Annotated in this window: 193 protein-coding genes, 1 other RNA gene and 1 other annotated feature (2 of these 195 running past the window's edge); of the genes, 169 read left to right on the top strand and 25 right to left on the bottom strand. The window is 45.6% G+C overall.

Going from position 1 to position 230,686, the window contains the following annotated elements; genetic code table 11:
- The 3 genes from MKX34_RS25270 to MKX34_RS25260 form a co-directional block, all read left to right on the top strand.
- Positions 1-566 carry the 3' portion of a cation diffusion facilitator family transporter gene (locus MKX34_RS25270; RefSeq protein WP_036677651.1) on the top strand. 385 nt of this gene lie to the left of the window's left edge, so only the last 566 of its 951 coding nucleotides appear in the window; its start codon lies off the left edge, out of view; its stop codon occupies positions 564-566.
- A 29-nt stretch (positions 567-595) separates the two neighbouring features.
- A complete protein-coding gene (gene recJ, locus MKX34_RS25265; protein WP_038572989.1) occupies positions 596-2,998 on the top strand; it encodes a single-stranded-DNA-specific exonuclease RecJ in 2,403 nt (800 codons plus the stop codon).
- Positions 2,999-3,142: 144 nt separating this feature from the next.
- Positions 3,143-3,661, top strand: coding sequence for an adenine phosphoribosyltransferase (locus tag MKX34_RS25260; protein WP_036677647.1), 519 nt, complete (start codon positions 3,143-3,145; stop codon positions 3,659-3,661).
- 252 nt (positions 3,662-3,913) lie between these two features.
- On the opposite strand, the gene uraA is transcribed toward MKX34_RS25260, so the two are convergent.
- Positions 3,914-5,227, bottom strand: a complete 1,314-nt coding sequence (gene uraA, locus MKX34_RS25255; RefSeq protein WP_038572987.1) for a uracil permease — start codon at positions 5,225-5,227, stop codon at positions 3,914-3,916.
- Between the two features lie 313 nt (positions 5,228-5,540).
- Between uraA and MKX34_RS25250 the strand changes: the two genes are divergently transcribed.
- From MKX34_RS25250 to MKX34_RS25205, 10 genes are all read left to right on the top strand, one after another.
- Entirely contained in the window at positions 5,541-7,721 is a 2,181-nt protein-coding gene (locus MKX34_RS25250) for a bifunctional (p)ppGpp synthetase/guanosine-3',5'-bis(diphosphate) 3'-pyrophosphohydrolase (RefSeq protein WP_036677643.1), read from the top strand.
- A gap of 21 nt (positions 7,722-7,742) precedes the next feature.
- Positions 7,743-8,186, top strand: a complete 444-nt coding sequence (gene dtd, locus MKX34_RS25245) for a D-aminoacyl-tRNA deacylase (protein WP_076272393.1) — start codon at positions 7,743-7,745, stop codon at positions 8,184-8,186.
- Positions 8,187-8,319: 133 nt separating this feature from the next.
- Positions 8,320-8,475 (top strand): hypothetical protein, encoded by a 156-nt coding sequence (locus MKX34_RS25240; RefSeq protein ID WP_170914232.1) that lies wholly within the window; start codon positions 8,320-8,322, stop codon positions 8,473-8,475.
- A gap of 150 nt (positions 8,476-8,625) precedes the next feature.
- A complete protein-coding gene (locus MKX34_RS25235) occupies positions 8,626-9,135 on the top strand; it encodes a type 1 glutamine amidotransferase domain-containing protein (RefSeq protein ID WP_076297543.1) in 510 nt (169 codons plus the stop codon).
- A gap of 48 nt (positions 9,136-9,183) precedes the next feature.
- Positions 9,184-9,633, top strand: coding sequence for a hypothetical protein (locus MKX34_RS25230; RefSeq protein WP_036677637.1), 450 nt, complete (start codon positions 9,184-9,186; stop codon positions 9,631-9,633).
- A 366-nt stretch (positions 9,634-9,999) separates the two neighbouring features.
- A complete protein-coding gene (locus MKX34_RS25225; protein ID WP_155288182.1) occupies positions 10,000-10,137 on the top strand; it encodes a hypothetical protein in 138 nt (45 codons plus the stop codon).
- A 192-nt stretch (positions 10,138-10,329) separates the two neighbouring features.
- Complete coding sequence (hisS, locus tag MKX34_RS25220; protein ID WP_036677635.1) at positions 10,330-11,583, top strand: histidine--tRNA ligase; 1,254 nt, start codon at positions 10,330-10,332, stop codon at positions 11,581-11,583.
- Positions 11,584-11,638: 55 nt separating this feature from the next.
- Positions 11,639-13,423 carry an aspartate--tRNA ligase gene (gene aspS / locus MKX34_RS25215; RefSeq protein WP_038572979.1) on the top strand — a complete coding sequence of 595 codons (1,785 nt, stop codon included), beginning with the start codon at positions 11,639-11,641 and terminating at the stop codon, positions 13,421-13,423.
- Positions 13,424-13,484: 61 nt separating this feature from the next.
- The gene (locus tag MKX34_RS25210; protein ID WP_036677632.1) at positions 13,485-14,240 is read left to right on the top strand and encodes a tRNA threonylcarbamoyladenosine dehydratase; all 756 of its coding nucleotides are present in this window, start codon (positions 13,485-13,487) and stop codon (positions 14,238-14,240) included.
- Between the two features lie 239 nt (positions 14,241-14,479).
- A complete protein-coding gene (locus MKX34_RS25205) occupies positions 14,480-15,778 on the top strand; it encodes an NCS2 family permease (protein WP_076297542.1) in 1,299 nt (432 codons plus the stop codon).
- Positions 15,779-15,833: 55 nt separating this feature from the next.
- On the opposite strand, the gene MKX34_RS25200 is transcribed toward MKX34_RS25205, so the two are convergent.
- The gene (locus tag MKX34_RS25200) at positions 15,834-16,391 is read right to left on the bottom strand and encodes a hypothetical protein (protein WP_076297541.1); all 558 of its coding nucleotides are present in this window, start codon (positions 16,389-16,391) and stop codon (positions 15,834-15,836) included.
- Positions 16,392-16,837: 446 nt separating this feature from the next.
- Between MKX34_RS25200 and MKX34_RS25195 the strand changes: the two genes are divergently transcribed.
- The 10 genes from MKX34_RS25195 to MKX34_RS25150 all read left to right on the top strand — a co-directional run bounded on the left by MKX34_RS25195 (position 16,838) and on the right by MKX34_RS25150 (position 33,425).
- Entirely contained in the window at positions 16,838-19,021 is a 2,184-nt protein-coding gene (locus MKX34_RS25195) for a UvrD-helicase domain-containing protein (protein WP_038572975.1), read from the top strand.
- 391 nt (positions 19,022-19,412) lie between these two features.
- Positions 19,413-19,694 (top strand): CD3324 family protein, encoded by a 282-nt coding sequence (locus MKX34_RS25190; RefSeq protein ID WP_036677625.1) that lies wholly within the window; start codon positions 19,413-19,415, stop codon positions 19,692-19,694.
- 295 nt (positions 19,695-19,989) lie between these two features.
- Positions 19,990-21,294, top strand: coding sequence for a replication-associated recombination protein A (locus MKX34_RS25185; protein ID WP_036677622.1), 1,305 nt, complete (start codon positions 19,990-19,992; stop codon positions 21,292-21,294).
- 380 nt (positions 21,295-21,674) lie between these two features.
- The gene (locus MKX34_RS25180) at positions 21,675-22,691 is read left to right on the top strand and encodes an ABC transporter ATP-binding protein (protein WP_036677618.1); all 1,017 of its coding nucleotides are present in this window, start codon (positions 21,675-21,677) and stop codon (positions 22,689-22,691) included.
- Positions 22,678-23,613: an ATP-binding cassette domain-containing protein gene (locus tag MKX34_RS25175; RefSeq protein WP_036677615.1), complete on the top strand. Its 936-nt coding sequence runs from the start codon at positions 22,678-22,680 to the stop codon at positions 23,611-23,613. Before MKX34_RS25180 ends, MKX34_RS25175 begins: the two co-directional genes overlap by 14 nt.
- Before the next feature lie 4 nt (positions 23,614-23,617).
- Positions 23,618-24,580 (top strand): oligopeptide ABC transporter permease, encoded by a 963-nt coding sequence (gene opp4B, locus MKX34_RS25170; protein ID WP_036677612.1) that lies wholly within the window; start codon positions 23,618-23,620, stop codon positions 24,578-24,580.
- A gap of 27 nt (positions 24,581-24,607) precedes the next feature.
- On the top strand, positions 24,608-25,513 hold the full coding sequence (locus MKX34_RS25165) for an ABC transporter permease (protein ID WP_051490985.1): 906 nt from the start codon (positions 24,608-24,610) through the stop codon (positions 25,511-25,513).
- A 19-nt stretch (positions 25,514-25,532) separates the two neighbouring features.
- Positions 25,533-27,383, top strand: coding sequence for an oligopeptide ABC transporter substrate-binding protein (locus MKX34_RS25160; RefSeq protein WP_036677608.1), 1,851 nt, complete (start codon positions 25,533-25,535; stop codon positions 27,381-27,383).
- A gap of 292 nt (positions 27,384-27,675) precedes the next feature.
- Entirely contained in the window at positions 27,676-30,408 is a 2,733-nt protein-coding gene (locus MKX34_RS25155; protein ID WP_076297540.1) for a glycoside hydrolase family 9 protein, read from the top strand.
- 32 nt (positions 30,409-30,440) lie between these two features.
- The gene (locus tag MKX34_RS25150; protein ID WP_081384056.1) at positions 30,441-33,425 is read left to right on the top strand and encodes a glycoside hydrolase family 48 protein; all 2,985 of its coding nucleotides are present in this window, start codon (positions 30,441-30,443) and stop codon (positions 33,423-33,425) included.
- A 363-nt stretch (positions 33,426-33,788) separates the two neighbouring features.
- Here the strand turns inward: MKX34_RS25150 and mnmA are convergent, their stop codons facing one another.
- The gene (gene mnmA, locus MKX34_RS25145; protein ID WP_036677701.1) at positions 33,789-34,910 is read right to left on the bottom strand and encodes a tRNA 2-thiouridine(34) synthase MnmA; all 1,122 of its coding nucleotides are present in this window, start codon (positions 34,908-34,910) and stop codon (positions 33,789-33,791) included.
- Between the two features lie 294 nt (positions 34,911-35,204).
- Here mnmA and MKX34_RS25140 point away from each other — a divergent pair, with 294 nt between their 5' ends.
- Positions 35,205-35,624, top strand: coding sequence for an Rrf2 family transcriptional regulator (locus MKX34_RS25140; protein ID WP_036677599.1), 420 nt, complete (start codon positions 35,205-35,207; stop codon positions 35,622-35,624).
- 192 nt (positions 35,625-35,816) lie between these two features.
- Here the strand turns inward: MKX34_RS25140 and MKX34_RS25135 are convergent, their stop codons facing one another.
- From MKX34_RS25135 to MKX34_RS25125, 3 genes are read right to left on the bottom strand one after another with little or no spacing between them, the layout of a single operon-like run.
- Positions 35,817-36,272 carry a GNAT family N-acetyltransferase gene (locus MKX34_RS25135; RefSeq protein ID WP_076274243.1) on the bottom strand — a complete coding sequence of 152 codons (456 nt, stop codon included), beginning with the start codon at positions 36,270-36,272 and terminating at the stop codon, positions 35,817-35,819.
- Between the two features lie 42 nt (positions 36,273-36,314).
- Positions 36,315-36,959, bottom strand: coding sequence for a YitT family protein (locus MKX34_RS25130; RefSeq protein WP_036677593.1), 645 nt, complete (start codon positions 36,957-36,959; stop codon positions 36,315-36,317).
- Entirely contained in the window at positions 36,956-37,402 is a 447-nt protein-coding gene (locus tag MKX34_RS25125; RefSeq protein ID WP_076297539.1) for a GNAT family N-acetyltransferase, read from the bottom strand. Before MKX34_RS25125 ends, MKX34_RS25130 begins: the two co-directional genes overlap by 4 nt.
- Before the next feature lie 128 nt (positions 37,403-37,530).
- Between MKX34_RS25125 and MKX34_RS25120 the strand changes: the two genes are divergently transcribed.
- Entirely contained in the window at positions 37,531-37,983 is a 453-nt protein-coding gene (locus tag MKX34_RS25120; RefSeq protein ID WP_076105880.1) for a MarR family transcriptional regulator, read from the top strand.
- Positions 37,984-38,150: 167 nt separating this feature from the next.
- Here the strand turns inward: MKX34_RS25120 and MKX34_RS25115 are convergent, their stop codons facing one another.
- On the bottom strand, positions 38,151-38,594 hold the full coding sequence (locus tag MKX34_RS25115; protein WP_036677583.1) for a carboxymuconolactone decarboxylase family protein: 444 nt from the start codon (positions 38,592-38,594) through the stop codon (positions 38,151-38,153).
- 289 nt (positions 38,595-38,883) lie between these two features.
- Between MKX34_RS25115 and MKX34_RS25110 the strand changes: the two genes are divergently transcribed.
- Positions 38,884-39,033, top strand: coding sequence for a hypothetical protein (locus tag MKX34_RS25110; protein WP_155288181.1), 150 nt, complete (start codon positions 38,884-38,886; stop codon positions 39,031-39,033).
- Between the two features lie 204 nt (positions 39,034-39,237).
- Here MKX34_RS25110 and MKX34_RS25105 read toward each other — a convergent pair whose 3' ends face one another.
- On the bottom strand, positions 39,238-40,482 hold the full coding sequence (locus tag MKX34_RS25105) for a sialidase family protein (protein WP_051490984.1): 1,245 nt from the start codon (positions 40,480-40,482) through the stop codon (positions 39,238-39,240).
- Positions 40,483-40,649: 167 nt separating this feature from the next.
- Here MKX34_RS25105 and MKX34_RS25100 point away from each other — a divergent pair, with 167 nt between their 5' ends.
- The 3 genes from MKX34_RS25100 to MKX34_RS25090 all read left to right on the top strand — a co-directional run bounded on the left by MKX34_RS25100 (position 40,650) and on the right by MKX34_RS25090 (position 43,516).
- Positions 40,650-41,024, top strand: coding sequence for a hypothetical protein (locus tag MKX34_RS25100; RefSeq protein ID WP_036677578.1), 375 nt, complete (start codon positions 40,650-40,652; stop codon positions 41,022-41,024).
- A gap of 159 nt (positions 41,025-41,183) precedes the next feature.
- Positions 41,184-42,392, top strand: a complete 1,209-nt coding sequence (locus MKX34_RS25095; RefSeq protein WP_076105882.1) for a glycosyltransferase — start codon at positions 41,184-41,186, stop codon at positions 42,390-42,392.
- A gap of 26 nt (positions 42,393-42,418) precedes the next feature.
- A complete protein-coding gene (locus MKX34_RS25090) occupies positions 42,419-43,516 on the top strand; it encodes a glycosyltransferase family 4 protein (RefSeq protein WP_036677572.1) in 1,098 nt (365 codons plus the stop codon).
- 113 nt (positions 43,517-43,629) lie between these two features.
- Here the strand turns inward: MKX34_RS25090 and MKX34_RS25085 are convergent, their stop codons facing one another.
- Entirely contained in the window at positions 43,630-44,298 is a 669-nt protein-coding gene (locus tag MKX34_RS25085) for an SOS response-associated peptidase (protein ID WP_036677569.1), read from the bottom strand.
- 156 nt (positions 44,299-44,454) lie between these two features.
- Here MKX34_RS25085 and MKX34_RS25080 point away from each other — a divergent pair, with 156 nt between their 5' ends.
- The 6 genes from MKX34_RS25080 to leuS all read left to right on the top strand — a co-directional run bounded on the left by MKX34_RS25080 (position 44,455) and on the right by leuS (position 51,242).
- Positions 44,455-44,910 carry a DUF523 domain-containing protein gene (locus MKX34_RS25080; RefSeq protein WP_076098996.1) on the top strand — a complete coding sequence of 152 codons (456 nt, stop codon included), beginning with the start codon at positions 44,455-44,457 and terminating at the stop codon, positions 44,908-44,910.
- A 128-nt stretch (positions 44,911-45,038) separates the two neighbouring features.
- Entirely contained in the window at positions 45,039-46,190 is a 1,152-nt protein-coding gene (locus tag MKX34_RS25075; protein ID WP_038572963.1) for a cysteine desulfurase family protein, read from the top strand.
- A gap of 92 nt (positions 46,191-46,282) precedes the next feature.
- Complete coding sequence (locus MKX34_RS25070) at positions 46,283-46,804, top strand: PRC-barrel domain-containing protein (protein WP_038572961.1); 522 nt, start codon at positions 46,283-46,285, stop codon at positions 46,802-46,804.
- Between the two features lie 14 nt (positions 46,805-46,818).
- Positions 46,819-47,028: a hypothetical protein gene (locus tag MKX34_RS25065; protein WP_036677557.1), complete on the top strand. Its 210-nt coding sequence runs from the start codon at positions 46,819-46,821 to the stop codon at positions 47,026-47,028.
- Between the two features lie 179 nt (positions 47,029-47,207).
- Complete coding sequence (locus MKX34_RS25060) at positions 47,208-48,275, top strand: AI-2E family transporter (RefSeq protein ID WP_036677553.1); 1,068 nt, start codon at positions 47,208-47,210, stop codon at positions 48,273-48,275.
- A gap of 516 nt (positions 48,276-48,791) precedes the next feature.
- Positions 48,792-51,242: a leucine--tRNA ligase gene (gene leuS, locus MKX34_RS25055; protein WP_036677550.1), complete on the top strand. Its 2,451-nt coding sequence runs from the start codon at positions 48,792-48,794 to the stop codon at positions 51,240-51,242.
- Positions 51,243-51,303: 61 nt separating this feature from the next.
- Here the strand turns inward: leuS and comER are convergent, their stop codons facing one another.
- Complete coding sequence (gene comER, locus MKX34_RS25050) at positions 51,304-52,155, bottom strand: late competence protein ComER (RefSeq protein WP_036677548.1); 852 nt, start codon at positions 52,153-52,155, stop codon at positions 51,304-51,306.
- A 187-nt stretch (positions 52,156-52,342) separates the two neighbouring features.
- Between comER and MKX34_RS25045 the strand changes: the two genes are divergently transcribed.
- From MKX34_RS25045 to MKX34_RS25015, 7 genes are all read left to right on the top strand, one after another.
- Positions 52,343-53,053: a ComEA family DNA-binding protein gene (locus MKX34_RS25045; protein ID WP_076272402.1), complete on the top strand. Its 711-nt coding sequence runs from the start codon at positions 52,343-52,345 to the stop codon at positions 53,051-53,053.
- A gap of 113 nt (positions 53,054-53,166) precedes the next feature.
- The gene (locus MKX34_RS25040) at positions 53,167-53,685 is read left to right on the top strand and encodes a dCMP deaminase family protein (RefSeq protein ID WP_036677545.1); all 519 of its coding nucleotides are present in this window, start codon (positions 53,167-53,169) and stop codon (positions 53,683-53,685) included.
- A gap of 113 nt (positions 53,686-53,798) precedes the next feature.
- Positions 53,799-56,474 carry a ComEC/Rec2 family competence protein gene (locus tag MKX34_RS25035; protein ID WP_076297538.1) on the top strand — a complete coding sequence of 892 codons (2,676 nt, stop codon included), beginning with the start codon at positions 53,799-53,801 and terminating at the stop codon, positions 56,472-56,474.
- Between the two features lie 846 nt (positions 56,475-57,320).
- Positions 57,321-59,384 (top strand): glycosyl hydrolase 115 family protein, encoded by a 2,064-nt coding sequence (locus tag MKX34_RS25030; protein WP_256717682.1) that lies wholly within the window; start codon positions 57,321-57,323, stop codon positions 59,382-59,384.
- Positions 59,385-59,562: 178 nt separating this feature from the next.
- Complete coding sequence (locus MKX34_RS25025) at positions 59,563-60,057, top strand: RNA polymerase sigma factor (RefSeq protein WP_232061440.1); 495 nt, start codon at positions 59,563-59,565, stop codon at positions 60,055-60,057.
- The gene (locus MKX34_RS25020) at positions 60,054-61,172 is read left to right on the top strand and encodes a hypothetical protein (protein WP_076297536.1); all 1,119 of its coding nucleotides are present in this window, start codon (positions 60,054-60,056) and stop codon (positions 61,170-61,172) included. The genes MKX34_RS25025 and MKX34_RS25020 overlap by 4 nt, the downstream gene beginning before the upstream one ends.
- Positions 61,173-61,244: 72 nt before the next feature.
- Positions 61,245-62,261: a LacI family DNA-binding transcriptional regulator gene (locus MKX34_RS25015; RefSeq protein WP_038572957.1), complete on the top strand. Its 1,017-nt coding sequence runs from the start codon at positions 61,245-61,247 to the stop codon at positions 62,259-62,261.
- Between the two features lie 473 nt (positions 62,262-62,734).
- Here MKX34_RS25015 and MKX34_RS25010 read toward each other — a convergent pair whose 3' ends face one another.
- Positions 62,735-63,685, bottom strand: coding sequence for a sugar kinase (locus tag MKX34_RS25010; RefSeq protein WP_076297535.1), 951 nt, complete (start codon positions 63,683-63,685; stop codon positions 62,735-62,737).
- A gap of 346 nt (positions 63,686-64,031) precedes the next feature.
- On the opposite strand from MKX34_RS25010, the gene MKX34_RS25005 reads away from it, so the two are divergent.
- The 6 genes from MKX34_RS25005 to MKX34_RS24980 all read left to right on the top strand — a co-directional run bounded on the left by MKX34_RS25005 (position 64,032) and on the right by MKX34_RS24980 (position 69,106).
- The gene (locus MKX34_RS25005; protein WP_038572952.1) at positions 64,032-64,673 is read left to right on the top strand and encodes a bifunctional 2-keto-4-hydroxyglutarate aldolase/2-keto-3-deoxy-6-phosphogluconate aldolase; all 642 of its coding nucleotides are present in this window, start codon (positions 64,032-64,034) and stop codon (positions 64,671-64,673) included.
- A 238-nt stretch (positions 64,674-64,911) separates the two neighbouring features.
- Positions 64,912-65,148 (top strand): hypothetical protein, encoded by a 237-nt coding sequence (locus MKX34_RS25000; protein ID WP_038572950.1) that lies wholly within the window; start codon positions 64,912-64,914, stop codon positions 65,146-65,148.
- Positions 65,149-65,456: 308 nt separating this feature from the next.
- A complete protein-coding gene (locus MKX34_RS24995; protein ID WP_036677530.1) occupies positions 65,457-66,005 on the top strand; it encodes a sigma-70 family RNA polymerase sigma factor in 549 nt (182 codons plus the stop codon).
- Positions 66,002-67,264: a zf-HC2 domain-containing protein gene (locus MKX34_RS24990; protein WP_076297534.1), complete on the top strand. Its 1,263-nt coding sequence runs from the start codon at positions 66,002-66,004 to the stop codon at positions 67,262-67,264. The genes MKX34_RS24995 and MKX34_RS24990 overlap by 4 nt, the downstream gene beginning before the upstream one ends.
- Before the next feature lie 276 nt (positions 67,265-67,540).
- Positions 67,541-68,560, top strand: a complete 1,020-nt coding sequence (gene holA / locus MKX34_RS24985) for a DNA polymerase III subunit delta (protein WP_036677525.1) — start codon at positions 67,541-67,543, stop codon at positions 68,558-68,560.
- 36 nt (positions 68,561-68,596) lie between these two features.
- The gene (locus MKX34_RS24980) at positions 68,597-69,106 is read left to right on the top strand and encodes a hypothetical protein (RefSeq protein WP_076297533.1); all 510 of its coding nucleotides are present in this window, start codon (positions 68,597-68,599) and stop codon (positions 69,104-69,106) included.
- A gap of 154 nt (positions 69,107-69,260) precedes the next feature.
- On the opposite strand, the gene rpsT is transcribed toward MKX34_RS24980, so the two are convergent.
- Entirely contained in the window at positions 69,261-69,533 is a 273-nt protein-coding gene (rpsT, locus tag MKX34_RS24975; protein ID WP_036677521.1) for a 30S ribosomal protein S20, read from the bottom strand.
- A 304-nt stretch (positions 69,534-69,837) separates the two neighbouring features.
- On the opposite strand from rpsT, the gene gpr reads away from it, so the two are divergent.
- The 16 genes from gpr (at position 69,838) to dnaJ (ending at position 90,154) form a co-directional block, all read left to right on the top strand.
- Complete coding sequence (gene gpr, locus MKX34_RS24970; protein WP_036677518.1) at positions 69,838-70,839, top strand: GPR endopeptidase; 1,002 nt, start codon at positions 69,838-69,840, stop codon at positions 70,837-70,839.
- 156 nt (positions 70,840-70,995) lie between these two features.
- On the top strand, positions 70,996-72,336 hold the full coding sequence (locus MKX34_RS24965; RefSeq protein ID WP_076297532.1) for a stage II sporulation protein P: 1,341 nt from the start codon (positions 70,996-70,998) through the stop codon (positions 72,334-72,336).
- Positions 72,337-72,371: 35 nt separating this feature from the next.
- Complete coding sequence (locus MKX34_RS24960) at positions 72,372-72,857, top strand: hypothetical protein (RefSeq protein WP_036677514.1); 486 nt, start codon at positions 72,372-72,374, stop codon at positions 72,855-72,857.
- A gap of 140 nt (positions 72,858-72,997) precedes the next feature.
- Positions 72,998-74,812 carry a translation elongation factor 4 gene (lepA, locus tag MKX34_RS24955; protein WP_036677511.1) on the top strand — a complete coding sequence of 605 codons (1,815 nt, stop codon included), beginning with the start codon at positions 72,998-73,000 and terminating at the stop codon, positions 74,810-74,812.
- A gap of 105 nt (positions 74,813-74,917) precedes the next feature.
- Positions 74,918-76,723, top strand: a complete 1,806-nt coding sequence (locus tag MKX34_RS24950) for a histidine kinase (protein WP_235219398.1) — start codon at positions 74,918-74,920, stop codon at positions 76,721-76,723.
- Positions 76,708-77,475: a response regulator gene (locus MKX34_RS24945; protein WP_036677509.1), complete on the top strand. Its 768-nt coding sequence runs from the start codon at positions 76,708-76,710 to the stop codon at positions 77,473-77,475. The genes MKX34_RS24950 and MKX34_RS24945 overlap by 16 nt, the downstream gene beginning before the upstream one ends.
- A gap of 95 nt (positions 77,476-77,570) precedes the next feature.
- The gene (locus tag MKX34_RS24940) at positions 77,571-78,875 is read left to right on the top strand and encodes an extracellular solute-binding protein (RefSeq protein ID WP_038572941.1); all 1,305 of its coding nucleotides are present in this window, start codon (positions 77,571-77,573) and stop codon (positions 78,873-78,875) included.
- Between the two features lie 91 nt (positions 78,876-78,966).
- Positions 78,967-79,851, top strand: a complete 885-nt coding sequence (locus tag MKX34_RS24935) for a sugar ABC transporter permease (protein ID WP_232061438.1) — start codon at positions 78,967-78,969, stop codon at positions 79,849-79,851.
- A 63-nt stretch (positions 79,852-79,914) separates the two neighbouring features.
- Positions 79,915-80,742, top strand: coding sequence for a carbohydrate ABC transporter permease (locus MKX34_RS24930; protein WP_076297531.1), 828 nt, complete (start codon positions 79,915-79,917; stop codon positions 80,740-80,742).
- 19 nt (positions 80,743-80,761) lie between these two features.
- Positions 80,762-83,038 carry an FAD-dependent oxidoreductase gene (locus MKX34_RS24925; RefSeq protein ID WP_076297530.1) on the top strand — a complete coding sequence of 759 codons (2,277 nt, stop codon included), beginning with the start codon at positions 80,762-80,764 and terminating at the stop codon, positions 83,036-83,038.
- A 190-nt stretch (positions 83,039-83,228) separates the two neighbouring features.
- On the top strand, positions 83,229-84,401 hold the full coding sequence (gene hemW, locus MKX34_RS24920) for a radical SAM family heme chaperone HemW (protein WP_076105910.1): 1,173 nt from the start codon (positions 83,229-83,231) through the stop codon (positions 84,399-84,401).
- A gap of 93 nt (positions 84,402-84,494) precedes the next feature.
- Positions 84,495-84,986: an N-acetyltransferase gene (locus tag MKX34_RS24915; protein ID WP_051490987.1), complete on the top strand. Its 492-nt coding sequence runs from the start codon at positions 84,495-84,497 to the stop codon at positions 84,984-84,986.
- A 103-nt stretch (positions 84,987-85,089) separates the two neighbouring features.
- Positions 85,090-86,121, top strand: coding sequence for a heat-inducible transcriptional repressor HrcA (hrcA, locus tag MKX34_RS24910; RefSeq protein ID WP_036677493.1), 1,032 nt, complete (start codon positions 85,090-85,092; stop codon positions 86,119-86,121).
- A 48-nt stretch (positions 86,122-86,169) separates the two neighbouring features.
- Positions 86,170-86,751: a nucleotide exchange factor GrpE gene (gene grpE, locus MKX34_RS24905; RefSeq protein WP_036677491.1), complete on the top strand. Its 582-nt coding sequence runs from the start codon at positions 86,170-86,172 to the stop codon at positions 86,749-86,751.
- A gap of 176 nt (positions 86,752-86,927) precedes the next feature.
- Positions 86,928-88,775: a molecular chaperone DnaK gene (dnaK, locus tag MKX34_RS24900; protein WP_036677488.1), complete on the top strand. Its 1,848-nt coding sequence runs from the start codon at positions 86,928-86,930 to the stop codon at positions 88,773-88,775.
- A gap of 254 nt (positions 88,776-89,029) precedes the next feature.
- A complete protein-coding gene (gene dnaJ, locus MKX34_RS24895) occupies positions 89,030-90,154 on the top strand; it encodes a molecular chaperone DnaJ (protein WP_038572930.1) in 1,125 nt (374 codons plus the stop codon).
- A gap of 1,439 nt (positions 90,155-91,593) precedes the next feature.
- On the opposite strand, the gene MKX34_RS24890 is transcribed toward dnaJ, so the two are convergent.
- Positions 91,594-96,156: a S8 family serine peptidase gene (locus MKX34_RS24890; protein ID WP_081384050.1), complete on the bottom strand. Its 4,563-nt coding sequence runs from the start codon at positions 96,154-96,156 to the stop codon at positions 91,594-91,596.
- A 285-nt stretch (positions 96,157-96,441) separates the two neighbouring features.
- Between MKX34_RS24890 and MKX34_RS24885 the strand changes: the two genes are divergently transcribed.
- The 4 genes from MKX34_RS24885 (at position 96,442) to MKX34_RS24870 (ending at position 99,155) form a co-directional block, all read left to right on the top strand.
- On the top strand, positions 96,442-96,801 hold the full coding sequence (locus tag MKX34_RS24885) for a hypothetical protein (protein ID WP_036683926.1): 360 nt from the start codon (positions 96,442-96,444) through the stop codon (positions 96,799-96,801).
- Positions 96,802-96,837: 36 nt separating this feature from the next.
- Entirely contained in the window at positions 96,838-97,017 is a 180-nt protein-coding gene (locus tag MKX34_RS24880) for a YfhD family protein (protein WP_036683923.1), read from the top strand.
- Between the two features lie 97 nt (positions 97,018-97,114).
- Complete coding sequence (locus tag MKX34_RS24875; RefSeq protein WP_076272672.1) at positions 97,115-97,486, top strand: hypothetical protein; 372 nt, start codon at positions 97,115-97,117, stop codon at positions 97,484-97,486.
- Between the two features lie 757 nt (positions 97,487-98,243).
- On the top strand, positions 98,244-99,155 hold the full coding sequence (locus MKX34_RS24870; protein WP_076297529.1) for a methyl-accepting chemotaxis protein: 912 nt from the start codon (positions 98,244-98,246) through the stop codon (positions 99,153-99,155).
- An 87-nt stretch (positions 99,156-99,242) separates the two neighbouring features.
- On the opposite strand, the gene MKX34_RS24865 is transcribed toward MKX34_RS24870, so the two are convergent.
- Together MKX34_RS24865 and MKX34_RS24860 are read right to left on the bottom strand one after the other, a co-directional pair.
- Positions 99,243-99,371 (bottom strand): hypothetical protein, encoded by a 129-nt coding sequence (locus MKX34_RS24865; protein ID WP_268748658.1) that lies wholly within the window; start codon positions 99,369-99,371, stop codon positions 99,243-99,245.
- Positions 99,372-99,507: 136 nt separating this feature from the next.
- Positions 99,508-99,822: a hypothetical protein gene (locus MKX34_RS24860; RefSeq protein WP_076297528.1), complete on the bottom strand. Its 315-nt coding sequence runs from the start codon at positions 99,820-99,822 to the stop codon at positions 99,508-99,510.
- Positions 99,823-99,976: 154 nt separating this feature from the next.
- Here MKX34_RS24860 and MKX34_RS24855 point away from each other — a divergent pair, with 154 nt between their 5' ends.
- From MKX34_RS24855 to mtaB, 7 genes are all read left to right on the top strand, one after another.
- Positions 99,977-100,537 (top strand): RNA polymerase sigma factor, encoded by a 561-nt coding sequence (locus tag MKX34_RS24855; RefSeq protein ID WP_036683913.1) that lies wholly within the window; start codon positions 99,977-99,979, stop codon positions 100,535-100,537.
- On the top strand, positions 100,497-102,173 hold the full coding sequence (locus MKX34_RS24850; RefSeq protein WP_143763790.1) for a DUF4179 domain-containing protein: 1,677 nt from the start codon (positions 100,497-100,499) through the stop codon (positions 102,171-102,173). The genes MKX34_RS24855 and MKX34_RS24850 overlap by 41 nt, the downstream gene beginning before the upstream one ends.
- Positions 102,174-102,277: 104 nt before the next feature.
- Positions 102,278-102,856 carry a DNA-3-methyladenine glycosylase I gene (locus tag MKX34_RS24845; protein WP_076297527.1) on the top strand — a complete coding sequence of 193 codons (579 nt, stop codon included), beginning with the start codon at positions 102,278-102,280 and terminating at the stop codon, positions 102,854-102,856.
- Between the two features lie 145 nt (positions 102,857-103,001).
- Positions 103,002-104,054: a 50S ribosomal protein L11 methyltransferase gene (prmA, locus tag MKX34_RS24840; RefSeq protein WP_076141823.1), complete on the top strand. Its 1,053-nt coding sequence runs from the start codon at positions 103,002-103,004 to the stop codon at positions 104,052-104,054.
- A 2-nt stretch (positions 104,055-104,056) separates the two neighbouring features.
- The gene (locus MKX34_RS24835; RefSeq protein WP_036683904.1) at positions 104,057-104,740 is read left to right on the top strand and encodes a site-2 protease family protein; all 684 of its coding nucleotides are present in this window, start codon (positions 104,057-104,059) and stop codon (positions 104,738-104,740) included.
- 179 nt (positions 104,741-104,919) lie between these two features.
- Entirely contained in the window at positions 104,920-105,684 is a 765-nt protein-coding gene (locus MKX34_RS24830; RefSeq protein ID WP_036683903.1) for an RsmE family RNA methyltransferase, read from the top strand.
- 3 nt (positions 105,685-105,687) lie between these two features.
- Entirely contained in the window at positions 105,688-107,031 is a 1,344-nt protein-coding gene (mtaB, locus tag MKX34_RS24825) for a tRNA (N(6)-L-threonylcarbamoyladenosine(37)-C(2))-methylthiotransferase MtaB (RefSeq protein WP_038572916.1), read from the top strand.
- A 340-nt stretch (positions 107,032-107,371) separates the two neighbouring features.
- On the opposite strand, the gene MKX34_RS24820 is transcribed toward mtaB, so the two are convergent.
- On the bottom strand, positions 107,372-107,698 hold the full coding sequence (locus tag MKX34_RS24820) for an AzlD domain-containing protein (protein ID WP_036683900.1): 327 nt from the start codon (positions 107,696-107,698) through the stop codon (positions 107,372-107,374).
- Entirely contained in the window at positions 107,689-108,423 is a 735-nt protein-coding gene (locus MKX34_RS24815; protein WP_036683898.1) for an AzlC family ABC transporter permease, read from the bottom strand. The genes MKX34_RS24820 and MKX34_RS24815 overlap by 10 nt, the downstream gene beginning before the upstream one ends.
- A gap of 227 nt (positions 108,424-108,650) precedes the next feature.
- Here MKX34_RS24815 and MKX34_RS24810 point away from each other — a divergent pair, with 227 nt between their 5' ends.
- The 4 genes from MKX34_RS24810 to MKX34_RS24795 all read left to right on the top strand — a co-directional run bounded on the left by MKX34_RS24810 (position 108,651) and on the right by MKX34_RS24795 (position 114,186).
- Complete coding sequence (locus MKX34_RS24810; RefSeq protein WP_249267745.1) at positions 108,651-110,858, top strand: hypothetical protein; 2,208 nt, start codon at positions 108,651-108,653, stop codon at positions 110,856-110,858.
- Between the two features lie 151 nt (positions 110,859-111,009).
- A complete protein-coding gene (locus MKX34_RS24805; RefSeq protein WP_036683889.1) occupies positions 111,010-111,570 on the top strand; it encodes an ECF-type riboflavin transporter substrate-binding protein in 561 nt (186 codons plus the stop codon).
- 82 nt (positions 111,571-111,652) lie between these two features.
- On the top strand, positions 111,653-113,359 hold the full coding sequence (locus MKX34_RS24800) for an ABC transporter ATP-binding protein (protein WP_076297526.1): 1,707 nt from the start codon (positions 111,653-111,655) through the stop codon (positions 113,357-113,359).
- On the top strand, positions 113,356-114,186 hold the full coding sequence (locus MKX34_RS24795) for an energy-coupling factor transporter transmembrane component T (RefSeq protein ID WP_038572909.1): 831 nt from the start codon (positions 113,356-113,358) through the stop codon (positions 114,184-114,186). Before MKX34_RS24800 ends, MKX34_RS24795 begins: the two co-directional genes overlap by 4 nt.
- 54 nt (positions 114,187-114,240) lie before the next feature.
- On the opposite strand, the gene MKX34_RS24790 is transcribed toward MKX34_RS24795, so the two are convergent.
- Positions 114,241-115,227: a Na/Pi symporter gene (locus MKX34_RS24790; protein WP_076297525.1), complete on the bottom strand. Its 987-nt coding sequence runs from the start codon at positions 115,225-115,227 to the stop codon at positions 114,241-114,243.
- Between the two features lie 99 nt (positions 115,228-115,326).
- On the opposite strand from MKX34_RS24790, the gene MKX34_RS24785 reads away from it, so the two are divergent.
- The 30 genes from MKX34_RS24785 (at position 115,327) to rnpB (ending at position 153,865) form a co-directional block, all read left to right on the top strand.
- On the top strand, positions 115,327-116,751 hold the full coding sequence (locus MKX34_RS24785; protein ID WP_076297524.1) for a class I SAM-dependent rRNA methyltransferase: 1,425 nt from the start codon (positions 115,327-115,329) through the stop codon (positions 116,749-116,751).
- An 815-nt stretch (positions 116,752-117,566) separates the two neighbouring features.
- Positions 117,567-121,079 carry a helicase-exonuclease AddAB subunit AddB gene (gene addB, locus MKX34_RS24780; RefSeq protein ID WP_076297523.1) on the top strand — a complete coding sequence of 1,171 codons (3,513 nt, stop codon included), beginning with the start codon at positions 117,567-117,569 and terminating at the stop codon, positions 121,077-121,079.
- A gap of 2 nt (positions 121,080-121,081) precedes the next feature.
- The gene (gene addA / locus MKX34_RS24775) at positions 121,082-125,125 is read left to right on the top strand and encodes a helicase-exonuclease AddAB subunit AddA (RefSeq protein WP_076297554.1); all 4,044 of its coding nucleotides are present in this window, start codon (positions 121,082-121,084) and stop codon (positions 125,123-125,125) included.
- 40 nt (positions 125,126-125,165) lie between these two features.
- Positions 125,166-126,347, top strand: coding sequence for an exonuclease SbcCD subunit D (locus tag MKX34_RS24770; protein WP_036683873.1), 1,182 nt, complete (start codon positions 125,166-125,168; stop codon positions 126,345-126,347).
- A gap of 1 nt (position 126,348) precedes the next feature.
- Complete coding sequence (locus tag MKX34_RS24765) at positions 126,349-129,765, top strand: AAA family ATPase (RefSeq protein WP_076297522.1); 3,417 nt, start codon at positions 126,349-126,351, stop codon at positions 129,763-129,765.
- A gap of 354 nt (positions 129,766-130,119) precedes the next feature.
- Positions 130,120-130,479: a histidine triad nucleotide-binding protein gene (locus tag MKX34_RS24760; protein ID WP_036683863.1), complete on the top strand. Its 360-nt coding sequence runs from the start codon at positions 130,120-130,122 to the stop codon at positions 130,477-130,479.
- Between the two features lie 139 nt (positions 130,480-130,618).
- Entirely contained in the window at positions 130,619-130,792 is a 174-nt protein-coding gene (rpsU, locus tag MKX34_RS24755; RefSeq protein ID WP_036657994.1) for a 30S ribosomal protein S21, read from the top strand.
- Positions 130,793-130,807: 15 nt separating this feature from the next.
- Complete coding sequence (locus tag MKX34_RS24750; protein ID WP_036683862.1) at positions 130,808-131,251, top strand: GatB/YqeY domain-containing protein; 444 nt, start codon at positions 130,808-130,810, stop codon at positions 131,249-131,251.
- Positions 131,252-131,369: 118 nt separating this feature from the next.
- Positions 131,370-132,755, top strand: coding sequence for an NfeD family protein (locus MKX34_RS24745; RefSeq protein WP_076297521.1), 1,386 nt, complete (start codon positions 131,370-131,372; stop codon positions 132,753-132,755).
- A gap of 55 nt (positions 132,756-132,810) precedes the next feature.
- Positions 132,811-133,815, top strand: coding sequence for a flotillin-like protein FloA (gene floA, locus MKX34_RS24740; protein ID WP_036683849.1), 1,005 nt, complete (start codon positions 132,811-132,813; stop codon positions 133,813-133,815).
- A gap of 18 nt (positions 133,816-133,833) precedes the next feature.
- Positions 133,834-134,412, top strand: coding sequence for a hypothetical protein (locus tag MKX34_RS24735; RefSeq protein ID WP_076098529.1), 579 nt, complete (start codon positions 133,834-133,836; stop codon positions 134,410-134,412).
- 172 nt (positions 134,413-134,584) lie between these two features.
- Positions 134,585-134,878 (top strand): sporulation protein YqfC, encoded by a 294-nt coding sequence (gene yqfC / locus MKX34_RS24730; protein WP_036683844.1) that lies wholly within the window; start codon positions 134,585-134,587, stop codon positions 134,876-134,878.
- Positions 134,875-136,056: a sporulation protein YqfD gene (gene yqfD, locus MKX34_RS24725; RefSeq protein WP_076297520.1), complete on the top strand. Its 1,182-nt coding sequence runs from the start codon at positions 134,875-134,877 to the stop codon at positions 136,054-136,056. The genes yqfC and yqfD overlap by 4 nt, the downstream gene beginning before the upstream one ends.
- Positions 136,057-136,071: 15 nt before the next feature.
- Positions 136,072-137,043, top strand: coding sequence for a PhoH family protein (locus MKX34_RS24720; RefSeq protein ID WP_036683834.1), 972 nt, complete (start codon positions 136,072-136,074; stop codon positions 137,041-137,043).
- Positions 137,044-137,057: 14 nt separating this feature from the next.
- Positions 137,058-139,313: an HDIG domain-containing metalloprotein gene (locus MKX34_RS24715; RefSeq protein ID WP_036683831.1), complete on the top strand. Its 2,256-nt coding sequence runs from the start codon at positions 137,058-137,060 to the stop codon at positions 139,311-139,313.
- Positions 139,310-139,807 carry an rRNA maturation RNase YbeY gene (gene ybeY, locus MKX34_RS24710; protein ID WP_036683829.1) on the top strand — a complete coding sequence of 166 codons (498 nt, stop codon included), beginning with the start codon at positions 139,310-139,312 and terminating at the stop codon, positions 139,805-139,807. The genes MKX34_RS24715 and ybeY overlap by 4 nt, the downstream gene beginning before the upstream one ends.
- Positions 139,807-140,202, top strand: coding sequence for a diacylglycerol kinase family protein (locus MKX34_RS24705; protein WP_036683827.1), 396 nt, complete (start codon positions 139,807-139,809; stop codon positions 140,200-140,202). The genes ybeY and MKX34_RS24705 overlap by 1 nt, the downstream gene beginning before the upstream one ends.
- A 305-nt stretch (positions 140,203-140,507) precedes the next feature.
- Positions 140,508-140,927 (top strand): cytidine deaminase, encoded by a 420-nt coding sequence (locus MKX34_RS24700; RefSeq protein WP_036683825.1) that lies wholly within the window; start codon positions 140,508-140,510, stop codon positions 140,925-140,927.
- 674 nt (positions 140,928-141,601) lie between these two features.
- A complete protein-coding gene (era, locus tag MKX34_RS24695) occupies positions 141,602-142,495 on the top strand; it encodes a GTPase Era (protein WP_036683823.1) in 894 nt (297 codons plus the stop codon).
- A gap of 113 nt (positions 142,496-142,608) precedes the next feature.
- Positions 142,609-142,752: a YqzL family protein gene (locus tag MKX34_RS24690; RefSeq protein WP_076098533.1), complete on the top strand. Its 144-nt coding sequence runs from the start codon at positions 142,609-142,611 to the stop codon at positions 142,750-142,752.
- A 36-nt stretch (positions 142,753-142,788) separates the two neighbouring features.
- Positions 142,789-143,544: a DNA repair protein RecO gene (gene recO / locus MKX34_RS24685; RefSeq protein WP_036683821.1), complete on the top strand. Its 756-nt coding sequence runs from the start codon at positions 142,789-142,791 to the stop codon at positions 143,542-143,544.
- A gap of 420 nt (positions 143,545-143,964) precedes the next feature.
- A complete protein-coding gene (gene glyQ / locus MKX34_RS24680) occupies positions 143,965-144,852 on the top strand; it encodes a glycine--tRNA ligase subunit alpha (protein ID WP_036683820.1) in 888 nt (295 codons plus the stop codon).
- Positions 144,845-146,920, top strand: a complete 2,076-nt coding sequence (gene glyS, locus MKX34_RS24675) for a glycine--tRNA ligase subunit beta (RefSeq protein WP_076103764.1) — start codon at positions 144,845-144,847, stop codon at positions 146,918-146,920. Before glyQ ends, glyS begins: the two co-directional genes overlap by 8 nt.
- A 162-nt stretch (positions 146,921-147,082) precedes the next feature.
- The gene (locus MKX34_RS24670) at positions 147,083-147,556 is read left to right on the top strand and encodes a DUF188 domain-containing protein (RefSeq protein ID WP_036683807.1); all 474 of its coding nucleotides are present in this window, start codon (positions 147,083-147,085) and stop codon (positions 147,554-147,556) included.
- A gap of 45 nt (positions 147,557-147,601) precedes the next feature.
- The gene (gene dnaG, locus MKX34_RS24665; protein ID WP_036683805.1) at positions 147,602-149,422 is read left to right on the top strand and encodes a DNA primase; all 1,821 of its coding nucleotides are present in this window, start codon (positions 147,602-147,604) and stop codon (positions 149,420-149,422) included.
- 40 nt (positions 149,423-149,462) lie between these two features.
- Complete coding sequence (rpoD, locus tag MKX34_RS24660; RefSeq protein WP_036683799.1) at positions 149,463-150,596, top strand: RNA polymerase sigma factor RpoD; 1,134 nt, start codon at positions 149,463-149,465, stop codon at positions 150,594-150,596.
- Between the two features lie 110 nt (positions 150,597-150,706).
- On the top strand, positions 150,707-151,531 hold the full coding sequence (locus MKX34_RS24655) for a hypothetical protein (RefSeq protein WP_036683797.1): 825 nt from the start codon (positions 150,707-150,709) through the stop codon (positions 151,529-151,531).
- A 5-nt stretch (positions 151,532-151,536) separates the two neighbouring features.
- The gene (locus tag MKX34_RS24650; RefSeq protein WP_036683946.1) at positions 151,537-152,307 is read left to right on the top strand and encodes a class I SAM-dependent methyltransferase; all 771 of its coding nucleotides are present in this window, start codon (positions 151,537-151,539) and stop codon (positions 152,305-152,307) included.
- Entirely contained in the window at positions 152,283-153,398 is a 1,116-nt protein-coding gene (locus MKX34_RS24645; protein ID WP_036683794.1) for a Nif3-like dinuclear metal center hexameric protein, read from the top strand. The genes MKX34_RS24650 and MKX34_RS24645 overlap by 25 nt, the downstream gene beginning before the upstream one ends.
- Positions 153,399-153,462: 64 nt before the next feature.
- An RNA gene (gene rnpB / locus MKX34_RS24640) (RNase P RNA component class A) lies at positions 153,463-153,865 on the top strand.
- A 1,300-nt stretch (positions 153,866-155,165) separates the two neighbouring features.
- On the opposite strand, the gene MKX34_RS24635 is transcribed toward rnpB, so the two are convergent.
- The gene (locus MKX34_RS24635; RefSeq protein WP_038572889.1) at positions 155,166-156,386 is read right to left on the bottom strand and encodes a PLP-dependent aminotransferase family protein; all 1,221 of its coding nucleotides are present in this window, start codon (positions 156,384-156,386) and stop codon (positions 155,166-155,168) included.
- A 93-nt stretch (positions 156,387-156,479) separates the two neighbouring features.
- Between MKX34_RS24635 and MKX34_RS24630 the strand changes: the two genes are divergently transcribed.
- Complete coding sequence (locus tag MKX34_RS24630) at positions 156,480-157,910, top strand: PLP-dependent aminotransferase family protein (RefSeq protein ID WP_076275674.1); 1,431 nt, start codon at positions 156,480-156,482, stop codon at positions 157,908-157,910.
- A gap of 5 nt (positions 157,911-157,915) precedes the next feature.
- Here the strand turns inward: MKX34_RS24630 and MKX34_RS24625 are convergent, their stop codons facing one another.
- A complete protein-coding gene (locus MKX34_RS24625; protein WP_076297519.1) occupies positions 157,916-159,850 on the bottom strand; it encodes a S8 family peptidase in 1,935 nt (644 codons plus the stop codon).
- A 316-nt stretch (positions 159,851-160,166) separates the two neighbouring features.
- On the opposite strand from MKX34_RS24625, the gene MKX34_RS24620 reads away from it, so the two are divergent.
- The 6 genes from MKX34_RS24620 to thiI all read left to right on the top strand — a co-directional run bounded on the left by MKX34_RS24620 (position 160,167) and on the right by thiI (position 164,890).
- Positions 160,167-160,664 (top strand): YpuI family protein, encoded by a 498-nt coding sequence (locus MKX34_RS24620; protein WP_036683764.1) that lies wholly within the window; start codon positions 160,167-160,169, stop codon positions 160,662-160,664.
- Positions 160,665-160,829: 165 nt separating this feature from the next.
- Complete coding sequence (locus tag MKX34_RS24615) at positions 160,830-161,051, top strand: DUF1540 domain-containing protein (protein WP_036683762.1); 222 nt, start codon at positions 160,830-160,832, stop codon at positions 161,049-161,051.
- A 12-nt stretch (positions 161,052-161,063) separates the two neighbouring features.
- Positions 161,064-161,474: a hypothetical protein gene (locus MKX34_RS24610; RefSeq protein ID WP_038572882.1), complete on the top strand. Its 411-nt coding sequence runs from the start codon at positions 161,064-161,066 to the stop codon at positions 161,472-161,474.
- Positions 161,475-161,661: 187 nt separating this feature from the next.
- Positions 161,662-162,366 carry a lytic transglycosylase domain-containing protein gene (locus MKX34_RS24605; RefSeq protein WP_038572880.1) on the top strand — a complete coding sequence of 235 codons (705 nt, stop codon included), beginning with the start codon at positions 161,662-161,664 and terminating at the stop codon, positions 162,364-162,366.
- Between the two features lie 82 nt (positions 162,367-162,448).
- The gene (locus MKX34_RS24600; protein ID WP_076103777.1) at positions 162,449-163,600 is read left to right on the top strand and encodes a cysteine desulfurase family protein; all 1,152 of its coding nucleotides are present in this window, start codon (positions 162,449-162,451) and stop codon (positions 163,598-163,600) included.
- 9 nt (positions 163,601-163,609) lie between these two features.
- Positions 163,610-164,890, top strand: coding sequence for a tRNA uracil 4-sulfurtransferase ThiI (gene thiI / locus MKX34_RS24595; protein WP_235219500.1), 1,281 nt, complete (start codon positions 163,610-163,612; stop codon positions 164,888-164,890).
- A gap of 67 nt (positions 164,891-164,957) precedes the next feature.
- Here thiI and MKX34_RS24590 read toward each other — a convergent pair whose 3' ends face one another.
- Entirely contained in the window at positions 164,958-165,650 is a 693-nt protein-coding gene (locus MKX34_RS24590) for a TerC family protein (RefSeq protein WP_076098540.1), read from the bottom strand.
- A gap of 172 nt (positions 165,651-165,822) precedes the next feature.
- On the opposite strand from MKX34_RS24590, the gene MKX34_RS24585 reads away from it, so the two are divergent.
- The 6 genes from MKX34_RS24585 to MKX34_RS24560 all read left to right on the top strand — a co-directional run bounded on the left by MKX34_RS24585 (position 165,823) and on the right by MKX34_RS24560 (position 171,422).
- Positions 165,823-166,482 (top strand): TerC family protein, encoded by a 660-nt coding sequence (locus MKX34_RS24585; protein ID WP_036683728.1) that lies wholly within the window; start codon positions 165,823-165,825, stop codon positions 166,480-166,482.
- Between the two features lie 220 nt (positions 166,483-166,702).
- Entirely contained in the window at positions 166,703-167,212 is a 510-nt protein-coding gene (locus MKX34_RS24580) for a hypothetical protein (RefSeq protein WP_076103779.1), read from the top strand.
- A gap of 205 nt (positions 167,213-167,417) precedes the next feature.
- A complete protein-coding gene (gene typA, locus MKX34_RS24575) occupies positions 167,418-169,259 on the top strand; it encodes a translational GTPase TypA (protein ID WP_036683723.1) in 1,842 nt (613 codons plus the stop codon).
- A gap of 129 nt (positions 169,260-169,388) precedes the next feature.
- Positions 169,389-169,685, top strand: coding sequence for a YlaH-like family protein (locus MKX34_RS24570; protein ID WP_036683721.1), 297 nt, complete (start codon positions 169,389-169,391; stop codon positions 169,683-169,685).
- Between the two features lie 82 nt (positions 169,686-169,767).
- The gene (locus tag MKX34_RS24565; protein WP_036683718.1) at positions 169,768-170,868 is read left to right on the top strand and encodes an LCP family protein; all 1,101 of its coding nucleotides are present in this window, start codon (positions 169,768-169,770) and stop codon (positions 170,866-170,868) included.
- A 101-nt stretch (positions 170,869-170,969) separates the two neighbouring features.
- Positions 170,970-171,422, top strand: coding sequence for a pyridoxamine 5'-phosphate oxidase family protein (locus tag MKX34_RS24560; protein WP_036683715.1), 453 nt, complete (start codon positions 170,970-170,972; stop codon positions 171,420-171,422).
- 56 nt (positions 171,423-171,478) lie between these two features.
- On the opposite strand, the gene MKX34_RS24555 is transcribed toward MKX34_RS24560, so the two are convergent.
- Positions 171,479-172,054: a YhcN/YlaJ family sporulation lipoprotein gene (locus MKX34_RS24555; protein ID WP_036683713.1), complete on the bottom strand. Its 576-nt coding sequence runs from the start codon at positions 172,052-172,054 to the stop codon at positions 171,479-171,481.
- A 107-nt stretch (positions 172,055-172,161) separates the two neighbouring features.
- Here MKX34_RS24555 and MKX34_RS24550 point away from each other — a divergent pair, with 107 nt between their 5' ends.
- The gene (locus MKX34_RS24550; RefSeq protein ID WP_076103780.1) at positions 172,162-173,493 is read left to right on the top strand and encodes a PhoH family protein; all 1,332 of its coding nucleotides are present in this window, start codon (positions 172,162-172,164) and stop codon (positions 173,491-173,493) included.
- Between the two features lie 201 nt (positions 173,494-173,694).
- The gene (locus MKX34_RS24545; RefSeq protein WP_036683707.1) at positions 173,695-174,921 is read left to right on the top strand and encodes an extracellular solute-binding protein; all 1,227 of its coding nucleotides are present in this window, start codon (positions 173,695-173,697) and stop codon (positions 174,919-174,921) included.
- Here the strand turns inward: MKX34_RS24545 and MKX34_RS24540 are convergent.
- Positions 174,913-176,013, bottom strand: coding sequence for a hypothetical protein (locus MKX34_RS24540; RefSeq protein WP_036683942.1), 1,101 nt, complete (start codon positions 176,011-176,013; stop codon positions 174,913-174,915). The genes MKX34_RS24545 and MKX34_RS24540 overlap by 9 nt on opposite strands.
- Positions 176,014-176,179: 166 nt before the next feature.
- On the bottom strand, positions 176,180-176,416 hold the full coding sequence (locus tag MKX34_RS24535; protein WP_036683705.1) for a DUF2626 family protein: 237 nt from the start codon (positions 176,414-176,416) through the stop codon (positions 176,180-176,182).
- Positions 176,417-176,761: 345 nt separating this feature from the next.
- On the opposite strand from MKX34_RS24535, the gene MKX34_RS24530 reads away from it, so the two are divergent.
- From MKX34_RS24530 to MKX34_RS24350, 37 genes are all read left to right on the top strand, one after another.
- Positions 176,762-177,412, top strand: coding sequence for an RsfA family transcriptional regulator (locus MKX34_RS24530; protein ID WP_036683702.1), 651 nt, complete (start codon positions 176,762-176,764; stop codon positions 177,410-177,412).
- A gap of 107 nt (positions 177,413-177,519) precedes the next feature.
- Positions 177,520-178,482 carry a 2-dehydropantoate 2-reductase gene (locus tag MKX34_RS24525; protein ID WP_036683699.1) on the top strand — a complete coding sequence of 321 codons (963 nt, stop codon included), beginning with the start codon at positions 177,520-177,522 and terminating at the stop codon, positions 178,480-178,482.
- Positions 178,483-178,503: 21 nt separating this feature from the next.
- Positions 178,504-178,890, top strand: a complete 387-nt coding sequence (locus MKX34_RS24520; protein ID WP_036683696.1) for a DUF3397 domain-containing protein — start codon at positions 178,504-178,506, stop codon at positions 178,888-178,890.
- 150 nt (positions 178,891-179,040) lie between these two features.
- Complete coding sequence (locus MKX34_RS24515) at positions 179,041-180,750, top strand: peptide ABC transporter substrate-binding protein (RefSeq protein WP_036683694.1); 1,710 nt, start codon at positions 179,041-179,043, stop codon at positions 180,748-180,750.
- Positions 180,751-180,971: 221 nt separating this feature from the next.
- Entirely contained in the window at positions 180,972-181,904 is a 933-nt protein-coding gene (locus tag MKX34_RS24510; RefSeq protein ID WP_036683691.1) for an ABC transporter permease, read from the top strand.
- Positions 181,905-181,907: 3 nt separating this feature from the next.
- A complete protein-coding gene (locus tag MKX34_RS24505; protein ID WP_036683689.1) occupies positions 181,908-182,843 on the top strand; it encodes an ABC transporter permease in 936 nt (311 codons plus the stop codon).
- 11 nt (positions 182,844-182,854) lie between these two features.
- On the top strand, positions 182,855-183,850 hold the full coding sequence (locus MKX34_RS24500; protein ID WP_036683686.1) for an ABC transporter ATP-binding protein: 996 nt from the start codon (positions 182,855-182,857) through the stop codon (positions 183,848-183,850).
- Entirely contained in the window at positions 183,847-184,767 is a 921-nt protein-coding gene (locus MKX34_RS24495; RefSeq protein WP_036683682.1) for an ATP-binding cassette domain-containing protein, read from the top strand. The genes MKX34_RS24500 and MKX34_RS24495 overlap by 4 nt, the downstream gene beginning before the upstream one ends.
- Positions 184,768-184,997: 230 nt before the next feature.
- Positions 184,998-186,629: a bacillithiol biosynthesis cysteine-adding enzyme BshC gene (bshC, locus tag MKX34_RS24490; RefSeq protein ID WP_038572869.1), complete on the top strand. Its 1,632-nt coding sequence runs from the start codon at positions 184,998-185,000 to the stop codon at positions 186,627-186,629.
- Between the two features lie 101 nt (positions 186,630-186,730).
- Complete coding sequence (locus MKX34_RS24485; RefSeq protein WP_170914265.1) at positions 186,731-188,002, top strand: adenosylhomocysteinase; 1,272 nt, start codon at positions 186,731-186,733, stop codon at positions 188,000-188,002.
- Between the two features lie 263 nt (positions 188,003-188,265).
- On the top strand, positions 188,266-188,703 hold the full coding sequence (gene mraZ, locus MKX34_RS24480) for a division/cell wall cluster transcriptional repressor MraZ (RefSeq protein ID WP_036683674.1): 438 nt from the start codon (positions 188,266-188,268) through the stop codon (positions 188,701-188,703).
- Positions 188,704-188,739: 36 nt separating this feature from the next.
- Positions 188,740-189,693, top strand: coding sequence for a 16S rRNA (cytosine(1402)-N(4))-methyltransferase RsmH (rsmH, locus tag MKX34_RS24475; RefSeq protein WP_036683671.1), 954 nt, complete (start codon positions 188,740-188,742; stop codon positions 189,691-189,693).
- Positions 189,694-189,716: 23 nt separating this feature from the next.
- Positions 189,717-190,109, top strand: a complete 393-nt coding sequence (locus MKX34_RS24470) for a septum formation initiator family protein (protein WP_036683668.1) — start codon at positions 189,717-189,719, stop codon at positions 190,107-190,109.
- A 46-nt stretch (positions 190,110-190,155) separates the two neighbouring features.
- Positions 190,156-192,390 carry a penicillin-binding transpeptidase domain-containing protein gene (locus MKX34_RS24465; protein WP_076103782.1) on the top strand — a complete coding sequence of 745 codons (2,235 nt, stop codon included), beginning with the start codon at positions 190,156-190,158 and terminating at the stop codon, positions 192,388-192,390.
- 79 nt (positions 192,391-192,469) lie between these two features.
- Positions 192,470-194,395: a stage V sporulation protein D gene (locus MKX34_RS24460; protein ID WP_036683661.1), complete on the top strand. Its 1,926-nt coding sequence runs from the start codon at positions 192,470-192,472 to the stop codon at positions 194,393-194,395.
- A gap of 55 nt (positions 194,396-194,450) precedes the next feature.
- Positions 194,451-195,938: a UDP-N-acetylmuramoyl-L-alanyl-D-glutamate--2,6-diaminopimelate ligase gene (locus MKX34_RS24455; protein ID WP_036683658.1), complete on the top strand. Its 1,488-nt coding sequence runs from the start codon at positions 194,451-194,453 to the stop codon at positions 195,936-195,938.
- Entirely contained in the window at positions 195,935-197,341 is a 1,407-nt protein-coding gene (gene murF / locus MKX34_RS24450) for a UDP-N-acetylmuramoyl-tripeptide--D-alanyl-D-alanine ligase (protein ID WP_038572862.1), read from the top strand. Before MKX34_RS24455 ends, murF begins: the two co-directional genes overlap by 4 nt.
- A gap of 21 nt (positions 197,342-197,362) precedes the next feature.
- On the top strand, positions 197,363-198,328 hold the full coding sequence (gene mraY / locus MKX34_RS24445) for a phospho-N-acetylmuramoyl-pentapeptide-transferase (protein ID WP_036683653.1): 966 nt from the start codon (positions 197,363-197,365) through the stop codon (positions 198,326-198,328).
- A 3-nt stretch (positions 198,329-198,331) separates the two neighbouring features.
- Complete coding sequence (gene murD, locus MKX34_RS24440) at positions 198,332-199,753, top strand: UDP-N-acetylmuramoyl-L-alanine--D-glutamate ligase (RefSeq protein WP_076297518.1); 1,422 nt, start codon at positions 198,332-198,334, stop codon at positions 199,751-199,753.
- A 49-nt stretch (positions 199,754-199,802) separates the two neighbouring features.
- On the top strand, positions 199,803-200,900 hold the full coding sequence (gene spoVE / locus MKX34_RS24435; RefSeq protein WP_036683647.1) for a stage V sporulation protein E: 1,098 nt from the start codon (positions 199,803-199,805) through the stop codon (positions 200,898-200,900).
- A gap of 5 nt (positions 200,901-200,905) precedes the next feature.
- Positions 200,906-202,018 (top strand): undecaprenyldiphospho-muramoylpentapeptide beta-N-acetylglucosaminyltransferase, encoded by a 1,113-nt coding sequence (gene murG / locus MKX34_RS24430; protein WP_076297517.1) that lies wholly within the window; start codon positions 200,906-200,908, stop codon positions 202,016-202,018.
- 206 nt (positions 202,019-202,224) lie between these two features.
- Positions 202,225-203,508, top strand: a complete 1,284-nt coding sequence (gene murA / locus MKX34_RS24425; protein ID WP_036683642.1) for a UDP-N-acetylglucosamine 1-carboxyvinyltransferase — start codon at positions 202,225-202,227, stop codon at positions 203,506-203,508.
- A 64-nt stretch (positions 203,509-203,572) separates the two neighbouring features.
- Positions 203,573-204,328: an FtsQ-type POTRA domain-containing protein gene (locus MKX34_RS24420; RefSeq protein ID WP_076098550.1), complete on the top strand. Its 756-nt coding sequence runs from the start codon at positions 203,573-203,575 to the stop codon at positions 204,326-204,328.
- Positions 204,329-204,671: 343 nt separating this feature from the next.
- The gene (gene ftsA, locus MKX34_RS24415; RefSeq protein ID WP_036683637.1) at positions 204,672-205,934 is read left to right on the top strand and encodes a cell division protein FtsA; all 1,263 of its coding nucleotides are present in this window, start codon (positions 204,672-204,674) and stop codon (positions 205,932-205,934) included.
- Between the two features lie 61 nt (positions 205,935-205,995).
- Entirely contained in the window at positions 205,996-207,117 is a 1,122-nt protein-coding gene (gene ftsZ / locus MKX34_RS24410) for a cell division protein FtsZ (protein WP_036683633.1), read from the top strand.
- A 269-nt stretch (positions 207,118-207,386) separates the two neighbouring features.
- Complete coding sequence (gene spoIIGA / locus MKX34_RS24405) at positions 207,387-208,334, top strand: sigma-E processing peptidase SpoIIGA (RefSeq protein WP_036683940.1); 948 nt, start codon at positions 207,387-207,389, stop codon at positions 208,332-208,334.
- Positions 208,335-208,426: 92 nt separating this feature from the next.
- Positions 208,427-209,149: an RNA polymerase sporulation sigma factor SigE gene (gene sigE, locus MKX34_RS24400; protein WP_036683937.1), complete on the top strand. Its 723-nt coding sequence runs from the start codon at positions 208,427-208,429 to the stop codon at positions 209,147-209,149.
- 78 nt (positions 209,150-209,227) lie between these two features.
- Positions 209,228-210,010: an RNA polymerase sporulation sigma factor SigG gene (gene sigG, locus MKX34_RS24395; protein WP_036683631.1), complete on the top strand. Its 783-nt coding sequence runs from the start codon at positions 209,228-209,230 to the stop codon at positions 210,008-210,010.
- Positions 210,011-210,140: 130 nt separating this feature from the next.
- Complete coding sequence (locus MKX34_RS24390; RefSeq protein WP_036683628.1) at positions 210,141-210,485, top strand: YlmC/YmxH family sporulation protein; 345 nt, start codon at positions 210,141-210,143, stop codon at positions 210,483-210,485.
- A gap of 104 nt (positions 210,486-210,589) precedes the next feature.
- Positions 210,590-211,447, top strand: coding sequence for a peptidoglycan editing factor PgeF (pgeF, locus tag MKX34_RS24385; protein WP_076297516.1), 858 nt, complete (start codon positions 210,590-210,592; stop codon positions 211,445-211,447).
- A gap of 3 nt (positions 211,448-211,450) precedes the next feature.
- Positions 211,451-212,137, top strand: a complete 687-nt coding sequence (locus MKX34_RS24380) for a YggS family pyridoxal phosphate-dependent enzyme (RefSeq protein WP_038572851.1) — start codon at positions 211,451-211,453, stop codon at positions 212,135-212,137.
- A gap of 11 nt (positions 212,138-212,148) precedes the next feature.
- Positions 212,149-212,589: a cell division protein SepF gene (sepF, locus tag MKX34_RS24375; protein ID WP_036683619.1), complete on the top strand. Its 441-nt coding sequence runs from the start codon at positions 212,149-212,151 to the stop codon at positions 212,587-212,589.
- A gap of 7 nt (positions 212,590-212,596) precedes the next feature.
- The gene (locus tag MKX34_RS24370) at positions 212,597-212,863 is read left to right on the top strand and encodes a YggT family protein (RefSeq protein ID WP_036683616.1); all 267 of its coding nucleotides are present in this window, start codon (positions 212,597-212,599) and stop codon (positions 212,861-212,863) included.
- 9 nt (positions 212,864-212,872) lie between these two features.
- Complete coding sequence (locus MKX34_RS24365) at positions 212,873-213,655, top strand: YlmH/Sll1252 family protein (protein ID WP_038572849.1); 783 nt, start codon at positions 212,873-212,875, stop codon at positions 213,653-213,655.
- A 227-nt stretch (positions 213,656-213,882) separates the two neighbouring features.
- Entirely contained in the window at positions 213,883-214,395 is a 513-nt protein-coding gene (locus MKX34_RS24360; protein WP_051491297.1) for a DivIVA domain-containing protein, read from the top strand.
- A 185-nt stretch (positions 214,396-214,580) separates the two neighbouring features.
- Positions 214,581-214,855: a binding site (T-box leader), on the top strand.
- 556 nt (positions 214,856-215,411) lie between these two features.
- Positions 215,412-218,504: an isoleucine--tRNA ligase gene (gene ileS, locus MKX34_RS24355; protein ID WP_076297515.1), complete on the top strand. Its 3,093-nt coding sequence runs from the start codon at positions 215,412-215,414 to the stop codon at positions 218,502-218,504.
- Positions 218,505-218,833: 329 nt separating this feature from the next.
- A complete protein-coding gene (locus MKX34_RS24350) occupies positions 218,834-219,130 on the top strand; it encodes a DUF5665 domain-containing protein (protein ID WP_051491300.1) in 297 nt (98 codons plus the stop codon).
- 92 nt (positions 219,131-219,222) lie between these two features.
- On the opposite strand, the gene MKX34_RS24345 is transcribed toward MKX34_RS24350, so the two are convergent.
- Positions 219,223-219,945 (bottom strand): TraR/DksA C4-type zinc finger protein, encoded by a 723-nt coding sequence (locus MKX34_RS24345; protein ID WP_076275669.1) that lies wholly within the window; start codon positions 219,943-219,945, stop codon positions 219,223-219,225.
- 246 nt (positions 219,946-220,191) lie between these two features.
- On the opposite strand from MKX34_RS24345, the gene lspA reads away from it, so the two are divergent.
- From lspA to carB, 8 genes are all read left to right on the top strand, one after another.
- Complete coding sequence (lspA, locus tag MKX34_RS24340; protein ID WP_036683603.1) at positions 220,192-220,704, top strand: signal peptidase II; 513 nt, start codon at positions 220,192-220,194, stop codon at positions 220,702-220,704.
- Positions 220,697-221,668: an RluA family pseudouridine synthase gene (locus tag MKX34_RS24335; RefSeq protein WP_076275668.1), complete on the top strand. Its 972-nt coding sequence runs from the start codon at positions 220,697-220,699 to the stop codon at positions 221,666-221,668. The genes lspA and MKX34_RS24335 overlap by 8 nt, the downstream gene beginning before the upstream one ends.
- A 205-nt stretch (positions 221,669-221,873) precedes the next feature.
- The gene (locus tag MKX34_RS24330) at positions 221,874-223,127 is read left to right on the top strand and encodes an LL-diaminopimelate aminotransferase (RefSeq protein ID WP_076297514.1); all 1,254 of its coding nucleotides are present in this window, start codon (positions 221,874-221,876) and stop codon (positions 223,125-223,127) included.
- Positions 223,128-224,108: 981 nt separating this feature from the next.
- Positions 224,109-224,672, top strand: coding sequence for a bifunctional pyr operon transcriptional regulator/uracil phosphoribosyltransferase PyrR (gene pyrR, locus MKX34_RS24325; RefSeq protein ID WP_036683379.1), 564 nt, complete (start codon positions 224,109-224,111; stop codon positions 224,670-224,672).
- Between the two features lie 4 nt (positions 224,673-224,676).
- The gene (locus MKX34_RS24320) at positions 224,677-225,582 is read left to right on the top strand and encodes an aspartate carbamoyltransferase catalytic subunit (RefSeq protein ID WP_036683376.1); all 906 of its coding nucleotides are present in this window, start codon (positions 224,677-224,679) and stop codon (positions 225,580-225,582) included.
- 109 nt (positions 225,583-225,691) lie between these two features.
- Positions 225,692-226,975, top strand: a complete 1,284-nt coding sequence (locus MKX34_RS24315; RefSeq protein WP_076297513.1) for a dihydroorotase — start codon at positions 225,692-225,694, stop codon at positions 226,973-226,975.
- Between the two features lie 115 nt (positions 226,976-227,090).
- A complete protein-coding gene (gene carA / locus MKX34_RS24310; protein WP_051491286.1) occupies positions 227,091-228,272 on the top strand; it encodes a glutamine-hydrolyzing carbamoyl-phosphate synthase small subunit in 1,182 nt (393 codons plus the stop codon).
- A 1-nt stretch (position 228,273) separates the two neighbouring features.
- Positions 228,274-230,686, top strand: partial view of a carbamoyl-phosphate synthase large subunit gene (gene carB / locus MKX34_RS24305; protein WP_036683372.1) — the 5' portion only. The gene runs 815 nt beyond the window's last position; the window shows 2,413 of its 3,228 coding nt (coding positions 1-2,413); the start codon lies at positions 228,274-228,276; the stop codon falls past the right edge of the window.

Raw genomic sequence — 230,686 nt, 5'->3', positions numbered from 1 at the left:
AAGAAGCTGTATTTCAATATCAATATCGCTACTTTAAAAAAATAGGTGATGGCAGTCACGCTGCATATGTTAATAGTCATCGTTTCAGCTTATATACATCTATCACAGTATTAGTCGGAATTTCGTTATCCATGGGTGGCACCTATTGGCATCCTCTATCTTATATGGATCCTATTGCCGCACTCTTAACCGGAGTTTTAATTCTTCGTAAAGGTTATTCACTCATTGCTAGCTCTATTAACACTAAAAATGCGCAGGAGCTTCCTTCGGAGGAAGCCGCTAATTTTATTGAAACGGTGCAACGTGTTCATGGCGTCATTCGCGTAGAACATCTGAAGGCACTTGAGCAAGGGAATTATGTGAATCTTCAAGTGAAGATCAGTGTGAATCCGCGGATTACGGTGATGGAAGCACAGGATATTTCGGAATGCGCTAGGAAGCTGCTGCAGCACCGGTTTGTTCATGTCGGTGAGGTGCATATGGACGTTGTTCCTTATGATCCCGGCTATCCGTACAAAAGCAATTATGAATTGCCGGATAATGATATTCCTACGTTGCTTCAGTAGTTTGCAAGGTGAGAGAAAGGTGAGTTCTATTGCTTTATTCAAAAACAAGATGGCAATCTCCGGCAGCCAATCCCGACACAGTTAGGGATATGGCCCGGAGCCTTTCTATTTCTCCACTCTTATCCTCACTATTAGTAAATAGAGGAATGAACACGCCTCATGAAGCTCTAAGCTTCATGGATGGCAGTGAGGAAGAACAGCATGATCCGTTCCTACTCAAAGGAATGGCTGAAGCGGTTCCTAGAATTAGAAAGGCTTTAAAAGATGAAGAACATATTCTTATTTATGGCGATTATGATGCCGACGGGGTGTCCAGCACAGCACTTATGATTCATCTGCTGCGCTATTTAGGCGCTTCCTTTGATATTTATATCCCACACCGCTCTAATGAGGGTTATGGGCTGCATAATCATGCCCTGGATTGGGCTTTACAGCAAGGTGTCTCCTTAATCATTACAGTAGATACTGGCATTAGCGCTTATCATCAGGTTGCTTACGCTAATGAACTGGGGATCGATGTGATCGTTACGGATCACCATGAACCCCCTGAGCTTTTGCCAGAGGCCTATACGCTTATTAATCCCAAGCTGCCAGACTGCCCTTATCCGTTCAAAGGATTAGCGGGTGTAGGTGTGGCTTATAAGCTTGCTCAGGCTATTCTAGGGGAAGAAACTCCCACAGAATGGGCAGAGATTGCAGCGATAGGAACGGTTGCGGATTTAATGCCGCTGCTTGGCGAAAACCGTGAGATTGTTAGAAATGGCTTGGAAAGTATGCGGCATTCAAGTTTCCCGGGGATTCGTGCCTTACTCGCTGTCAGCGGTGTGAACATGAGCACTGTGAGTGCGGTCAATATCGCTTTTGGCATGGCGCCGCGCATTAATGCCAGTGGTCGCCTGGACCATGCTGGACGGGCTGTGTCCCTCCTCACTACCGAGCATGCGGCTGAGGCAGAGCAGCTAGCTGGAGAGCTGGACCTGCTTAACAAAGAACGCCAATTGGTGGTAGAAAGAATTGTTGTTGAGGCTACTGCCAAGCTGGAGCAGATGACACAGGGTGGCGAAATCCCAGACATCATTGTTCTTGCTGATCATGGCTGGAATGTAGGTGTGGTAGGTATAGTGGCTTCCAAACTGCTGGAGCGTTATTATCGGCCTGTGATCATTCTGGATATACATCCAGAGACCGGAATGTGCAAAGGTTCTGCTCGCTCCATTCCTGGACTTGACATCTACGCTGCACTTTCTTCTTGTTCTGATTTAATGGATCATTTTGGAGGTCATCCAGCCGCTGCGGGAATGAGCCTGCATCGGGATGGATTAGAAGCCTTTGCTGCAGCATTAAACGAATATGCGTCCGGGGTGTTAACGCCAGAGCATTTCGTTCCTGTTGCTTCCGCTGATGCAGAGGTGTCAATCTCAGATTTATCACTGCAGACCGCGTTAGAATTGGAAAGGCTTGCACCATTCGGAATGTCTAATCCGTTGCCGAAGTTTATTATTCGTGGGGCTACCGTGAAAGAGACACGTACAATGGGCCAAGATGGAAAACACCTGAAGATTGTATTGCAGCAGGGGAAAAACAGCATTGAAGCCTTGGCGTTTGGTAAAGGCGCTTTATCCAGGCTGCTACCGGCGGGTACTACGATCAACGTGTTAGCTGAGCTGTCGATCAATGAATGGAATGGCTCACGCAAATCACAGCTGATGCTGCAGGATTTATCTGTGCAGGATGCTCAGTTATTCGATCTTCGTGGTGCTGCTGACGCCGTACGGCAAGCCGCACATATTAGAGAACTACTTCTTCCTTATAGTGGTGCGGGTCCGTATCGAGCTGCTGCAGTGTTTCAGAACGGACGTAGTACGCCTGCAAGTGAATTGATAGGAATGTCTTTATGGGTATATGATAAAGAAGCTGGCATTAGCGCTGCTGTTAAGGATGAGCCCCTTCAGGAATCAGGGCATGTCTCCCTGTTATGCTTACTGGATATGCCGGAGACTCCTGAACAACTGGATGCGCTGCTCGAAACCTTCCCTAATGCTGATAATATTGCGTTATTGCATTCTATCAAGGATGGCCGAGAACGACTTATTACTCCGACACGGGATCATTTCAAAATACTATATAAACTGTTGGCTTCGATCACCTCAGTTGCAACACCTGAGAACGAAGTTTTGCTGCGGTTAAGCCGCCAGTCCTCGTTAAGTATCCGCATGCTTAACAACATGCTTGATGTGTTTGAGGAGCTTGATTTTATTAAAAGAAGTCAGGGAAGTGTGGCGTTTATTACTCAGCCAGTAGCTAAAAGTCTGACAGCATCGAGTCATTTTGTCCGACTGGGACAGATGGCGGAAATGGAGCAATACTTCATGGAGGGCAGCCTGTCAGAGTTACAGGACTGGATGTTATCGCGTCGTTTAGGCGTATCATAATCCATGCAAATATGAGCTGCTGAGCGTACCCAACGGTGTATAAAAATGCAACGCTCAATATAACAAAACGTATGCTTACGAAGCAAGTTTTGTCGATCTGAATCAAAGCAGCTATGCTAACAAAACTTATAGGAGATGATAAATTTGGATTTTAAAGATAGTATTCGTGTGATTCCTGATTTCCCTAAAGAAGGTATTAGTTTTAAAGATATCACCACATTGCTTAAAGACGGGGAGGCTTACCGCCAAGCGATTGACGCGTTGAAAGCTCTCGTAGCGCACTTGGAAATCGACGTTATCGCTGGACCAGAAGCACGTGGCTTCGTAGTTGGAGCACCTCTTGCTTATGCGATGGGAGTAGGTTTTGTGCCGATTCGTAAAAGCGGCAAGCTTCCATATGAGACTATAGAGGTAGGTTATGATCTTGAGTATGGAAAGGACACACTTGCTGTTCACACGGATGCTATCAAGCCTGGTCAAAAAGTATTGATCGCTGATGATTTATTGGCAACTGGTGGAACCATTGCTACTTCGGTTAACCTTGTAGAACAGCTTGGCGGTAAAGTGGTAGGTGCTGCTTTTCTGATTGAACTGGTTGAGCTTGCTGGGCGTAATAAGCTTTCTGGAGTTGAAGTTCTTTCCTTGGTGAATTACGAGGATTAATCTTGTGAAGTTTGTCTTTTCCCGGGAAATAAACGGGGATTCGGCTCTCGAATTATGCTGAAAAGTGCAAAGATTAGCGCGTGACGAAAAGGGTGGAAGTTAAACAGTAATTGGAAAATGTAAGATAATAACAGCAGCTGTCTGCCTTTTGGCGGAGAGTTGCTGTTTTGTATCTGAGTCAATAAAAAAAGCTGCCCAAGTCCATAAATGGATGTTGGAGCAGCTTTTTTAAAATTCTATTTTTTCAACCGATTAATGGGCAGTTTTATCACTTTCTCCGCCATCATTAGACAGTCCAAGCACTTCAATGAGTTTGAAGAACAGTGCCAATACGATACCAACAATTGTAGCCAGCGCCATACCACTAAGTTTAACGTTGCCCATAGTAAGGGTTGTACCACTGATTCCGACAACGAGTACCAACGTAGCCATGATCATGTTCGTAGCTTTGGAAAAATCAACTTTTTGCTCAACGAAAATACGTAATCCGGAAGCCGCAATTACACCAAACAGCAACAAGGATACACCACCCATTACAGGGGTTGGAATATTAGCGATAACGGAGGAGAAAGTACCAGAGAATGAAAGCAGAATAGCAATCACCGCTGCGCCGCCGATTACATATACCGAATATACTTTAGTCAACGCCATAACCCCGATATTTTCACCGTAGGTTGTATTTGGAGTAGAACCGATAAAACCGGAGATAATTGTAGATATCCCGTTCCCCATCAGGGAGCGATCAAGTCCAGGATCTTTAGCCAAGTCTCTGCCAACAATATTGCTTGTTACAAGTAAATGTCCAATATGCTCAACGATAACAACTAATGATACCGGGATAATAGTGAATATTACATTCCAATCAAATGAAGGAGTAACAATGGAAGGATGCGCTAAAAATTTTGCATTAGAGATAGCAGCGGTATCCACCATTTTCAAAATATATGCTAAACCATAACCAGTGACGATACCAATAAGGATGTGAATGATTTTTGGAAAACCGCGGAAGAGTACAGCTCCAATTACAGTTACACCAAGCGTCACCATAGAAAGTGCGATTGTTTTGCCATCTGGCGTCCAGTCTGCAACTGCAACGCCTTCAGGAGCAATAAGTCCTGCCATTCGTGCGGCAACAGGTACAAGTTCAAGTCCGATCGTAGCTACGATAGCTCCCATTACTGCTGGAGGGAAAACAACATCAATCCATTTGGTTCCTGCATAACGAATGATCAATGCCACGAGCACGAATATAATACCAGTGACGATAAAAGCACCCAAAGCAAGCGAGTATCCTTTCATGTGATCATTTGGGTAACGACTGAGTACTGATAATACCGGTGCAATAAAGGCAAAGCTGGAACCAAGGTACGCAGGGATTTTACCGCGACAGATCCAAATGTACAGCAATGTACCGATACCATTCATAAGCAAAATCATTCCAGGGTCGACCCCGAACAAGTTAGGCACTAGCACTGTACTGCCAAACATGGCAAACAAATGCTGGAGACTTAATAGAAAGCCTGGGCCCCATGGAAGTTTTTCGTTAACTTGAATTTCGCGTTGCAATGGAGTTCACTCCTCTTTCTTATCTGATATTATGTTGTCCGGCGAAAATCCGCCTTTACTAGATTAAATAGAACTTGGCTTTTTTACAACAACATTTTCACAAGTGTTATTAATTTGTCCGAATTTAATTACTTTTACTTCTGGAATTCCATGAGATGGCAAGTGTTGACGTAATCCTCCTTAAGCCTCATAATTATAGACAACTTTGAATAAGGGCGTAAGTAAGCTTGGACAAATGAAATGATTGGAACCTGCAGATTTTTGAACAGTTGCGGGTTCATTTTATTATAGAAAGGAATCGGATACGACGAGAATGGGCATTGAGCGATTAATTGATAAGGCTGGCGCCTATATAAAAGATAAAGATCTTCTCCGCATCCGGGAAGCTTATGAATTTGCCGATCAGGCTCATCACGGGCAGATCCGCAAGTCGGGGGAGCCATACATTCTGCATCCGCTGGCGGTGGCAGATATTGTCGTCAATATGCAAATGGATGTTATATCTATTGTTGCAGCGCTTTTGCATGATGTGGTGGAAGATACGACGGTCTCACTGGAACAAATCCGCGCTAAATTTGGCGATACCTGCGCAATGCTTGTTGACGGCTTAACGAAGCTGGAACGCATTCGCTTTCGCTCAAAGGAAGAGCAGCAGAACGAGAATTACCGCAAAATGTTTATTGCTATGGCTCAGGATATCCGGGTCATTGTCATTAAACTGGCGGACCGTCTGCATAATATGCGAACGTTAAAATACCAATCTGAAGAGAGCCAGCGCCGTATTTCTTATGAGACGTTGGAGATTTTCTGTCCTGTAGCTGACCGGCTGGGGATTTCCGCGATTAAGTGGGAGATGGAGGATATTGCGCTTCGTTACTTGAACCCGCAGCAGTATTACCGGATTGCTAATCTGGTGCATAAGAAGCGGGCCGAGCGTGAGCAATTTATCGACAGCGTAATTGGCCGTATTCGTGCCAAGCTGGATGAAATGGGCATTGAAGGTGATCTTTCCGGCCGCCCGAAGCATATTTACAGTGTTTATAACAAAATGAGCACAAAAAACAAGCAGTTTAATGAAATTTATGACCTGCTGGCCATTCGTATCATTGTGGATAATATCAAGGACTGTTATGCAACCCTTGGAATTATTCACACCTTATGGAAGCCAATGCCGGGGCGTTTTAAAGATTATATAGCTATGCCAAAAGCCAATATGTATCAATCTCTGCATACTACTGTGGTAGGACCAGGCGGAGAGCCTACTGAGGTGCAAATTCGCACCTGGGAAATGCACCGCACGGCAGAATACGGGATAGCCGCACACTGGGCATACAAAGAAGGCAGCAGTAATAATGCTAATCCGGAGAATCGGATGCCTTTCTTTCGCGAAATATTGGAGCTGCAGCATGAAGCTAAGGATGCCGAAGAGTTCGTAAAATCACTGAAAATGGATTTTTTCTCAGACCTGGTGTTTGTATTTACTCCTAAAGGTGAGGTTATTGAGCTTCCTGCGGGTTCTGTGCCTCTTGACTTCGCGTTCCGCATTCATACAGAAGTGGGCAATCGTACAATTGGTTCCAAGGTGAACGGGCGGATCGTGCCGCTTGATCACAAGCTGAAGACGGGCGATATTGTTGAGATTTTGACGTCTAAGCATTCTTACGGACCTAGCCGTGACTGGCTCAAAATTGCACAATCCTCTCACGCAAGAAGCAAAATTAAGCAATGGTTCAAAAAAGAAAAACGTGAGGAAAATGTCGAAAAAGGTCGCGAAGCGATTGAACGTGAGCTGAAGCGCCTGAATGTCGAAGTTTCCGAGTGGATTTCTGATGAAAAACTATTGGAAGCTGCGAAAAAATTTGCCTTTAATGATGTAGAGGATATGTTGTCTGCCGTTGGTTTTGGTGGGATTACCGCTTCGCAAATTGCCTCCCGCTTGACGGAGAAGCTGCGCAAGGAGCAGGAAGAAGCTGCTAATCACTTGGAGCTTACTTCAGAGATGAAGGAGATCAAGTCTTCCGGCGAGAGACGTAATCAACCTACCAATGGTGTTAGTGTAAAAGGAATTGAAAACTTACTTGTTCGTTTTGCACGATGTTGCAACCCGGTTCCGGGTGACGACATTGTAGGTTATGTTACACGGGGCCGGGGCGTATCTGTACACCGCCAGGATTGTCCTAACATTCCGGGTGAAGGTGACGGAGAAGAAGCAGCTAGAGTGATTGAAGTGGAATGGGAAGGCACGATGGAAGCAAACTACAGTGTGGATATTGAGATTACAGGCCATGATCGCAATGGACTGCTCAATGAAGTACTGCAGGCAGTGTCCGAGAGCAAAACGAACATTTCAGCGGTCACTGGGCGCTCTGACAAGAATAAGATGGCAATGATTCATATGACCATCCTTATTCGTAATACGGAGCATCTGCAATCCGTTGTAGATAAAGTGAAACGAGTCAAAGATGTATATACAGTGAATCGGATCATGCAATAAGGCAAGGAGCGAAGTAGTGCGATGAGAGTTGTAGTACAGCGTTGCAAGGACGCCAAAGTAACCGTGGATGAGACAGTGACCGGAGCGATTGGCAATGGCCTGATGCTGCTTGTCGGCGTTACCCATGAAGATACAGAGAAGGATGCCAAATATTTAGCGGATAAAATAGCTGGACTGCGTATTTTTGAAGATGATGCTGGCAAAATGAACTATAGTGTCACGGATACTAACGGAGCTATTCTTTCAGTGTCCCAGTTTACTTTATACGGAGATTGCCGTAAGGGAAGACGGCCGAATTTCATGGGAGCTGCAGCTCCTGTGGAGGCCGAGCGTCTTTATGATTATTTTAATCAAGAGCTTAGAGCTGGAGGTCTTCAGGTGGAGACGGGCATATTTGGAGCGATGATGGATGTGTCGCTGACCAATTGGGGCCCAGTTACTCTCATTCTGGATAGCCGCAGCTAACGAAATAGAGGATGTCGAAGATTGCTTCTGGCCGGAGCTAACTTTCGACATCTTTTTTTTATGCGGATAGAGCTTCTTCGGGCTGGATAAACTAAATGCAGGCAGATATCACGCATAAGGCAGGAGTTTAAGAATGAGACAATCACAGAAGGCATGGGTATGGAGAAGTATCCCGGCACTACCGACTGGGAGTCCTATGGAAGCCTGTGCATTAGCCAAAAAGCTAGAAGGCGAGACCGAACCACTAGTGATCAAAGGAAGAAGCCGCAATCTCTTGCCGCGTACCTGAAGCGGGTGGAAAATGCGGCTTTTTCGGTGTTGTGAAGGAAGCCTTTTTTCCGATTAAAGGTTAGAAAGCATCCTCATAAGGGTAATAGACCACAAGAAAGAATAATTAGAACATCATTAATTGCTAAAGACAGAGAGGAGAAACTATTACATGAATAACGTTGCTTTCTTACTGGCTAATGATTTTGAAGATTCTGAAATGAAGGTTCCTTATGATGAAATTATAAAGGCAGGACATCAAGCTGACATTATTGGTTTGAAAAAAGGGGAGACCCTGCTGGGTAAAAAGAAAGAAGTCTCCTACGCAGCAGACAAGGCGATCGCCGAGGTTCAAGCAAGTGATTATGACGCGATTGTTATCCCGGGTGGTTCTTCCCCCGAGAATTTACGGCAAAATGCCGATATTTTGAAGTTTGTAAAAGAAGCAAATGAAGCAGGCAAACCTATCGCCTCTATTTGCCACGGACCGCAAATTCTGATCAGTGCAGACTTGCTTAAGGGACGCACCATTACCTCTTATCCTCCGCTGAAGGATGATGTTGTGAATGCCGGCGCGGAGTTTAAGGATGAGGAAGTAGTGGTTGATCGCAATTACATTACTTCGCGTACACCAAAAGATGAGCCTGCATTTGTTCGTGAAATATTGAAGGTCCTGAAATAAATAAGCAATATTTAAATAAGAGTCTTATAATCCAAGGAGGTAATGGCAATGAGCAGAAAAATCCAAGCGTATTTCAGAACTGAAAATGAAGCAGAAGGCGCAAAAACAGCATTGATTAGCTATAAGGTGGATGGCTTGGAGGTTTGGCCACTCACGGACCCTATCGGCAATGATCGTAATATTCTGTTTCCAATCATTCCACTGGATAGTGCATCTGTAGTCGCAGGCACAACTGGAACGCTTGGAACGGCTAGCACACCTGCAGCTGGAGCTATGCTGGTTCCTGGCATTGCCGCCTCCGACACTCGGGCTGACCCTGAAACGCATTATAGTGTGAATGAAGATCAGGTTAGTGCGAACGTGGCAGAAGGAGATCTCGAAGATGGGGATTTAAGTGAACTTCGTTATGTGATGGAGCTAAGTATAGCAGAAGAGAATTATAATGAAGTTGTGGAAATCCTCCGGGGCAAAGGAGCTTATGTTGAACAATTCGAATAGTATTCTATTAAAAATAAACCGCTTTCATGGAATGTAATATAATCGTAATATTACGTACATGATTCCTTAATATAGCGTGTTTATAATAAAGGCATGACCCCCTTTTTAATAATATATGATGATGGACCTGCAGCATTCGGCTGCAGGTCATTTTTTTGTTACAATATAATTGCTGAATAAAAAACTCGGAAGCTGTCAAAATTTATACTAGGCATCCTTTTTACTACCTTGACTTTAATGCAGTAGTTCAGTAGAATATTAACAATATACGATTTTATCATATGGTTTTGATGACGGGACCAAGTAATTCGAGAACCCACAACTCCAGAGAAGAATCCCTTGTCGATTCGGATGACATCTACTTAAGTGGATGATGAACCGGTATCGCTTGGCTGCAAGGATTCTGTTGATGAGCGAATGAATGACCTCCCCGAGAACGTACGGCGAAAGTGGGCAGTGTTGATTGCCGCGATCAGTAGCCGTTTACGCGTAGGCGGGCGTTAACCGCTTTGAGCGGCTTCAGTATATTTTTACTGATCCGGAATGTGGGTGGTACCACGTGGTGTATTATTGGTTATGATAATCCCTCGTCCCTGTTTTTTTATAAAACAGGGCGAGGGATTTTTTGCTTTTTCTGCAATAGAAACAGATGAAGAGAACAGCTTTAGAGGGGTTATTTTTTAGGAGGGATAGACTGTGGCTAAAGAAAGATTCGAGAAACCAACAGGAACGCAGGACGTGCTTCCGGGTGCTGTGGAGAAATGGCAGTATATTGAGGGGAAGGCCAGAGATTTATGCCGCCGTTTTAACTACCGGGAAATTCGCACACCTATGTTTGAGCACACAGGGTTATTCGAACGTGGAGTAGGCGAAACAACGGATATTGTGGAAGGCGAAATGTATACGTTCAAGGACAAAGGCGACCGTGATTTGGCTCTTCGTCCAGAAGGAACGGCTGGTGTCGTGCGAGCTTACGTTCAGAACAAGCTATACGGTGAACCTGATGTAAGCAAGCTGTATTATATCGGACCTATGTTCCGTTATGAGCGTCCGCAGGCCGGAAGATATCGCCAGTTCCATCAGTTTGGGATTGAGGCGTTTGGGGCCGTGGATCCGGCTATTGATGCAGAAGTAATCTCTATGGGCTATCAGTTCTATAAGGATCTAGGTCTTAAGGATGTAAGAGTGGAGCTTAATTCCGTGGGTAATGCACCAAGCCGTGCGGCTTACCGGGAGAAGCTGCTGGGATTCCTTAGACCGATGAAGGATAACCTCTGTAGTGACTGTCAGCGTCGAATCGAGCGTAATCCGCTTCGTGTGCTGGATTGCAAGGTGGATCAGGATAAATTTACAGATGCCCCTTCTATTTTGGACAGTTTGGATGATGAATGCATAACTCATTTTGAGAAGGTTAAGATGCATCTCGACATTATGGGTGTAGAGTTCACGATTAATCCTCGTCTTGTACGTGGTTTGGATTATTACACGCATACTGCGTTTGAATATAAAGCAGCTGGCATTGGCTCTATTGATACCGTAGGCGGCGGAGGCCGGTACAATGGTTTGGTTGAAGAAATCGGTGGACCGGATCAACCGGGTATTGGTTTTGGGATCGGACTGGAGCGTATTCTTCTTATTCTGGAAGATCAGAAGGTAGAACTGGAGACTGCGAAGCCACTGGATGTGTATTTTGTAGCTCTTGGCGAAGAGGCTGACATTGAAATCTCCAAGCAGCTATACTTTCTGCGTAGCCAAGGGTTCTCGGCAGAACGCGACTACCTCGGCCGGAAGATGAAGGCGCAGATGAAGTCAGCTGACCGTATGTCGGCACGTTATACTGCGATTCTTGGCGAAGACGAGCTGAAGAATGGTGTAATTGCGCTGAAGTCGATGAGCACAGGGGAACAGCAGACTGTGAAGCTCGAAGAGCTGGCTCAGGCGTTGGTATAGAAGAAGACTTTTTAAGTAGAAATGTATTTTTAAATAAAAAGGGGAATGGTGAATTATGCAAAGAAGTCATAACTGTGGGCAATTAACACCAGAACATATTGGACAAACGGTAACCTTAAACGGATGGGTCCAGACCCGCCGCGACCTTGGGGGCGTACTTTTTATTGACCTGCGTGACAGAAGCGGTATTGTGCAAGTTGTATTCAACCCGGACTACTCCGGCGAAGCACTTCAAATTGCGGATAAGGTTCGCAGTGAGTATGTTTTGGCTGTCAAAGGAAAAGTGGTTAAACGTGATGAAGAAACTATTAACCGCAATCTGCCAACAGGTGAGATTGAAGTTCAAATTACAGATATCGAAGTGCTGAACGCTGCTAAGACTCCTCCATTCTTCATCGAAGATGGAGTGGAAGTAGACGAATCTCTTCGTCTGAAATATCGTTACCTGGATCTGCGTCGTCCAGAAATGCAAAAAACATTGTTGCTACGCTCGAAAGCTTCTAAGATTTTTCGCGATTTCCTTGACAGTGAAGGATTTATTGACGTAGAGACACCAATCCTAACTAAGAGCTCACCGGAAGGTGCGCGTGATTATTTGGTGCCAAGCCGTGTGCATGAAGGCGAGTTTTTCGCATTGCCTCAATCTCCACAAATCTACAAGCAGCTTTTGATGGTGGGTGGCGTTGAACGCTATTATCAAATTGCTCGTTGTTTCCGTGATGAAGATTTGCGTGCTGACCGCCAGCCGGAATTTACACAAGTGGACATCGAGACTTCATTCCTGTCTCAAGATGAGTTGCTTGGCATGATGGAGAACCTAATGCAGCGTTTGTTCAAAGAAACTGTAGGAGCGGATATTCAGCTTCCATTCCAACGTTTGACTTATGCTGAGGCAATGGGCAAATACGGTTCAGACAAACCTGACCTGCGTTTTGGATTAGAGCTTGTAGAAATGAACGATATTGTTGCCACAAGTGGCGTAAAGGTATTTGCTTCTGTGATCGAAAAGGGCGGAGAAGTGAAATGTCTAAATGCTAAAGGCTGCGGGACTTGGACTCGTAAAGAAATCGATGATCTCGGACCTTATGCTGCGCGTTATGGTGCGAAAGGTTTGGCTTGGATTCAAGTGAAAGACGGCGAGTTCAAAGGACCGATTGTCAAATTCTTCACTGAAGAAGAAATTGCCGCTGTGAAGGAGCGTACAGGCGCTGAAGAAGGCGACCTACTGTTGTTCTCCGCTGATACCAAAAAGGTTGTAGCGGACGTTCTAGGCGCCCTTCGTGTCAAAATCGGACGTCAGCTGGGTCTGATCGACGATAACGTGTTCAAGTTCGCTTGGGTGACTGACTTCCCATTGCTTGGTTATGATGAAGATCAGAAACGTTATGTAGCAGAACACCATCCGTTCACTCGTCCGCGTGAAGAGGATCTGCATCTGTTTGACACAGATCCAGGTGCAATTCGTGCACAAGCCTACGATATCGTTCTGAACGGTTATGAAGTAGGCGGCGGCTCCATGCGGATTTACAAACGTGAAGTACAGGAAAAAATGTTCCAAGCTCTCGGCTTCACAGAAGAGGTTGCTTACGAGAAGTTCGGTTACCTGATGGATGCGTTCGAATATGGTACACCTCCACACGGTGGTATCGCCTTCGGTTTAGATCGTCTAATCATGCTGCTGGCGGGTCGTACAAATCTGCGCGAAACCATCGCATTCCCGAAAACGGCAAGTGCAACGGACCTGCTTATGGATGCACCTGCACCAGTAGACGGTTCACAATTGGAGCAACTGCACATTAAGCTGGCCCTTAAACCAAAGAAAGAAAAAGAAAAAGAATAATTAAATAAAGCGGGCGAGGCAGATTTCTGCTTCGCCATAGCTTTTGAAGGAGGCTGACCTCATGCTGCATCAGTTCTCACGTACGGAACTGGCGATCGGACCGGAAGGTCTGGAGATTATGAAGAACAGCACAGTAGCGGTACTTGGTATCGGCGGTGTTGGCGGTATGGCTGTTGAGGCATTGGCTCGTAGCGGGATCGGCAGACTGATTCTGATTGATAAGGATTCTGTCGACATTACCAATGTGAATCGGCAGATTCACGCACTTACTACTACGGTTGGGCAAAAGAAGGCCGAACTGATGGTGGATCGCGTGAAGCTGATTAATCCGGAATGTGAAGCGATTGCGCTGAACATGTTCTATACGGAAGAAACCTATGAGGAACTGTTCAAGCTGAAACCGGATTATGTGATTGATGCCTCGGATACGATTATCTACAAGGTCCATTTGATTAAAGAATGTCTGTCACGTGGAATTCCTATGATCTCAAGCATGGGCGCTGCCAACAAAATGGATCCTACAAGATTCCAGGTAGCGGACATTTCCAAGACAACGTATGATCCGATTGCCCGTGTCATTCGCCAGAAGCTGCGTAAGGATGGGATTAAGAAAGGCGTGAAGGTGGTCTTCTCTACGGAGCCGCCAATGAAGCCACGTCAGGATGTTACGGACAAGATTGTTCCGGAGAATGCGCCGGATCGACGTAAAGCGAAACAACCGCCAGCCAGCAATTCATTTGTTCCACCGGTAGCCGGCCTAATCATGGTCAGCGTTGCCGTGCGTGATTTGCTTGAGGCTGGAGGCGTCAGCTTGTAAGTGAATCGCTGAGCTGAGGCTGTTTCAATTATAGATATAGGATTAGAGTAATGGACAAAAGGGCGAGTAGCTGGAATCCGGCTGCGTACGCCCTTTTGTTGTCGTTAAACAGGCGGGTTCTGCAAGAAGCAGGCCACAAATAGGCATAATAGCTGAACCGGGATGAACGGCTGATTATTAGATTTATAATCCGGGTAATATCCGCCTGCGGAACTTAATATCAGTGGAGGTTTTTGTACATGAAATCGAATTTTTGGCGAAATAGTGTGGGGCTTGCGCCTGAGAATGACTGGAAACGGGAATGGGCTGCAGGGATTCTCTCCTATTTTGCTTCAGTTTATATTGTTATGGTGAATGCGACGATTCTCCATGACGCGGGGATGCCGCTTAGACCTGCAATGGTGGCTACACTGTTGACTGCTATTACCGGCTGTCTGCTGATGGCTTTTGGCGGGAAGACGCCTATCATCGTGGTTCCCGGGATGGGGATTAACGCATTTTTCACTTATACGCTTGTTCATTCCATGAAGCTGGACTGGAGAGAGGCGCTTACTGTAGTCGTTATAACAGGCGTGTTATTCGCTATCGTGGCCTTTACATCACTTTATCGTATTCTTAGTGAGGCAATTCCCCAAAACCTGCAGCATGCCATTACAGTCGGTATAGGGCTGTTTCTGACTTTTATAGGGCTGCAAAAGAGCGGGATAGTGATTGCCCATCAGACTACTTTTGTTGCCATAGGACATTTTAGTGATCCTGCAGTTATTACATCCTGTGTGACTTTATTGCTGGCTTTAGTGTTATTTATCCGGGGAACTAACGGCGGCCTGCTGATAAGTATGCTGGTTGGTACAGGACTAGCCTATCTTCTGGGAGCTGCACATGCACCGGAAAAACAAGCTTCAGGGCATGTATTCTCAGGTTATGGCGGCCTATTTTTCGGAATGGACTGGAGCGGTATTGTGAGCCTTGTGTTCTGGATTGCTGTATTCCTGTTATTGTTAATCGTTGTATTTGAAAATATCGGTCTTGTAGCCTCACAGACGATGATGGCAGGCCGTCCAGAACGCTTCAAAAGCAGCCTGCGTGCGCTCTCGCTTGCCAATATCGCCGCGGGTCTTTTCGGAAGCAGTCCAGTCGTGGCCGCTGCAGAATCCAATGCAGGAATAGCTGCGGGCGGGCGTTCGGGTCTCACCTCGCTGGTGGCAGGGCTTCTATTCGGGGCGACCTTCTTATTCCTTCCGTTGTTATCCTATATTCCCGATAGTGCGATCGCACCGATCCTGATTGTGATCGGCGGACTTATGGTACAGAATGTGCGTGAGATGGACTTGAGTGATTTGACTGAGCTGTTCCCGTCTTTTCTAATCATGGTTATGATTCCATTCACCTATAGCATTGTGGATGGTATGGCTTTTGGTTTTATTACCTACCCAATTGTGAAGCTGGCGCTGGGCAAAGGGAAGGAAGTGCCACCTGCGCTGTATGGGATTGCTGGTTTGTTTGTAGCTAACTTTATTTTGCAGGCTGTGCTATAGTGCGGCATTCAATTTCTTTAATTGCGAGGGAACTGTTGTTCACTAATCAGCTCTATTAGCCAGCGTTGAAATCAAAGGTATAAATACCGTTGATTGGAGCCAAATGCGTGCGAACGCCGAAATTAAAGGTATAAATACCGTAGATTGGAGCTAAATGCGCGTAGACGACGAAATCAAAGGTATAAATACCGTTGATTGGAGCTAAATGCGCGTAGACGTCGAAATCAAAGGTATAAATACCGTAGATTGGAGCTAAATACGCGAAGACGCCGAAATTAAAGGTATAAATACCGTTGATTCGAGCCGAATACGCGTAGATGTCGAAATCAAAGGTATAGATACCGTTGATTGGAGCTAAAAGCGCGTAGACGACGAAATCAAAGGTATAAATACCGTTGATTGGAGCTAAAAGCGCATAGACGACGAAATCAAAGGTATAAATACCGTTGATTCGAGCCGAATACGCGTAGATGTCAAAATCAAAGGTATAAATACCGTTGATTGGAGCTAAATGCGCGTAGACGACGAAATCAAAGGTATAAATACCGTAGATTCGAGCCGAATACGCGTAGACGTCGAGATCAAAGGTATAAATACCGTAGATTCGAGCCAAATGCGCGTAGAAGTCGAAATCAAAGGTATAAATACCGTAGATTCGAGCTCAATGCGCGTAGACGCCGAAATCAAAGGTATAAATACCGTAGATTCGAGCTAAAAGCGCATAGACGTCGAAATCAAAGGTATAAACACCGTTGATTGGAGCTAAATGTGCGTGTACGCCGAAACCAAAGGCAAAAATGCCTTTGATCCGTGCTAAATGTATGTAAGCGCCGAAATCAAAGGCAAAAACACCTTTGGTGTGTCCTAAATATTCGACGCTTGTGCGAGCTAAGGAGCACCAAAGGGTTTTAGGTTGGAGAACTTATAAGTTTAGTCAAATCATTTGAAAGATTTGGTATTTAAGTGCTGATTGTGCTACAATGGGTATCCTTTTGCGTGAGAAATGGACGTAGGAGCATGAAAATTTAAGCTCGATAAACTTTTAGGAGGTAACTGAAATTGGAAGACAACTTTCAAAGTGCCTATCAAGAGGAAGAAGACAGGCTGAATCAAGCGCTTACTGAAATTGACACTTTGCTGGAGAAGCTCCAGCAGACACCAGTGTACACGGGACATGACTATACGGAACAGGTGCTGGAAGCGAACCGTGATCAGAAGCGCAAAGATCTTGCCAAGCTTAGGCAGGAGCCTTATTTCGGACGGCTTGATTTTCAAGGCAATGATGAGAATGAACGGAAGGCACTCTATATAGGCAAAATCGGCGTAGACCGTGAGCAGGTAAGCGACCGTCCGCTAGTCATCGACTGGCGCGCACCGGTAGCAAGCCTGTTCTATTCGTTTACCGGCGGTACCGAGCCAGCCTCCTATGAAGCTCCTGAGGGATTGATAGAGGGGCTGGTATACCTCAAACGCAACGTCGTGATTCGGAAGCAAATTCTGGAGCGGGTCGCGGATACGTACAATCGGGAAAGCGATGCACCGATAGTATCAGATGAGTTTCTCGTCTATCGACTTGGGGAGAATAAGGATAATCGCCTACGGGATATCGTATCGACCATACAAGAGGAGCAGGACAAGATTATCCGTGCTGCCAAGAATACAGCGCTGATCATTCAGGGCGTGGCAGGAAGCGGTAAAACAACCGTTGCACTGCACAGGCTTGCTTTTCTGCTGTATCAATACAAGGATCAGGTTTCTGCGGAAAAAATGATCATTTTTGCACCAAACCGGATGTTTTTGGATTACATCTCGGATGTATTGCCTGAGCTCGGGGTAGGTAATATTGCTCAAAGTACATTTCCGGATTGGGCAGCTAATGTACTAGGACTGGAATTGCCGGAACAGGATGCGACGGAGACGATGAACCGCTGGTTCGAAACCCCTGGCGGCATGCCGGTAATTACAGAAGAGACACCAGGGCGCTTCAAGGGTTCCACGGTGCTGATGGGAATCATAGAGTCCAGCATCAAGCTATTGGAAAGCAGCTCCGTACCTGAGGGTGATTTTAGCCCGTGGGAGGGTGCGGTGCTACGCCGTTCTATGATTTTGCGCTGGCATAATGAGGAGTATGCTCCCTATCCTCCAGCTAAGCGCAAGGAACGGGTAATGGCGCGGATTCATCGCTGGATTGAGATGGAACTGAAGAAGAGCCCTTCAGCTGCTGCTATGAAGGATCGCAAGAAAAAAGGCGCGCAGAGAGAGAAGGCTTATAGTGCCAAATGGCCTAAATATGATCCATTAACGATCTATAAGCAAATTTTCCGAGCAGCTAAACTTCCTGAGGATTGGCCGATTGAACCGCCTGAGGAAATTCCGGCAGCTGTACTGAAGGAAACGGCAAAAGAGCTGAAAAAAGGCATCATACGTGAAGAGGATTTACCTCCGCTGCTGTATATCCATTATCTTTTGAACGGTGATGAGGGCGTTACTCGCTTTGACCATGTAGTAATCGATGAGGCTCAGGATTTTTCACCTTTCCAAATTGCCGTTCTGGATTTATATGTGCGAGGCCATTCCTTTACGATCCTGGGTGACCTCTCGCAGGGTATACATGCCTATAAAGGCGTACACGCGTGGGAAGAGATGCAGACGTTGTTTGCCCCTGAGAACACGGCTTATCACGCGCTGACACGCAGCTATCGTTCTACTATGGAAATTATAGACTTCGCTAATGGAATTCTATCTTCAGGTGTGGAGAGCTCATTGCTGGCTGTTCCTGTGTTTCGTAGTGGAGATCCCGTGCGTATGATCGCCTACGGTGAGGATAACGGGGAACTGGTGGCTGATGAGCAAGCTCGCTTGCGGACAATAACCTCTGCACTGAAGTCTCTGTCAGGAAGGGAATACCGTACGGTGGCTGTCCTAACAAGAAATCTTCATGAGGCTGCAGAACTATATGCGGAGCTGGCACAGCATTTTGAAGATATTCATCTGATTGATGGCAGTATGACCCAATATCAGGGTGGGCTATCGGTGCTGCCTGTCTATTTATCAAAAGGTTTGGAGTTCGATGCAGTGATCTTAGCAGATGCCGATCAAGACCATTACGGGGCGACGGCTTGGGACGCGAAGCTGATGTATGTCGGCTGTACACGTGCTCTCCATGAGCTGTGGCTGCTCCATAATGGGGAAGTTCCTTCCTATGTGCAAACGGCGGCTGGAAGCGATTCTGAGGGGGAGTAAGACTGGTGGAGAATGGTTATAACTGTTCTTGGTCTTGTAACTCCCCCATAGGTATGGCTTAATAATAAGTGTCCGGCCGGGCAAGAACACTTCTGGAAGGAGGCTGATTGAAATGATTTCAGTATACGAGGTGGTTTCCGTTTAAGACGGAAACCTGCTTAAAGCGAGGAGGCCTTATGGCCTCCTTATTACTAACATAAGAAGTACCACACTTATCCATAAGAACGAAATTTATGAAATCGAATGTAGACGCTACCAAAAGGTTTTTATATAATGAAATTACGGATTTTTCCAAATATGAGGAGAAGAAAGGAGGCAGGTGACGTGATTATAACTAAAAACTTAGTTGACCGACGCATAGGGACACACCTGTTGAAGGAGGAAATGCAAGTTGAGTTATGTAAATGGGAAGGATGTGCTCCCCCCTGGCTTGCTCGAAGAGCTTCAGGGATACATCCAAGGTGAACTGCTCTACATCCCAAAGAGGACGGAAGAGCGGGTTCGATGGGGCGAGAACAGCGGTTCGAGGAAAGAAATAGCGAACCGGAACAAGGAAATTTTCAGTTGTCATCGAAGCGGTGATTCCGTAGCGGAACTTCAGAAGAAGTACCATCTATCGGAAGAAAGCATTCGTAAAATCATATCAAAAATGCGGCTGGCAGTAAATTGCTAGCTTGCAATTCAAGCATAAACGCCTCTGGTGTCCTTATAAGGACGGTAAGCGTTATGCGAGAAATCATAAGGATAAAGTGTAGCGTGAAACCTATACTTTCTTATATTTTGAAAAAAGAGCATGGCTCCCGCCTTTCTAAGACGAGATCATGCTCTTTTTATTTTGGCGTAAAATAAGTCTATGCTGATACTGTTACCTTGAACCGGCAGGACATCCTAATCCTTCCCTGTGATATGGTATGATAGAGAGGGATTTATATTGAGCTTTTACAAGAATATAGCAAGGAAGTGGAGTTATGGATTTATTTTCTTTCGGAGAGGACACCGGGGGCGGACGGCTGCTTGCGGACCGGATGAGACCGGAGAATCTTGATGAATATATTGGTCAAGAGCATATCATAGGTCGGGGGAAGCTGCTGCGAAGAGCGATTGAGGCGGATCAAGTCTCTTCGATTTTGCTCTATGGTCCCCCGGGATGCGGCAAGACGACACTCGCGCATATTATTTCTCATCACACGCAAGGAGAGTTCGTACGTCTGAATGCGGTGGAAGCTACCGTGAAGGATGTACGGGAGGTTATTGAGCGAGCTCAGAACAATCAAACATTGTACGGCACTAAGACGATCCTGTTCCTGGACGAGGTGCATCGATTTAATAGCTCACGCCAGGATGCGCTTTTGCCAGCGGTAGAAAAAGGGACCATCACCTTCATTGGAGCGACTACAGAGAACCCGTTCCATTATGTTAATGGAGCGCTTATGAGCCGCTCCACCTTATTTCAGCTGGAGGCATTAACGAGTGAACACAGCTTGATCGCGATGCGCAGAGCCTTGGCGGACAAAGATAAAGGTCTTGGATTTATGGAGCTTCAGGTCGATGAGGAGGCATTGTTGCATATTGCAACAATGGCTAATGGAGACATCCGGCGAGCACTAAACGCGCTGGAGCTGGCAGCCCTGACTACCGCGCCGCAAGTTGATGGAAGTGTTCATATCACGCTGGAGGTGGCGGAAGAATCCATTCGGCGCCCCATTGTGAAGGCTGATGAATCGACGCAGTATGATGTGCTTTCTGCTTTTCATAAAAGTATTCGCGGTTCCAGCGACGCCGCGTTGTTCTGGTTTCTGTATGCGGTAGAAAAGCTTGGAATGGACCCTATGACTTTTATTCGGCGCCTGATTGCAGCCAGCAGTGAGGATATCGGCCTGGCTAATCCCCAAGCTATGGTTCAAGCGGTGAGTGCGCTGGATGCTTATCGAAATAATGGTTGGCCAGAGGCGAAGCTGAACATTGCCCAAGCTATTCTTTTTGCCGTGGAGAGTCCGAAGTCTAATGCTGTGGTTATGGCTATTTCCAATGCAATGGCAAGTATGGATGAGATCAAATCAGCGGAGGTACCGCTGCATCTGCGTGATACGCACTATAAAGGCGCAACTGCGTTAGGGCATGAAGGATATCAATATCCGCACAATTTTCCGGGGCATTATGTAAAGCAGGAGTATTTGCCTAAGGAGATTTCTCAGCGTGTTTTTTATCAAGCAACTGAGCAAGGCAACGAGATTAAGATTCGTCATAATCAAAAGCTTCGGCGGGAGCAGTAACCCAGCTAGCGACTGTAATACCTTCCAATTTCATGCTGGAAAGCAAAAGATTTTAACTTTCAGACGAACTAAATAATTCCCAAAAAAAGGCGGCCTAGAGCCGTTTTTTTGTTGCCTACGTTACTTTTAATCACATCGATTGAAAATTTTTTATAGGAAAAGATTGATAATTTACCATAAGTTAATTAAAATGAACTACAAAGTTACGAGATGTTCATTTTTATTTCCGATTGAACTACTGGTAGTATTCTTAATGGTGTTAATTATCATCACATTGGTTATTTCAAAATGTTTCATGAAAATCAACACTATTTATATCAAAATTTACATAATATTTTCATTGTGTTAATTTTGAAATCCTTGTCGTTAGGGTGATGAATATGGGCGAAGAACTACTAGAAATCAAAAATTTGTCGACATCGTTCAGAATTGCAGACGACTATTATGCTGCGGTTGATGATGTTACCCTGTCTGTTCGCAAAAATGAAATTCTGGCTATCGTTGGAGAGTCTGGTTCAGGAAAAAGTGCGCTCGCCTTTTCAATTATGGGGCTGCACACCAGAGCCAAAATTGACGGACAAATCAAATACAAGGGCCAGGACATCGTTACCATGTCTCCTGCTGCACTAAACAAGCTGCGCGGCCAAGAAATGTCTATGATTTTTCAAGATCCTTTATCCGCTTTAAACCCGCTAATGATCATCGGCTCACAGATTGAAGAAGTACTTATCCTACACGATTCCAAGCTTTCTAAGAAACAGAGAAAAGAGAAGGTCATTGATCTTTTGACCAAGGTTGGAATTTCCCGTCCCGAGCATACATATCAGCAGTACCCCCACGAATTATCCGGTGGCATGAGGCAGCGGGTGGTTATCGCCATTGCGATAGCCAATGGACCCAAGCTTTTGATCGCCGACGAACCTACTACAGCACTAGATGTGACTATCCAATTACAAATCCTTGAACTTATTAAAAAATTAAAAAACGATATGGAAGCAGGCATTATCTTAATCACTCATGACTTAGGGGTTGTAAGCGAAATGGCTGACCGTGTTGCGGTGATGTATGCCGGACAAATCGTCGAAATCGCAGATATTTTTACGTTGACGTCTAATCCGAAACATCCGTATACGAGATCCTTATTAAACTCCATTCCAACGGCAAAAGAAGAGAAATCCAGATTGCATGTGATTCAGGGGATTGTTCCACCACTGCAAAACCTTCCGCGTAAGGGCTGCCGTTTCTCGGCACGGACGCCTTGGATTCCTGAATCGGAGCATGAGGAGAACCCACAGCTGCATGAAGTCGCACCCGGACATTTCGTTCGCTGCACCTGTTATAACAATTTCCATTTCCCTGATACTAACGAGGAGGCAATCCACAATGGGACTTCTTGAGGTTAAAAATTTAGCAGTACATTTTCCGATCCACGGCGGTGTTTTTCGAAGGGAAGTTGGCGTAGTTAAGGCTGTCGATAATGTTAATTTTACCATTGAAGCTGGGCAAACCTATGGTCTGGTTGGTGAATCTGGTTCCGGAAAGACGACAACGGGTCGCGCGATTATAGGTCTTAATTCTATTACTAGCGGCAGCGTGATTTTTGAAGGGCAAGATTTGGCCTTGAGGGGTGTACGTAAGCAAAGAAATGTCCGCAAAGACATTCAGATGATCTTTCAGGATCCGTACTCTTCCTTAAATCCTAAGAAGCGTGTACTCGATATTATTGCAGAACCGTTGCGTAATTTCGAAAAAATGTCTCCAGGGGAAGAAAAACGCCGGGTGCAGGAATTGCTTTTACAGGTAGGCTTAAGTCCTGAGAACATCCTGAAATATCCGCATGAATTTTCTGGCGGCCAGCGGCAGCGGATCGGAATTGCCAGAGCAATTGCACTCAAGCCAAAGCTTATTATTGCTGACGAGCCGGTATCTGCGCTAGATGTCTCAGTACAGGCACAAGTGCTTAACTTCATGCAGGACATTCAAAAAGAGCTGAATCTTACTTTTCTATTTATCAGTCATGATCTCGGGATCATCAGGCATATGTGCGATCACATAGGGATTATGTATAAAGGACGACATGTGGAGCAAGGGACTGCTAAAGATATTTTTGACAATCCTCAGCATATTTATACCAAACGACTCATTGCCGCCATTCCTGATATTGATCCGAAACAGAGAGAAAAGCAGACGGAGTTTAGAAAATCAGTAAGCAAGGAATATGAACAAGCGCACCGGAATTATTTTGATGAAGAAGGCATGGCTTATCCTTTAAAATCAATTTCCGAGACTCATCTGGTAGCCTTGCCTGAGAAAGGTTGAGAATATGTGGAAGATTATCGTTCGTAGAATTCTTATAATGATCCCTCAAGTAGTTCTATTAAGTATTCTTGTTTTTCTTATGGCGAAGGCGATGCCTGGTGACGCACTTTCAGGAATGCTTGATCCGAATATTGACCCGGCGGCCATTGATGCGATGAGAGAAAAGCTCGGTTTAAATGATCCATGGTACATCCAGTACTGGGATTGGATCACTAAAGCGATACAAGGGGATTTCGGCCAGTCCTTCCGTTTCAAAATGCCGGTCTCAGAGCTAATCGGTCAACGCCTGATGAATACCCTTTGGCTGGCCATTGTTACGCTGATTCTTACATACCTTATTGCTATCCCGCTTGGTATTACCAGCGGACGTTATAACGATTCGTGGCTGGATCGCTTGATAACTGGCTATACCTATATTGGATTTGCTGCACCGTTGTTTATTTTTGCACTCTTAATGGTATGGGTTTTCGGATTTCATTTTCATTGGTTTCCTACCAGCGGCAGTGTCAGTCCCGGGGAAGTTCCAGGTACACTAAGTCACTTCTGGAGTAAATTCTACCATCTGCTTCTGCCTGCGCTATCTATGGCGCTAATTGCAACGGTTGGGACCGTACAATATCTGAGAAATGAGATCATTGATACGAAGCAAAAAGATTTCATTCTCACTGCTAGAGCTAAAGGGGCTTCGGAGTCACGCGTATACAATCGTCATATTTTGAGAAACTCCTTGCTGCCGATCGCTGCATTTTTTGGATATGAGATCACTGGGCTAATCGGTGGTACGGTGTTCGTTGAAACGATCTTCAGCTATCCAGGAATGGGTTTGCTGTTTCTAAGTTCGATAACGATTCGGGATTTCAGCGTGGTAACAGCTCTTGTTCTTCTGTATGGGGTTGCTTCCATCGTCGGTGCGTTGTTATCAGACATTATTTTAAGTATCGTAGATCCTCGTATCCGGATTAAATAAGAAGATGAACACTTTGGGGTGAATGAAATGGCAAAGACGAGCGCAGAGATAGCTCTGCTGCAGGAAACTGATAAAAGTCCATCGGGCTTCAAAATTGTTTGGCGGGAGATGGTGCGGGATAAGCTGGCACTGATCTCATTGATTTTCCTATTTACGATTATTGCTGCTGTATATGGGATCTCCTTATTTTTAGATCAGAAAGAAATTGTCACGGTTGACTTGTTCGCCCTATATGAGAAGCCTTCGGCTGTGCATTGGCTGGGGACTGATTATGGAGGACGGGATGTATTCGGTCAATTAATTATAGGAACACGAAATTCCATGTCTATTGCCTTTATGGTTACTTTTTTTACGGGAATTATCGGTATTCTGGTAGGTTTAGTCTCAGGTTACTTTGGGGGAACGGTAGATAATGTCGCGATGCGTATTGTGGATTTCTTCATGATTCTACCTTTTCTAATGATTGTTATAGCTTTTGTCAGCGCAGTGCCTAAGTACAATACATTGACCTTCTCCTTTATCATGACAGCATTTCTTTGGATGGGGATTGCCAGGCTAATTCGTTCCAAGACATTGCAAGAGAAGGAATTGGATTATGTTCAGGCATCTAAGACCCTAGGCTCCTCCAATCTAAAAATTATGTTCACGCAAGTTCTGCCGAACTTAAGCTCTATCATTATCGTAACGATGACCTTGAATCTGGCAGCTAATATTGGATTGGAATCAGGCCTATCCTTTCTAGGTTTTGGTTTTCCAGAAAGTACACCCAGTCTGGGTACTCTAGTAAGCTATGCGAGAAATCCGCAGACCCTTGAGTTCAGATGGTGGATCTGGTTACCCGCATCATTGCTGATCCTGGTATTGATGTTGAGTATAAATAATGTGGGTCAAGCGCTTAAACGTGCGACCGACGCAAGACAAAGAAAAGGATAATAAGGGAGGAAATGATTAAATGAGAAAAGCCATTCGTTCAAAAGCTTTACTAGTTTCATTAATGTTTGTAATGTTGTTCGCTCTTGCGGCTTGCGGCTCCAAGAACAACAACGAAGCGGCTGAATCAACAGCAGCTCCTAGCGCCAGCGCACCTGCGGCAACTGCAGAAGCAACGGCCGCGCCTGAGGCAGAAGACGGACTTTATAACATTAAAGATTTTAGTAACGTTAAGACTAACCAAGGTGAAGCTATTGACGGAGGGACAATTACATTTGGACTTGTTTCCGATAGTCCATTTGAAGGTACTTTGAACTGGAACTTCTATTCTGGAGATCCAGATGCTCAAGTTCTGAACTGGTTTGATGAAGGTTTGTTAACTTGGGATAAAGACTATGTATATACTAATGATGGTGCGGCTACTTATGAAGTTGCAGAAGATGGACGGACCTTTACCTTTACGATTCGCGACAATGTAAACTGGCAGGATGGTAAGCCAGTAACGGCTGAAGACTGGTTGTTCGCCCATGAAGTTATTGGTAATCCTGCTTATGATGGTCCTCGTTATGGTTCTGACTTCACTAATATTGAAGGCATGGATGAGTACCATTCCGGTAAAGCCAAGACCATATCCGGGATTAAAGTGCTGGGTGATAAGAAACTGCAGATTACTTATAAGCAATCTACACCTTCCTTGTTAACGGGTAGCGTATGGATTTATCCATTAGCCAAACATATCTTTGGCGGCATGGATGTTGCCAAAATCTCCTCTTCCCCTGAAGTCCGCCAAAAGCCAATTGGCTTCGGAGCTTTTAAAGTAGAGAGCATCGTTCCTGGTGAGTCTGTAGTATTTGTTAAGAATGAAGATTACTGGCGCGGAGCCCCAAAACTGGATAAAGTAATTTTGAAGGTTATCAACCCAACAACGATTGTACAAGAACTGAAATCTGGCGGAGTTGACTTGGTGGATTCCTTCCCTATTGATCAATTCCCGGATAATGCAAAGATGTCAAACGTTGAATTCCTGGGTGCGGTTGATCGTGCTTATACGTATATAGGCTTTAAGCTTGGTAAATGGGATGCAGAGAAAAAGGTTGTTGCAACAGATCCTAAAGCTAAAATGGCGGATGTAAATCTGCGTAAAGCCATGTGGGCTGCCGTAGATAATGATACTGTCGGTAAGAAGTTTTATAATGGACTTCGCTGGAATGCGACTACGTTGATCCCACCTTCCCATCCTGAATTCCATGATGCTTCCAATCCAGGTGTAGCTTATGATCCAGAAGCAGCTAAGAAGATCCTGGATGACGCTGGTTACAAACTAAACGGTGAATTTAGAACGAATCCAGATGGCAGCGAGCTGAAGATTAATTTCATTTCGATGACTGGTGGAGACATTGCTGAGCCGCTGGCTCAATATTATGTACAATCCTGGAAAGCGATTGGTCTGAATGTAACTTTGGAAATGGTAGAGTTTAATACCTTCTATGATCGCATAGGTCAAAATGGTGAGGATGATCCTACTGTTGATGTGTACCAAGGCGCTTGGGGTGTAGGGATTGACGTTGACCCATCAGGTCTGTATGGCAAAGATGCAATCTATAACTTCCCGCGTTACTCGAGTGCAGAGAACGATCGTTTGCTCGCCGAAGGGATCTCCGAGGCTGCATTTGATGTAGACAAACGTAAAGAAATCTATAAAGAGTGGCAACAATTTATGGTTGATGAGATTCCAGTATTCCCAACACTTTATCGTGCTGTAATAGTGCCAGTTAATAACCGCGTCCTGAATTATTGGGCTGTTGGTGATGGAGTTGAAATCTATTATAACGACATTGCGGTTTCTGCAGATAAAGCTGCGGTAGCTCAGTAAGAGGGTATTAATGAACAGCAGTTCAAGGAGAGATCCTGAGCTGCTGTTTTTTATTTTTCATTAAATTAACAATAATTCCTATATTTTGTGCATTATTTACTGTAAAAATATAGTGTTTTAATGAAAGATATGGTATATTTTGGGTGAGAGCGAAACTTTCGCTTAAATATAGCTCTTAGAGAGAGGTGAGTGGATGATCGCAATGACGGGTACCTGATTCAAGTGAGGGAGGTGTTACGGGACTGAGGTGTAATCTTTCTTGTGGCATTCACTGAAGAGAGGGGCAGTAGAAATGATCAAGAGGTATAGGAAACAAGGACTGGTGTTCAGTTTGTTGTTTACGCTTACATTTTGTTCAAATGCTGCATTTCAACCGGCGATAGCAGAGGCGGCGGCCGGAGACTACAACTATGCGGAGGTTCTTCAAAAATCTATTTATTTCTACGAAACCCAGCGGTCTGGTGAATTGCCAGATAACAATCGGGTGGAATGGCGGGGCGATTCCGGTCTTTTGGACGGGGCGGATGTGGGACATGATCTGACTGGTGGTTGGTATGATGCCGGTGATCACGTTAAATTCGGTCTGCCTATGGCTTATTCTACGACAATGCTGGCGTGGTCGGTTTATGAGTACAAGCAAGGATATGAGGGGTCTGGGCAGCTGGAGGAAATATTAGACAATATTCGCTGGGCAACCGATTATTTTGTAAAAGCTCATACTGCTCCTAACGAGCTGTGGGGACAAGTTGGTAACGGAACAACCGATCATAATTGGTGGGGACCCGCAGAAGTCATGCAGATGCAGAGACCTTCCTACAAAATTGATGCCACTCATCCCGGATCAGATCTTGCCGCAGAAACAGCTGCAGCGTTAGCTTCAGCATCCATTATTTTCAGGGATACGGATGCCGTATATGCGGACAAGCTGCTGCTGCATGCTAAACAGCTTTATAATTTTGCTGACACTTACCGCGGCTCCTATTCCGATAGCATTACCGATGCCAAACAATATTATAATTCTTGGAGCGGTTATGCGGATGAATTGAGCTGGGGGGCTGTCTGGTTGTATTTGGCGACTAACGATCAGCAGTATCTCAATAAGGCTATTGCAGCAAGTGATCAATGGGGAACGAATCAGGCTGGAAACTGGGGTTATCAGTGGACGCAGTCTTGGGACGACAAGCATTATGGCGCTCAATTACTGTTGGCACGAATCACCGGGCAGACCAAGTTCATTCAATCCACTGAACGGAATATGCAGTATTGGACGACTGGAGTGGGTGGAACAAGTGACCGTGTTGCCTATACACCTGGCGGACTAGCCCATCTGGATCAATGGGGCGCATTGCGTTATGCAGCCAATCAGGCTTTTATGGCCTTCGTTTACTCGGACTGGGTGAGCGATCCGGTGAAGAAAGATACGGCGCGTTCTTTCGCGGAGAGACAAATTACGTATATGCTTGGCGACAATCCACGAAACAGCAGTTATGTTATCGGTTATGGTAATAATTCTCCTCAGCATCCCCATCATCGAACCTCACATGGATCATGGAATGATAGTCAGACCGTTCCGGTAAATCATCGCCATGTCTTGTACGGAGCGCTAGTTGGAGGCCCGTCCAAAACAGACAGCTACACCGACTCCATTAACGATTATGTCTCGAATGAAGTTGCAACCGATTACAATGCAGCTTTTACAGGAGCTATTGCAAAAGTGGTGCTGCTGCATGGACAAGGGCAACAGCCGCTTGCACAATTTCCACCTGCAGAGACACGTGAAGATGAGATGTTTGTCGAAGCCTCTGTGAATGCTAGTGGCAGCAACTTCGTAGAGATTCGAGCATTGCTGAATAACCGTACGGGCTGGCCGGCACGGGCCAGTAAAGAGATGTCTTTTAACTACTATGTGGATCTTAGTGAAGCGATAGCGGCTGGTTATGCTCCTGAGGATATTACGGTTACGGCGGGAGGCTACAATCAGGGTGGAACGGTGTCTGCACTTCAGCCTTACGATGCAGCTAACCATATCTACTATACTAAGGTTGATTTTACAGGTACTTTAATTTATCCGGGTGGACAATCTGCTCATCGTAAGGAGATTCAATTCCGAATTGCAGCCCCGCTGAACACTAACTTCTGGAATAATGCTAATGATTTTTCATTCCAAGGTGTGGCAGCTCAAGGAGCAACTCCTGTTAAAACAGCGAACATTCCGGTGTTTGATGCAGGTGTGCACATGTATGGAGAACTTCCAGCGGGTGGTGGACAACCTGGAGAACCTCAAGTCCCTGCACGTCCGACTAATGTTCAGGCAGTAGCAGGTAATGGGACTGTCCATTTGACTTGGAATGCCATTAGCGGGGTTAGTGAATATACCGTTAAACGCAGTGAAGTGAGTGGAGGCCCGTATACGGTGCTTGAGAATGTCATGGGAACGGATTACATGGATAGTGGACGGGTGAACGGAACCAGTTATTATTATGTGATCACTGCCACGAATAGTGTAGGGGAGAGCTTGCCATCTATACAGGTTAGTGCCAAACCCCAAGAAACAACACAGCCCACAACGGGGAATTTGAAGGTGCAATATCGTACGAATGATACGAATGCCAGTGATGGACAGCTGCGCCCTCAGTTCCGAATTATGAATACAGGAACCGAGTCTGTGGCACTTAGCGGCTTGAAGCTGCGTTATTATTTCACTGTGGATGGGGATAAACCACAACAGTTTCATTGTGATTATGCTGTAGTGGGCAGTGGTAATTTAAGCGGCAGTTTTGTTAAGCTGAATCCCGCCAGTACGGGCGCGGATTATTATCTGGAGATTTCTTTTGGTGCAGAGGCTGGAAGCGTAGCGCCTGGTGGAGATAGCGGCGAGATTCAGGCTCGCACCAATAAGACGGACTGGACGGCTTACAATGAAACGGATGATTATTCCTACAGCGCGGTTCAGCAGACATTTGCCGATTGGAATAAAGTTACACTTTATCAAGGTGAAACACTTGTATGGGGCTTAGAACCATAAATATATCCAAGAGAGGGAGCTTGCCTAAGATGATGAAATTGAGCTTAATAAAGAAGCCTGTTTCTGTAATGATGGCCGCAGTCCTGTTTCTCTCACTCATGACCGGTCTATTTAATTTTAGACCTCAGACTGCTCACGCTTCTACTACGGAGCAGACGCGATTTCTGCAATTATATGCGCAGCTAAAAGACCCCGCAAATGGTTATTTCTCTGCTGAAGGAGTACCTTATCATGCGGTAGAGACCTTGATGAGTGAAGCCCCTGATTACGGACATATGACGACCTCAGAAGCTTACAGTTATTGGATGTGGCTTGAGGTACTCTATGGTTATCACACAGGGGACTGGACTAAGCTGGAATCAGCTTGGGACAACATGGAGAAGTATATCATCCCTATTAACGAAGGTGATGGCAAGGAAGAACAGCCAACCATGAGTTATTACAATCCGAACAGCCCGGCTACGTATGCAGCGGAGCATGCTCAGCCGGATCAGTATCCAAGTCAGCTAGGTGGCCAGTATACAGCAGGTAAAGATCCGCTAGATGCTGAATTGAAGGCGACGTATGGCAACAACCAGACCTACTTGATGCACTGGCTGGTAGACGTGGACAACTGGTACGGCTTCGGCAACTTGCTGAATCCTACGCATACAGCCGCTTATGTGAATACATTCCAACGGGGTGAACAAGAGTCCGTTTGGGAGGCGGTCCCTCACCCGTCTCAAGATGACAAAACGTTCGGAAAAGCAAACGAAGGCTTCATGAGCCTGTTCACAAAAGAAGCTAACGTGCCTTCCGCTCAATGGCGTTACACGAATGCTACAGATGCCGATGCACGGGCAGTACAAGCAATGTACTGGGCTAAAGAGCTCGGCTACAACAATACAGTGTATTTGAATAAAGCTAAGAAAATGGGCGATTTCCTGCGGTACGGTATGTATGATAAATACTTCCAAAAAGTAGGAAGTGCAGCTACTGACGGCACACCTGATGCCGGGACTGGCAAAGATTCCAATCAATATCTTCTGGCTTGGTATACCGCATGGGGCGGTGGACTTGGAGCTACAGGAAACTGGGCTTGGAGAATCGGGGCGAGCCATGCCCACCAAGGGTATCAGAATGTCGTGGCTGCCTATGCACTTTCTGATTCGGATGGTGGTCTGATCCCGTCATCAGCTACAGCTGGACAGGATTGGGAAAATTCTCTGAAACGTCAATTGGAATTCTATACTTGGCTGCAGTCCTCTGAAGGGGCAATTGCCGGAGGAGCGACCAATAGTTATCAAGGCGCCTACAAGGCTTATCCAGCCGGAACCAGTACTTTTTATGGCATGGCATATGACGAAGCTCCAGTCTACCACGATCCTCCATCCAATAACTGGTTCGGGATGCAGGCATGGAGTGTGGAGCGGGTAGCAGAGCTGTACTATATCCTTGCTTCTAACGGAGACACTACATCTGAAAACTTTCAAATGGCAAAACAAGTTATAGAAAATTGGGTAGATTGGTCTAAAGATTATGCCTTTGCCAACAAACGTCCAGTTACGGATGCTGAAGGTTACTACCTGAACAGTCAAGGTAATCGAATTCTTGGAGGAGACAACCCACAAGTGGCAACAGTCTCTGCACCAGGAGAGTTCTGGATTCCAGGTAATGTGGAATGGACAGGACAACCTAATACGTGGAATGGCTTCAGTGGTTCTGCAGCAAACAGTAACCTGAAAGCCGTAACTAAGAGTCCAAGCCAAGATACAGGTGTACTGGGCAGCTATATTAAGGCACTTACCTTCTATGCGGCTGGCACCAAAGCTGAACATGGCAGCTACAGTAGTCTGGGAGGAGAGGCTCAGGTACTGGCTAAATCTTTGTTAGACACGGCATGGGGTTATAACGATGGAATTGGTATTGCAACTACCGAAAGCCGTGGAGATTATTCTCGCTATTTCACTAAAGAAGTCTATTTTCCAAGCGGTTGGACAGGTACATTCGGCCAAGGAAATACGATCCCTGGTTCATCTACAGTGCCTTCCGATCCAGCTAAAGGCGGAAACGGGGTATACGCAAGCTATACCGATATCCGTCCAAATATCGTGAATGACTCCAAGTGGCAATATTTGCTGGACAAATACAATACTTCTTTTAATAAAGTGACTAAAACTTGGGACAATGGAGCCCCTGAATTTACCTACCATCGCTTCTGGTCGCAAGTAGATATGGCAACTGCTTATGCTGAATACGATCGACTGATCAACAGCAGTGTGCCTACTGAGCCAGTAGCTCCAAAAGCACCTTCCAAACCAAGTGTGGTCGCTGGTAACAAAGTTGTAGATCTTAGTTGGAACAACGTAACTGGAGCTACTAGCTACACTGTGAAAAGAGCTGCGACAACTGGTGGCCCTTACAGCGATGTGGCTGTTGTCACTCAGGCGACTTACAATGACGCTTCAGTGGTTAACGGTACGGATTACTACTACGTAGTTAGTGCTTCCAACGTGGTTGGAGAGAGCCCAAATTCGCTTGAGGTTCACGCCAAGCCTATTGATGTGCCGATTCCGGTACAAGGAGATTTGCTGGTGAAATACCGGACAAGTGATACCAATCCGGGAGATAATCAGTTCCGCCCGCAGCTGCAAATTGTTAACAATGGGGATACGGCTGTAGCGCTTAGCGATGTAAAGCTGCGGTATTATTACACGATTGATGGCGATAAACCTCAACAATTTAATGTTGACTATGCTAACATCGGTGGAAGTAATATACAGGGAACATTCGTGAAGGTGGACCCTGCCAAAACTGGAGCGGATTATTATTTAGAAATCTCCTTCGGCGCAGGTGCAGGCAGTCTTGCACCGGGAGCCAACACGGGTGATATCCAGATCCGGGTCAACAAAACGGATTGGAGCAATTACAACGAGGTTGGAGACTACTCTTATGATCCTGCCAAAACATCGTACACGGAATGGAATCATGTGCCATTGTATTTGAATGGTGATCTAGCATGGGGACTTGAGCCTTAAAGTCTAAATAAGGGAAGCCCTAGCCATTTGGCTGGGGCTTTTTTTAGTAATTGGCTAGTTAGCGACTGCGACTAAATGTGGCTTCATATCCATTTTAATTGTATTTTTTACAACTAAAATACACCCTAGCCGCGCCAACGTAATTTAGTTGCACTTCATACAACTATTTATCAGTATATGGGTATTTATTGAGGTATAAGCTCAGTTTAACTGTACAATATACAACTAAAACCCAAAAAGAAATAAAAAAGCACGAAATAGCTGTATTAAATACAACTATTTCGTGCTTTGGTACGTTTGTTAGATATTGTGAGTTACTACGATTACTTGTAGATCAAGCTTTTATAGAAGCTTGGTTTAAATTCACACTTGTGCTGAAGGAACAACCTTCTCCGCATATTCTATCGTTCCGCCGCCGAGACATTGTTCGCCGAGATAGAAGACAACGGCTTGACCAGGTGTGATAGCTTTTTGTGGAACATCAAAGGCTACAGTTATTGTTCCATCTTCACGCGCTGTAAGGGTCACGCCTTGATCTGGCTGGCGATACCGGAATTTGGCGGTGCATTTCAGCGGCTCTTGCCCAAGCTCTTGACCGTCAATCCAGTTAACACCGGAAGCAATCAGGCTAGTGGAGTACAGGCTATGGTGCTTGTCTCCTTGTACTACATAAAGAATGTTGCGGCTAAGGTCTTTCTCAGCTACAAACCACGGTTCGCCGTTGCCAGAGCCACCAATACCAAGGCCTTGGCGTTGGCCTAACGTGTAATACATAAGTCCGTCGTGGCGGCCTTTGATCTCTCCAGTTACTATGTCAACCATATCGCCAGCTTGTGCCGGGAGATATTGACTGAGGAATTCGCGGAAGTTGCGCTCGCCGATAAAGCAGACGCCTGTGCTATCTTTTTTCTTGGCAGTGTAAAGTCCTGCTTCTTCAGCAATTCTCCGCACTTCAGGTTTCGGCAGATGTCCAATAGGGAACATTGTTTTAGAGAGTTGATGTTGCCCCAGTGCATTCAGGAAATAGGTTTGATCCTTATTGTTGTCTACGCCGCGGAGCAGCTTGTACACACCATCTTCTTCTATAACACGTGCGTAATGTCCAGTTGCGACATAATCGGCACCAAGCTGAAGAGCTTTGTTCAAAAATTCTCCAAACTTAATCTCGCGGTTGCACATGACGTCAGGATTTGGCGTCCGGCCGGCCTTATATTCATCGAGAAAATAAGAAAATACCTTATCAAAGTATTCCTTCTCGAAATTAACGGTATAGTAAGGAATATCAATCTGCTCGCATACGCGGCGAACATCCTCTGCATCGCTTTCGGCCGTACATACTCCGAATTCGTCGGTATCGTCCCAGTTCTTCATGAAGATGCCGATGACGTCATAGCCCTGCTGCTTGAGCAGAAGCGCCGTGACGGAGGAATCGACCCCTCCGGACATGCCGACGACGACACGGGTGTCTTGTTTTGCTTTTGTCATCGTAATCACCATTTCTGTACCCAAAATACCGGTCATTCATGGAACACCCGGCTCAAAATGTATTATAACATACCTGTCTACTCTAAACCTCTGAAATAAGAGACTGGAAACAACAAAATGTCCACCTGGGGTGAACATTCTCGTAAAATGTTTCGTTTACCATTTCATTTGTGACTTCGGATATGATAACATAAACTGAGAGTAATTATCGGAATACCTTGATATGACAATCAAAATGACTTGCCGAATCAATAGTATACAATAATCAGACATTAAACTGAAAGAGGTGCCCCTTTGAAAATATCAACCAAAGGTCGTTACGGACTAACAATTATGATGGAGCTTGCACTGAAATTTGGTGAAGGACCAACTTCACTTAAGAGTATCGCTGAGAAAAATGGTCTTTCCGAGCATTATCTGGAGCAACTAATTGCTCCTCTGCGCAATGCAGGGCTTGTAAAAAGTATTCGTGGAGCATATGGCGGATACATTTTGTCGCGTGAGGCGAACGCTATCACTGCCGGTGATATCATCCGTGTGCTGGAGGGCCCTATCTCTCCTGTAGACTTCACGGAAGAGGACGATGCAGCGAAACGGGATTTATGGTTGCGTATTCGTGACAGCATTGCCGATGTGCTGGATTCCACAACACTTTATGATTTGATTAACTACAAAGAAGAGAGTTTGGCTGACAATTACATGTTTTATATTTAGTCCTCGAATGAAAGATATTCCAAAAAAATAATGTGTCAACGTTTAGGCTCCCATTTGGGAGTCTTTTTTTATCTGCGATTCTATTTGTTCTTACGCTTATTAAAGAGCGCGATCCAGCAGCAAGAGGCTCCGATGAACGCTGCGAGAATCGGTATCCATTGATTAGTAGTCAAGTTAGCACCTCCATAGTGCTTATAATTCTTTTGTCATAAAAACACTATAGGGGTCTTCAATGTAATCTGCAAACGGACTGCAGTATTCAAATCCATATTGTTCATATAATTTTCTAGCTGCTTCGAACCCTTCAGTGGATCCGGTTTCTAAGCTCAGCCGCCGATAGCCTTGTTGCTTAGCTTCCTTAATGATATGGGCAAGCATTTTAGATGCAATACCCTTCCTAAGATGCTTGGTAGAAGTACGCATAGATTTGATTTCACCATGATGGCTACCCAGGTCTTTAAGAGCACCGCAACCTAAGAGTTCGCCCTGCTCCCAGGCACTCCAGAAGGTGATTTCAGGTGTTTTTAATTTATCTAAATTCAACGCATGTACACTCTCTGGCGGGGATTGCTCAAACATGCTCTGCAGATGTTCACTGATCAGTGCTATGATTTCGGTTCCGGTTAAGTTATCGATTTTAATCTCCATATTATTCACTCCCAATGATAAGATTATGGTTTGCTCTATATATCATATTTCTTTAGCGGAGTCCGCTGTTGTATGTTGTAGCAATCGGTCCAAGGCTTTCTGTATAAGTGGCATAAAGTAATTAAGAATTAAGCCGCCTAAACAAATGGTAAGTAGAGTGCCAATCCCAATAGGCCCATTGAAAATAATGGCGGCAAATAAGAAAACCAGATAAATGATTGTTCTAGTAAATAGTATACTAAGCCTAGTTATCGTTTGCAGTACTAATGTTAGTCGGTCCACTGGAATCGGTGCGAAATTTGCGTACAAATAAATGGATGTACCTAATCCAATTGCGATTAAGCCTAAACCATAAAAGGCGATTTTACTGATCCACAGATTAGGCTCGATCAGATTGTTTAACAAAAAAAGCCACATATCGATACCAATGCCTGCTATAAATGCAGTTACCAACCCTAATAATTCTGGTCTTTGCTTGGATAAACATGAATTACATCCAATCAATAGGCATGCGATCAGCACTTCCCAACTGCCTACTGTAAGACCGACATTTTGGGATAGACCGACTAAAAGTGCATCAAAAGGTGACGCTCCAAGATCGGAGATTATTGTTAGTGAAACGCCTAGGGTTAAGATGAAAATTCCGCAAGTGAAAATGGAAAACGTAGTTACACTAAACTTCTTCATTCTATTGAAGCAGAAAGATCTTTAATCATTAAAAGATGAGGGATGCCATCCTCCATAAATTCAGTAGATGAAGCCCGATAACCAAGTTTCTTATAGAACCCCTCTGCCTGAGTTTGCCCGTGCAATTTAACCTTTTGATGCCCCTTTTCAACCACGATCTCTTCTAATGCAGAAATGATTTTTTTCCCAATTCCAAATTTACGATAAGGTTCTAGGATGCAAATACGCTCTAACTTACCTAATCCATCAAGAAAGCGGATCCTTCCTGTGGCAACTGGTTGCCCATCATAATAGGCGAGAACATGCTCACATTCTCCATTCAGCGTATCGAATTCATCAAATTCATCATTAAGGGGTATGCCTTGTTCCTCAACAAATACTTTTTTTCTTATTGAAAATGCAGCTTCAAGTTCCTCGATTAGTGTAATTCTTTTAAGATTCATTCTTGCTTACTCCATTCTGTATTTGTTTTTTTTAGGAAAAACGTCATAATGAATTAACGACAATTATAAGTATATATATAATCAATATTGTTGTAAATACAACATTATTGGAACTGGTAGGTGATTGAATGAAGGAGATACTTCGTGAAGTTGGAATGATAGCGAGGGCATTAGATTCCATAAGTAATATAGAGTTCAAGGAATTAGAGCTTACAAAGGGGCAGTATTTATATCTGGTCCGGATATATGAGAATCCAGGTATTATTCAAGAAAAGCTGTCGGAAATGATAAAGGTGGACCGAACAACAGCAGCGCGTGCGATTCAGAAACTTGAAATCCAAGGTTTTATTGAAAAGAAAGACGATGAAACCAACAAAAAAATAAAAAGGTTATTCACAACTGAAAAAGGTAAACAAGCCTATTCTTTTCTGAAGAGAGAAGGGGACCATACCGATTTGGTTGCGTTAGCAGGATTATCTGAAAAAGAAACGGAAGTATTGTTTCAACTCTTGCAAAGGGTTAGGAAAAATGTTGAGGTTGAGTGGGAATACGTAAAGAAGGGAAATAAAAGAGAGTACTAAAATCAGCAATTGTTATTGAACTAACCCAACGCGATCGCATGAAAAAATGCCTTGCTAGTGATAATACTGGCAGGGCATGTTAATGTGATGATCTATATATCAACGGAGCCGTGGAACGTGCGGAGCGGAGAATAAAAAAAACACCCTAAGGTGTTCTTTGAGGGTAATTATTGTTCTGCGGGTGTATTTCCCATTGCAATAGAAATTCTGTTCCAACTGTTGATTTGATTAATGACCAGTACAAGATCAATATATTGCTTCTCATCGTATTGTTCACGTACTCGTTTATATAGCTCATCAGGAACTCTTTTGGAAGGGATTAGCGTAATATGCTCAGATAGTTCGAGAGCAACCTTCTCTTCAGGTGTATAAAAAGTACATTCCTCCCAAACATTTAAACAATAAATTCGTTGTTCGGTTTCACCCATTTTACGAGCTTCGGATGTATGCATATCTATGCAGAAAGCACATCCGTTAATTTGAGAAACTCTGATTTTGATAAGTTCTCTTGTAGTCCGATTAATCGTAGATTTTTTGGTGTACATCTCCATATCCATCATGATTTTCATACCCTCAGGTGCAACTTCATTGTAGGCAACTCTTTGACTCATTTGGCAAGACTCCTTAGGCTTTAGTTTAGGAATAGTATAACTTTATTTTAACACTATTATTCTTTATATGCGAACATTTGTGCTTATTTACTTATGAGAAGGCAGAAATCACCCGATGACCTCTGCATTGGTATACATAATGTTCCAAATCTAGTATTCTAGTAAGAAGATTTTATACGGATGATGTAAAATACATAGGAGCTCGTTATGAGACGTAGTTAACATAATAATACTCAAAATGAGGTGTTTTAAAATGGGCAAGAATTATCGTTGGAGGCACGAGAAAGGAATGGGAGTATTTCGAATGTTTGGTGTGATATTTATTTTTACTCTAATGCTTAAGGGCGTCACGTTATTGGTTCAGGGAATGGAGAGTCTGGTAAGAAATACATATGAATTTGGTTATGCTTTTGGATCTTTATTAGAGAAGGTTTTTTAACTGAAAAATCGAACATATGTAATATCAAAGCCCAGTATGCTATGGATCTTGCCAGAGTGGGAATCGGCGATGATGCGGATGCGAAAGCTCAGCGTAACAGCGTTCAAGTTCATGAAAATATTTTCTTTTTCATTACCTGCACTAAAAAGCCTATCGCCTAATCCCCGGCAATAGACTTTTTATGATGTGGGCAGCCAGCCCCAATCAAGTAATAACTACATCGGAATATCCCGCAAAAATAGTCTGTGTTCCCGGACTAGTATCTGTCCATACGCCGATATATCCTCCAGGCGGAACGGAAGTGATATCAATATAATCCCCTATTAAGGTTACAGGTCCTGTACCTCCAGCATTCGGATCGAAGGAAACGTTAGTTATTCTAGTGTTGGTAAATGTCTGTCCACCGTTAATGGATCGCGCAACATATACATCTAGCAAAAATCCGTTAACCTGATTGCTGTAATAGATCACATTTACTACGCCCGTCAAAGGGTCGACATCGATCGCAGGAAAAAAGTTCTGAGATCCCGCGGGTGCACCGGTAATACTAACGGGAGTGCTCCAAGTCATGCCCCTGTCGTTTGAAATGGACATGAATACATCAGAGTACCCTTGGCGGAAATCCTGCCAGATGGTATACACACGGTTGGTAAAGGGTCCGACTGATCGATCGGTTGAAATATTCGCAAATGTTAAGACCCGAAAAGCATAGCCGGGAACGGGCAGGACTATGGGCACAGGTACGATCGTGGACACAAGAACAGGGGCGCCAAACGTTGTTCCACCATCCAAAGAAGTTCTGATCACAAATCGGAATTCCGGATTTGTCGTAATCCATGCTCCATACACGCTGCCTATCAAATCCACAGCCACATCGGGACGTTCTACCTGATTAGCTTCACTGGAAAGCAGGATGGGAGTGTCCCATGTGGCTCCATTATCACGAGATCGACTAAGAAAAGCTGTCGAGTTACCTCCGTTAGCTACATTGAACTGATGATTGTAAGAAACATAGATATTTCCTAAATATGGGCTAGATTGTCCTACATCGATTGTGATATTTGTTTCGTCATTATTAATGTAGGTTCCATACCCGCTACTTACAATTACAGGGCTGCTGAAATTAGTACCATTGTTGGTGGAAATATAGAATATAGTTGTTCCGTCTGAAGCGCCTGGAAAAGCATGTGCAGAAATGGCAAATGTATTCGGAAAGGAGTACGCAACAGCAGGTGCTTCGGCCCCTGTAAATCCTGGAGGCAGAGGCAGTAAAGCTTGTGACCAGTTGGCACCGCCATCTAACGAGCGATACATCCCTATTAATGGAACTCCGGTTGTAGTGTCTACAGCTACAGCAATCATGATCCCGGGAATAAGCAGATTCACAGCAACATAGGGTTCAAACTTTGGTGGCAAACCTGTAGTGACCTGAAAATTGAAATTGGTCATTGTCACCTCTCCTTTTTCATCTTTAATCTATGTTATGAAAAAAGCGGGAAAGGAACTGTATACCTGTCTATTTGGCTATTATTCCACGTGTTAACCCCTCCTCTTGCCTCACAACTATAAGCTAGCTGTTGAATAAGTTGATAGAAACCAAGAGGAGGAGTGAGAAAATGCCTTATACAACAGGTCTTATTACGAATACGAGAGCAACTGGTACTGCAGCGAGTAATGTAGTGGTCAGTGTTCGTAACACAAGTAATGCGAGTGCAATGATGATTGTCGAAGTCTTCGGTGTTCCATATTCCTTGCCAGCTCTTACCCCGCTTTATGTCACAGGTTATTTCGTTCCTGCAAAGAGTTCTGATATTAGAGAGTTTTTCATTGGGGGGAATCTGGCTTACGAGGTGCAAATTAGTAGTCCTTATCCTTTGGCAGAAGTAGTCACCTCTGTTTATGGGCTGGATGAGTTCGGAAATCTAGTTACCGATCAGCGGGTGCTTCAATCTGAAATGACGGAGATTACCGCCCTTTCTATACCTGTATAATAGTAATATTTAGACCATTAAGCAGCAGTCGCTGAAAGAAATAGGGCGATTGCTGCTTTTTTAGGCGTAATAAAGTATTTTAAGGGCATTCACACAGTCAGATGGGAGGAATCAAAATATACTGATTTTATACTCCAATGTAGAGAGAGGTAAAAAATCATGGCGGATGTAGGAGTAGTTATGCCTGTGTATACCCAAAAGCCGGAGTTCTTACGGCAAGCTCTGCAGTCTGTTCTACACCAATCTTTTACCAATTTTCGGCTGGTTGTTGTGATCGATGGTGCACCAGAAATGGAACCGCTCGTGAGATCCATTATTGTCGAAGATCCAAGGGTAACGGTTATCTCTTACGTACAGAACAGGGGTATAGCACATGCACTGAATACCGGCTTTGATCTTTTGTATAGTGAGCCTAGTATTCAATATCTAAGTTGGGTTTCCAGCGACAATGTTTATGAACCCCGTTTCCTCGAAATCCTTCGGGGGGCGCTAGTTAGAGGTCCACAGGAGTTAGGCATCGTGTACAGTTCTTTTCAAAGCATCGATAACGAGGGAAGGTTTCTTCATAACGAACATCAATTAGCTACTCAGCGTAATTATCAGTCACAGCCTAAAGAGAGATTGCTGGATTACTCGCTTATTGGCGTTTCTTTTATGTACAAAGCACAGATTGCGAAGCTTGTTGGAGCTTATGGAATGGAACCGGTGGAGGATTATGATTACTGGCTGAGACTGGCTGAACATTGTGAAATTCGCTTTATACCGGTGGAACTGGTGAATTATCGTGTGGATTCTACCTTTAGTGTATCTGCCCAATTACATTCGGTTGAAAATCATCGTAGATGGAGATATGCCTATCATTTGACCCGCCATCAGGCACGGTTTCGCAGAGGAATTCCGGCGATGATTACCGTTCTATATCCTGTAGTGAATGCTTGTGCGGATGAAATAACGCGGATAGAGAATCTGTACGAACAAACGTATAGCAATTATGAATGCCGGGTGTTGGATTTATCAACTACGCGTCAGCCATCGGCTCTATTGGAAACCATACCTCATCCTGCGACAGCGTTCGCCTGGCTGCCTGGAGCTGTGGAGTCACACGCGATTTGCAGTGCTATAGAACAACTATCCACTCCATTCACGATAGTTTTAGGTCCAAAAGTTTTTATAGGAGCGCTCGATATTGAGTACATGCTGGAAGCTTTGGTAACTACGGGCGGGGATACGATTTCCAATTACTATACGGATGATCATAGCCTGATTGGATTTCGACACAGACATGTCCCATCGACCAAAGGCCACTATTATAATGAGCTGTTTCGCAGCGCAGATCTGTATGATTTGTTGAAGACCTCTTTTACCTAAAAATAATTTGCGAATGAGTGATCATAATGAAGATTTTGTTCACTTTTTATAACCCGAGTGGAGGTATGCAAACCCTGAACCGAGTTCGCTGCCAAGCGTTACATGCTCGCGGTGTAGAGTGCCATTTACTGTATACACACCATGGAAAAGGACAGCAGAATATCCGTAACATTCAAACGCATATTACCAATAGCGATGACGAGATCAGGGCAATGCTTGCTCGTGAAGCTTTTGACTTAATTGTAGTGTGTACGGATATTAACTTAGCAGAGCGGATTCGAGGGTTCGGGTATAAAGGGCCGCTTGTTTTTGAAGTGCAGGGTTTAGGCACCTTAGATGAAGCTGAGCAGGTCGTTAATAATTTTACAGAGCGCATTTACAGGCTCACCGATGCACTGCTGTATCCAGAAACAACCCATTTGCAGGCGCTTTTCAAAGGCGGATTTCCAACCATTCCACAATATTGTTTTGATGATCCGATCGATTGCGATCAGTTTGGATATACCAATTATCCCGCGAAAAGTTTCCCTATCCTCGGCTGGGTAGGACGCATTCAAACGAATAAGAATTGGCGGGAATTTCTGCAAATCGGGCAAAGGCTGCTGGCGATCCATCCCGAACTTTATTTATGGATTTTTCAGGATGATACTTTGTTTGATCCAGAGCAAAAAGAAAGCTTTGATCAATTTGTAGCTGAGACGGGGATTTCTTCACGGTTGATTTCGTATTCCAATATTCCTCATGAGCAAATGGCAGATTATATGAGTATTATTGGTGATTCGGGAGGTTTGCTCCTTTCTACCTCTATTTTGGAAGGGTTTGGATACGCGGTTGCTGAGGCGATGTTGTGCCGTTGTCCTGTACTTACTACAGATTCAGACGGCGTTCGAAGACTCGTCATTAACAATCACACTGGAAAAATATACACTAGAGGGCAGCTGGATGAAGCTGTGGTTGCTGCTCTATCCTTAATGAATGATCCAGAACTACGGGCCAGAATCAGGATGAATGGAGAATGGCATATCCGGACTAACCTATCCTCTGAGCTGTATGCAGACAGATTTCTACAGATGTATCATCAATTGATGGGACGCAGAATTCATATTGAGCGGCGCTGGTCTTAACTCTGCGGTTAATCCGCAGGGTTAAGATGTTTTTTCATGGATAAACAACGAGGTCAGAATTAGTGTCAATAAAAGGGTGATAATCATTCCTACCATTTGAATAATATTGTTTTCTATATCTCATTGATTAATTCCTTCGTATTATTCCGAACATTTCCCACTGCAGTAGAAACCGGGTAGGCTCTCATTTGATGCTGATCATAGGGTTTAAGAAGCTTTATTAACGAAGTTGCGTCCTGATTGTCCCGGCTCAGCCATTCTGGCTCATCCTCAGGCTTCAAAATAACTGGCATACGGTTATGGATTTCAGCCATAAGTTCATTTGGGGTAGTCGTTATAATCGTGCAGGTACTTAATTTATTACCTTCAGGGTCCATCCAAATATCATACAATCCGGCCATTGAAAAAATACCCCCATCGCGCATCACGATTCGCATGGGTTGTTTGCTATTGCCCTGAACCTTCCATTCATAGAAGCCATCAGATGGAATGATGCAGCGGCGGGAGCTTACTAATCGCTTGAAAGAAGGCTTCTCAAGGAGTGACTCTGCCCGGGCATTGATCATTTTACTGCCGATTTTGTCATCTTTGGCCCATGAAGGAACCAGACCCCAGCGCAGTTCCCCAAGTTTATTGCTGGATCCTGTGTTAATGACTGCCGGAATTTGCTGCATGGGTGCTGCGTTATATGTTGGAGCATAGTGGATAATGGTTGAATCATTCGCAAAATATCTGACCATCAGCTCTTCCATGGTGACGGTTATCGTATATCGTCCGCACATTTTATACACTTCCCATTCGGTCGTTTTTGAGGCTGGATTTGTTTACAGCTTGTAAGCAGCATGTTATGCTCGAAATATTTCTTAGCTTGAACGGCTGTTGAGGGTTGTATCTTATTATAAACGAAGCACAATGAATGAAGAAAGCGGTGCATATAGGTGATTTTGGTAAGCTCTTGTTTAGCTGGTATGAAGGTAAGATATAATGGCACAGATTGTTTGGATGAGAAAATTCAGAAGCTTTTGAATGACAATCAAGCTATTGCTGTGTGTCCGGAATTATTAGGGGGATTCTCTACGCCTAGAGAGCCAGCTGAAATTGTCGGCGGGGATGGTGAGGCTGTGCTTGCAGGAACGGCTAAAGTAGTGGACCGATCGGGCATAGATGTAACAGAACTATATTTAAAAGGGGCTTATATTACGCTTGAGAAAGCTCAAGAAGTTTCAGCTACGATGGTAGTCCTCAAGGAAAACAGTCCTTCTTGCGGCAGCACCATGATTTATAACGGAGAGTTCAAAGGGAAGAAGATCGCTGGGAACGGCGTGACTGCAGCTTTACTTAGAAAAAACGGCATAGAAGTTACCTCTGAAGAGAATTGGCTGTCATTACCTTAGCCTGTGCAGGGAATTGATTACAATATTGTGTTCTTTAGTTTGTGGAAAACTAACTTCTCGCGCGGTATAATTTAATAGTTCTTAAAAACGAACTGTTTTCCTATACCCTAGAAGTGGAGAAATGAATGATGAAAACCATCTATTTGGACCACGCCGCATCAACCCCGGTTCATCCGGAGGTGGCCAAGGTCATGCTGAATATAATGACAGAACAATATGGAAATGCGTCCAGTGTACATCAGTTCGGACGTTCAGCCAAGAAAATATTAAATGGGGCGCGCGATACTATCGCCGCCTTTTTAGGCTGCTCGCCGGAAGAGTGGGTGTTCACTGGCGGCGGAACCGAAAGTGACAATCTAGCACTCTATGGAGCTGTCGCTGCTGTTGCCCAGAAAGGCAATCATATTATCACCTCTGCGATAGAGCATCATGCAGTGCTACATACCTGCGAAGAGCTGGAGAAGGAAGGCTTTAAGGTTACTTATCTTCCTGTGGATTCTACAGGCCGAGTATCCGTTGCAGATGTAGAAGCAGCGGTGCAGGAAGACACAGTGCTAATCAGTGTAATGTATGCCAACAATGAGGTAGGAACCGTTCAGCCGATTCAGGAAATTGGCCAGTTTGCCAGAGAGCGGGGTATTCTGTTCCATGTTGATGCTGTACAAGCTCTTGGAGCCTTACCGATCACACTGCGGGAGCTTCCGGTAGATTACATGAGCTTTACAGCTCACAAAATCAATGGACCTGGGGGGATCGGTGGCCTTTATGTGCGGAGTGGAGCACCGCTGCATCCAAGACTCCACGGTGGCCTTCAGGAGCGCGGCAGACGAGCCGGAACAGAAAATTTAGCAGGTACTGCTGGATTTGCCAAGGCTGTTGAAATAGCAGTTACAGGTCTATCAGAACGTCGACAAAAAGTGCAGCTCCTGCGCAATAGACTACTTGAAGAGCTGGATGCGCTGATTGGACGGGAAAGTTATTCAATTAACGGCAATACCGAGCATTTTTTGCCAAGTATACTGAATTTGAGCTTCCCGGGAGCTAGAACAGATGTTATGCTGATGAACCTGGATATGGACGGGATTGCGGCAGCAAGCGGTTCAGCCTGCACGTCAGGATCACTGGAAATATCCCATGTTCTGAGAGCAATGGAGCTTCCAGAAAATATTTTAGGGTCAGCGATTCGATTTAGCATGGGTTTGGGTAATACTACTGAAGAAATTGAGTACGTTGCTCGAAAAGTTGAAACCATTCTGAATCGGCTGCGTATCAGAGACTAGTTACTTCTAGGCTATGGTAGGTATCCTGATCATTCGGGCTTTCACTTTTTGAGAACTCGTAATTACACTCAAAGTGAGGAGACCGAGCAGCCATGAAACTTCAAGATCTGATCGGCTTGGCTGTATATGAAGTTGAAGAGGGTAACGCAATCGGCAAAATTGTCGATATTTTGCTCGATTCAAACTGGAATATTACGGGTATTGAACTGGAAAGCAAATCTTTTTTTGGTGGCCATGTGAAATTTGTGGCATGGGAAGATATTGTGGCCTACGGCGAGGATGCTGTCATGATTCGTAATAAAGAGTCGATTGATAAGATAGATGCCGATCATATACCTTGTACTTTTCTACTTGGAAAGAACAAACTTAAGGATTTGAAAGTGCTAACTACAACTGGAACTATACTCGGACGAATATCTGATGTTTATTTTGACCAAAAGTTGGGAAACACAATAGGAGCGCTGGAAATTAGTGACGGGCTTGTCACTGATTTGATCGAAGGCCGCAAATGGCTGCCTTGTTCTGACGAGATGTCCATTGGTGAGAATGCATTAATGGTTCCTGCGATGAGCGAAGAACGGCTACAAAAAGCCATTAATATTGTTAACGGATAGGTGGAATGTATTATATGAAGTGTCCAAACTGCAACTCCAAAGATATCGGAAAGATCGGTTCCCACCAGTTTTATTGCTGGGGCTGTTTCATCGAATTGACGGTAAATGGCGAAAAAATGTCGGTTTATCAAGTTGAAGAAGACGGCACACTAAGCTCGCTGGACGACCTGTTCTCCGGGGATGATATGACTCAGGATTTCCCGCAAATTCATGCGTCGTCTTAACTATGAATCTTGCTTTGTAAGCAAGACTGCTCTATGTACTTAAGCGTCAATTTCCTTTCAGCTGAAATCAGTTGTAAGGTTATTGACGCTTTTTTGTGTGTTTGATGGTTATTTTGCTGCGGCCATACATATACTTATTTACGAAGCTAGTCCAGGCTCTACCGCAGGAGGGTACTCTCATGGAACAATGGTCCCAAAGTAAATGGTTCCGCTGGATGATCGGAGTGCTGCTATCCCTGATCATTTTGTATTTTGTTTGGTTGCTTCGTCCGATGCTGCAGGGGATTTTTGTATTTTTAAAGGCAATCCTCGCTCCATTTCTGGCAGCTATGATTATTTCCTATGTGCTGAATCCCGTGGTTAGTATGCTGGCCGGACGGAAGATGCCGCGTAGCGTAGCTGTTCTACTTATATATGCAGTGTTTCTAACGGCGATTACCGTGATCGCCATCAACCTTATCCCGATGTTTATTGAGCAGCTTGAAGAATTAAATGAACATCTGCCTGAGATCACACTGCAAGCCCAGGGGCTGATGAGCCATATGAATACAAGGCTAATACCGCCTGGGGTTGAAATGGGGATGAACAACTGGTTTTTTCAACTGGAGAATCGTCTGGCCGAAGGGATTTCGCATTTTCTCGATAATATAGGGACAACGATTAACTTGCTGTTCAATGCTTTTATCGTGCCGTTTCTGGTGTTCTATATTTTGAAGGATTTTGACGTATTTGAACGGACGGTGGTCTCTTGTCTGCCCCGCGCACGCCGCAAGTCTATTGTTACTTTGTTAAAAGATATCGATGCTGCGCTCGGCAATTACATTCGCGGACAATTTCTGGTCTGCATCATTATAGGTGTGCTTGCCTATATCGGCTATGCCATCGTCGGAATGCCTTATGCCTTACTGTTCGCCAGTGTGGTGGCAGTATTTAATATTGTTCCGTATATGGGTCCTTTTCTAGGGGCTGCACCTGCCATTGTGATGGCTTCGACCGTCTCTTTTCGATTAGTTCTACTGGTTGCTGTGGTAAACACTTTATGCCAAATTGTGGAGAGCAATATTATTTCTCCACAGGTCGTAGGCAGGACGCTACATTTGCATCCGCTGCTTATTATCTTCGCATTGCTGGTAGGTGGTGAACTGGCAGGGATGATTGGACTTATCCTTGCTGTACCGTTCTTTGCAGCTGCAAAAGTCGTAATTCAACACTTTATGGCGTTTTTAATCAAACGAAAGCCCGTATAAAGGGATAATCATTGACTATTGATAACAGTTTTGTATATAATGTTGGGGAATATTACTGATGACTCAGTATATAGTTGTTCGATGATGAGGAGTATTAATTCTATACCGTTATTGCAGAGAGCCGACACTAAGGTGCGAGTCGGTTAACGGAACAGAGTGAACTCACCTCGGAGTAACGGTGCAAGTTTACAGGATATCCATAAGAGATAATGGATGTCATGAATGAACCGCCGTCGCCTCACCCCCGCTAAAGGGTGCAAAGTGAGTGGCAGAATAAAGTATATTCGCCGCTAACTAGGGTGGTACCACGGGAATTATAACCTCTCGTCCCTAGCGATAATACGCTAGGGATGGGAGGTTTTTTTGTAAATATAAGAGAGTATACGTTTTACGCAATACTTCATGTCTTATATTTCCCGCATAAACGCTTACCGTCCTTATAAGGACACCGAAGGTGTATATGCTTGGTTAAGAAATAAGAAATCTAAGAAGTAACACTCCAAGGAGGAGCAGACAATGAGCGACAATCAAACAAATAGCACACCCGCTGGTGGTTACCGGGCGCAGACTATTGAGCCGAAATGGCAAAAGTTCTGGGATGAGAACAAAAGCTTTAAGACAGGAGAAGATCCTGAAAAACCCAATTTTTATGCACTGGATATGTTTCCGTATCCTTCAGGTGCAGGACTGCACGTAGGTCATCCAGAGGGTTACACAGCAACGGATATCGTTTCTCGCTACAAGCGGATGCGCGGTTTCAATGTATTGCATCCGATGGGCTGGGATGCTTTTGGACTTCCGGCAGAGCAGTATGCGATGGATACCGGCCAGCATCCACGTGATTTTACCGATAAGAACATCGATAATTTCCGCCGTCAGATCAAATCGCTGGGTTTCTCCTACGATTGGGACCGCGAGATCAGCACGACAGATCCGGATTATTATAAATGGACACAATGGATTTTTATCCAGTTGTATAACAAAGGCCTGGCTTATGTAGCAGAAGTACCTGTTAACTGGTGTGAGGCATTGGGTACGGTACTTGCCAACGAAGAGGTTATCGATGGTAAAAGTGAGCGCGGCGGTCACCCGGTCGTGCGCAAACCGATGCGTCAATGGATTCTGAGAATTACAGAGTACGCTGAGCGTTTGCTGGAGGATCTGGAAGAGCTGGATTGGTCCGAAAGCATCAAGGATATGCAGCGCAACTGGATCGGGAAATCAACAGGTGCAGAAGTGAACTTTAACATTGAAGGTCACGAGGCTAACCTGACCGTGTTTACTACACGTCCAGATACACTGTTCGGAGCAAGTTACTGCGTACTGGCACCAGAGCATGAGCTTGTTGATGTGATTACAACTGAAGCACAGCGTGCTGCTGTGGCAGAATATCGTGAAAAAGCTTCTCGTAAGAGCGATCTGGAGCGTACGGATTTGGCAAAAGAGAAGAGTGGTGTCTTCACAGGCGCATATGCAATTAATCCTGTGAATGGTGCGAAGGCGCCAATCTGGATTGCAGATTATGTGCTTGCTGGTTACGGAACGGGAGCAATCATGGCAGTTCCGGGTCACGATACACGCGACTGGGAATTTGCTAAACAATTCGGCCTGAATATCGTGGAAGTCGTTCAAGGCGGCAACGTTGAAGAAGAGGCTTATTCCGGAGATGGTCCGCATGTCAATTCTGATTTCCTGAATGGACTCAAGAATGAAGAAGCGATTGCGAAGATGATTGCTTGGTTGGAAGAAAAGGGCGTAGGTAAAGGCAAAGTAACCTATCGTCTGCGTGACTGGCTGTTTAGCCGCCAACGCTACTGGGGAGAGCCCATTCCAATTCTGCATTTGGAAGACGGCACAATGAAGACTGTTCCGGTTGATCAGCTGCCGCTGGTACTGCCGGATGTAGATGCGATCAAACCTTCGGGTACAGGGGAATCTCCACTTGCGAATGTAACAGAGTGGGTGGAAACTATTGATCCTGAGACTGGCATGAAGGCTCGCCGCGAGACGAACACCATGCCGCAATGGGCGGGCAGCTGCTGGTATTACCTGCGTTATATTGATCCGAAAAACGATCAAGAGCTGTGCTCCCCTGAGAAGCAAAAAGCATGGCTTCCAGTAGATCTGTATATTGGTGGAGCGGAGCATGCCGTGCTTCACTTGCTCTATGCACGTTTTTGGCACAAGGTGCTTTATGATCTCGGCGTTGTTGAAACAAAAGAACCTTTCCATAAGCTGGTTAACCAAGGTATGATTCTTGGAAATAATAATGAAAAAATGAGTAAATCACGCGGAAATGTCATCAACCCGGATGAGATTGTGGAAGCTTTTGGTGCAGATACACTACGTGTGTATGAAATGTTTATGGGCCCTCTGGAAGCAACCAAACCTTGGAATGAAAAGGGTGTAGAAGGAGTTCACCGTTTCTTGTCCCGTGTATGGCGCCTGTTCGTGAGTGAAGATGGTAAGCTGAGCACCAAAATCACAGCAGACGGTGGCACTGACGAGTTCAAACGCACTTGGCACAAGACCATTAAGAAGGTCACTGATGATTTCGAGCATCTGCGTTTCAATACCTCAATTAGCCAGTTGATGATTTTTATTAACGATGCTTATAAGCAAGAAACTTTGTCCCAAGAAGCTGCTGAACACTTCGTACAAATGTTGTCACCACTGGCGCCTCACATCGCTGAAGAGCTGTGGCAGCTGCTCGGTCACGAAGGAAGTATCAGCTACGTGGCTTGGCCAACGTATGATGAAGCATGGACGGTGGATGCTGAGGTTGAAATCGTTATTCAGGTAAATGGTAAAATCGTACAACGCGCGTTGATCCCGCAGGATATGGGTCAAGAAGAGATGCAAGCTCATGCGTTGTCACTCCCGAATGTGAGTGCAGCAGTAGAAGGTAAAACCGTACGCAAGATCATTGCGGTTCCTGGCAAGCTTGTAAATATCGTAGTGGGTTAAGCGAAGAACGCAATAATGCCCGCAGCAACGGAGAATTCCGTGCTGCGGGTTTTATTGTTTTCTAACGGTCTACAGGACTTTGAATAATACCGTCATGCCCAAATAGCGCATCCAGCTTGGTGACATCCTCATCGTATTTATCATGCGTAGTCATGATGAGACGTTCGAATACGCCCTCAAGGCTAATGCGAAGATGGTTCAGTGCCTCTGCGGTAATCCCGCCACGGACAGCTACACGTTCTTGGAGCTCTTGCGGGGTGAATTCTCCTTCTGTTAGCAGCTTGCCTGTTCCAAGCAGCATTTCACCTGCAAGCCGGCTGATTAACGTCTCTTCAATCCCGGTAACTTCCACCGCAGCTTCAATCCAGCGTTCAATGAAATAGCTCAAGAACGCAGGTCCGCAGCTGGAGAAATCAGAAGCGATTCGGGTATGGGCCTCTTGAATTTCCAAAGGAACACCTATGAAAGACAACAGCTGCAGCAGCACAAGCCTGTCTTCTTTATTAAGCCTGCTGCCAAATATGCACAGTGATGTCCCACTTTTGACACAGTGTGTAATGCTGGGGATGATCTTGGCTATTTTGGACGGCAAAGCGGATTCCAGATGTTGCAATTGAACGGGACTTGTAATGGATACGACGATTTGATCGCTGCGGAGATAAGGGCCAATCTCATCTGTTAAGGTTTTGAATTCCAGCGGTTTTACACATAAAAAAACAATGTCACTTCCAGTCGCTGTTTCACTATTGCTTCCGCATAAGTTTATGCCGGGATGACGATCTTCTAGCTCCAGCAGTTTATTCAGACTGCGGTTGCTGGCGAGTACATCGCACGGATTCAGGGCTCCGGAAGAAAGAAAGGCGTCAATCAGCAGGCTGCCCATGCTGCCTGTTCCGATAAATCCTACTTTCACCTGTGGTTCCTCCTTTCTAGCGTTGCTTTTTTACTAACTGACATGAATGCTCTTCGTTATATGTATGCAGGATAGACTTGGACAGATGACAGGTTTTGTATGAATTATTAAAGGAGTTTCCAGCCGCAGGAATGTATGAAGATTCACAAAAAGGCATAAGAAGAATTTTTGTGAGGAGGAAAGTGATATGAATAAAGGGAGTATCGTGCTCGGAGTGGCTGCTGCTGTAATAGGAAGTGGGCTATTCTGGGCGGCGGGAAGCAAGGGCGATTCCGGGATTGCCGGGTGGGAGACTTTGAATGTTGGTATGGAGCAAGCTGTTGGAATCGCTGAGTCTGGTGACGCTCCAGCTGCTGGGGGCAGTGAGGGAGGTCATCAGACGAAAGGAAATAAGCAACATTTAGAGAAAGATGCAGGGCAGGCTGAAGCTGCTGGGAATGTTGAAGACGGTGAGAAGGTTAAGGAGGCTGCGCAAGCAGAACAAGCAGAACAAGCTGTCCAAACTTCGGCAGATGAAAAAGCTACGGCAGCCGCTGCGGGGGAGCGAGCAAAAGGAGCGGGCCAAACACCAACGGCAGAAGGTCAAACACCAACAGGGGCAGAAGTTCAAACGCCAAACATTGCAGGGAAGCAAACGTCGGCAGGGGATAAAGCTGTTGCGGCTAAGGAGGCGACTGAGCTTTCCGCATCAGCAGCTTCACAGGAAGGTAAAGTAAATGTGAATACTGCGGGTGTTAAGGAGCTGATGGATCTTCCGGGCATCGGAGAAAAGAAGGCTCAGGCAATTATGGATTACCGCAACCGTGTAGGGACCTTTCGCAGCCTATCTGATCTGGGGAAGGTAAAGGGGATAGGACCTAAAATGCTGGAGAAGTTAAAAGCTTTAGTAATATTTTGAAGATAAATAGGAAATGAAGATCGTTGGAAGTGCCACAACCGTTGTCCTAGTGAAAACTTGCGGGGATGTGCTACAATAGTTAACAACTATTTAGAAGGATATGGAGATTGATTATGACTACTGCCTATCGTAAAGACTGGGATACTTATTTCATGGACATTGCCTGTATGGTCTCAACTCGTTCACGCTGCTCACGACGACATGTAGGTGCTGTGCTGGTGCAAGGTAAAAAGCTGCTTGGTACCGCGTACAATGGGGCGCCAATGGGCGTACCTGATTGCTCAGAGGCAGGTTGTATGCTCTCGGAGCAATATGAGATGGAGATCGTGGATGGCGTAGAGACTATGGTGAAGAAACAGCGCTGCATTCGCACGATTCATGCGGAACAGAATCTTTTGCTATTCACAGACCGGATTGACCGGGAAGGCAGCACCGTCTATGTGACGGATGAGCCTTGCTGGACCTGTGCAAATATGCTGGCTAATAGCGGTATTGTGGAGATTGTGTATTATCGTCCTTACCGTAAGGATATGGAAAAGGTAGAGGCAATGATGGCTGCCAAAGGCATCGTATTTCGCCAATTGGAAAATTATGAGCCACCAAGTGAAACGATGATTAAAGTAGCGGATTAGCTGTATTGTACAACCCTAATTGAATAAGATGACTTGAGGAAGAACCTCTCGTACGCCTTTATGGCGTATGCAGAGGTTCTTTTTTTATCTTGCGAAAGGAGGAGAATGGAGACGTGAAGGAGAGACCCTTATTAAGTTTTACAGTGTGTTGGGTGACTGGAAGTGCAGCAGCATGTTTATACTCAGGGATTGGCTTGTGGTTGGCGTGGGCTGGATTACTATTGTTACTGGTTAGTATGAGAGTTTGGGTGAACATGAGCTGGAAACAGCTGGCGGTATTTTGTTTGGCGATTATTATATCCGCTGGATATTGGGAATGGAATGAAGGCCGCAATGTAAGTCACCTGCCTGAAGTGCTGGGGAAATTATTTTCGGAGTTGAATGAGACTGCCGTGGAGGCTAAGGGGACGATTATTTCCGTTGTGGAACGGGACGGGGACCGGGTTGATTTTACGATGAAGCTCTCAGAGTTATCGTTGATTACTGAGGAAGAGGCCGCTTCGCCTGATCCGCGGGACGAACAAGATAAAAGGGGGCATGGGGAGTTAATTATGGTGCAGATCAAACTTCTTGCCGAGCAAGAAATCGCTATTGCCGCGGAGTGGCGCAGAGGGGATCAGGTATCGCTAAACGGCGTACTTGAAGAGCCAGCGACAGCGCGGAATTACGGAGGGTTTGATTATCGAGCCTATTTACATACGCAGAAGATCCACTGGCTTCTAAAGGGTCAGGGGGCAGAGAACGTGCAAGCAACGGCTCCAGATTCATGGCGTCCGTTAATGATCTTACGCTGGAATGATAAAGCGCGGGCAGTTCTTGGAGCAGAGACGGATCGGCTGTTTCAAGAGCGCCACTCTGGATATATGAAGGGTTTGGTGATTGGGATGCAGGATGATCTCGATCCGGATACCTTTAAGCAGTTCTCACAACTTGGGTTGACACATATCCTCGCCATTTCAGGCATGCATGTTGCAGTGTATGTTGGTGTTCTTTTATTTATATTCAGGCGCTTACGGATGACAAAAGAGACCACGCTAACAGTCACCTTAGTGCTCGTTCCCATATACGTCCTTTTGACAGGTGCGGGTCCGTCTATCGTACGTGCGGGATTAATGAGTATGATTGCATTGCTCGCTGCACGAGTTGGCATGCTGAAGGATGGACTGAATATTTTGGCTGCAGCGGCACTGGTTATGCTGATTTGGAATCCTTACATGCTGCTCAGTGTCAGTTTCCAGTTGTCATTTCTGGTGACCTTAGGATTAATGGTCTACGTTCCGCTTATGGACCCTCTGCTGAGGGCACTGCCACGCTGGCTTAAAAGCGCCGTCTCTGTGACTCTAGTTGCCCAGTTGGTCTCATTTCCATTGACGATCTATTATTTTAATCAATTTTCGCTGCTGTCTTTAGTGGCTAATCTGGTTTTTGTGCCCTTTATTACTTTTATTGTATTGCCTTTAGGAACGCTGGCGCTACTGCTTGGACGATTGTGGGGAGATGCTGCAATTTTTTTGGCACATATTACGGAGCTGCTGAATAACGTTACTTTTTATGCGGTTGAATGGATCAATGGTTTTGCTGGTGGAGTTTTGATTTGGCGCTCGCCTTCACTGCTGTGGATCGGAGTGTATTATGTCTTGTTGTACGGGCTGTTGTATGCTGCCAAGCTAAGAATGGAAGCCCGCGCAACACCGCAGTATATGGAGGATGAGACGAGGCCGTTAGCTGAGATTGGTTTAGCTGTGAACAAGCACGGCGGGTTTGGGGGAGCGGGGAGCGCACAGTATTTTTTGGATGCGCCTATGTTTGTACGTTGGAGCGGAGCGATTGTTCTACTATCTGCGGTTGGACTGGGCCTAATGCTGTACAAGGGTTATCAGTCAGAAAGAATGGAAGGTAAAGGGACGATTAGTTATCTGGATATCGGGCAAGGCGACAGTATCCTCATCACTACACCAAAAGGAGCTCATATTCTTGTAGATGGTGGAGGAACGTTAAATTTTGGGCAAAAAGAAGAATGGCGCATTCGCCGCAGCCCGTTCGAGGTAGGGGCTAAAGTGTTGGTGCCTTTGCTTAAAAAACGTGGGATCCACCGTCTGGACGCGATTATTTTGACTCATGGGGATCAGGATCATGCCGGGGGACTCCAAGCCGTTATGGAGGCGATTCCGGTTTCGGCACTGCTTTTTAATGGCACACTCGCTGACCGTGAATCTTATATGGAGATGATGCGGACTGCGCTGGAGAACAATGTTCAACTGTATGCCGTGCATCAGGGAATGAGGCTTTCCCCGGATGATAAGACAAAGCTGTCCTTTTTATGGCCGGAGGAACAAGATAGAGAGGGAGCAGCGTCAGGTTCTTCTATGCTGAATGGCATCCCAATGCTAGAGGATCAGAACCACGATTCTGTAGTTTTTCGTTTAGAGATGAACGGAAGGAATTTTCTATTTACCGGAGATATGGATCTGGAAGCCGAGGAGGAGATTGTGCAGCAAGCACTGCAAAAGGGTATTAATGCAGGACCTGCCATTGACGTTTTAAAAGTAGCTCACCATGGGAGCAAAACTTCAACAGGCGAGTCTTGGCTGCAGTTCTGGCATCCATCGGCTGCGGTGATTTCTGCGGGAGTAAATAATCTATATGGTCATCCGAAAGCTGAGGTATTGGAACGTTTGGAAGTTAATCATGCTGCTATTTTTAGAACGGATCGGCAGGGGGAGATTCAGATGCGTGTGCGGGCCGACGGGATTATGGTGCGTCATAAGTTGGCGGAGGGAGCGGATTAAGGAAGGTAGTAGAGTAATGTGATTGAGTGCTGGGGTATGAAAGAGGGATTTGTGAGTGCACACGGACTTCTACTGTTGCGGTTTGTGTAAGCGGGCAAAGTTGCTCCTATCCGAATTAATTTAGGTAGTAGACAGCTCAAGTAGCTCCTTCTGTCGCGTTAGTGCAGAGTAGGTCATCATGTATCAATATCGCAGAATCTATGTAGCTCTTTCCGTTGCATTCTTCCCCATAGACACCATAGAACCTAAAAACTCGTTTAGTTGCACTTTGTGCAATAGATCGCACTTTAAAGTAGCTGGATCTTCATTTAGTTGCACTTTGTACACTTGGAATCTGGAAAAATGCCTATTTCTCTAATTTTGAACAGAAATAGTTGCATGAAGTGCAACTAAATCACTTTATGAGCTGGAAAGATCTTTTTTAGTTGCACAAAGTGCAATAGAACGCTCCATATGAACATACCAAAGCGCCTCTGTTACATATTATCGTTGTAACGATGTTAACTTCCACCCAAATTCCGATTACTTGCTGATGATCCAGTCCATTTGTTCTAGCACCAGCTGCTCTAATGCAGTAACTGTAGTCCCTGTCTAGCACCAGCTGCTCTATTGCAGTAACTGTTGTAACTGTTGTCCTGTCTAGCACCAACTGCTCTAATACAGTAGCTCCAGCTCCAGTAACCGCCGTCCAATTATTACGCGTGCATGCACAATCTATGTAAACGCTTTATAATAGAGATAGAAGATTCTGGTAAACTCTATGCCTATTTAAACTATGTTTCAAAGCCCGGTGGTGAGAAGCTTATGTCCTCCGTGTTTTGTAGCGAATTAGGAGATGAAGCGATAGTGAATACATATGCAGAATTTAGAGTCACAGCGGAAAGTGTATACGATGTTCAAGTGGAATGTAGTAATCCAATTGGACATACTTGGCGAATGATCGCCAGAGATCATGAGCAGGTGTTCGGAAAAGCTCCGTTACAAGGAGCAGCAGCTACTGTAATTATTCGTTATGCAACACAGGATGATGGCTGCCCGGAATGGGCAGAGGGTTTTTGTTTGCGTTTTGCAGGTAGTGAAGAGGATCGGGTCCTGCATATTATCGGCCGTGATGAATTGGGCATTATTTATGGGATGCTTCATTACAGCCGCCACGTGCTTGGTGTCGATCCCTTCTGGTTCTGGGCGGAGCTTCCTCCTGCTAAGAAAGATGCGATCAATCTGCCTGTTTCTGACTACAACAGCATTCAGCCAAAGGTACGTTACCGAGGTTGGTTCGTGAATGATGAAGTGTGTCTTATTGGCTGGAAGGAGGATTATCCTCCGACGGCGGAGGTATGGGAGCCTGTTTTTGAAGCGCTGCTGCGCTGTGGTGGAAATATGGTAATCCCGGGGACGGATTTGCCGAGAGACGGAGTTCATCATCAGCTTGCGGTAGATATGGGACTGTGGATCACACATCATCATGCGGAGCCGCTTGGCGCGCAAATGTTCCTGCGTGCTTTTCCGGGCAAGCAGGCTAGCTATAAAGAATATCCAGAATTGTTTGAACAGCTGTGGAGAGAAGCCATCGAGCGGCAAAAAGGTGAAAAAACACTCTGGGTGCTCTCCTTCCGCGGACAGGGCGATAAACCTTTTTGGGAGAATGACCCCTCTTTTGATACTCCGGAGAAACGGGGCGATTTGATCTCATTTGTGGTTCGCAAGCAATACGATATGATCTGTGAATATGTGGACCAGCCTGTGTGCTGTATGGCGATGTACGGAGAAATTGCGGAGCTGTATAAACAGGGAAAGATCGAAGTTCCAGAAGGTGTTATTAAAATATGGGCGGATAACGGATACGGCAAAATGGTGTCGCGACGACATGGCCATCTGAATCTGCGCGTGCCTGCTCTACCCGAGGCAGGTGATCAAGGCAAAAACGGGGTATATTACCACGTCACCTTCCACGATTTGCAGGCCTCCAATCATCTAACACAATTCCCTACGGATCCGTCCTTTATAGTGGAGGAATTACAGGGTGCATTTGCGGCAGGGGCTAGTGAATATCTGCTGGTGAATTCAGGGAATATTTTGCCTCATCTCTATACATTAGATCTGACAGCAAAGTTGTGGATGGATGGAACAGCAGATGCTGATGAACAGCTTCAGACCTTCGTTAACCGTTTCTACACAGCGCAGCAGGGGCGAATTGCCCAATTGTACAAAAGCTACTTCAAAAACACCATAGTATATGGTCCTAATGCTGACGACCGCGCAGGCGATGAATTCTATCATCATCCGGCAAGGCAGATTATAGGGCATTGGCTGCAAAATAAGACGGAGAGCGATGAACGTCTGTGCTGGGCCGCAGGGGATGTTCCTTTTGTAGAGCAGGTTCGATGGTTCAGGGATCGAGCTGAGCGAGTTGTACTAGTCTGGTATCTGCTGCGAAAGCAGTGCCTAGAGGTGATGGAACTTTTACCCGAAAAAGAGCGAAACAGGCTGCATGTTCAACTGCTAGTTCAAATTGAGCTGCATTGGAGCGGGTGCAGAGGGTTATCCTCTCTTTGCCAGGCGTATATGTGTTACCAAGAAGAGCGATTTCCAGAGGCGTTTATCGAAGCTTCACATGCGGTTTGGGATTATAAGGAGGGCCAGCAGGCTCTTTTACGGGCAGAGATCGGTCAGTGGAAGCATTTTTATCGGGCTGATTGGTTGACCAATATTGCCAACACTATAGATCATGTAGAAACAGCCCGCAAATTTTTGCGGATTCAGGGGGATAGTCCGGATATGTTTTTATGGTATAAGGAATATTTGATGCCCGAGACTGAAAAGCATATCTATCTGGAAAATACGCATCGTAATCCGTTACCGGACGATGAGCTTGCACGGCGGCTGGAGGAGAAATTCAGCTCTCTTTAAAATATCCGCACACCACTAGTGAACGCTTAAAACGTTCATCGGTGGTGTTTTTTAATGAATGACCTATTTTTTTATTTTAGAGGGAACTTTTTCAAGTTTGGAAAGTCTTATTAGGCAAGGGGTGAGGCGAAACATGCTAAGCGAAGATATACCATATACAGTTGCGTACGCGCCCGCAATGAGTTTGCGGGAAATGATGGAGGCGTATGGCTCGGATGTGTGGAATTATGCTTTTTTCTTAACTAGAAGTCGAGAGCAGGCAAATGATATCAGCCAAGAAGTATTTTTGAAGGCGTATAAGAATGTTGGGAAATACCGGGGTCAATCTTCGATGAAAACCTGGCTGCTTACAATTACCAGAAATACGGCCTTCAGTTGGAGCAAAAATAGCTTTTGGCGCAGATTCATAGCTTTGGGCGATCAACCTACTACTGTTAATGCTCCTTCTGCGGAAAAAGAAGCTCTCGGCAATCAGTATGCGAACCGTATCTGGGAAATTATTATGACCCTTCCAGAGAAGAACAGAGAGGTGCTTGTGCTAGATATTCAACATGGATTATCCATTGCCGAAATGTCAGATTTGCTGAATGTAGCACAAGGAACCGTGAAATCTCGGCTCGCGCGGGCGAGAGAGAAGGTTAAAGAGGCTATCCAGAAGGAGGAGAGGGAATGAAACGCAACGCGGATGATAGTAATCCAGTGATGATCGGGCAGACGGATTGGTATGCGGAAGCAGGCAAAAGACCTTTCATTGAAGATGGCTTCACGCCTGAGTTAATGATGCGGATCGAACAGGCTGCTGTGAATAAAAGTTCAGGTTACAAACGTTATTGGATGAATAAAAATGTGCTTCTAACCAGTCTGGCTACGGTTTTGTTGATAGGTGCGCTTACCTTGCCTATGGGTGTATGGAAAAACACAGGGCCAATCCATTCGCCATCCGTTCAGTCACAAGGCGCAGGCATACTGCCTTCTTCTAGTTCTGCAACTAATGATAAAGCGTTAGAGCCTCCGACAAGTCCAGTAGAATTTGAGATTAGCGGAAAGAAATACTACATGCCTTTGCCAATGAACAGAGATAAGAGCAAAGCGTATGCCGTTGAGACAACAGCGGGAATTCTTTGGTCGCCGCCACCCCCGATGGTTGACTACAAGAAGCCAAAGTACACACATCCTACAGAACCGTTCACTCTTTACCTGAGCTCTAAGGACCAGACGGAGCTATCGGCTTCTTCGGCTACTAGGATTTATACTTTTCCTCTTTATGGGGGAGGGGCAAGTACGTATCAATATTTGAGTGGATTTTTTGGGGCAGGCGATTACGTCCTGTTAATTTCCTTCAAAATGACTCTTGGTGTAGGAATGTATGAGGATGTTAAATTTTCAATGCTTAATGTTAAAAAAGCAGCGGCGGGAGAATCTGTAGTTCCAATAGCGCTTGCATCCTTCGATAATACACTTTTAGAATACAAGTCATTAATCGCTGTTGATAAGGAGCATGGACAACTCGTACTTAGTTACTTAGAACATGCAGGGGATAAAAAGTACAAAGAGAAAACCGTACTTTATGATATGGAGACCATGAGCATTCCAACACCTGCTACAGCAATTGGTTTTAAAGAGATTAAGGGAGAAACATTAATTATGGATTATAAAGTGGGTGGGGAACAACGTAAAGCGGATATTCTTACGAAAGCTGGATTGGGGTGGCTGGATGAGAATTGGGCTTTTTTATCCGAAGAGCAACAAAATAAGCTTTATATGGATTATATGAACAATACTCCCTAGTAGATAAATCACTAAATAAAAGCTATACTTTTTGATAAAGTATTTTCTTTTGAGAAGAGTGGAGCCGAAGCGATGAAGAAGTTAACGATTGATGATGTGGCTCAAAAAGCGGGAGTTTCGAAAAGTACGGTCTCCCAATTTTTGAACAAACGTTTTAAATATATGAGTGAAGCGACGAAAAACCGGATTGAGGCAGTAATTGAGGAGCTTAATTATCAGCCGAATGGTCTGGCGCGCAGTCTGAAGCAGAATCGGACGCATATGGTCGGGATCATCGTAGCCAATATTGACTATACGCTGTCAATCCAATGTATCCGGGCGATTGAGAATGAGCTGCAGCATCACGGAATCCAAGTGATCATATGCAACGCGGATGAGAATGCGGAGAAAGAAAGCAAGTATGTAGAAACCTTAATCGCACGTCAGGTGGACGGGCTGATTATTTTTCCTACAGGGAATAACCCGTCTGCCTATAGCAAGCTGATAGAGGCTGATTTTCCGCTAGTCTTTATGGATCGTCTGGTAGATGGAATCACCACGCAGAGTCTATTGCTGGACAATGAAATGGCGGCAAAGATAGGCGTAGGGCAGCTAATACAGCAAGGTCATGAGCGGATTGCTCTGGTGTCCCTCCCAATTGGGGAGCATGCGATTACCCCTCGGAAAGAGCGGATTAGTGGCTACAAAAAAGCGATGGAAGAAGCGGGCATAACGCTGCGTGAGGAGTATATTTGCAGTGTATCCAAAGAGGAATTAGCTTCGGGGCTGGAACACTTATTAGCACTGCCGGAGCCGCCGACCGCGTTGCTTGCTACGAACGACATCACGCTAGCGGAGATTTTGAAATATGCGAATCGAAATGCCATCTCTATTCCAGAACAGTTGTCGGTCATCGGGATAGATGATGCGGAATTCGCGCAAATATATAATCCGGTCATTACGACAATCCGACAGCCTGCTTACGAGATGGGGATGCAGGCTGCCAAGATTATACTCTCTTGTATCGAGGATAAGGGAGCTTCTGTTCCAATTACATATCGTTTCCCGCCGACCTTGCAGCAAGGGCAGTCGGTGAAGTCTTACAAATAAGTTCGAACTATAAAAAGGGGAGTGCCCAGCAGCTATTTCTTAGCTTGTTGAGCACTCCCCCTTTTATTGGACCTAACTTTATCTAAAAACTAAACTTGGGTTTGATTGAGTAATATTTTCGAGCAGGAAGTCGCTATCGGACTCAGCTGATCTTATAAGCAGTATAATCCCATATTTGGAGTACTATCGGACCCCATCGCAGTTATCGGCATGGAAAACATGCTAAATGCCCTTTTTCATAAGGAATAGCGTCACTGGAGTCCGAAACTACGCCGCAAAGGTAAAAAAATCGCAAATAGCGTCTTCTGGGTCCGAAAGCCCCAGGGGTACGTGATTACACTGCTGAAGCATAGCAATAGCAATAGCAATAGCATAGCCATAGCACCATAGTATAGCCATAGCAGCCAATCAGCGACCCAAAAAGCAGAGCAGCGCTCCTCCAATAACGGAGAATCGCTGCTCTTTTGCGATTATTAGACTTCTTGTTGCATAAACTTCGCAAGTTCCTCACGGGTGGGAAGTCCGTCCATATCGCCTGGCGACATGACGGCTAACGCACCGATCGCATTGCCGCGTTTGACGGCCTCAGCAATCGGAAGCTTTTCCAGCATCGCACTGATTACGCCAACCGCAAATCCATCACCTGCACCCACCGTATCAACAACCTGCTCCACCTTGAATCCGTCCACGTAACCTTCCCCAGCAGAGGATTTATAGTAAGCGCCTTCAGGGCCAAGCTTGATGACGACTAAGCTTACGCCACGCTCCAGGTAATAGTCAGCAATCTCTTCGGGTGTGCTCAGTCCGGTAAGGATTTTACCTTCACCGAGTCCCGGCAGGAACCAGTCGCAGCGTGTAGCCAGATCATTGATGGTACTCACCATTGTTTCTGTATCCGGCCATAAGCTAGGACGCAGATTAGGATCCAGAGAGATCGTCTTTCCTTTACTCTTCATAAATTCCATAGCGTGAATAGAAAATTCAAGACAGTTCTTGGACAAAGCGGCGGAGATACTTGTAACATGCAGATGTCCTGCGGAATTGAAGTAGGCCTCGTCAAAATCCTCCAGACTAAGCGTGGAGGCCGCGGAGTTTTTGCGGAAGTATTCGACCTTTGGATCGCCGGTAACCACTTTCGATTTGATAAGCATACCTGTTGAATACTCTTTAGTAAAAGTAATATTGTCCGTATTAATGTTCTCATTCTTCATCGCCTGAGCAATGAATGTGCCAAAGTTATCTTCGCCAAGCTTCGTAACATAACCTGTAGGATGATTCAAACGCGACAAGCCTGTAACCACGTTGCTTTCTGCACCTGCTAATGCTTTGGAGAACGAAAATACTTCATGCAGAGGACCGGCCTCATTCGCATAAAACATCGCCATCGGCTCCCCGAAAGTGACGGCATCCAGCTGTTTACTCATTTTTAGTTCCTCCTAGGGTAATGATTTTATCCCAGTATAATGATTTGTAATTTGAAATTATCACATAAATCGGTTTTGTACAATAAAAGAATGATTTTTAACCAAAAAACTTTTTTCGTAAAAAGAAAATAATGTTTCCATAAACCCTTGTTTTATAAAGGTTTTTATTAGATTTTATTGATTATTTCCACCTGATGTAGTAAAAATGTATTGACTGTTAATCGTATTGTTATTACTATTTCCTTATAGAACAAAACGCAATAATTAGTAAATTTAATAAAAAAGTTTATCTAAAAAAGTATTTCCTGTTTATCTATGATCGTACCAAGAGAAAGGGAGTCTACTGATGAAGAAAATGAAAGTATTACAGAATGTGGCATCCGTCGGGGTTGTAGCGGTTATTCGAGCAGATAGTGCTGAGGAAGCTTTTAAGATGTCCGTTGCTTGTATAGAAGGCGGTCTAAATAATATTGAGGTAACTTTTACTACACCAGACGCGGACGTGGCGATTAAGAGATTGGTTGCAGAGTACGGGAGTCGTGCGGTGATTGGCGCCGGAACTGTCTTGGACCCATTAACAGCTAGAATAGCCATTCTTGCAGGTTCAGAGTTTGTCGTTAGTCCCTCTTTTGAAGTGGAGACAGCTAAGATGTGTAATCTTTACGGCATTCCCTATATGCCTGGTTGCATGACATTAAATGAAATGAAGGAAGCGTTGAAGTACGGCGTGGATGTGCTTAAACTGTTCCCTGGCAGTGCTTTCGGTCCGGATTATGTAAAAGCGGTTAAAGGTCCTATGCCACATGTGAATATTATGCCGACCGGTGGTGTGGATTTGAACAATATGGAGAAGTGGATTGCAAACGGCTGCATGGCTGTGGGCATTGGGGGGAATTTGACTGCACCGGCGAAGAATGGCCGATACGATCAGATTACCGATCTTGCTGCCCAATATGTGGCGAAGTTTAAAGAGATAAAAGGGATTTAATGTATAGTTCGAACGAAGATTGAAATCCAGATTCGCGTTTTTATTTATAGGCTGTGTGGCTGACAGATGTTGGCCATGCAGCCTTTTTATGTTGATTTTCTTTGAGCTGTCCATATTCCTTTTATTCTATGCTTTTTAGAAAGTATAGAATCGGGATAAAGATAATAAACTATATAATAGAAGAGTAGTGATACATGGACTGAACGTCAGGATCTATTATCCAGCCGGGAGTGAGTATATGCCTGCTTATAATGACAAAAAGCTGTATCAAGCAGCGGATGAAGATGATGCTGAGTACGTAGAAATTGAGTCGGCATTCCATGGTTGTAAGGTGACGGAAGGGCAGATCTACAGATTAGAGCGCAATTACAATAACCCTCAATTATTTGAGAATGGAGAAGCCTATGTGGTGGATGATGAGACTAGGGAAAACTACGCGGTCTTCATGCTCTGCAAAATTGCGCTCTATAAATAGAGTTTCTTGCTCGATTCCGGAGGGTAATATTTAAGACAGACGGCTTCATTTCCGACAAGGGGATAGGCCGTTTCTTTTGATGTCATTTTTGTTACTAAGATAGTGAAAAAGAGTATTTGAATGATTGTTGTTTCCCCTGTATGCTTAGTAGGAATTATTGGCTGTGCAATGCGGGATAGCGCGTTGTAACGGCTGGCTTAACATGACGTTCTAAGAAAAGTTTGGTATTCTAAAAATATTAATTACACGGTTGCAACAAATTCGCAGTCTTGCGCGTCAGTAAGATTGCATAGAGAGGGGGAACCTTCGTGGTGGAGCAGGGACTCATCAGAGCCGCTCAAGCGGGCGATCGCGACGCTCTAATCACCCTATTGCGAGAAATTGAAGGACATGTATATAAAACGGCCTTCTACATTTTGCATAATGAACAAGATGCGTTAGATGCATCTCAGGAAGCCTTGATCCGGGTTTATACAAAAATCGGCTCATATGAGGAGAAGGCCCAGTTCAAAACGTGGGTTCAGCGAATCGTCACTAACATTTGCATTGATAAATTCAGAAGAACTAAACCTACAGTTTCTATTGATGAACATGAAATGGTGTTTCAGGATAAACACAATGTGGAACGTGAGGTTCTATCCTCTTATTTAGCTGAGGATATACGTGAAGCAATTGATCAATTGCCCGAGCATCATCGGACAGTCATTGTCCTGCGCTATTTACAGGATTTTTCTTACAACGAGATTGCAGATTGTCTGGATTTGCCCTTGAATACAGTGAAATCATACTTATTTCGGGCTAGACAGCAACTGCAGAATAGACTTCAGGAGTACCAGAAAGGTGGTGTATCGGGATGAAATGCGCGGAGGTGATGGAATGGATGCACCGCTATTTAGACAAAGATTTGAGTCAAGATGAGATTGTTGAGATGTTCCGTCATATCGATAATTGTCCTTCCTGCGCGGAAGTCTTTGAGCGCCTGACACTTCTCTCCAATGAATTGGAGCAGTTGCCAGACGTGAAACCCCCGTTTAGTCTGGTTGACTCTATTTTACCTCAGCTTGCAGAATTGGATCGAAGCAGTCGTGAACAGAGTGCTGTGAGATCTGAGGATCCGGTTGTTGTCCCATTTTCACGTGAAAGCTCCCGCGGTAAACCTGCCAAGGGAACCTCTATAGCAACACGGACAGGCATTGGAGCTATTGCAGCTGCCGTTCTATTAGGGATCGCAATATTTAATATGCCCGATAAAATGCCTGGGGCAGAAGTAGAACAAAGGATGCAGGATAGTGCTAAAACAGCCAGCGATGATACTAAGGATACAGCAATGGAATCGCAAGCTTCTATTACTGCTAACTCTGATGGAGCTTCTCCTGCCGCTGGTGGAGAGAACGAGGGCGCTGCGCAGTTTAAGACGGATGCACCGGAGATGAACGAAGATAACGCCGCTTTAGATAGAGCGACGGGACCAGTGGACCCTGCCTCGATGCCAAGTGCACCGGCGGATGCAGCTGATGCGGGAGCGGGAGCTGGAGGGCGGTCGATCACTGAACCGCCTCAAAGCGCAGATCCTAAACCGACAGAGAAGATTGCTCCGCCAAGGCAGGATGTCGCCACGAAATCTCAAAATTCAGATTCTAGCAACGCCAGTAGCAATCAGCTAAAGGTGGATAATAAGGAGCAAACTGCTGATATGAATTCAGACAGCGCAGCCGATTCTGCTCCGCTGATGGAGGATTCTTTAAAGATTCCTTATGACTACGGACGGGAAGTTATGAGCTTAAGCAGTTCTGAAGATCCTAATGTGCAGACTTGGACTTCTCCTGATGGTCAGTATGCTATAGAATTTGTTGGGTTGCAGCTTGTAATTTATAAGAAGTCGCCAGAGGGCTCAGCGGAAGAACGGTTAGCCGTAAACTCTTATCCGCTCGAAGGAAATTGGATTTCTGGTGAATGGTCCGCGGACAGCTCGAAGTTTACGTACGTGACTGAAAAAGATGGTGTGAATGTAACCAAGGTGTTCACTGTACAGGAAGCAGCTACTGCTTCTTCAAGTCCGGCTGCATCCCCTGGAGCGACCCCAACGAACACTCCAACCTCATCTTCAACAAATTAAAGTGGGGTTGGAACTTTTTTCGAAGTTTCTGAATATACTATATCAACAGGACAGGAACTAGAAAGTATAGGTTTTGCAGAACATCGGTATGACCGCCGGATGTGGAGTTTCTAGAGCTTCGCACTCCGTCGTTTATATAGATGCGCCGCTTAAACGGAGAGGCTTTGGCCATGGCTGCCAGAGTTTCTCCGTTTTTGCATGCATTTTTGTAGTTTTTTTTGCTACAATAGAACTCTGGACAAAATGGGCTAGATGAATGGAAAAGGAAGTGGCGGGATGGATGCCAAAACGGCGATAAAAGAAATCAAACAAGGGAAGATCTCACCGTTGTATGTTTTATATGGCAGTGAGAAATTTCGAATGAATGAATTCACGGCACTGCTGGAAGAACAGCTGATTGCTAAAGAGGATCGTGATTTCGCAGTTATTCCCTTTGATCTCTCTGAGACGCCGGTGCAGGCTGTGGTAGAAGAAGCGGAGACTGTGCCATTTATGGTAGAACGTAAACTATTGCTGGTGCGGGATGCCTCGTTATTTACAGCGGGCAAAGAAAATGCCAAACTGGAGCATCGTATAGATCTTTTAAGTGACTATTTGCAGCATCCTGTAGACTTCAGTGTGATCGTCTTTATGGTGAATAATGATAAGCTGGATGAGCGTAAAAAAATTGTGAAGACTGTCAAATCAGTGGGCACAGTATTAGCCTTTAATCCGCTGGGAGCAGAAGAGCTGCTGCGCTGGGTGGAAAAAGGAATTCGTGAGCGTGGTTGTGTAATGGCACCTGGCACTGCAGAAATTCTTATAACGAATGCAGGCACCGGCTTGCAAGGTTTATCTGCAGAGATGGACAAGCTTTGTTTATTCGCTGGTAAGGGCGGCACTGTGGATGCGGGGGCCGTAGAGAGTCTGGTACATCGTGGAACAGAACAAAATGTGTTTACGCTTGTTGAGGATATCGCTAATCTGCGTCTAGATAAGGCGCTTGATACATTATATGAGCTACTGAAGCAGCGTGAGGAACCGATCAAGATCGCAGCGCTGGTTGCGCGGCAGTTCCGCATTATTTTGCAGGTTAAGGATTTATCAGCACATAGTTATTCGCAGGGACAGATTGCGTCACAGATCGGATTGCATCCTTATGCGGTTAAGCTTGCTGGGGAGCAGGCCCATAAGTTCTCCAGTGAACGGTTGCGGCAAATCTTAAGTGCATTGGCGGATCTGGATTATAAAATGAAAACAGGGGCTATAGACAAAGTGCTAGGGCTGGAGCTGTTCATGCTGCGTTTAGGTGTCTGAGCTAAGAAGGGAAAGAGTATTGGAGATGATCTGACTATGAAAAGAATATTTCATTATTCGGCACTGCTTTTACTCGTTCTACTAATTAGTTCCTGTGGCAAAACGGATACTAATTCATCGTCAGGATCTGCCTCTGAGTCGCCTGCGAATACGAATACGAATACGAATACGAATACCTCTGCAGATGCACCTTCTTATTTTGGTGAATGGAGTGTACAAAGTATAGTAGGTTCTACACCTGTCTCGGCAGCGGAGGATGAAAAGCTTATTGGAATGCGAGTAACTTATTCGATAGAAAAAGCATCTTTTGATAAAGATGAAATTATGAGCCCTGAATATAAGGAAGAGAACATCACTAAGGATGACTTTTTTAACGAATACAGAAATGAATTAAGTGACCTTGGGATCGAAACGGAATCGGTTAAGACGGTATCTATAAATAATTGGACGAATCCCGGCAGCAGTTTTATTGTTAAAGACGATCAAACGATGATTTTCTTATGGGATGGTAACTATTATGAAATGAAAAAAAGAAAAAATAAATAAAAGAAGACCGCCTCTCTAAGGTGGTCTTCTTTCATTTAACACACATCGCTTAAAAGTAACTAACACTACTTATTATTAATTAATAGACACAAAAAAACCTAACCGTATGAAGCATAGCGGTCAGGTTCTTCAATTGCTCATTATGAATGTCGTCTTAGGCTTGAGCCGTAAGAGCGTTCAATTTCTTCGCCAAGCGGGATTTTTTGCGGGCAGCCGCATTTTTATGAACCAGACCTTTACTTACGGCCTTGTCCAGCTTTTTGGAAGCAGCTAGGAAAGCAGCTTGAGCAGTTTCTACTTCCGTACCAGTCAGAGCTACATCAGCAGTTTTCACAGCTGTACGAAGCGCGGATTTTTGGGAAGCATTCAGTGCACGGCGTTTTTCGTTCGTGTTTACGCGTTTAACCGCGGATTTAATATTTGGCATTGCATTCACCTCCTGTAAGACATTCGAAATCATTATCAAATGATTCACAACTTAAAATAGTTTAGCATGACCGGTAGCAAAAAGCAATACTTAAAGCTTTCAAATTAAACCTCCGTATCCTGCATAAACATTGGCTTTCTCTCGCACACTATCGACAAAAGAGCATAGGCAGAAGCTTGCCAAATGAGGATGAACTCATGGAAGTGTATGCTTACAAAACTAAGCAGCTGCTTTCGAAGTGAGTTTTGTTCGAAGTAATTCATGGAAGTGTATGCTTACAAAACTTTTAGGAGGCTGGTACACAATGGAACCGGATCTGCAGCTATATTCTGTGCGCACCGATTTGGCGTTAGAGGCAAAGGAAATGGCTCAAGGCCCACAACGAACGCCAATCCCTGGTGTGAACGAAGAAGTGGAAGAGTCTGATGGGATTAAAGTGACCCGTCTTGGTGTAGCTAATGCTGCCGGATCACAGGCAATAGGACGCGCAATTGGCAACTATGTAACCCTTGAGGTACCCGCTCTGCGTGGCGGAGATACAGGCTTGCAGCAAAAGGTGGCAGAAGTTTTTGCCCGCGAATTTGAGGACTTTTTGATCAGAATTGGGATTGGCAAGGATGCATCTGTGTTGATTGTTGGTCTTGGTAACTGGAATGTTACACCGGATTCACTGGGTCCTTTAGTGGTGGAGAACTCACTCATTACACGGCAGTTCTATGAGCTGGTTCCGGATCAGATCTCCCCTGGTTATCGTAAGGTGAGCGCTATTGCTCCTGGAGTGCTTGGGCTGACTGGAATTGAGTCGAGTGAGGTCGTGCAGGGAATCGTGGATCGCACGAAACCTGAGCTTATTATCGCCATAGATGCGTTGGCATCCCGGTCACTGGAGCGTATCAATACGACGATTCAAATTGCCGACATTGGGATCCATCCCGGTTCGGGGATTGGCAACAAGCGACGTGGATTGACCCAAGAAATTCTGGGTGTTCCTTGTATCGCAATCGGAGTGCCCACTGTCTGCTATGCATCAACTATTGTGAATAATGTGCTGGAGATGATGAAAAATCACTTCGGGCAAGGAGCAAACCATACTAAGGAAATCATGGGAATGCTGGACGATATCTCTGAGCAGGAACGCTTGTCATTAGTGAAGGAAGTGCTTGAACCCCTGGGGCACGATTTGATCGTCACTCCCAAGGAAATCGATGAATTTATTGAAGGGATCGCGAATATCGTGGCCAGTGGTTTGAATGCGGCTTTACATGATGCGGTTGATCCTGAGAATGTTGGCGCGTATACCCACTAACTGAATTATGGTTTGTTAAGCCCGGCGGGATGCTGAATTAAGGTATCCTGTACGGGCTTTATGTCTATTCTCTCATTTTCGGTTCTAGTATTGCTCTTGCACTCATAGATTTGGAGTATAAGAGATTACAGAGGGCTGGAGGAGGACATAACTACAATGAATAAAAAATGGTTTCAGCTTTGGAACATCGGCCGTTTAAGGGGAAAAATGCTGGATGTTTTATCGCTGGGGAGAACGATGCTGCTGTTGGCCGGAGGTTCACTAGTATTTTTTATGCTGCTTGGAGCCGGTGGATTGGCCGGACAGAAGCTTAGCTCTTCACCCATTCCTTCAATGAAGGGGCTTGCCGCCTCCCTGTCTAGTGGTTTTTTCATGGAGCTGCTGGGGATGGAGGTGCCGCATTTACCGCAGGGTAAAGAGCCATCCGCTTTTTCAGGTGAAAAGGTAACTTCTTTCGTATTTCAGTTGCTGACCAGCGTGAATCCAGGCGACCCTAAGAGTCTAGTCTCTCGTGAAGTGCCGGGGATGGCGGCGGATGATCCATTTCTTTTGCGGAAAGGTTCAGGTGGATCTACAGGAGCACCAGTGGATTATCATCCTGGGACTGATGAGCTGGCTGAGGGTAGTAGAGATGCGGAAACTTCTGTTCCGGACGAAGGGGACAAGCAAGAAGATGTTACAACACAGCAGCCTGAAGCGACGGTTGCACCATCTCCTGATCCATCAGCGGCGGAGGAAGGGACGGATAAGAGTAATCCGCAAAGCGGTACAGACAGCACTAAGGATACCTCGATCAAACGGATTCTAATCTATCATTCACATCCTAGAGAAGCCTACAATCCTCTGTTAGGGGCAGCAAATGAAAATCCCAGCTCCGGAGTTTCAACTAAAAATGTAATGCTGGTAGGATCATATATTACGAAAAGACTGGAACAGCTCGGGATTGGTACGGTTCATGCCAAAGAAGATTTTCCGACCAAAGTCACCGACTATAACTGGAACTTTTCCTATAAATATTCCCGGATCTTGGTTAAATCAGCACTCAGCGCAAATGAGGAAATGGATAGTTTTATCGACATTCACCGTGATTCGCAGCGTCATAGCAAAACAACAGCTGTTATTGACGGGAAAAGCTATGCACAGGTCTATTTTATCATTGGACATGCAAATAAAGACTGGAAGAAGAACGAAGAGTTTGCCAATAAGATTCATCAACAGCTTGAAAAGAATTACCCGGGAATATCTCGTGGGATATGGGGAAAAGCTGCGGGTAAAGGCAACAACGGAGAGTACAATCAGACCCTGTCTCCCAATAGTGTTTTGATTGAAGTGGGCGGAATTGATAACTCGGCTGAGGAATTAAAGCGGACGGCTGATATTTTGGCAGATGCTATCGCTGATGTGTACTGGAGCAGTCATGACGCTCAGAAGGTGAACGCACCTGAAAAAGTGGCGAATCCCACTACAACACCAAAGAAATCAAACGGAGCTTCGTAAAATAAATTACCAAGGATCAAAAAGGAGTGGTGTACATGTCGCGTTTTGGAAAAAAACTGGTTATGGTTGGGATTTGGGCAGGGATTGGCATCCTCTTAGGGATGCAGTTCGGCGGAAGCGGTGGGTCAACAGTCTCTAAGATTCTACCCGGCTGGAATGCCAGCCCGACTACGCAGACCAGTCAAGTAACAGGCATGCAGCCACAGCCACAACTGCAAAAGAATGGTGTGACACAGGGTGGGCAGACTTATGTATATGTGCCAATGGTAATCGATCCTGTCACAGGTGCATATACGGCTGTTTCTCCTTTGCCTCAAAATAGCAATACAACGCCAGCCGCAGATCCTCCTCAGCAAGTTGTGGATGATTATAGTACGAAATCTCCGGAGCAAATTCTAATTCCTGAGGAGCAAAAGCCTACAGTCGATGTTCTGGCAGATAAGACGGCAGGTCTCTTGCAGCAGGCTTCCCAGAAGGGAATCCGCTGGGTAGTTTCATTGTTCGCTTCGGCAGAAAATTAACAGCAAATTTAGAAGAAACGGTTATTTCACGGGATCGTGTATAGCTGTTTCTTTTGTTTTGGGCCAGCGCGGGATTGATGGAGTAAGCTTGTACTGTTATAATAAGTGGATTAATATCAGGCTGTCTGTGGGGGTAAGGAATGACTGACGTTCAGAAAAGACAACAACAAATTCGCAATTTCTCGATTATTGCACATATAGACCATGGTAAATCGACACTAGCTGACCGCATTTTGGAATACACGGGGGCACTAACCACGCGTGAAATGCAGGAACAGGTACTCGATCAGATGGATCTGGAGCGCGAACGTGGTATCACAATAAAGCTGCAAGCCGTGCGTTTAACCTATCGTGCAGACGATGGTGTAGAGTATTATCTCAACTTGATTGATACACCGGGGCACGTCGATTTCACCTATGAAGTTTCCCGCAGTCTTGCAGCATGTGAAGGCGCACTGCTGGTCGTGGATGCGGCTCAAGGAATTGAAGCACAGACGCTGGCCAATGTGTATTTAGCACTGGATAACAACTTGGAAATCCTACCTGTGCTCAACAAAATTGATTTGCCAAACGCTGACCCTGACCGGGTAAAGCAGGAGATTGAGGATGTTATCGGGCTGGATACCAGTGAAGCGGTTATGGCATCTGCCAAAGCCGGTATCGGAATCAAGGAAATTCTGGAGCAGGTGGTGAAGCAGGTTCCTGCGCCATCCGGTAATTCAGAAGAGCCGCTTAAAGCATTGATCTTTGACTCTCACTACGATCCTTACAAAGGCGTTATCGTCTATGTGCGCGTAATGGACGGGAAGATCCGTGCGGGTTCGAAGATTAAGATGATGGCAACTGAGAAGACCTTCGAGGTCATTGAAGTTGGCGCATTTATGCCGCGTATGACCATTGTCGATGAATTGAACATCGGTGATGTTGGCTTTATCGTAGCTGGGATCAAGCATGTTGGAGATACCCGTGTCGGTGATACTGTCACTGACGCAAAGAATCCTACTGCTGAGCCGCTTCCGGGTTACCGTAAGATCAACCCGATGGTATATTGCGGGTTGTATCCGATTGAGACCTCCGATTATAACGATCTTCGTGAGGCTTTGGAGAAACTCCAGCTAAATGATGCTTCGCTAAGCTTTGAGCCGGAAAGCTCAAGCGCGCTTGGATTTGGTTTCCGTTGCGGTTTCCTTGGACTCTTGCATATGGAGATCATTCAAGAGCGGATTGAGCGCGAGTTCAATCTGCCGCTAATCACAACAGCGCCGAGTGTTATTTACCGAATTATGCTGACCAATGGCGAAATGATCCAAATCGACAACCCGTCACATTATCCGGAGATCGGTACGATTGACTACATTGAAGAGCCGTATGTTAAAGCAGCGATCATTGTGCCTAACGACTTCGTGGGTACTGTAATGGAGCTGTGCCAGAACAAACGCGGCGAGTTCGTAAATATGGAATATCTAGATACTAATCGTGTAACGATTACGTACGAGATTCCGCTGTCAGAGATCGTTTATGATTTCTTTGATCAGTTGAAATCCGGTACGAAAGGATATGCTTCTTACGACTATGAAATTTGCGGATACCGTCGTTCGAATCTGGTCAAGATGGATATCTTGCTTAACAATGAGCAGGTCGATGCCTTGTCCTTTATCGTTCACCGCGATCGTGCCTACAACCGCGGACGTATCATTTGTGAGAAATTACGTGGGATTATCCCTCGTCAAATGTTCGAAGTGCCAATTCAAGCCTCTGTGGGTACGAAGGTAGTTGCGCGTGAAACCGTTAAGGCGATGCGCAAAAACGTACTTGCTAAATGTTACGGCGGTGATATTTCCCGTAAACGGAAGCTGCTTGAGAAGCAAAAAGAAGGTAAGAAACGCATGAAGCAAGTGGGTAGTGTAGAAGTACCACAAGAAGCGTTTATGGCAGTACTGAAGATCGACGAGTAAAAAATAGGTAGAGCCGGGAGAATATCCCGGCTCTATTTTTTTGAGCAGGAGCAGATTACAATAGGGGGAAGGATTGTAAGCACATACAAAGTGAGGGGAGTCCTCGTGAAGCGATTATATTTGAAACTTACGCCAAGTACCTTTAAGAATCGGATTTTGTTAGCTTTCTTGCTGTTGGTACTAACACCCATTGCCATACTCGTTCTATATAACTTTAAAGAGACAGAACGAATGCTGCAGGATAATGCGGAAACGAAGAACATAGAGCAGCTTATTGGTATTAAGAATGGTTTTGTTGATCTCATGAGTCTCGTGATGAAAACAGGGTCATTACTCGAACAAGATACGACGATTTTATCGATAATGAAGAATCCCGAGCAATCTGATGAAATCACGAGAAAAAAACTCGTTGAAAACAAGTTTGGAGCGATTGAAAATACATTCTTCATGAGTGGAGCGACGGTGTATTATACTTTAATCGACCTTCATGGAAACGCATACACTTCCTTTATGCCAAAGGAAACTTTGAGCTACGACGAAATCCAATCGGAGGATTGGGTTCAAGCATTGAAGCGAGAAGGAACGAATCGATATATATGGAATCCGAATGACAAGAATAATGTGGTCCGGGAAAGTACAACAAGTAAGAAAATGCTTAGTCTCTATGAGGTTATGCGTGATAATGATTTGAATATTTATGCCTATGCAAGATTAAGTATCGATTATGAGGAGTGGTTTACTAGATCAACGTTAGGGAGTAAACAGGAAGGGGCTTTATTTCTACTCGATGCCTTGGGGGGAGTGATGCTTAATCCCCTTAAGGATGAGGCTTTTTCCTCTGATATTGCGCAGAGTATTGTGAAGAGTGCCAACCAGCGGCAGACGGGGCGTGCTGCATCCATTGTCAACCCGAAGGAGGAAAGCTTATACACCTACAGCTACATCGAGGAGTTAAATGGCTATGTTGTTAAAAAGGTGCAGCTAGCACAGCTTTTTCTTGAAGTAGACAAGCAGAAACGACGGTTTTTTGGTGGATTTGGAATCATTCTGCTGCTATTTGTTCTATTAACTTATTTCATATCATCGACGATTACAGTGCCGCTTAAGAAGCTACAGAAGAAGATGGAAATGACCGCTAAGACGAATCTCAAAATGAAATTACCCGAGCAAGGGCGGGGAGAGATTCTTGCCCTGACTCAGAGTTTCAATATAATGATTCATGATTTAAATGAGCTGTTGCAGCGTCTTCAGCTTGAAGAAAAACAGAAGCAATTCGTTCGATTTCAGGTATTACTTTCGCAGATGAACCCGCATTTTCTACTAAATACATTGAATACGATAAAGAGCATTGCCTTAGATAAAGATGATGATGAAATTTATGGAATTTGTGTTGCACTAGGAAAAATATTGGAGACAACCTTAAATACTGAAGTGGATTTGATCCTGTTAAAGGATGAAATCGTACTAATAGAATCTTACATGGAGATACAGCGGCAACGTTTTGGACATGGGATTGAAATTCAATATGATATCAACGAGGAGCTGCAATACGCGTTAATCCCTAAATTTTGTCTGCAGCCCTTAATTGAAAATAGCTTGATTCACGGCTTCGGTCAGTCAGTAAAACAAGGGAGAATTGATATCTCCGCTAAGGTGACTGGACAACAGCTGTACCTGCAGGTTAGAGATAACGGCATGGGGATAGAAAGAGCACAGCTGAATAAGGCTACACGGAAACGTAAAGGAATCGGTGTTCAGAATATTAGGGAGAGCTTAGAGCTGTTGTTCAAGAATCAACGGACAGGTATGGACATTGTATCTTCGGATACAGGAACTGAAGTGATCATCCATTTTCCATTCCTTATTTCAAAACCTTACGATGGAGGTAAGCTCACATGTGGAGAACGTTAATTGTGGATGATGAACAACCTGCGGTTAAAAGTATACGGAAGCTATTCTTAAAGGCTGGAATCCCGTTTGAAATTATAGGTGAGGCGGAGAATGGAGAAGTAGGCTTGCAAATGATTCGTGAGCTTCAGCCTGATGTGGTAGTGACGGATATCAATATGCCGGTGATGGATGGGGTGAAGCTTCTTCAAATTGCGCGAGAGGAAGGCTTCGAATGCCGGTTTGTAATGTTGACCGCATTGAGTGAATTTGAATACGCCCGCCAGGCGCTCGTATTTGGGGCTTCGGATTACATTTTGAAGTTATCTTTAGATCTCCAAGGTTTGAAGCAGACCATGGGTAAGGTTCAGGCCGAGCTGGAGCGAATGGTGAAGATGAAGAAAGCCGATAAATGGTTTCCGGAGAAGCAACAAACGGGACCGACAGATCATGTGGAGATGAACAAAATTATAGCTTATATTGAAGAACATTATGCTGAGGACATCTCGCTCAAATCCATGTCAGAGTTGATCCGGATGGATGCCAGCTATATAAGTGACTTATTCAAGAAAAAGACAGGGAAAACGTTGACCAATTATATTCAAGAGCGTCGGATTCAGGCTGGGAAAATGCTGCTTGCAGAAACGAAGCTAACGATTAGCGAGATTGGGCAGCAGGTAGGCTTTGAGAACGATAATTATTTTATAAAAATCTTCAAAAAGTGGTGTGGTGTCACGCCAAATGAATTCCGTAAAGAACCAAAAAACGTTCTATAAGTTCCCAAATGTAGTTCATCCCCCAAAATCCGCTCTGATGATAAAGTTATAGATGTAGAGCACAACACATAATCCTTCCAAGGGGGAAGCTATCTATGAAGAAAAAGTGGTATCCTGCAGTGCTTTCTGTCTTATTAGCAGGTACGATGCTGGCTGGTTGTGGGAGTGGTGGAAGTAATGAGGCTCAGGGCAGTGCAAATGGAGAAACAGCAAAGGAGAAAATAAAGCTCACTATGTGGGGGGCAGTTCCTGCAGAAGCCGGGCCTCAAGCTGTAATTGATAACTGGAATAAAGATCATCCAGACATTCAGGTCGAGTATATCCGTAATGTAAATGACGATGCAGGCAACTTAAAGCTGGACACTGCCTTAATGACCAATCAAAACATAGACCTTTTCATGAACTACGATCTTGCTCATTTACAGAAACGTATGGATGCAGGCGTTGCCTTGGATCTAAGCACGAAAACAGATTATGACATCGACAGCCAGATCGGCGAGGACGCAGCAATGTGGAAAATCAATGATAAGTACTATGGGATTCCTACAAAGAAAAACATGGCGTTTGTATGGTTGAACAAAGATATGCTGGATGCAGCAGGATTACCGATTCCTGCGGTGGACTGGACTTGGTCAGATCTTGAGGAGTATGCGAAGAAGCTAACGAAGCCTGGTGTGTACGGATTATTGCAGGCAGATTCCTCCTTCTCAACAACGATGGACGGTACGCTGGCTGGAATGGGTGTGAAACAGGCGGATGGTACCTCAAACTTTGGGAATGATCTCTGGAAACAACACCTGGAAATATTGCATAACATGATGTTCGTGGACAAATCCACACCGGAATATGGGGAGCAGCTGACCAGTAAAATGCCGGTTGATACCATGTTCCTGCAAGGCAAAGCGGCAATGCTGGCAGCCGGTGAATTTATTTTTAGAAATGCGAACAACTTGAAGGACTATCCGCATGATTTCAAAACCGCGTTCGCCGCTATTCCAAAAGTGAATAAAGATCAAAAGGATTATAAATATTCGGGCGGTGTGGGTGACATGCTTGCTCTTAATGCAAAGTCCAAGAACCTGGATGCAGCTTGGGAGTTCGCAAAATGGTATGCGGATGGCGGTATGCTGCCAATGGCAAGCGGGGGTCGTATTCCAGCCTCTAAGAGTGTAGACAGTAAGGAAGCGATGAGCCTTCTCTTGAATGGTGTAGAAGACAAATATGATACAGATTCAATGAATAATATTGTATTCGGCAAATTCCCATCCTTCCAGCTAAATGTACCTCAACAAGCCATTGATGCACGTAAAGAAGAGTATGAAAAATACTTCTTAAATAAGCAAGATATTGATACCACGATGAAAAATATGCAAACCCGTTCGCAAGAGTTAATGAAATAAAGAAATAGCTAGCACTAAAGAGAAGGAGGAAGAATTCTTCGTTCTTCTCTTTCGTGTACCCATTTTTCAGCATACGAAAGGCGGCGATACCGTGAAGCGGAGAAGCTGGATGGACAGACAAGGCTGGATCGGCATGACTTTTATTCTCCCGAATATGATTGGTATTCTCTTATTCTTTGTGATTCCTGCAATCTTTTCCTTTGTCCTGATGTTTACGAATTATCAATTTTCAAATCCGAATTGGCAATTTACCGGGCTGGATAATCTCAAACGGTTGTTCCATGACGATAATTTCTATGCCTCGATCAAATATACGGTGATATTCCTGATATCGGTTCCAGTATCGATGGTGCTCGCTTTTATTGTGGCGCTATTTCTAAACCGCAGTGTGTATCTTAAAGGCGTATTACGTGGAATGTTTTTCTTACCGTATATCTCTAGTGGAGTAGCCGTTGCATTTGTCTGGATGCTGCTATTTCAGCCTTCACAGGGACCCATCAATGAACTGCTTCGCTGGATTGGCATAACATCGCCGCCAGGATGGTTTGCAGATACGGAAACCGCAATGTATGCCATTGATATCGTACAGATCTGGCTGATGCTTGGCTACAATATGATCATATATTTAGCAGCACTACAGGAAATTTCGACAGAACAACTAGAAGCTGCCCGGATCGATGGTGCAAGCACATTCAAAACAACATGGAAAATTGTATGGCCTCTTGTTAGTCCAACAACTTTTTTATTAATGATTACCGGATTAATTATGACGATGAAATCGTTCTCGATTATTCAAGCCATTACGGCTGGAGGACCTAGCGGAAGTACGACGGTCTTATCACTATTCGTTTATAAAACAGCATTCAGTTATTACGATATGGGATACGCTTCAGTTATTTCATGGTTCTTGTTCGCCGTCATTCTCGTTATTACAGTCATTCAGTGGATCGGCCAAAAGCGCTGGGTTCATTACTAAATGAATCCACAAAGTGGAGCTTTGCGGGAGGCCCCGAAACCATAAATTAAAGGAGCAGGCGGTATGAATGAAAAAGCAGGAAACATGAAGGTGAAGCTGCCAGTAACGATCATCATGTTTGTTCTAGGACTATTTATGATTGTGCCTTTTCTATGGATGCTCAGCACGTCTTTTCAGACACCTGCCGAGGTGTTTAACGAATGGCTGCCTTCATCTCTCAACTGGAGCAATCATATTCGGGTGTGGACAGGAAGTTATGATTTTGTTCCGTATTATTTAAATTCACTTAAGATATCGATTATTGGAACTGCGGGAGCTGTGTTTCTATCTGCCCTTGCCGCTTACGGATTTTCACGTACTTCGTTTAAAGGGCGGGATGGCCTATTTGTCATATATCTATCCATGATGATGGTTCCACCACAGGTACTTTTTGTTCCTAAGTTTATCATGTTTAACTGGATTGGGATTTACAATACGCACTTGGCCCTAATCCTTCCAGCCATGTTCTCGATCTTCGGTGTATTTATGCTTCGGCAGTTCTTCATGGGCATTCCTAAGGAAATCACGGAATCTGCTTTTCTGGATGGAGCCGGGCATTACAGAATATTTTTCCGCTTAATTCTGCCATTAGCGAAGCCGGCAATCGCTACGTTTGCTATTCTTGATTTCTCCTGGCAATGGAATGATTATGAGAATGCGCTTGTATTTTTGCAGAGCCCTAAGCTATATACCATTCCGCTTGGATTGCAGAATTTTATTCTTGAGAACAATGTGGATTACAACGGGATGATGGCCGCTTCGTCGGCTGCGATCATTCCAATGATTGTTATCTTCTTCATAGGTCAGAAATATATTATTCAAGGGATTTCTAGCTCGGCTGTGAAAGGCTAACTATAGGAGGGATACTGACATGAGAACAGAAACGGTTAAATCCGATGTGACAGTGGTCGGGGGTGGACTTGCAGGGATGAACGCGGCGATTGCTGCAGCACGTCTTGGGTTAAAGGTAGCACTGGTACAGAATCGTCCTGTACTTGGTGGTAACTCGAGTTCAGAAGTTCGGGTTTGGGTATGTGGTGCAACAGGACATGGTGTAAATCGCTATGCACGTGAGACAGGCATTATGGGTGAGCTATTCATCGAGAATCAATACCGGAACCCGGAAGGGAATCCATATCTATGGGATCTAACCTTGCTCGAAGCGGTGAAGGCAGAATCGAATATCAGCTTGTTCCTAAATACCGATGTACGTGAAGTGGAAGCGGAAGGTGAGGCAGAGGAGCGTACGATTCAGAGTGTGACCGGCTGGATGATGGGATCTGAGCGGTTAATCACGTTCGAGAGCGATGCTTTCATCGATTGTACGGGTGATGGTTTAGTTGGCTTCCTAGCAGGAGCGGATTTCCGATTAGGACGTGAAGCCCGTCATGAATTTAATGAGGAATGGGCACCAGAAGTGCCTGATAATATTACATTAGGCAGTACATTATTATTCTATACACAGGATACTGGAAAACCGGTACGTTATGTAGCACCCTCATTCGCGAAGGATATTACAACAACGTCTATCCCGATCCGCCGGGTCATTCGGAGTGGGGATTCAGGCTGTCACTACTGGTGGATTGAGTGGGGCGGCGAACTTGATACGGTGGATGAGAATGAACGTATACGTGATGAACTATCCTCTGTTATTTATGGAATTTGGGATTATATCAAAAACTCAGGCCATTTTGATGCCGAGAATATGACGCTTGAGTGGGTTGGCTCGATTCCGGGTAAACGTGAATACAGACGGTTTGTTGGCGATACGATTCTAACGCAAAATGATATTCTCGCGCAGCGTGAATTTGCAGACCGTATTGGATTTGGTGGCTGGTCGATTGATCTACATCCACCACAGGGGATGTACGCACAAGAGAGTGGCTCCAAGCATCTGCATGCGGACGGGATCTACCATATTCCATTTGGTTCGCTATATTCGAAGAATGTGCGGAATCTATTCTTCGCGGGTCGTAATATCAGTGCATCTCATGTGGCTTTTGGAACAACACGCGTTATGGCAACCTGTGCGATCATGGGTGAAGCAGCTGGAGCAGGTGCATCTTTATCCGTCATCAAAGGTGTGACCCCACGTGAAATTCGCGAGCAGCATATGCATGAATTGCAACAGGTGATGTTAAAGCAAGATGCTTCGATTATTGGATTACGTAACGAAGATCCACTGGACCTCGCCAGAAAAAGCGAGATTCATGCATCCAGCACGATGAATGGTATCCTGCTGGATCGCCCAGCCGAAGCTTATGAGCTTTCTCATGATGTAGGGATTTTGTTTCCGGTTGAAGGAAGTATCCGTGGGTTAAGGCTGCTTGTGTCAGCAAGTATTCAGACGCAGCTGACCGTGGAGATCTGGACGACTGGACGCGCGGAAAATTACGTGCCGGCGGAGTGCAAACAGGTTGATGTTATAACAGTACAGGCTGGAGAGCAGCAATGGATTGAAGTTCCGATACAAGAGGAGAAATGTAGTCCAATCGGCGAATGTAATATCTTCGCTATTATTCGAGCTAATGAACACCTTCAATTGCATATTTCAGAAACCCCAATCACTGGTGTCATTACATTTGAGCGAGGTGCTAAATCCGTTGTTGATTCAGCGCTGGAGGATCATCAGCCAGATCAGCCGGTGATAGAGTGGAGCATGAAACAACTTGTACGCAGGCATTTCTGCTTTGCAGTAGAAACATCGGCATATGCTGCATCTAAAGTCATTGATGGATATGTTCGACCTTTCGCGGGACCGCATAGCTGGGTTTCTGAGCCGATGACCGCGGGTAGATCGGAGTGGGTAGAGGCGCGTCTCCCGGATGCTGCCCCAGTCTCCGAAATTCATTTCACCTTTAATGATGATGTCAATGAAGATCTCATCAACTTACATCACCATGAAACGCCATTTCTAGTGATTCCTGAACTGGTAAAGAACTATGATGTAGAGCTGCTCATTGATGGCGCGTGGCAAGTCATGCTCCGTGTCAAAGACAACCATCGCCGGAAGAATGTTCATCGATTAGAGACGCCTGTCCTTACAGATGCTGTCCGGATCGTTATTCATGAAACTAACGGTGGAGTACATGCCGAACTTGTGGAAATGCGGATTTATCAAGAAGCAACGGTTTTGCCGTCCTTATAGGTACGGTATCCGTTTCTGCTGGAAATACAAAATATATAGGATAACGTAAAACTTATACTTTCATGTATTTTAAAATAGAGTGCATTTATAAATGAACTCCCTCGAAGGGAAGGGAAGCCGTCAGGCTTCCCTTTTCTTGTTTTTTAGATTACACTATTCAGACGATATTTTTATATAAAGGAGACAGCTAATGACAACGAAGACTAATGGCCGTCCCCCTGAGGCTGTATACATTCATATCCCTTTTTGTACCAATAAGTGCTTTTATTGTGATTTTAATTCCTATGTACTCAAGGATCAGCCAGTTATGGATTATCTCGAAGCTTTGGATCGAGAGATGGAGCAGACCGTCAAGAACACCCCTCCGGGTGTTATCAAAACGATCTTCGTCGGCGGAGGCACGCCCACTGTTTTAAAACCTGATGAAATGGCTTATTTCTTAAAGTCTGTTCGCACGCATTTCCCAAACTGGGATAAAGATATTGAGTTCTCTATGGAAGCTAACCCTGGAACAACGGATCTGGACAAGCTGACGGTTATGAAAGAAGGCGGCGTGAACCGGGTGAGCTTTGGCGTTCAAGCATTTCAGAACGAGCTGCTCACAGGCATCGGCCGGATTCATAATGTAGATGATGTATACCGGAGCCTAGAGAATGCACGTGCAGTTGGTCTTAACAACCTGTCGGTTGACCTTATGTTTGGTTTGCCGAACCAAACTGTAGAGATGCTGGGCGAAAGTATTCGTAAGGCCTTGGAGCTTGATTTACCCCACTATTCTATTTACAGCTTGAAGGTGGAGGAGAATACTCTTTTTCACACGCTGTTTAATAAGAACAAACTTCCTCTTCCTAATGAAGAAGATGAATTGCAAATGTACCTCCTGTTGATGTCCTCTATGAAGGAAGCTGGTTACAATCAATACGAGATCAGTAACTTCGCGAAACCGGGAATGGAGAGCCGCCATAATATCACCTACTGGCGTAATGAAGATTATTATGGTCTAGGAGCAGGAGCGCATGGATATGTGGGGCGTCAGCGGCATATTAATGTTAAGGGCGTAAATCCATATGTAGAAGCAACACGTAAAGGGCTGCCACGATTGGATGCATACCCAATCTCAGAAGCAGAAGCGATGGAAGACTTTATGATGGTCGGATTGCGTATGCATGAGGGCGTCTCTAATGAAGCTTTTCAGGCGCAATTCGGGCGTTCAATAGAGGAAGTATTCGAGAAATCCTTGCATAAAATGCTGCATGCAGGGCTGTTGGAACAAGAAGCAGGGGTTTACCGACTCAGCAAGCAAGGAATCTTGTTTGGGAACGATGTTTTTGCTGAATTTGTAGGCGCCCTGACAGAAGTTTAATTTTAAAATACCCCTTGAATTGTAATTCACTCTGTTGTATATTTATTCATATTATCAACAGAGGGGTGAACCAAAGTGCTTGCCAAGACGGAAATGATTCGCCATTCGTCTCCAGCGGGAGACGCACAGGTGATTTGTAGAAATGCTGTGGTAGAAGACGTTGAGCCATTGTATCTAATGATAGAAGAGTATGCACAGCGCGGCATCATGTTGCCCCGTTCCCGGCAGGCGCTGACACGCCAGATCGATCAATTCGTAGTTGCTGAAATCGAAGGCAGATTCGTAGGCTGTGGTTCACTTTTCAAGCTCGGGAATGATCTCGTAGAGATTCGTTCGATTGGCTTGAATGATGAAGGTAAGGGTAAAGGCGTAGGCTCCATGATATTGGCGAAGCTGGTCGAAGAAGCTAGGAACCAGAAAATCCCAAAGGTAATGGCACTAACCTATGCTGTTGATTTTTTTCTTAGAAATGGATTTGAAGTCGTCCAGAAAGAGATTTTCCCCGAAAAGGTATGGACAGATTGCGTGAATTGTAAAAAGCAGCATGCCTGCGATGAAATAGCAGTGCTTAAGATACTGAACTGACTTGACAACGTCAATGTCAGTTTGGTATTTTTGTATTAGTGGTTAGCACTCATCTGAGTCGAGTGCTAACGAATCGGAGCCACAGCCGATAGGAGGGAATAACATGTTAACTGATCGCCAGAGAATGATACTAAATGCAATTGTGGATGATTATATTTCATCGGCAGAGCCAGTAGGATCTCGCAGCATTTCTAAACGGGGAGATGTAGGATACAGTCCGGCTACGATTCGAAATGAAATGGCTGACCTGGAGGATTTAGGTTATCTCGAGCAGCCTCATACATCGGCGGGAAGAATTCCTTCCCATAAAGGATACCGATATTATGTGGATCATTTGGTACCGTGGAATTCCGCCGAAACGGCAGAAATGGGCACGATCCGCGCTTTTTTTGCCGAGAAGCTAAATGCAATGGAGCAGGTAATCCAACATGCGGCGATGATTCTTTCCAATATGACGAATTATACTTCCATCCTGCTGGGACCGGAGGTTTTTCATACTTCATTGCGTCATTTTCAGTTGTTACCACTAGATGATACAACCGCTGTGGCCATTATCGTCACAAGTACGGGGCAAGTTGAGAATCGTACGGTGAACATTCCGCCGGAGATTTCTGTTTCCGAGATGGAGAAAGTGGTTAACCTACTGAATAGTAAACTGGTCAATGTACCACTCTATAAGCTGAAGACTCGGCTTTATTCCGAGCTTGGCGAAGAAATGCAGCGTCACATCTCACATTATGAAGAATTAATGCAGGTGCTGGACACCGCGCTGGAAAGCGATCAAGAGCAGCGCATCTATCTCAGCGGAGCAACGAATATGCTGACACAGCCTGAGTTCAAAGACGTAGACAAGGTGAAGAGTATTCTTGATCTGCTGGAAGAGACACCGACACTGCTCAAAATGCTGGCCCCTACAGTGGGTGGCACAGGTATTCAAGTACGAATAGGAACAGAAAACAATCACGAAGCGTTCGCTAACTGTAGTCTGATCACCGCCACTTATTCACTTGATGGGCAGGCACTAGGAAGCATTGGAATCCTTGGGCCGACCCGTATGGAATATGCAAGAGTGATGGGGATCTTGGGCATTTTATCCCGAGATTTGACAGCGATGCTGGCGCACTGGTATAAGTGAACAGAGTCAACATGATTTCGTGAATGATTTTAAGGAGGTGAAGACAACTTGAAAAAGGAACAAGTTCAAGATTCTAATGAATTCAAAGAGGAATTGATCAATGAGGAGCCTGTGGCTGAAGTAGTCTCAGATGCCGACTCATTTACAGCTGAAAACGTTAGTGAAGGTGCTTCAGATACAGGTGCTGAGGTGAAACGCCTACAGGATCTTGCTGATGAATATCAAGGTCGTGCACTGCGTGCACAAGCTGATTTTGATAACTTCCGTCGTCGTACCCAGAAGGAAAAAGAAGAGTTGGCTCAATATGCTACCTCCAAGCTCCTGACGGAATTGCTTTCCGTGCTGGACAATTTCGAGCGTGCGTTAGTCACTACTCCAGCTAATCCTGAATCCGAAGCTTTCGCGAAGGGCGTTAATATGATTTTCCGTCAGCTGGATGGAGTATTGAAGGCTGAGGGGCTTACAGCTATGGAAACAGTAGGACAGCCTTTTAATCCTGAATACCATCAGGCTATTATGCAGGTTGAGAGCGAGGAGTACGAAGAGGGTATCGTTACAGAAGAGGTTCAAAAAGGATATCTTCTGAAAGATAGAGTTCTTCGTCCGGCCATGGTCAAAGTCAGCATGTAGTCTGTCTATATAGGACGGGCAGTTTCTGCTCGCCATAAAGCAGCAGTGCTTTTGCCTACTATTTATCCGATTGCAGGCTGTTGCCCGGATAGTTTTATTATCAATCGAATTTTTTTGATATTTTTATAAATTTATTGAGCTTAGGCTCCATATAACTTTAGAGGAGGCAAATTATTGTGAGTAAAGTTATCGGTATTGACTTAGGAACCACGAACTCTTGCGTTGCCGTTATGGAAGGCGGCGAAGCCGTAGTAATTCCAAACCCAGAAGGCGCGCGTACAACCCCTTCGGTTGTAGGCTTTAAGAAAGACGGCGAGCGTATCGTCGGTGAAACGGCTAAACGCCAAGCGATTACTAACCCTGATCGTACGATCAGCTCTGTTAAACGTCACATGGGTACTAACCACAAAGAAAGCATTGATGGTAAAGACTACTCCCCACAAGAAATTTCGGCAATGATTCTGCAAAAACTGAAATCCGATGCAGAGGCTTATCTTGGCCAAACTGTTACTCAAGCAGTTATCACTGTTCCTGCTTATTTTAATGACAGCCAACGTCAAGCTACCAAAGATGCAGGTAAAATTGCAGGTTTGGAAGTTCTGCGTATTGTGAACGAGCCAACAGCAGCAGCTTTGGCATATGGTCTGGAGAAATCCGAAGATCAAACCATTCTAGTCTATGACCTTGGTGGCGGTACTTTTGACGTATCCATCCTTGAACTTGGTGATGGCTTCTTCGAAGTAAAAGCTACAAGCGGCGACAACAAGCTGGGTGGCGACGACTTTGACCAAGTGGTTATGGATTACCTGGTATCCGAATTCAAAAAAGAGCAAGGCATTGATCTGAGCAAAGATAAATCTGCTGTACAACGTTTGAAAGATGCAGCTGAAAAAGCGAAAAAAGAATTGTCAGGCGTACTGACAACAACTGTATCGCTTCCGTTCATCACTGTGGTTGACGGCGTACCTCAGCACTTAGAGATCAACTTGACTCGTGCGAAATTTGATGAACTGACTGCTGGTCTGGTAGAACGTACTTTGGGACCAACTCGTCAAGCATTGTCTGATGCTGGTATGACACCTGCAGACCTTACTAGAATCGTTCTGGTTGGTGGTTCTACACGTATCCCAGCTGTACAAGATGCTATCAAAAAGCTTACTGGCAAAGAACCACACAAAGGTGTGAATCCGGATGAAGTAGTAGCTCTTGGTGCTGCTGTTCAAGCGGGTGTATTGACTGGTGATGTTAAAGACGTTGTATTGCTTGACGTAACTCCGCTTTCCCTGGGTATTGAAACTGCAGGTGGCGTGTTCACGAAGATGATCGAGCGTAATACTACGATTCCTACAAGCAAATCCCAAGTATTCTCAACCTTTGCTGACAATCAGCCTAGCGTAGAGATTCACGTGCTGCAAGGTGAGCGTCAAATGGCAAATGGCAACAAGACACTGGGACGCTTCATGCTGAACGAGATTCCACCAGCACCACGTGGCGTGCCACAAATCGAAGTTTCTTTCGATATTGATGCCAACGGTATCGTAAATGTATCTGCAACAGATAAAGGCACGAACAAGAGCCAAAAAATCACTATCACTTCTTCCAGCGGCCTGAGCGATGCAGAAGTAGAACAAATGATGAAGGATGCCGAGCTTCACGCTGAGGAAGACCGTAAGCGTAAAGAACTGGTAGAAGCGAAGAACGGTGCTGACCAACTCGTGTATTCTACTGAAAAAGTAATTAAAGATCTTGGCGATAAAGCTGATGCTTCTGATGTTGAAAAAGCAAATGAAGCTAAAGATAAAGTTAAAGCAGCACTTGAAACTGACAATCTTGAAGAAATCAATGCAGCTACAGAAGCATTGACTGAGATTGTACAACAGTTGTCCATGAAGCTGTACGAACAAGCTGCTCAAGCTGAGCAAGGTGCTGAAGGTGGCGCTGGAGCCGCTGAAGGCGCTCCTAAAAAAGATAATGTAGTTGACGCTGACTATGAGGTTGTTGACGAAGATAAGAATCAAGGGTAACCTTATACGATAAGTGTAAATAGGAAACTGATAAATTCTTATATAGTTAAGAAGGGAAGGTCAAAACCGGGTCATCCCGTGTTTTGACTTTCCTTTTGTAATATCAGATTGCACACTCTTTGCGAATGCGCCTTCTGATATTGTAAGAATAAACATCGCTGAATCTGGATGGTCAGATCCTGAGGTTTTATCGTATAATGGTTTGTTTGACAGGTAATAAGGAATTTGAGTATGTATGCACGGAGGTGAAAGCAGTGGCAGATAAACGCGATTATTATGAAGTGCTTGGCCTAAGTAGAGATGCTTCAGACGATGAGGTGAAAAAAGCGTACCGGAAATTGGCGCGCCAATATCACCCAGACGTGAATAAAGCAGATGACGCTGAAGCTAAGTTTAAGGAAGTAAAAGAAGCTTATGATGTTCTTAGTGATGGACAACAGCGAGCTAGATATGACCAATATGGCCATATTGACCCTAACCAAGGTATGGGCGGCTTCGGAGGCGGCGGTGGTGGCGACTTCGGAGGACTTGGTGATATCTTTGATATGTTCTTCGGAGGCGGCGGACGCCGTGATCCTAACGCACCGCAGCGCGGTGGGGATTTGCAGTATACCATGACCATTGAATTCAAGGAAGCAGTATTCGGCAAAGAAACCGATATTACTATTCCACGTACAGAAACTTGCGATACCTGCTACGGCTCCGGGGCTAAACCGGGCACTAAACCAGAGACTTGTTCCGTATGTCATGGTAGTGGACAACAGGAATTCGTACAGAATACACCGCTTGGACAGATGCGTAATCGTCGTCCTTGTTCACATTGCAGTGGTACAGGTAAGATTATTAAGGAAAAATGTACAACTTGCAGCGGACAGGGTAAAGTTAAAAAGCAACGCAAGATCCATGTGCGCATTCCTGCTGGTGTTGACGACGGTGCACAGCTGCGCATGACTGGCGAAGGTGAAGGCGGCTTACGCGGTGGTCCTGCTGGAGACTTGTATATTGTTATCCGTGTTAAATCGCATGATTTCTTCGTGCGTGAGAACGATGATATTATGTGCGAGGTTCCACTTACGTTTGCACAGGCAGCACTTGGTGATGAGATTGAAATTCCAACCTTAACCGAAAAAGTGAAGCTGAAGATTCCTGCCGGAACGCAAACAGGCACTTTCTTCCGCCTCAAAGGTAAAGGTGTTCCGCGTCTGCGCGGATCTGGCCAAGGTGATCAGCATGTACGAGTAATTGTTGTGACACCTAGCAAGCTCAATGAAGAGCAAAAAGAATTGCTACGCCAGTTCGCTTCTCTGAACGGAGAAAACACACATGAACACGAACAGTCCTTCTTTGATCGTGTGAAACGTGCGTTTCGCGGGGACTGATATCCTAACTCATTCATTCAGTAAATGAATAGAAAAAAGACAGCAGAGCAGCGGTCCTCCCGTTATTGGGGGATCGCTGCTCTGTGTTTTTATTTAGCATGAGTTTATAGCAGGGCCAGTTAACTGACCCCATGCAATTCTTTGGTTGAGCTGTAATGCTGGAACCTGGGGAATTTTGCGAGCTTGGCTAACTCGGAAAAGCCTGGCAGCTCGTGGTGAACTCGGCAAGCCCGGTAACTCCGGTAACTCCGGTAAACCCCGCCGAACCTCAGAACCCGAATCCCGTCCCCGAACCCTGAACCGCGAACCCTGAACCGCGAACCGCGAACCGCGAACCGCGAACCGCGAACCGCGAACCGCGAACCGCGAACCGCGAACCGCGAACCCTGTAACCTTGAAACCCCCGACTGGTCTCCATCTTTTTTTAACACACTATCTGTTTTGAATTATCTACGTGGGCTTACGGACCCAGTTGACGCTATTTTCAAATTTATCGCCTTTTGAGCGAAGTTTCGGACTCCAGTGCAGCTATTGCTCAGAAACACGCTCATAATTGATGTTTTCATGCTAATAGCGACTATGGGGTCCGTTAGCATGGCAAATGTCGCATAATTCAGCGTTTAAGTGCAACTGAGTCCGATAGCGTTGAGTGTAATCATCTGAGTGGATAGGACCCAGAAGACGCTGGAGGCATACGGACCCATTTGACGCTATTTCCAGATTTATCGGCTTTTTTGCGAAGTTTCGGACTCCAGTGCATCTATTGCTCAGAAAAGCGCTCATATTTGGTGTTTTTCGTGCTAATAGCGAGTATGGGGTCCGGTTGGCATGGCAAATGTCGCATAATTCAGCGTTTAAGTGCAACTGTGTCCGATAGCGCTGAGAATAATCATCTGAGTGGATAGGACCCAGAAGACGCTGGAGGCTTGCGGACTCAGCTGTCGCTATTTACACATTTATCGCCTTTTGAGCGAAGTTTCGGACTCCAGTGCAGCTATTGTCCAGAAAAGCGCTCATATTTGATGTTTTTCCTGCTAATAGCGACTATGGGGTCCGTTGGCATGGCAAATGTCGCATAATCCAGCATTTAAGTGCAACTGTGTCCGATAGCGCTGAGAATAATCATCTGAGTGGATAGGACCCAGAAGACGCTGGAGGCATACGGACCCAGTTGACGCTGTTTGAAAATTTATCGCCTTTTGAGCGAAGTTTCGGACTCCAGTGCAGCTATTGTCCAGAAAAGCGCTCATATTTGATGTTTTTCATGCTAATAGCGACTATGGGGTCCGTTAGCATGGCAAATGTCGCATAATCCAGCATTTAAGTGCAACTGTGTCCGATAGTTGCCTCGTATGCGCCGCAGATGTGACCTAAAGCGAGAAAGCCCCAGCAGCCATCTGGCTGCTGGGGCTTTCTTTGAGAGTTCAACTAGATACTGTTTAAGAACGTAGGTCCTCGAACACGCGGCTCAGAATCGTTGCTGCCTGTGCCCGAGTCAGAGTACCTTGTGGATTGAAGTTGTCCGCGCCAACGCCCTTGAGATAACCTTTGCTTACCGCATAGGCTACGGCGTTACGTGCTTCTGCAGCGATGTTGTCGGCATCCTTAAAGCTCAAAGGAGTCTTAGCTACTGTAAGATCAGCACCTAGAGCTTCAGCAATGATAAGAGCTGCTTCTTCGCGAGTCAGCACATCACGTGAACCACTTTGTTTGATACGAGTATTCCAAGTGTCACCTTTTCCAAGTAGACGGTCGAAGAGCGTTAGTAGCTCCGCTTGATTTAAGGTGTCAGTAGGCTTGAAGCTGCCATCGGTTCCTTTGCCGGCAATGATACCATGAGCAGCAAGAACTTCGATATCGCCTTTAGCCCAGTGAGTGCCGATATCCTTGAAGCTTACATTACGGAATGCAACGCTATAAGAGCCGTCGCCAGTAACTGTAAACTGTAGAATACCTTCTTTAGAGAAAGATCCAGGTTGCAGATAGGACCATTTATGATCCTTTGTTTCTGCATAGGCGGCAGTTTTTCGAGCATCACGTAGACTGCTGTCTTTTAGATTAAGCTGAAGGGTAATCGGCTTTCCGGTTGTCCAACCATTTTTAATGGTCAGAATGGAAGAACCAATATTGATCGCAGCTGAGCTTCCTGATAAGACTGCTGTATCGCTAGCATCAGCCAGACTTATCGTAAGCAACAAACCACTGCTGCTAATGAAATCCGGAAGGGTTGCCGCTGGAATAAGAACATTGAACCCACTACCGTTAAGGCTGAGTGCATTCTCCGATTTCTTCAACTGTTCGGCTTGCGCCGGGGTAAGAGTAATAACGACTTGGCTATACTTATTGAAATTCACATCGCTAAGATCAAGTACAGAAGTCTTATCTTTTGCATTCTGGATCGAATTTGTTAATGCAGCATCTAAGATGTTAAACACCGTTGAAGGTTTACCACCAGCTGGATCGGCTGTCTCTACTAGCTTCCCGGATTTCAAAGAAGGGCCAGGAGTGGGAGTGCTGGTTGCTGTAGATACATAGGTCTCAGAAGATGGAGAAGACGTAGGTGATGGTGTCGGTGTTGGCGTTTCTGTTGGGTCTGGCGTTGCTGATGGCGTTGCTGATGGTGTCGGTGTCGGTGTCGGTGTTGGCGTTGGTGTCGGTGTCGGTTTTTCAGGTGTGCTTACAGTTACACTTACTGTTCTCAAACCAGATGGGATAGTTGATGTTGTGGCATCATTCCAAATCTGGACATCATATAGCTCAAAGGAATAATCTCCTGCTGTTGCTGGTTCGAAGGTTATTTGGGCTAGTGAGCCAGAGCCGTGATAAGCACCTCCTGACAGATTGACACTATATTGTGTCAGTTTGTGGCCGTCTCCAAGGTCATACGTTTGTGAATATTCTGTAAGTGGAACACTAGAGAAATGCTCCTCTTGATACGTAACCAGCTGTACGCTTGGCTGGATTACCGGTGTTTCAAGGGAATTATCGTATATGACACCGAATGAAGCCCCATAGACGCCATAAACCTCGTCTGTCACGGAATAATCTAAATCAACGGTCACAGATTGTCCTACTTCAATGGTGGATGCAGAAAGAGCCGGAGTTACTGTGAAAGTACCGTCCCCTGTGCTATAAAGCAGCCGCTGAACGTAATCATCGTCGTCTGCACCATTCCCCACTTTATCGACCACATGGACTTTGTACTCATTTAGCCCCTCGTTAACAGGAACATCAATGGTAAAGGCACCGTTATTTGCAATCACACCGCCAAATTTATAAGCATTCCCATCATAGTGTTTGCCTTCGGCATATACGGTAAACCAGTTTCCAATAGGGTTTGTATTAGAAATATAATAGGCCATTAGGTCATCATCAATGAAACCACTAATTTGTGCCACGCCAGGATCGGTTGGCGCTTCACGTTCATACTCCTCAATGGTGATGCCGGAAACTAGCGGCTTCTCGGTATCAATTGTGAACTCGGCCTTTTGTTTCTCGAGCAGTTGCCCATTGGGAAGCACGGGAATGATGTAGTAGTGACCGTCTGCTAAAGTAGACTTGGCGGAGGTCTCCAGGTCTGTTAATGTTCCATCCCAATTTGGAACTTCGTATACACCACGATAGATCTTCTCATCGATCGCATAAACTTCACCTAAGACTGTTGCAGGAGCATCTTTTGAAGAGGCAACGAAACTTATGCTTTCCAGCTCTTCATTAACAGAAAAGGTAAAGGTGGTGTCGTCTGAGCGACCATCACCATTAGGTGAAATTTGTGGACTTTCAAAAGAAAGCTGATTAATAGGTGCTACATTAAATTGGTCACCTACAACAACGTTAAATGGCAGACGAAGGGTTTCTGTATCAGAGGTAAGTAACAGGATGCCTTCATATGCGCCCTCTTTTGCTATTTTAGATACATTGAGTGTAAATTGTGCATATTGATTTACCCCTGAAGTAACGCTGTGTGGTGCAAAATCAATACTAATATCACTAGGCACTTCTGTCAGCCATTTGGTGGACAGGGTGTATGTTTCTCCATTCCCTTTAAAGTCCTCTACATAGACAGCTTTCGTTACGGTAACACCCTTTGGCTGTAAGCCGAAGGATAAGGAACCTGTGTAATAAGGGATTTCAACAGTACCCGGAAGACCGCTGTTAAGGATCTCACCGACTTTAGCAATGGATTTAGCGTTTATCGACTTCTCCAGATTAATTAAACCTGCACCTTGTTGGTACAAGGAGTAAGAATTCCCATCACGTTTAAAAATAGGATCAGCATTGTTCATCAGCAGGGCTTTAATTTCATTTGGCTTCAGATCAGAGTTTTTACTCAGTAACAAAGCCACAGCTCCTACAACGTGTGGAGTTGCCATGCTAGTGCCATTTTTTAAGCCGAAAGCTTGGTCATAGTTCCCATCCCAGCTAGGGATCGTCGAGTTGATATTGACTCCGGGCGCTACAACATCAGGTTTTATTAGATAATCGGGCATCCCCGGACCCATAGAACTGAAGTTTGCTAACTGATTTACTTCAAGCGCTATATAGTAACTGATTATATCTTTAGCCGCAGCCATCTGAGTTTTTATTTTTTTGCCATCGGCTTGACTGATTCCGTAGGTAGGAATGTAATCCCCAGGCGCACCAAGGGTGGGGCTGATTTCACCAGGCTCATTATTGGCAATCAGCAAAAGCTTCGCACCAGCAACTTTGGCATTAAGAGATTTGTCTGAGAAGCTCAGCGAGCCCCGATCAACAAGCACTACCTTATCTTTGACATCCAGATTTTTGTAATCGGAAGGACTCCCAAGACCAGCGAAAACGATCTTACTGCCAGCAATATTATCGATTAAATCTGGGGAGTAACTGGCTAATGTCCCGGGAATCTTTTTAACATCGCCAATATCAAAGAAAGGGGTATTTATCGGAGTAGTAGAAGCTCCAACACTAAGCGCGAGTTGGGCACCAGCGGGTTCGCCCAGTGTTCCTGCATCCGGTCCAGCGTTACCGGCGGCAACAATAACATTCACGCCCGATTTTACGGTATTGTCTATCGCGATTGAACTCGCGGAATAGCTTTGGTTGACACTAGAGCCTAGAGAAAGGTTAATAACATCTGCTCCGTCATCGACCGCTTTCTCAATACCCGCAATTACATCTGCTGTGGAACCAGATCCATAGGGACCAAGTACGCGATATGCATACAATTCTACCTCAGGTGCCACATCTAAAATTGTCCCGGCAACGTGTGTACCATGCGAGGTTTCGTAAGGAGTACCTGCTCTTGGAGGGAAGTTAGCATCAGGGGCTGTTTCAGCCGGATCGTCATCCTGATCATATACATCATAGCCGCCTTTATAATTATCTTTTAGCAAAGGGTGATTCTTATCAATACCAGTATCGACAACAGCTACCTGTACATCTTTGCCTGTGTAACCTAAATCATGTAGTTTGTCCGCGCCTATTAGCTTACCGCTGTCTGAATAGGAACGTGTAACAGGTAATGTCGCCACTTCAACACTGTCTGCTAGTGCATGTACTTCTTCATTTGGATAGATAGCCGCAACGCCTGGAAGCTCTAACAGCTTGTTTACTTGATTGGCTGGCAGTGTAATGGAATACCCGTTAAAAATCTCACTGTATTCAAAACCGATATCGGCATCGATTTTCTGTGTTGAGGAAATAAAGCTTTTATGCTCTGAGATAATTTTACTGCGTTGTGAGGAGACTGAGGATCGTAAAGAATAAGTTTTTGCCTCATTTACATACACACTGACTGGTTTATTAGTCAATTCCACAATCACTGAAACTGGTGCTGAACCTTTGAGTACTCCAGCATAGTTATGAGGGGTCACACTTTGAGACTGTACATCCGTAACCAGGGTTGAAGATTCAAGGGATGAGTTCGCAAATGCAGCTGATGGAAAAAGAACAGACACAGCCAGTCCGAAGCTTGCCGCTCCAATACCAAATCTTTGAATAGAGTGTTTAAAGGTACGTTTCAAATAAGTTCATCCTCCCAAATGAATTTTTTGTATTGCATTGTGTGTCTGTGGTTCTCCTCCTCCATATAAAATGTAAAAAATTATGAAAATTAAATTTATTCTACAGCTATAACTTCAAATCGAATATACAACTTTAGTACCATATTGCAGCGAAGCGTTGAGGAAAATGTCGAATTCCCAGTAGATAAGTGGAATATAAGAAAATCAGAGCATAAAACAAGTGAAATTAAGACAATATAAATGAATGCAACAGATATCTGAATTTCAAGCGAGAGCGGGGATAAGATGTCGGAAAGATATATTTTGGCATATTTTAAAAGTCCAGAGGAAGCCGAAGGCGTCGCGCGCAAGCTTCGTGCACTTCGGGCCATTGAAGTTTCCATTGATCGCTTCAGTAGATATGGAGGTACCAGCTTTAGCTCAGGGGTAAATCCGGTGACAGGCAATGTGGCCAGAATGGACTCCATGACTGCTGAGCACGCACACACAGGCATACTTGCAGCTGCGGACACCAGCTCTAGCGGAATGAGTCATGGTGGTAACGGAGGTCCAACGGGGAGAGATATTTTGCTTACGGTTATTGTGCATACGGAGTCCTACGATCAGGCTCTGCGCTTAATTGAAGAAGCAGGCGGGATGGTCTGATCGGCACTTCATTAATAAGAAGAAAGGAGACGAACAATGGATAGAGAAAACTCACAAATCTTCTCCAAGACGGAGAAATTGAAAATGTTATACGAAGCTAAAGCAGAGGATGTAGAATTCTCGGCGGCGGAAGCCGATCTTGATGATATTGAAGCTCAGGATCGCGCACAAGAAGCGGACAAACGTCAGCTGAATGAGATTATGAAGAAAGAATAGCAGCTAAAAAAGCTAAGGCGGATACCTCACTTTGTGGGGTATTTTTGTGTTTGGGCATGTATAATTAGGGCGAAGAGCTTAAGTGTGGGGGGAGAAGATGGATAACGTTATTTTGTGGACAGGATTAGCCTTATTGATCGCACTATTAACCTATTTGAACCAGAAGCAGTTGTACTCTCCAAAAGTAAAACGGGCCTATTGTGAGTTGCGGGAGCTGACAGAGAAGGTTCGTATGGAGCGCTCTGAGGCGAGCGATTTGTATCGATGGGAAGCAGAATTAACCGAACTAGAGAATCATCCGAACGAACTGAATAAATTGGATGCTGAAATTAGGTTTCATCACGCATTTTTGTTATATCTTGAACGTCACTACCCTTCAGACCCAAGGATTATTGGTTTGAAGCAAGCTGACGCATATCAGAAGGATATGGTTTTGGGGATTAAAATAAAAGATTATAAATCCAATTAATAAGATACTTTTGACTGTACGTACAATGGGAGAAGGAATATATTCGCACAGGTCGCAGACAACTGCTGCATGAAGCGAAGGTAGACGTAGCTTACTGCACCGCAGCCTGGCTGGAGTGCATTTGATTCGGATGAACTGCCATATTTTGCTGCGTGCTCGTAACGAGGGAACGACTGAAATAGTGGTAAAATAAAGTTGATTTGTGGTTGGAATCTGAAAATTGAAATTAGTAACGGGATTGAGAATGATAGAATTTGAAAATGAAATTGAGAGTTGAACCCTAGCTGATATTTGCAGCTGGTTTTTTTTGTTATGAGATCAGAAAAATGAACTAAATTAGGGCAAGCTTTTAGCTTATAAGTAAGGCTACCGCTAAGAAGAATTTGGGCGTCTCATAGTCGACGTAGCTGTAGATGCATTTCTGTTGGAATTGGATATAATTTTCGGCATGATTGAGGTTGGAAAATGATTAATTAGGGAAAACCTCCCTGAAAAACGCTCGAAAAGATAGAAAAAGCCTGATTTCATGAGTTTTTGGTGGAGTATTTCCCTAAAAGATAGTTCAACCTTCGAATCTTGCACATCATTAGGGAAGTTTTCCCTAATTATCATTATTTTCAATTATATTAACGTCTGCAGATGTTATAAATATTTTAAGTAAAATAGCTAATATCACACTACAAATTAAGGATGTATAATTGTTCGAATATACTAACTACGACCAATCAAGTATTGAATTTTTTCAGGGGGAATTAGAATGGGGCTGGTACACTCTCAAGGAGTTACTGATGAGCTTGTTGTTAGATCTTTAGAAAGAAATTTAGCCATTATCCGGTTTGACCTTGATCGCCGAGTTGCTTATGTGAATGAGGTTTTTGCAAATTCCATGGGATATAAAAAAGATGAAATGTACGGAATGCATCATAAAGAGTTCTGTTTTCCACATTTCGCAGATAGCCCAGGTTACGAACGGTTTTGGCAGGATCTTTTTACAGGGAAGAGTTTTCAGGATAAGATCGAACGAATGGATTCGAAAGGAAATGCGGTTTGGCTTGAAGCCACCTACATGCCAGTGTTTGATGAAAGCAATGAACAAGTCATCGGAGTATCTAAAATAGCAACTAATATCACCCAAAGACAAAGCAACATGAGTAATGTTGTACTACGGATGCAAGAGATGGCAGATAGCTTGAATCAAAGAGCAGATTTAGGTATTGAGCGCAGTCAAGAATTATTACGAAGCATCAACAAAATCGCCGAAGTATCGATAGAAAATACACATACTCTAGCTAATCTTGAAAAGCAAGCTGTATCGATTCATAGCATCGTGCAAACGATTCGCGATATTGCTTCGCAAACGCAATTATTAGCCCTAAATGCTGCTATTAAGGCAGCGCATGCCGGGGAGTATGGCCGAGGTTTTGACGTGGTGGCAAAAGAAGTAAGAAAGTTATCTTCCATGGTACAAGATTCGATCATAAAGGTACGGGATAGTGTGGATGCGATCACGCTGGAAATTGGAAAGATCTCTATAGGTACAAATCAAGTGCAAGAAAATATAGAAGATAGTCAGCAGCAGGTTCTGGTGGCGTTGGAGGATTTTTCGAAGATTGCTTCATCTGCACAAAATCTCGACACACAAGCGCGTGAAGTTATGGATATTCTCTAGCAGCAGTATGTATGTTGATAGATTGAATATCAGCAAAAAAGGGTCGGTCTCCTACTTGCGAGAGATAGACCCTTTTAATTGTTGGTATTATCCGATTTTGTTAACAATCAAGGTAGGAATCATATATCTATGATTTATGATGACTCCGTTAACTCCGGTGTTACCAGAAGCACCAGTCGTGCCAGTGACTCCAGTCGCGCCCGTAGCTCCCGTCACTCCAGTAACTCCCGTGTCCCCAATCGCCCCATCAGAGCCAGTCCCACCTTTAGCCCCATCATCCCAGTAGCGCCTGTCGCGCCAGTTGCCCCATCATATCCAAGTAATTTTGCTGTAACTAGTCGATGCGGGGCAACTAATTTTTCTGCACGATCTTTACCCCAAAATGATATTTGGATTGGATGATCTGGCAAACTAGCAGTTGTGAAAAAAAATCAAAAGTATCAAAATCAGCAAAATAATTTTTAGTTATTACCTGATTTGGTATCACATCTAGCAGATCGCATACATATTGAATTCTTTCTTCATTCATGTAGTAGCCTTCAATCAGAACTGTAGAAGCAATCTGACCGCTCCCATTAGCGAATTTGACCGTGACCTGTTGTGTAAGTCTTGTGTTGTTTTCTGAGTTAACATTGTTTTCTATCGGACCAGTAGTTAAAAGAGTCATTGTCCTTCCTCCATTTGCTTCATTCAGATTATTAAGCCCGTTTGATTTTCCCTATGTCTTTAAGAGTAGCGATAGTTTATGCTCAGAAAAACGAACCTTTTCCAAGGATTGGTTGTCATATAGATATCTCAGTCAAGAAAGGAGGGCGCAAGATTTGGAGAGTAACCGGGAGTTATTTGAAACCTACAATAAAGATGTATACCGGACTTGCTACTATATGGTGCATGACGCGGCGGATGCAGAGGATTTGACTCAGGATGTCTTTATTACAGTATTTCGCAGCAATCGTGAGCACGTGGAGCATATCAAGGCTTGGATTATGAAAATAACGGTCAACCATTGCCTCAATCATTTGAAACGAAAACGAACCTTGCAACAGAAGATAACGGACAACCTTCATTTCTTTAATAAAACGGCAGAAACAGCTGTGGAGCAGCAGATTGAGCAGCGTGAGACGGAGGTCGAGTGGGCGCAATATATGAGCCAGGTCCCTATCAAACTTAGGATGGTGCTCACACTTAGGTATATGCATGATTTCAGTCTGGCTGAAATTTCGGATCTGCTGTCCATTCCACTTGGAACGACCAAATCTAGGCTGCATAAAGGACTAACGGTAATGAGGAGAATCCTGCAGGAGGCTGGGGTTCAAATTGAACTAAAGGAGGGCGAAGCTTTTGAAAAAGTTAGAAAATATGCTGGAGCATCGTTTAAATGAAGATAAAGGCGTGCCTTATCCAGATTTTGAACGCATGTGGGGACGTTTAGAGCAAGAAAACAGTACAATGACTCCCCTACAACTTCGTATGGCCAATGGTAGCGGGAACAGAGGGAGAAACTGGAGTAAAATAGCTGTGGTTGCTTCATTCTCAGTACTTATTGCAGCGGCACCCGTATATGCGGCAGTGCATTATGATTGGGATAATTTGCTCCATGGGAGAGGAGGCGTTCAAGCAGCGCTGGCCCAAAATCTCGGACAACAACTGAACCAGTCGGTGACACAGGATGGAGTAACTCTGAAGCTACATACAGCGATTGTGGATGAGAATCGGACGGTTATCTTATTCACTTTGGATGTAGGAAAACGCTTGGAAAATGAAAATTGGAATGTTAAAGGAATGACTTTGAAGGGCGCAGATGGGGCGAATGGTCCCAGTGAGTTCAGTTATGTGTTATGGGATGAGAAAAATCAACATTACAACGGATATTTCGAGAGTGATTGGACACCGAAAAAGGATACTGTGAATGTGCAACTAGTTGCAGATAATCTGCAAGCCTTTAGCACACAGGAGTTAGATTTACCGCTGGATATCCAATCGCAGGAGACACAAAAGTTTCCTATTGGACAGGAAGGGATGCGCAGCATAGAGGTGAAACCTTTTACCCAAGGACAAGAAAAAATATTATTCTCTTCAGCGATCATTTTTGATCAGCCAGAAACAAAAGAATGGGCCTTTCCAAATATAGTCGCTTACAAAAACGGAACGCTCATAAATTCGCTGGCAGGAGGTGCTTTCGGTACACCGGGAGAAAACGGGGAATATACGTCCCAGCAATATTTTAAGGCGGCTGATATTTCCAGCGGAGAAGTGAATTACAAGCTGCAGTACATGAAACAAGAGAAAAAGGTTGAGGGGCCACTAGCTTTTGATCTTCAATTAAGCAAAAAGCAGATGGAGAGCGGAACCATAAATACTTCATTGAATCTGCCGCTAGAAGAGGGCGAACCTAATTACACGCTGGAGAAAATGGTAGTGACGCCTACTCAAATTCGAATCGCTATTAGAAGTAAAGAGAAAGGCACCAATTTCCCGTATCAAAAGTCTACTCTTGAAGTAGCAGGCAAGACGCTGGAGGGCAATTTCTGGAGATCTCCAGAAGGTGAGCCGGAATTAACAGTGCTTCGTTTTGAGCGGCCAGTTGACCTTGAAATCACAGAAGAGACGCCAATTACCTTTGTTGCTAAATACAAGGTGACTCAGCACGGCAGCTATAAAATTAACAAGGACGAAAAAACACCACTTCTGTTGACGAATATATCTGATAAGAAACAGACGCTTATCCAGCAGCTTAGTGGTTATCCGGTAAAATGGACGTACTATATGCAGGGTGCCGATCTTTATGTAGAGACTGAAAGTGAAGATGCTCGCTTCGGTGGAATTAACCAGACCCATATCGGAATAGGGAAAGAGCGTATTTTAGGTAAACCTCTGACCGTTAATTTCACGGGGGATGGAAACAATAAGGCCATTGATGTTTACAAGGGTTTCAAAGGTACAGAAGCTTCTATTTATATATTCTTCTATACAACTGACGATCCGGATAAAGAAACAAGAGTGCAGCTGCGGCCATAGAAAATCTTTTTTAGGGAGGAACCTTGTGTTCTTCCCTTTTTTTCGTTTACAGTGAGTAGATGCTGAGTGGACTCAGCGAGGATTAGCGTAAAGGAGAGAACAGGATGGAAATCACTCGCTGTGCTTGGGTTAATGAGGATCCTTTATATATCGCCTACCATGATGAAGAGTGGGGCAAACCTCTGTATGATGACCGGAAGCTGTTTGAGTTACTTATGCTCGAAGGCATGCAGGCAGGGTTAAGCTGGTACACCGTCTTAAAAAAGCGGGCACATTACAAAGAGGTATTTGATGGATTTGATCCGGAAAAGATTGTGCATTATGATGAGCCGAAAATTGCTGAGCTGATGAATGATCCCGGGATTATTAGAAATCGCTTAAAGATTGATTCTATCATTCGTAATGCAAGCGTATATTTGCAAATTAGTGCGGAAACAGGCAGCTTTGCAAATTATCTCTGGAGTTTTGTGGGGGGCGCACCTGCGATTAACCATTGGAAGACACGTGCGGATGTCCCTGCTTCGACGGCTCAGTCTGACGCAATGAGTAAAGCATTAAAAAAGCGAGGCATGAAGTTTGTCGGCTCTACCATATGTTATGCTTTTATGCAGGCATCGGGGATGGTAGATGATCATTCGCTCGATTGCTTTTGCAGGAGCAGCACGGGCATGGCAGAGCGTTGATCTGTAGTTTGGCGTTACCCCAAGAAGAAATGTTATACTATGAAGCGAATGCTCACAAAACTAAGTCTATGCTTACGAAGCCAGTTTTGCACGAAGTCAATCAATGAAGCTAACGCTCACAAAACTTTAGGAGGATCACATAAAGATGTTATGGCATGAAGTGACGATACATACAACAGAAGATGCACAAGAAATGATTTCGAATTTTTTATATGAAGCAGGAGCGGGTGGGGTTTCTATTGAAGAATCCGGAACACTCAGTAAAGAGCGGAATACGCGTTACGGTGAATTATACGACCAACCCTTGAATGATATCCCAGAAGGGGAAGCGGTAATCAAAGGTTATTATGCCGATTCCACGGATATGGATGCTGTTATAGAAGAACTGACTCCACGGGTAGCAGAATTGCGTGAGTACGGTATTGATCCGGGCAAATCGCTGATTTCTTGGAAAACCGTAGATGAAGACGAATGGGCGCATGCTTGGAAGCAATATTTTAAACCGCTCAGGGTATCGGAGCGTCTCACGATTAAACCAACTTGGGAGGAATATACGCCTGAGCGCCCAGATGAAGCAATCATTGAGCTGGACCCTGGTATGGCATTTGGTACAGGGACTCACCCTACAACTGCTTTGTGCCTGCGTGCGCTTGAAAAGAATATTAGCGGCGGCGAAGAAGTGATCGATGTCGGTACGGGGTCAGGAATATTGGCTGTAGGTGCGATGCTGCTTGGTGCGAAATCCGTGCTGGCGTTAGATTTGGACCCGGTAGCTGTTGAAAGTGCGCGCGAGAATGTAGCACTGAACAAACTTGAGAAGTTCATTACGGTAAAAGAAAGCGACCTGCTCTCCTTGCTAGGCGGTGAAGGCGTAGCTGACACAGCTGCTGGAGAAATGTGGCCATCCGCTAGACCGGGTCACACTCTTGAGGGAACACCTGCTGAGCAAGTAACAGAGGATAGTCTTGGCGTTACACTCCCAGTGAAGATTGTAGTTGCGAATATTTTGGCAGAAATCATCGTATTGTTTACGGATGACGTGTATCGTGCACTTCAGCCAGGAGGCTTGTATATTACCTCTGGTATTTACAAGGATAAAGAAGGACTTGTGGCTAACGCACTACAAGAGTCCGGCTTTGAGATTATGGAAGTATCCCGTGAAGAAGATTGGGTGGCATTTACAGCCGGAAAGAGGTAAAAATGGATATATTGCAAAGTATAATACGTGTAGATCTGGATCAGCTTCCTTTTCTGCTCATTACGATTTTAATTGCTTTTACAGTACATGAATTCAGTCATGCTTATTTCGCCAATAAGTTCGGTGACCCTACCGCTAGATTATTAGGACGCATGACGCTTAACCCTGCTGTACACTTCGATTTTTTTGGTATTTTACTGCTGCTGGTTGCTGGTTTCGGGTGGGCGCGTCCGGTTCCTGTAAACCGCGATAACTTTAGCCGCCCCCGTCTGATGGGAGTCATTGTGTCTGCTGCGGGCCCAATCAGTAACCTGTTACTAGGGATTATTGGTGCTTTAATATATGGGGTGCTTGCGGCAACTGGTGTATTAGAGTCGATCTCCAATGACCGCGTATTAGAGGCAGTGTATTTGTTCTTTGGCACCTTTATTCAATGGAACTTCTTTCTATTCTTATTCAATCTGATTCCATTGCCTCCGCTGGATGGCTACCGGATTGTGGAGGATATTGCCCCTCGCTCTATTCGGGGCAAATTACAGCAATTTGAGCAATGGGCTGTATTTATCTTTTTATTAATTCTGTTTATTCCAGGGTTACGAACCTATACCATTGATCCTCTTGGCCACTGGGCTAGTGAAATGTCGAGAACATTTGTGCAGCTATTCCTAAGAATGTTTGGCAGCTAAGGTAGGGACTGAAGTCTGGTCAACCCTGCTTAAACATTGTATTATGTAATTTGTTGAAAAATAGGATAGTTAAATTTCGCCTGATCCATAGTTATATTTCTCTAAGAAACGGGTGACGTCTTAATTAAGGCGTCTTTACCGTTTCTTCTTACTGAATTCATGAACAGGATGATGAAGAGATGCAGCGATATTTTGTTACACCGGAGCAGTTTGGTACGGATAACGTTAGAATTGACGGAGAAGATGCAAGGCATATTGCCAAAGTGATGCGCGGTAAGGCTGGGGACAAGCTTATTGTCAGCGATGGCGTCTCCCGTGAAGCGTTAGTGGAGATTGCTCAGATCGAAATAGGAGAAGTGACAGTGAACATCCTGGAAACCCTGGAGATGACGCATGAACCGCGGATAAAAATCACAGTGGCTCAGAGCTTACCCAAGGCTGATAAGATGGAAACTGTCATTCAAAAGTGTACAGAAATTGGAGCCGTTGGTTTTATTCCTTTTCTGTCGGAGCGCACGATTGTACAATACGATGAACGCAAGGAAAGTAAGCGGCTGGACCGCTGGCGTAAAATTTGTAAAGAAGCTGCCGAGCAGGCACACCGGAACATCGTTCCGGCTGTAGGCTCACCGTTATCCTGGAAGCAGCTGCTACAGACTTTTAGTGAGTATGATGCAATTTATTTCTGTTATGAAAAAGAAGAAGGCTTGCAGCTTCGCAGCAGTGTTGCCCCTTGGTTATCCTCGCTTTCACCGCAGGCTGGTGGGAAGGTATTGATTGTGGTAGGTCCTGAAGGGGGCTTTACACCAGAGGAATGCCAAAAGGCAGAAGAAGCTGGTGCAGTTTCCGTAGGACTAGGACGGCGTATTCTGCGCTGTGAGACAGCGGGCATGGTTGCCGCTGCTTGTATTTTATATGAATCTGGAGAAATGGGAGGAGCTTAAGAGATGCCATCCGTAGCATTTTATACTTTAGGTTGTAAAGTGAATTTTTATGACACCGAAGCCATCTGGCAGCTATTCAAAAATGAAGGTTACGAGCAGGTCGATTTCGAGGGACCTGCCGATGTATATCTGATTAATACTTGTACTGTAACTAATACAGGTGACAAAAAAAGCCGTCAAATGATTCGTCGTGCCGTTCGCCGCAATCCGGAGGCTATCGTGGCGGTTACTGGCTGCTATGCACAGACCTCTCCTGGTGAGATTCTTGATATTCCTGGTGTCGATCTTGTTATTGGTAACCAGGACCGCGATCAGATCATGACGCATGTGAAGAACATTGAAGCCTCACGTCAGCCAGTCAACGCTGTTCGTAATATTATGAAGACACGTGAATTCGAAGAGATGGATGTACCTGGCTTTGCGGATCGGACGCGTGCTTTTATGAAGATTCAGGATGGCTGCAACAACTTCTGCACATTCTGCATCATTCCATGGTCACGTGGACTTTCCCGCAGTCGTGATCCCAAAAGCATCGTAACCCAGGCGCATCAATTAGTAGAAGCAGGGTATAAAGAATTTGTTCTCACGGGTATTCATACCGGTGGTTACGGTGATGATCTTGATAATTACCGTCTAGCCGATTTGCTGTGGGATCTAGATAAGGTGGATGGATTGGAGCGGGTACGTATCAGTTCTATCGAAGCCAGCCAGATCGATGAGAAGCTGCTGGAGGTGCTGAACCGTTCCTCTAAAATGTGCCGTCATCTGCATATCCCGCTGCAAGCCGGACATAATGATGTGCTGAAAGCAATGCGCCGTAAATATACGACAGAAGAATATTACGCCAAAATGCAGCTGATCCGTCAGGCGATGCCAGATGTCGGGATTACTACGGATGTTATCGTTGGATTCCCGGGGGAGACCGATGAAATGTTCCGTGCCGGCTACGATTTCATGAAGGCTATTAATTACTCTGAGATGCATGTATTCCCTTACTCCAAGCGGACGGGCACTCCAGCAGCGCGGATGGAGAATCAGATCGACGAAGAAATCAAAAATGTACGCGTGCAGGAACTGATTGATCTTTCAGAAGAAATGCAAATAGCTTATGCTCGTAAATTTGTAGGCCAGACATTAAGTGTTATTCCGGAAAGAGCCGCAAAAGGGGCTCCGGGCCGCAATATCCAGCATGGGTTTAGCGACAACTATTTGCAGGTGTTCTTCGATGGTGAAGATTCACTCCAAGGAGAACTTTGTCAGGTGAAGATAACGGAAGCTGGCGTGAACGAATGCCGCGGCGAGTTGATCGGGGTTAGTCAGACTGGGCTTCAGCAGGCTGTTCGTTAAGCAATAAATATCCGTTAAATAGATAGTAGTAAAAAGAAAACAGAGCAGTCATTTTCCCGTTAATGGGGAAGGGCTGCTCTGTTTTTTAGTTGCTGCTGCCTAGACCACCAATTCATAACAATCTCCTGATGCTTTCGGACCCAGATGGCGTTATTTGCAATTTTTTTGCCTTTTATGCTTAGTTTCGGACCCCAGTGCAGCTATTCCTCAGAAAGTGGTTCATAATAGGTGTTTTTCATGACAATAGCGACAATGGTGTCCGTTAGTGTTCCAAAAGTGGGATAAAGCTGTGAATAAGGTCAACTGGGTCCGATAGCGACTTCATACGCGTAGAAGTGGATCAAAAAAACATCCGTAGGATCATGATTGAAACAATCCCCGCCAGTACAGTGCCTAGCAAGCTCCGGGTTTTTATCGCAACCAAAAAAGTAGGCAATGCCGCAAAAAGCTCAATGTTATTAGCTAAAGACGAAAATTTTCCATCATTCAAAAATATCTCCTGACCTATTAATGCCGCCATAACAGAGATAGGAACATAATTTAACCAGCGCATTCCCCATTCTGGCAATTCAAACCGGCTAAGGATCATAAGCGGAACCACCCTGGGAATAAAGGTCACAAAAGCTGCTCCTAGAATGATCAGAAATACATCCCATCTCACTTCCATTTTTCAAACACCATCCCTATCGTTGACGCAATAACTGTAGCGATAATCACTCCAACACTACTGGAGAATAGGAAAGAGCTTCCTACTGCTATGATTACGGCAAGGATTGCGACAACCAAATCTAGTTTGATTTTATTACGGTCAATCATGGAAATTACAAGAATGCCAATAAACATCGCAGGTAAGGCAAACTGCAAACCGAATTGATCAGGGTCTGAGATCCACTGGGCTAAAAAAGCTCCCGCTACATTCGCAAGAAACCAATTTAAATATGCTGTGAGATTTAGACCGTGCATCCATTTTTCACTGATTTGCTGCTTATTCAAAGCTTGATTGATGGCAACTCCAAAGGTCTCATCAGTCAATAAAGAACCAACCAGCATATTTCTCAGTGGGGAAAGATGGCGGAAATAAGGAGAAAGAGCTGCACTAAGCAAAATATGGCGAAGATTCACGATAAATATCGTAATGATAATGGCCGCAGGCGAGCTGCTAACGGCTATCATTCCAGCAGCTATAAACTGAGCGGAGCCCGCGTAAAGAATCAAGCTGATTAAGGCAATCTCAGCAATGCTGAGTCCGGCTGTCTTTTGAACAACGCCTGCTGCAAGTCCGATGCTTAAGTAGCCTAGTAGTGTGGGAATACAATCTTTTACCCCTTTAAGGAAGCTATCTTCCTGTTTAGGAGACGGGATTGCTTCTAGTTGGACGTTCTCTGCACTCATCGTAGCCCCCTTGTTTCAAGAAAGAATTTAGTAGTTAGCATATTACTTCCTAATATTTTGATCAACCTTTACCGTATTATCTAGTCTGAAAGTCCCGAATTTCGCTTTATAGAGCCAGGGGGTAAACACTTAGGGTACAATTGTCGATATAAGTAAAAGAGTGTGGGGATAAACCACCGAACGACATTATAGCCTAAGGGAGAGAACAAATGACTGTGTACAGGAAAATGACGAAAATGCTCCTCATCATGATATTGTTAGCTACTGCGGTTTTTCCGGTAAGTGTCTTTGCAGCGACCGGCGATATCAACTCGATTGAATTCGAAAGCTCAGCTAAAGTAGAGCTTACGGTTGGACAAACGCCAAAGCAACTTAAGGTATATGCGAATGTGGAAGGGTCCTCATCTAAAAGAGATGTGACAGGTGCAGTGGTATGGAATTCTTCTAACACAAACGCTGTAAAGGTAGTAAATGGCCTGCTGACTCCGATAGACAGTGGAAAAGCTATTATTACAGCGACTTATAATCATGCACTTGCTACCATTGAAGTTGAGGTAGCACATCCTGTTAAAGAACTGAAGCTCGAATATAGTTCTGAAGGGAACTACAAATTGGGTGATGATGAGGATAAACTGCTGGTCAAAGCCAATGCGATTGGTGGAGAAACAGCGACTTCTGCTAAGGATGTAACGGCTGATACTACTTGGAGCAGCTCGAACACAAGCGTATTGACCATTGCAGAAGGTAAGATCACTTTGGCTGGTGAAGGTACAGCAACGATCACTGCCAAATACAAGACCTTAACAGCAACCTTTAAGGCTGTAGTGAAATTGCCTTATTCTGAAATTGAGCTTAAACATGACGACAAAATCGTTAAAGAACTAGAGATGCTAGTTGGAGATGCACCTTTGAAATTGGTTGCAGAGACTAAAGAAACTACAAAATCCAGCGCAAATGATATTTCAGCGAAAGCGGAATGGTCCTCTTCTAGTGCTAGTGTAGCTACAGTAGACAAAGGCGAGATCAAAGTGTTGTCTGCTGGTAAAGCTGTAATTACAGTATCCTATCTGGGGATTACACAAACTGTAGACGTATATGTACGTGCTCCTTATGAAGCGCTACTACTTACTCCTACAGGAGATCAATTCCTGTTTATGGGTGAAACCCTGAACGTTAAGGCTGAGGTTCGCGATGCTGCGAATTCTACTCCGAATATTTCAGGCAGCGCAGTATGGACTTCGGATAACCAATTGGCGGCAACCGTTACGCCTGGTAGCGATACCGCGGCAGTGACTGCTAAAGCAGTGGGAACTTCGGTTATTAAAGCAGAGTACAGAGGAATTAATAAAAGCTTTAAGCTGACAGTTTATCCTACGATTACAGAACTGGAAGCCGACAAGACGGAACTGGAGCTTTACACAGATGACACCGTAAGCCTTCCAAAAGTAAACGGTACAAAGCTTGACGGAACAAAGCTAGATCTTAGCAGTGATATCGAGTGGACCTCTGCGGATGATGAGATTGCCACCATTAAAGACGGTAAAATTGTAGCTGAATCGGCAGGTATTGTGAAGGTTATCGGTAAAATAAAATCAGAAAACCCAACGACTTCAAAAACAGCTGTAAGAGAAAAAAGTGTTGAAGTAAAGGTTACAGTGAAAGATAAAGTCCTTGTCTTGCTTGGACCAGAAGAAAATCTGGTGATTGTTACTGGTGAAGAGAAGGCTGTTCCTGAAGTGAAAGCTGTGATGGAAAACGGCAGTGAACTTGATGCTACTGGAACTATGGAATGGGAGCTTACCGGTACGAATGCAATTATCAAGACAACAACTTCCGGTAAGGTAATCAAAGGACTGGTGAAGGGTTCTGCTACTTTAAAGGGAACTTACGCCAATAAAACCATCAGTATCCCAGTTACCATTGAACAAAAGGTTACTAAGCTTGTTGTAGAACCTACTGCTATCGAAATGAACATTAAAGGCTCTAAAGCGATAAAGGTAACGGCTTATTATTCTAATGGTAAAACGGGGAATGTCTCCAGCAGTATGAATTGGCAGTCCTCGAATGAGGCGGTTGCTACGGTTAAAGCTACATCCGTTAAAGCAGTAACAGAAGGTACTGCTACGCTGACAGGATCTTACCAAGGGATTGCTGCTAGTGTCAAAATTACTGTAGTTCCTAAACTGACAAAGCTAACCGTTAATGAAAGCAGACTGAAAATGGCTCCGGGAGCCGTTCAGAATGTAGTCGTGACTGCACAGTATGATACTGGTAAGACTGCTGTTGTTACTGGAAGTGCGGTATGGACCAGCTCCAAGCCTTCTGTAGCGAGAGTATCTGCTAGCGGTCAGATTGTAGCTGTGAGTAAAGGAACGACATCCATTAAAGGAAAGCTAGGCGGCAAGACAGTTACGGTATCAGTGACAGTGAAGTAATAGAAAATAGGATCTGAATAATCAACTATGAATCTGCAAAGCCAACATTATGTTGCTTTGCAGATTTTTTTATTTGGATTCTATAGTAATTCCGACTATTCCGATGTATAATCACATAAAACATAATAGATGCGTTGGGGGAGATGAGAACATGGCAAAACAAAAGGTGTTGTCGATCAAGACGATTGTAGCGATTGGTATTGGTTCTGCTTTATTCGTTATATTGGGGAGATTCGGCTCGATTCCTTCGGGTATTCCAAACACTAACATCGAGACTACATACGCATTACTGGCATTGTTCTCCCTATTGTACGGTCCGTTTGCCGGATTATTTATAGGCCTGATCGGGCATACCCTGAAGGATACGATATCTTATGGATCGCCATGGTTCAGTTGGGTCATATCATCTGGCATTGTAGGGCTGGTTATTGGCTTGTTAGTAGCTAGAATCGCTATTCATGACGGGGAATTCGGACGAAAGGAAATAATACGCTTTAATCTGGCTCAGATTGCAGCGAATGCTGTAGCATGGTTCCTTGTAGCCCCGGTGTTGGATATTCTGATCTATGCAGAACCCGTAAATAAAGTATTTACGCAAGGACTGACCGCAGGTGCATTAAATATAGCTTCGGTGGCAGTGATCGGATCTTTACTAGCCATTGCGTATGCTAAGACAAGAACGAAACAGGGCAGCTTAACTAGAGAAGCTTGAGTGGAATACAAATCCAAGCTAAAAAAGCCGGTGGAAATCACCGGCTTTTTTCTCTTCACATTAACCCAGAGGAAGGTCTCGGATGAAAAAAGTAATGATTGAATTTAAGGATTTCAGCTTTCAATATCGGGCACAGCAGGAACCCACACTGCAGGGGATCAACTTAACGATTGTTGAAGGGGAAAAGGTGCTTATCGTGGGGCCTTCAGGTTCTGGGAAAAGTACACTTGCTCATTGTATTAATGGTCTCATTCCTTTTGCTTACAGTGGGGAAATATCAGGTTCATTACGGATTATGGGCCAGGAGCAGAAGGATCTGAGTATCGCAGAGCTGTCCAATCAGGTGGGTACCGTATTGCAGGACCCGGATGGACAATTTGTAGGATTAACGGTTGGTGAGGATATCGCCTTCAGTCTAGAGAACCATGTGGTTCAGCAGACAGAAATGAAGAGTAAAGTGGCGGCTGCCGCAAGAGCGGTGGATATCCACGAATTTCTGGCGTCTTCTCCTCAGGAGTTATCGGGTGGACAAAAGCAAAAAACGACCTTGGCAGGTGTTCTGGTAGGTGATGTGGACATCCTGCTCTTTGATGAACCGCTGGCAAGCTTAGATCCTTATACCGGTATAAAAGCGATTGAGCTTATTGATCGAGTGCATAAAGAGACAGGTAAAACCGTTATTATGATCGAGCATCGTCTTGAAGAGGTGCTGCATCGGGCAGTGGATCGTATTATTGTGATCCATGAAGGACGTATTGTGTCGGATATGCCGGCTGCAGAACTGTTGAGCACAACGTTGCTTTCAGAAGTTGGCATTCGGGAACCTCTCTATTTAACGGCTTTAAAGTATGCCGGATGTTCGATTACAGCAAATATGAATCCGCAGCATGTGAACGATATAGAGTTGGAGGCGTGTTCTAATAAACTAAAGATCTGGTATGAGTGCAATCAGTCACGCCAGGATAAGCTGGATAGCCCACCCATCCTTGAGCTTAGCGATATTTCTTTTGGATACGAAAAAAATCAGCAGGTGCTGGATAAGCTCAATCTCTGTGTTCATAAAGGAGAGATGGTCTGTATAGCGGGGCGAAATGGAGCTGGAAAATCTACAGTTTCCAAGCTTATTTGTGGCTTCTATAAACCTACTTCCGGATCGATACGGATGCATGGGCGCGATATTGCTCAGGACACGATTAAGGAGCGGGCAGAGCGGATCGGTTTTGTCATGCAAAATCCCAACCATATGATTTCTAAGACACTTTTATATGACGAGGTCGCTCTAGGACTTAGACTCCGAGGTTGCTCTGAGGAGCTCGTTCGTGAACGTGTCCATCAAGTCTTGAAGGTGTGCGGACTTTATGTTTTTCGCAGCTGGCCTATTTCGGCGCTTAGTTATGGCCAGAAGAAACGGGTTACGATTGCCGCTATTCTGGTACTGGAGCCGGAAGTGATCATTTTGGATGAGCCGACTGCTGCTCAGGATTACAGGCATTATAACGAAATGATGGAATTTCTCTTGACGCTGCGGGGGCAGGGGATGACGGTCATTATGATCACGCATGATATGCACTTGATGCTGGAATATGCCGATAGAGCTATAGTGTTAGCTGATGGCGTGAAGCTTGCGGATGATAGCCCTGAGCGAATATTAACGAATACTGATGTGGTAAAAAAAGCGAACTTGAAAGAAACCTCGCTTTTTGCCCTAGCTGTAAAAGCTGAACTGAAACAACCAGAGGAGTTCGTTAGAAGGTTCATTGCGTATGATAGGAGGAGCCGAGGCGGATGAAGGCCAAAATGTTAACTTTTACGAAGCAGGATTCACCTATTCACCGTCTTACCGGCGCTACTAAGTTGATTTTATTTGTAGTGTGGTCTGTGACGGGGATGATTACATATGATACAAGATGTCTAATTGTGATGCTGTTATTTAGTTTGCTTGCCTTTAGAATTTCCAAAGTCCAATTTCAGGATTATGCTTTCGTATTATATTTCATCTTGATTTTCTTTTTGCTTAATCATATAGCTATCTTTATCTTTTCTCCTTTGGAGGGCGTACGTGTTTACGGTACACGTCATGATATTATGCACATTGCAGGCCGGTATACGGTAACTTGGGAGCAGCTATTCTATCAATTCAATATTGCCCTCAAATATGCAGTGGTCATTCCAATGGCACTATTGTTTCTTCTAACGACCCATCCCAGTGAATTTGCAGCATCCTTAAACAGAGTTGGAGTGAACTATAAAATTGCATATTCTGTATCGCTGGCTCTGCGGTACATTCCGGATATTCAACGAGATTATGAGAATATATCGTTTTCTGCTCAAGCAAGGGGAATAGATATTTCCAGAAAAGAAAAGCTGCCTAAGCGGCTAAAAAATATCATTTCGATTCTGATGCCCCTAATTTTGACTAGTATCGAGCGAATTGAAAATATCAGTACCGCTATGGAGCTGCGCGGCTTTGGCACTGAGACAAAACGAACTTGGTATAGCAGTCGCCCGTTCACGAGAGACGATTATTTTGCATTGGCTTTGTTTGCGCTGATTGGAATTTTCTCGACGGTGATCACTTTTTACGACGGTTCGCGGTTTTATAATATTTTCGATTGAAGTATAATAGTACAGTTGTGGAAAGCTGGGGTATAAAAAAACGGTACCTTTAAGCTAAGACTGAAGACGTTTTTCCAGTTTTGTCCATATAGGCAGGTAACATAATGGCAGTGCTAGAAGTGAGCAGACTACGTTGAAAATGGTCTGGGCGTGGGCGATTTGTGAAGCAGGTCCTCCACCAATCCATGCTGCACTTGCTTGTAGCAGCCCGATCATGGGCAAGAATAGTAGTGCACCGCCTACATTAAGCGCAACATGGGACCAAGCGACGAAGACGCCGGATGGCGTGCCGCCGATGGAAGCAATGACCGCTGTGACACAGGTGCCTACGTTGGCGCCTAGCACTATGGCTATACCTAGCTCAGGCGGCATGGCACCCGAGGCGGCAATGCTCATAGCCATAGCTATGACAGCAGCGCTGCTATGGAGCAGGGCTGTTAGGCACGCTCCAGCGGCGAGCCCCCATAGGGCACTTGTAGCGGCATGGTTTAGGAACCAGAGGAATAAGCCACTTTCCTGAAGTATTCCGCCGATAGACTGCATGACAGCGATCCCCCATAGGACGAGGGCGAAGCCTGATACAGCCAGACTGATAAATTGCAGTGGCGGGGATATTTTGTGGCAGAGCTCTGCCACTCGCGATGTAGGCGGCAGTTCGCCTGCAATAACTGCCGCTGCCCACAGACTGAGCGAGGCTGCCAGCAAGGGCGTGGCCATGGTATTGATCTGAAGTCCGATCAATTCTGTAGTTAATGTGGTGCCGATGTTGCTGCCCAAGATAATGCCAAGTGTGCGGGCATAGGTGAGCAGGCCGGCATTGACCATGCCGATAGTCAACACCGTTACAGCAGTACTGCTCTGGAGTAAGGCGGACAACAGGCTGCTGGAAATCATTCCTTTAATAGGTGTTGAGGTAGCTCTATTTAGACTTGTAGTTAATAGAGGGCCTGCTAGCTTGGACAACGCCGTTTCCATCAGCTTCATGCCGGCTAGAAAGATAACAAGACCATATATGATAGGGAACAGCAAATCACTGAACATAGGGCATACTCCTTTGGACGAGGGTTGTACACCAATATATGAATGTATTGCATGGGACATGTATAAAAACATTTTTAGAAAAACAGGGAGTTGAAGTCATTGCCATCGGTTATTTTAGAACGCAATCGCAAAAAAAGACTGGAACAGGGCCATCCATGGGTCTATGCAGGTGAAGTCGCATCGGTAGAAGGAAATCCGGAAGCGGGGGGATTAGTAGATGTCCTTAATCATCAGGGCCGATTTTTGGCCGTGGGATATTACAATCCAGCGTCACAGATTCGGGTAAGAATTGTATCACAGGGACCCCTTGCGATCATGGATACAGCCTTTTTTGCAGAACGTTTTGCGAATTGTCTGCAACACAGAAATCGGTTCCTTCCGGGTGCGGATGCTTATCGCTTGGTTTATGGTGAAGCGGACTTTTTGCCGGGGCTTATTGTAGATCGATTCGGAGATATTTTGGTTGTGCAGCTGCTTACGCTCGGAATGGACAAGCGGCGTGCAGAAATCGTCGAAGCATTGGTGCAGGTTATGGCACCGCGCGGAATCTATGAGCGCAGTGATGTTAGTGTGCGCGAGCTTGAAGGTATGGAGCAGACAACGGGTTTGCTGTATGGGGAGTGTCCACGGCATGTAACTGTGAGTGAGAATGGCCTGAAGCTGGTCGTTGATATTGAAGAAGGCCAGAAGACTGGCTACTTCTTTGACCAACGTGAGAATAGAGCTTCTATTGCTCCGCTCATGAAAGGCTGGGGGGGACGAAGCGGCATTACGCTGCAGGAAATCGAAACTGAGGAGGGTTCGCTACAGACCTTGCCAGTTAATAAGAGCGGTAAACATGTAACGTTCCCTTATTGGGACGGTGCGACAGTGCTGGAATGCTTCTCACATACGGGCAGCTTCACGCTGCATGCCTGCAAGTATGGCGCGAAAAAAGTAACCTGCCTCGATGTTTCAGCGCATGCCATTGAGAGTGCCAAAGTGAATGTGGAGCTGAACGGCTTTAGCGATCGTGTTGAATTCGTAGTGGATGATGCTTTTGCATATTTACGGAATCAGGTTAAAGGACTAGAGGAACGTTCTGAACGGGCGACAGTTGCAAGTGGAACAGAGACGGCAGCAGCTGCTACAAATCCTAAATCCGGAGGCAAAACAGCCAAAACCGACACATCCAAGCCGATGACGGCAGGTGGAGGAAGAACTTGGGATGTAGTCATCCTGGACCCTCCGGCGTTTGCCAAAACCAAAAGTGCAGTAGCTGGCGCTTGCCGTGGTTACAAGGATATCAATCTGCACGGGATGAAGCTGGTGAACGAAGGCGGCTATTTGGTTACCGCAAGCTGTTCTTACCATATGCAGCCAGATCTGTTCCTCGAAACGATTGCCGATGCAGCTAAAGATGCTGGCAAGGTGTTGAGACTTGTGGAATGGCGGGCCGCAGGCAAAGACCACCCACAAATACTTGGCGTTAACGAAGGACACTATCTGAAGTTTGCGATTTTTGAAGTGCGGAGTAAAAAATAAGCCTGAAGGTCAAAAAGGTTTACAGTGCCAAGTAACAAATAGGATAAAAGGGCGGGACGTAGGGTGGCCGTGAGTCGACTGTAAGGCAAGTAGTTGCCAACGGACTCAGATGACTCTATTTAGCGTAAACAGCCTATTATTGAATTCTTACAGACCCCAAAGGCGCTATTGCTCTTAAAACACCCGTAATGCAACACATTTTCGAAGAATAGCGTCAATGGGGTCCGAAAAGTTGCCAAAACAGCACTGAATCCACGAATAACGGCTCCTGGGTCCGTAAGTAATTAATGAAACAAGCCTAGCCCAAAATGTGCAATTTGAACGCTGAATACTAAATGGTAAACAACGAATGATGCTTATTGAATTATGATATGCGGAATGCGGATTACAAAACGATAGGCGTAGAGTGCTAATGTTGAGTGTTGAGTGTTGAGTGTTGAGTGTTGAGTGTTGAGTGTTGAGTATTGAACGCTGAACGCTGAGCACTGAACGCCGAACAGTCTAACATTGACCCTATGCTCTGACATTGGCAGCTCCTATCTAACGTTGCACATCTGGCATTAAAAACAAACTAAACACTCTAAAAAGCAAGCCGCCAAAATCCGGAGGTTTGCTTTTTTTTATTTGTACTCGTAGCTGTTATCCTTTGTAAAACATTAGAAAATACTAGCAAACACATGTTCCGATTAGTGTGGTTATGATATACTGAAGGGACGAGGAATCACTGAACTTTTTTAATTGGAGTGTAATCAATAGGTGGATATTTCACCTTGTAATTTATATATTTTCTCCGTTACGGAAGGAGTCTATCATTTATGTCGGTAACCTTTTTACTAGGCCGCTCGGGCAGTGGCAAGACAACAAAAATATGGGAATCTATCTCTTCTTCCTTAGAGAAGGAACCGCTTGGTGCGCCGATTATTATTCTTGTGCCAGAGCAAGGTTCTTTTGGAGCAGAACGGGGGCTTCTGACCGTAGGGAATGTGAAGGGAAGCCTTCGGGCGCAGACACTGAGTTTTTCGCGGCTTGCCTATCGTGTGAAGCAGGAAACTGGTGGCAGTGCAAGTCTGCCAATCAGTGATGAAGGTAAGAAAATGTTAATTTACAAAATCATCAGTCGTCGCAAAGAGGAACTGAAATTGTTCGGTGCCTCAGCAGACAGACCGGGTTTTGTGGAACGTCTGAACCAACTGCACACGGAGATGAAGCGTTGCTGTTTGGGTTCCACTGATTTAGAAGAGCAGTTGTCCGCTATGCGAGGAGCTATTGCAAGAAGTCCTATTCTTGAGGGTAAGCTGGATGATTTGCAGCTGGTATTCAGCGATTTAGAGAAGGAAATGTCACGTCTCTATATCGATGAAGAGGATCGTTTAGCAGAACTGGCTGAGCATATTCCTGATTCCTCCTATATTCGCGGGGCGGAGATTTGGGTAGATGGATTCCATGGATTTACTCCGCAGGAATTCGTAGTGCTTCGAGAATTGATGCAGCAAGCTTCGCAGCTGACCGTTTCGCTTACAATTGATCGTCCTTACCCATATGGAGATCAGTTGAATGAGCTTGAATTGTTTCACCCCACTGCGGTTACTTACATTAAACTGCGTGGAATAGCTGAAGAGCTGGGCATTGATGTGTGGGACGAGCTGCTGGAGCCAACGGTTCTTCCACGTTTTGAAGAAAGTCCAGTACTTGCTCACCTTGAACGGGGATATGATCGCCGGAAGGCCTGGATAGGTGCGGATGAACTGGCAAGAGAGGCTATATCCATAGGCGCCGCAGTTTCGCACAGAGCAGAGGTTGAGGGAGCACTGCGCGAAATGACTAGACTGGCGCGTGATGAAGGTGCAAAATATGGCGAAATGGCTGTATTGATGCGCAATATTGGCGATTACGAGCAGCTGATCCAACCGTTGTTCCAAGATTACGGAGTGCCATTTTTTCTGGACCAGAAGGTAAATGAGCTGCATCATCCGCTAGTGGAATTTATACGTTCCGCGCTGGATGTAGTGCGTCGTCGCTGGCGTTACGAGGATGTATTCCGTTGCGTAAAGACGGAGCTTTTGCTTCCGCTAGACGGTAGTATTACACGTGAGGATATGGATGCTTTAGAAAACTATGTGCTGGCTTGTGGGATTCAAGGGTATCGCTGGACGGATGGCCGCTCATGGAAAGGTATTCCTAGCTTGTCGCTGGAAGGCGGCAGACAGATGGATGATGAACTGCTTGCTACTATGGAACGATGCCGTGCTAGTATAACAGGTCCTTTATTTGCTTTTGAGAAACGAATCCAGAAAAGCCGAAGCGGCCTTGAACTATGTACGGCAATGTACAAGCTGCTTGAAGAGACGGATGTTGCACGAAAGCTGGAGAAACTCAGTGTTAAGTCTATGGAGAAGGGCCAACCCGAGAAGGCTAGGGAACATAGCCAGTTGTGGGGTGCGGTACTTGATCTGCTAGATCAGATAGTAGAAATGATGGGCAATGAAAGACTTGAGTTTGAAGTGTTCACCGGAGTTCTAGAGACAGGACTTGCTGAGCTTAAAATGGGACTAGTTCCGCCCGCACTGGATCAAGTATTGGTCGGCAATATGGATCGGACTCGCCCAACAGGGGTTAAATACGCTTTTTTGCTTGGATTTAATGAAGGTGTTGTGCCTGCGCAGTTTAAGGAAGATGGAATTCTCTCGGAAGGTGAACGCTCCGTACTAGAGAATGCTGGAATGGAGCTTGCTCCCGGCGCTTCTCGTAAACTACTGGACGAGCGGTTTCTGATCTATAATGCGCTAACGACAGGAAGCCAAAAGCTCTGGATTAGCTACGCTACAGCGGATGATGAGGGCAAAGCTCTCCTTCCCTCTGAGGTTATCCGGCATTTGCATAGAATGTTCCCAAGGGTTCAAGAGCATAGCTTGTCAGCACTTCCCCCTGCGGGACTACCGGCAGAAGTCGGAAATCCTATTCATCTCGGTTTCATTGGTCAACCAGAACAGAGTCTTCGCGCATTGATTATGCAGCTGCGGCAGTGGCGCCAGGGGACAGAAATTCCGGAGCTATGGTGGGATGTGTATAACTGGTTTACTAAGAACGAAGATCGTAAATTTCAACTGGAACGTTTGCTAAGCTCACTGTTCTATCGTAATGAGGGAACGAAGCTAAAGCGTGGCACAAGCCTCAGATTGTATGGTGGCTCAACACTGCGGGGCAGTGTGTCCCGGATGGAGAAATTTGTTGCGTGCTCATTTTCCCATTTTGCGTCCTACGGACTAAGACTGAAGGAGCGTCAGCTATATAAGCTGCAAGCACCTGATATTGGACAGCTGTTCCATGCTGCGTTAAGTGATATGGCGATAAGACTGAAACAAGAGGGACGGGGCTGGGGCAGCTTGTCTCCGGATGAATGTCGGCGTGAGGCCAGTGAGACAGTAGAGCGGCTATCTCCGATGTTGCAGGGTGAAATCCTAATGAGCTCCAAACGTTACGGGTACATCTCCCGTAAGCTTAAGAATATTGTTGGACGTGCTTCTGTGATTCTGGGCGAGCACGCCCGCCGGGGCAGCTTTGAGCCAGTAGGGCTGGAGCTGGACTTTGGACCGGATAAGGAGTTGCCGCCTTTAAGGATTACGCTGCCAAATGGCTGCGTGATGGAGGTTGTTGGCCGGATTGACCGTGTAGATATGGCCCGTGGAGAGAACGGAATTCTTCTGCGGGTAATTGATTATAAATCGAGCCAAAAGGATCTCAAGCTGCATGAGGTGTATTATGGATTATCGCTGCAAATGCTGACTTATTTGGATGTGCTGCTAACATATTCGGAGCAATGGCTGGGGCAGCCGGCACTTCCAGCCGGCACACTTTATTTCCATGTGCATGATCCGTTGTTGACCTCATCCAATGGGATGAACAAGGAACAGGCTGAGCAAGAGCTGTTGAAACGCTTCAAGATGAAAGGACTACTTACAGCAGATCGTGAGGTTGTCTCCCTGATGGATACCACTTTAGACAAAGGGTATTCTTCTATCGTGCCTGTAGCAGTAAAAGCTGACGGCAGCTTTTATAGCAGTGCTTCAGTAGCTACACCAGAGCAGTGGGGTCATCTATTATCCTCCGTTAGAGGGACAATTTCGGATATCGGGACACGGATTACAGAAGGTGATGTGGCGATTGAGCCGTACCGAATTGGGCAGGAGACCGCCTGCACATTCTGTTCCTTTAGACCTGTCTGCCAGTTCGATGAAGCTGTGGAAGGCAACAGCTATAACAATCTGGGTAAGCCAGGGAAGGACGTTATATGGGATCTGCTGTCCCGCAAAGGAGGAACTACACCTTGAGTATGAAGGCTGAAATAGAAGCGAAACCGGAAGGAAGTATATGGAGTGATGACCAGTGGCGCGCCATTGCGGAGAGCGGTGATGACATCCTCGTTGCTGCGGCAGCAGGTTCCGGTAAGACGGCGGTGCTGGTAGAACGGATTATTCGAAAAATCAGTAAGGAAGAGAACGGCTTCAGTGTAGACAGGCTATTAGTAGCTACGTTTACCAAAGCTGCGGCTGCCGAAATGCGGCAGCGGATCAGGGAAGCCCTTGATCGGGAGCTGGAGGAGAATGGGGAGAACGACCATTTGCGCCGTCAGCTATCCCTGCTGGGCAAAGCTTCGATTACAACGTTGCACTCCTTCTGTCTGGAAGTGATCCGGCGTTATTATCAAATGATTCCGATTGATCCGGGTTTCCGCATATTAAATGAGCATGAAGCGGAGATGATGCGGCAGGAGCTGCTCGAAGAGTTGCTGGAGGAAAAGTACGGTGAAGCAGGTGCGGATGGCGAGGATAGTATATTTGTGCAGCTCGCTGATTGGTTCAGTGGTGAACGCAGTGATGATGCAGTGCATGCGCTCATACAGCGATTGCATGATTATGCCCGCAGCCATCCTTGGCCTGCGCAATGGCTCCGTAATACTGCAGCTGATTTCTCATTGCCAGACACCGAAAGTCTGGGTGGAACGCCATGGGTGCTGAGCATTCTTGAAGAAGCGAAGCTGACACTTGCGGGCGCAGCCAGTCAGCTGATTCAAGGCCGGGAGATTGCACTGCAGCCGGGCGGTCCGGCACCCTATGCTGAGAATTTAACCGCTGATCTTGAGATGGTAAATGCACTGCAGGATGCCGTAAACGAACGACCTTGGGCAGAATTATATGATATTTTCATGGAAGTATATTTTGGGAAATTAAAGGCTTGTAAGAAGGATTCGACAGATCCTGGACTGCAGGAAATGGTGAAGGAACTGCGCGACAGTGTGAAGAAGAGTATTTTAGATCTTCAGAAAGCATTGTTTGGCCGTCCGCCTGAGGTTTTTTTGAAAGAGCTGAACGAAGCGGCTCCACTGATGGCAGAGCTTGCAGAGACAGTGATAGCATTCGGTGAACGTTATAGAATTGAAAAAGCCGGAAGAGGTCTAGTCGACTTCAGTGATTTGGAGCATTATTGTCTGCAAATTCTACGCCATTCGGACTCTACGCCCGGTCATTCCCTACCTTCTGATGCAGCTATGGAATACCGTGCTCAATTCGATGAGGTTCTGCTGGATGAGTATCAGGATACGAATAGTGTGCAAGAGGAGATTGTGCGGCTAATATCCCGTGAAACACCCGGTAACCGGTTTATGGTCGGAGATATGAAGCAAAGTATCTATCGATTCCGTCTGGCGGAGCCGGGGCTATTCCTGGATAAATACCGCAGCTTTGGCTCACACCAATTCGATGATCTATCTGAAATTACTAATGAATCATCTAGCGGTTCGGTCATCGATCTGGCCCGTAATTTTCGCAGTCGCATGGAGGTTGTAAATGCCGTGAATATGATCTTCCGGCAGATTATGAATGAGACGGTAGCGGAGATTAATTATGATGAACGCGCTGAGCTTGTTTACGGAGCGAATTTCCCAGGTGCAGCAGAGAAGGGGCCTGATATCTTTTTTGCACCGGAGTTATTATTGATTGATCGTGGTTCGGCAGCAGGGAAGTCGGAAGAGACTTCTGAAGACGGTGAGGCGCCACTTCAGGAGAGTGAAGCCATTGAGAGCGAGACGGCGCAGCTGGAAGCACGGGCAATTGCCCGGCGTATTTCACAAATGACGGGGATGACCGGTGGATCGCCACTGCTTATCTACGATAAAGGACTCAAGATTATGCGTCCGGTTATTTACGGTGATATCGTGATCCTGCTTCGCTCGGCAAGAATCTGGACCCCTCTAATCATCGAAGAGCTTCGGATGGAAGGAATCCCTGCTTATGGTGATCTGAATAAAGGTTATTTTGAAGCTACAGAAGTGGAAATTGCACTTTCCCTCTTAAAAATAGTTGATAATCCTCAGCAGGACATTCCGCTGGCTGGCGTACTTCGTTCACCTGTGGTCGGATTAACGGAAGAAGAATTGGCTACGGTGCGTATGTGTAGTCAGGGTCCTTTTTTTCAAGCAGTACAGATGGCGGTGGATATGCAAGATGCAAAAGAGGCTGAAGAAGAGTATGACCTCTTCTCGGCTCATGTGATTGAATCCGCAAGCACCGTCGAAAATAATGTTTTACCTGATAAAGATCTGCCGCAGATCAGTCCAGAACTGAAGCGCAAGCTTAAACATTTCCTAGAACAGCTGGAAAGCTGGAGAAATGCGGCTAGACAAGGTAGTCTCAGTGAGCTGATCTGGCGTATCTATGGGGAGAGCGGCTATCTGGAATGGGTTGGAGGACTGCCTGGAGGCTCGCAGCGCCAGAACAATCTTAAAGCTTTGTATGATCGGGCTGTGCAATTTGAGAATGACACCGCAGCACGCGGATTGTTCCGTTTTCTGGTGTTCATTTCACGGCTTCGTGAGAATGGCGGAGATCTGGGTGTAGCTGGCGGTGGCGGTGAAGAAGGCAATGGCGTCAGAATCATGACCATCCATAAATCCAAAGGTCTGGAGTTCCCTGTTGTTTTTGTAGCCGGGATGGCAAAACAGTTCAATCGACAAGATTTGCATTCGCCATTTCTTATGCACAAAGAGCTTGGCTTTGGGCCACGTTTTGTGGAACGGGAAACGCGAGTTAGTTACCCAACACTTCCTTATCTGGCTATTAACCGGCGTACACGGCTTGAGTTATTAGCTGAGGAAATGCGTGTATTATATGTGGCGTTAACTCGTCCGAGAGATAAAATGATTCTAGTGGGCACCGTAAGAGATTTGCCACGCAAAATCGCTAGCTGGAGCAGCGTACAGAACCGGGATGAGCTGCTGCTTGCAGACCATCTGCTGGCCCGAGGGCGCAGCTATTTGGATTGGGTTGGACCGGCATTGATCCGGCACCCTGCTGCGGCGATTCTTCGTAAGCTGGGCGGTTCAGAAGGTACCGTCTCCACGGTGCTGCACAACGATGTCTCCAACTGGAGCATCAGTGTGCAAAATGCTTCCGAACTTAATTCTGGGGCGTTCCTGCCAACGGATCAGACTGAAGATAAGGTAGAGGAACGGCAAGCTGTACTCGAAGCACTGCATAAGGGTGAATCTGTAAATATATATGAAACAGAGACTAGCGATGAAATTGCTAGAAGACTGGAATGGAATTATCCGTATGCGGCAGCCTCAGGTATTCCGGCTAAAACTTCTGTTACGGAGTTAAAAGCGTTGTTGTCATTACAGGAGCAGCCCTCTTTTGATCTGCTGGAAGAAGGCAATTCTACAACCTCAATAGAAAACGATAAACGTCCAAGTGTTGCAGGTGCGGACAGTCTTCATTTGCGGCGTCCGAAATTTATGGAAAAACGCAGTCTGACCCCAGCGGAACGCGGGACAGCATACCATACAGTCATGCAGCATATTCCGCTGGAGGGTTCAGTTGATCCTATGGTTGTGGAAGAAACCTTAGCCCGGCTTCAGAGAGTGGCTATTCTAACTGCTGAGCAGGTGGAGGCTGTAGCTCCCGATCAGATAGAAGCTTTTTATACTAATGAACTTGGACGTAGATTAATAGCTTCTTCTTGGAAGCTTAGAGAAATGCCATTCAGTTATATGGTTCCCGCAGGTGAGGCTTATCGAGGGCTCGATTATATGAATGAAGCCGTCTCGGAGCTTACCCCTGAGAACAATAAGGAAGGCTTTAGTGAGGCTGTGCTAATTCAAGGGGTCATTGACTGCCTGTTCCGAGAAGAGGACCGGATTATTCTGCTAGACTATAAGACGGACTCTGTATTAGAACATCAGGGCGGCCTAGAAGCACTTAAGGAAAAATATCGTTTTCAGCTAGAGTTATACAGCAAGGCATTACATGATATTTTGGGAGAACCGATCAGCGAGATTTGGCTGTACTTTTTTGACGGCGATCATGCTGTGAAATTATAAATTATTCATTGCCGCATAGGAGCGGGGAAAGAGGACGAAGATGCGGATATTGCATACGGGGGATTGGCACTTGGGCCGTACGCTGGAGGGAAGAAGCCGCCAGAAGGAGCAAGAGCAGTTCATAGATGAATTGGTGGAGATCGCCGATTTTCATAAGGTGGATTTGATTATGATGGCGGGAGATGTGTACGATTCCGTTAATCCACCAGCGGCTTCGGAGCAATTATTCTATGAGGCTGCTGCCAGGCTATCTTCAGGGGGCAGGCCCCTTGTGGTGATTGCCGGCAATCATGACCAACCGGAGCGCGTATCTTCAGTCTCCCCGCTTGTATTAAGGCAGGGGATTACCTTGGTAGGACTTCCAACCTCAGAGCCAGTGACAGTTCATGCTGCGCGCACGGGTGAGATTGCCAAAATCGCAGCCCTTCCCTATCCCTCAGAGGCACGTCTTGGTGAGCTGCTTGCTGGGGACAGCGGGGAAGAGGAGCTTCGACTGGCTTACAGCGCACGGGTAGGCAAACTCATGCAGCTGTTGGGAAGGGAATTTACCCGACAAACCGTAAATTTGGCGATGAGCCATATTTATGTGCTGGGTGGTGTAGAGAGTGATTCGGAACGCCCGATTCAAGTGGGCGGGGCTTACACTGTAGATCCTTCTGCTTTATCCTGTGGAGCGCAATATACTGCCCTAGGCCATCTTCATCGCGCTCAGCGTGTTAAAGGGGAAGGGATGATCCGTTATAGCGGATCCCCGTTGGCATATAGCTTTTCTGAAGCAGGACAAGCCAAGTCGGTGACGCTGATTGATGTTGCGCCGGGCGGTGAGCCGACCTTCGAAGAAATCTATCTTCGCTGTGGGCGCCCACTTGTAAGATGGAGCTCTACGGGTGGATTGCAAGAGGTATATAACTGGTTGGATGAAGGTAGAGATGCTTCTGCTTTTATAGATTTGGAGATTCGGCTCAGTGAAGCTATGTCGATGAATGATATTCAGCGCCTGCGTAAATCACGTGAGGGGATCATTCATATTCGTCCGATTTATCCGCAAATGGAGCTGGAGCTTGAACAAATTTCCCGTTCACGTATGCCTGTACAGGAATTGTTCCGTAAATTCTATCAGCGCCAGACGGGCGGGGCGGAGCCGGAGGATCGTTTGATTGAGCTGTTCTTACAGCTAACCGAAGAAGAACGGCAGCAGCCGGAGGAAGGAGAGGAGAACTAAGGTGAAGCCTATTTTATTAAAAGTAGCAGGATTGCAGAGTTATAGAGAAATGCAGGAAATAGATTTTGAAAGTCTGTGTGAGACTGGGCTGTTTGGGATTTTTGGACCTACGGGCAGCGGCAAGTCCAGTTTGCTGGATGCTATTACTTTGGCGATGTACGGGAAAGTAGAGCGCGCCGTTAACGGGACACAGGGGATTATGAATCACTCTGAGGATTCACTCAGCGTGGCGTTTACCTTTGAGCTCACTTCTTCCGCTGGGGTACATCGTTATCGTGTTGAACGTAAGTTCAAGCGGACTGGTGAGCAAACAGTCAGCAACACCATTAGCCGTTTCATTGAAGTCACACCTGACGGGGATAACGTTATGGCGGATAAACTCGCAGATGTTACACGTTGTGTGGAAGAGCATATTGGACTCAAAATGGATGACTTCACGCGAGCAGTTGTATTGCCGCAGGGGAAATTCGCCGAATTCTTATCGCTTCGGGGCGTAGACCGCCGACAAATGCTGCAGCGCCTGTTCCATTTGGAACAGTATGGTGATCAGCTTGCGTTGAAGCTTAGCCGACGGGTGAAGGAGAATGAGGCTGCGCTCCGCGCGCTCGAAGCGGAGCAGCAGGGGCTTGGCAGCGCAGGCAAAGAGGATGTAGAGGCAGCGGCAGAGCGCCTCGAACAAGCAGCCCAACATGCTGCGGAATGCCGCCGCAAGCTGGAGGCGGCGCTGCAGGTCGCGGAGCGTTTCACGCGCATTCGCGAGCTGCAAGAGGAACGGACCCGCCGCGAATTGCAGCGGCAGGGACTGCTTTCCAAGGAGGAGGAGATTCTCCTCCTTGAACGGAAGCTCGGCCAAGCTGACGAGGCCGAGGCTAGGCTTCCCGCGCTGAAAGCATGGCGAAGCGCGGAAGATGCCTTCAAGAGCCGATTGACCCGCGCGGAGGGTCAAGAGGTGCTGGCCGCCGCTGCCGAGCAGGAGGCGGCGCGTGCCGCTGCGGCCGCGGCTGCTGCGCAGGCCGCGCTTGCGGCGGAAGAGCCGGCCCTCCGGCAGGGGGCCGACACCTACCGCCGCGCGCTCGAGCTCGAGTCCGAGCTCGGCGCCCTGCGGCGCGAACTCGCGGCTCTGCGCGAGCGCCGCGAAGAGGCCTCCCGCAAGCTGGCGGAACTGCGGGAGGGCATGGCCCGGGAGCGTGAGCTTTTGGCCAAGGGCCAAAAGCGCCAGCAAGAGCTGCAGCAGAGCTTGCAGCCGCTCGGTGTCCGCTCCCAGGAGCGGCAGTCTCTGCAAGAAGCGATGCAGAGACTGCAAGGGCTGCACTCCGCCGAATCCCAGTGGGATAAGGCGGAGAAGGAGCGCCGCGAGCGTGCCGCTGCACTCGCGGCTGCGCAGGCGCGACTCGCGGAGGCCGAGGGCCGTCGCGAGCAGCAGGAAGCTTCTCGCGGGCAGCTGATCCGCGAGGCGGCGCTGCATCAAGAGAAGCTGCTAGCGACAGAAGAAGCTGCGCGCACCGCAGCAGAAAGCCTGGAGCAACATATCAGTTCTTTGGAAGCAGCCCTCAAGGGGCATGAGTTGCACAGACTGTCGCTTGGATTGGCTAAAGAATTGGAAGCAGGACAACCTTGCCCTGTATGTGGCAGCGAACACCACCCGGCCCCTGCTGTATTGCAGGATAACCTAGAGCAACAGGAACTGGAGTCAAAGCTTCAACAGGCTCGGGTGTTGTCCAGACGTGCTTTGGAAGCACGCCATATGTTCCGTGGTTTAAGGGAGCAGGACCTGGTTTGGCTGGAGCAGGTGTTTGGTGATGGAGCTTTTGATACGGTAAATCATCCTGCGGCGGCAGGTTCAGAAGTCAGTACTACAGAGGTTTCCTCTACCGATATGTCCATCCCAGATGAAAAAGCTTTGGCAGAACTTGATGCTGCATTTTTAGCATTAAAAAGCCAGTCTGGAGAACTGCGTCGTACAGCGATACAGTGGCAGCAATCGATGCAGGAAGTTCAGCAGCTATGCCTCAAAGAAGCAGCAGGTGCCCAAGGTGAGCGAAGCTGGGTAGAAGGTCTTACCGCCAAAGCCAAGGAACTGAGTGGCCAACTAACCGCTTTGCGGCAGAACTGGGTACAGCAGTTCCCTGATTTGGCACCGGAAGAGGTAGAAAAAGCTTATCGTGAGCTGTTAGCCAAGGATGCTCAAGCTGAGGAAATTAGATCCCGACTGGAAATCAGTGTCAAGTTTCTGGATGAGAAAGGCGCTTCGGTACAGAATCTTCAGGAAACTATCACCGGACTCGATAAAGAGCTTACTCAGTGGAATACACAGATGGAAGGCAAAGAAGAATTGCAGCGTGAAAAAGAACGGCGTCTTCTAGAGTGGACTAATGGCCGCGCTGCTGCCCCACTTCTAGCAGAGTGTGAGCGTCGTCTGCAGGAATTGTTAGCAGCTGTGGAGACCAGCCAACGATTACATCTCACGGCAGCGGAAAAAGCGCAGCATGAGATCAAGGAGGCAGCGATTACCCGCCAGGCTGCAGAATCTGCTCGAGAGCATTATGTGACTTCAAGCCATCTGTGGGAGCAAAGCTTAACCTCTTCACCGTTTAGTTCGGCCGCTGAGGTTGAAGGAGCAGCTCTCGCACCTGAAGAGCGGGAAATTTCATCTTCTCGGGTACGTGCCCATCGTGCTGAAGAAGCTGAAGTCTCATTGCAGCTGCGCAATATTGAAGAGAAGCTTGACGGAGCCAGCTTAAGTGAAGAGGAATGGCAAGTTAGCCAGGAGAGCTTAAGCGCGTGTAAGTCAGAGGATGAAATGTCTCTGCAAGCAAGAGCGCGTGCAGAGCGAGATCTAGAGGATCTGCGGCATCGGCATATTCGCTGGATGGAGCTTGAAGCCCAGCGGCTAGAACATGCTTCCCTACAGGATCATTTGTCCAAATTGCAGACGGTTTTACGTGGAAATGCTTTTGTTGAGTATATTGCGGAGGAACAATTGATGCAGGTGTGCCAGTCTGCTTCTCAGCGGCTTCGTTTTCTGAGCAAACAGCGTTATGCACTGGAGGTTGATTCGGGCGGTGGCTTTGTAATCCGTGATGATGGAAACGGTGGTGTAAGAAGACCGGTCTCCACGCTTTCCGGCGGAGAGACGTTCTTAACTTCCTTGTCACTTGCACTTGCTCTTTCGGCACAGATTCAGCTGCGGGGGCAGTATCCATTGCAATTTTTCTTTTTGGACGAAGGTTTTGGTACGCTGGATCCGGAATTGCTCGATACGGTAATTACCTCACTGGAAAGACTGCATAACGACCAACTGTCTGTCGGCATTATCAGCCATGTTCCAGAGCTTCGGGCACGACTGCCACGCAAGCTGGTAGTAGTACCTGCTGAACAGGGTGGAGGGGGATCTCGGATCCTTTTGGAAAAAATGTGAAGATCTACAATGTGTGTGATTCTTATCACAGATACAGTATCAACGCGCTGTTATAATACAGCTAAGCCGACATTACTTTAGAAACACCTCGGCGGACGTATGGCAGGGAATGAACTCCTTTTCATACGTCCGCCGCCGAATCAGCTTTATAAGCTGTGAAGGGTGTTTCTCTTTTTTTTGTCTTTTTTAGGCCTAACGGTGTTGATATATTTATTTAATGGTTCATTCTGTAACAGATACAGTTTGGTGCTGATTATACTGAGTTTGCTTGCTGCTTTCGTAATTGATGATTATCCTGTATGATTATCTTATGATGAAGTGGAATTTCACCAATTTTTAGGAGGCAAGCACTCTATGGAGACCGTGTTTAGCAAAATTATTGAGGGTACTATTCCTTCCAAAAAAGTATTTGAGAATGAACGTATTCTTGCATTTTACGACATCGAGCCGGCTGCACCGGTACATGTGTTGATCATTCCCAAGAAGTTCATTGCTTCAATGAATGATGTTACACCTGAGGATCTTCCGCTAATTGCTGAAATCCACAGTGTGGCCCAACAGATCGCCAAAGACCTTGGGATTGCTGAGTCTGGTTATCGTTTAATCAATAATTGCGGGCCTGATAGTGGACAAGCTGTGCCTCATCTTCATTATCACCTGCTGGGTGGAGCCAAGCTGGGTGCGCTCACTGGAAACTCAGCTTCCCACGCATAGCATAATCATTTAATGTTGAAGAACTTGCCAGAAAAAAGAATAGCACGAAGGTTGACACGTTATTTCCGTTTGACCTATAATGGAGTTTGATAAACCGTGTTATGCTCTTGGACGGTATGGTCGGAGGGAGGGGAAACCTGTGTCTGAAACGAAAGTTCGCAAAAACGAGACAATTGATGCTGCACTTCGTCGCTTTAAACGTTCCATCGCAAAAGATGGTGTCTTGGCTGAGGTGAAGAAACGCAAACATTACGAAAAGCCGAGCGTTAAGAAAAAGCTGAAGTCTGAGGCTGCTCGTAAGAGAAAGTTTTAGGAGGATTACCCACGCATGAATCTTAGCGAGAGATTGAACGAAGATATGAAGCAAGCGATGAAGAGTAAGGACAAGTTCACGCTCTCCACGATTCGAATGGTTCGTTCTACAATAAAGTATCTTGAAATAGATCTGAAGAGAACATTGGACGACAACGAAGTGCTTGATATCCTTAGTCGTGAAATCAAACAGCGCAAAGATGCCCTCCAAGAATTTGAATCAGCGGGTCGCGACGAGCTTGCCGCGAGTACAAAAGCAGAAATCGAGATTATTATTAAATATCTTCCCGAGCAACTTTCCGAAGAAGAAATTAAAGTAATTGTACAGCAGACCATCCAGGAAACCGGTGCTTCTTCGAAGAGCGAAATGGGGAAGGTCATGAGCGCACTGATGCCTAAGGTCAAAGGTCGCGCTGATGGTAAACTCGTGAACCAGGCGGTTCTGCAATTTCTGCAATAATATAGCACTAGCACCCCTTGCAAAAGGGGTGCTTTTCTATGTTATGAAACGTAAATCCAATTTCAGCGTATTAAGGGTTATGAGTTCTGGGTCAAGCTAAAGAAGGGAGGTAAAATCATTGAGAAGATTACAGAAAATACTGTTAGCTAGCATTCCTGTGGTCCTGCTGTTACTCCTCCTGACACCCTTTGCAACGAATGTAAGCGCTGACGGGGCAGCCCCGAAAACACCGGGGGTTACGAACAGTGAGCTGAAAAAAGGTCCCGTGTTTATTATTCCGGTAGATCAAAAGATTGAACGGGGTTTGCAAAGCTTTTTGGAAAGAGGATTTGAAGAAGCCGCTAATTATGGAGCAGTCCTTATTCTACTAGAGGTCGATACACCTGGAGGGCTGGTGAAATCGGCAGAAGAGATTGGGACGATGGTAAGAGAGAGTGAAATACCAACAGCTGCCTATATTAAAGGTGATGCCGCTTCTGCAGGCAGTTACATAGCACTTAATGCAGGTGCAATAATCATGAAGCCGGGCAGTATGATCGGTTCTGCTTCTTTGGTAGACATGAATGGTCAAAAAGTCGATGATGCCAAAATGATATCCTACTGGAGATCTAAAATGATTGGCGCTGCTGCTCTGAATGATCGTGATCCAGACATTGCCGCTGGTATGGTGGATAGTAATTTGGTCGTGGATAAGCCAGAGCTTGGTGTGACTAAGACACAGGGAGAAATCATTGCCTTGTCTAGTGAAGAAGCTTTAAAAGCTGGTTACGCTGATCAAATTACAGATACCCCTGAAGAAGCAATTCATTGGCTTGGATATACTACAGACGACATCTTTCGCGTAGAGCATACCGGTGCGGAAAAAATGTCGCAATTTCTGACCAATCCGATTATTATGACGATTCTGCTGTTCATTGGGATTACAGGCGTTGTAATTGAACTGATTGTTCCAGGCTTTGGTGCGCCAGGAATTATCGGGACATTGGCTTTTGTGTTATATTTCTTCGGCAACTATGTTGCAGGATTCGCCGGAGCGGAAACTTGGCTCTTGTTTATCATTGGGCTTGTCATGCTTGTGCTGGAGCTCTTTGTGCCTAGCTTCGGAATATTGGGGCTGCTCGGCTCTGTTAGCCTTGTAGCGGGTGTCGTACGAGCTGCTTACAGCTATAAGCATGCACTTCTCAGTCTAGGTATCTCTTTCGTAGCTGCGACTATAGTTGTAGTAATTGTTGCGGTCATTTTTAAAGAACGAGGGATCTGGAACAGATTTATTTTGAAGGAAAGCCTTACTAAAGATCAGGGATTTGTGCCCGTAGAAGAGAAGCTTAGCTTATTAGGCGCTACAGGAACCAGTATTACTCCGCTTCGTCCATCAGGAACGGCTATGATAGGCGGCGAACGTGTGGATGTTGTTACAGAAGGTAGTTTTATTAGTGCTAATGCACCGGTCTCTATTATTAAAGTAGAGGGCGGACGGATTGTTGTGAAAGAAATCAAGGAATAAGGTAAACACTGGAACCAATAACAGTTCTAGAATAAATTTACGGAGGTTATATAGTATGGGTGAAGCATCTTTGATTCCTATTCTGTTTATCGCGGTAGTGGTGATTATTGTATTAAGCGTGTTTTTAAGTTTCTTCCCGGTTATGCTCTGGATTTCTGCATTAGCGTCGGGCGTTAGAATCAGTATTATTACACTGGTGGCGATGAGACTGCGTCGTGTAACCCCAAGTCGTATCGTTAACCCAATGATTAAAGCGACCAAGGCAGGTCTTGGACTGAACATTAATCAACTGGAGAGTCACTATCTCGCAGGTGGTAACGTAGACCGGGTGGTTAATGCGCTTATTGCAGCACAACGTGCAGATATTCCTCTGGAATTTACTCGCGCAGCAGCCATTGATCTTGCAGGACGTGATGTGCTGCAGGCTGTGCAAATGAGCGTTAACCCTCGTGTAATTGAGACACCGGTTGTTGCGGCTGTTGCTAAGAACGGGATTGAAGTTAAGGTAAAAGCGCGCGTAACTGTTCGTGCCAATATCGACCGTCTCGTGGGTGGTGCGGGTGAAGAAACGATTATTGCCCGTGTTGGTGAAGGGATTGTAACGACAGTAGGTTCGAGTGATTCCCACAAAGATGTCCTTGAGAACCCGGATTTGATTTCGCGGACGGTATTGTCCAAAGGTCTGGATTCAGGTACTGCTTTTGAGATCCTCTCCATTGATATTGCGGATATCGATGTAGGCAAGAACATCGGTGCTTATCTACAAACTGAGCAAGCAGAAGCGGACAAACGTATTGCCCAAGCCAAGGCGGAAGAACGCAGAGCGATGGCTGTCGCTCACGAGCAAGAGATGAAGGCGCGCGTAGTAGAGATGAAGGCTCTTGTTGTAGAAGCTGAATCTCAGGTGCCTATGGCGATGGCTGAGGCGCTCAGAAATGGCCAAATCGGCGTGATGGATTATATGAATATCAAAAACATCGAGGCAGATACCCAAATGCGGGGATCTCTCGGCAAAATGAATGATCAGGACGACAATAACCGTCCTAACAATAATAAATAAAAGGGGATGTGAATCTCCATGAGCTGGATCTATATTATTGCGGTTATTATATTCGCGATCGTATCCAATGTGAATAAAGCAACTAAAAACAAGCCCAAAGGAGCTCCTCGCGGGGGGATGCCCACTTTTGGGGGCGGAGAGGATTCTCCGCTCCGCCGGGTAAAGCGCCCGGATATCGATGGAGGGCGCCAAGCGGAGTCTGGCAGTGGATTTCCTGCTCCTGTTAACACCTCTTCCCGGCAGTCGATGTCAGAGGATAACCGGGAGTATGATGCCTCTCCTGCCTTTCCAGAACCTGCGTATATACCAACTCCAGATTATTCTACTGGAGAAGGAATGTCTTTGGAGCATGCCGATGACGGAGTTGAATTACGCACACAAAGAATGCAAGAAGAGGTGCGGCGCCTTCAATCTGCTTTTGACGGGATAGCGGGTGCAGATTCCAAAAGATCAAATAAGACTAAGAACACAAACTCACCCTCTGCGGCAGACCAGACACATGGAACAGGGAGTCGTGACGACCTGCGCAATGGTGTAGTCTGGGCAGAGATTCTGGGACCACCGCGTTCTCGCCAGCCGCATTCCACCCGAAGATAATATTTACGGATCATAGTAACAATAAAGCCTCGGTTTCCTATCTTTACGATAGGTTGCCGGGGCTTTTTTTTCTTTTTTCACACTAGAAGGGTCCTCCTTTGTTACTTCTTCTCATAAAAAAAAGCGTTGCCGCATAAGGTGTACAGAAGGCAGGAAGGGGGAACGTCTACTTATGACCCGTATTGGCCGCAGGCTGCGGGGATGGACAAACGGGGTACTGGATCTACCACAGGACTTATTACAGGAAATGCCCCGGATCACCCTGATCGGCAATAAGGAACTGCATATTGAGAACCATCGCGGCGTGCTGCATTTTTCCTCTGGTCAGCTTAAGCTCGCGTTAGCTAAAGGATCGCTTGAAATCACAGGCGAGGGACTTGTCATCCGAAATATTCTAGGCCAGGAATTGGCTGTAGAAGGCGTTATCGGGGAGATCAGATATAACGAAAGCGAGGAGAGATCATGAAGGAGCCACCTCTGTCATCACTGCGGGGGTTCGTTACACTGCATGTGACGGGACCTCAGGTGGAGCGATTTATTAATTTCATTTCTGAAGCAGGAATCATGATTTGGGATGTGAGGCCCGCTGAGGGCGGCGCTTCCCTTAAGCTGCTTCTGGATGATTTTTATGTCCTCCGGCCGATTTTAAAAAAGACAGGCTGTCGTATGCACGTTACCGGTAGAAGCGGACTTCCATTTCTTATGGCACGGCTGTGGAAAAGGAAATTTTTTGGCATAGGTATTTTAATGTTTGGAATTACACTTTTTATGTTATCTACGATGGTATGGAGTATTAGAGTCGAAGGAAATGAAAAGATTGCCTCTGAGGATATATTGGGTGCTGCTCGCCAGGAGGGGGTGTACCCTTTTCAGTGGATATGGCGTCTGGAGGAGCCGGACAAGCTCTCTAAGGGGCTGCTGGCCCATTTACCGGGTGTTTCTTGGATAGGGCTGCAACGGACGGGGACGAGCATCAAAATTCAGGTTGTAGAGGCTAAACAGCCCGACATCAAACCTTTGCTTAGCCAGCGCCATTTAATTAGCCGAACAGATGCGGTGGTAACAGAAATATATGCGGAACAGGGCAGACCGGTAGTTGCGCGTAATTCGCGTGTGAAAAAAGGAGATATCCTGATTTCCGGTGCTCTTGGAGACGAAGAAAATGTAGAGTATGTGGTAGCCAAGGGTGAGGTTAAGGGCTTGGTTTGGCATGAGTACAATATCGAGGTCCCTCTTAAAACAACAAATAGCACCTATACTGGGGAGCGTAAGGATCGCACTTATCTTGTGTTGGGGAAATGGGCTATTCAGCTGTGGGGTTATGGCAAATCGGCCTTTGAGAATTCAAAGACGCTCACAGAGCATGATCCGCTGTCTTGGCGCTCTATTGAGCTGCCGCTGGGCCTGATGACTGAGAAAGAAATGGAGATCAATGAAACAAAGGATACGATAACTCCAGAAGCCGGAGTTGCGAGGGGAATTGAGCGGGCTAAGAATGATATTTTAGCTCGATATGGTGTTGATAGCGTCATCAAAAGTCAAAAAGTTTTGCATGAGAAGAAAGAGAATGGTAAAGTTTATATGAAAGTGATCTTTGAAGTAGAAGAAAAAATTTCCGAAGAACTGCCAATAGTAAACAATTGAGGAGAATGAGGCTACTTGTCAGAACAGACTGCAAGCATTCGTATATCTTTGCAAAATGCGGGAGAAGCGCAATCGCTGTTTGGCCCGCAGGATGGATTCTTAAAAATCATCGAGAGTGAAATTCCCGCCATTATTGATTCGCGTGAAGCTGAGCTAACGATTCGTGGAGCTGAGCGGGAAGTAGACATGCTGGGGCAATTGTTTAATGTGCTACTGTCCCTCATTCGTAGCGGTTACATACTTACTGAACGTGATGTGCAGTACGCTGTGGAACTGGCGAAAGATTTTCGTGCTGATCAATTGCTCGATTTGTTCAAAGGAGAAATTACTACAACTTTTCGCGGAAAGCCTATCCGTGTCAAAACGGTCGGCCAGAAGCATTATGTGACAACGATCAAGAAGCGTGATATTGTATTCGGAATCGGTCCTGCAGGAACGGGGAAGACCTACTTGGCAGTGGTGCTTGCAGTTACGGCACTGAAAGAGGGTTCGGTTAAGCGTATTGTTCTTACGCGTCCCGCAGTAGAAGCAGGAGAGAGTCTAGGATTCCTTCCAGGGGATTTGCAAGAAAAGGTAGATCCATATCTGCGTCCGCTTTATGATGCGTTATACGACGTTATGGGACCCGATCAGGTGGCTAAGGCGCTTGAACGGGGATTGATTGAGATTGCTCCGCTGGCTTATATGCGCGGACGTACACTGGATGATTCATTTATCATCCTGGATGAAGCACAGAATACCACACCTGAGCAAATGAAAATGTTCCTGACTCGACTCGGCTTCGGGTCCAAAATGGTGATTACAGGTGACGTTACCCAGATTGACCTGCCCCGCGGCAAGAAATCCGGTTTGATTGAAGCCAAAGCGATTTTATCCGGCATAGAAGAACTTGGCTTTGTCTACTTCGCGGAACAGGATGTTGTACGGCATTCCCTGGTGCAGAAAATTATCGTTGCCTATGACCGCTCTGCCGAAAACCTCCAATAAAGGGGATTGTCTTCATGGCTTCAAAGCAACCATCTAAATTAAGCGGATTTGTATATACGAACAACGGATGGAAGTATAGCGCAGTGACACGCTATGCTCTTTTCCTGTTACTCGGACTAGTGTTCTACTTCAGCTTGTCGCCAGAATTGCTACCTAAGAAATATGATATTAAAGAGAATACTTACAGTGCAAAGGAAATAACGGCACCGAAACAAATTAAGGACACCAAAGCTACGTTAAAGGCGGCTGAGGAAGCGGCTGAAAGCGTATCTCCCAAGTACAAAATTATCCCGATGAGGGCGGACAACCTTGTGACCTCACTGCTGGATCGGATAGATCGCCTCAATCAGGATGATCTGATTTCGCAAAGCGATAAGACGGGGATTTATCGTGATGAGATTCCGCAGAGAGCCAGCGACTTCATCTTGAATTTCGTAGCTTCCAATCGAGGCAGCGCTACTTATTCAGATCACCTTCTGGATGAAATGCAATCTGTCATCAAAGAGCAGACCTATGTCATTCCGGAAGAGACTTACATTAAGATTCCGCGCCTGACCTCTCAGGACATTATCGAGATGAAGCCTGTCGCCCGAGATATTGTAACTAGGCTGATGAATGATCAGATTACGGATGCGCAGACTGCTCGCGCCAAGGTAGCGGAACAGGTCAGTATTAGTTCTCTAAGCCAGCGTACAGCGCGTGAGGTTGTTCAGGAGCTTGTACGTCTTGTGATCACAAGTAACAAGTTCTACGATGAGGATGCTACCAAGGAAGCGAAGGTACAAGCTCGGGAGAACACACCTGATGTATTCATCGAGCAAGGGGACACGCTTGTTGCTAAGGGGCAGCTAATTACTCCAGAGCTCTACACTCTTTTGGATGAGAATGGTCTACTAAGCAATGAGGTGAATTACTGGCCACAATTAGGCCTATTGATTCTCTCTGCGATGCTCTCCGTCGGTTTGCTTGCGTTCATTCGTTATTCTGGCGGTACCTCAGGCTTTAAGTACAACAATTCTCAGCTATTGATGCTGGTGCTTGTATTTGTTATAACTATTATCTCTATGCGGTTGGCCGCTGTTTTGCAGACCGATGTCCGATCTTATATCGGATTCCTGGCACCGGTGGCGATTGGCGCAATGTTAATTGCAATGCTTCTGGACATGCCTTTGGCCTATTTCTGCTCCATTCTATTCAGTGTACTGGCAAGTGTTATTTTGAATGTGCAGCAGAACTCAATCTTTGATTTTAACTTTGGTTTCTTTGCCATTGTGGTTTCTTACGTGGCTATCTTTGCGACTCACCGTGCGGGTCAACGCTCCACGCTCCTTAAAGGCGGGATTATGGTATCGCTTTTTGGCTGTCTGACAGTCTTTATGCAGATACTGCTAGGTGGAGGGGCATGGAAAGAGGTAGGTACCTTGTATTCGGTTGGTTTTGCTTTTGCAGGGGGGCTATTGACGGCTGTGCTTGTGATTGGGCTAATGCCTTTCTTCGAAGCAACCTTTGGTATTCTATCAGCATTGAAGCTGGTAGAATTGTCTAATCCAAACCACCCGCTGCTGCGCAAGCTGCTTACCGAAACCCCGGGAACCTATCACCATAGTGTAATGGTAGGTAACCTGTCGGAGGCTGCCGCGGAAGCGATTGGAGCAGATGGTTTATTGTGCCGGGTAGGATCGTATTATCATGATATCGGCAAAACAAAACGTCCGTTTTATTTTATCGAGAATCAGAATAATATGGAAAACCCACATGACTCTATTGAACCGAAGCTTAGTAAATCTATCATCGTTGCCCACGCCCGTGACGGGGTGGAAATGCAACGAGAATATAAGCTGCCAAAACCAATCCGTGACATTGCGGAGCAGCATCATGGAACAACGTTCCTGCATTATTTTTACCATAAGGCACTGAAGCTGGCTGAAGAAAAAGGTGTCGAGGCTGATTTTACCGAGGAAGATTTCCGTTATCCTGGACCGAAAGCCCAGTCGAAGGAAGCAGCCGTTGTGGGGATTGCCGACAGTGTCGAGGCTGCAGTGAGATCATTGCGTAAGCCAACTGTTCTGCAGGTGGAAACGATGATTGAGAAGATTATTAAAAGTCGACTGGATGATCATCAGTTTGACGAATGTGATTTGACGATTAAAGAATTGGATATTATTGCACGGACTCTGAAGGAGACGGTTATGGGAATTTTCCATTCACGGATCGAATACCCAGAAGATGTGCGTAAGCCGAAAAAAGAGGAAGGGGCACCTAACCCATGAGTTTGGAGATCGTTTGGGATAACGAGCAAGAAGAATACGAGATAAAGGACGATCTCATTACGCTGCTGGAGAGTATTTTGCAAAAAGCAGGTGAAGCGGAAGGGATCGATCGGGGCGAGGTAGCTCTTACTTTTGTCGATAACGCTCGTATACATGAGTTGAATTTAGAATATCGGGGAATTGACCGTCCGACGGACGTGCTTTCTTTTGCTATGAATGAAAGCGGAGAGGACGAGCTGGACATTATATACGAGGTAGAGGAAGGCGAGGCGCTGGAAGATGTCCCAGACGTACTTGGGGATATAATCATTTCCGTAACTCGTGCGCAGGAGCAGGCGCTGGAATACGGTCATTCACTGGAACGAGAGCTTGGTTTTCTTTTTGTTCACGGATTTCTGCATTTGTTAGGATATGATCATCAGGATGAAGCCTCAGAAGCAGAAATGATGTCCAAGCAAGAAAAAGTACTATCTCAGGTTGGGTTGACGCGCTAATGGTGAAGAACACGGCGGTAGGGCACAAGAAGTTCTGGCACTCTTTTCGGTTTGCATCGCAAGGCTTAGTGTCGGCATTCAAATCCGAGCTTAACATGAAGGTGCATTGCTGTTTAGCGGTGGTTGTGCTAGTTGCCGCTGCCGTGTTCAGACTTCCGCTGGCCAGTTGGATGTTGCTGCTGTTCTCGATCACGCTTGTCCTAACTGCCGAACTGCTCAATACGGCAATTGAAGCGACGGTTGATCTGATCTCGCCAGAGATTCATCCACTGGCTAAGAGAGCAAAAGATACCGCCGCAGGAGCTGTGCTTCTCACGGCGGTGTTTGCTGTCTTAGTCGGGATCTATGTTTTTTACCAGCCTGTGATGGACTGGATTAGCGGACTTATGTCATAATCAGGATACAAAATCAATTCAGGGGAGAGGCGGACCCGCGTTTTGCGATTCCGCCTCTTTCGTTACTGAATAATTTTGAAGTGAGTTATGTACCCGAATATATCTCATGAAGTACGCTGATAAAATTTAGTGCATGCTGAGAAAATAACGATAAACGAAACTAATTAGATGCTTACGAAGTGAGTTTTGTTGAAGTAATAACAGGAAGTAACGCTAAACAAAACAGAGCGTATGCTTACGAAGTGAGTTTTGTGCGAAGAAAAATCAACGAAGTCAATACTCACAAAACTTTAGGAGGACAAAATATGGATTCTACTCTTCTTATGCAAGAGGCGATTAAAGCACGAGCTAAAGCTTACATTCCATATTCCCGATTCGGAGTGGGAGCTGCCCTTCTTGATCAGGATGGTCATATTCACCACGGCTGTAATGTGGAAAATGCTGCTTTTGGCCCAACCAACTGTGCGGAACGGACAGCATTATTCCGTGCGATTGCGGATGGACATGCTGTTGGTTCTTTTAAAGCAATTGCCGTAGTAGCTGACTCTGACGGCCCCGTTTCACCTTGCGGTGTGTGCCGGCAAGTAATGATTGAGTTGTGTTCACCAGATATGAAGGTTATTCTTGGAAACATGAAGGGTGATATCGTTGAGACTACGGTGGGAGAATTGCTTCCAGGCGCTTTTGGTCCCGTAGATCTAAAGCAAGGACAAGCTTCAGAATAAAATGAGGTTTTGATTTAATGCCTGTGCCCGTATAAAGGCAAATTAGGCATAGTTAGACGAAGGTTGCTACTTTAATTGCACAATGTACAGTTAAATTGCTACTCTTTCCCACAAAAATGAATTTAGTTGCAGATAGTACAATTAAATTTATGATAAAGTCCATATTAGGCTCTTAAGACAGGATTTAATTGCACAGAATACAACTAAAGCACCAAAACATAAACTCAAACTAAAATTAGTTGTACAAAATACAATTAAAAATGTTCTAGTTCTACCAAGTTAGGCTAAACTGGTGCAAACTATGTGTTATTAGAGTAATATTACGAGGTAAGCGCCGCGGCAAAAGCCGCCAGCGATTCTTTGCCCATCGTAACTTGAAACCCTGCTTGTAAGCTGCATCTCAGTAATTTTTCTCCATGGTGAGCTTAATGCGAACCGTGTTAATAAGCGACAGTGAAGCGTGTCCCCAACAGGGGACAAAAGCGCTCATGCACAACCGTCCCTCTAATCCCGTCGAACGTTGCGGGTACGCCTATTTTCGGGTGTCCAGAGGGTCGCGGCCCTTGGGGTCCCCCTTGGCTGAGGGAGATTCAGGGGGAGCGAAAAAGCTTTTAAAAAAAGATTGAATGATTGAAAAAGATTGAACTAGAAGGTAAGTATGGAAGGAAGATAATATGAAATTCAAATCAGGCTTTGTCGCAATTATCGGCAGACCGAACGTAGGTAAATCAACACTCATGAACCAGGTCATTGGCCAGAAGATTGCCATCATGTCGGATAAGCCACAGACAACCAGAAACAAAATCCATGGTGTTTACACAACAAACACTTCACAAATCGTATTCCTGGACACACCGGGGATTCATAAAAGACAGTCCAAGCTAGGCGACTACATGAACCAGACTGCAATGAGTACACTGGGTGAAGTAGAAGCTGTGTTATTCCTTGTGGATGCGTCAGAGGGCTTGGGCGGTGGAGACCGTTACATTGCCGAGCAATTAAATGGTCTGAAGACACCGGTGATTCTGGTGCTCAACAAGATCGATAAAATAGAGCCGGAAGCTCTGCTCCCGCTTATGGCCCAATATAACAAGCTGCATGATTTTGCCGAAATTATTCCGATTTCTGCGAAGATGGGCAGCAATGTTAACACGCTGTTAGAGCAGGTTGCCAAGTACTTGCCGGAAGGCCCTCAGTATTATCCGGAAGATCAAATCACGGATCACCCCGAGCAATTTGTCTGCGCGGAATTAATCCGGGAGAAAATTCTGCATTTGACTCGTGAAGAAGTGCCGCACTCTATTGCTGTAGCCATCGAAGATATGAAGGTTGAGCCTAATGGAGTAGTACATGTTTCAGCTGTTATTTTTGTTGAGCGTGATTCCCAAAAGGGAATTATTATCGGCAAGCAAGGGGCAATGCTGAAAGAGGTCGGCAGACGGGCTCGGACAGATATTGAGAACCTGCTGGGTTCGAAGATTTTTCTGGAGCTATGGGTAAAAGTGAAAAAAGATTGGCGCAATCAGGACCGCGTTCTGCGGGATTTGGGCTTCCATAAAGACCTTTAAGTTAATTCCGTTATTCCTCGTTTGGTAGGAATTGCAAGGATAGAACCTGCTCCATCGCACCATCCTAATTCTTGATAAGAGACATCGTCTTTCCCAAGAAAGGATGAATACGAATGCGAAACTTTTCGTGGAAGTATTTTGCAATGACAGGAGACGTCGATGCTTACCTGCTGTATAAGGAAGCTGGCCATCCGCTTGAAGATAGTGGATTACAGCTAGTGGAGGAAGAGAAGGCCTGTGATGAAGAAGCGCAATAAGGACTGGTTGCTTGCCGAATGGTTGGGGGAAGAGGCATGCTACACAGGGTGGAAGGGATCGTCATCCGCAGCATGGACTACGGCGAGGGGAACGCAATTATTACGCTTTGCACCGAGAACGCGGGAAAAGTAGGGGTTCTGGTGCGTGGCGCAAAGAAGGTCAAAAGCCGCCATGCTGCATTGATCCAACTGTTCACCGTTGGGGAATTTGTTTTTTTTAGAAATAACGGAGGACTTGGGACACTGAATTCTGGCGAAATTACGAAGTCTCACCATCCGCTGCGTGAGGATTTGATCAAAGCTGCTTATGCGTCTTATGCGTGTGAACTGCTTGATCGTGTTCTGCATGATGAGGAAACGGGAAGCTTCTGGTTTCGCCAGCTTACGGCCTGTCTTAATGCACTTGAAGAGGACAAGGAACCCGGCGTTATCATAAATGTCTTTGAAATGAAAATCTTACAGGCAGCCGGTTATGGTCCTGAATTCGATTCTTGTGTAATTTGTGGTGCCGAGAAGCCGGATGATCAACTGCTGGTCAGCCCTCGCCTTGGTGGAGCACTGTGCCGCAGTTGTAAACATAATGACCCTCCAGCCATGGAGGTCTCTGCTCGTGCGTTGAAGCTGCTGCGATTATTCGCCAGACTTGACCTAACTAGACTAGGCAATGTGGATGTAAAGGAAAGCAGCCGGGATGAGCTGAAAAAAATTATGCGCGCCTTTATGGATGTGCAACTCGGATTAAAGCTGAAGTCACAAAGTTTCCTAGACCAGCTCGACAAGTACAAGATTTGACGAAAACTGATTTTTCCGTTACTATAGGATCAGTTTATTATATGATCGTCGTTATGCTCCAATTGGGGAGAGGCGTGCATTGATCGGGAAAGTAGTGGACTGTATTGTCGTTATTCAGCGAGCTGGGGGCAGTGGAAGCCTGGCGGGACAACGTTCATGAACATGGCACCCGGGAGTACGGATGCGGCGAGTGAAAGTGGATTTCGTTCTTGTCTTGGCAGCAAACTTGCTCATACAAGGGATGAAATCAAGTAGGGTGGAACCGCGGGAGAATAAGTTAAGCTCTCGTCCCTATGTCTGTTAATCAGGCATGGGGGCGGGGGCTTTTTGTTGCTGTCAGGAGCTAAAAGTGCCGCCTCCATGGTAGAAAGTTTTAGGCAAGCTGTTGTAAAAAACTTGTAAAGCGAAGGAGACGGTATTATGAACTTCCAGCAGATGATTTTGACACTGCAGCAGTTCTGGGCTGAACAGAACTGTATCATCGTACAGCCTTATGACACAGAAAAAGGCGCCGGCACGATGAACCCTATGACTTTTTTACGCTCGCTAGGTCCTGAGCCTTGGAGAGTGGCTTACGTAGAGCCTTCACGTCGTCCCTCCGATGGTCGTTATGGAGAGAACCCGAACCGTCTGTATCAGCATCACCAATTCCAAGTAATCATCAAACCCTCACCAGATAACATTCAAGAGATCTATTTGGATAGCTTGAAAGCACTCGGTATTGATCCGCTCTTGCATGACATCCGTTTTGTAGAGGATAACTGGGAGAATCCGTCACTGGGCTGTGCAGGTCTGGGATGGGAAGTATGGCTGGACGGTATGGAGATCACTCAATTTACTTACTTCCAGCAGGTAGGTGGCATCGAAGCGAACCCTGTTGCTGTAGAAATCACTTACGGTATGGAGCGCTTAGCCTCTTACATTCAGGATAAAGAAAATGTGTTCGATCTTGAATGGGTAAGCGGTATGACTTATGGTGATGTTTTTCATCAGCCGGAGTTTGAGCATTCTACCTACACTTTTGAAGTATCGGATGTAAAAATGTTATTCTCGCTGTTCAACATGTATGAAGAGGAAGCGCGTAGAGCGATGGAGAAGCATCTTGTGTTCCCAGCCTACGATTATGTGTTGAAATGCTCACATAGCTTTAATCTACTCGATGCACGTGGAGCAATTAGTGTAACTGAACGGACTGGATTTATTACCCGAGTGCGTAATCTTGCCCGCTCCGTAGCGGCAACATATCTTGAGGAACGCGAGAAGCTTGGCTTCCCGCTGCTGAAGAAAGAAGGTGCTGACCGTGTCTAAAGATATCCTGTTTGAGATCGGTCTGGAGGAAATTCCTGCACGTTTTATCCGTGCTGCGATGGAACAGCTGCAAGATAGAATGTCCAAGTGGTTGGATTCTGCACGTATAAACCATGCTGGAGTTACTGCATATGCTACGCCGCGTCGTCTCGCTGTATTTGTTAAGGATGCGGCTGAGAAGCAAGAGGATATTAGTGAAGAGGTCAAAGGACCTTCACGCAAAATCGCGCTGGATGCTAACGGCGACTGGAGTAAAGCTGCACTAGGATTTGCCCGCAGTCAGGGTGTATCTCCAGAGCAATTTACGTTTAAAGAGCTAGCTGGCGTGGAATATATTTATGCCACAAAAAATAGTGCGGGTGTAGAGACTGCTTCTTTGCTCACAGAAGGACTTCTGGGTATTGTAAATGCGATGACTTTCCCGAAAAACATGCGCTGGGGAGCTTACGATTTTAAATTCGTTCGTCCGATTCGCTGGATGGTTGCTCTTTTTGGTAAAGAGATCATTGATTTGGAGATTACGGATGTAAAAGCGGGTAATGTGAGCCGTGGACATCGTTTTCTGGGTACAGAGACTGTAATCTCGGAGCCTGCACAATATGTGGAGAGCATGCGTGCGCAGCATGTACTTGTGGATGTGAAGGAACGGGAAACGCTCATCCTGGATCAAATCAACAAATTGGCTGAAGAGAAAAGCTGGACAATTGCGATTAAAGAAGATCTTTTGGAAGAAGTACTGTTCTTGGTAGAAACACCAACCGTGCTCTTTGGAACCTTTGATCCATCTTTCTTAGAGATTCCTCAGGATGTGCTGATTACCTCGATGCGTGAGCATCAGCGTTATTTCCCTGTTTTTGATGCAGCTGGCAAACTGCTGCCATTCTTCGTAACGGTACGTAACGGGAATGCAGAATCCTTGGATGTTATCGCTAAGGGAAATGAAAAAGTGCTTCGTGCTCGTCTATCAGATGCCAAATTCTTCTATCAAGAAGATCAAAAGATGAAGATTGACGATGCGTTAGCCAAGCTTGAGAACATTGTTTACCATGAAGATTTGGGAAGCGTAGGGGATAAGGTGCGCCGTATTCGCCAAATCTCTGATCGTCTGGCTGTGAAGCTTGGACTGTCAGCTACTGCTGTGTCCGAAGTAAGTCGCACTGCGGATATTTGTAAATTTGATCTTGTAACTCAAATGGTTTATGAATTTCCTGAGCTGCAAGGAACAATGGGTGAAGATTATGCACGTAAAGCAGGCGAGCCTGAAACTGTGGCAAAAGCGATCTTCGAGCATTATCAGCCACGATTTGCAGGAGATGCTGTACCTTCAACAGAAGCCGGTTCAGTTGTCAGCATAGCGGACAAAATCGATACGATTGTTGGCTGCTTCTCCATCGGCATCATCCCGACAGGATCTCAGGATCCATATGCGCTGCGCCGTCAGGCTGCAGGAATTGTCCAAATTGTGCTTGAGCATAAATTGCCAATTACGCTGCGCGAAATTTTTGAAGCGGCGATTGAAATTCATGAAAATTCAGGAAATACGAAACATTCTGGAGATGAACTACGTATAAACCTGTACGAGTTCTTCGGTCTGCGTGTAAAACGTCTTTTATCTGACAATGTACGCTATGATGTTGTGGACGCTGTAACAGCGGCTGGTTTTGACGACGTGGTAGATGTTGTGGGCAGAAGTCGTGCTCTTATGGCTGCTGTGTCCGACCAAGCAGATTTCAAGATTACCGTAGATTCGCTTACTCGTGTCAGTAATTTGGCAAGTAAAGCAACCGGTGAAGTGATTGATTCTGCTTTACTTAAAGAAGATGCTGAATTGCAGCTTTTCAATACATGGCAGGAGCTTCACACACCTTACCTGAAAGCTATGGCGGCAAAAAATGCCGAAGAAGCACTTCGGATTCTTTCGGGTCTAAAAGACGCCGTTACAACATTTTTTGATTCCGTTATGGTTATGGCTGAGGACGAGCAAGTGCGTGCTAACCGTTTGGCTCTGCTTGCTGGTATTGATGCTGACTCCAAGTCGTTCGCTGATTTCGCGAAGCTTGTCTGGTAATTTTAATCAAGAAAATTTGAATCTTATGGTATAGAATGTTGGTTTGGGGTATAAATATACGGAACGGTGCCAATGCGTCATTTGACATCCGTTCCGTATTTATGCTTAGAAAGAAGGATTTCTTGCGGAGAGGGCGTATATATATTACACGGGAAATTGGTGATGATCATGGAGAAGTCCCAGTCTAGAACGATAGTGGTGGATGGGGATGCTTGTCCGGTCAAAAAAGAGATCGCTGAGGTAGGTCGCACCTTTGGTGTTCCGGTACTTATGGTATCTTCTTATGACCATGCACTGAAAGCTGAAGAGGGTGTAACGGTTGTGCAGGTGGATCGAGGAGATCAGAGTGCCGATCTATATATTGCCAATCATATTACTGCAGGAGATGTGGTACTGACTCAAGATTATGGTCTTGCGGCACTTGCACTAGGTAAACGATGCAGTGTGCTTTCATTTCGTGGTCAGGAATACGACAATTCCAAGATGGATTTTATGTTGGAGGGAAGACATGCCAGGGCCGTGGAACGAAGACGGGGACATTATTCCAAGGGTCCAAAACCCATAACGGCAGAAGAAAAAACTTATTTTCAACATAAACTGACAAAACTTTTAATACTTTTGCAGGAGAATGTGTAGCAATAGCGAATTATATTTATTTGTTAAGAGATGAAGGTGGTTGAAGTGGCTAGCGGACACGGCAATATTCCGGAAGAGGTTATCGAAAGCGTGCTTGCGCGTCATGATATAGTCGATACAGTCGGTAAGGTTGTTCATTTGTCCAAGCAGGGGAAATATTTATGGGGCCTCTGCCCGTTCCATTCGGAGAAAACCCCTTCCTTTACTGTTACCCCCGACCGGGGAGTATTTCATTGCTTTGGCTGCGGTATGGGTGGAAATGCCATCAAATTTAGGATGGAAATCGAAGGATTAACCTTCCCCGAAGCTGTCAGAATAATGGCTGAAGAAAGTGATATTCCCGTTCCAGAAGGTAAGGGAGGTATGATGTCTCCCCCTGATCCGGAACGCGACCGGTTGATTCAAGCTTATGAATGGTCGGCAAAGTTCTATCATTACTTGCTGAAGAATACGGAACACGGCAAAGCCGCTATGGACTATTTAAGAGGCCGGAACTTCAGTGATAAAATGATTGACCAGTTTCAGATCGGATATGCTCCGGACCGCTGGGATACTTTGCTGCAGTTTTTGGAGAAACGAAATTTTGACCTTGCGGAAATGGAGAAAGGCGGACTTCTGTCAGCCCGCGGTGAGGGCAAAGGCTATTTGGATCGTTTCCGTGGCCGGATTATTTTTCCGATTGCCAACCGTACAGGCAAGGTAATCGCATTCGCCGGAAGAATACTTGGAGAGGGTCAACCTAAGTATTTAAATTCTCCGGAGAGTAGATTGTTTAACAAAAGCCGGATATTGTACAATTTGCACCAGTCCAAAGCATCCATTCGCAAAACTCGACAAATCGTCCTGTTTGAAGGATACGGAGATGTCATCTCATCCTGGGAAGCGGGTGTGCATAACGGCGTAGCAACGATGGGAACGTCCTTGACGGAGGGTCATGTGGCACTTATGAAGAGCCTGGCTGATGAAATTATACTGTCTTACGACGGTGACCGGGCGGGACAAGCAGCAGCCATGAAGGCCATTCCGATGCTTGAAGGCAGCGGCCTGCGTGTAAAGATCGCCTTACTGCCAAGCGGGGTGGATCCGGATGAATTTATCTCCAAGCATGGAGGAGAAAGATTTAAAGATCAGGTTATTGATTCAGCAGTTTCATCCATAAAATTTAAGCTTATATATCTGAAAAAAAACCATATACTCCTAGAGGAAGATGGCAAAATCGCCTATGTCAAGGAAGCCTTAGAAGTTATTGCTTCACTGCATTCCTCAACAGAGCGAGAGGTTTATCTGAAGGAAATCGCTGCTGAACTCGAACTTTCATATGATAGTTTGAAGCAGGATTGTAATTTACTTAGGGCATCGATGCAAAAAAACATCCCTGAAGGGGATAATAACGACAAAAGGTGGAATAATGGTAGGCATAAAAAAGGGCAGGTGCAGACACCGACCTTACTACCCGCTTATCATGTCGCGGAACGGCGTCTATTGTCCTTTATGATTCAGGACCCGGAAGCCGCCACGTATGTGGGCGAACGCCTCGGAGAAGATTTCAACATCGTTGATCATGCGGCAATTGCTGCTTATCTATATGCCTATTACGCGCAAGGCAAACCACCCGGCATTAGTCGGTTTCTATCATCACTTCAGGATGATCGTCTGGAGAAAACTGCGACATCAATATCCATGATGGATACCCCTCCGGACTGGAATATGCAGGTTCTAGATGATTGTATTCGTGAAGTGCGGAAATACCCACTGCAACGCAAAATGGAACAGAAGCGTGAAGAGATGATTCAGGCTGAAAAGTCAGGTGACTTTTTGCGTGCGGCACAAATAGCAAGTGAGATTATAGCCCTAGAGAGACAATGACATGTTGACAGGATGTACCTAGGGAGGAGGGAGTCGAATTATGGCGAACGATCAGCATACTGAATTGGAAGCAGAATTTACTTTGGATCAGGTGAAGGATCAGCTCATTGAGCAAGGTAAGAAAAGATCATCATTAAATTACAAAGATATTATGGAGAAATTATCGCCGTTTGATCAAGACCCCGAGCAAATGGAGGAGTTCTACGAGCAACTCAGTGATTTGGGAATTGAGGTTGTAAACGAGAACGATGAAGAGGTTAACAGCCTCCGACCAAGCGAGGATAATGAGGATAAAGACAGCGATGATTTCAGCTTTGATGACGATCTGTCACTGCCACCAGGGATAAAGATTAATGACCCTGTCCGTATGTATCTAAAAGAAATCGGACGCGTTCCTTTGTTGTCGGCTGACGATGAAGTTGAGCTTGCTATGCGGATTAAGAATGGCGATGAAGAAGCTAAACGCCGTCTTGCAGAAGCGAACCTGCGTCTCGTAGTAAGTATCGCGAAACGTTATGTCGGACGCGGTATGCTGTTCCTGGATCTGATTCAGGAAGGTAATATGGGTCTGATCAAAGCAGTAGAGAAATTTGACCATAATAAGGGATTCAAATTTAGTACGTATGCTACTTGGTGGATTCGCCAGGCCATCACTCGTGCGATTGCGGATCAGGCGCGTACCATTCGTATTCCTGTACACATGGTGGAAACGATCAACAAGCTGATTCGGGTTTCTCGCCAATTGCTGCAAGAACTGGGACGTGAACCTTCCCCAGAGGAAATTGCGGCTGAGATGGAACTGACGGTTGAGAAAGTTAGAGAGATCATGAAGATTGCCCAAGAACCTGTATCCTTGGAAACACCAATTGGTGAAGAAGATGACTCTCATCTGGGAGATTTCATTGAGGATCAGGAAGCATTGGCTCCTGCGGATGCAGCGGCTTATGAACTCCTGAAGGAACAACTGGAGGATGTGCTGGACACGCTCACGGAGCGTGAAGAGAATGTACTTCGCCTGCGTTTTGGCCTTGATGATGGACGGACAAGAACGCTTGAAGAAGTCGGCAAGGTGTTTGGTGTTACCCGGGAACGGATTCGCCAGATCGAAGCCAAAGCATTGCGCAAACTTCGTCACCCTAGCCGCAGTAAACGGCTTAAGGATTTCCTTGAATAGTATTTCATGAACTGGACCTTCTGCTGCTCAGTGGCAGGAGGTTCTTTTATTTGAATTTACGCTGGTAAAAAATGTGTTGACCTTGTGTATCTGGAAAGAAGGATGAGCCAGTGAATTTGGAAAAACGCGACATCATTATAAAAGAGATTCAGTATTGGAGAAAAAGCCGGTTGCTGCCAGAGCAGTATTGCGATTTCTTAACCAATCTGTATGACGATGAGGATGCGAATAAGGATAACAATCCAATTTCGCTGAGAAATTTACAGCAGGGAAGCATCAAAATTTGGCTGTTTTCTTTTGGAATTATTTCCTTGATTTTCTTGATTAGTCTTTATTTTAGCGTTTTTCCTTGGCCTTTGCAACTTGCAACCGCACTATCTGTATTAATTATTTGTTATGGATACTCCGCCGTTTATAAGGACCGGAACAATGTTATCAGTCTTATCCTAGCGGGGCTGGGCAGTGTTTTAACGCTTGGTTTTGGGCTATGGCTGATTGATTTGCATGATCTGGATCCTCAGCTCTGGAGGCCTATTCTAATTGGGTGCTGCGGCTTGTTATGGTGTATTTTGGGATTTTTACTCCGGATAGGTTTGTTGCAGTACTGTGGTTTTGCTTTTTGGGCATTACTGTATGCAGGGTTCTTCGGTGGAAGAAGCCCGGAAGCCTCTATATTTGAACTGGAGTTCCTATGGCTGCCATTGTGTGTGCTGATGGTATGGTTAAGCTGGCTTTTGCATCATAAGGTAAGGGGTGTTGCCAGTGTTTATTTTGCAGTGGGAGTATCGCTTTGGATCATGCCAGAGCTTGACGCTCTTTTATTAAGACAGGATTATCCGCAGTGGATTTCATTGATGCTGATCCTAAAGATTGCAGCAGGGTTAGCTTTGTTGTTTGGGTTTCGAAAAAAATGGATAACGTGGGTGGCAACATGAACAATGTGAAATTATCAGATCGGCTTCAGCAATTGCTGGAGCAAATTCCGCAAGGAAGCAGATTAGCAGATATCGGTTCCGATCATGCCTTGCTTCCTGTGGCCGCTGTCGAAAGCGGTAAGGCTGTGTTTGCAATTGCAGGTGAAGTAAACCCGGGTCCCTTTGATGCTGCTTGTAAGGGCGTTGCAGAGGCTGGACTAGGGAAGGTGATCTCGGTGCGCCGAGGAGACGGCCTTGAGGTTCTGGAACCTGGTGAAGTCAATTGTATCACGATTGCTGGCATGGGAGGCGCATTAATTGCCGCGATTCTGGACCGGGGTCAAAGCCAAGGTAAGCTAAAGGATGTTACAACCCTTTTGCTTCAGCCGAATGTAGGCGAGGATATTTTGCGCCGCTGGTTATTAAATAATAAATGGGTACTCGTAGCTGAGAGAATTTTGGAAGAAGACGGGAAGTTATATGAAGTATTGACGGCTGTACCAGAAAATACGGACGCTGGAATTACAAATGAAAGTGTATATCGTGACTTAACCCTGGGGGATTCCACTAAGGTCCTTGGGCAAGAGGCCTTGCTGCAAATGGGACCATGGCTGCTTCAAGCGCCAAATGCTGTGTTTTTTGCTAAGTGGCAGGGTGAGATTCAGAAATTGGAAGGCATTTTAACATCGTTGTCACGTTCAGAACTAGAATCTGCTGAGAATAAACGGAAACAGATTCAAGGTCAGATCAGGGAAATTACGGAGGTGCTACAATGTTTGCCAAGGGACAAACAGTAATTCAGTATATGGAGCAACTGGCTCCTAAGCATTTAGCTGAGGATTGGGACAAAATTGGCCTTCAACTGGGCACGCTGCAAAAAGAAATAACTAATGTATTAGTTGCTTTAGATGTGAATGATGAGGTAGTTGAAGAAGCGATTCGTCTAGGCTGCAATTTGATTATTGCGCATCATGCGATTATTTTCCGTCCATTGCAAGGAATCCAGACAGACACACCGACGGGCAAAATGTATGAAAAATTAATCAAGAATGACATTGCGGTGTACATCAGCCACACGAATCTGGATGTTACCGAGGGTGGAATGAATGATTGGATGGCTGAAGCTCTTGGCATAGAAAACGGAGTACCCATCAAAGACATTCATTCAGAGCAATTATCAAAGCTGGTAGTATTTGTGCCGAAGGATCATCATCAGAAGGTTCTGGATGCTATTCTGAATGCTGGAGCCGGTGCAATTGGCAACTATAGTCATTGCAGCTTCAATATCGAGGGATACGGTACTTTTATTCCAGGAGAAGGCACGGATCCTTATATCGGGGAAAAAGGTAAGATGGAACGTGCCGAGGAAATTCGTATTGAGACGATCGTCCCGCACTCCATCCGCAATAAAGTGGTGCAGGCTATGCTTAAGGCCCATCCTTATGAAGAGGTTGCCTATGATTTATATTCAATGGATCTTAAGGGCCGCAGCTTAGGACTTGGGCGGGTAGGAAAGCTCAAAGAGCCTACAACCCTTGGACAATTCGTGGAGACGGTAAAAAAAGGTCTGAAGGTAGACCATGTACGGGTTGTTGGTGATTTGGACCGTCCGATTCGTAAAGCCGCTGTTCTCGGTGGCTCGGGTGGAAAGTATTATAACAGTGCTATTTTCCGTGGTGCGGATGTCCTGGTTACTGGGGATCTGGATTATCATACAGTTCAGGATGCTGCGCTCGCCGGAATCACTCTGATTGATCCGGGACATAATGCGGAGAAGATCATGAAAGAGAAAGTAGCGGAGTGGATGGCTGGAAAATTGGCCGAGCATAAGTATGATACAGCTGTACATGCTTCGCAGGTGAATACGGAGCCATTTAAGTTCCTATAAAATTGCCATTTAATAATGCTTGTGCCAGACATGTGATGTCTGTATAATATATAATGTTGTTCGGAAAGTTTGACAGACAATCGCCGGTGACGTGAAGACGTCACGGGAGGAAAGTCCGGGCTCCATAAGGCAGGATGCTGGATAACGTCCAGTCGGCGCGAGCTGAAGGATAGTGCCACAGAAATGGACCGCCGATGGCCGCCTTAGGGCGGCACAGGCAAGGATGGAACCGAGGTGTAAGAGACCCCGAGGAACGCTGGTGACTTCGTTCCTGGTAAACCCCATCTGGAGCAAGACCTAATGAGACGCAGCTGAATAAGCAGCCTTAGCCTGAGGCGCGTCTAGGTTGGTCGCTGGAGCTGTGCAGTAATGTATGGCCTAGATAGATGATTGTCGCTTATGGTGGGAGGGTAGTTCCCGATCGAACCACGACGAGCACAGAACCCGGCTTACGGCAAACTTTCCTAACTGCAACGTTATAATAACAACACCATACAAACGGCGACGTATCCCGGTAACCCGGCTACGTCGCCTTTTTTGTTGCAAACAAATGCGGATAAGGCAAATATATAAAGCAGTGAATGCGTGAAAATGCAGGTGTTTAGTAACGTGATATGCAGAAATTGGATTTTTTAAAAGAATTGCTAGCCGCAGATGGGCTGATGGCTGATGGTTGATGAGCTGATGGTTGATGAGCTGATGGCTGATGGTTGATGACTGATGGCAGATGGCAGATGGCAGATGGCAGATGGTTGATGAGCTGATGGGCTGATGACTGGTGGTTGATGAGCTGATGGTTGATGGTTGATGGTTGATGGTTGATGACTGATGGCAGATGGCAGATGGTTGATGGGCTGATATGCTAACGGACCGAGATGCAGCTATTTGTGTATTTTATGCCTTTTTGGAGGAGTTTCGGACTGGAGAGCCGTTATTCGGCATAAACAGGGTGGATATCGGGCGTTTTGAATCCAATAGTGACTATGGAGTCCGATAGCAAACTAAATGAGCGGAATTGATGCAAATAAGAGCGCTGGGGTCCGATACGAACCTCCCGAACTCCCGAACTCAGAACTCCAGAACTCCAGAACTCCAGAACTCCAGAACTCCAGAACTCCAGAACTCCATAGTTACTTTGACGCCAGAATTAGATTAGTAGCTAGCAAACTGCGCAATGCGGAGCTTGGCTAATCTTCTGCGGGAAGATTGGAGTTAGTAGCAAAATATCAATTGTAACCTCTGGCTGTAACTTCGCTGTGAAATCGGATTAGTTGAATGGCAGATGTGTTGAGTAACTAAAGGATGTTTGGTGATGCCGACGGCGAAATGTGGGAATGCGATATGTGATGTGTAAAAATTGCTGAATGGGGAAATACGAAAATGAGATGTGTAGAGAGGCTGAAATGTGGAATGCGATATATGACGAGCAAAAATTGCTGAATGTGGAAATAGGAAAATGTGATCTGTAGAGGCGCTGAAATGTGGAAATCAGAAATATGACGTGTGAAAATCGCTGAATGTGAAATGTGAAGATACGAAATAAGCTGAGCAGAAACGCTCAATGTGGAATTGCGAAATGAGATTTGCAAAAATGCTAAAAGTAGAAATGCGAAAATTTGATTTGCAGAAATGCGTAAAGGTAACATTCTGCAAATGCGCAAAAGTGAAAACGCAGAAATCTGCTCACAAAAAATGGCTTCTCCGGCCAATAAAGGATGGAGAAGCCGTTTTAATTAGCTATCGTGGCTATTGATTATGAGCAGTTATTCACGACCGAACGATGTTTTGATTTTGCTGCCATTGAACCAATGCTTTCTCTAGACGTTGAACAGCAACAGGAACTAGTTCGGGTGGCGTATGCGTGAAGTTAAGGCGCATTTTGCTTTTGTGAGGCTCCGCTGAATAGAATACCTCTCCTGGAACAAACGCTACTCCGTTTTCCACTGCCAGCGGGAGTAATTCCTTAGTGTTAATCTCTTCGGAAAGTGTAAGCCATAGGAACATGCCGCCTCTTGGTTCAAGGAAATATGCTCCTTCCCAGTTATGTGATCTGAGCTCCGCGGACAGGAGCTTCATACGCGAATGATACTCTCTTGAGATGAGGCGGATATGCTGCTCAATATCAAAATGTAACAGCAGTTCATCTAAAGCACGCTGGTCGATGGTGCTGGAATGCAGATCGGCTGCTTGCTTCGCCTTGGCGATGGTCTTGATTAGTTCGGAATCGCCGATAATCCAACCCGTGCGCAGGGCAGGGGCGACGATTTTGGAGAAGGTCCCTGTGTAGACTACACAATAATCCCCGCCGAAGCTTCTATCGATGGAGGCTAGTGAGGGGGGATATAGAGTTTTATCTTCATCAAAGGTTATTTCTCCATAGGGATTGTCCTCTAGAATAAGAACACTGTAACGGCGGCAGATTTCAACCACCTGCTCGCGGCGCTCTTTACTCCAGGTTGCTCCAGACGGATTGTTGAAGGTCGGAACTGCGTAGAGCAGTTTTGGCCGATGTACCCGAATCTGCTCCTCCAATTGATCTGGCAGAATGCCATGTTCGTCGTTTGGTATCGTATGAATAGCAGCCCGGTAAGAACCGAGTACCTGTAGTGCTGCCAGATAGGTGGGCGCTTCCACAAAAACTGCATCGCCGGGATCCAGCAATATTTTGCATAACAGATCTATAGCTTGCTGTGAGCCTGTAGTCAGCACCATCTCAGAGGATGTAACCGGGATGCCTTGCCGGGTAAGTCTTTCAGCGATTTTGTCACGTAGTGGAGTAAAACCCTCGGTTAGCCCATATTGAAGCGCTGAGGTATCGCTGGAGAGCACACGATTATAGGCATCGCGTACGGCCTCCAAGGGAAACAAATCCTCCCCAGGCAGCCCGCCTGCAAGTGAAATGATGTCATTGCCCTGTGTAACTTTTAGAATCTCCCGAACTGCTGATGACCCTAGATGATTGGCTGCCGTTGAGTATTTGATATCCATAAATTAGTTCTCCACCTTTCGATTTGATGCTATCATAATAGGAGCGCTGTATAACAGTAAAGCGTTGAATATAACAGTGGAGGTGAAGGGTTCATGCATATCGATTTGAATCGCAGCGGCAGCAAAACTCTGCCCCATCAAATCAGTGAAACCCTCAGTCAGCGGATCTCATCAGGACTGCTTCAGCAAGGTGTCCGGCTGCCCTCCGTTAGAAGTCTAGCTATAACATTGAACGTGAGTCAGGTTACAGTAAGCAAGGCTTACGATATGCTTGAGAGACGAGGACTTATTTACTGCAGACAGGGCAAAGGCTGCTTTGTAGCCGATCCAACCCATAATAGACGTCACGAAGAGGGTTGCTGGCAGGATTTATATGATGATTATTTGCCGCGGGCTCAGCTTTGGCGGAATTTTGATGTTTCGGAAGTGAAATATCCCTTTCATTTAGCCGCCATCCACAGTGAGCTGCTGCCGCTTCACGATATCGGTGACACCTACACCTCCTTGGTCAAAGAGCAACCGGAGCTTATGGCAACCTACGGGAATTTTCAGGGAGATCTTGAGCTGCGGAATGTCATGAGAGAACATTTGAAATCGCGTGGGGTTTCACTCACTTCTTCCGATTTGATGATAACCAGCGGGACCCAGCAAGGCATTGATCTGGTGGCTCGTACATTTGTTGGTCCTGGAGATACAGTCTATCTTGAGGCGCCTAGCTATACTGGTGCTATTGATGTATTTGCGGGACGAGGTGCAGAGATGATTTTTGTACCTACGGATAGTGAAGGGATGCGGGTGGATGTTCTTACAAAAATGTGTGATCAAAGACCCCCAAAGCTAATTTATACCATCCCTACTTTTCAAAATCCAAGCGGCGTAACTATGAGCATCACAAGAAGGCAACGACTGCTGGAATTAGCGCGCAGCTACCGTTGCCTCATTGTTGAGGATGACCCATTTAGTGATTTATATTTCCATGCACCTCCACCTAGGGCGATTAAATCAATGGATCCCGATGGACATGTAGTCTATATGAAAAGCTTTAGCAAAGTACTTGCTCCTGGTTGCCGAATCGCCTGTGTAGCAGCAGAAGGAAATATTCTGTCCCGGCTGATCGCCGCTAAATCTGCGAGTGACCTAGGAAGTCCCTTGCTGACACAGAAGGCCGTATTACCCTTCATCGCTGAAAAATACGACGCCTACGCAGCACAGCTACGAATTACACTGCGTGGTCGTATGGAAAAGGCGGCGAAGCTTCTGAAGCTGTACGCGCCGCCTGGAGTGAACTATATGCTACCAGAGGGAGGACTTAATCTCTGGCTGGAGCTGCCCCCTTCTCCTGATATCGCAAGCCTGCATGACTTGGCGGAACAGGAGAGCATTTCTTTTTTACCCGGTGATGTCTGTTACTCTGCGGAAACGCCTTCCCGCCACATCCGTCTTTGCTATTCTCAAATGAAGGAACCGGAGATGGAGGAAGGGTTGCAGCGGTTTCTTCACTTACTTGGCCGGTTTTTGCAATGACACGGTTAAGGGGTGTTATTTGTTCTTTGTTTTAATTGATTCATTTGCTGGCGTACATGTTGAGGGAAAAGCTGCAATGGGACTTGATTGCCGCTTGCCGCTTGTAGCGTTTTATAAATATCGACCTGACCCCAGCCAAAATATTTATCATGGCCGGAAGTTCCCAGATCCACAGCGTTTTTGGTCATAAGGTCCATAACTTCCTTATTCGTCAGATTAGGATTTAGTGAACGTACCAGACCCGCCAGCGCAGCGACATGGGGACTGGCCATTGACGTGCCGGATAAAGCGGCATATTGACTGTCCGGATAGGTGCTTGCGATGCTTTCTCCGGGTGCAGCGACATCAATATAATCGCCGTAGTTGGAGAAGGAGGCTTTTTCCCCTGAAGCATTTGTAGCAGCCACTGCAATCACTTCGGGATAAGCTGCAGGGTATCCAGGCCGCTCTGTATTATCATTGCCTGCTGCAGACACAAGCACGATGTCCCGGTCATAGGCGTATTTAATCGCATCATGAAGGAACTGAGAGTCGGCATAATTCCCTAAACTTAAGTTAATAACCTTTGCACCATTGTCAGCTGCCCATATGATACCTTCTGCTACGGAATAAGTCGTTCCGGCACCTGAGTTATCTAGCGCTTTTACAGGGAGGATCTTATTGTACCAGCTGATGCCAGCTACACCTTCCCCGTTGTTAACAAGTGCGCCAATGATTCCAGATACATGTGTACCGTGACCTACATCATCCTCGGGTGTGAAACCATTGGTAATGGCATTATAACCAGTTAAAAGCTTACCTTGTAAATCAGGATGATTAATCTGTACTCCCGTATCCACCACGGCCACAACCACTTCTTTGCTGCCTTTGGAAAGATTCCACCCTAGCTCGGTTTCAATCGCCGGGAGGTTCCATTGGTAAGTGGAGAATAACATGTCGTTAGGAGTGACAGTTCCTTCAGCGTTTTTAGTGATGGTATCATTGGTTAAATACATATAGTGAGGTTCCGTATACTCGGGATGCCATTTGTTGGTGAAATAGGATTTCAGCTGATAATAGGTCATCTTCTCAGAGCGAAAGATATAGGCATATCCCAGCTTGCGTGGCTGCTTACAGTGGATATCGGCGGTTATCGTCTGGAGCTGTCCCTGAGTCGGAGCATTTCCCTGAAAACGGACTACAATTTCATTCTCATAAAAATGGCTGGCATTTTCGTTATCATGGCCGGTCTTTACCGTAATGTCCTTTAAGTTATCGGTATGGACTGATTCCACATGGTATTTGCCTTCCTTAGGATATGGAATGAGACGCAGGTTCTTCAGCTGATGGTCTGCCACACGCCCAAGCACCTTTTGGTTGATAAGAGCAATAATCCCTACATTTTTTTCTTTGTTCCGCTGAGCGATAAAGTAATATTTTTCTTTACCGATTGTAAACGTTGGAGATTCATAGGATTGATGACCGTGGATTGCTGATTTTGCCGTATTGAGATATTTTTGAAGCTGCTTGTTCTCCTGTTCGGTTCCTTTTGGAAAAGATGACTTAAAGGTCTCAGTCTTTTGTGTGCGAAAATCGATCCACATCAGCATGGAGATAAACCCGTGGTCTTGCTGCAATCGTTTCGCATACACTGATTTATCATGAATCGAAGACATCCCGTCTGTTTCAGACAGGAGTTTAGTTAAATGTCTACTGACATCGACTCTATTCAGATGATCTGTCGCCTCCACATCCTGGCCTAAGGAGGTTTTCTTTAATGTTTTTTCCTGAGAGGGATTTGGAGGTGAATGCAAAGCTGAAGTTGGAACCGGATTCTGAACAGCGACTTTAGCGGCATCTCTGGTCGTCCCATTAGTGGCAGGCCGCAGGGCAAAGGTAAGTAACCCAACTGTAAAAGCTGCTGTAACCAAACCTGCAACTGTTAGATTTTTTCGTGACATGATTTCCGCTCCTCTATGCAATGTAATGTCTATAGGTTTAGAAGAGAGCGTATCTTTTATGCATCTTAGAAAAGGATACCTTCCTAACGTTTTTTATGATAATATCAGAGAGAATAAGTATCTCGAATTGTCTTCTTGATTTTGTAAGAGATACCTCATTAGATGTTGTTCTTAATAATTGTTCAGAAGGTTAGACTTCTCTGTGTTCACATCCTGATATTGCAAGAATAAAGAGATACGTCCTTAGGGCGGTTTCTTTCAGAGGATTAACTTTATTGACTACAAGAGCAGGGAATAATAAGGAGGAGCAACCGCTATGTCAGCAGCCAATGTGCAGAAATTATGTGAATCGACGAGAGATAAACTTAAAGTGGTAATCGACAAAATGGAAGTATTTCTAAATGAGCATGCATTGCCTCAGCTTGTAGTTGAGGGAGATGAGGAAACTGTACAATTTTACCAAGGTTTTCTGTCCGATCTTCGTCATCTATTAGTGTTCTCAGAAATGTCATATGAGAAATTAGGCGTTGCGCTGCGTCGTGCGACATTCGATGAATCTTTTGCACAGAAAGCGCTTTATAATGTATATCACTATGGCGTGAACAACTTCTTTTATCCGAAAAATGAAAGCTATTCTGAAGATGGCCGTTACGCGTATACTGGTCAGGATGCAATCCGTTTCCGCAAAAAGCCAGTACGTCCCGCACGTGATATCATCCTAGAAATCACCAAAACGTATGAAGATCTTCGCGATGATCTCATTTATTATGAGAACGACTATTTGACCGAGAAACGTATGCAAAATCAGGTTTAACTTCTAAATAGTGATCTAAAGGGATCAGCACTTTGTCATTTTGTAATGACGATGAGCTGGTCCTTTTTTGCGTGGATTGAAAGCCTGTCTCGATACATCAACTGGAAACCACTCTGTCGAATAGCGGGTAAATGGAGCGGACATAATGAAGCCGAGGTGATAATTATGTCGAGTGAAAAACCATTAGTAAAATGTAGCGTGAGCAATTGTCATTATTGGGGCGAGCATAATTTATGCCGGGCTGAAGAAATTGTCATTGAGATCGATAAGCACGTAGGCAATGGTTATAAGGAAGAATATGCTGAAGAAATGACGAATGAAGGTCACCGCGATCATGCCAGTACATCATCTGCAACATGTTGTCTGACGTTTAAGCCGAACGCTTAGGAGGCCGCCAGAATGGACACAGAAAAGGATAATGAATCAAGCTCATCACGGGAACAATCCGGTCCGAGAAAAGTCATTCTTCGTCCGCGGAGAGTGGACTATCCTCGTCGGGACAGAGAGCATCGCGAAGAATACGCTGCTGAGGTAAATCCGGTTCCAATGCAGGTACGGGATGCCCCGCGTATAGTGGAAGAGCGCAAGGACAGTGAAGCGGAATATAGTGGAAGCCGGGTAATGGGGTATGTTGGACTGGGGATGGGAATCGCCTCATTGTTCATCTGGTCCTTTATTCTCGGACCCATCGCTGCCGTAGTTGGTTATTATTCCTATGTCAAAGAGCAAAAAACGCTTGGGGCATGGGCAATGGGCTTAGGGATTGTTGCGACACTAAGCTACTTCGTGATGATTCCCTTTGCGCGCTAAAAAGAACTGAATGGATTTGATCTAAACAGGCTTTTAGACCTAAATATCAGGGTCTGAAGTCTGTTTTTTCATTCCAACATATAGCAATAATCTCAGATAAAATGTAAGATTAAGCCGTAATTCATCGAAATTTCAACGCGAAACCTTATATATGATTCGAGTAGGACAAAAAAAGGAGTGCGCCAGCATGCAGATCAATCCCGCTGTAACCGACGGGTTAGGGCAGCTTAAATGGATCAACCTTAAGGCTACAACCGAAAAAACTAGCTCCGCGAATGGAAATGAACGGTCAACGGGAGTTTCCGCTTCTGGATTTGCGACAATGCTTCAGGCAATGTCAACGAGTAGTGAAAGTTCAAGCTATTTGACCTCTCTCCCGGATGCAACTTCTGTCAGCAGCTTGTTATGGCAGCAGATAGGTGGGACAACAGAAACCTTCAATAACATAATTTCCGGGGAAATAACGGGTTCCACACCTACAAGCTATGATGATCTCATCCAGAAGGCGAGTGCTAAATATGGCGTGCCGATTGATCTGATCAAAGCAGTGATTGATACTGAATCTTCGTTTAATCCTAATGTGGTCTCTTCGGCAGGGGCTAAAGGTTTAATGCAGCTTATGGATGGCACCGCGAGCGGCTTAGGGGTTACTGATTCGTTCGATCCGGCGCAAAACATTGATGGCGGCGTACGTTATTTATCTTATCAACTGAAACGCTTTGGCGGAGAGGAAAAGATGGCACTTGCAGCGTACAACGCAGGGCCGGGACGGGTAACAGATCTTGGAGTAACCAATGATCAGGAATTATTGGAGAAACTTAGTCTGCTTCCAAAAGAGACACAGTCTTATATCTTCAAAATAGAACGCGCTCGCGCTCAATACGCGGTATAATAAAAAGGATCAAACGGGAAACACCGTTTGATCCTTTTTCGATAATAAGTTCACTCAACGAAGTAAAGGAGACATTTGACATATGCTTTACTGGGATTATGCCGCCGCTACACCGCCCTATGAAGAAGTGGTGCAGACGATGGAACAAATTATGAAGCTGCATTATGCGAACCCTTCCTCTTTGCACCGTGCGGGCAGTGAAGCGGGTAAGCTGATCAGACGGTCGCGTGAAGTATGCGCTGCTGCTTTATCTGTACAACCGCAGGAGATTCTATTTACTTCTGGTGCAACGGAAAGCAATAATTTGGCGATAAAAGGCGCTGCTCTGCAATATCAGTCTAGAGGCCGCCATTTGGTAACTACAGAAATAGAGCATCCCTCTGTATATGAGAGTTTCCTGCAATTGCAGCGAATGGGCTGGGAGGTTACTTTTGTAGCACCCGATAGCACTGGCGTTGTTGATCCTGAGCGCGTAGCTGCTGCTGTCCGGCGCGACACAGTGCTTGTTAGTGTGATGCATGTCAATAACGAGATTGGAACGATACAACCGCTTAAAGAGATGGGTAAGCTGATTAAAGCTGTGAATCCGCGAACCTTATTTCATGTAGATGGTGTTCAGGGATATGGTAAGCTTGCAGTTGATCTAAAGGATTGGCAGGTGGATCTTTATAGCCTGTCTCCTCATAAGCTTCGAGGCCCACGTGGAGTGGGATTACTGTATATCAAAGATGGAATTAAGCTATTCCCATTGCTTACAGGGGGCTCTCATGAAGAAGGACAACGCGCTGGAACTGAAAATGTACCTGCGATTGTCGCATCCTCCAAAGCTATCCGCATGAGTGGTGAGCAGCGCGAAACCTTCGTTGCCCAGTTGGTTCCACTCCGAGATCGATTATTACGCTTCTTGCGCACCGTTCCTGAATTTGTTATAAACAGCAGAGAGGATGGAGCTCCCCATATTGTGCATTTCTCTTACCCTGGCATGAAGGGAGAGGTATTCGCCCGCAAGCTGGAGGAACTGGGGATGGTAGTCTCCACCCGCTCGGCCTGCTCCTCACGACTGGCTGAGCCTAGTCGTGTGTTATTGTCTATGGGTAAAGATGTCTCCAGTGCTTTAGGTGGGATTCGTATTAGCCTTGGCGACAGTCATACAAATGAGGATGTCTCTGCGCTTGAGCAAGCATTAACCACTGCGGTACAAGCTTTAAAGATTGCTGAAGGAGGAATGAAGTAACAAATGAGCATGATGAACAAGGAATCTGCAGAAGGCAGAGCCCATAGTATAGAATACGCTGATATGCTGCTCCTGCGTTTTGGGGAGTTTACTTTAAAGGGCAAAAATCGTACCCGATTTGAAAAAACCGTACTGCGTCATGTGAAGGAATTGATTAAGCCTTATCCAAACGTAGTTCTGAGCAAGGAATTCGGAAGAATTTACGTGGAACTGAACGGGGAATCTGCGATTGAATTGGTACAAGCACTGAAGAATGTCTTTGGCATTGCTTCTGTCAGTCCAGTGAAGGTTTCTAAGTCAGAGCTTGAGGATATTGTAGCGGTAAGCCGTCAATTTTTGGAGATAATCGCGCCTGCTCCGGGCACCAGATTTAAGGTTAATGCTCGGCGGGTATGGAAAGAGTTCCCTTACGGCTCCATTGAGATGAATAAACTGATCGCGACACCACTATTGCAAGGATATCCTGGCCTCACCGTAGACGTTAAATCGCCTGAATTAGAGCTGAGGGTCGAAATTCGTCAGGGACATACTTATATTTTCTGTGAAAATATTGCCGGTGTAGGTGGATTTCCATTAGGCACTAACGGAAAAGCGATGTTATTGCTGTCCGGTGGCATTGATAGTCCCGTAGCAGGCTGGTCATCCATGCGGCGCGGACTTGAAGTGGAGTGCGTGCATTTCTACAGTTATCCTTATACAAGCGAGCTTGCTAGACAAAAGGTTGTGGATCTTGCGCGGGTATTGTCACGTTATGCGGGTGTAATCAAGCTGCATCTGGTACCCTTTACAGAAGTGCAGACTTCCTTTACCGGCATCGGCCAGGATAATCTGATTATTACACTGATGCGGCGGGCAATGCTGAGAATTACTACCCGGCTTGCTGAGCGCGAAGGTGCATTGGCGATTGTAACCGGGGATAGTCTGGGACAAGTCGCTAGCCAGACCTTGCCAAGCATGAACGTGATTGGCCGGGCGACAACCCTCCCCCTTCTGCGTCCGCTGGTAATGATGGACAAAAGTGATATCGTGGACCTGTCGAAGAACATCGGTACCTATGATTTGTCTATCCTTCCTTATGAGGATTGTTGTACTTTATTTGTTCCAAAATCACCTACAACAAATCCGAATTTACGGATTGTGGATAAGATAGAGGCTACGCTTCCGGGATATTCTGAACTTCTGGAAGCAGCGATTGAAGCCACAGAGACCGTGTTAATCACTCCCTATGGAGATGAGAAGCCTAGTGATGTTGTAAGTGTTGAGGCTGGATTACAGGAAGAATGGTTCTAAAATAATAAACCAAAAAACTGCCTTGGAGCGTAGTGAAATCTACGTTCTGAGGCAGTTTTTTTGTGGTTTAGACGATTGTGCCCTCCTGAGGCTCTTCTGGTTTTGATTGGCGTTTCCAATGTCCCGCTGCCAAGATACCTATAATGATCACGATTATAAACAGATATTTGAGCAGCGGATGATGATCAAAAAATGGCGCAAGCTGATGTTCATCCGTCATCATACTTGAAGCAGTAAAACCTAAGACAGCAGAACCAATATAAATGATCCATGGATATTTGTTGATTAATTTAATAAAAAGGGTACTTCCCCACACAACGATGGGGACACTGATCAGCAGTCCTATGATAACCAGTGAGATATTATGCTTGGCAGCTCCGGCAATGGCGATCACATTATCAAGGCCCATGGCAGCATCAGCTAAAATGATTGTACCTACAGCGGACCACAAGCTTTGACCTGCCTTGATATCTGTTGAAGTGTTCTCACTGGTTAACAGCTTATAGGCAATCAGAATGAGTAAAATCCCTCCGGCAAGCAGTAACCAGGGGATTTTCAACAGCCATACGACCAGAATCGTTGCGAAGATCCGCAACACTACAGCGCCTGCTGTTCCAAATACGATAGCCTTTTTTTGCGTGTCGGACGGTAAATTACGCGCTGCAAGTCCGATCACAATGGCATTATCTCCCGCCAGAATAAGATCTAGAAAAATAATGTTGAGCAGCGATAATATAAACTCCCAGATGGATGTATTCAAAGCGAAGTCACTCCCAAGTTTTGTTAGATTGAGCTGCAAAATATGCTTAGTTTTGTATACGCAAAAAAAGGAGCCAACATGCGTTCACGCTCAAAAAAAGTTGGACAGGAAGCATAGCTTGTCATTTCCGAACATACAAGTAGTTACATGTGACTCGGGGAGGTAAGTGCGAATGGATTCATTATTGCTCCTTGGTGAAATATTGATGATCAATCTGGTGCTGAGCGGAGATAATGCAATGGTTATCGCAATGGCCAGCAAGGATCTTTCGGCGAAGCACCGAAAGACTGCGGTATGGTGGGGCTCAGCAGGCGCAGTTGTTCTGCGGTGTTTGCTTACTTTTGTTGCGGTATTGCTATTAAAAATCCCTTATATTCAGGCTGGAGGGGGGATGCTGCTGCTATGGATAGCGTTCAAGCTGCTGTTGGAGGAAGAGGAGGATCTCAGAGTAAGGGAATCATCCTCAGTCTGGAAAGCAATCCGAACGATTCTTGTAGCAGACTTCATTATGAGTCTGGATAATGTACTAGCCATTGCAGGAGTAGCTAAAGGAGATTTGGCTTTAATTGTCATCGGGATTGCCCTTAGCATTCCGATAGTAGTGTGGGGAAGCGGCATCATTGTAGGCTGGCTGCACCGGTTTCCAGTGCTCGTATTTATCGGTGCTTATATATTGGCGTTTACAGCAGGGGATATGTTGCTTCAGGATGCAAAATTAGGGACGATGCTCTCCTTTTTATTCCCCTCCTTACATTCCTTTTTGCCCATTGCCTTAGGCATATTAGTTGTGGTTACGGGAGCAATTAAACGCAGAAAAACATCTGCAGGTTAATAAACTGCAATAAAAGGCAATACTAAACGGACATCTCCATAAATTGGAATTGTCCGTTTTTTTTGCGCGATCAGAAGTGCTTATAGACACTGATTAATCACAGGGAGTGATGGCATTTTGTGTATGTTTCGGATAATATATGAGTAAGAATCCTGTCGCTTTCAGGCTATAAGGTGATGAGGAAATGAGGTAGACGTGAAATTGAAGGGATGGGTGAAGGATGTCTTCAAAGAAAGATATACAGCTAGGAATTTTTATTGTTGCTGCTGGCATCGTGATTTTATTAGGTAAGCTGGGCGTCTTCGGATTTTTGGGCCGCGCGCTTTGGCCTCTAGTGATTTTAATTCCAGGAATAGTGCTGCACATGTTATTTTTCAGCCGTCGTGCTTCGGCCTCGGTATTGGTTCCTGCTGGGATATTAACGGTGTACGGTTTGTTGTTTGGCCTTTGCAATATTTGGGGATGGGGGCTTATGAGTAACTTATGGCCTGTGCTGTTGCTTGGTCTTGCCGTGGGCTTGTATGAATATTCTATCTATGAACCAAGACGGACGGGTGGACTGTCAGCAATTGCTGTAACATTAGGCTTACTAAGCCTTGTACTTTGTATTTTCAGCCTTATGGGCACCGGCGCGATCTACCTGATCGGGATTGTATTAATAGCTGCAGGAATTTGGCTGATTACCGGTCGAGGCAGAGCACGTGGCCGGAATAGATGGTACCGAAGTTAATTGCTGTAGGATCTTGTGAAAAAAAACGGAAATTGGTAACTGTTTTTTCATAAAAAGACTTGCTTTTCATGGTACTTTCACTATAATATTAATGTTATGTTGAAGCGTCGGCTTTCTGCCTGGCGCTTCTTTTGTGAGACTGCCGTGACATGCTATGAATTTTAACAGTTTTAATTTGATAAATGAGAGGATTTGGATACAAATCATGCATTCAAGAAAAGATATTCGCAACATTGCGATCATTGCCCACGTTGACCATGGCAAAACAACACTCGTCGATCAGCTCCTTCAACAATCGGGGATCTTCAGCGCCCATGAGCACTTGCAAGAACGTGCTATGGACTCTAATGATATCGAGCGGGAACGTGGAATTACAATCCTAGCTAAAAATACAGCAATTACTTATAAAGAGTTTTTGATCAACATTGTGGATACACCTGGACATGCTGACTTCGGTGGCGAAGTAGAACGGATCATGAAAATGGTTGACGGTGTATTGCTGGTTGTTGATGCTTATGAAGGCTGCATGCCGCAAACGAAATTCGTTCTGCGTAAAGCATTGGAACAAAAACTTACACCGATCGTTGTCGTGAACAAGATTGACCGTCCAGCTGCTCGTCCTAAGGAAGTTATTGATGAAGTGCTCGATTTGTTCATCGAACTTGAAGCAAATGACGAACAATTGGAATTCCCGGTTGTTTATGCATCTGCTCTTAATGGTACATCAAGCATGGATCCTGAGAAACAAGATGAAACGATGCTTTCGCTCTACGAAACCATCGTTGAACATATTCCAGCTCCAACCGAAAGTGTTGAAGAACCGCTTCAATTCCTCGTAACGTTGATGGATTATAACGAATACTTGGGTCGTATTGCGATTGGACGTGTTAACCGCGGTGTGATCAAACAAGGTCAATCTGTAACAGTTATTATGCGTGATGGTAAGAGCAAAACTGCACGTATCGAGAAATTGTTCGGCTTCCAAGGTTTGAAACGTATTGAAACAGAGCAAGCGGGCGCAGGGGATATCGTTGCTATTGCAGGGATCAAGGACATCAACATTGGTGAGACCATTGCTGATCCTGCAAACCCTGAAGCACTTCCGGTTCTGAAGATTGACGAGCCAACCATGCAAATGACATTCCTAGTGAATAACAGTCCTTTTGCTGGTAAAGAAGGTAAATGGGTAACTTCCCGTAAACTACGTGAGCGTCTCTTTAAAGAACTTGAAACAGATGTGAGCTTGCGTGTGGAAGAAACTGATAGTCCTGATGCATTTATCGTTTCTGGACGCGGTGAGCTTCACCTTGGTATTCTGATCGAGAATATGCGTCGTGAAGGTTATGAAATGCAAGTTTCTAAACCACAAGTAATCATTAAAGAAATCGACGGTGTCAAAATGGAGCCGCTTGAGCGTCTAATGATTGATATTCCAGAAGAAAGCATGGGCTCTGTTATGGAGAGTCTGGGTACTCGTAAAGCCGAAATGGTCAATATGATTAACAACGGTACGGGTCAAGTACGTCTGGAGTTCCTGATTCCTGCACGTGGTTTGATTGGTTACAACACTTACTTCTTGACTTTGACACGCGGTTACGGCGTTATGAACCATGCTTTTGACAGCTACGCTCCACTGGTTGCTGGTCAAGTTGGCGGACGTCATCAAGGTGTGCTTGTAGCAAGTGAGACTGGATCAACAACACAATACGGAATCGTGGGTGTTGAGGATCGTGGTATTCTCTTCTTGGATGCAGGTACAGAAATTTATGAAGGTATGATCGTAGGCGAGCATACCCGTGATAACGATATTATCGTTAACATCTGTAAAGAAAAAGCACTTACCAACATGCGTACCTCAGGTAAAGATGATACTGTAAAAATGAAGACACCACGCACTTTCTCTTTGGAAGGCGCACTTGAATATTTGAACGATGATGAATATTGTGAAATTACACCTAAATCCATTCGTTTGCGTAAAAAGATTCTGAACAAAGGCGAACGCGAACGTGTAGAGAAACAACGTAAAACAGCACAAGCCAACGCGTAAACACATGCTTTTGAATAAGACCGCCGGATTATTGCATCCGGCGGCTTTTTTTAATATAAGAAACAAAAAATTCCCCTACTGATGATATAATGTAAACGTATCTTAAATTTGGGAGGAGTGCGGTTATCTATGCAGGTGTGGTTCGCTGAGCATCCAATCGTCGCTTATATTGTTATCTTTATATTGCTTACTTTTGTTTATAATCAAGTCTTTCGTGTGAATCAAAAGTTATCGATTGGCAAGGAAATCATGCTCTACATAATGATGGCGATTGGCTCTGGCATGCTCCTCATTTTCCAACATGATAAGCTTCCGATTATCCAATGTCTGTTGGTTGCTGTCGGATTAATGCTGATGGTACGGATACGTTATATAGTAGAAGCTCGACAGAAGAGAAAGGCCGCAGCAGCAGCGAAGAGATCGTAATCGCAACTTTTGTACCTTAAGGATCGTCTAATTAATGTAGCAATTCTAATTCTAAATGAAATGAAAAGGACTTTATTCTATTATGAGTACAAGAAACAGCGGTTTACCTCCAAGAGCAAACGGGCAACAACCTACTAATAGAAAACAGCCTGTGAAGGGTGTTTCTAAGAAAAAAACGAAAAAGAAAGTGAAAAAGAGAGGTTTTTTTGGCAGATTAGTTAGAGTATTGTTAACTTTGCTAATTATTGCGATCCTCGGCGTGCTGGGTTATGGCGGTTATCTGTATTGGAAGCTTGAGCATGGCGTATTTAATGCAGGGGTTGAGGGTACGGTTGCTCCAGGGCAATCCGCTTCAGAAAAGCCACTGACGATGCTTATACTGGGAACGGATAACAGACCTAAACACGAGTCTTATTTGACTGACGTAATCATGGTTGCAGCACTTAATCCTAAGACCAAATCAGCGACCATAGTTTCGCTTCCTCGTGATACCTATGTGGAGCTAAGCGGCTATAAGAAAACGAAGATTAATGAATTTTATGCTCGCTTCAAGGGTAAGGAGAAATCCTCCGGTCTACTGGCTGAAGACGAGATGAAGACGATGATGGGTAAGTATTTGGACATTGATGTAGATTATACAACGATTCTTGATTTTCAGGGCTTCCGGGATGTGGTGGACGAGCTTGGGGGAGTCGAAGTAAATATTAGTGAAAATATGTGTTATACAGACACTGTGGACGGCACGAATATCAATCTGAAAAAGGGTCCGGCAGAGCTGGATGGAAAAAATGCATTGGACTATGTGCGGTATCGTAAATCCAATTGCAAGCCTAAGACTAACGCTTCAGATGATTTTGATCGCAACAAACGCCAGAACGAAGTCCTGAACAGTCTGGTGGATCAGATGCAATCGCTTGGTGGCGTATTGAAAATCGGCAAGGTGCTTGATGCAGTGGACAGTAACATGAAGACAGATATCGAAAATTCGCAAATCAAAGATATGATTGCGACGTATTGGAAGATTTCCAAAGAGAATATCGAATTCAAGCCGGTTACTGGAACGTGGCGAAGTCCATATGTATATATTAATGATGAGGAGTTGGAGGCCGCTAAGAAAAGCTTGCAGGATCGAATTGCAGGAATTTCCACTGGAGCTGATTCGACAACTGCTGAGGCGCCTTGAGGACCTTAATATCTTCCATAGCTAAAATTGAATGCAAGTTTCAGCCTGTGCTATAATATAATAAATCGAATGAATTAACGTCGCATAGGGGGCCAGTACTTATGTCCGAAGCCGTTGCTCAGCTGAATGAAACTTTGCTATCGATGCTGCAATCGGAAACCTTTGTTCTTCTAAACACAGTTGATGCGGAGACAGGCGGTCCAACATCCACAGCTATTTCGTGGCTTTATGCTGTTAGTCCTAGTACTGTGCGTTTGGCTATTGATCATCGTTCAAGACTTGTGAATAATATGAAGGTTAATCCATTAATAACTATAACTGTGTTTGGTGAAGGAACTGTTTATGCCATAAACGGTAGTGCTGCTGTAAGGCAGGACCCGCTAGAGGATGTTCCCTTTAAGATGTGCTGTTTTGATGTTGAAATTAAAGCGGTCCGCAACGCGCTTTTTTACGGCGCGCAGCTTGACTCCGCCCCAAGATATGCGAAAGTTTATGATGGACGTGCCGCTGAGAAGTTGGACGGACAAGTATTTGCTGCCATGAAAAAAGCCTAGTGAAAATATCACTGGGCTTTTTTTGAATTCTAAGGACTTCTTTTGTCCTTTATCCACTACTGTGCATTTCTTTGCGGCTTGGTATCCTCTGGCAGCTGTGGCATGATTCGTCCGATAATATCAGCCAGCTCGGATGAGAATCCGGAAATCGGATGTCCCTTGGAGATATGGCGGCTCATTTCCGCTAATCTGCTGGAGAGATCCATATCCGCTGTGACAAGCGCCCGTACACTTCTTGGGTCTTTGCGGATAGCTTCTGCTACAGAATATTTGATGCTTCCTACACGTGAGCGGCCTAGAGAACCTTCTACATCAAGACCAACAATGGCAACTTTGTTCATGACTACACAGTGTGCGCCATTTACACCGGGAACTCTTTTGGCCAACTGTTCAAAATGATCCTTAAGTGCAATTTCATTTTCTCCATTAACATTGACGGCTTGACCAGCTTTTGAGGTGGCTTTAGGATTAGTCGCACCATCATTGGACAATTGCCGAACCTCATGGTTCCCCGTACCCTTTACAGCATTCGCAGATTGTTTATTCTGAGGAGAGGGTGATGTCTTTTTATTAGCGATACCGCAGCTTGTCAGTAGCAGCAGTACCAGCAACAGACATATTGATTTTCTCATATGTGATTACTCCTTTCAGCCAATGAATCGTTTCTGTACCTTATCTTTTCCCTTGGCGGAAAGAGTTATGTATGATCAATCAAACCAGGCGCTGTGGAGGGGATAATATGAACAAGATATTTGTGCTAGATACCAACGTGCTTTTGCACGACCCCAAATCAATTTTCTCTTTCAAGGAGCATGAGGTGGTTATTCCGGCTGTTGTGCTGGAAGAAATCGACTCCAAGAAGCGCAATGCTGACGAAATCGGTCGGAATGCCCGTACGGTATCCCGATTGCTCGATGGACTCCGGGAACTAGGTCATCTGCATAGCGGTGTGGAACTGGAGCATGGAGGCAAGCTGAAGGTAGAACTTAACCATCGCAGTTTTGTGAAGGTACAGGAAATGTTTGGTGAGGTGTCTAACGACAATCGGATTTTGGCTGTTGCGCTCAATTATTTGAATGAAGAGAATGAGAAGCCTGATCCGCGTCCCGTTGTGCTTGTGAGCAAGGATGTACTGGTTCGTATTAAAGCGGATGTACTTGGAATTACGCCAGAGGATTATTTGTCAGATCGTACTGGAGACTTAAATGAACTATACACTGGTTACCAATCTCTGCAGGTGCATCCCGCATTGATTGATGAATATTATAGTCACCGCTCTCTGACGGTAAAACAGCTCGCGTTGTCGTATCCGTTGTACCCTCATGAATTTGTGATTCTCAAGGATGAGATTGGCACTGGCAAATCAGCTCTTCTAAAAGTGAATAGTGATGCCACACGTCTGGAGCCACTCTATCTGGGCAATGATTCGGTTTGGGGGATCAGCGCCCGTAATGCTCAACAACGAATGGCACTGGAGCTGCTGCTAAATGATGAAATCCCGCTCGTAACGATCACGGGTAAGGCTGGGACAGGGAAGACGTTATTGGCGCTTGCAGCCGGACTATTCAAAGTGGAGGATGAACATAAATACAAAAAATTGCTTATCGCCCGTCCGGTTGTTCCTATGGGTAAGGACATTGGTTACTTGCCCGGTGAGAAGGATGAGAAGCTTAGACCCTGGATGCAGCCTATTTATGATAATCTGGAATTCCTGTTCGATACCAAAAAAGCTGGCGATATCGATAAAATCTTAATGGGGTTAGGCAGTATACAGGTAGAAGCCTTAACCTATATTCGCGGCCGTTCAATCCCATCACAGTTCATTATTATTGATGAGGCGCAGAACCTTTCCCGTCATGAGGTGAAGACCATTGTCTCCAGAGCGGGAGAAGGAAGTAAAGTCATTCTAATGGGCGATCCGGAGCAAATCGATCATCCATATCTGGATGCTGCGAGCAACGGACTGAGCTATATCGTCGAGAAGTTTAAGCAGCAAGGGATTAGCGGACATATTACTTTGGAAAAAGGTGAACGTTCCCGCTTGGCGCAATTGGCCGCGGATCTACTCTAGCCGTTCATGAATCCAATTTTCAGCCGGGAGAAGCAAACACTCCCGGCTTTTTCCTGCCCGCCCGGAAACGGCAGAGGAATTTAGGAGGTTTTAGAGCGTTTCACCCATATAATAGAAAGAGAACGGTTTCACAAACTAAAGACAAGCACCGGAGGGTTTGGTAAAATAGGGGAGACCAATCAAAAGGGAAGGTGGGAAATCGTGCTGAAACGCAAAAATTATTGGCTGCTTTTTGCAATTTTACTACTATCGCTGACAAGCCTGTCGCCCAGTATGGAATTGAGTACCAGTAACGATCCACGTCCTATGAAAAGACCGCAAAGTCAGTCGACCAATCCCTCTTCCGGAGATGAGGGAACTATAGATAGCTTACATATAAGAGTATCGTTAAATAGCGAAGAATTTAGTGAACTGGAGCTCCTTAGCAACCGTTATACCTTAGAAAGTGGAGTAAAGGTTATTTTAAGCAATGTGGATATTGAGGATGCCGATGAGGTATTGAAGCATGATTTAACGATCGGGGACAGCCCGGATATAGTCATGGCAGATGGACGAAGCATACTGGACTGGGCCACACGTGGATATTTATTGCCGATGGATGTGTATCAGAGCGTTCCGGGGAGTGCACCGTTAACACAGTTGATCCCCTTGATGCAGTGGAATGGATATAATTGGGGAGTCCCGTTAGATATAGATCCTTACGTGCTCGTTTATTCCCCACAACGGCTGGCGGAGCTGGGTTTTAATGCATTACCCAAAAGCCTCGAAGAGTGGAATATCCTGCTTCAGAATGTGCTTAAAGAGCAAGGAAAATATTTACTCGCGATGGATACCCGTAATCCTTATGGATTGTCAGCGGTAATGGAGAGCATGAATAGCAGCTTGTTAGCAGATAACCAAGAAGTGTTGAATTGGACTCAGAACGCCCGCAGTTATTTTTATCTCACCAGCCGCTACAATAAAGATGTCTGGGATATGCTACAAGGAGGTAGTGTCGCGGTTGCTTCTTTACCGTTATCCGAGTGGCAGAAGCATGGTAATTCATCCCTTGCTGCTGTTCCGGCGCTGACTGCCAATAACGGAGGTGGGTTTGAATCCTGTTACAGTCGATCTTTTGCCCTTCCAGCTCAATCTCAAAGTCCAAAGGAAGCTGTGAATTGGCTGACTTTTATCACCTCAGAGGATGCTCAGTTGGATTGGTTGGAGAATACGGGGAGCTTGCCGGCGCTTGATGTTCTTTATCGTTCGGAGCATGCTTTTAAATACAAACTTCCTTTCGATGTTGAGCTATTGCTGACAGAAGAAACCGCCCCGGAGGATGAGTCACAGGGCGGCTGGAGTAAGGTTGTTGAAGCTGTATCATTACTATTAACAGGGCAGATAGATGCGGAAGGCTACAAAGAATATCTAAAAGAAGGCCTAAAATGAAATGGAAAGCTTAACATGCAAGACGCCCTCTTGGCTATCTACTGCCGTGGCACGAAGGAAAGATACTATTTTTCCAGGATAAAAGCCTAAGTCAAATTCTTCTTCCAACGTTTTTCTTGTCGTGTCAGGCAATTCAAGACCATTAAATACAATATGATCGACTTGGAATATAAGGCCGTTGATCGGTTCTTCCTGAATGGTGTAGTGACCGGTCAGTGAAAGAGCTAGCGCTCCGCTTTTTCCAGTGGCAGTAATTGAACCGTCATTGAAATGAAAGGCGAAGTCTTTAAACAGCGAATTCTGTGATTGCAAAAATTCATTCAAATCCTCTTCCTTCAGGTTTAGCTCATAAGTCATTCCCTTTCGAGTCAGTACACCCTCTCGATTCTGAACAAACTGTGGTAGTTTATTCATTGCGGAGGATAACGCCTTGAAATATGTTTTTACCTCGTGCAGGCCGATATTCTCCCAATATAATGTGAATTCTTTAAGTAGAGTACTCATATTTTCAGGATCGCTGCTATTTTTAATCCCACCCTCAATTTCCTTGTTGAGCGCGTTTACCCGAACTTGCTGTTCCTCCAGAGCCGTGCGCAGCCGGGCGAGCTCTTCCGAGTTTCGCTTCGCAGTCTGAATGGTATCCTTCAAATCCTTATATTGTTCTTCATATTGTGAGAGAATATCGCGGTCATTCCCAATAATAATCTCATAATAATCGAACAGAGCCAGGAATCTGCTGATACTTTTTGCTGAAAAAAACGCGACCAGAAGATTATCTCTATCCCCCATATAATAAGAACGCACAACTGCACCTGCCCGTTCCTGTTGGTCCGCAATGGCTGTTTTTTTCTGGGTAGCTTGTCTGTTCAAGCTTTCTACCTTTTGTTCAAGCGCTTTTTGTTCGGCTGTAATCTTGATGATTTCACGTTCAATTTCTGCAGAAGACAAGGTCTGTTCAAGTAGTTTACGGGTTTCTTCATTATCTGGTATAGCAGAGTTGAAAAAATCACCGCTAGGATCGGCAGACAAGTACTTCACAGGTTGTAACGGAAACAAAGTACAGCAGAAGAGAATTAGTATGGTTGCAATCATGCGGCTTTGTAAATTGCGGGAGCGCACCACACCACCACCTTTTTTTGAAATGATATATGTATGTACTAATAATATGTTTAACCCTTCTAAAATAGCATACAAACAAAAAAACGGAAGTGATCCTTATAAGATAAGGACCTCATCCGCTCCAAAAGAGTACTGCAATTTATAGTGGAAGACCCATTTGAAAGATCGTCCAATAACTAAATCCGGTGAAAGTCAGAATCATGTATGCCCAGAAGAGAAGAACATAAGTTTTTTCAGTAAATTTCATATAGCCAAGTATTACGAAAAATGCTGTTTGCAAAAAGAAAAGCAAGGCCATTTCTGTTAGACCTCCGGCGAAAGCCATCAATCCAATAGCTAATGTGAAAAAACCTAATACCCGAAACATGCGGTCCAAGAGAGAGTCCCCCTTCCAGTATGTATCTCACGAATATTCCTTCGATTTATTATACCCTCAACATAATTATGTGTAAACGAATTCATTGAAAAAAATGCACTAATCTTCAAAAAATGTGATTTTTATAATTGACCTGAGTGATTAGCGCTTTAAAAAAGAGAATTTATAGTTTTATGCGTATGATGTACGCAGATAATGGAAATACAAATTAGTATCAAATAGATTCTATGAACTCTATGAGAAGCATAGAAATGGAGTAAGCAGCTTTTATCCCTATTCACTACCCGGCAGAACTGCCGGTTATGGAGATGGTTATTTCATGACGTTGTTAGGAGGTTTGGCTTTATGACAGCCGTTAGACAGGACGCTTGGAGTGCAGAAGATGATCTAATATTGGCAGAAGTAACTTTGCGACACATTCGGGAGGGCAGCACACAGCTTGCCGCTTTTGAAGAGGTGGGTGAAAAAATCGGCAGAACTTCGGCCGCTTGCGGATTCCGCTGGAACAGTTGTGTTCGGAAAAGTTATGAAGGTGCAATCGGTATTGCTAAAGGGCAGCGTCAAAAGCGTAGCTACCTGAAAAAGCAGCCGTCAGTAAGAGGAGCGCAAGTAGCTGGTCTGATTCTGGGTGATGTCGATGAGGAATTTGGGCGCGGTGAGGGATTAAGTGAAAACACATTATCCATTGATGCGGTCATTCGTTTCTTAAGACAATGGAAGGGTACGATCCAGGAAGCAGGACGTCAGCTGAAAATGCTGGAAAGAGATCTGCGCGAGAAGGAAGATGAATTAACAGAATTACGATCTGAGAATGAGCGGTTGTCTAAAGAGGTTAATCTTGCTCAAAGCGACTACCGGGTAGTCAACGATGATTACAAAGCTTTAATTCAGATTATGGATCGTGCTCGCAGGCTTGCTTTCTTAAATGAAGAAGAAGAAGAAATGAAGACTCGTTTCAAAATGGATGGTAACGGAAATTTAGAACGCATTGAATAAACGATAGGTTAACTAACAATCCCGCAAGTGGTCTGCTTTTTAAGCACCACTTGCGGGGTTTTTGGTATACTTAGAAAAATTGTGCTTAAGATCAGCAGGAGGGTTATATGAAAATTGATATAATTGGTGCAGGTTCACTCGGGCTGCTGCTGGCAGGGAGATTGATCCAAGCCGGGAATGATGTGAGACTGTGGTGCCGAGGGGTAGAACAATGCCAACGATTAGGGCGTGATGGCTTAACGGTTACCTACGAGGATGAACGCGAGCCGATAACAATTTCGGAAGATCAGTTTGTATCCGCGCCAATAGGGGAGTTCGCTGGTGCTTATCTAGAAGAGCCGAGTGATTGGATCGTGGTGACGGTTAAACAGAATACTCTACATAATGATTTGCCTGAATTTCTATCCCTACTTAAGGAAGAGCAAGTACATATGATATGTTTTCAGAATGGTACAGGACATATGGAGATGTTGGGGGGCTTGTTGCCGGACGCCAATTTATATGTAGCTGTGACTACGGAGGCTGCGAAGCGCAAATCATTAACTGAGGTCATTCATGCAGGAGCAGGGGAGGTGTGGATAGGAAAATGGAGCTCAGGGGATGGACAAGCTCATAGCATACATAATGATTTAAAAGCGAATAATTTAATAGAAGTTCTCATAATGGCAGGATTCGCAGCCTTTTTGTCGAATGAAGTGGATACCATGATTTACCGGAAGCTCTTGATCAATGCCGTTATTAATCCACTCACGGCGATTTGGCGTATTCCAAATGGGAAGCTGCTGTCTTCAGAGCAACGCCTCCAATTAATGAAGGAAGTTTTTGAAGAAGCAACAATGGTGTATGATTTCTGTGAAATTACTTATGATAAGGATGCTTGGGATAACATCCTTCAGGTGTGCCGGTTAACGTCTGGCAATATTTCATCTATGCTGGCAGATGTACTTGCTTCAAGAACCACAGAAATTCGTTGGATCAATGGAAGTCTTGTAGAAATGGCAGAACGATCTGGAGTGTCGGCACCATTAAATCGCTGGCTCTGCCAATTAGTAGAAGGTATTGGGGTATGATCTCTGGGGAGAGGTGAAGCTATGGGACTGCTGATGGATTCGGTTATTACTTTAAGCGTTATTCCGATTGTGCCGTTTTTGATTGTTTTTTTCATTGGAAAAGGCTTAAAAAAAGATAAAAAGAAAACTTTTATGCTCGCTATGGACGTGACCACATTTTTTTTATTATTGTCGGTCTCCGCATTGTTTAATAACATCTTTAATTCCGGTTTTGGGTTTTACCTTATACTAATTATTGTATTAATATCCGCTGGACTGATTGGCGGAGCTCAAAATCGGATGAAAGGAAAGGTAGATGGGAAGCGGTTATTTCGGGCAGTTTGGAGACTTTCGTTCTTTTTTATGAGCGTCGGATATTTATTATTTATGTTTGTTGGGCTAATTACCTACATATCACAAGCGATGTAACGTTCCACTGCTTCGGTGAAGCGTCAACGTCACAAAAGTTTAAAGTTTTAAAAAAAAAATATTTTCTGAAAACATTGCACTAGATTTTTTTGACCACTGGTTGTATAATCATAAACCATATACCACATTCTATTTAGGGGGAACTGCTAGATGAAGAAGAGTAAAAGTCTATTGCTAATGATTGCATTAGTACTTGTTATCGGCACAGTGCTTGCTGGCTGCGGCGGAAACAATGCAAACAGCGGCAATAAAGGTAACAATGCTAACACTGGTAACACGGCAACTGGTAATGCAGCTACAGAAGAAAAATTGGCTGCTGACCAAACATTGAGAATTAACCTTAGTTCTGAGCCTCCAACATTTGACCCAGGATTGGCGCAAGATAGCCAAGCTAACACTGTCCTGAAAACAATGTACGAAGGTTTGACTCGCATGAATGATGAAACAGGTCAAGCTGAACCAGGTGTTGCTGAAAGCTGGGAAGTTTCCGCTGACGGTCTGGTATATACTTTCAAACTCCGTGATTCACAATGGAGTAACGGCGATCCTGTAACAACAGAAGATTTCGTTCGCGCTTGGAAACGCGTGCTCGATCCTGCTGCTGCATCTGCTGCGCCTTACGCTTATCAATTGTACTACATCAAAAATGCTGAAAAGTACTACAACAAGGAAATTACTGATTTCAGTCAAGTAGGTGTCAAAGCGATTGATGAGAAAACTCTTGAAGTTACTCTTGAATCCTCCACTCCTTACTTCCTTGGATTGCTTTCCTTCTACACTTATTACCCTGTACACAAATCCATTGAGAGTAATCCTAAATGGGCAACAAGCAAAGATTCTATGATCGTTAACGGTGCTTTCACTCTTACTGAGTGGACTACTGGTCAAACTCTTGTTGTAACTAAAAACGATAAATACTGGGATAAAGATTCCATTAAACTTAGCGCTATCGATTTCTCCCTTGTAAACAGCGGTGCAACTGAACTGCTCAGCTACAAGAACGGTGAATATGATCGTGCGGGCGGACCAACTGGTGAAATTCCATCAGAACAAATTCCAATCGTACAAAAAGAACTTCCTAACGAATTCAGCCGTAAAGGTATTGCTTCCGTATACTACTACGAATTCAATATCACTGAAAAACCATTCACAAACGCTAAAATCCGTAAAGCTCTTGCAATGGCGCTTAACCGCCAAGCTTTGATTGACAATGTAGTTCAAGGTGGACAATTCCCAGCATTCGGTTTTGTACCTCCAGGTATCGCTGGTGCTGATGGTGAATACCGTACAGCAGTTAAAGATAGCTACTTCACTGAAGATCTAGAACAAGCTAAAACATTGCTTGCTGAAGGTCTGAAAGAAGAAGGTATGGATAAACTGCCTACATTCTCCCTGACTTACAACACAAGTGAAGGTCACAAGAAAATCGCTTTGGCGATTGCTGATATGTGGAAAAACAATCTTGGTATCGACGTACAAACCGTTAACCAAGAGTGGGCTGTATTTATTGAAAACCGTCAAAACCTGAACTACCAAGTTGCTCGTGCTGGTTGGACTGCGGATTACAATGATCCAATGACTTTCCTTGATATGTGGGTAACAGGTGGCGGTAACAATGATACTGGTTACGCTAACCCTGAGTATGACAAATTGATCAGCGAAGCTAAAACAAGTACTGACTTGGCAGTACGTCAAGAAAAGTTTGCTGCAGCTGAAAAATTGCTCATCGAGCAAGATATGGTTCTGATTCCTTTGTACTACTACACTAACAACTCCCTGACTAAAGAGTACCTTAAAGGTGTTACTCTTGACTTTAGTGGTGCAATTGACTTGACTCGCGGATACTTGCTTGAGCACTAAGATATTGCTTTAGTAATTACAACAGAATAGTTAGTTGACTGAAGTTGCAGAATACTTCGGGATATATATGTGGAATTCCATATATATCCCTTTTTTTTGTACTCCTGTCTATTTGTTAATTAATGTTATTAATAACATATATAGAAAATAGACAAAAATCCGTTTTTTTCATAAAATCATTATTATGTGTATCAAAAATTGTCGGAGGAGGTGTGATGGGGATGGTTCGTTATGTCGCAAATAAGTTTTTCTATATGTTGGTTTCTCTATTTGTATTGATTTCAGCTACCTTTTTCTTGATGAAAGCTATTCCGGGGGATCCGTTTACTTCTGAAAAGAAGGTACCGCCAGAAATTAAAGCACGTCTGATGGAACAATATGGTCTGGACAAGCCGCTCTCTCATCAGTATTTTAAGTATTTAGGTGATATTATCCAAGGTGACCTAGGTGTCTCAATGAAACGCCTAAATCAAGATGTATCACATTTGATCAGTCAAACCTTTTCAGCGTCGCTGAAGCTGGGACTCGTCGCAATCGTTGTGGCGGTTATTGTCGGAGTATTTCTCGGCATGTTGGCGGCACTCTATCACAGAAAGTTTATTGACAGCGCAGCTATGGTGCTGGCAGTTCTGGGGATTGCGGTTCCGAGCTTTGTAGTCGCGTCATTACTGCAGTACGTATTTGCTTTCAAACTGGGTTGGGTACCGGTTTCAGGTTTTAAAGGGCCAATCTATTATTTCTTACCCGTGGCCGCGCTCTCGGCACAGCCGATCGCCTTTATCGCCCGCTTGACCCGTTCAAGCATGCTTGAAGTTTTGAATGCGGATTATATCAAAACGGCTAAAGCAAAGGGATTGAGCTGGATGGCTATTCTGAGCCGTCATGTACTTCGTAACGGAATTCTACCTGTTGTTACTTATATGGGTCCAATGACAGCTAACATCGTAACTGGTTCGGTTGTTATCGAGCAGATCTTTGGTGTTGGGGGTATTGGTAAACAGTTCGTGGAAGCGATTGGTGTCCGTGACTATACCGTTATTATGGGGATAACCATTTTCTATGGTGTATTACTCATGGTTGCCCGCTTTATTACTGATATTGCTTATGTATTGATTGACCCACGTATGAAATTAAGTGGAGGAAAGGAGGGCTAAAGAGTGGCTACTGAAAATAACTTGCTAAATCTAAAACCGGAAGATTTTCAAAAAGTCGGTGTGGATGAAAAAGAAGCCGAAGTTATCCAGCGTGAGAGTCTCTCTGCTTGGAAAGACTCTTGGCAACGGTTGCGTCAAAATAAAATGGCGATGACTGCGCTCGGTATCCTGGGTTTGATTGTACTTGCAGCGATTTTTGCACCTTTTATCTCGAAATATAACTATTATTCTAATGATTTGATGAGCACCAACAAGCCCCCTTCCTCCGATCACTGGTTTGGAACGGATGATCTTGGTCGTGATATCTTTGTTCGTACTTGGTACGGTGCACGGATCTCCTTGATCGTTGGTCTTGCTGCGGCAGCCATCGACTTGTTCATCGGTGTTATCTACGGAGGCATTATGGGCTTCTTCGGCGGCCGTGTAGATAATATTATGAATAAATTCTCTGAAATTTTGTATTCTATTCCATATTTGCTGGTTGTAATCTTGCTCTTGGTCGTTCTTGAGCCAAGTCTTGGAACAATCATCCTAGCTCTAACCATTACAGGCTGGATTACGATGTCGTGGATTGTGCGTGGAGAAATTATGCAGCTCAAGAATCGCGAATTCGTATTGGCGTCCCGTTCCATGGGTGCTGGTTCTGCGAGACTGTTGTTCAAGCACCTTCTGCCGAACGCGGTTGGTCCGATTATCGTAACCATTACACTGTCTGTACCAAATGCTATCTTTGCTGAGGCCTTCCTAAGCTTCTTGGGTCTTGGTGTACAAGCTCCTGTTGCTTCACTTGGATCGATGATCAATGACTCACTCACCGGCTGGCTGTACTATCCATGGCGCTTCTTGTTCCCTGCGATCCTAATCAGCTTAACAATGCTTTCTTTCAACATTTTCGGTGATGGTCTTCGTGACGCGCTTGATCCTAAGCTGAAGAAATAGGAGGAATATGGATGGAACCTATTTTACAAGTCAAAGATTTGCATATTTCCTTTTTTGTTAAGGGCGGAGAAGTACAAGCTGTCCGTGGTATGAATTTTGAAATTGGCAAAGGCGAAACGGTTGCCATCGTCGGCGAGTCCGGCAGCGGTAAGAGTGTAACTGCTCAATCGATTATGCGTTTGATCCCTTCTCCACCTTCTAAAGTGAAAAAGGGAGAAATTATTTTTCAAGGACAGAATCTGCTAGACAAAAGCATGAAAGAAATGGAATCTATTCGCGGTAAAGATATTGGCATGATTTTTCAAGACCCGATGACTTCTCTGAACCCAACCATCAAAGTGGGCAAACAGATCACTGAAGTTTTGATTAAACATCAGAAAATGTCAGCGGCCGAAGCGAAAAAGCAAGGTATGGAGATGTTGAAATTAGTAGGCATCAAAAATGCGGAGGCTCGCTTTAACCAATATCCCCACGAATTCTCAGGCGGTATGCGCCAGCGTGTAATGATCGCAATCGCGTTAGCTTGCCGTCCGGCTTTGCTGATAGCGGATGAGCCTACAACGGCTCTAGATGTAACCATTCAGGCGCAGATCATGGAAGTTATGAGAGAGATGCAGCAAAAACTAGGTACCTCCATTATTCTGATTACACATGATCTCGGCGTAGTTGCTGGCATGTGTGATCGGGTGATTGTAATGTATGCAGGTGAGGTTGTGGAGACCGGAACAAGATGGGAAATCTTTAAAAATCCACAACATCCATACACCAAAGGTCTGCTGCGCTCAATGCCGCGTCTGGACCAAAAGAAAGGCGAGCCGCTTATTCCGATCATCGGCACACCGCCAGATCTGATCAAGCCGCCGATCGGCTGTCCGTTCACTGCTCGTTGCAATGAAGCGATGCATGTGTGCGAACAAATCGATCCCGGCGCCACAGAATTCAGCGAAACGCATATGGCGCGTTGCTGGAATCTGCATTCGATGGCCAAGGAGGTGCAGTACTCTTGAGTAAGAACCTAATAGAGGTAGAAGGTCTTAAGAAATATTTTAATGTAGGTAAAGGTAAGGTTCTTAAGGCTGTTGATAATATTAACTTCACGATCCGTGAGGGCGAGACACTTGGGATGGTAGGTGAGTCCGGTTGTGGTAAGACTACTGCTGGACGTACGATTCTTCGCTTGTATGAGCCAACTGCTGGAAGTGTGAAATATAATGGTACAGACATTTATAAATTACCTGGAAATCAAATGAAGGCTATGCGCCGTGACATGCAAATGATTTTCCAAGATCCGTACGCATCGCTTAACCCGCGGTTTACGGTTTCTGATATCATCGGCGAGGCACTGGACATTCACGGAATGGCTGGCAGCCGTGCAGAACGTAAGAAACGGATTGAAGAACTGCTGGATATGGTTGGTCTTAATCATGACCATGCAACCCGTTATCCGCATGAATTCTCCGGTGGACAACGTCAACGTATCGGGATTGCCCGTTCGTTAGCGGTTAATCCTAAGTTCATCGTTTGTGATGAGCCGATTTCCGCACTTGACGTATCCATTCAAGCTCAGGTCGTTAACTTGCTTAAAGAATTGCAAGATCGTCTGGGATTGACTTATCTTTTCATCGCGCATGATCTGTCCATGGTTAAACATATCAGTGATCGCGTAGCAGTTATGTACTTGGGTAAAATGGTTGAGTTGGCGGAAAGTGAAGAGCTATATGCAAATCCTATCCACCCTTATACTAAATCCCTATTGTCGGCTATTCCAGTTCCGGACCCGGAAATTGAAGTCAACAAAAAACGTATTCACTTGCATGATGAGCTTGGCAGCCCTATTTATTCTGCTAACGATAAGACCAATGACAGTGACTTTGAATTAGTAGAAGTATCTAAAGGCCACTTTGTCAGCAAAAAATTCGCATAATTTATACTTAGGTTTTCAAAGGCGGGAGCATTATGCTCTCGCCTCTTGTATGTATTTAGGATATTATTTAATGATTTTATAGTATAATTGAACAGTTGGCTGTACCTGTGTTGCTGATATCAAGACATGTTTTGCTTTGACGCGGCTCCTGACTTTGGATACAATCATAGAGAGTTTTTACGAACTTGGATTTACATATAACTGCTTAGTAGAACTGGAGGCACTAGCGAATGAATATTGTAACGGAACCGCTCAAGGGTGGATCTGCACTCTCGCGCGACTATATAGATCATTTTGAAAAGGTTAGTCATTTGTACGGTGGGGATTTCCGCAATAAAGAAAGTAGAAGTAGACGGGCCGATTGGCTAGATAGCAGAGAAAGCCTTCGTGCCGACCGGACTCAGATTGCTGGGTGTCTACGACAATATAATGAAAAGCATAATTCGCATGATGCGGTGATGGCTTCGCTGGCGCTCTTAGAGCAGCCGGGGACATTAGTGGTGACAGGTGGGCAGCAAAGCGGACTATTTACTGGACCCCTGTTAGTGGTATATAAAGCTGCAACTACCATTATGGCGGCAAAAGAAGCAGCTGAACAACTCGGCCGACCTGTAGTTCCTTTATTCTGGATTGCAGGTGAAGATCATGACTGGGATGAAGTGAATCATACGTATGTACTGAATCGTACGCAGGAGATTACTAAGATTAAGATAGAAAAGTCAGAAGAGAAACGCTCCTCAGTAAGTGATATTCGTGTAGAAGAGGAAAGCTGGCAGCAGGTAGTAGAACAGTTAGACGGTCTGCTTCAGGAAAGCGACTTTAAGCCGCAGATCATGGAATTCATTCGCACTTCTTCTTTTAGAGCTGATAGTATGACGGATGCATTTGCCAAGCTGATGGGTTCATTATTTGGTAAATTTGGTCTGATTCTGCTTGATTCTGCTGATCCCAACTTACGTAAGTTAGAACAGCCATTTTTCACTTCGCTAATTATGCAGAATGATGCACTGGAAACAGCGTATATGAATTCTGCTTCTGATATTGTGGGCGCTGGATATGAGCTTCAGGCTGATGTTACAGCTGGCAATGCCAACCTCTTTTATATTCATGAAGGTACACGGCTTCTGCTTCACAAGAAGGACGGAATCTTTACGGATCGCAAGGGTCAGGTATCCTTTACCCGTGATGAATTACTTGAGGAGGTGCAGGCACATCCGGAACGCTTTAGCAACAATGTGCTGACACGTCCACTTATGCAGGATTATGTGCTGCCTGTTCTGGCAACGGTGCTGGGTCAAGGTGAGATTGCTTACTGGGCCATTCCGCGCCGTGCGTTTGAGACCATTGGGGGAGAAATGCCGTTAATTATCCCTAGAATGTCTTTTACTGTCGTAGAAGGTACGCTGCACAAGCATATGGACAAATATCAACTTAGCTTTGAGGATGTAAGACAAGGACTGGATCATAAAAGACATGAATGGCTGGCCGCACAGGATGAGCTCGGGATTGAACGCCGTTTTGAAGAAACCAAAACCTCATTTGCCGCCATGTACGAACCGCTGATTGAGCAGCTTGGAACGGTTCAGGCCGGTCTGCTTAAGCTGGGGAATAACAATAAAGAGAAGATTCTAGATCAGATTACTTTTTTACAGGCGAAAGCCCAAGATGCAATGGCAAAACAGAACGAAGCTGCAATCCGGCAATGGGAGCGAATCGAGCTGTCATTAATGCCACTGGGTAAACTGCAGGAAAGAGTGTACAATATCATGTATTACTTGAACCGGTACGGGCTTGTTTGGCTGGATGAGCTAATGACGGTTGAACCGGATTACAGTGGAACACATCGCATCATTTATATGTAATGGAAGTATCGCTTTCCACAAAACTAAGCTTATGCTTACGAAGTGAGTTTTGTACGAAGTAGATCAATGTAGTAACGCTCACAAAACTTTTAGGAGGTTTCATAATGAGTTCATCTAAACAAAATAGTATCGTGGCTGATATGTCACTCGCACCGGAAGGGCATTTGAAAATCGACTGGGTTCGCCAGCATATGCCGGTACTGAACCGTATTCGTGAGCAGTTTGAAGCAGAACAGCCATTTAAAGGTCTGAAAGTATCGATCACATTGCATTTGGAAGCTAAAACCGCTTATTTGGCGAAGGTTGTCAAAGCTGGTGGTGCAGATGTAACCATTACAGGTTCGAATCCACTTTCTACACAGGATGATGTATGTGCAGCGCTTGTGGAGGATGGAATCACTGTATTTGCTAAATACAATCCGTCTCCTGAAGAATTTAAAGCCCTTAATATCAAGGCACTGGAGAGCAAACCGGACTTGATTATTGATGACGGTGGGGATTTTGCTACATTGCTGCATTCGGAGCGTCCTGATCTGATGGAGAATATTCGCGGGGGTGCTGAAGAAACAACTACCGGGATTATTCGTCTAAAAGCTCTGCAAAAGCAAGGCGTATTGAAGTTCCCAATGGTCGCGGTTAATGATGCCTACTGCAAATATTTGTTTGATAACCGTTATGGCACTGGCCAATCGGCTTGGGATGGAATTATTCGCACAACCAACCTTATCGTAGCGGGTAAAACAGTAGTTGTTGTCGGTTACGGCTGGTGTGGTAAAGGTGTTGCCATGCGCGCCAAAGGGCTTGGAGCAAAAGTGGTTGTCACAGAAGTTGATGCGATTAAAGCCGTTGAAGCACATATGGACGGTTTTGAAGTAATGCCAATGCTGGAAGCAGCTAAGGTTGGTGATTTCTTCGTTACAGTAACTGGTAACCGTTATGTAATTCGCGGTGAACATTATGATGTGATGAAGGATGGCGCAATCATGTGCAACGCGGGCCATTTCGACGTTGAAGTGAATAAGCCTGAGCTGTCGGAAAGATCCGTATCCCAACGTACCGTTCGCAAAAATATCGAAGAGTACCAGCTTCGTGACGGACGTAAATTATATCTGCTTGCCGAAGGCAGACTTGTAAATCTGGGTGCTGCTGATGGTCACCCTGCTGAAATTATGGATACAACCTTTGCGCTCCAGGCGCTGTCGCTGAAATATGTAAATGATAATTATAAGAGCATTGGCGTAAAAGTTGAAAATGTTCCTTATGAGCTGGATGAGCAAGTAGCACGTTATAAGCTGGAAAGTCTGGGCATTAACATCGATAGCCTGACTCCGGCGCAAGTGGATTATTTGGACAGCTGGAATTTGAACGATTAATAACTGAACGCATAACAATAAAGTGTATTAACCAGTGTACCTTGAACTGAAGCAACTTTTTTAACAAAGCCATGCAACGGACAAGATTCCGATTGTATGGCTTTTTTCTGTGGAGAAATGTTTTTCGGGAAACGAGCTATCTGATTTAGGAAAAATTTCCTTGGCCAGAAAAAGGTTTTTGATTTTTAATGGCGAATCTATTATGCTTAAGTGGTGAAAAGTGGGGTAAAGTGGGGATTCGGGGATTAGGGGTGGGAAAAAGGATGTTCATGGGAGAGTATCAACACAGCATTGACGACAAAGGCCGAATCATTATTCCGGCTAAACTCCGTGAATTGCTCGGAACCTCCTTCGTGACGACCCGCGGCCTAGACTCCTGCCTGTTTGTTTATCCCATGGAAGAATGGGCAATCATGGAACAAAAGCTTAAAAGCCTTTCGCTGATGAAATCAGATGCCCGCGCATTTAGCCGCTTTTTTTTCTCAGGTGCAACTGAATGTGTTTGGGATAAGCAGGGAAGGGTAAATCTGCCGGCTAATTTACGGCAGTATGCCAAACTGGACAAAGACTGTGTCATTCTGGGCGTTTCGAACCGGGTGGAAATCTGGAACAAAGAGCTTTGGGAACAGTACTTCGAACAGTCCGAGGAATCGTTCAACGAAATCGCTGAGAAATTGGTGGATTTCAATTTTGATCTATAAAACACAATAACGAATACTGTCCTGGAGGGATGCAGCTTGTTTCACCACATCACGGTGCTTAAGGAAGAAGCGACAGAAGGGCTGCACATCAAAAAAGACGGAATCTATGTAGATTGCACTCTCGGTGGAGCGGGACACAGCTCACTTATCGCTTCCAAGCTTAGCGGCGAAGGCCGTTTAATCTGTTTGGATCAAGATGATTGGGCTTTGGAGAACGCAAAAGAAAGATTAGCGGAATACGGAGACAAGGTTGTGACTATTAAGACTAACTTCCGTGATCTGGAGAGTGTACTTAAGGATGTGCCCTTTGTGCCACAAACAGATGGTATTCCCCAAGTAGATGGAGTGCTCTTTGATCTTGGCGTATCCTCTCCCCAGTTTGACGAAGGGGAACGAGGCTTTAGTTACAATCATGATGCTCCGCTTGACATGCGCATGGATCAGTCAGCACTTTTGACGGCTGCTGAAATTGTGAATACATGGTCCGAGCAGGAGATTGCCCGTGTTCTTTTCCAATATGGAGAAGAGAAATTCTCGCGGAGAATCGCTAGAAAAATTGTAGACAGAAGAGAAGAAGCTCCTATTGAGACCACAGGAGAATTAGCAGAACTGATCAAGGAAGGTATCCCGGCAGCTGCTCGAAGAACAGGAGGGCATCCCGCTAAACGTAGCTTTCAAGGATTAAGGATTGCTGTGAATGACGAATTGGGTGCTTTTGAAGAAGGGCTACATAGTGCAGTACGTTGCCTTGCACCAGGAGGCAGAGTATCCGTCATCACCTTTCATTCGCTCGAAGACCGAATTTGCAAGCAAATTTTTAGCAGCTATTTAAGCAGATGTACATGCCCGCCTGACTTTCCGTTTTGCGTATGCGGCGCGAAAGGCACGCTTAAGTTAATCAATCGTAAACCGCTTGTGCCTTCTGAAGAAGAGCTTGAGCTTAATACCCGAGCCCGCTCAGCTAAGCTGCGCATTGCAGAAAAATTGTAATTGACGATAAAGGAGAGTCAGAGATGGCCTATACCCGCGGCAATTTAGCAGTTCAGCCCAAAAGAAAAGAAGAGGTAAACCCCCTTTACCGCGAGAAGACAAAAGTAGTTACCAGACGAAGAGTACTTCCGCTGCAAGAGAAACTTTTGTATATGCTGACGCTAGGAGTATGCGTTCTGGTGGCGATCACCCTGATTTCACGTTACGTCCAAATTTATGATTTGAACTTGCAGGCTCAGAAATTAGATCAGGATATTGCAACAGCCAAGAAGCAGATTTCTACGTATCAGATGGAAAAGCAGAATCTAGAGCAGAAAGTCGCCCAAAAAGCACGGGATCTTGGTTATGTGTCTCCGGATGAGAATGCAACAATCTATATTCCGGCAAGCTCGGCAACGACTCCAGGTGATAATTAGTGAGCGATTGGCAAGATCGCAATAAAAAAAGTTGTGAGGTTCGCTTATGCTGAAAAGAATAAAACTTCGCACGCTGTTTATAGGAGGGTGTATTACCCTCTTTTTTCTTGTTTTGATCGTTAGAGTGTTCTGGATTCAAGTTATGCAAGGTGAGGAATGGCAGGAAAAGGCCGCCACACTTTGGGCGCATACCTCAACTATCAAAGCGGAGCGAGGTACGATTTCTGACCGTAACGGAAGTGTGCTCGCTAGCGATGTCCCTGCTTATACCGTGGTGGTGAATCCTGAAGTGATTCAACAACAAGGCATCGGGGAAGAGGTCATTACAGGATTACACGAATTGCTCGGCAAACCAGAGGATGAGCTGCGTAAGCTGGTTGAAGCCAAGGACGAAAAGACGGGTGCTTACCTCAAGAACCGTGAAATACGTAATGAAGGCTGGAAGATTGATCAGGAGCTTGCCGATAAGGTGAAAGAATTTTATGTAGCCCTAGGTAAAGAACATAAAATTCAAGAGACCGGTATTGGGCTTGTTAGAGAGCAGAAACGATATTATCCAAAAGATGAATTAGCTGCACATATCTTAGGTTATACAGATAGGGACGGCAATGCTATCATGGGACTGGAAAAATACTTTGATACGGAGCTTAAGGGTGCCGATGGCAAGCTGCTTTATCAAAGTGACGGTCAAGGGGTAAAATTGCCGGATTCACAAGATACCTATAAGCCAGTAGTAAATGGAAGTAATTTCAAGCTTACAATCGATAGTACGATCCAGCATTATATAGAAGAGGCCATGCAAAAGGCGTATGCGCAATATAAGCCAAAAAGTATGAGTGTCATTGCTGCTGATCCGAACACGATGGAGATTTTGGGATTAGCCAATATGCCTACCTATAATCCAAATGAATTTTGGAAGACCGGGGCCGATGGGGCGGGATTCTATAATCATGCTATTAAATCTAAATACGAGCCTGGTTCCACTTTCAAAATTGTAACGCTTGCCGCCGCAGTAGAAGAGAAGCTTTTTGATCCTGTTGCGACATTTTTGTCCGGGTCCATCCGGATAAAGGGATATAGTAAGGCACTGCATGATATTAATCATGCTGGATGGGGGCAAATCAGTTTTCTTGAAGGTGTGAAACGTTCTAGTAACGTTCTATTCGTTAAGCTATATGAAATGCTCGGACAGGACAAGCTATTACAGTATATCAATGATTTTGGCTTCAATGAGAAAACGGGAATCGATCTGCCAGGAGAAGTAAGCGGGGTCGTTAACCCTAACCTTGGACGTCCTATAGAAATTGCGACACTCGCATATGGACACGGTAAAGTGCTAGTAACCCCACTTCAACAGCTAGTTGCCGTATCTGCTATCGCTAATGGGGGGAAGTTGATGACTCCGTATGTAGTTAAGGAGGTCACAAACCCTAACACTGGTGAGACAAAGGTTACTCAGCCTAGTGTAGTGCGTCAGGTGATTGATGAGGAAAGCGCCAAGAAAACGGGTGAATATTTGGAGCAGGTTGTTGCTGACCAAGTAAAAGGAACAGGCCGCAACGCTTATATTGACGGCTATCGCGTGGCAGGAAAGACAGGAACGGCTATCAAGGTTGAAGGTAAGGATTATGTGAAATCCAAAGTACTTGTCTCCTTTATTGGTTATGCTCCTGTTGATGATCCAAAGATCGCTGTTATTGTCATTATTGATGAACCGAACGTTGAGGTTGGCGGCGGTAAGGCAGCTGCTCCAGTATTTAAAGAGATTGTATCCCAGTCTCTGCAATACATGGGAGTACCTAAGCTGGCGTCTGAGGCTAGTGATAGCAGCAGCAAAAAGCCGGCTAAGACTGAAACAGTCGCACTTCGGACTACACCAGATCTAACAGACAAGACGATGAAGGAAGCAAGAGAAGCACTTTTGGATCAAGGCTTCGATTATGTAGTGGTCGGAGAAGGATCTGCTGTAGAGAGTCAATATCCTGAGGCAGGTACGAAGCTTGCTACAGGGCAACGGATCTATTTATTAAGTCCGCAGGGGGCTCAGCCTACCATTCCAGATTTAAAAGGGGAATCCCTGCGTGATGCACTTGAAATTCTAACTCTACTAAAAGTAGAGATTGCGGTAGACGGAGAAGGTTACGTCTCAGAACAGATTGTAGGAACGCAAAATGGCAAGACCTTGGTCACTTTGAAAATGAAGCCATTAAATGATTATGGCGAAGATATTCCCGTGGCCCCGCCTGCTGATGAGGGGACAGATTCCGAGAGCGGAACATAGCTTGTTCTAACCCCTGTTTGTCCCGAATAGTCATGAAGATAAGAGCTCATGTCTATTGTTGAAAGTGGGGGAGAACGGAATGAAGGTTTCCAAAGTCGTAACACGGCGGAGAATGCTGTGGACATTGCTGGGACTGGCAGTGTTATTCGGTTCGCTGGTCGTGCGTCTTGCGTATGTGCAATTATCTCAAGGCGAGGAATTGACTGCGAAGGTAGAAGATTCCTTGCGCCGCAATATTCCTTTTACCGCTAAACGTGGTGAAATTATGGATCGTGAAGGTGTGCCGCTCGTTTCTAATATCACCACACCTACAGTGTATGCAGTACCGGTGCAGGTAAAAGAGAAGCAAAAGACAGCACAGCAATTAGCTCCACTGCTTGGGATGACTGAGGAGAAGCTGATGACATTGCTGTCCAAAAAAGAAATGTCGGTGAAACTTCAGCCCGGCGGCCGCAAAATTACGATGGATCTTGCCGCGAGCATCCGTGATTTGCAGCTGCCGGGCATCGTTGTCGCTGAGGATAGCAAAAGATATTACCCTTACGGCGATTTAGCCGCGCATATTTTAGGCTTTACAGGTATAGATAACCAGGGTATTACAGGAGTAGAGAGTATATATGACAATCTGCTCAAAGGCATAGCCGGCAATATTTCTTATTTGTCTGATGCAGGCGGAAGACTTATGCCTGGCTCATCTGAGAAATATTCTGCCCCTCAAGACGGACTTAATCTGGAGCTGACGATTGATAAACAGATCCAGTCCATTATGGAACGTGAGCTGGATCAGGCTATGGTAAAATATCAGGCGCAGGGTGCTTGGGCTATAGCTATGAATCCGAAGAATGGGGAGATACTTGCCATGGCTAGCAGACCGGGGTATGAACCAGCATCATACAAGGAATATGATGCGCAGATTTACAACCGGAATCTGCCTATCTGGATGACCTATGAACCTGGTTCAACGTTCAAAATCATTACTCTGGCTGCTGCGCTGCAGGAAGGTAAAGTAGATCTTCAGAACGATCATTTCTATGATCCGGGTTTTATCGAGGTAGCGGGCGCAAAGCTGCGCTGCTGGAAAAAGGGCGGCCACGGTAGTCAAACCTTTTTACAGGTAGTTGAGAACTCCTGTAACCCTGGGTTTGTCGCCTTAGGGCAACGGCTGGGAAAAGAATCACTTTTCAAATATATTCGTGATTTTGGTTTTGGCAGTAAAACGGGAATTGATCTGAATGGGGAAGCTAATGGCATTCTGTTCAAGCTCAGTCAAGTAGGTCCGGTAGAGCTTTCGACTACAGCCTTCGGCCAAGGGGTTTCGGTTACGCCTATTCAGCAGATAGCTGCGGTATCCGCAGCTATCAATGGTGGCAATCTCTATAAACCACATGTAACAAAAGCATGGGTTAACCCGGTTACGGGAGAGACTGTATCAGAGGTGAAGCCAGAGCTTGTGCGGCAGGTCATTTCGGAGGAAACATCCAAGAAGGTGCGGGCAGCACTTGAGAGCGTGGTTGCCAAAGGCACAGGACGGCCGGCTTTTATTGACGGCTATCGTGTAGGTGGCAAGACGGGTACTGCACAGAAGGTTGTAAATGGACGTTATTCTCCAACAGAGCACATTGTTTCTTTTATTGGCTTTGCGCCAGCGGATGATCCTCAGATCGTTGTGTACACTGCCGTGGATAATCCGAAAGGGATTCAATTTGGGGGTGTGGTTGCAGCTCCAATCGTGCAAAATATTTTGGAAGACTCACTGCACTATATGAAGGTTCCGGAGCGCAGTGATCAGCTTCCCAAAACTTATAAGTATGGCGAAACTCCGATAGTGACCGTACCTGATCTTACCGGAGCAACGGTGCAGGATATCTATGAGGATTTAAATATGAATTTTAATCTTGCACGTTCAGGCACAGGAAATACGGTCATCAATCAAGCTCCTAAGGCTGGGGCCAGAGTAGAACAGGGCTCAACCATCAGGATTTATATGGGAGCATCTAGTGAATAATGATTAAGGTATAAGGTTTCAGCTCGTATCCGAAAATGTAGAGTGAGGGATTACTATGAAAGTTAACGAATTATCTGCTTGTCTTGCTACTTCGCAACTATACGGGGATGGAGATGTGGAGATTACTGATCTTCAGACGGATTCCCGCCGTGTAGGCCCGGGAGATCTATTCATCTGTTTGCCTGGCCACACCGTGGACGGGCACAAATATGCGCCGCAAGCAGTAGCCTCCGGAGCGGCGGCTATTGTATGTGAGCACAAGCTGGAGCTTGATATCCCGCAGATTGTTGTGGATGACTGCCGGTTTGCGATGTCTGTCATGTCGAATGCTTTCTTTGGCTCACCTAGCAGCCGGATGAGAATGATCGGGGTGACGGGCACAAACGGCAAAACAACAACGACTTATCTCATTGAGCGGATTATGCAGGATCAGAATATGAAGACAGGTCTGATTGGAACGATTCAAATGCGCTATGACGGCAAAAGCTACCCTATGTCAGGCACAACTCCGGAGTCGCTAGATCTGCAGCGGTCCCTTCATGATATGGCTTCCAAAGGTGTGGAGTGTTGCGTAATGGAAGTATCCTCTCACGCACTTCAGCAAGGACGTGTGAAGGGTGCGGACTTCCGTACGGCAATTTTTACGAACTTAACCCAAGATCATCTGGATTATCATCATACAATGGAGGAGTATCGGGCGGTTAAAGGGCTCTTTTTCTCCAGATTAGGAAATGTGATCTCTCCGTGGAAGGAAGAACGCAAATATGCGGTGTTGAACGCGGATGATGAAGCAAGTCACTATTTTGCAGCCCAAACTGCGGCGGAAGTGATTACATATGGCATTGATAACAACGCTAATGTCCGAGCTTCGCAAATATCGATCACTGCAAAAGGAACTTTTTTCCATGTTGATACGTTTAAGGGGAAGACGGACATTTCGCTCCGTATGGTTGGAAAGTTCAATGTCTACAATGCACTCGCGGCGATTACAGCTGCTTTATTGGAAGATGTCTCTCTGGCTGATATCAAGACTAGTCTTGAGGCAATCGATGGTGTAGCTGGACGGGTGGAGTCAGTGGATGAAGGTCAGGAATTTGCTGTTATCGTTGACTACGCACATACACCAGACGGGCTAGAGAATGTATTAAAGACGGTCTGCGAATTTGCTACCGGCAAAGTGCTTACAGTGTTTGGCTGTGGCGGAGACAGAGACCGGACGAAACGTCCATTAATGGGGAAGATCGCTGCACGATATAGCGACATGGTATTCGTAACTTCTGACAACCCTCGGACTGAGGATCCTCAACTAATCTTGAAGGATATAGAAGCAGGACTAGTAGAGGATGGAGTCACCTCTGACCGGTATCATATGATTGTTGATCGCCGAGAAGCTATCGGGAAGGCTATTGAAATGGCAAGCCCTGGCGATGTAGTATTGATTGCGGGGAAAGGTCATGAGACCTATCAACTGATTGGCGGAGTGGTTCATGATTTCGATGACCGCATCGTCGCTAAAGAAGTTATAAGGGGCCGAAACTATTGATTACAAGAACGCTTGAAAATATTGCTGCCATGTGCGCAGGGGAACCTGCTGCTGTCGAAGCTATGAATACAACCCTTACGGGAGTCGTTACCGACTCCCGTAAGATCACACCCGGCTGCCTGTTTGTGCCTCTATCTGGAGACAAATTCGATGGTCACCACTATGCTGCCGCAGCACTGGCTGCTGGTGCTGGCGCAACCTTGTGGCAACGCGATAAAGGACCGGTACCTGAAGGTGGCGGAGTTATTATTGTTGAAGATACGCTGGAGGCTCTCCAGAAGTTGTCCGCTGCTTATCTGAAGGAAGTGGCTCCGCAGGTTGTCGCTGTTACGGGCAGCAACGGGAAAACAACAACAAAAGATATCATTATGTCTCTGCTTGAAGTGCAGTTCAAAGTGCACAAGACAGCGGGGAATTTCAATAATCATATCGGTCTTCCGCTTACTATTTTATCCATGGCTGAGGATACAGAGATCGCTGTACTTGAAATGGGGATGAGCTCGCGGGGAGAAATTGCTCTGCTGGCTTCTTTGGCTGAACCTGACGTAGCGGTAATTACTAATGTAGGCGAGTCGCATTTACTGCAGCTGGGGTCACGTAAAGAAATAGCCCGCGCCAAGCTGGAGATTGCTGAGGGGCTGAAGCCGGGGGGACTGCTGATTTATAACGGTGACGAACCGCTGCTGACTGAGGTAATGCAAGAGTCCACTTTTAAGGCTCCAGAAGGGATGAGAACCTTCCGTTTTGGTCTAAATGAGGATAATGATGATTATCCAACAGGGATGATGTCCCATACTGGTGGCATGACGTTCACGTCAAGCCGTCATAAGGAACATGCTTTTACATTACCGCTGCCAGGTCAGCATAACGTTGTTAACGCTCTGGCTGCACTAGCGGTTGCTCGTCATTATGGGGTTACGGAGCAGAATATGAAGGACGGTCTAAGCAAGCTCAAGTTGACGGGCATGCGGATTGAAGTGATTCGGACTTCCTCCGGACTTACGCTTTTAAACGATGCTTATAATGCCAGCCCTACTTCTATGAAGGCGGCTATAGATGTCCTGCAATCTATGAAATGCAGTGGCAATAAAATCGCTGTGCTCGGGGACATGCTGGAACTTGGGCCGGAGGAAGTAGAATTTCATCAAGAAATAGGCTACTACCTTGACCCTTCATTAACTGATTTTGTATGTACTTACGGACCATTATCCGTTCATATTGCCAAAGCAGCAGAAGAGAAATTCGGCAAAGAGCGCGTAAAAGCTTTTACAGATAAAGCGGAACTAACCGCTGTCCTTCTAGAGAAATGCAGTGCTAAGGATATTGTTCTATTTAAAGGATCAAGAGGAATGAAGCTCGAGGAAGTGCTTCAGAGCCTAAATAAAGATATTCAACAGACCTAAATCATTGGAGGGGGTGTACCCATGGATTATCAACTATTGTTATTGACTATTGCTGTTTCCTTTATCCTTGCGGTCATTGCCGCTCCGCTCTTCATTCCGCTTCTGCGCAGGATGAAATTCGGACAGCAGGTGCGAGATGACGGACCGCAAACCCATTTGAAGAAAGCGGGAACGCCGACTATGGGCGGTATCGTGATTATCGTAGCTTTTACCTTGTCTTATCTGAAATTTTCTGTGGTGAATACAGATTTTTACGTACTGCTCGTAGCTACGCTTGGTTTTGGATTGATCGGGTTTTTGGATGACTATATCAAAATTGTATTTAAGCGTTCCTTAGGGCTCACAGCACGTCAAAAGTTATTTGGACAGCTGCTGGTTGGTGCTCTGATGTGCGGTCTTCTGATTTATGCCGGACACAGTACAAGTATCAGCGTACCAGGTACTGATTTCAGCTTTGATTGGGGTGGCTGGTTCTATTATCCATTCATCATTATTATGATGATGGCAGTGACGAATGCCGTTAACTTTACAGATGGAGTCGATGGACTGTTGTCTGGTGTCAGTGCCATTGCCTTGGCCGCATACGCGGTGGTGGCAATGCAGGCTACGTCTATTGCGGCAGGTGTATGTGCTGCGGCAATGATTGGTGCTGTATTAGGCTTTCTTGTGTTCAATGCCCACCCTGCTAAAGTGTTTATGGGGGATACGGGTTCGTTTGGTATTGGTGGTGCTATAGGTGCTATTGCTATTGTCACGAAGAGTGAGCTGCTGTTTCTCATCATAGGCGGTGTCTTTGTAATTGAAATGTTATCCGTTGTGATTCAAGTGGTTTCATTTAAAACCCGTGGCAAACGTGTATTCAGAATGAGCCCGATTCACCATCATTTTGAGCTTGGTGGCTGGTCGGAGTGGCGTGTGGTAATTTCGTTCTGGGCGGTTAGCTTGGTGTTGGCTGCTGTGGGACTATTTATTAGCAAGGGGTTGTAGAGAATGAAACATCCAGATATGTATCATGGTGAAGAAGTTGTGGTTCTTGGGCTTGCTAAAAGCGGTGTCCAGGTGGCTAAAGTGCTGCATGAACGCGGCGCTATAGTTACGGTTAACGACAAAAAGGAAAGAGATCAAAGTCCCGAAGCTTCCGAATTGGAATCTTTGGGAATTTGTGTTATATGCGGCGGGCATCCGGAAGGACTTATTCATGAAGGTGTAAGTCTGGTAATCAAAAATCCAGGCATTCCCTATTCTGCGCCCCCTGTACAAAAGGCAATTGAGCTTGGAATTGAAGTGGTCACAGAGGTAGAGGTGGCTTATCGACTTTGTGCAGCGCCGATGATCGGCATCACAGGCTCCAATGGCAAGACGACAACGACGACCTGGGTAGGCCATATGCTGGAAGCTGCGGGAATGAACCCTATAGTTGCGGGCAACATTGGTACGCCTCTTTGTCAGGCTGCACAAGAGGCTACAGAGGATAACTGGATGGTGGTCGAGCTTAGCAGCTTTCAACTCAAAGGTACGGAGACCTTCCGGCCAAAGATAGGCTGTCTGCTGAATATTGCAGAGACTCATCTGGATTATCATGGAAGCATGAAAGATTATGTGGATTCCAAAACCAAGCTGTTCGCTAATCAATTAGCTACGGATACAGCAGTGCTGAACTGGGATGATCCTGTCTGCCGGGAACTTGTGCCCTATGTGAAGGCTTCGATTCTTCCATTCTCCTTGTTTGAGGAGCTGCCTCATGGAGTATTTGTTAGCCCGTCCTATATTACGGGGCAAGATGATGAGCTGAAGCGCCACATTATCTATCGCGAATCTGCGGACAAGGAAACGATAATCGCGGATGTGGATTCCATCGCTCTTCCGGGTCGCTTTAATGTGGGGAATGCGCTGGCTGCCTGTGGAATTGCTATTGCCGCTGGAGCTGACCCCTCTCTATTAAGCGAAGTGCTTTCTTCTTTTCGTGGTGTGGAGCACCGCCTGGAGTATGTAGCTGATAAGGCTGGAGCCGCTTATTACAACAATTCCAAAGCAACGAACTCCAAAGCGACAATTACGGCTTTGACATCGTTTCAGCGTCCGGTGGTATTGATCGCTGGCGGATTAGACCGTGGCTCCGATTATATGGAGCTGCTGCCTGTCCTGAGCGGACGCGTCAAAGCTTTGGTGGCGTTAGGACAAACCAAGGACAAGCTATTAAATGTAGCACAGCTGGCAGGATTAAAGCAGATTATCTCCGTCGATAATGGGGAGAGCGCCGCCGCCGTGCTGCAAGCAGCTGTGCGGGAAGCTTCCGCTCTGGCGGAAGAAGGAGATATCGTTCTCCTGTCTCCTGCATGTGCTAGTTGGGATATGTTTACATCCTATGAAGAGCGCGGGTGTATTTTTAAAGAGGCGGTGCATAACCTTTAAGTAGGGGGGTGGATAAGCCCCTACTACGGATGCAAGAGGTGTGCTCCTGATGAACAAAACTCGTCATGCTCCCGATATTTGGTTGCTGATTCCCATTCTTTCTTTGCTGGTAATCGGCATGGTGATGGTATACAGCGCCGGATCTGTCTTGGGCTTCCGCAATTATGGAGATTCGTTTTACTTTGTAAAGAGGCAGCTTTTGTTTGCAGGACTGGGACTTGTTGCAATGTTTGTTACAGCGAATACAGACTACAAAGTGTTAAAAAAGCTGGCTAAGCCGGCACTGATTGTCTGCTTTATCCTGCTCGTTATGGTGCTTATTCCCGGCATTGGTGTAGTTCGCGGGGGAGCGCGCAGCTGGCTCGGAATCAGCTCCTTCGGGATTCAGCCCTCCGAGTTCATGAAGATGGGGATGATTCTATTTCTGGCGAATTGGCTGGGAAAAGAAGAGTATGATATCACCTCCTTCACTCGTGGCTTACTTCCACCGTTAGCGCTTATCGGATCAGCCTTTGCACTGATTATGCTCCAGCCGGATCTGGGTACAGGTACCGTTATGTTTGGCGCAGCCTTGATGATGGTCTTTACAGCTGGGGCAAGAATGAAACATCTACTCTCACTAGGAGTAGCTGGCGTGGCTGGGTTTGTTGCTTTGGTTGCCGCAGCACCTTACCGGTTGCAGCGGATAACCGCTTTTCTTGATCCTTGGTCCGATCCCCTCGGTGCAGGCTACCAGATTATTCAGTCGCTATACGCGATTGGCCCTGGAGGGCTTGGGGGTCTCGGACTTGGAATGAGCCGGCAGAAGTACAGTTATGTACCTGAGCCGCAGACCGATTTTATTTTTTCTATATTGGCCGAGGAACTGGGGTTTATCGGTGGTTTGGCTGTGTTGATCCTGTTTCTTATTCTAATCTGGCGCGGAATGAAGGTGGCGATGAGTCTGCCTGACCGTTTTGGAAGCTATTTGGCCGTTGGCATCGTCTGTATGGTGGCTGTGCAAGTCATTATTAATATTGGTGTGGTCATCGGTCTAATGCCTGTAACAGGCATCACACTTCCTCTGATTAGCTATGGAGGTTCTTCGCTTACACTGATGTTAACCTCCCTGGGCATTCTATTGAACTTATCCCGTTATGCGAGGTGAAAGACATGCGTATCGTATTAAGCGGCGGAGGCACGGGTGGTCATATCTATCCCGCAGTCGCTGTTGCTAGACAACTGGAAGCAGAAGATAGAGAATCTACCTTCCTGTATATTGGTGGAACGCGTGGCTTAGAGAGCAAGCTTGTTCCCCAAGAGAATATCCCTTTCAAATCTATCGACATCACTGGCTTTCGGCGCAAGCTGTCCATGGACAACGTCAAGACGGTGATGCGTTTTTTAAAGGGCGTTAAGGCTTCCAAAGAAATGTTAAGAGAGTTTAAGCCTGATGTTGTAATTGGTACAGGCGGTTATGTATGTGGTCCGGTCGTTTACGCTGCATCCCGGCTGGGTATCCCAACCTTGATCCATGAGCAAAATGCTATCCCTGGTTTGACAAATCGTTTTCTAAGTCGTTACGCGAGTACAGTGGCCGTAAGCTTTGAAGGGACAGAATCTGCTTTTCCGGGGAGCAAGCACGTAATCTACACAGGTAATCCTCGGGCAACGACGGTTACTACGGCTAGTCCACAACGGGGGTTTGCCTCGCTGGGCATTCCGGATAACAGCACGGTTGTTTTGGTTGTTGGCGGCAGTCAAGGGGCTAAGGCTATTAATAAAGCCATGATTGAAATGGCCCCATTTGTGGGTAAGGGTAATGGTGTTCATTATGTTTACGTTACAGGTGAGCCTTATTTTGAGGATACCCGTGCTGAATTGCGTCAGAAGCTGGGTAGCACACCGAACTGGCTGCATGTCCTACCTTATGTTCACAATATGCCGGAGGTCTTGGCTTGTACCTCCTTAATCGTAAATCGGGCGGGGGCATCTTTTCTCGCTGAGATTACAGCGCTGGGTATTCCTTCTGTACTTATCCCTTCTCCTAATGTGACGAACAATCACCAAGAGGCGAATGCAAGACAGCTGGAACGCGAAGGGGCCGCTGTGGTGCTGCTTGAGAAGGATTTGAATGGTAAGGCGCTTTATGAAGCTGTGCAAGCAATCATTGGAACTGAAGCTGTACGCCAAAAAATGTCCGAGGCTTCCAAACGACTGGGCAAAAGGGATTCTGCTGCCATTGTCACTAACGAACTCCGAAGACTAGCCGGTAAACAGCCTTAAGCCATTTACCTTTGAGAGGTATTTTCCTTATTGGCAGCTCTCTGTCACACACTTGGAGGAACGAACATAGGATAATCCTATAATCGTGACAATCACCCAGAACACTTCCTAACCTGAAAGGTAGTGCAGGATAATCTTGTACATTTCATATGACCTTGTATCGGAAGTGTTTGTGGTGGGTGAGCGGTAATCTCGGAGGTGATACATTGGACAAATTGGTGATTGAGGGTGGAAGTCCCCTGTCAGGCACCATTCGTATCCATGGAGCAAAAAATGCGGCGCTGCCGATTCTAGCGGCAAGCCTGCTGGCCGAAGGAGTTCACTCACTGCATAATGTGCCGAAGCTGCTGGACATCGAGACTATGCTAGACATCTTGGATCGGCTGGGCTGCAGGTGCGTGCATCAAGAGGATACGGTGACGATAGATACGTCAGCCGTGGGGACATCTCATGTACCTGAGGATTTGATGCGGCAGATGAGATCTTCCATTTTTTTAATGGGACCGCTGTTATCCAGATTTGGTGAGGTAACGATCTATCAGCCTGGTGGCTGTGCGATCGGGGAGCGTAAAATCGATCTTCATTTGCAGGGTCTTAAAGCACTGGGGGCGGAGATCGAGGAAAGCAACGGACGAATATCCTGTCGGGGCTCAAAGCTTGTAGGGAGTGATATTCATCTCGACTATCCAAGTGTTGGAGCCACGGAGAATATTATGATGGCTGCCGCCAAGGCAGAGGGGACAACGACGATATCGGGAGCAGCAAGAGAGCCGGAAATACAGGATCTACAGCAATTTTTGAATAGTATGGGTGCTCAGATTATCGGTGCAGGCACCGATACCATTACGATCCAGGGTGTCAAAAACTTATATCCCTGTACGTACGAGGTAATCCCAGACCGGATAGTGGCTGGAACTGTAATGATTGCTGCGGCAGCTACACGTGGGAATGTGACCTTGACACATACGAACGCCGGGCATCTGACTTCGCTTATTCATGTGCTTAAGCGGGCTGGTGTTCAAATCACAGTATGCAATGATATAATTAATGTCAGCTGCATGGGGCGTCCGCGTGCGGTTGAGAGAATTGTAACCTCTCCTTATCCTTCTTTCCCGACGGATCTGCAATCTCAGGTCATGGTGCTGCTGTCGCTCGCCGATGGTTTTAGTGTGATCAAGGAAACGGTGTTTGAGGGACGGTTCAAACATGTGGAAGAAATGGCCCGGATGGGTGCTGACATCTCTATCGATTTGAATCGTGCGTTTATTCGCGGCGTTCAGAGATTGTATGGTGCTACTGTGGAAGCTACTGATTTGCGGGCGGGTGCAGCTCTGGTCATTGCCGGGCTTGCTGCACAAGGGACTACGGTCGTTGAGCAAGCGCATCACATTGACCGTGGTTATGATGGAATAGAGAAGCTGTTTCAGAAGCTTGGCGCGCGAATAAGCCGTAAGGTGCCTGTAACGGATCCACTTGATTTGGCCAATTAAAGCTCCCTGTCTCCTTCCAGATCTCTCAGAGAAGGAGACAGGGCCTTATTACGGAGATATGAGAATGACTACAACCCGATTACCTCTACTTAAAGAGGACAAGCCTAAGAAAAAAATGAGCCGTAAGATTACGGCGATCCTGCTGCTGCTGTTCACTGCGCTTCTTGCTGTGATTTTTTTCAGATCGTCTATTAGCCATATTACAGTGATAGATTTTCAAGGTAGCAAGTATTCTACTAGTGAAGAGTTACTCTCACAAAGTGGAATTAAAATAGGTGGGCAATTCTTTGCTGTATCAACTAAAGCTGTGGAAGAATCTCTGCTGAAGCTTAAGACGATTAAAGACGTCAGCGTGCAGAAGGATTTCCCCGGGGTGATCACAGTAAAGATTGAGGAATTCCCTGCGGTAGCTTATGAACTGGAACAGGGAGGCCTCTTAAAGGCGATTCTGTCCAGTGGAGCTGCAGTGCCTGTTAATGAGACTGGAATTGCTGTTGAGAAACCTATATTAACGAACTGGGACCCGGATGATCCGAATAAGGCTAAGCTATGTCAAGCATTAGCAAGCATTCCTAATGAATTGACAAGTGATATCTCTGAGATTGTTCCCTCGCCAACCTTGTCTTTTCCAGACCGGATCAAGCTCTATACTAGATCCCGTTTTGAGGTGATTACAGCCATCTCTTTGCTAAAGAGCAAGGTGTCCTATTTGAATCAGATTATAGAGACTGAACAGCCTGGACTCATTAAAATGCTAGAAGCCGATTCATATGTTCCTTTTCAGGTGGAAAGCGATGAAGAAGATGTTGCGCAAGAGTAGTGTGGAGGTAAATAGTCCCTACTAATAGAGTTAAAAAAATGCTACAATCGGAGTTACGGGCAAGAAGCTATATCCCTCTTTTTTCTTCGATTTTTTTGAGATATAGTACTATATTTGGTTGAAATGACCAATTAGGCCGATATTTCTTGTGATAATTGCTATTTTTACAATAACATATGAGTAACTATTCACATTTGGGGATGTTGGAATATTATTCCGTTCAAAAAATTTGTAGAAAAAAGAGGGAAAGGATTAGGTATGTTGAATATGTACAGAGAAGTTTCCCGGGACCGGGATAAGGTAATGCAATTAATTATGATTATAACAGGAGGTGCCATAGGACTTGAGCAACAATGACATCATTGTTAGTTTGGACATCGGTACATCCAAAGTTCGGGCAATAATTGGGGAAGTTACCAATGGAACCTTTAATATTATTGGCGTTGGATCTGCTGATTCGGAAGGAATACGTAAAGGCGCGATTGTAGATATCGACCAAACTGTGCAATCGATCAAAAGTGCTATAGATCATGCAGAGCAGATGGTGGGTATTCAAATATCAGAGGTTTATGTAGGCATTTCCGGTAATCATATTGGCCTGCAATCCAGCCACGGTGTTGTGGCCGTTCAGAATGAGGATCGTGAAATCGGCGATGATGATATCGATCGCGTAATTAAAGCTGCGGAAGTCATTGCTATGCCTCCGGAGCGTGAAGTGATTGATGTTGTTCCCAAACAATTTATCGTCGATGGTCTTGAAGGAATTCAAGACCCGCGCGGAATGATTGGTGTTCGTTTGGAAGTTGAGGCAACAATCATTACGGGTGCTAAGACGCCAATACATAATCTACTACGCTGTGTTGAGAAATCAGGGCTGAAGGTAAAGGATCTTGTGCTGATGTCTCTTGGAGCTGGTGGATTGGCGCTGTCCAAGGACGAGAAATCGATGGGATCTGTTCTGGTTGATATTGGTGCGGGCTCAACAACAATAGCCATATACGAAGAGGGTTCTCTTAGTGCAACCTCCACGATTCCGATCGGAGGAGAATTCGTAACCAATGATATTGCCTACGGACTTCGGACGCTTACTGATCAAGCGGAGAAGGTAAAACTTAAATATGGTTGCGCATGGATTGACGATGCAGCCTCAGACGTTGTCTTCAAGGTATTGCGCATTGGCAGTAACGTGGAGAAGGAATTTAACCAAGAGGATCTGGCGGCAATTATCGAGCCAAGGGTGCAAGAAATATTCCACCTGATTCGTCAAGAAGTTAAACGGCTTGGTTACAGTGAACTGCCTGGAGGTTATATACTTACAGGTGGGACTGTCTCGATGCCGGGTGTATTGAAGGCTGCTCAGACCGAGCTGGCTGCATCTGTACGCATCGCCGTGCCGGATTATATCGGTGTACGGGACCCTGGGTTTACCGGCGGTGTCGGTATTCTGCATAATGTTGTCCGTAGTTTCCGAGCAAGAAACAGTGGTGGAAGCAGCAACAAAAAGACGGTCAACCGGAGCAAGCAGAACGCCACTCCGAGTCAGGAAACTGTTCAGAAGCCCGGATTTGTGGAGCGTCTAAAAAATATGTTTAGCGAGTTTATATAAGTGTAAGTCCAGATATACTTGGACCGGCCATCCAAGCACATTGAGGGGGAGATGGAACAATATGTTAGAATTTGATTTTGAAATGGAGAGCTTGGCGCAAATAAAAGTCATCGGCGTGGGCGGCGGAGGTAGTAATGCTGTCAACCGGATGATTGAAAACGGCGTTCAGGGTGTAGAATTTATTACGGTTAATACAGACGCCCAAGCGTTGCATATGGCCAAATCGGAGCACAAGCTGCAGATTGGGGACAAGCTGACCCGTGGTTTGGGTGCAGGCGCCAACCCTGAAGTCGGTAAGAAAGCAGCGGAGGAATCCCGTGATCTGATTTCGAATACCCTTAAAGGTGCAGATATGGTATTTGTTACTGCAGGAATGGGTGGCGGTACAGGTACAGGTGCGGCGCCAGTTATAGCTGAAATTGCTAGAGAGTGTGGAGCCCTGACTGTGGGTGTAGTTACTCGCCCGTTCACTTTTGAAGGAAGAAAACGTTATAACCAGGCAATGCTTGGAATCGAAGCTTTGAAAGAAAAAGTCGACACGCTAATTGTCATTCCAAATGACCGTTTGCTTGAGATCGTTGATAAGAAAACACCGATGTTGGAAGCTTTCCGTGAAGCAGATAATGTTCTCCGGCAGGCTGTTCAAGGTATCTCTGACCTAATTAAGGTTCCTGGTCTGATTAACCTTGACTTTGCGGATGTAAAGACGATCATGACAGAGCGCGGTTCAGCGCTTATGGGAATTGGTATAGCAAATGGTGAGAACCGTGCGTCTGAAGCAGCACGTAAAGCCATCATGAGCCCACTCTTGGAAACGTCTATTGAAGGCGCCCGCGGCGTAATCATGAATATTACGGGAGGATCTAACCTCTCCCTATACGAAGTCAATGAAGCGGCTGAGATCGTTACATCCGCCTCTGATCCTGAAGTGAATATGATCTTTGGTGCGATAATTGATGAAGGCCTGAAGGATGATATCAAAGTAACAGTAATTGCTACTGGCTTTGAACATAAACCATCGCCTGAAGCTCCAGGACGTCGTCCGGTCTCGACGAATAACGAGCCAGCGGCAGCACCGGATAAGAACGCTGCTAATCTGCGTCCGTTCGGGAATCAGAACACGTCAGATCAGTTGGATATTCCGACGTTCCTGCGTAACCGTAATCGTAGCAACAACGACTAGTTAAATATTTTTATCAAGAAGATATGAAAGCACCGTATTATCCAGCTAATAGAGCTAGGGTACTGCGGTGCTTTTTTTATGTGAAATGCTGTTCAGAAGGAATAAAACCCTCCCACGCTATAACTCGACAAAAAAACCTCAAGAATGCCCCCCAAGTTTAGACAGACTTTGAAAGCGAGACTTTTTATACTAATCATATCGTCCAAAAAACAGAGCCTGATCCATTTTGGCTACAGGATAGATTCCGCCATAGTAGGCAGGTGAATGCACTGGTTGTTTATATTGACTTGATATTCGCCGCCAATCTAGTGATCGACGGAATTCTATTGTGGCTGACAGGCTGGATGGTCAAGCTGAGGATATCATGGTGGCGGCTAGTCCTCTCAGCTCTGGTTGGTGCGCTCTATGTGGTGATGATGTTTGTGCCGGAGTTGTCTTTCATGTATACCTTCCTCATTAAGTTTGGATTGTCGGTGGTTATGCTATGGATTGCCTTTGGTTTTGGGAGTCTGCAAAGCTACCTTCGCACTATGGGAGCTTTTTATATTATCAACTTCGCAGCTGCTGGTGGGATTGTAGGTATTCACTATTTGCTGCAGAGCTCCGGTGATATTTGGAATGGTATTATGTTCACTGCTTCAGGAGGGCATGCTTACCGCCTAAAGATTGGTTTTTGGTTTGTAATTGCAGTATTTCCCCTGGTGTTAATCTGCTTCAAGGCAGTGCACTCCTCACGAATCAGAAGGGAGCAGCTTGAAACCTATATCGGTGAGGTGGTAGTAGAAATTGATGGAGTGACTGTTTCCTGTCCCGGCCTGCTAGACACAGGTAACCGGCTTTGTGATCCTTTGACCCGCATACCGGTGATGGTTATGGAATCTTCGCTCTGGGAGGGACATCTGCCTGAAACATGGAAAGGTAGACTCACTCAGGACGGAGCGGACAAACTTTTACTAGAAACGGACGGGCAGTCGTTTGCTTGGCAGGACAGGATGCGACTGGTGCCTTACAGGGGAGTTAACCGGGGGGCATCATTTATGCTTGCACTGAAGCCTGATCAGGTGACGATAAAGCTTGGTGAAGATATCTTTTATTGTAAAAGAGTCTTGATCGGGCTGGATGGTGGGACATTGTCGGGGGATGGAGCCTATCGGGCTGTAATACATCCTGATTTGACTCAAAAAGAGAGCGCTATTGATGCAGCACTGCCTTCCTAATCTTTAAAGCTAGCTGAACCAAACTTCTGATGGCTGAAAGCGGGATTTGAAAGCTTCACACGCGAACCGTGCACTTCTTGGAGGAGGAACAAATAATGGTCAAATGGAAAATTGCTCTGCAGCTGCAATATTACCGCATGCTGTTTCTACTAGGGCTGAAGAGTCAGGAAATCTATTATATTGGCGGGAGTGAGGCACTTCCTCCACCGCTGACACGGGAAGAAGAAGAATATCTGCTTCAGCGGCTGTCTAGCGGCGATGCAGCTGTTCGTGCGATGTTGATTGAGCGCAATCTTCGCTTGGTAGTATATATCGCTCGTAAATTTGAGAATACCGGCATCAATATCGAGGATCTGGTTTCGATTGGCGCTATTGGCTTAATTAAGGCTGTGAACACTTTTGATCCTGAGAAAAAAATAAAACTGGCTACTTATGCATCCCGCTGCATAGAGAATGAAATCTTGATGTATCTGCGGCGGAACAGTAAGACACGGAGTGAGGTTTCTTTTGATGAGCCGCTTAATATTGATTGGGATGGCAATGAATTATTGCTTTCTGACGTATTAGGAACGGAAAATGATACCATTTATCGGAACATAGAAGAACAGGTTGATCGCAAGCTGCTGCAAAAGGCACTGGAAAAGCTGAGTGACCGGGAAAGACTCATTATGGAGCTGAGATTTGGCCTGCGCGGAGGCGAAGAAAAGACACAAAAAGATGTGGCCGATCTGCTTGGCATCTCCCAATCTTATATTTCGCGGCTGGAGAAAAGAATTATCAAGCGGCTGCGCAAGGAGTTTAACAAGATGGTGTAAGGTGAAATTAGCAAGGAATAAAATGGCGAGCCCGGGAGATAATGTACAGTAATGTTTCTCCTTGGGAGGTAAATCATCATGACCCGTAATAAAGTCGAGATTTGCGGTGTGGATACTGCTAAGCTGCCTGTTCTAACGAATGTGGAAATGCGGCAACTGTTCACTTCGCTGCAGCAGCAGGGCGAGCGATCCGCCAGAGAGAAATTGGTAAACGGTAATCTTAGACTTGTTCTAAGCGTTATCCAGAGGTTCAATAATAGGGGAGAATTTGTTGACGATTTGTTCCAGGTGGGTTGCATCGGTCTGATGAAAGCCATTGATAATTTCGATTTATCACAAAACGTTAAATTCTCCACATATGCAGTTCCGATGATTATCGGTGAGATTCGGCGTTACCTGCGTGATAACAACCCGATTCGGGTATCACGTTCTCTCAGAGATATCGCCTACAAGGCGCTCCAGGTACGTGATAGTCTGACCAATCAGAACTCGCGGGAACCGACGATATTCGAAATATCAGAAGCGCTGGGTGTGCCGAAGGAAGATGTTGTATTTGCTCTTGATGCCATTCAGGATCCAGTGTCCTTATTCGAGCCGATCTATCATGACGGCGGCGATCCTATTTATGTAATGGACCAGATTAGCGACGATAAGAATAAGGATGTGTCGTGGATCGAAGAAATTGCATTACGTGAAGCGATGCGTAAGTTAGGACAAAGGGAGAAACGAATTTTATCCATGCGGTTTTTCGAAGGGAAAACACAGATGGAGGTCGCAGACGAGATTGGCATTTCACAGGCACAGGTCTCACGTTTGGAGAAATCTGCGATTCAGCAAATGCAAAAACACGTGAAATCTTAGAGCAGTAGCCATGAGGAGATATTCCAGAATCCGGGTTAAGGATTTTGGGCGATCTCCTCTTTTTAATGAATGTAGACAAGCTTCCGTATCATATATTGGACTATAGGTCGGATTGTACAGGGGTGGTGAGATGAACGAGGATTATCAAGGGTCTGCCAAAAAAATGAAAATCTCTGATTTTCAGACGAAGGATGTTATCAACATTGTAGATGGCAAGCGGCTGGGGCAGATTAGTGATCTGGAGCTTGATTTGCGCCGTGGTGTCATAGATGCCATCGTTATACCCGGATACACTCGGTTTATGGGATTGTTCGGAGGCGGGACAGATCTGATTATTCCATGGCGGAATATAGTCAAGATCGGGTCCGATGTAGTGCTCGTGAAGATTGAAGAGTCACGGATGTCTCCGGGACAGGAAGAGCGGGAAACGATGTATCTGGAGCGGGGAGATCGCAGCGAACGGCGCACTTATTAATTAGGTGCGTTTTTTGTTTTTTTATTTAAGAATTTAGGCGATCTGGCTTAAGCGTCACTTTGTACGGGTATTTACATGTGGTACACTAAGGCGGAGGTGAGGAAATGGAACCGTTTGTGCAGGGGAAAGAAATGCTTATGCTGCTCCATCTGGAGCCGTGGCGAGTGGAGCATAACGAAATTACAACGGGGTTTACTGGTAGACAGGGAGGGGCTAGCAAGGCGCCCTATGACAGCCTGAATTGTGCGTTTCACGTTGGGGATGCTCCTGAAGCTGTCCTGAGCAATCGGAGAGCGCTTGTCGAAGCTCTTGATTTCAAACCGGAAGCATGGACCTGTGGAGAACAAACCCATGGGGCAGAGATAGCTGTGGTAAGGGAAGTAGACCGTGGGCGGGGACAACAGGACAGAGCATCGGCATTTCAAGCCACGGACGGTCTGCTGACGGATGTGCCCGGGGTTTTGTTGACTTCTTTTTATGCGGATTGTGTGCCCCTTTATTTTTATGATCCCGTGCGTAGAGTCGTCGGTCTTGCGCATGCAGGCTGGAAAGGGACGGTGGCTCAGATTGCCGCAGCCATGGTGAATAAGCTGCAAACGGTATACGGCAGCAATCCACATGATATTGTGGCAGCGATCGGTCCATCCATTGGCGACTGCTGTTATGAGGTGGATGATTATGTGATGGAGCATGTTCGCCAGTTGGAGGGCAGCTTGAATGAGGGTATAGAAACTTTCGATGCTGTGGAGCTTTACAGAGCCTCAGAGACTGATCAGAGTAAATACTTGCTAAACTTGAAAGAAATGAATCGACGCATTATGATAAAAGCAGGAATATTGCCGACTCATATCGAATGTACAACATGGTGTACAAGCTGTAATCGTGATTTGTTTTTTTCATATCGCAAAGAAAACGGTATTACAGGCAGAATGACGAGCTGGATCGGAATAAAGGAGAGTTGAAAGTTGTCTTTAACACTGCAGGAGAGAATTGCTGAGGTAGAGGAACGTGTAGCACGTGCCTGCGCGGCAAGCGGCCGGGATCGTAATGACGTCAAGGTAATTGCAGTGACGAAATATGTTTCTCTGGAAATGGTATCCTCCGTATTGGAGGCAGGACTAGAGCATATTGCCGAGAGTCGCTGGCAGGATGCTGAGCACAAATGGAAGGTTTTAGGGGACAAAGGGACATGGCATTTTATCGGGCATTTGCAAACCAATAAGGTTAAAGACGTTATTGGAAAATTTCAATATATACACTCTTTGGACCGGATGTCTCTGGCGCAAGAATTACACAAAAAGGCGCTTGCCGCCGATCAGGAAGTGAATGTGTTTCTTCAAGTGAATATCTCTGGCGAAGATACGAAGTTCGGTCTGTCACCTGAGGCAGTACCTGGATTTTTACGTGAAATCGCTAGTTTGGACCGCGTTAAGGTAATTGGACTTATGACGATGGCACCTTTAGAAGGTGATCCAGAGCTTACCCGTCCTGTATTTCGCGGACTTCGTGAGCTGCGCGATGAGCTTAATCAACTTGCTTTGACACCTGAGCCGATTACGGAGCTGTCCATGGGAATGTCGAATGATTTTGAAGTGGCGATACAGGAAGGAGCTACCTGGGTACGCCTGGGTACGGTGTTAGTAGGCCATTAGGAGGGATCGTGATGAGCGTTATGAACCGATTTATGAGTTTTTTGGGCTTGCAGGAGGAAGAGGAAGTTGTGGAGCGGGAGCAAATCCACGAAGAGGATGAGTATGAGCCGGCCCCTGTAGAAACCCGCAAAAATCAAAGGGGCAACGTTGTCAGTATCCATTCGCAAAAAAATGTCAAGGTTGTATTATATGAACCACGTTCATATGATGAGGCACAGGAGATTGCTGATCATCTTCGTTCGCATCGGACGGTAGTAATTAACCTGCAGCGTGTTCGCAATGATCAAGCAATGAGAATTATTGATTTTCTCAGTGGAACTGTTTATGCCCTTGGGGGAGGAATCTCTAAAATTGGGGGCAATATATTTATGTGCACTCCAGATACTGTTGAAATTCAAGGCTCCATTACAGAAATCCTAGGTGACGATCAAGACTATAACAGAATGAGGTGAATGGGCTTTGCTTCAAATTGATTACATTATCGATATTTTGTTTAATATTTATTTTTACATGATTATTTTCTATGTGCTAATGTCCTGGTTACCCAACGTTCGTGATAACTTCATTGGAGAACTGCTAAGCAAACTCGTAGAGCCGTATTTAACACCTTTCAGACGGTTTATTCCACCGCTCTTCGGTACACTTGATATCTCTCCAATCATTGCATTACTTGTCTTGGAATTCGCAGCAGGCGGACTTAAATCTATCCTGCATTTGATTTTTTAGGCATCTGTGATGAAGAACGAAGTTTACGGGCATTTTCATCCCGATGAACGTCAATTTGTGGACAAGGCCTTTGAATGGGTTACCAACGCTGGAGAATATCATGAGACTAAATTAACTGAATTTCTCGATCCCCGCCAAGGTTTTATTCTGCAAACTTTAGTTAACCGCCATCCTGACGTGATTGTTAAATGGGAGGGTGGACATGCTGAGGCAGAGCGGAAGCGAGCGCTTGTCGCCCCTGATTATCGTGATCTGGATCAGGAAGACATGGAGCTGAAGGTGCTTGCGATAACCTCAGGGGAGCAGAAGTTTCTGGCCTTGGAGCACGGGGACTACATGGGTTCTATTCTGGGGCTGGGCGTTAAACGAGGCAAAATCGGTGATATTCATGTTCTGGACGATGGTTGTCATGTTGTAGTCGCTGCTGATATTGCAGATTATTTAGCTATGAATTTAACTGGAGTGCACCGGATACAGGTAAGTACGGAAGTATTACCCCTTTCCGCCTTGCGTAATAGTGAGGTTAAGCTGGAAGTGATGGATTTGACTGTAGCGTCCCTGCGATTGGATGGCATTGCCGCAGATGTAACACGGCTTAGCCGAAGCAAAATTCTTGCTCCCATCAAGGCTGGACGCGTTCGGGTAAACTGGAAAGTGGAGGAAGACCCATCCTGCAGTCTTAAGGATGGTGACATGGTATCTATTCAAGGTTTCGGTCGCTTCAAGGTGCTAGAGGTCGGCAGTTTGACGAAAAAGGGCCGATACCGTGTTCAGATTGGTAAATTTGTGTGAATCCCTTGCAGGAATACGGTCTTACTTGTCGAAATTGATTATTTCGAGGGAATCAAACATTTTTAAAGCTGGACGCCGATACTTTAAAGAAGAGGCGGACCATAAATGGCAGGCGGAACACAGAAACACCTTCTGCCTTTACTTGAAGTACAGTCTTTCTTCTTTGTCTGCCGCTTAGTTGCGATTTAGAGATAAAGAAGGTCCGAAATTTCTAGGAGGTGCACAGCATGCCATTAACACCGCTCGATATACATAACAAGGAGTTTTCTCGGAGACTTCGCGGTTATGATGAGGACGAGGTCAACGAATTTCTAGATCAAGTGATCAAGGATTACGAAAGCGTCATCCGTGAGAACAAGGAACTGCAGAATCAGCTCTTGTCTATTCAAGAGCGTCTGGATCATTTTGTGAATATTGAAGAAAGTTTATCAAAGACGATCTTAGTCGCTCAGGAAGCGGCGGATGATGTGAAGAACAACTCCAAGAAGGAATCCCAGCTCATTATCAAGGAAGCGGAGAAAAACGCCGATCGGATTATTAACGAAGCGTTATCCAAATCCCGTAAGGTTGCTATTGAGACTGAAGAATTGCGTAAGCAAGCTTCGATCTATCGCACTCGTTTCCGGACATTAGTGGAAGCTCAGCTGGAGCTGTTATCACAGGATGACTGGAATGCCTTAGAGAGTCGTGAGGCGAGCGAGAACGTAGCCTTCAAGGATGATGTTCTTCATCGCATCTAAAGGTTTCAGACGATAATTGGCTAAATAGAGGGAGCTATTCCCTCTATTTTTATTTTCCGATAAAATAGACCATAATAAAGTGAACTCCATGCGCAAGTACGTCCTTAATAGCTAGATTGGGCGAATGGCTGTTGACATTTAGATTCAAAAAGTCTATAAATAGAACATATCTGTATAATGTTTATATGTATTCGATGACGGGACAAGTACGACAAGGTAACGTTCTCCAGAGAGTCGGCGATTGCTGAGAGCCGATTGTTCGAGCCCTGCCGGAAGATCTTCCCCTAGAAGTTAAGCTGAAGCGTTGATCGTGCGTAAGCTTAACCGTCTGCCGGACGTTACACCGGACCTGTGCACAAGATTTACGCGCAGGACTGAGATTGTGCTGAATACACTCCCCTTAAGGATGTGCTCATGCGCAGAATTAGGGTGGTATCGCGAGCGTCGTCTCGCCCCTTTGGGGGTGGGATGACGCTTATTTTGTTGTTCCGGGGCGGCCATCCCCCTAAATCCCCCTTTCTAAGGGGGACCCCAAGGGCTGCCGCCCTCTGGACACCCGCAAAGTAAAGCCTCGTGCAAATAGGTACGGTGGTGGAAACGAACGGACTCATGTGGCTGAACGAGCGGCCCTTCTTAGGCTCCCCTGGCGGGTTCGCCTGCGGGGCCTTAACGGCAAGAGCGGTGTGCGACCAGCTGCGCAAGGTCGCTCATTGGCGCCCCGAGCAATTGCTGCCCTACGGGATCGCGGCTCGGGTGCCAGGGCAAGAGCGGTGCGCGACCAGCTGCGCAAGGTCGCTCATTGGCACCCCGAGCGATTGCTGCCCTAACGGGATCGCGGCTCGGGTGCCCGGAAAGAAGGGGCGGTTGCTGCGCAATGCCGCCGAAGCCCCCGAGCGATTGCTGCCCTACGGGAACGCGGCTCGGGTGCCAGGGCAAAGAAGTGGCAGCTGCTGCCAGGATCGCCCAAGGATCGAAAAGAGCTTTATAGACTAATCCATGAAAGGATTGACCATCACATGCAAAAAGTAGATGTCAGAGAAAAGGCGCGGGCAAGAGATGTCCGCATATTGAAGAAATGGAACGAAGAGAATACGTTCCGCAAGTCCATGGAGAACCGTGAGGGACGTCCAAACTATGTATTCTATGAAGGTCCGCCAACAGCAAACGGTGCGCCGCATATCGGACACGTGCTGGGACGGGTAATCAAGGATTTCATCGGTCGTTACCAGACAATGAAAGGTTACCGCGTAGTACGTAAAGCCGGCTGGGATACACACGGTCTGCCAGTAGAACTAGGCGTACAAAAGAAGCTTGGCATCTCCGGTAAACAAGAGATTGAGGAATATGGCGTAGAAAAATTCATCCAGGAATGTAAAGACAGCGTCTTCGGTTATGAGAAGCAATGGCGTGAATTTACAGAAGCAATCGGATACTGGACGGATTTAGATAATCCTTACGTAACCTTGGATAACACCTATATCGAAAGTGTATGGAACATCTTGGCTACAGTGCATGAGAACGGGTTGCTTTACCGCGGACACCGTGTTAGCCCGTATTGCCCGAGCTGCCAGACTACACTAAGCTCACATGAAGTTGCTCAAGGCTACAAAACCGTTAAGGATCTCAGTGCAACTGCGAAGTTCAAGCTGGATGACAGCGGAGACTACGTATTGGCTTGGACGACAACACCTTGGACCTTGCCAGCCCATATGGCGCTAGCTATGAATCCGGACATGGATTATGTACGTGTGCAACAAGAAGATGGTGTGTACATCGTTGCTAAAAACTTGGTCGAAGAAGTAATGAAAGGCGAGCACACAGTCCTTTCTACACATAAAGGTTCCGAGTTTATCGGTAAAACTTACGCACCTCCATTCGGATATATTAAGGCAGAGAAAAGCAATGTTATCGTAGGTGCTTCTTTCGTTACAGATTCCAGTGGTACAGGGATCGTACACATGGCACCAGCACATGGTGAAGATGACTACAAGACTTGCCGTGAGAATGGCATCAGCTTCGTAAATGTGGTTGATAATTCCGGTAAGTATACGGATGTAGTTTCTGATTTTGCGGGACGTTTTGTTAAGGATTGCGATCTGGATATCATTAAGGTTTTGTCTGAAAAAGGATTGCTTTACGGTAAAGAAAAATACGAGCACAGCTATCCGTTCTGCTGGCGTTGTGATACACCACTTTTGTATTACGCAACAGACAGCTGGTTCATCAACACTACAGCGATCAAAGATCAGCTGATTGCTAACAACAACAGTGTGGCTTGGTACCCTGAGCATGTACGTGAAGGTCGTTTCGGGAAGTTCTTGGATGAACTGGTTGACTGGAATATCAGCCGTAACCGTTATTGGGGTACACCCCTCAATGTCTGGGTATGTCAAGAAACGGGCAAAGAGTTTGCACCACACAGCATTGAAGAGCTAAGAGCGATGGCGATTGGTGATGTTCCGGAAGATATCGAGCTGCATAAACCTTTCGTGGATAAGATCAAGCTGCGCAGTCCGTTTAGCGAAGGTGCAGAGATGGTTCGCACATCGGAAGTGATCGACGTATGGTTCGACAGTGGCTCGATGCCTTTTGCACAAAGCCATTATCCATTTGAGAACGAGGATAAGCTGAATGATCAGTACCCGGCAGATATGATCTGTGAAGGGATCGACCAGACCCGCGGATGGTTCTACAGCTTGCTTGCAGTATCCACCTTGTTTAAGGGTAAAGCTCCATATAAAGCAGTTATCGCTCACGGTCATATCCTCGATGAGAATGGTCAAAAAATGTCCAAATCCAAAGGCAATGTTATTGATCCTTGGGAAATCATGAACGATTACGGCACGGATGCATTCCGTTGGGCTATTTTGTCCGACAGTGCACCGTGGAATAATAAACGTTTCTCGCGTGGTCTTGTAGGTGAGACAAAATCTAAAGTAGTGGATACGCTGGTGAATACACATGCCTTCTTAACGCTTTATGCGGGCATCGATGGATACGACCCAGCCGATCATCCTTTTAAGGTATCAAAACATAAGTTGGACCGCTGGATCCTGTCCCGTCTGAACAGCTTGATTCTTTTGGTGGATAAAGGACTTGCGGTAAATGACTTCGTGAATACGTCTAGAGCGATTGAGAACTTTGTGGATGAGCTGAGCAACTGGTATATCCGTCGTTCCCGTGACCGCTTCTGGGGTAGTGGTCTAGGTGAAGATAAATTGGATGCTTACCGTACGTTGACTCATGTGCTTCTGACAACAGCGACTTTGATGGCTCCATTTACACCGATGTTGTCCGAAGATATCTTCACAAACCTTGGCGGCGGAGAAAGTGTGCATTTGGCAGACTACCCGGTTGCTGACGAGAACTTGATCGATAAAGAGCTGGAAGAGGATATGGAAAGTGCAAGACAGATCGTCGAGCTGGCGCGTAACGTACGTAACGAAACAGGCATTAAGAATCGTCAACCGCTGTCCGAGCTGATCGTTTCGATGAACCGTGACTTCCATTTGTCTGAGTATGAAGAGATCATCAAAGACGAGATCAACATCAAGAACATCGTGCTGGAGAACAGTGACAGCGGATTTGTTGATTTCACGCTCAAGCTGAATCTTAAGGTTGCCGGTAAAAAATACGGTAAAAACGTAGGCTTCCTGCAAGGCTTTCTGAAAGCTATGGATAGTGACTCTACCCGTAAAGCGGTGCAAGACGGCTCAATCGCGATTGCGACACCTGAAGGTGAAGAGCTTGTAATCACTTCTGAAGAGCTGCTTGTTGAAAAACAAGCCAAAGCAGGTTTCGCCGCAGCTTCCGGATATGGAGTTACGGTTGCGCTCAATACCGAAATCACGCCTGAGCTTGAACAAGAAGGCTGGGTTCGTGAGATTATTCGTGCGGTTCAAGATTACCGTAAACGTCTGGATCTGCCGATCGAGAAACGGATCGCACTCACTTTGAAGTTAGACGATGAGCTAAAAGCAGCTGTTACAGCATTTGACAATGTACTGCGAGACAATGTACTTGTGACTACGGTTGATTTTGATGGAGAACATGCTTTTGAGACGGTAGAAGTCGGTGATAAATCCATCGGTATCCATATCGAAGCATAATTCTGCATTACCTGTCCCAAAACAGCATATACTAGCGGCATAAGTGTAAACGGAGATCTTCCGTTTATGCGGGAAATATAGTCTTTATATTTCGGCGCAAAACTAACGAGTCCCGAGCTTAAGGAGATGAATTCTCTTTGGCCGGGCTCGTTTACTTTGTAGCGAAGGAAAGACATATGAGAGGAGCCGTAGCTGTGGAGGGAAACAAGAGGAGAATCTCCATTAAGACATCCGGCAATAAGAATAACCCAGACAAGGGAAAGGAGAATAAGGCTTTTCCTGAAGTTAATCCTGAGTATCTAACAGCAGATCCGCGTAATCCCGAGGATATTCCGCTGGAAGAAAAAATGAATACGATGTACCGATTGACCTTTGAGTGGGCTCATATTTTGGAAAAATCCCGAATTTATCAATATACGGATCTACTATATTCACCTTGGCGGTTGATTTGGAGAAATATTTTATTTGGAGCAGCTCGGGGAGTTGGGATTGCACTGGGTTTTACTTTTTTTGCGGCAACGATTATTTATATCCTTCAGGGACTAGGCGCGCTCAATCTACCGATCATTGGGGATTATATTGCGGATATTGTGCGGATTGTACAGCGTCAGCTAGAGTTCAAATAGCCATCGAAACGTTAAGATTAAAAACAGCGAACCATTCCTCAAAACTGGAACAGTACGCTGTTTAAATGTTTTTGTATAGGGGACATCTGTGTTTAGTCTTCGTCGAGAGGATCAAGACTATGGGTTGCCTCGTCACTGTCTAAATAACGCTGGTAGCTCCGTCCCGGCACTACAATCAGATTGTTGCCCGTGATATCAGTGGCGATAAAGTTCTCCCAAGGCTCTACGCAGCCTTCCAGCTCATCGGCTTCAATCTCCATATCATTATAAGAATCAATATTGTTGCCCTCCGCCATGGCGGGAGAATTCGAGGTACCCCAGCTTTCAACAATCTGCCAGGCATCCTCGCCGTCAAAACCGTTTTGATCGTCGCGCTCATCCAGACTGGTGCGTCCAAAAGGTGGAGATAACAGTTCCTCTTCCACTGGACGAGTGAAAGGTGCGTTTTGCCGCGGGTTGTGCTCTTTACAATAAAGTGTGGAAGGGATGGCAGATAAACGTTCAAAAGGGATCGGCTCACCACTAGCCTTGCATATCCCATAAGTGCCATTATCCATAGCGGATAAAGCAGCTTCAATATCGTCCAGCTCATGCTCGTCCCGTTCTAACAGTGAAATGTCCATGGAGCGATTATACAAATCGGTGGCTGCATCTCCTGGATGGTTGTCATTCTCGGAAAGTTCTCCGGAACCATCCCGCATGGATTCATCTAAGCCGTAATGCTCATTATTCTGAAGCCTGCGCTGAATCGTATCCCGATCTTTTTCCAATCGTGCACGTAGCTCTGAGAGCTGCTGTACTGTCAGGTGCGTCATAATGAGAAAGCTCCTTTCTGTACCTTTTATAAGAATCATTCCGACTTGCCGGATAACACCGGATGGTTCTTCTGTTAGGTTGACCGGAGAGCAGGGATTTTACCGCTGGAAAATAGTCCCCAAGATTGAACTTAGCGGATGTCCTGCAATAGACGATTCTTTAAGGGCTGTGCTACAATATACAAGTCTTTAAACAGTATTCGTACCGCATTTAGCGGGAAAAATAAGAACGGAGTGACAACTTCTGTGGTGTACTATTTGATTGCTCTTATTGTATTTTTGGTGGATCAAGGGACAAAGTATCTCATTGCTACACGTCTGGAGATCGGAGAACAGATTTCTGTGATCGGAGATTTTTTCCTGATTACCTCTCATCGCAATCGCGGGGCTGCTTTTGGGATTCTCGAAGGTCAGCAATGGTTCTTCTTTCTAGTTACGGTTGTAGTGGTTAGTGGTATCGTTTGGTATTTGAACAAGACTAGACACTCGCGGAAGCTGTTATCTGTTGCCCTAGGGCTTGTACTGGGTGGAGCTATCGGTAACTTCCTGGACCGGATAATCAATGGTGAGGTTGTTGATTTCCTTCTGTTCAATTTTGGGAGCTATAGCTTCCCGATTTTTAATGTGGCGGATTCTTGTATCGTCATTGGGGTTGGATTGATTCTTCTGGATTCTTTTCGTGACCTTAAAAACGGCGAAGAAATTACAGAAATAAAAGAAGTAAAAGAAGCAAAGGAAGTAAGAGAAGGGAATGAATGATTTGAATAAAGACGTCAATCACCAAGCGGCATCTACGAGCGAAGAAGAGAGGGACGTCACGGAATGGACCGTTTCGGCAGAGAACGCGCGGGAGCGAATCGATAAATATATTACGGAATCATGGGAAGAAGAAATTTCCCGTTCTCAGGTGCAGCTGTGGATCAGCGGCGGTAACGTTACGGTTAATGGCAAGCCAGTGAAAGCCAACTATAAGCTATCGGAAGGCGACGTGGTTAGCGTTGTTGTCCCTGAAGCAGAAGTAACGGATTTGATCGCGGAGAACATTCCTCTTGAAGTTGTATATGAAGACAGCGATGTCATTGTGATTAATAAACCCCGGGGCATGGTTGTGCACCCAGCTGCGGGACATCCGGCAGGCACCTTGGTAAATGCGCTGATGTATCACTGTAAGGATCTGTCCGGCATTAACGGTGAGATTCGTCCAGGCATTGTACATCGGATCGATAAGGATACCTCTGGTCTTATCATGGTGGCTAAGAATGATGCCAGTCATGCCTCACTTGCCGCACAGCTTAAAGAGCATAGTGTTACGCGCCGATATATTGCAGTCGTACACGGCAACTTGTCGCATGATAAGGGCACTGTTGACGCACCGATTGGCAGAGATCCACATGATCGCAAGCTATACACAGTAACCGAAAAGAACAGCAAAAAATCCGTGACCCATTTTACAGTAATGGAACGCTTCGGAGATTGTACACTGCTGGAGCTGCAGCTGGAGACTGGCCGCACGCATCAGATCAGGGTACATATGAAGTTCATTGGCCATCCACTTGTAGGCGATCCGATATATGGACGCAGCAAGGGCACTACGATGAATGGACAAGCGTTGCATGCGGCGGTGCTCGGATTTATTCATCCTACCACAGGTGAATATAAAGAATTCAGCAGACCTATTCCGGAGGACATGGAAGAAGTCCTGTTCACACTACGCAGCAGATAAGTACAAATGAAGTGATAATTAGTCTATGGTATTGAACACTACTTTACGGCATATTTAAAAACATAAGGATAAAGAAAGGGTAATGCCTTATTCTTTATCCTTATTTTTATAATGAAACGGATATCCGGAAACATACGCCATCCAAGGGACGGCGAAGCCGTTTCTTTTAAAAGTAGAATAGATATTCAGGAGATGAGATGACAGTATGAGTATTGAACAATACCAAGATAGCTTCATTCAGACTAATTTTGCAGACCGCATCGGCGGTGCCAATTATGGCAAAGACACTTCGATTTATAAATTCGAGAAAATCAAACGTGCTAAAGCATCCGCAAAACAGGATTTTCCTAACATTGAACTAATTGATATGGGCGTAGGCGAGCCGGATGAGATGGCGGATGCGGGTATCGTAGCTAAGCTTGCTGAAGAAGCAGCGAAGGAAGAAAACCGCGGATATGCGGACAACGGAATTGCCGAATTCAAGACTGCTGCTGCTGAATATTTGCGGGAAGTTTTCCGGGTGGAAGGAATTGATCCAGACACGGAGGTAGTTCACTCCATCGGATCGAAGCCTGCGCTGGCTATGTTGCCATCTTGTTTTATCAATCCAGGTGATATCACGATTATGACCGTGCCGGGTTATCCAGTCTTGGGTACACATACTAAATATTTGGGTGGACAAGTATTTACAGTGGAGCTGAAGAAGGAGAATGAATTCCTTCCAGATTTGAACGAAATTCCAGAAGACATTGCTCGTAAAGCTAAGCTTCTTTATCTAAACTATCCAAACAATCCAACGGGCGCTAGTGCCACTCCTGAGTTTTTTGCTGAGGTCGTTGCATGGGCGAAAAAATACGATGTAGTGGTTATCCATGACGCACCTTATGCTGCCTTGACTTATGACGGTTTGAAGCCACTTAGCTTCCTCTCCGTTCCAGGTGCAAAGGATGTGGGTGTAGAGCTGCATTCTCTTTCTAAGTCTTACAATATGACGGGCTGGAGAATTGGTTTTGTGGCTGGTAATCCGCTAGTGGTTAAAGCTTTCAGCGATGTGAAGGATAATAACGATTCCGGCCAATTTATCGCGATTCAAAAAGCAGCGGCTTATGGTCTTGCTCATCCGGAGATTACTGAAGCGATTGCGGATAAATACTCCCGTCGTCACAACCTGCTAGTTGATGCACTGAACAGCCTTGGCTTTAAGGCTGAGAAGCCAAAAGGTTCCTTCTTCCTGTATGTCGCTGCACCTAAGGGAATCAAAGACGGCCGTCGCTTTGAATCCGGTGAGGATTTCTCCCAATTCCTGATTCGTGAGAAGCTGATCTCCACTGTGCCTTGGGATGATGCAGGTCCGTTTGTTCGTTTCTCCGTTACCTTTATTGCTAAAGGTGAAGAGGAAGAGAGACGTGTCATCTCTGAAATTCAAAGACGTCTTAGCGATGTGGAATTTGAATTTTAAGCATTGTTATTGAAATTAATGAGGCTGTCTCAAAAGTAGTGAATTCTACTTTGGGGCAGCTTCTTTTTTATGGAATAGGAAATGTTGTAGATGTTGCTGTGCCTTATGACTATAAGCCGCGTGTCGTGTTCTGTACTATTGGGGTGGGTGGTGGATGAATGGCTGTGTGTGATTTTCGTACAGCTTGCAGTAGATGATTTGTGGTAGCTGTGACGGTGGACTTTGTGCGGTGGACTTGTGTGGCGGACTTGTGTGGTGAGCTATATGCGTTCTGTGTTTGTGTGAAGTAAAGAGTGGGTTTTAAACTAATTAGGGAAAAGCTCCCTGAAATTAACCGATATTCGCTCTAAATGAACGAAATCAGGGAAAACCTCCCTAATAATCAGGGGGGTTCTATATTAGTTACTGAATCGGTCAATAATTAGGGAAGTTTTCCCTAATTACAAGTCTGATGAACAGAAATCTCTGAATTTCAGGGAGGAATTCCCTAATTACTATATAAGTACCTCAACGATTGCATCATTTGGAGCATTACTAGGTGCGCCTCTTGAACCATTTGGACATCAAGTAGTGTTAAGAACATAAACGAGGCTGTCCTAAAAGTGATGAAACGGCTATTTGGGACCAGCCTCGTTTTTTATGCAGATATACTGAGTACCGCTTTCCCCTTGTTGTTAATAGAAGTAAGGAAGAGAAGTGCAAAAGTTTAGGCAGAGAAAGTTGACATGAGGGGGTTGTTCTGTCATAATTCTTGTTAAATGAATAGCGCCTTTAATTCAGTCCTGTGAGGCTGGCAAGGTAACGTGAATCGAGGTTCGCGACTCTTAGAAAGGTATCCGTGTGTAAATACGGAACTGTCTTTTTATGCGCGCGGCCGTCATCTTCCTCATCTGCGGATTTCACTCCTTGCCTGTTATAGGCAAGGATTTTTTTGATTTCCGGGAACTTGAATAGGCGAACAAGCTGGAGGGTGACAAGATTATGGTTACTGAGAAAAATGTCATTATGGATGAAACGGCGATCCGCCGGGCCTTATCGCGTATTGCTCATGAGATTTTGGAGAAGAACAAAGGTATCGAAAATTGTCTGCTGGTCGGCATTCGGACACGAGGTGTGTATCTGGCACAGCGTATCGCTGAGCGCATCAAGGAGATTGAAGGCGTCGAGATTCCATACGGTGAGCTGGATATCACACATTACCGGGATGATCGTGAAGTGGAAGGCAGTGAAGCAGTAGTGAAGAGTAACGTCGTTATTACTTCAGGAAGTGCTGGCATCCATGATCAGAAAGTCATTTTGTTCGATGATGTACTTTACACCGGACGCACCATCCGCGCGGCGATGGACGCTTTGATGGATTGCGGACGCCCACGAATGATTCAACTGGCAGTACTGGCTGACCGCGGACACCGCGAGCTGCCGATCCGGCCGGACTACATCGGTAAGAATGTACCTACCTCAAAGCACGAGCAGATTGAAGTGGCGCTGAAGGAATACGACGGCAAAGATGAGGTCTACATTATTTCAAACCGGGAGGAACGATAACATCATGACACTTACCAAGGTAAAGGAACGTAGTCTGCTGGGAATCAAAGAGCTTGACCGGTCGGAAATTATCCAACTGCTTGACAGAACAGCATTTTGGGACAATCAAAGTGAAAAGCTGACGCCCATCTTGAACTCCCATTTTATTTCTAACATGTTTTTTGAGAACAGCACACGCACACGCTTCTCTTTCGAGATGGCAGAGAAACGACTAGGTGCGCAAGTACTTAATTTTACGGCTGCAGCTTCTAGTGTAGAAAAAGGGGAGTCGATCTACGATACAGTGCGCACACTGGAATCGATGGGGATCGATGCCGGAGTTGTGCGTTTGAAGCCTGCAGGTGTGCTGCAGCAGTTAGCTGAGAAGGTGTCCATACCGCTTATCAATGCGGGCGACGGTAACAATGAACATCCTACGCAGGCGCTGCTTGATTTATACACCATGACCAAAACCTTTGGGGAACTAAAAGGCCTGACAGTCTCCATCATTGGGGACATTATGCATAGCCGCGTAGCGCGTTCTAATCTCTGGGGGCTTACGAAAATGGGAGCCAAGGTGCAGTTCTGCGCACCGGATAATATGAAGGCTCCTGAGCTTATGGAGTATGCGCCTTACGTAACTATGGAAGAAGCTCTTAAAGCGGATGTAGTAATGATGCTTCGAGTACAGCTTGAGCGCCATACTTCCGGCATTAAGCTGTCTGCTGAAGATTACCGTAGCCACTATGGTCTAACAGAAGAGCGGGCAGCTAAGCTCGCCAAAGACACAATCATTATGCATCCAGCTCCGGTTAACCGGAATCTAGAGATTGATGATGCAGTAGTAGAGTGCAGTCAATCGCGGATTTTCCCGCAAATGTCTAATGGCGTACCGGTTCGGATGGCGGTTCTCGAAAGAGCTTTACTATAAGCTTACAGAATGCTAACGTATAGAGACTAATAAATATACACAAAGATGAATTTTTATTATATAATAACGAGAGGGCCCGCAGCTGTGATCTGAGGGTAAAGGTAGAATCATGACAGTGATTATTAGAAACGCCAGCGTATTGAATAAGGAAGGCTTGCTTGAGCGCAAACACATCGAACTACAGGATGGTGTGATCTCGGCTATAATCGACGGAAATGAAGCTATCGGAGAAGCCACGGAGATCATTGATGCTGAAGGTAAGCTGCTCATTCCGGGACTCATTGATATGCATGTGCACTTGCGTGAACCGGGATTTGAACACAAGGAAACAGTGGAAACCGGAAGTCGCTCAGCTGCTAAAGGCGGATTTACAACCATTGCATGTATGCCAAATACTCGTCCGGTGACAGATAGCCCGGAGATCGTGCAATTTGTGAAAGACAAGGCGCGTGAAGCAGGACTAGTTAAAGTGCTTCCTTATGCAGCCATTACGAAAAATGAGCTCGGACGTGAGTTGACGGATTTTGCGGCGCTCAAAGAAGCTGGAGCTATTGGTTATACAGACGACGGTGTGGGCGTAGAAAGTGCTCAAATGATGAAAGATGCAATGAACATCGCAGCATCGCTCGATATGCCAGTCATTGCTCACTGCGAAGATAACTCGCTGGTTGAGGGCTGCTGTGTAGCTGAAGGTGAGTTCGCTAAGAAGCATGGCCTCAAAGGAATTCCGAATGAGTCAGAAGCGATCCATGTTGGACGCGATATTTTGCTGGCAGAAGCGACAGGCGTTCATTACCATGTATGCCATGTCAGTACTGAACAGTCGGTGCGGCTGATTCGCCAAGCAAAAGAGATCGGCATTAAAGTAACTGCTGAGGTATGTCCGCATCACTTGCTTCTTGCTGAAGACGATATTCCAGGCCTTGACGCCAATTGGAAAATGAACCCGCCGCTGCGCTCCCGCCGCGATGTTGAGGCGTGTATCGAAGGGTTGCTTGATGGCACACTAGATATGATTGTTACAGATCATGCGCCACATAGTGAGGAAGAGAAAGCGAAAGGAATGCAGCTGGCACCTTTTGGTATCGTTGGATTCGAGACAGCTTTCCCCCTCTTATACACGGCGTTTGTAGAAACCGGAAAATGGGATTTATCCTTACTAGTACAAAGAATGACTGCCGATCCTGCACGAGTATTCAGATTGAACACCGGGGTTATGGAGATCGGAGCTCCTGCAGATTTGACACTCATCGATCTGGAGCAGGAAAAAGAAGTAGACCCAGGTTCCTTCGCAAGCAAAGGACGCAACACACCTTTTGGCGGCTGGAAGCTTAAGGGTTGGCCAGTAAAAACTTGGGTGGACGGCAAAGCCGTATGGACTGAGAAAAACTAGCGGACTGGTGAGGCGAAATTGCTGATCTTTGCGGATCAGCAATTTGAGCGCGTACACTCCGGAAGGCATGCAAGGCATACGTATTAGACTACAGAACATGAAGGAGTGGAAGGGAATGCAGGCGAGATTGCTGCTTCAAGACGGAACTTTATTTACAGGTACCGCATTTGGCGCTGAAGGTGAAAAGACAGGCGAGGTTGTTTTTAACACAGGAATTACAGGATATCAAGAGGTGCTGTCTGACCCTTCATATTGCGGACAAATCGTTACCATGACGTACCCATTGATCGGGAACTACGGGATTACGCGGGATGATTTCGAATCTGTTCGACCTTTCGTACACGGTTTTGTAGTGCGTCGTCATGAAGAAGTTCCAAGTAACTGGCGCGCAGAATACAGTGTGGACGACCTGCTGAAAGAATACGATATTCCTGGAATCAGCGAGATTGATACCCGGATGTTGACGCGGATTATTCGCCACTACGGAACAATGAAGGCGATCCTGACTACCTCTAACAAACGGGTAGAGGAATTGATGGAAATGATGGGCGACACTTCAATTGAAGAACTGCGCAATCAGGTAGCTCGCACATCTACTCCAAGCATGTACAATAGCCCGGGAACTAAAGAACGCATCGTGCTGGTAGATTACGGAGCGAAGGCTGGTATCTTACGCGAGTTGAACAATCGCGGTTGTGATGTTGTAGTTGTACCTCATGACGTAACTGCTGATGAGATTCGTCGCCTCAATCCAGATGGTATCCAGCTGTCCAACGGCCCTGGGGACCCGAAAGACGTTCCACATGCAGTGAAGACGATCTCAGAATTGCTTGGTGAATACCCAATCTTCGGTATCTGCTTAGGTCACCAGCTGTTTGCACTGGCTTGTGGCGCGGATACAGAGAAGCTGAAATTCGGACACCGTGGCGGTAACCATCCGGTTAAAGAATTGGAGAGCGGACGTTGCTTCATTACTTCTCAGAACCATGGCTACACAGTGAATGAAGACTCTGTGAAGAGCACGGATCTAGAGGTTACTCACATTAATAATAATGATAAGACCGTTGAAGGACTTAAACATACCCGTTATCCTGCGTTTTCAGTACAGTACCATCCAGAAGCAGCACCGGGACCTCATGACAGCAGCTACTTATTCGATCGTTTCTTACAGATGATCGCTGATCATAAAGCTAACACACCTGTAAGCTCGCGCCAGGCGCAGCTTGCGGCAAACGCCAGAATCACGGCGCCAAAACCTACAGTAAAACAGCTTGAAGCCGTGAAAGGAGCTCTATAACATGCCTAAGAATGAAAAGCTTAAAAAAATATTAGTAATCGGTTCTGGACCGATTGTTATCGGGCAAGCCGCAGAATTTGACTATGCCGGAACGCAGGCCTGTCAGGCCCTGAAAGAAGAAGGCGTGGAAGTTGTGCTGATCAACAGTAACCCGGCGACTATCATGACTGACACCAATATGGCTGATAAAGTTTATATCGAGCCGATTACCCTTGAATTCGTAACTGGCATCATCCGCCAGGAGCGCCCAGATGGCTTGTTGCCAACTTTGGGAGGACAGACAGGTCTTAATATGGCTGTAGAATTGGCTCGTGCAGGAGTACTAGAGCAAGAGAATGTTAAGCTTCTAGGTACCCAGCTTGAGTCCATCGAAAAAGCAGAGGATCGCGATTTGTTCCGTGATCTGATGCGCGAACTGGAACAGCCTGTACCAGAGAGCACTATTATTACCACAGTAGATGAAGCGATGAAATTCGCTGAGGAAATTGGTTTCCCTCTAATTGTACGCCCGGCTTATACGCTTGGCGGCACCGGCGGCGGGATCTGCGACAACGAAGAAGAGCTGCTTGAGACTGTCAAAGCAGGTATTCGTTATAGCCCGATCGGACAATGTTTGGTGGAGAAAAGTATTGCCGGCATGAAGGAAGTTGAATACGAGGTTATGCGTGATGCGAACGACAACTGTATCGTTGTCTGCAACATGGAGAACTTCGACCCGGTAGGTGTGCATACAGGTGACAGTATCGTTGTGGCACCTAGCCAAACGTTATCCGATCGTGAATATCAAATGCTGCGCAGCGCTTCACTCAAAATCATTCGTGCGCTGAATATCGAGGGTGGCTGCAACGTGCAGTTCGCACTGGATCCGCAAAGCTATCAATATTATGTAATCGAAGTAAATCCACGTGTCAGCCGCTCTTCGGCTTTGGCTTCGAAAGCAACCGGTTATCCGATTGCCAAAATGGCTGCCAAAATCGCGCTTGGTTACACACTTGATGAAATCGTCAATCCAGTTACTGGACAGACCTATGCTTGCTTCGAGCCTACACTTGACTATATCGTAAGCAAAATCCCACGCTGGCCGTTCGACAAGTTCATTCATGCGAACCGTAAGCTGGGCACACAAATGAAAGCAACTGGAGAAGTTATGGCCATCGGTCGTACCTTCGAAGAGTCCATTCATAAAGCAATTCGTTCCCTGGAAATCGGTGTACACCGTTTCCGCCTGCCGGGCGCTGAAGATTTGGAAGAAAGCGTCCTGCGTGAACGTCTGGCAAAACCTGATGATGAGCGGTTGTTCTTGATCGCGGAAGCCTTCCGCCGCGGATTTGGCTTGCAAGAGATCCAAGATATCACTAACGTGGACTGGTGGTTCCTGTCCAAGATCGAGGGATTGATCAACTTTGAAGAGGTTATCCGTGGGGATGAAAGCTTATCAGCAGAAACCCTGTATCAAGCTAAACGCAGAGGTTTTACAGACCGTGCGATTGCTGAGATTCGTGCAGAAGGACAAGCGAACGTTAAATTCATCAAAGAAGCTGATGTACGCGCGCTTCGTTTAGAGCGAGGATTAACGCCTGTATTCAAAATGGTAGATACCTGTGCGGCTGAGTTCGAAGCTTCTACACCTTACTACTACTCTACTTATGAGACTGAAAATGAAGTCATTCATTCCGATAAACAAAAGGTTATCGTACTTGGATCGGGTCCAATCCGGATCGGTCAAGGGATTGAGTTCGATTACTCCACTGTGCATGCAGTGTGGGCGATTCAGAAGGCAGGTTATGAAGCGGTTATTATCAATAATAACCCTGAGACTGTATCTACGGACTTTAATACTTCGGACCGGTTGTATTTTGAACCCTTGTTCTTTGAAGATGTAATGAACGTAATTGCGCAAGAGAATCCGATTGGGGTTATCGTACAATTCGGAGGCCAAACAGCCATTAACCTTGCTGCACCATTAAGTGCGGCTGGCGTTAAGATTCTCGGAACTAGCCTAGACAGTATTGACGAAGCTGAAGACCGGAAGAAATTCGAAGCTTTGCTGGCTCGTCTGGATATTGCCCAACCAAAAGGGAAGACGGTTATCAACGTAGATCAAGCAGTAGAAACTGCACAATCGCTTGGATATCCGGTGCTGGTACGTCCTTCCTATGTACTTGGTGGACGCGCAATGGAAATTGTATATAATGATGCGGAATTGCTTAGCTACATGGTAGAAGCGGTTAAGGTGAATCCGGAGCATCCGGTATTGATTGACCGTTACATGTTAGGTAAAGAGGTTGAGGTAGACGCAATTTGTGACGGTGAGACGGTAGTTATTCCAGGGATCATGGAGCATGTTGAGCGTGCAGGCGTTCACTCCGGTGACTCCATCGCTGTATATCCTCCGCAGTATCTGGATGAAGGTC

The sequence above is a fragment of the Paenibacillus sp. FSL R5-0636 genome, from assembly GCF_037974255.1.
Classification (GTDB): domain Bacteria; phylum Bacillota; class Bacilli; order Paenibacillales; family Paenibacillaceae; genus Paenibacillus_AQ; species Paenibacillus_AQ odorifer.
The sequence above is the reverse complement of the archived record's forward strand: the minus strand, read 5'-3'. Positions and strand labels throughout refer to the sequence as shown.

Bases quoted from the DNA above. Each gene is read 5' to 3' on its own strand.
- floA (WP_036683849.1), top strand. From the start codon at position 132,811: ATGGGTGAAGCATCTTTGATTCCTATTCTGTTTATCGCGGTAGTGGTG.
- MKX34_RS25040 (WP_036677545.1), top strand. From the start codon at position 53,167: ATGACTACTGCCTATCGTAAAGACTGGGATACTTATTTCATGGACATT.
- MKX34_RS24960 (WP_036677514.1), top strand. From the start codon at position 72,372: ATGTCGCGTTTTGGAAAAAAACTGGTTATGGTTGGGATTTGGGCAGGG.
- MKX34_RS24815 (WP_036683898.1), bottom strand. From the start codon at position 108,423: ATGAGTGCAGAGAACGTCCAACTAGAAGCAATCCCGTCTCCTAAACAG.
- MKX34_RS25120 (WP_076105880.1), top strand. From the start codon at position 37,531: ATGAAGGAGATACTTCGTGAAGTTGGAATGATAGCGAGGGCATTAGAT.
- MKX34_RS25240 (WP_170914232.1), top strand. From the start codon at position 8,320: ATGAGACAATCACAGAAGGCATGGGTATGGAGAAGTATCCCGGCACTA.
- MKX34_RS25180 (WP_036677618.1), top strand. From the start codon at position 21,675: ATGGGCGAAGAACTACTAGAAATCAAAAATTTGTCGACATCGTTCAGA.
- MKX34_RS24965 (WP_076297532.1), top strand. From the start codon at position 70,996: ATGAATAAAAAATGGTTTCAGCTTTGGAACATCGGCCGTTTAAGGGGA.
- MKX34_RS24420 (WP_076098550.1), top strand. From the start codon at position 203,573: ATGACTACAACCCGATTACCTCTACTTAAAGAGGACAAGCCTAAGAAA.
- ileS (WP_076297515.1), top strand. From the start codon at position 215,412: ATGCAAAAAGTAGATGTCAGAGAAAAGGCGCGGGCAAGAGATGTCCGC.
- MKX34_RS24810 (WP_249267745.1), top strand. From the start codon at position 108,651: ATGACGAAAATGCTCCTCATCATGATATTGTTAGCTACTGCGGTTTTT.
- MKX34_RS24800 (WP_076297526.1), top strand. From the start codon at position 111,653: ATGAAAAAAGTAATGATTGAATTTAAGGATTTCAGCTTTCAATATCGG.
- MKX34_RS25250 (WP_036677643.1), top strand. From the start codon at position 5,541: ATGGGCATTGAGCGATTAATTGATAAGGCTGGCGCCTATATAAAAGAT.
- bshC (WP_038572869.1), top strand. From the start codon at position 184,998: ATGAATATTGTAACGGAACCGCTCAAGGGTGGATCTGCACTCTCGCGC.
- MKX34_RS25015 (WP_038572957.1), top strand. From the start codon at position 61,245: ATGAAGAAGTTAACGATTGATGATGTGGCTCAAAAAGCGGGAGTTTCG.
- MKX34_RS25160 (WP_036677608.1), top strand. From the start codon at position 25,533: ATGAGAAAAGCCATTCGTTCAAAAGCTTTACTAGTTTCATTAATGTTT.
- MKX34_RS25060 (WP_036677553.1), top strand. From the start codon at position 47,208: ATGGAACAATGGTCCCAAAGTAAATGGTTCCGCTGGATGATCGGAGTG.
- MKX34_RS24510 (WP_036683691.1), top strand. From the start codon at position 180,972: ATGGTTCGTTATGTCGCAAATAAGTTTTTCTATATGTTGGTTTCTCTA.
- MKX34_RS24600 (WP_076103777.1), top strand. From the start codon at position 162,449: ATGCTTTACTGGGATTATGCCGCCGCTACACCGCCCTATGAAGAAGTG.
- yqfD (WP_076297520.1), top strand. From the start codon at position 134,875: ATGAAGGAGCCACCTCTGTCATCACTGCGGGGGTTCGTTACACTGCAT.
- MKX34_RS24550 (WP_076103780.1), top strand. From the start codon at position 172,162: ATGAACAAGATATTTGTGCTAGATACCAACGTGCTTTTGCACGACCCC.
- MKX34_RS25010 (WP_076297535.1), bottom strand. From the start codon at position 63,685: ATGAGTAAACAGCTGGATGCCGTCACTTTCGGGGAGCCGATGGCGATG.
- MKX34_RS25110 (WP_155288181.1), top strand. From the start codon at position 38,884: ATGGGAGTATTTCGAATGTTTGGTGTGATATTTATTTTTACTCTAATG.
- era (WP_036683823.1), top strand. From the start codon at position 141,602: ATGAAATTCAAATCAGGCTTTGTCGCAATTATCGGCAGACCGAACGTA.
- recO (WP_036683821.1), top strand. From the start codon at position 142,789: ATGCTACACAGGGTGGAAGGGATCGTCATCCGCAGCATGGACTACGGC.
- MKX34_RS25155 (WP_076297540.1), top strand. From the start codon at position 27,676: ATGATCAAGAGGTATAGGAAACAAGGACTGGTGTTCAGTTTGTTGTTT.
- MKX34_RS25185 (WP_036677622.1), top strand. From the start codon at position 19,990: ATGGATTTATTTTCTTTCGGAGAGGACACCGGGGGCGGACGGCTGCTT.
- MKX34_RS25165 (WP_051490985.1), top strand. From the start codon at position 24,608: ATGGCAAAGACGAGCGCAGAGATAGCTCTGCTGCAGGAAACTGATAAA.
- MKX34_RS24470 (WP_036683668.1), top strand. From the start codon at position 189,717: ATGGCCTATACCCGCGGCAATTTAGCAGTTCAGCCCAAAAGAAAAGAA.
- MKX34_RS24930 (WP_076297531.1), top strand. From the start codon at position 79,915: ATGAATGAAAAAGCAGGAAACATGAAGGTGAAGCTGCCAGTAACGATC.
- MKX34_RS24315 (WP_076297513.1), top strand. From the start codon at position 225,692: ATGACAGTGATTATTAGAAACGCCAGCGTATTGAATAAGGAAGGCTTG.
- MKX34_RS24520 (WP_036683696.1), top strand. From the start codon at position 178,504: ATGGGACTGCTGATGGATTCGGTTATTACTTTAAGCGTTATTCCGATT.
- MKX34_RS24880 (WP_036683923.1), top strand. From the start codon at position 96,838: ATGGATAGAGAAAACTCACAAATCTTCTCCAAGACGGAGAAATTGAAA.
- MKX34_RS25175 (WP_036677615.1), top strand. From the start codon at position 22,678: ATGGGACTTCTTGAGGTTAAAAATTTAGCAGTACATTTTCCGATCCAC.
- MKX34_RS25005 (WP_038572952.1), top strand. From the start codon at position 64,032: ATGAAGAAAATGAAAGTATTACAGAATGTGGCATCCGTCGGGGTTGTA.
- MKX34_RS24525 (WP_036683699.1), top strand. From the start codon at position 177,520: ATGAAAATTGATATAATTGGTGCAGGTTCACTCGGGCTGCTGCTGGCA.
- MKX34_RS24820 (WP_036683900.1), bottom strand. From the start codon at position 107,698: ATGGAAGTGAGATGGGATGTATTTCTGATCATTCTAGGAGCAGCTTTT.
- MKX34_RS24845 (WP_076297527.1), top strand. From the start codon at position 102,278: ATGGAAATCACTCGCTGTGCTTGGGTTAATGAGGATCCTTTATATATC.
- hrcA (WP_036677493.1), top strand. From the start codon at position 85,090: ATGTTAACTGATCGCCAGAGAATGATACTAAATGCAATTGTGGATGAT.
- MKX34_RS24465 (WP_076103782.1), top strand. From the start codon at position 190,156: ATGCTGAAAAGAATAAAACTTCGCACGCTGTTTATAGGAGGGTGTATT.
- MKX34_RS24530 (WP_036683702.1), top strand. From the start codon at position 176,762: ATGACAGCCGTTAGACAGGACGCTTGGAGTGCAGAAGATGATCTAATA.
- MKX34_RS25100 (WP_036677578.1), top strand. From the start codon at position 40,650: ATGCCTTATACAACAGGTCTTATTACGAATACGAGAGCAACTGGTACT.
- prmA (WP_076141823.1), top strand. From the start codon at position 103,002: ATGTTATGGCATGAAGTGACGATACATACAACAGAAGATGCACAAGAA.
- MKX34_RS24990 (WP_076297534.1), top strand. From the start codon at position 66,002: ATGAAATGCGCGGAGGTGATGGAATGGATGCACCGCTATTTAGACAAA.
- MKX34_RS24925 (WP_076297530.1), top strand. From the start codon at position 80,762: ATGAGAACAGAAACGGTTAAATCCGATGTGACAGTGGTCGGGGGTGGA.
- murD (WP_076297518.1), top strand. From the start codon at position 198,332: ATGAAACATCCAGATATGTATCATGGTGAAGAAGTTGTGGTTCTTGGG.
- MKX34_RS24320 (WP_036683376.1), top strand. From the start codon at position 224,677: ATGACACTTACCAAGGTAAAGGAACGTAGTCTGCTGGGAATCAAAGAG.
- rpsT (WP_036677521.1), bottom strand. From the start codon at position 69,533: ATGCCAAATATTAAATCCGCGGTTAAACGCGTAAACACGAACGAAAAA.
- MKX34_RS25125 (WP_076297539.1), bottom strand. From the start codon at position 37,402: ATGAATCTTAAAAGAATTACACTAATCGAGGAACTTGAAGCTGCATTT.
- mraY (WP_036683653.1), top strand. From the start codon at position 197,363: ATGGATTATCAACTATTGTTATTGACTATTGCTGTTTCCTTTATCCTT.
- MKX34_RS24940 (WP_038572941.1), top strand. From the start codon at position 77,571: ATGAAGAAAAAGTGGTATCCTGCAGTGCTTTCTGTCTTATTAGCAGGT.
- MKX34_RS24345 (WP_076275669.1), bottom strand. From the start codon at position 219,945: ATGACGCACCTGACAGTACAGCAGCTCTCAGAGCTACGTGCACGATTG.
- MKX34_RS24760 (WP_036683863.1), top strand. From the start codon at position 130,120: ATGGAGACCGTGTTTAGCAAAATTATTGAGGGTACTATTCCTTCCAAA.
- MKX34_RS24625 (WP_076297519.1), bottom strand. From the start codon at position 159,850: ATGTCACGAAAAAATCTAACAGTTGCAGGTTTGGTTACAGCAGCTTTT.
- MKX34_RS24620 (WP_036683764.1), top strand. From the start codon at position 160,167: ATGTCAGCAGCCAATGTGCAGAAATTATGTGAATCGACGAGAGATAAA.
- holA (WP_036677525.1), top strand. From the start codon at position 67,541: ATGGATGCCAAAACGGCGATAAAAGAAATCAAACAAGGGAAGATCTCA.
- addA (WP_076297554.1), top strand. From the start codon at position 121,082: ATGAAGGCTGAAATAGAAGCGAAACCGGAAGGAAGTATATGGAGTGAT.
- MKX34_RS25045 (WP_076272402.1), top strand. From the start codon at position 52,343: ATGAATAAAGGGAGTATCGTGCTCGGAGTGGCTGCTGCTGTAATAGGA.
- MKX34_RS24770 (WP_036683873.1), top strand. From the start codon at position 125,166: ATGCGGATATTGCATACGGGGGATTGGCACTTGGGCCGTACGCTGGAG.
- MKX34_RS24795 (WP_038572909.1), top strand. From the start codon at position 113,356: ATGAAGGCCAAAATGTTAACTTTTACGAAGCAGGATTCACCTATTCAC.
- MKX34_RS24560 (WP_036683715.1), top strand. From the start codon at position 170,970: ATGTCCGAAGCCGTTGCTCAGCTGAATGAAACTTTGCTATCGATGCTG.
- MKX34_RS25130 (WP_036677593.1), bottom strand. From the start codon at position 36,959: ATGAAGAAGTTTAGTGTAACTACGTTTTCCATTTTCACTTGCGGAATT.
- carA (WP_051491286.1), top strand. From the start codon at position 227,091: ATGCAGGCGAGATTGCTGCTTCAAGACGGAACTTTATTTACAGGTACC.
- MKX34_RS25105 (WP_051490984.1), bottom strand. From the start codon at position 40,482: ATGACCAATTTCAATTTTCAGGTCACTACAGGTTTGCCACCAAAGTTT.
- MKX34_RS25095 (WP_076105882.1), top strand. From the start codon at position 41,184: ATGGCGGATGTAGGAGTAGTTATGCCTGTGTATACCCAAAAGCCGGAG.
- yqfC (WP_036683844.1), top strand. From the start codon at position 134,585: ATGACCCGTATTGGCCGCAGGCTGCGGGGATGGACAAACGGGGTACTG.
- MKX34_RS24365 (WP_038572849.1), top strand. From the start codon at position 212,873: ATGAAGAACGAAGTTTACGGGCATTTTCATCCCGATGAACGTCAATTT.
- mraZ (WP_036683674.1), top strand. From the start codon at position 188,266: ATGTTCATGGGAGAGTATCAACACAGCATTGACGACAAAGGCCGAATC.
- MKX34_RS24360 (WP_051491297.1), top strand. From the start codon at position 213,883: ATGCCATTAACACCGCTCGATATACATAACAAGGAGTTTTCTCGGAGA.
- mtaB (WP_038572916.1), top strand. From the start codon at position 105,688: ATGCCATCCGTAGCATTTTATACTTTAGGTTGTAAAGTGAATTTTTAT.
- MKX34_RS24455 (WP_036683658.1), top strand. From the start codon at position 194,451: ATGAAAGTTAACGAATTATCTGCTTGTCTTGCTACTTCGCAACTATAC.
- MKX34_RS24715 (WP_036683831.1), top strand. From the start codon at position 137,058: ATGGCTTCAAAGCAACCATCTAAATTAAGCGGATTTGTATATACGAAC.
- leuS (WP_036677550.1), top strand. From the start codon at position 48,792: ATGAGCGACAATCAAACAAATAGCACACCCGCTGGTGGTTACCGGGCG.
- ybeY (WP_036683829.1), top strand. From the start codon at position 139,310: ATGAGTTTGGAGATCGTTTGGGATAACGAGCAAGAAGAATACGAGATA.
- MKX34_RS25000 (WP_038572950.1), top strand. From the start codon at position 64,912: ATGCCTGCTTATAATGACAAAAAGCTGTATCAAGCAGCGGATGAAGAT.
- MKX34_RS25085 (WP_036677569.1), bottom strand. From the start codon at position 44,298: ATGTGCGGACGATATACGATAACCGTCACCATGGAAGAGCTGATGGTC.
- sigG (WP_036683631.1), top strand. From the start codon at position 209,228: ATGACCCGTAATAAAGTCGAGATTTGCGGTGTGGATACTGCTAAGCTG.
- MKX34_RS24585 (WP_036683728.1), top strand. From the start codon at position 165,823: ATGGATTCATTATTGCTCCTTGGTGAAATATTGATGATCAATCTGGTG.
- MKX34_RS24670 (WP_036683807.1), top strand. From the start codon at position 147,083: ATGATCATGGAGAAGTCCCAGTCTAGAACGATAGTGGTGGATGGGGAT.
- MKX34_RS25230 (WP_036677637.1), top strand. From the start codon at position 9,184: ATGAGCAGAAAAATCCAAGCGTATTTCAGAACTGAAAATGAAGCAGAA.
- murG (WP_076297517.1), top strand. From the start codon at position 200,906: ATGCGTATCGTATTAAGCGGCGGAGGCACGGGTGGTCATATCTATCCC.
- dtd (WP_076272393.1), top strand. From the start codon at position 7,743: ATGAGAGTTGTAGTACAGCGTTGCAAGGACGCCAAAGTAACCGTGGAT.
- lepA (WP_036677511.1), top strand. From the start codon at position 72,998: ATGACTGACGTTCAGAAAAGACAACAACAAATTCGCAATTTCTCGATT.
- MKX34_RS24605 (WP_038572880.1), top strand. From the start codon at position 161,662: ATGCAGATCAATCCCGCTGTAACCGACGGGTTAGGGCAGCTTAAATGG.
- MKX34_RS24735 (WP_076098529.1), top strand. From the start codon at position 133,834: ATGAGCTGGATCTATATTATTGCGGTTATTATATTCGCGATCGTATCC.
- MKX34_RS24335 (WP_076275668.1), top strand. From the start codon at position 220,697: ATGAATGATTTGAATAAAGACGTCAATCACCAAGCGGCATCTACGAGC.
- MKX34_RS25025 (WP_232061440.1), top strand. From the start codon at position 59,563: ATGAGTTTGCGGGAAATGATGGAGGCGTATGGCTCGGATGTGTGGAAT.
- MKX34_RS25090 (WP_036677572.1), top strand. From the start codon at position 42,419: ATGAAGATTTTGTTCACTTTTTATAACCCGAGTGGAGGTATGCAAACC.
- MKX34_RS24835 (WP_036683904.1), top strand. From the start codon at position 104,057: ATGGATATATTGCAAAGTATAATACGTGTAGATCTGGATCAGCTTCCT.
- MKX34_RS25065 (WP_036677557.1), top strand. From the start codon at position 46,819: ATGAAGTGTCCAAACTGCAACTCCAAAGATATCGGAAAGATCGGTTCC.
- MKX34_RS24500 (WP_036683686.1), top strand. From the start codon at position 182,855: ATGGAACCTATTTTACAAGTCAAAGATTTGCATATTTCCTTTTTTGTT.
- MKX34_RS25115 (WP_036677583.1), bottom strand. From the start codon at position 38,594: ATGAGTCAAAGAGTTGCCTACAATGAAGTTGCACCTGAGGGTATGAAA.
- MKX34_RS24700 (WP_036683825.1), top strand. From the start codon at position 140,508: ATGGATTCTACTCTTCTTATGCAAGAGGCGATTAAAGCACGAGCTAAA.
- MKX34_RS25235 (WP_076297543.1), top strand. From the start codon at position 8,626: ATGAATAACGTTGCTTTCTTACTGGCTAATGATTTTGAAGATTCTGAA.
- MKX34_RS25075 (WP_038572963.1), top strand. From the start codon at position 45,039: ATGAAAACCATCTATTTGGACCACGCCGCATCAACCCCGGTTCATCCG.
- MKX34_RS24565 (WP_036683718.1), top strand. From the start codon at position 169,768: ATGAGTACAAGAAACAGCGGTTTACCTCCAAGAGCAAACGGGCAACAA.
- mnmA (WP_036677701.1), bottom strand. From the start codon at position 34,910: ATGACAAAAGCAAAACAAGACACCCGTGTCGTCGTCGGCATGTCCGGA.
- MKX34_RS24790 (WP_076297525.1), bottom strand. From the start codon at position 115,227: ATGTTCAGTGATTTGCTGTTCCCTATCATATATGGTCTTGTTATCTTT.
- MKX34_RS24540 (WP_036683942.1), bottom strand. From the start codon at position 176,013: ATGATTGCAACCATACTAATTCTCTTCTGCTGTACTTTGTTTCCGTTA.
- MKX34_RS25070 (WP_038572961.1), top strand. From the start codon at position 46,283: ATGAAACTTCAAGATCTGATCGGCTTGGCTGTATATGAAGTTGAAGAG.
- MKX34_RS24860 (WP_076297528.1), bottom strand. From the start codon at position 99,822: ATGACTCTTTTAACTACTGGTCCGATAGAAAACAATGTTAACTCAGAA.
- MKX34_RS24615 (WP_036683762.1), top strand. From the start codon at position 160,830: ATGTCGAGTGAAAAACCATTAGTAAAATGTAGCGTGAGCAATTGTCAT.
- MKX34_RS24805 (WP_036683889.1), top strand. From the start codon at position 111,010: ATGGCAAAACAAAAGGTGTTGTCGATCAAGACGATTGTAGCGATTGGT.
- MKX34_RS24460 (WP_036683661.1), top strand. From the start codon at position 192,470: ATGAAGGTTTCCAAAGTCGTAACACGGCGGAGAATGCTGTGGACATTG.
- thiI (WP_235219500.1), top strand. From the start codon at position 163,610: ATGATGAACAAGGAATCTGCAGAAGGCAGAGCCCATAGTATAGAATAC.
- MKX34_RS24830 (WP_036683903.1), top strand. From the start codon at position 104,920: ATGCAGCGATATTTTGTTACACCGGAGCAGTTTGGTACGGATAACGTT.
- MKX34_RS24580 (WP_076103779.1), top strand. From the start codon at position 166,703: ATGTCTTCAAAGAAAGATATACAGCTAGGAATTTTTATTGTTGCTGCT.
- MKX34_RS24515 (WP_036683694.1), top strand. From the start codon at position 179,041: ATGAAGAAGAGTAAAAGTCTATTGCTAATGATTGCATTAGTACTTGTT.
- sepF (WP_036683619.1), top strand. From the start codon at position 212,149: ATGAGCGTTATGAACCGATTTATGAGTTTTTTGGGCTTGCAGGAGGAA.
- ftsZ (WP_036683633.1), top strand. From the start codon at position 205,996: ATGTTAGAATTTGATTTTGAAATGGAGAGCTTGGCGCAAATAAAAGTC.
- MKX34_RS24980 (WP_076297533.1), top strand. From the start codon at position 68,597: ATGAAAAGAATATTTCATTATTCGGCACTGCTTTTACTCGTTCTACTA.
- hemW (WP_076105910.1), top strand. From the start codon at position 83,229: ATGACAACGAAGACTAATGGCCGTCCCCCTGAGGCTGTATACATTCAT.
- spoVE (WP_036683647.1), top strand. From the start codon at position 199,803: ATGAACAAAACTCGTCATGCTCCCGATATTTGGTTGCTGATTCCCATT.
- MKX34_RS24390 (WP_036683628.1), top strand. From the start codon at position 210,141: ATGAACGAGGATTATCAAGGGTCTGCCAAAAAAATGAAAATCTCTGAT.
- MKX34_RS25150 (WP_081384056.1), top strand. From the start codon at position 30,441: ATGAAATTGAGCTTAATAAAGAAGCCTGTTTCTGTAATGATGGCCGCA.
- MKX34_RS24885 (WP_036683926.1), top strand. From the start codon at position 96,442: ATGTCGGAAAGATATATTTTGGCATATTTTAAAAGTCCAGAGGAAGCC.
- MKX34_RS24690 (WP_076098533.1), top strand. From the start codon at position 142,609: ATGCGAAACTTTTCGTGGAAGTATTTTGCAATGACAGGAGACGTCGAT.
- rpoD (WP_036683799.1), top strand. From the start codon at position 149,463: ATGGCGAACGATCAGCATACTGAATTGGAAGCAGAATTTACTTTGGAT.
- MKX34_RS24570 (WP_036683721.1), top strand. From the start codon at position 169,389: ATGCAGGTGTGGTTCGCTGAGCATCCAATCGTCGCTTATATTGTTATC.
- MKX34_RS24645 (WP_036683794.1), top strand. From the start codon at position 152,283: ATGTTTGCCAAGGGACAAACAGTAATTCAGTATATGGAGCAACTGGCT.
- MKX34_RS25210 (WP_036677632.1), top strand. From the start codon at position 13,485: ATGCTGCATCAGTTCTCACGTACGGAACTGGCGATCGGACCGGAAGGT.
- pyrR (WP_036683379.1), top strand. From the start codon at position 224,109: ATGGTTACTGAGAAAAATGTCATTATGGATGAAACGGCGATCCGCCGG.
- gpr (WP_036677518.1), top strand. From the start codon at position 69,838: ATGGAACCGGATCTGCAGCTATATTCTGTGCGCACCGATTTGGCGTTA.
- MKX34_RS24870 (WP_076297529.1), top strand. From the start codon at position 98,244: ATGGGGCTGGTACACTCTCAAGGAGTTACTGATGAGCTTGTTGTTAGA.
- MKX34_RS24875 (WP_076272672.1), top strand. From the start codon at position 97,115: ATGGATAACGTTATTTTGTGGACAGGATTAGCCTTATTGATCGCACTA.
- MKX34_RS24610 (WP_038572882.1), top strand. From the start codon at position 161,064: ATGGACACAGAAAAGGATAATGAATCAAGCTCATCACGGGAACAATCC.
- MKX34_RS24705 (WP_036683827.1), top strand. From the start codon at position 139,807: ATGGTGAAGAACACGGCGGTAGGGCACAAGAAGTTCTGGCACTCTTTT.
- MKX34_RS25135 (WP_076274243.1), bottom strand. From the start codon at position 36,272: ATGGAGATTAAAATCGATAACTTAACCGGAACCGAAATCATAGCACTG.
- addB (WP_076297523.1), top strand. From the start codon at position 117,567: ATGTCGGTAACCTTTTTACTAGGCCGCTCGGGCAGTGGCAAGACAACA.
- MKX34_RS24915 (WP_051490987.1), top strand. From the start codon at position 84,495: ATGATTCGCCATTCGTCTCCAGCGGGAGACGCACAGGTGATTTGTAGA.
- MKX34_RS24945 (WP_036677509.1), top strand. From the start codon at position 76,708: ATGTGGAGAACGTTAATTGTGGATGATGAACAACCTGCGGTTAAAAGT.
- MKX34_RS24750 (WP_036683862.1), top strand. From the start codon at position 130,808: ATGAATCTTAGCGAGAGATTGAACGAAGATATGAAGCAAGCGATGAAG.
- MKX34_RS25205 (WP_076297542.1), top strand. From the start codon at position 14,480: ATGAAATCGAATTTTTGGCGAAATAGTGTGGGGCTTGCGCCTGAGAAT.
- MKX34_RS24555 (WP_036683713.1), bottom strand. From the start codon at position 172,054: ATGAGAAAATCAATATGTCTGTTGCTGGTACTGCTGCTACTGACAAGC.
- typA (WP_036683723.1), top strand. From the start codon at position 167,418: ATGCATTCAAGAAAAGATATTCGCAACATTGCGATCATTGCCCACGTT.
- glyQ (WP_036683820.1), top strand. From the start codon at position 143,965: ATGAACTTCCAGCAGATGATTTTGACACTGCAGCAGTTCTGGGCTGAA.
- aspS (WP_038572979.1), top strand. From the start codon at position 11,639: ATGCAAAGAAGTCATAACTGTGGGCAATTAACACCAGAACATATTGGA.
- MKX34_RS24330 (WP_076297514.1), top strand. From the start codon at position 221,874: ATGAGTATTGAACAATACCAAGATAGCTTCATTCAGACTAATTTTGCA.
- MKX34_RS25020 (WP_076297536.1), top strand. From the start codon at position 60,054: ATGAAACGCAACGCGGATGATAGTAATCCAGTGATGATCGGGCAGACG.
- MKX34_RS24635 (WP_038572889.1), bottom strand. From the start codon at position 156,386: ATGGATATCAAATACTCAACGGCAGCCAATCATCTAGGGTCATCAGCA.
- MKX34_RS24630 (WP_076275674.1), top strand. From the start codon at position 156,480: ATGCATATCGATTTGAATCGCAGCGGCAGCAAAACTCTGCCCCATCAA.
- opp4B (WP_036677612.1), top strand. From the start codon at position 23,618: ATGTGGAAGATTATCGTTCGTAGAATTCTTATAATGATCCCTCAAGTA.
- pgeF (WP_076297516.1), top strand. From the start codon at position 210,590: ATGGAACCGTTTGTGCAGGGGAAAGAAATGCTTATGCTGCTCCATCTG.